The 226967-nt window shown below is 72.9% G+C and carries 200 protein-coding genes and 1 pseudogene (2 of these 201 only partly in view); 107 read left to right on the top strand and 94 right to left on the bottom strand.

The window, feature by feature from the left end; all coding sequences use genetic code 11:
* Positions 1 to 1493, top strand: the 3' portion of a protein-coding gene (locus ACIP8Z_RS04500; RefSeq protein WP_402078560.1) for an alpha/beta hydrolase. The gene continues 88 nt to the left of window position 1, outside the view; 1493 of the gene's 1581 nt are visible here — the last part of the coding sequence; its start codon lies beyond the left edge, outside the window; its stop codon occupies positions 1491 to 1493.
* A gap of 52 nt (positions 1494 to 1545) precedes the next feature.
* On the opposite strand, the gene ACIP8Z_RS04495 is transcribed toward ACIP8Z_RS04500, so the two are convergent.
* Positions 1546 to 2583 carry an NAD-dependent epimerase/dehydratase family protein gene (locus ACIP8Z_RS04495; protein WP_402078558.1) on the bottom strand — a complete coding sequence of 346 codons (1038 nt, stop codon included), beginning with the start codon at positions 2581 to 2583 and terminating at the stop codon, positions 1546 to 1548.
* Between the two features lie 99 nt (positions 2584 to 2682).
* Positions 2683 to 3372 carry a lysophospholipid acyltransferase family protein gene (locus ACIP8Z_RS04490; RefSeq protein WP_319313072.1) on the bottom strand — a complete coding sequence of 230 codons (690 nt, stop codon included), beginning with the start codon at positions 3370 to 3372 and terminating at the stop codon, positions 2683 to 2685.
* Positions 3373 to 3451: 79 nt separating this feature from the next.
* On the opposite strand from ACIP8Z_RS04490, the gene ACIP8Z_RS04485 reads away from it, so the two are divergent.
* Entirely contained in the window at positions 3452 to 4489 is a 1038-nt protein-coding gene (locus ACIP8Z_RS04485) for a DUF3048 domain-containing protein (protein ID WP_402078555.1), read from the top strand.
* A 26-nt stretch (positions 4490 to 4515) separates the two neighbouring features.
* Here ACIP8Z_RS04485 and ACIP8Z_RS04480 read toward each other — a convergent pair whose 3' ends face one another.
* From ACIP8Z_RS04480 to ACIP8Z_RS04460, 5 genes are all read right to left on the bottom strand, one after another.
* Complete coding sequence (locus ACIP8Z_RS04480) at positions 4516 to 4728, bottom strand: hypothetical protein (protein WP_388805490.1); 213 nt, start codon at positions 4726 to 4728, stop codon at positions 4516 to 4518.
* 184 nt (positions 4729 to 4912) lie between these two features.
* Positions 4913 to 5860, bottom strand: a complete 948-nt coding sequence (locus tag ACIP8Z_RS04475) for a cytochrome c oxidase assembly protein (protein ID WP_402078552.1) — start codon at positions 5858 to 5860, stop codon at positions 4913 to 4915.
* 115 nt (positions 5861 to 5975) lie between these two features.
* Positions 5976 to 7001 (bottom strand): 6-phosphofructokinase, encoded by a 1026-nt coding sequence (locus ACIP8Z_RS04470; protein WP_073902085.1) that lies wholly within the window; start codon positions 6999 to 7001, stop codon positions 5976 to 5978.
* 193 nt (positions 7002 to 7194) lie between these two features.
* On the bottom strand, positions 7195 to 7923 hold the full coding sequence (locus ACIP8Z_RS04465; RefSeq protein ID WP_402078549.1) for a type 1 glutamine amidotransferase: 729 nt from the start codon (positions 7921 to 7923) through the stop codon (positions 7195 to 7197).
* A 19-nt stretch (positions 7924 to 7942) separates the two neighbouring features.
* Entirely contained in the window at positions 7943 to 9190 is a 1248-nt protein-coding gene (locus ACIP8Z_RS04460; RefSeq protein WP_402078546.1) for a MurT ligase domain-containing protein, read from the bottom strand.
* 126 nt (positions 9191 to 9316) lie between these two features.
* Between ACIP8Z_RS04460 and def the strand changes: the two genes are divergently transcribed.
* Positions 9317 to 9877: a peptide deformylase gene (def, locus tag ACIP8Z_RS04455; protein WP_402078544.1), complete on the top strand. Its 561-nt coding sequence runs from the start codon at positions 9317 to 9319 to the stop codon at positions 9875 to 9877.
* A gap of 38 nt (positions 9878 to 9915) precedes the next feature.
* Here def and ACIP8Z_RS04450 read toward each other — a convergent pair whose 3' ends face one another.
* Positions 9916 to 10563 carry a TetR family transcriptional regulator gene (locus tag ACIP8Z_RS04450; RefSeq protein ID WP_402078542.1) on the bottom strand — a complete coding sequence of 216 codons (648 nt, stop codon included), beginning with the start codon at positions 10561 to 10563 and terminating at the stop codon, positions 9916 to 9918.
* Between the two features lie 162 nt (positions 10564 to 10725).
* Here ACIP8Z_RS04450 and ACIP8Z_RS04445 point away from each other — a divergent pair, with 162 nt between their 5' ends.
* Positions 10726 to 11943 carry an acyl-CoA dehydrogenase family protein gene (locus ACIP8Z_RS04445; protein WP_402078540.1) on the top strand — a complete coding sequence of 406 codons (1218 nt, stop codon included), beginning with the start codon at positions 10726 to 10728 and terminating at the stop codon, positions 11941 to 11943.
* A 556-nt stretch (positions 11944 to 12499) separates the two neighbouring features.
* Here the strand turns inward: ACIP8Z_RS04445 and ACIP8Z_RS04440 are convergent.
* The 3 genes from ACIP8Z_RS04440 to ACIP8Z_RS04430 all read right to left on the bottom strand — a co-directional run bounded on the left by ACIP8Z_RS04440 (position 12500) and on the right by ACIP8Z_RS04430 (position 14036).
* On the bottom strand, positions 12500 to 12679 hold the full coding sequence (locus ACIP8Z_RS04440; RefSeq protein ID WP_402078538.1) for a hypothetical protein: 180 nt from the start codon (positions 12677 to 12679) through the stop codon (positions 12500 to 12502).
* Positions 12680 to 12813: 134 nt separating this feature from the next.
* Positions 12814 to 13458 carry a DNA alkylation repair protein gene (locus ACIP8Z_RS04435; RefSeq protein ID WP_402078929.1) on the bottom strand — a complete coding sequence of 215 codons (645 nt, stop codon included), beginning with the start codon at positions 13456 to 13458 and terminating at the stop codon, positions 12814 to 12816.
* Between the two features lie 110 nt (positions 13459 to 13568).
* The gene (locus tag ACIP8Z_RS04430; protein ID WP_402078537.1) at positions 13569 to 14036 is read right to left on the bottom strand and encodes a VOC family protein; all 468 of its coding nucleotides are present in this window, start codon (positions 14034 to 14036) and stop codon (positions 13569 to 13571) included.
* Positions 14037 to 14179: 143 nt separating this feature from the next.
* Between ACIP8Z_RS04430 and ACIP8Z_RS04425 the strand changes: the two genes are divergently transcribed.
* Positions 14180 to 15553 (top strand): cytochrome P450, encoded by a 1374-nt coding sequence (locus ACIP8Z_RS04425; RefSeq protein ID WP_402078535.1) that lies wholly within the window; start codon positions 14180 to 14182, stop codon positions 15551 to 15553.
* 51 nt (positions 15554 to 15604) lie between these two features.
* On the opposite strand, the gene ACIP8Z_RS04420 is transcribed toward ACIP8Z_RS04425, so the two are convergent.
* From ACIP8Z_RS04420 to ACIP8Z_RS04405, 4 genes are all read right to left on the bottom strand, one after another.
* Positions 15605 to 16813, bottom strand: a complete 1209-nt coding sequence (locus ACIP8Z_RS04420; protein ID WP_402078533.1) for a helix-turn-helix domain-containing protein — start codon at positions 16811 to 16813, stop codon at positions 15605 to 15607.
* 216 nt (positions 16814 to 17029) lie between these two features.
* A complete protein-coding gene (locus ACIP8Z_RS04415; protein WP_402078531.1) occupies positions 17030 to 17974 on the bottom strand; it encodes a hypothetical protein in 945 nt (314 codons plus the stop codon).
* 115 nt (positions 17975 to 18089) lie between these two features.
* On the bottom strand, positions 18090 to 19727 hold the full coding sequence (locus tag ACIP8Z_RS04410) for a DUF6801 domain-containing protein (protein ID WP_402078529.1): 1638 nt from the start codon (positions 19725 to 19727) through the stop codon (positions 18090 to 18092).
* A gap of 128 nt (positions 19728 to 19855) precedes the next feature.
* Positions 19856 to 20491, bottom strand: a complete 636-nt coding sequence (locus ACIP8Z_RS04405; RefSeq protein ID WP_319311715.1) for a hypothetical protein — start codon at positions 20489 to 20491, stop codon at positions 19856 to 19858.
* A gap of 581 nt (positions 20492 to 21072) precedes the next feature.
* On the opposite strand from ACIP8Z_RS04405, the gene ACIP8Z_RS04400 reads away from it, so the two are divergent.
* The 13 genes from ACIP8Z_RS04400 to ACIP8Z_RS04340 are packed head-to-tail and all read left to right on the top strand — an operon-like array spanning position 21073 to position 33243.
* Positions 21073 to 22089, top strand: a complete 1017-nt coding sequence (locus ACIP8Z_RS04400) for an ABC transporter ATP-binding protein (protein WP_402078527.1) — start codon at positions 21073 to 21075, stop codon at positions 22087 to 22089.
* Positions 22086 to 22850, top strand: coding sequence for an ABC transporter permease (locus tag ACIP8Z_RS04395; protein ID WP_030316734.1), 765 nt, complete (start codon positions 22086 to 22088; stop codon positions 22848 to 22850). Before ACIP8Z_RS04400 ends, ACIP8Z_RS04395 begins: the two co-directional genes overlap by 4 nt.
* A gap of 3 nt (positions 22851 to 22853) precedes the next feature.
* Positions 22854 to 23660: an ABC transporter permease gene (locus tag ACIP8Z_RS04390; protein WP_319311719.1), complete on the top strand. Its 807-nt coding sequence runs from the start codon at positions 22854 to 22856 to the stop codon at positions 23658 to 23660.
* 1 nt (position 23661) lies between these two features.
* The gene (locus ACIP8Z_RS04385; protein WP_402078525.1) at positions 23662 to 24915 is read left to right on the top strand and encodes an MCE family protein; all 1254 of its coding nucleotides are present in this window, start codon (positions 23662 to 23664) and stop codon (positions 24913 to 24915) included.
* On the top strand, positions 24912 to 25967 hold the full coding sequence (locus tag ACIP8Z_RS04380) for an MCE family protein (RefSeq protein ID WP_402078523.1): 1056 nt from the start codon (positions 24912 to 24914) through the stop codon (positions 25965 to 25967). Before ACIP8Z_RS04385 ends, ACIP8Z_RS04380 begins: the two co-directional genes overlap by 4 nt.
* The gene (locus tag ACIP8Z_RS04375) at positions 25964 to 27010 is read left to right on the top strand and encodes an MCE family protein (RefSeq protein ID WP_402078521.1); all 1047 of its coding nucleotides are present in this window, start codon (positions 25964 to 25966) and stop codon (positions 27008 to 27010) included. The genes ACIP8Z_RS04380 and ACIP8Z_RS04375 overlap by 4 nt, the downstream gene beginning before the upstream one ends.
* Positions 27010 to 28107, top strand: a complete 1098-nt coding sequence (locus ACIP8Z_RS04370; RefSeq protein WP_402078926.1) for an MCE family protein — start codon at positions 27010 to 27012, stop codon at positions 28105 to 28107. The genes ACIP8Z_RS04375 and ACIP8Z_RS04370 overlap by 1 nt, the downstream gene beginning before the upstream one ends.
* Positions 28104 to 29312, top strand: a complete 1209-nt coding sequence (locus tag ACIP8Z_RS04365) for an MCE family protein (protein WP_402078519.1) — start codon at positions 28104 to 28106, stop codon at positions 29310 to 29312. The genes ACIP8Z_RS04370 and ACIP8Z_RS04365 overlap by 4 nt, the downstream gene beginning before the upstream one ends.
* Complete coding sequence (locus ACIP8Z_RS04360; protein WP_402078518.1) at positions 29309 to 30583, top strand: MCE family protein; 1275 nt, start codon at positions 29309 to 29311, stop codon at positions 30581 to 30583. Before ACIP8Z_RS04365 ends, ACIP8Z_RS04360 begins: the two co-directional genes overlap by 4 nt.
* Positions 30580 to 31095, top strand: coding sequence for a hypothetical protein (locus ACIP8Z_RS04355; RefSeq protein ID WP_402078516.1), 516 nt, complete (start codon positions 30580 to 30582; stop codon positions 31093 to 31095). The genes ACIP8Z_RS04360 and ACIP8Z_RS04355 overlap by 4 nt, the downstream gene beginning before the upstream one ends.
* Positions 31092 to 31850, top strand: coding sequence for a hypothetical protein (locus ACIP8Z_RS04350; RefSeq protein WP_402078514.1), 759 nt, complete (start codon positions 31092 to 31094; stop codon positions 31848 to 31850). The genes ACIP8Z_RS04355 and ACIP8Z_RS04350 overlap by 4 nt, the downstream gene beginning before the upstream one ends.
* Positions 31851 to 31876: 26 nt before the next feature.
* Complete coding sequence (locus ACIP8Z_RS04345; RefSeq protein ID WP_402078512.1) at positions 31877 to 32419, top strand: nuclear transport factor 2 family protein; 543 nt, start codon at positions 31877 to 31879, stop codon at positions 32417 to 32419.
* A 47-nt stretch (positions 32420 to 32466) separates the two neighbouring features.
* Positions 32467 to 33243, top strand: a complete 777-nt coding sequence (locus ACIP8Z_RS04340) for a hypothetical protein (protein ID WP_402078511.1) — start codon at positions 32467 to 32469, stop codon at positions 33241 to 33243.
* Positions 33244 to 33388: 145 nt separating this feature from the next.
* Here the strand turns inward: ACIP8Z_RS04340 and ACIP8Z_RS04335 are convergent, their stop codons facing one another.
* Complete coding sequence (locus ACIP8Z_RS04335; RefSeq protein ID WP_402078508.1) at positions 33389 to 34159, bottom strand: putative protein N(5)-glutamine methyltransferase; 771 nt, start codon at positions 34157 to 34159, stop codon at positions 33389 to 33391.
* Between the two features lie 4 nt (positions 34160 to 34163).
* A complete protein-coding gene (locus ACIP8Z_RS04330) occupies positions 34164 to 34646 on the bottom strand; it encodes a glutathione peroxidase (RefSeq protein WP_319311737.1) in 483 nt (160 codons plus the stop codon).
* 36 nt (positions 34647 to 34682) lie between these two features.
* Between ACIP8Z_RS04330 and ACIP8Z_RS04325 the strand changes: the two genes are divergently transcribed.
* Complete coding sequence (locus tag ACIP8Z_RS04325) at positions 34683 to 34919, top strand: DUF6011 domain-containing protein (protein WP_402078505.1); 237 nt, start codon at positions 34683 to 34685, stop codon at positions 34917 to 34919.
* A gap of 118 nt (positions 34920 to 35037) precedes the next feature.
* Positions 35038 to 36114 (top strand): RNA ligase (ATP), encoded by a 1077-nt coding sequence (locus ACIP8Z_RS04320; RefSeq protein ID WP_402078504.1) that lies wholly within the window; start codon positions 35038 to 35040, stop codon positions 36112 to 36114.
* A gap of 55 nt (positions 36115 to 36169) precedes the next feature.
* Here ACIP8Z_RS04320 and ACIP8Z_RS04315 read toward each other — a convergent pair whose 3' ends face one another.
* Positions 36170 to 37033, bottom strand: a complete 864-nt coding sequence (locus ACIP8Z_RS04315; protein WP_402078501.1) for an acyl-CoA thioesterase — start codon at positions 37031 to 37033, stop codon at positions 36170 to 36172.
* A 14-nt stretch (positions 37034 to 37047) separates the two neighbouring features.
* Positions 37048 to 39621: a DEAD/DEAH box helicase gene (locus ACIP8Z_RS04310; protein ID WP_402078498.1), complete on the bottom strand. Its 2574-nt coding sequence runs from the start codon at positions 39619 to 39621 to the stop codon at positions 37048 to 37050.
* Between the two features lie 70 nt (positions 39622 to 39691).
* Between ACIP8Z_RS04310 and ACIP8Z_RS04305 the strand changes: the two genes are divergently transcribed.
* Positions 39692 to 40483, top strand: coding sequence for a metal-dependent hydrolase (locus ACIP8Z_RS04305; RefSeq protein ID WP_402078496.1), 792 nt, complete (start codon positions 39692 to 39694; stop codon positions 40481 to 40483).
* Here ACIP8Z_RS04305 and ACIP8Z_RS04300 read toward each other — a convergent pair whose 3' ends face one another.
* Positions 40484 to 41254, bottom strand: coding sequence for a TetR/AcrR family transcriptional regulator (locus ACIP8Z_RS04300; protein WP_402078494.1), 771 nt, complete (start codon positions 41252 to 41254; stop codon positions 40484 to 40486).
* A 123-nt stretch (positions 41255 to 41377) separates the two neighbouring features.
* On the opposite strand from ACIP8Z_RS04300, the gene ACIP8Z_RS04295 reads away from it, so the two are divergent.
* Positions 41378 to 42085 carry an NAD(P)-dependent oxidoreductase gene (locus tag ACIP8Z_RS04295; protein WP_402078491.1) on the top strand — a complete coding sequence of 236 codons (708 nt, stop codon included), beginning with the start codon at positions 41378 to 41380 and terminating at the stop codon, positions 42083 to 42085.
* 93 nt (positions 42086 to 42178) lie between these two features.
* On the opposite strand, the gene ACIP8Z_RS04290 is transcribed toward ACIP8Z_RS04295, so the two are convergent.
* A complete protein-coding gene (locus ACIP8Z_RS04290; protein ID WP_402078488.1) occupies positions 42179 to 43960 on the bottom strand; it encodes an ABC transporter ATP-binding protein in 1782 nt (593 codons plus the stop codon).
* Entirely contained in the window at positions 43957 to 45843 is a 1887-nt protein-coding gene (locus ACIP8Z_RS04285) for an ABC transporter transmembrane domain-containing protein (protein ID WP_402078485.1), read from the bottom strand. The genes ACIP8Z_RS04290 and ACIP8Z_RS04285 overlap by 4 nt, the downstream gene beginning before the upstream one ends.
* A 192-nt stretch (positions 45844 to 46035) precedes the next feature.
* Between ACIP8Z_RS04285 and ACIP8Z_RS04280 the strand changes: the two genes are divergently transcribed.
* Positions 46036 to 47652: a peptide-N4-asparagine amidase gene (locus ACIP8Z_RS04280; protein WP_402078482.1), complete on the top strand. Its 1617-nt coding sequence runs from the start codon at positions 46036 to 46038 to the stop codon at positions 47650 to 47652.
* Between the two features lie 61 nt (positions 47653 to 47713).
* On the opposite strand, the gene ACIP8Z_RS04275 is transcribed toward ACIP8Z_RS04280, so the two are convergent.
* From ACIP8Z_RS04275 to ACIP8Z_RS04265, 3 genes are all read right to left on the bottom strand, one after another.
* Complete coding sequence (locus ACIP8Z_RS04275) at positions 47714 to 49132, bottom strand: Gfo/Idh/MocA family protein (RefSeq protein WP_402078480.1); 1419 nt, start codon at positions 49130 to 49132, stop codon at positions 47714 to 47716.
* Positions 49133 to 49357: 225 nt separating this feature from the next.
* Positions 49358 to 52282 (bottom strand): FAD-binding and (Fe-S)-binding domain-containing protein, encoded by a 2925-nt coding sequence (locus ACIP8Z_RS04270; RefSeq protein ID WP_402078477.1) that lies wholly within the window; start codon positions 52280 to 52282, stop codon positions 49358 to 49360.
* Between the two features lie 38 nt (positions 52283 to 52320).
* Complete coding sequence (locus ACIP8Z_RS04265; RefSeq protein WP_402078475.1) at positions 52321 to 52800, bottom strand: MarR family winged helix-turn-helix transcriptional regulator; 480 nt, start codon at positions 52798 to 52800, stop codon at positions 52321 to 52323.
* 92 nt (positions 52801 to 52892) lie between these two features.
* Between ACIP8Z_RS04265 and ACIP8Z_RS04260 the strand changes: the two genes are divergently transcribed.
* Positions 52893 to 54773, top strand: a complete 1881-nt coding sequence (locus tag ACIP8Z_RS04260; protein WP_402078473.1) for an ABC transporter ATP-binding protein — start codon at positions 52893 to 52895, stop codon at positions 54771 to 54773.
* 306 nt (positions 54774 to 55079) lie between these two features.
* Positions 55080 to 55928 (top strand): endolytic transglycosylase MltG, encoded by an 849-nt coding sequence (gene mltG / locus ACIP8Z_RS04255; protein ID WP_402078471.1) that lies wholly within the window; start codon positions 55080 to 55082, stop codon positions 55926 to 55928.
* Between the two features lie 6 nt (positions 55929 to 55934).
* On the opposite strand, the gene ACIP8Z_RS04250 is transcribed toward mltG, so the two are convergent.
* The 6 genes from ACIP8Z_RS04250 to ACIP8Z_RS04225 all read right to left on the bottom strand — a co-directional run bounded on the left by ACIP8Z_RS04250 (position 55935) and on the right by ACIP8Z_RS04225 (position 61370).
* On the bottom strand, positions 55935 to 57164 hold the full coding sequence (locus ACIP8Z_RS04250; protein ID WP_402078469.1) for an NAD(P)-binding domain-containing protein: 1230 nt from the start codon (positions 57162 to 57164) through the stop codon (positions 55935 to 55937).
* Positions 57165 to 57268: 104 nt separating this feature from the next.
* Entirely contained in the window at positions 57269 to 58480 is a 1212-nt protein-coding gene (locus ACIP8Z_RS04245; protein ID WP_402078467.1) for an LLM class flavin-dependent oxidoreductase, read from the bottom strand.
* On the bottom strand, positions 58477 to 59511 hold the full coding sequence (locus ACIP8Z_RS04240) for an ABC transporter substrate-binding protein (protein ID WP_402078464.1): 1035 nt from the start codon (positions 59509 to 59511) through the stop codon (positions 58477 to 58479). The genes ACIP8Z_RS04245 and ACIP8Z_RS04240 overlap by 4 nt, the downstream gene beginning before the upstream one ends.
* Before the next feature lie 42 nt (positions 59512 to 59553).
* Positions 59554 to 60285 carry an ABC transporter ATP-binding protein gene (locus ACIP8Z_RS04235; protein ID WP_402078461.1) on the bottom strand — a complete coding sequence of 244 codons (732 nt, stop codon included), beginning with the start codon at positions 60283 to 60285 and terminating at the stop codon, positions 59554 to 59556.
* On the bottom strand, positions 60258 to 61118 hold the full coding sequence (locus tag ACIP8Z_RS04230) for an ABC transporter permease (RefSeq protein ID WP_402078459.1): 861 nt from the start codon (positions 61116 to 61118) through the stop codon (positions 60258 to 60260). The genes ACIP8Z_RS04235 and ACIP8Z_RS04230 overlap by 28 nt, the downstream gene beginning before the upstream one ends.
* A gap of 168 nt (positions 61119 to 61286) precedes the next feature.
* Positions 61287 to 61370 carry a putative leader peptide gene (locus ACIP8Z_RS04225; RefSeq protein WP_352027631.1) on the bottom strand — a complete coding sequence of 28 codons (84 nt, stop codon included), beginning with the start codon at positions 61368 to 61370 and terminating at the stop codon, positions 61287 to 61289.
* A gap of 238 nt (positions 61371 to 61608) precedes the next feature.
* Between ACIP8Z_RS04225 and ACIP8Z_RS04220 the strand changes: the two genes are divergently transcribed.
* The 5 genes from ACIP8Z_RS04220 to ACIP8Z_RS04200 all read left to right on the top strand — a co-directional run bounded on the left by ACIP8Z_RS04220 (position 61609) and on the right by ACIP8Z_RS04200 (position 68321).
* Complete coding sequence (locus ACIP8Z_RS04220) at positions 61609 to 62469, top strand: ABC transporter ATP-binding protein (protein WP_402078457.1); 861 nt, start codon at positions 61609 to 61611, stop codon at positions 62467 to 62469.
* The gene (locus ACIP8Z_RS04215) at positions 62466 to 63443 is read left to right on the top strand and encodes an iron-siderophore ABC transporter substrate-binding protein (RefSeq protein ID WP_402078455.1); all 978 of its coding nucleotides are present in this window, start codon (positions 62466 to 62468) and stop codon (positions 63441 to 63443) included. Before ACIP8Z_RS04220 ends, ACIP8Z_RS04215 begins: the two co-directional genes overlap by 4 nt.
* Before the next feature lie 4 nt (positions 63444 to 63447).
* Positions 63448 to 65517, top strand: a complete 2070-nt coding sequence (locus tag ACIP8Z_RS04210; RefSeq protein ID WP_402078453.1) for an iron ABC transporter permease — start codon at positions 63448 to 63450, stop codon at positions 65515 to 65517.
* A gap of 97 nt (positions 65518 to 65614) precedes the next feature.
* Entirely contained in the window at positions 65615 to 66163 is a 549-nt protein-coding gene (locus tag ACIP8Z_RS04205; protein ID WP_402078450.1) for an FABP family protein, read from the top strand.
* Positions 66164 to 66167: 4 nt separating this feature from the next.
* Positions 66168 to 68321 (top strand): prolyl oligopeptidase family protein, encoded by a 2154-nt coding sequence (locus ACIP8Z_RS04200; RefSeq protein ID WP_402078448.1) that lies wholly within the window; start codon positions 66168 to 66170, stop codon positions 68319 to 68321.
* On the opposite strand, the gene ACIP8Z_RS04195 is transcribed toward ACIP8Z_RS04200, so the two are convergent.
* The gene (locus ACIP8Z_RS04195; protein WP_402078445.1) at positions 68269 to 69252 is read right to left on the bottom strand and encodes a LuxR family transcriptional regulator; all 984 of its coding nucleotides are present in this window, start codon (positions 69250 to 69252) and stop codon (positions 68269 to 68271) included. The genes ACIP8Z_RS04200 and ACIP8Z_RS04195 overlap by 53 nt on opposite strands.
* 132 nt (positions 69253 to 69384) lie before the next feature.
* Between ACIP8Z_RS04195 and ACIP8Z_RS04190 the strand changes: the two genes are divergently transcribed.
* The 3 genes from ACIP8Z_RS04190 (at position 69385) to ACIP8Z_RS04180 (ending at position 72997) form a co-directional block, all read left to right on the top strand.
* Positions 69385 to 69960, top strand: a complete 576-nt coding sequence (locus tag ACIP8Z_RS04190) for a hypothetical protein (RefSeq protein ID WP_402078443.1) — start codon at positions 69385 to 69387, stop codon at positions 69958 to 69960.
* A 147-nt stretch (positions 69961 to 70107) separates the two neighbouring features.
* Complete coding sequence (locus ACIP8Z_RS04185) at positions 70108 to 71520, top strand: aminopeptidase P family protein (RefSeq protein WP_402078440.1); 1413 nt, start codon at positions 70108 to 70110, stop codon at positions 71518 to 71520.
* A 253-nt stretch (positions 71521 to 71773) separates the two neighbouring features.
* Positions 71774 to 72997, top strand: coding sequence for an exo-alpha-sialidase (locus tag ACIP8Z_RS04180; protein WP_402078923.1), 1224 nt, complete (start codon positions 71774 to 71776; stop codon positions 72995 to 72997).
* 33 nt (positions 72998 to 73030) lie between these two features.
* Here the strand turns inward: ACIP8Z_RS04180 and ACIP8Z_RS04175 are convergent, their stop codons facing one another.
* Entirely contained in the window at positions 73031 to 74743 is a 1713-nt protein-coding gene (locus ACIP8Z_RS04175) for a protein kinase (RefSeq protein WP_402078437.1), read from the bottom strand.
* Positions 74744 to 75042: 299 nt separating this feature from the next.
* Between ACIP8Z_RS04175 and ACIP8Z_RS04170 the strand changes: the two genes are divergently transcribed.
* The 7 genes from ACIP8Z_RS04170 (at position 75043) to ACIP8Z_RS04140 (ending at position 81710) form a co-directional block, all read left to right on the top strand.
* Positions 75043 to 75468, top strand: coding sequence for a nuclear transport factor 2 family protein (locus ACIP8Z_RS04170; protein ID WP_402078436.1), 426 nt, complete (start codon positions 75043 to 75045; stop codon positions 75466 to 75468).
* On the top strand, positions 75465 to 76955 hold the full coding sequence (locus ACIP8Z_RS04165) for a phytoene desaturase family protein (protein WP_402078434.1): 1491 nt from the start codon (positions 75465 to 75467) through the stop codon (positions 76953 to 76955). The genes ACIP8Z_RS04170 and ACIP8Z_RS04165 overlap by 4 nt, the downstream gene beginning before the upstream one ends.
* A gap of 18 nt (positions 76956 to 76973) precedes the next feature.
* Complete coding sequence (locus tag ACIP8Z_RS04160) at positions 76974 to 78116, top strand: 2Fe-2S iron-sulfur cluster-binding protein (RefSeq protein WP_402078432.1); 1143 nt, start codon at positions 76974 to 76976, stop codon at positions 78114 to 78116.
* Positions 78117 to 78291: 175 nt separating this feature from the next.
* Entirely contained in the window at positions 78292 to 78783 is a 492-nt protein-coding gene (locus ACIP8Z_RS04155) for an STAS domain-containing protein (RefSeq protein WP_402078430.1), read from the top strand.
* Positions 78784 to 78823: 40 nt separating this feature from the next.
* Positions 78824 to 79339: a PadR family transcriptional regulator gene (locus ACIP8Z_RS04150; protein ID WP_383866335.1), complete on the top strand. Its 516-nt coding sequence runs from the start codon at positions 78824 to 78826 to the stop codon at positions 79337 to 79339.
* Positions 79340 to 79470: 131 nt separating this feature from the next.
* Complete coding sequence (locus tag ACIP8Z_RS04145) at positions 79471 to 80757, top strand: DUF2306 domain-containing protein (RefSeq protein ID WP_402078427.1); 1287 nt, start codon at positions 79471 to 79473, stop codon at positions 80755 to 80757.
* Entirely contained in the window at positions 80757 to 81710 is a 954-nt protein-coding gene (locus ACIP8Z_RS04140; protein WP_402078425.1) for a hypothetical protein, read from the top strand. The genes ACIP8Z_RS04145 and ACIP8Z_RS04140 overlap by 1 nt, the downstream gene beginning before the upstream one ends.
* Here ACIP8Z_RS04140 and ACIP8Z_RS04135 read toward each other — a convergent pair.
* The 3 genes from ACIP8Z_RS04135 to ACIP8Z_RS04125 form a co-directional block, all read right to left on the bottom strand.
* Entirely contained in the window at positions 81707 to 82801 is a 1095-nt protein-coding gene (locus ACIP8Z_RS04135; protein ID WP_402078422.1) for a sensor histidine kinase, read from the bottom strand. The two genes, ACIP8Z_RS04140 and ACIP8Z_RS04135, sit on opposite strands and share 4 nt — an antisense overlap.
* Positions 82794 to 83489, bottom strand: coding sequence for a response regulator transcription factor (locus tag ACIP8Z_RS04130; protein ID WP_402078419.1), 696 nt, complete (start codon positions 83487 to 83489; stop codon positions 82794 to 82796). Before ACIP8Z_RS04130 ends, ACIP8Z_RS04135 begins: the two co-directional genes overlap by 8 nt.
* A gap of 68 nt (positions 83490 to 83557) precedes the next feature.
* Positions 83558 to 84262 carry a VanZ family protein gene (locus tag ACIP8Z_RS04125; RefSeq protein ID WP_402078418.1) on the bottom strand — a complete coding sequence of 235 codons (705 nt, stop codon included), beginning with the start codon at positions 84260 to 84262 and terminating at the stop codon, positions 83558 to 83560.
* Positions 84263 to 84402: 140 nt separating this feature from the next.
* Between ACIP8Z_RS04125 and ACIP8Z_RS04120 the strand changes: the two genes are divergently transcribed.
* Positions 84403 to 85020: an isochorismatase family protein gene (locus tag ACIP8Z_RS04120; RefSeq protein ID WP_402078416.1), complete on the top strand. Its 618-nt coding sequence runs from the start codon at positions 84403 to 84405 to the stop codon at positions 85018 to 85020.
* A gap of 128 nt (positions 85021 to 85148) precedes the next feature.
* Here the strand turns inward: ACIP8Z_RS04120 and ACIP8Z_RS04115 are convergent, their stop codons facing one another.
* On the bottom strand, positions 85149 to 85997 hold the full coding sequence (locus ACIP8Z_RS04115; RefSeq protein WP_402078414.1) for an NADPH-dependent F420 reductase: 849 nt from the start codon (positions 85995 to 85997) through the stop codon (positions 85149 to 85151).
* Between the two features lie 89 nt (positions 85998 to 86086).
* On the opposite strand from ACIP8Z_RS04115, the gene ACIP8Z_RS04110 reads away from it, so the two are divergent.
* The 4 genes from ACIP8Z_RS04110 to ACIP8Z_RS04095 all read left to right on the top strand — a co-directional run bounded on the left by ACIP8Z_RS04110 (position 86087) and on the right by ACIP8Z_RS04095 (position 88216).
* Positions 86087 to 86449, top strand: coding sequence for an ArsR/SmtB family transcription factor (locus tag ACIP8Z_RS04110; protein WP_402078412.1), 363 nt, complete (start codon positions 86087 to 86089; stop codon positions 86447 to 86449).
* Positions 86450 to 86457: 8 nt separating this feature from the next.
* On the top strand, positions 86458 to 86844 hold the full coding sequence (locus ACIP8Z_RS04105; protein ID WP_037637908.1) for a hypothetical protein: 387 nt from the start codon (positions 86458 to 86460) through the stop codon (positions 86842 to 86844).
* Between the two features lie 194 nt (positions 86845 to 87038).
* The gene (locus ACIP8Z_RS04100; RefSeq protein ID WP_402078409.1) at positions 87039 to 87386 is read left to right on the top strand and encodes an ArsR/SmtB family transcription factor; all 348 of its coding nucleotides are present in this window, start codon (positions 87039 to 87041) and stop codon (positions 87384 to 87386) included.
* 446 nt (positions 87387 to 87832) lie between these two features.
* Entirely contained in the window at positions 87833 to 88216 is a 384-nt protein-coding gene (locus ACIP8Z_RS04095; RefSeq protein WP_402078406.1) for a VOC family protein, read from the top strand.
* Between the two features lie 54 nt (positions 88217 to 88270).
* Here ACIP8Z_RS04095 and ACIP8Z_RS04090 read toward each other — a convergent pair whose 3' ends face one another.
* Positions 88271 to 88411 (bottom strand): hypothetical protein, encoded by a 141-nt coding sequence (locus ACIP8Z_RS04090; RefSeq protein ID WP_402078404.1) that lies wholly within the window; start codon positions 88409 to 88411, stop codon positions 88271 to 88273.
* 19 nt (positions 88412 to 88430) lie between these two features.
* A complete protein-coding gene (locus ACIP8Z_RS04085; protein ID WP_402078401.1) occupies positions 88431 to 89246 on the bottom strand; it encodes an AraC family transcriptional regulator in 816 nt (271 codons plus the stop codon).
* Between ACIP8Z_RS04085 and ACIP8Z_RS04080 the strand changes: the two genes are divergently transcribed.
* On the top strand, positions 89245 to 89730 hold the full coding sequence (locus tag ACIP8Z_RS04080; protein WP_402078399.1) for a DUF2000 family protein: 486 nt from the start codon (positions 89245 to 89247) through the stop codon (positions 89728 to 89730). The genes ACIP8Z_RS04085 and ACIP8Z_RS04080 overlap by 2 nt on opposite strands.
* Before the next feature lie 29 nt (positions 89731 to 89759).
* On the opposite strand, the gene ACIP8Z_RS04075 is transcribed toward ACIP8Z_RS04080, so the two are convergent.
* Complete coding sequence (locus ACIP8Z_RS04075; RefSeq protein WP_402078397.1) at positions 89760 to 91292, bottom strand: PLP-dependent aminotransferase family protein; 1533 nt, start codon at positions 91290 to 91292, stop codon at positions 89760 to 89762.
* Positions 91293 to 91460: 168 nt separating this feature from the next.
* On the opposite strand from ACIP8Z_RS04075, the gene ACIP8Z_RS04070 reads away from it, so the two are divergent.
* From ACIP8Z_RS04070 to ACIP8Z_RS04060, 3 genes are all read left to right on the top strand, one after another.
* Positions 91461 to 92711, top strand: a complete 1251-nt coding sequence (locus ACIP8Z_RS04070; RefSeq protein ID WP_402078394.1) for a Tm-1-like ATP-binding domain-containing protein — start codon at positions 91461 to 91463, stop codon at positions 92709 to 92711.
* Between the two features lie 38 nt (positions 92712 to 92749).
* Entirely contained in the window at positions 92750 to 93583 is an 834-nt protein-coding gene (locus ACIP8Z_RS04065) for a phosphoenolpyruvate hydrolase family protein (protein ID WP_402078392.1), read from the top strand.
* A gap of 69 nt (positions 93584 to 93652) precedes the next feature.
* On the top strand, positions 93653 to 96979 hold the full coding sequence (locus tag ACIP8Z_RS04060) for an AAA family ATPase (protein ID WP_402078389.1): 3327 nt from the start codon (positions 93653 to 93655) through the stop codon (positions 96977 to 96979).
* Here the strand turns inward: ACIP8Z_RS04060 and ACIP8Z_RS04055 are convergent.
* Together ACIP8Z_RS04055 and ACIP8Z_RS04050 are read right to left on the bottom strand one after the other, a co-directional pair.
* The gene (locus tag ACIP8Z_RS04055; RefSeq protein WP_402078387.1) at positions 96961 to 98832 is read right to left on the bottom strand and encodes a serine/threonine-protein kinase; all 1872 of its coding nucleotides are present in this window, start codon (positions 98830 to 98832) and stop codon (positions 96961 to 96963) included. The two genes, ACIP8Z_RS04060 and ACIP8Z_RS04055, sit on opposite strands and share 19 nt — an antisense overlap.
* Complete coding sequence (locus tag ACIP8Z_RS04050) at positions 98829 to 100442, bottom strand: hypothetical protein (RefSeq protein WP_402078384.1); 1614 nt, start codon at positions 100440 to 100442, stop codon at positions 98829 to 98831. The genes ACIP8Z_RS04055 and ACIP8Z_RS04050 overlap by 4 nt, the downstream gene beginning before the upstream one ends.
* A gap of 331 nt (positions 100443 to 100773) precedes the next feature.
* Between ACIP8Z_RS04050 and ACIP8Z_RS04045 the strand changes: the two genes are divergently transcribed.
* Positions 100774 to 102834 (top strand): SpoIIE family protein phosphatase, encoded by a 2061-nt coding sequence (locus ACIP8Z_RS04045; RefSeq protein ID WP_402078381.1) that lies wholly within the window; start codon positions 100774 to 100776, stop codon positions 102832 to 102834.
* Positions 102835 to 102887: 53 nt separating this feature from the next.
* On the opposite strand, the gene ACIP8Z_RS04040 is transcribed toward ACIP8Z_RS04045, so the two are convergent.
* The 3 genes from ACIP8Z_RS04040 to ACIP8Z_RS04030 all read right to left on the bottom strand — a co-directional run bounded on the left by ACIP8Z_RS04040 (position 102888) and on the right by ACIP8Z_RS04030 (position 104586).
* On the bottom strand, positions 102888 to 103520 hold the full coding sequence (locus ACIP8Z_RS04040) for a DinB family protein (protein WP_402078378.1): 633 nt from the start codon (positions 103518 to 103520) through the stop codon (positions 102888 to 102890).
* 111 nt (positions 103521 to 103631) lie between these two features.
* Positions 103632 to 104027, bottom strand: coding sequence for a molybdopterin-binding protein (locus ACIP8Z_RS04035; RefSeq protein ID WP_402078375.1), 396 nt, complete (start codon positions 104025 to 104027; stop codon positions 103632 to 103634).
* A 79-nt stretch (positions 104028 to 104106) separates the two neighbouring features.
* Positions 104107 to 104586 (bottom strand): Lrp/AsnC family transcriptional regulator, encoded by a 480-nt coding sequence (locus ACIP8Z_RS04030; RefSeq protein ID WP_383860661.1) that lies wholly within the window; start codon positions 104584 to 104586, stop codon positions 104107 to 104109.
* A gap of 217 nt (positions 104587 to 104803) precedes the next feature.
* On the opposite strand from ACIP8Z_RS04030, the gene ACIP8Z_RS04025 reads away from it, so the two are divergent.
* The 5 genes from ACIP8Z_RS04025 to ACIP8Z_RS04005 all read left to right on the top strand — a co-directional run bounded on the left by ACIP8Z_RS04025 (position 104804) and on the right by ACIP8Z_RS04005 (position 111480).
* Positions 104804 to 106216 carry an FAD-dependent oxidoreductase gene (locus tag ACIP8Z_RS04025; RefSeq protein WP_402078372.1) on the top strand — a complete coding sequence of 471 codons (1413 nt, stop codon included), beginning with the start codon at positions 104804 to 104806 and terminating at the stop codon, positions 106214 to 106216.
* A gap of 102 nt (positions 106217 to 106318) precedes the next feature.
* On the top strand, positions 106319 to 107188 hold the full coding sequence (locus ACIP8Z_RS04020; protein ID WP_402078369.1) for an ABC transporter permease: 870 nt from the start codon (positions 106319 to 106321) through the stop codon (positions 107186 to 107188).
* Between the two features lie 148 nt (positions 107189 to 107336).
* Complete coding sequence (locus ACIP8Z_RS04015; RefSeq protein ID WP_402078366.1) at positions 107337 to 108290, top strand: hypothetical protein; 954 nt, start codon at positions 107337 to 107339, stop codon at positions 108288 to 108290.
* Positions 108291 to 108629: 339 nt separating this feature from the next.
* Positions 108630 to 110132 carry an FUSC family protein gene (locus tag ACIP8Z_RS04010; RefSeq protein ID WP_402078920.1) on the top strand — a complete coding sequence of 501 codons (1503 nt, stop codon included), beginning with the start codon at positions 108630 to 108632 and terminating at the stop codon, positions 110130 to 110132.
* 292 nt (positions 110133 to 110424) lie between these two features.
* The gene (locus tag ACIP8Z_RS04005) at positions 110425 to 111480 is read left to right on the top strand and encodes a lactonase family protein (RefSeq protein WP_402078364.1); all 1056 of its coding nucleotides are present in this window, start codon (positions 110425 to 110427) and stop codon (positions 111478 to 111480) included.
* A gap of 100 nt (positions 111481 to 111580) precedes the next feature.
* Here ACIP8Z_RS04005 and ACIP8Z_RS04000 read toward each other — a convergent pair whose 3' ends face one another.
* Together ACIP8Z_RS04000 and ACIP8Z_RS03995 are read right to left on the bottom strand one after the other, a co-directional pair.
* Positions 111581 to 112504: a sirohydrochlorin chelatase gene (locus ACIP8Z_RS04000; RefSeq protein WP_402078362.1), complete on the bottom strand. Its 924-nt coding sequence runs from the start codon at positions 112502 to 112504 to the stop codon at positions 111581 to 111583.
* Between the two features lie 50 nt (positions 112505 to 112554).
* On the bottom strand, positions 112555 to 113658 hold the full coding sequence (locus ACIP8Z_RS03995; RefSeq protein WP_402078918.1) for a BadF/BadG/BcrA/BcrD ATPase family protein: 1104 nt from the start codon (positions 113656 to 113658) through the stop codon (positions 112555 to 112557).
* Between the two features lie 143 nt (positions 113659 to 113801).
* Between ACIP8Z_RS03995 and ACIP8Z_RS03990 the strand changes: the two genes are divergently transcribed.
* Positions 113802 to 114479, top strand: coding sequence for a uracil-DNA glycosylase (locus ACIP8Z_RS03990; protein WP_402078359.1), 678 nt, complete (start codon positions 113802 to 113804; stop codon positions 114477 to 114479).
* A gap of 69 nt (positions 114480 to 114548) precedes the next feature.
* On the opposite strand, the gene ACIP8Z_RS03985 is transcribed toward ACIP8Z_RS03990, so the two are convergent.
* Both ACIP8Z_RS03985 and ACIP8Z_RS03980 read right to left on the bottom strand, forming a co-directional pair.
* Positions 114549 to 115631 carry a WD40/YVTN/BNR-like repeat-containing protein gene (locus ACIP8Z_RS03985; RefSeq protein WP_402078357.1) on the bottom strand — a complete coding sequence of 361 codons (1083 nt, stop codon included), beginning with the start codon at positions 115629 to 115631 and terminating at the stop codon, positions 114549 to 114551.
* A gap of 145 nt (positions 115632 to 115776) precedes the next feature.
* Complete coding sequence (locus ACIP8Z_RS03980) at positions 115777 to 116862, bottom strand: NADH:flavin oxidoreductase/NADH oxidase (protein WP_402078355.1); 1086 nt, start codon at positions 116860 to 116862, stop codon at positions 115777 to 115779.
* Positions 116863 to 116986: 124 nt separating this feature from the next.
* On the opposite strand from ACIP8Z_RS03980, the gene ACIP8Z_RS03975 reads away from it, so the two are divergent.
* Positions 116987 to 117352, top strand: a complete 366-nt coding sequence (locus tag ACIP8Z_RS03975) for an ArsR/SmtB family transcription factor (protein WP_402078352.1) — start codon at positions 116987 to 116989, stop codon at positions 117350 to 117352.
* 109 nt (positions 117353 to 117461) lie between these two features.
* Here ACIP8Z_RS03975 and ACIP8Z_RS03970 read toward each other — a convergent pair whose 3' ends face one another.
* Entirely contained in the window at positions 117462 to 118109 is a 648-nt protein-coding gene (locus tag ACIP8Z_RS03970; RefSeq protein WP_402078349.1) for a DUF305 domain-containing protein, read from the bottom strand.
* Between the two features lie 272 nt (positions 118110 to 118381).
* Here ACIP8Z_RS03970 and ACIP8Z_RS03965 point away from each other — a divergent pair, with 272 nt between their 5' ends.
* Complete coding sequence (locus tag ACIP8Z_RS03965; protein ID WP_402078915.1) at positions 118382 to 119821, top strand: LVIVD repeat-containing protein; 1440 nt, start codon at positions 118382 to 118384, stop codon at positions 119819 to 119821.
* 27 nt (positions 119822 to 119848) lie between these two features.
* Here ACIP8Z_RS03965 and ACIP8Z_RS03960 read toward each other — a convergent pair whose 3' ends face one another.
* From ACIP8Z_RS03960 to ACIP8Z_RS03945, 4 genes are all read right to left on the bottom strand, one after another.
* A complete protein-coding gene (locus tag ACIP8Z_RS03960; RefSeq protein ID WP_402078347.1) occupies positions 119849 to 120493 on the bottom strand; it encodes a TetR/AcrR family transcriptional regulator in 645 nt (214 codons plus the stop codon).
* Between the two features lie 129 nt (positions 120494 to 120622).
* Positions 120623 to 121306, bottom strand: coding sequence for a phosphatase PAP2 family protein (locus ACIP8Z_RS03955; protein ID WP_402078345.1), 684 nt, complete (start codon positions 121304 to 121306; stop codon positions 120623 to 120625).
* An 89-nt stretch (positions 121307 to 121395) separates the two neighbouring features.
* A complete protein-coding gene (locus ACIP8Z_RS03950; protein WP_402078343.1) occupies positions 121396 to 122337 on the bottom strand; it encodes a M56 family metallopeptidase in 942 nt (313 codons plus the stop codon).
* A 119-nt stretch (positions 122338 to 122456) separates the two neighbouring features.
* Positions 122457 to 123092 carry a DUF5134 domain-containing protein gene (locus ACIP8Z_RS03945; protein WP_402078341.1) on the bottom strand — a complete coding sequence of 212 codons (636 nt, stop codon included), beginning with the start codon at positions 123090 to 123092 and terminating at the stop codon, positions 122457 to 122459.
* 172 nt (positions 123093 to 123264) lie between these two features.
* On the opposite strand from ACIP8Z_RS03945, the gene ACIP8Z_RS03940 reads away from it, so the two are divergent.
* From ACIP8Z_RS03940 to ACIP8Z_RS03920, 5 genes are all read left to right on the top strand, one after another.
* Complete coding sequence (locus ACIP8Z_RS03940; RefSeq protein ID WP_402078339.1) at positions 123265 to 123816, top strand: GNAT family N-acetyltransferase; 552 nt, start codon at positions 123265 to 123267, stop codon at positions 123814 to 123816.
* A 157-nt stretch (positions 123817 to 123973) separates the two neighbouring features.
* On the top strand, positions 123974 to 125389 hold the full coding sequence (locus ACIP8Z_RS03935) for a DUF6421 family protein (protein WP_402078337.1): 1416 nt from the start codon (positions 123974 to 123976) through the stop codon (positions 125387 to 125389).
* Positions 125390 to 125424: 35 nt separating this feature from the next.
* Positions 125425 to 126186 (top strand): SDR family NAD(P)-dependent oxidoreductase, encoded by a 762-nt coding sequence (locus ACIP8Z_RS03930; protein WP_402078336.1) that lies wholly within the window; start codon positions 125425 to 125427, stop codon positions 126184 to 126186.
* Positions 126183 to 127262 (top strand): threonine aldolase family protein, encoded by a 1080-nt coding sequence (locus ACIP8Z_RS03925; protein WP_402078912.1) that lies wholly within the window; start codon positions 126183 to 126185, stop codon positions 127260 to 127262. Before ACIP8Z_RS03930 ends, ACIP8Z_RS03925 begins: the two co-directional genes overlap by 4 nt.
* Before the next feature lie 257 nt (positions 127263 to 127519).
* Complete coding sequence (locus tag ACIP8Z_RS03920; RefSeq protein ID WP_402078333.1) at positions 127520 to 128212, top strand: B3/4 domain-containing protein; 693 nt, start codon at positions 127520 to 127522, stop codon at positions 128210 to 128212.
* A gap of 84 nt (positions 128213 to 128296) precedes the next feature.
* Here the strand turns inward: ACIP8Z_RS03920 and ACIP8Z_RS03915 are convergent, their stop codons facing one another.
* Positions 128297 to 129019, bottom strand: coding sequence for a lysophospholipid acyltransferase family protein (locus tag ACIP8Z_RS03915; RefSeq protein ID WP_319311858.1), 723 nt, complete (start codon positions 129017 to 129019; stop codon positions 128297 to 128299).
* Between the two features lie 246 nt (positions 129020 to 129265).
* On the opposite strand from ACIP8Z_RS03915, the gene ACIP8Z_RS03910 reads away from it, so the two are divergent.
* From ACIP8Z_RS03910 to ACIP8Z_RS03890, 5 genes are all read left to right on the top strand, one after another.
* Positions 129266 to 129592 carry a TlpA family protein disulfide reductase gene (locus ACIP8Z_RS03910; RefSeq protein WP_402078331.1) on the top strand — a complete coding sequence of 109 codons (327 nt, stop codon included), beginning with the start codon at positions 129266 to 129268 and terminating at the stop codon, positions 129590 to 129592.
* Positions 129593 to 129789: 197 nt separating this feature from the next.
* Positions 129790 to 130320, top strand: coding sequence for a flavin reductase family protein (locus ACIP8Z_RS03905; RefSeq protein WP_402078328.1), 531 nt, complete (start codon positions 129790 to 129792; stop codon positions 130318 to 130320).
* Between the two features lie 199 nt (positions 130321 to 130519).
* The gene (locus ACIP8Z_RS03900; RefSeq protein ID WP_319311862.1) at positions 130520 to 131305 is read left to right on the top strand and encodes an electron transfer flavoprotein subunit beta/FixA family protein; all 786 of its coding nucleotides are present in this window, start codon (positions 130520 to 130522) and stop codon (positions 131303 to 131305) included.
* Positions 131306 to 131359: 54 nt separating this feature from the next.
* A complete protein-coding gene (locus tag ACIP8Z_RS03895; protein ID WP_319311864.1) occupies positions 131360 to 132322 on the top strand; it encodes an electron transfer flavoprotein subunit alpha/FixB family protein in 963 nt (320 codons plus the stop codon).
* Between the two features lie 171 nt (positions 132323 to 132493).
* The gene (locus tag ACIP8Z_RS03890) at positions 132494 to 133783 is read left to right on the top strand and encodes a DUF6986 family protein (protein ID WP_319311866.1); all 1290 of its coding nucleotides are present in this window, start codon (positions 132494 to 132496) and stop codon (positions 133781 to 133783) included.
* Positions 133784 to 133900: 117 nt separating this feature from the next.
* Here ACIP8Z_RS03890 and ACIP8Z_RS03885 read toward each other — a convergent pair whose 3' ends face one another.
* Complete coding sequence (locus tag ACIP8Z_RS03885) at positions 133901 to 134935, bottom strand: LacI family DNA-binding transcriptional regulator (protein WP_402078325.1); 1035 nt, start codon at positions 134933 to 134935, stop codon at positions 133901 to 133903.
* A 190-nt stretch (positions 134936 to 135125) separates the two neighbouring features.
* On the opposite strand from ACIP8Z_RS03885, the gene ACIP8Z_RS03880 reads away from it, so the two are divergent.
* Positions 135126 to 136073, top strand: a complete 948-nt coding sequence (locus tag ACIP8Z_RS03880; RefSeq protein WP_402078322.1) for an ROK family protein — start codon at positions 135126 to 135128, stop codon at positions 136071 to 136073.
* Positions 136074 to 136157: 84 nt separating this feature from the next.
* Here ACIP8Z_RS03880 and ACIP8Z_RS03875 read toward each other — a convergent pair whose 3' ends face one another.
* Positions 136158 to 136340 (bottom strand): hypothetical protein, encoded by a 183-nt coding sequence (locus tag ACIP8Z_RS03875; protein ID WP_402078320.1) that lies wholly within the window; start codon positions 136338 to 136340, stop codon positions 136158 to 136160.
* A 157-nt stretch (positions 136341 to 136497) separates the two neighbouring features.
* Between ACIP8Z_RS03875 and ACIP8Z_RS03870 the strand changes: the two genes are divergently transcribed.
* Positions 136498 to 137532 (top strand): NUDIX domain-containing protein, encoded by a 1035-nt coding sequence (locus ACIP8Z_RS03870; RefSeq protein ID WP_402078317.1) that lies wholly within the window; start codon positions 136498 to 136500, stop codon positions 137530 to 137532.
* Positions 137533 to 137600: 68 nt separating this feature from the next.
* Here the strand turns inward: ACIP8Z_RS03870 and ACIP8Z_RS03865 are convergent, their stop codons facing one another.
* Positions 137601 to 138302, bottom strand: a complete 702-nt coding sequence (locus ACIP8Z_RS03865; protein WP_402078314.1) for an MBL fold metallo-hydrolase — start codon at positions 138300 to 138302, stop codon at positions 137601 to 137603.
* An 85-nt stretch (positions 138303 to 138387) separates the two neighbouring features.
* Positions 138388 to 139752, bottom strand: a complete 1365-nt coding sequence (locus ACIP8Z_RS03860) for a dipeptidase (protein WP_402078311.1) — start codon at positions 139750 to 139752, stop codon at positions 138388 to 138390.
* A gap of 375 nt (positions 139753 to 140127) precedes the next feature.
* Between ACIP8Z_RS03860 and ACIP8Z_RS03855 the strand changes: the two genes are divergently transcribed.
* A complete protein-coding gene (locus ACIP8Z_RS03855) occupies positions 140128 to 141567 on the top strand; it encodes a geranylgeranyl reductase family protein (RefSeq protein WP_402078910.1) in 1440 nt (479 codons plus the stop codon).
* 70 nt (positions 141568 to 141637) lie between these two features.
* Here the strand turns inward: ACIP8Z_RS03855 and ACIP8Z_RS03850 are convergent, their stop codons facing one another.
* Positions 141638 to 142132, bottom strand: a complete 495-nt coding sequence (locus ACIP8Z_RS03850; protein ID WP_402078308.1) for a nitroreductase family deazaflavin-dependent oxidoreductase — start codon at positions 142130 to 142132, stop codon at positions 141638 to 141640.
* A 161-nt stretch (positions 142133 to 142293) separates the two neighbouring features.
* Here ACIP8Z_RS03850 and ACIP8Z_RS03845 point away from each other — a divergent pair, with 161 nt between their 5' ends.
* Positions 142294 to 142989 carry a TetR/AcrR family transcriptional regulator gene (locus ACIP8Z_RS03845; RefSeq protein WP_402078306.1) on the top strand — a complete coding sequence of 232 codons (696 nt, stop codon included), beginning with the start codon at positions 142294 to 142296 and terminating at the stop codon, positions 142987 to 142989.
* 35 nt (positions 142990 to 143024) lie between these two features.
* Here ACIP8Z_RS03845 and ACIP8Z_RS03840 read toward each other — a convergent pair.
* Both ACIP8Z_RS03840 and ACIP8Z_RS03835 read right to left on the bottom strand, forming a co-directional pair.
* Positions 143025 to 143524: pseudogene (locus ACIP8Z_RS03840) on the bottom strand (GNAT family N-acetyltransferase); the annotation flags it as partial.
* Positions 143521 to 143913 (bottom strand): phosphotyrosine protein phosphatase, encoded by a 393-nt coding sequence (locus tag ACIP8Z_RS03835; protein WP_402078908.1) that lies wholly within the window; start codon positions 143911 to 143913, stop codon positions 143521 to 143523. The gene ACIP8Z_RS03835 and the pseudogene ACIP8Z_RS03840, both read right to left, overlap by 4 nt.
* Before the next feature lie 205 nt (positions 143914 to 144118).
* Between ACIP8Z_RS03835 and ACIP8Z_RS03830 the strand changes: the two genes are divergently transcribed.
* Together ACIP8Z_RS03830 and ACIP8Z_RS03825 are read left to right on the top strand one after the other, a co-directional pair.
* Positions 144119 to 145453, top strand: a complete 1335-nt coding sequence (locus ACIP8Z_RS03830; protein WP_402078303.1) for a sensor histidine kinase — start codon at positions 144119 to 144121, stop codon at positions 145451 to 145453.
* Complete coding sequence (locus ACIP8Z_RS03825; protein WP_402078300.1) at positions 145450 to 146115, top strand: response regulator; 666 nt, start codon at positions 145450 to 145452, stop codon at positions 146113 to 146115. The genes ACIP8Z_RS03830 and ACIP8Z_RS03825 overlap by 4 nt, the downstream gene beginning before the upstream one ends.
* A gap of 105 nt (positions 146116 to 146220) precedes the next feature.
* On the opposite strand, the gene ACIP8Z_RS03820 is transcribed toward ACIP8Z_RS03825, so the two are convergent.
* On the bottom strand, positions 146221 to 147771 hold the full coding sequence (locus ACIP8Z_RS03820; protein WP_402078298.1) for an MFS transporter: 1551 nt from the start codon (positions 147769 to 147771) through the stop codon (positions 146221 to 146223).
* Between the two features lie 87 nt (positions 147772 to 147858).
* Here ACIP8Z_RS03820 and ACIP8Z_RS03815 point away from each other — a divergent pair, with 87 nt between their 5' ends.
* Complete coding sequence (locus tag ACIP8Z_RS03815; RefSeq protein ID WP_402078295.1) at positions 147859 to 148257, top strand: MarR family winged helix-turn-helix transcriptional regulator; 399 nt, start codon at positions 147859 to 147861, stop codon at positions 148255 to 148257.
* Between the two features lie 209 nt (positions 148258 to 148466).
* Here ACIP8Z_RS03815 and ACIP8Z_RS03810 read toward each other — a convergent pair whose 3' ends face one another.
* Positions 148467 to 149693, bottom strand: coding sequence for an MFS transporter (locus ACIP8Z_RS03810; protein WP_402078292.1), 1227 nt, complete (start codon positions 149691 to 149693; stop codon positions 148467 to 148469).
* 273 nt (positions 149694 to 149966) lie between these two features.
* Between ACIP8Z_RS03810 and ACIP8Z_RS03805 the strand changes: the two genes are divergently transcribed.
* Together ACIP8Z_RS03805 and ACIP8Z_RS03800 are read left to right on the top strand one after the other, a co-directional pair.
* On the top strand, positions 149967 to 150200 hold the full coding sequence (locus ACIP8Z_RS03805; RefSeq protein WP_355959227.1) for a hypothetical protein: 234 nt from the start codon (positions 149967 to 149969) through the stop codon (positions 150198 to 150200).
* A 337-nt stretch (positions 150201 to 150537) separates the two neighbouring features.
* The gene (locus tag ACIP8Z_RS03800) at positions 150538 to 151764 is read left to right on the top strand and encodes an ROK family protein (RefSeq protein ID WP_319311890.1); all 1227 of its coding nucleotides are present in this window, start codon (positions 150538 to 150540) and stop codon (positions 151762 to 151764) included.
* 99 nt (positions 151765 to 151863) lie between these two features.
* Here ACIP8Z_RS03800 and ACIP8Z_RS03795 read toward each other — a convergent pair whose 3' ends face one another.
* Both ACIP8Z_RS03795 and ACIP8Z_RS03790 read right to left on the bottom strand, forming a co-directional pair.
* Complete coding sequence (locus ACIP8Z_RS03795) at positions 151864 to 152337, bottom strand: SRPBCC family protein (protein WP_402078289.1); 474 nt, start codon at positions 152335 to 152337, stop codon at positions 151864 to 151866.
* 71 nt (positions 152338 to 152408) lie between these two features.
* A complete protein-coding gene (locus tag ACIP8Z_RS03790; protein ID WP_402078286.1) occupies positions 152409 to 153086 on the bottom strand; it encodes a DUF4232 domain-containing protein in 678 nt (225 codons plus the stop codon).
* Positions 153087 to 153334: 248 nt separating this feature from the next.
* On the opposite strand from ACIP8Z_RS03790, the gene ACIP8Z_RS03785 reads away from it, so the two are divergent.
* On the top strand, positions 153335 to 154105 hold the full coding sequence (locus ACIP8Z_RS03785) for an SAM-dependent methyltransferase (RefSeq protein WP_402078284.1): 771 nt from the start codon (positions 153335 to 153337) through the stop codon (positions 154103 to 154105).
* 130 nt (positions 154106 to 154235) lie between these two features.
* Here the strand turns inward: ACIP8Z_RS03785 and ACIP8Z_RS03780 are convergent, their stop codons facing one another.
* Both ACIP8Z_RS03780 and ACIP8Z_RS03775 read right to left on the bottom strand, forming a co-directional pair.
* Entirely contained in the window at positions 154236 to 154820 is a 585-nt protein-coding gene (locus ACIP8Z_RS03780; RefSeq protein ID WP_402078281.1) for a DUF4865 family protein, read from the bottom strand.
* A gap of 35 nt (positions 154821 to 154855) precedes the next feature.
* The gene (locus tag ACIP8Z_RS03775) at positions 154856 to 155440 is read right to left on the bottom strand and encodes a TetR/AcrR family transcriptional regulator (protein ID WP_402078279.1); all 585 of its coding nucleotides are present in this window, start codon (positions 155438 to 155440) and stop codon (positions 154856 to 154858) included.
* 200 nt (positions 155441 to 155640) lie between these two features.
* On the opposite strand from ACIP8Z_RS03775, the gene ACIP8Z_RS03770 reads away from it, so the two are divergent.
* Genes ACIP8Z_RS03770 through ACIP8Z_RS03760 form a run of 3 tightly spaced genes read left to right on the top strand, consistent with a single transcriptional unit; the run spans position 155641 to position 159394 of the window.
* On the top strand, positions 155641 to 155940 hold the full coding sequence (locus ACIP8Z_RS03770) for an SHOCT domain-containing protein (protein ID WP_402078276.1): 300 nt from the start codon (positions 155641 to 155643) through the stop codon (positions 155938 to 155940).
* The gene (locus tag ACIP8Z_RS03765; protein ID WP_402078274.1) at positions 155937 to 156830 is read left to right on the top strand and encodes an ABC transporter ATP-binding protein; all 894 of its coding nucleotides are present in this window, start codon (positions 155937 to 155939) and stop codon (positions 156828 to 156830) included. Before ACIP8Z_RS03770 ends, ACIP8Z_RS03765 begins: the two co-directional genes overlap by 4 nt.
* On the top strand, positions 156827 to 159394 hold the full coding sequence (locus ACIP8Z_RS03760) for an FtsX-like permease family protein (protein WP_402078271.1): 2568 nt from the start codon (positions 156827 to 156829) through the stop codon (positions 159392 to 159394). Before ACIP8Z_RS03765 ends, ACIP8Z_RS03760 begins: the two co-directional genes overlap by 4 nt.
* 36 nt (positions 159395 to 159430) lie before the next feature.
* Here the strand turns inward: ACIP8Z_RS03760 and ACIP8Z_RS03755 are convergent, their stop codons facing one another.
* Both ACIP8Z_RS03755 and ACIP8Z_RS03750 read right to left on the bottom strand, forming a co-directional pair.
* Positions 159431 to 160078 carry an ATP-binding protein gene (locus ACIP8Z_RS03755; protein ID WP_402078269.1) on the bottom strand — a complete coding sequence of 216 codons (648 nt, stop codon included), beginning with the start codon at positions 160076 to 160078 and terminating at the stop codon, positions 159431 to 159433.
* Between the two features lie 204 nt (positions 160079 to 160282).
* Complete coding sequence (locus tag ACIP8Z_RS03750; protein ID WP_402078267.1) at positions 160283 to 160609, bottom strand: hypothetical protein; 327 nt, start codon at positions 160607 to 160609, stop codon at positions 160283 to 160285.
* Between the two features lie 186 nt (positions 160610 to 160795).
* Here ACIP8Z_RS03750 and ACIP8Z_RS03745 point away from each other — a divergent pair, with 186 nt between their 5' ends.
* Positions 160796 to 161938, top strand: a complete 1143-nt coding sequence (locus tag ACIP8Z_RS03745) for a PLP-dependent cysteine synthase family protein (protein ID WP_402078264.1) — start codon at positions 160796 to 160798, stop codon at positions 161936 to 161938.
* Here the strand turns inward: ACIP8Z_RS03745 and ACIP8Z_RS03740 are convergent.
* The 3 genes from ACIP8Z_RS03740 to ACIP8Z_RS03730 form a co-directional block, all read right to left on the bottom strand.
* Positions 161898 to 162398 (bottom strand): SRPBCC family protein, encoded by a 501-nt coding sequence (locus tag ACIP8Z_RS03740; protein ID WP_187623810.1) that lies wholly within the window; start codon positions 162396 to 162398, stop codon positions 161898 to 161900. The two genes, ACIP8Z_RS03745 and ACIP8Z_RS03740, sit on opposite strands and share 41 nt — an antisense overlap.
* Before the next feature lie 239 nt (positions 162399 to 162637).
* Positions 162638 to 163084 (bottom strand): SRPBCC family protein, encoded by a 447-nt coding sequence (locus ACIP8Z_RS03735; RefSeq protein WP_402078262.1) that lies wholly within the window; start codon positions 163082 to 163084, stop codon positions 162638 to 162640.
* Positions 163081 to 163908, bottom strand: a complete 828-nt coding sequence (locus ACIP8Z_RS03730) for a DeoR/GlpR family DNA-binding transcription regulator (RefSeq protein WP_402078259.1) — start codon at positions 163906 to 163908, stop codon at positions 163081 to 163083. The genes ACIP8Z_RS03735 and ACIP8Z_RS03730 overlap by 4 nt, the downstream gene beginning before the upstream one ends.
* A 134-nt stretch (positions 163909 to 164042) precedes the next feature.
* Between ACIP8Z_RS03730 and ACIP8Z_RS03725 the strand changes: the two genes are divergently transcribed.
* Positions 164043 to 166478: a hypothetical protein gene (locus ACIP8Z_RS03725; RefSeq protein WP_402078256.1), complete on the top strand. Its 2436-nt coding sequence runs from the start codon at positions 164043 to 164045 to the stop codon at positions 166476 to 166478.
* On the opposite strand, the gene ACIP8Z_RS03720 is transcribed toward ACIP8Z_RS03725, so the two are convergent.
* From ACIP8Z_RS03720 to ACIP8Z_RS03700, 5 genes are all read right to left on the bottom strand, one after another.
* The gene (locus tag ACIP8Z_RS03720; RefSeq protein WP_402078253.1) at positions 166448 to 168853 is read right to left on the bottom strand and encodes a right-handed parallel beta-helix repeat-containing protein; all 2406 of its coding nucleotides are present in this window, start codon (positions 168851 to 168853) and stop codon (positions 166448 to 166450) included. The two genes, ACIP8Z_RS03725 and ACIP8Z_RS03720, sit on opposite strands and share 31 nt — an antisense overlap.
* Positions 168854 to 169162: 309 nt before the next feature.
* A complete protein-coding gene (locus ACIP8Z_RS03715) occupies positions 169163 to 169771 on the bottom strand; it encodes a hypothetical protein (protein WP_402078250.1) in 609 nt (202 codons plus the stop codon).
* A 195-nt stretch (positions 169772 to 169966) separates the two neighbouring features.
* Positions 169967 to 170791 (bottom strand): MOSC domain-containing protein, encoded by an 825-nt coding sequence (locus ACIP8Z_RS03710; protein ID WP_402078248.1) that lies wholly within the window; start codon positions 170789 to 170791, stop codon positions 169967 to 169969.
* A 55-nt stretch (positions 170792 to 170846) separates the two neighbouring features.
* On the bottom strand, positions 170847 to 171362 hold the full coding sequence (locus tag ACIP8Z_RS03705; protein ID WP_402078246.1) for a DUF6643 family protein: 516 nt from the start codon (positions 171360 to 171362) through the stop codon (positions 170847 to 170849).
* 385 nt (positions 171363 to 171747) lie between these two features.
* Complete coding sequence (locus ACIP8Z_RS03700; protein WP_402078244.1) at positions 171748 to 172971, bottom strand: glycosyltransferase; 1224 nt, start codon at positions 172969 to 172971, stop codon at positions 171748 to 171750.
* Between the two features lie 58 nt (positions 172972 to 173029).
* On the opposite strand from ACIP8Z_RS03700, the gene ACIP8Z_RS03695 reads away from it, so the two are divergent.
* The 6 genes from ACIP8Z_RS03695 to ACIP8Z_RS03670 all read left to right on the top strand — a co-directional run bounded on the left by ACIP8Z_RS03695 (position 173030) and on the right by ACIP8Z_RS03670 (position 179941).
* The gene (locus ACIP8Z_RS03695) at positions 173030 to 173824 is read left to right on the top strand and encodes a glutamate racemase (protein WP_402078242.1); all 795 of its coding nucleotides are present in this window, start codon (positions 173030 to 173032) and stop codon (positions 173822 to 173824) included.
* Positions 173825 to 173975: 151 nt separating this feature from the next.
* Positions 173976 to 174548: a hypothetical protein gene (locus tag ACIP8Z_RS03690; RefSeq protein WP_402078239.1), complete on the top strand. Its 573-nt coding sequence runs from the start codon at positions 173976 to 173978 to the stop codon at positions 174546 to 174548.
* A gap of 137 nt (positions 174549 to 174685) precedes the next feature.
* On the top strand, positions 174686 to 176437 hold the full coding sequence (lnt, locus tag ACIP8Z_RS03685; protein ID WP_402078237.1) for an apolipoprotein N-acyltransferase: 1752 nt from the start codon (positions 174686 to 174688) through the stop codon (positions 176435 to 176437).
* 74 nt (positions 176438 to 176511) lie between these two features.
* Positions 176512 to 176994, top strand: coding sequence for an NUDIX hydrolase (locus ACIP8Z_RS03680; protein ID WP_402078234.1), 483 nt, complete (start codon positions 176512 to 176514; stop codon positions 176992 to 176994).
* A gap of 55 nt (positions 176995 to 177049) precedes the next feature.
* Complete coding sequence (locus ACIP8Z_RS03675; RefSeq protein WP_319311915.1) at positions 177050 to 177892, top strand: 3-hydroxybutyrate dehydrogenase; 843 nt, start codon at positions 177050 to 177052, stop codon at positions 177890 to 177892.
* 156 nt (positions 177893 to 178048) lie between these two features.
* A complete protein-coding gene (locus tag ACIP8Z_RS03670) occupies positions 178049 to 179941 on the top strand; it encodes a helix-turn-helix domain-containing protein (RefSeq protein WP_402078231.1) in 1893 nt (630 codons plus the stop codon).
* Positions 179942 to 180018: 77 nt separating this feature from the next.
* Here the strand turns inward: ACIP8Z_RS03670 and ACIP8Z_RS03665 are convergent, their stop codons facing one another.
* On the bottom strand, positions 180019 to 181386 hold the full coding sequence (locus ACIP8Z_RS03665) for an MFS transporter (RefSeq protein WP_402078228.1): 1368 nt from the start codon (positions 181384 to 181386) through the stop codon (positions 180019 to 180021).
* A gap of 624 nt (positions 181387 to 182010) precedes the next feature.
* A complete protein-coding gene (locus ACIP8Z_RS03660; protein WP_402078226.1) occupies positions 182011 to 183000 on the bottom strand; it encodes an NAD(P)H-dependent oxidoreductase in 990 nt (329 codons plus the stop codon).
* Positions 183001 to 183169: 169 nt separating this feature from the next.
* Between ACIP8Z_RS03660 and sigJ the strand changes: the two genes are divergently transcribed.
* Complete coding sequence (sigJ, locus tag ACIP8Z_RS03655) at positions 183170 to 184117, top strand: RNA polymerase sigma factor SigJ (protein WP_402078223.1); 948 nt, start codon at positions 183170 to 183172, stop codon at positions 184115 to 184117.
* A 233-nt stretch (positions 184118 to 184350) separates the two neighbouring features.
* On the opposite strand, the gene ACIP8Z_RS03650 is transcribed toward sigJ, so the two are convergent.
* Both ACIP8Z_RS03650 and ACIP8Z_RS03645 read right to left on the bottom strand, forming a co-directional pair.
* Positions 184351 to 185217, bottom strand: coding sequence for a GNAT family N-acetyltransferase (locus ACIP8Z_RS03650; protein ID WP_402078220.1), 867 nt, complete (start codon positions 185215 to 185217; stop codon positions 184351 to 184353).
* 466 nt (positions 185218 to 185683) lie between these two features.
* Positions 185684 to 186589, bottom strand: coding sequence for an AMP-binding protein (locus ACIP8Z_RS03645; RefSeq protein ID WP_402078217.1), 906 nt, complete (start codon positions 186587 to 186589; stop codon positions 185684 to 185686).
* 122 nt (positions 186590 to 186711) lie between these two features.
* Here ACIP8Z_RS03645 and ACIP8Z_RS03640 point away from each other — a divergent pair, with 122 nt between their 5' ends.
* Entirely contained in the window at positions 186712 to 187929 is a 1218-nt protein-coding gene (locus ACIP8Z_RS03640) for a PucR family transcriptional regulator (protein WP_402078215.1), read from the top strand.
* A gap of 144 nt (positions 187930 to 188073) precedes the next feature.
* Here ACIP8Z_RS03640 and ACIP8Z_RS03635 read toward each other — a convergent pair whose 3' ends face one another.
* Positions 188074 to 190179: a SpoIIE family protein phosphatase gene (locus ACIP8Z_RS03635; RefSeq protein ID WP_402078212.1), complete on the bottom strand. Its 2106-nt coding sequence runs from the start codon at positions 190177 to 190179 to the stop codon at positions 188074 to 188076.
* A 348-nt stretch (positions 190180 to 190527) separates the two neighbouring features.
* Entirely contained in the window at positions 190528 to 192534 is a 2007-nt protein-coding gene (locus ACIP8Z_RS03630) for an ATP-binding protein (protein ID WP_402078209.1), read from the bottom strand.
* A gap of 377 nt (positions 192535 to 192911) precedes the next feature.
* Between ACIP8Z_RS03630 and ACIP8Z_RS03625 the strand changes: the two genes are divergently transcribed.
* On the top strand, positions 192912 to 193160 hold the full coding sequence (locus ACIP8Z_RS03625; RefSeq protein ID WP_402078207.1) for a hypothetical protein: 249 nt from the start codon (positions 192912 to 192914) through the stop codon (positions 193158 to 193160).
* A gap of 462 nt (positions 193161 to 193622) precedes the next feature.
* Complete coding sequence (locus ACIP8Z_RS03620; protein WP_402078204.1) at positions 193623 to 194321, top strand: hypothetical protein; 699 nt, start codon at positions 193623 to 193625, stop codon at positions 194319 to 194321.
* A 729-nt stretch (positions 194322 to 195050) separates the two neighbouring features.
* On the opposite strand, the gene ACIP8Z_RS03615 is transcribed toward ACIP8Z_RS03620, so the two are convergent.
* Complete coding sequence (locus tag ACIP8Z_RS03615) at positions 195051 to 196904, bottom strand: SpoIIE family protein phosphatase (RefSeq protein ID WP_402078202.1); 1854 nt, start codon at positions 196902 to 196904, stop codon at positions 195051 to 195053.
* 308 nt (positions 196905 to 197212) lie between these two features.
* Between ACIP8Z_RS03615 and ACIP8Z_RS03610 the strand changes: the two genes are divergently transcribed.
* Positions 197213 to 198367 (top strand): YbdK family carboxylate-amine ligase, encoded by a 1155-nt coding sequence (locus ACIP8Z_RS03610; RefSeq protein WP_402078199.1) that lies wholly within the window; start codon positions 197213 to 197215, stop codon positions 198365 to 198367.
* 267 nt (positions 198368 to 198634) lie between these two features.
* Here ACIP8Z_RS03610 and ACIP8Z_RS03605 read toward each other — a convergent pair whose 3' ends face one another.
* Complete coding sequence (locus tag ACIP8Z_RS03605; RefSeq protein WP_402078196.1) at positions 198635 to 200944, bottom strand: catalase; 2310 nt, start codon at positions 200942 to 200944, stop codon at positions 198635 to 198637.
* 190 nt (positions 200945 to 201134) lie between these two features.
* The gene (locus ACIP8Z_RS03600; protein ID WP_402078193.1) at positions 201135 to 202037 is read right to left on the bottom strand and encodes a UbiA family prenyltransferase; all 903 of its coding nucleotides are present in this window, start codon (positions 202035 to 202037) and stop codon (positions 201135 to 201137) included.
* 6 nt (positions 202038 to 202043) lie between these two features.
* On the opposite strand from ACIP8Z_RS03600, the gene ACIP8Z_RS03595 reads away from it, so the two are divergent.
* From ACIP8Z_RS03595 to ACIP8Z_RS03585, 3 genes are read left to right on the top strand one after another with little or no spacing between them, the layout of a single operon-like run.
* Positions 202044 to 203201, top strand: a complete 1158-nt coding sequence (locus ACIP8Z_RS03595; RefSeq protein ID WP_402078191.1) for a type III polyketide synthase — start codon at positions 202044 to 202046, stop codon at positions 203199 to 203201.
* A 13-nt stretch (positions 203202 to 203214) separates the two neighbouring features.
* A complete protein-coding gene (locus ACIP8Z_RS03590) occupies positions 203215 to 203730 on the top strand; it encodes an isoprenylcysteine carboxyl methyltransferase family protein (RefSeq protein WP_402078188.1) in 516 nt (171 codons plus the stop codon).
* Positions 203727 to 204758 (top strand): NAD(P)/FAD-dependent oxidoreductase, encoded by a 1032-nt coding sequence (locus ACIP8Z_RS03585; RefSeq protein WP_402078186.1) that lies wholly within the window; start codon positions 203727 to 203729, stop codon positions 204756 to 204758. Before ACIP8Z_RS03590 ends, ACIP8Z_RS03585 begins: the two co-directional genes overlap by 4 nt.
* Positions 204759 to 204853: 95 nt before the next feature.
* On the opposite strand, the gene ACIP8Z_RS03580 is transcribed toward ACIP8Z_RS03585, so the two are convergent.
* The 5 genes from ACIP8Z_RS03580 to ACIP8Z_RS03560 all read right to left on the bottom strand — a co-directional run bounded on the left by ACIP8Z_RS03580 (position 204854) and on the right by ACIP8Z_RS03560 (position 212572).
* The gene (locus ACIP8Z_RS03580; RefSeq protein WP_402078183.1) at positions 204854 to 205990 is read right to left on the bottom strand and encodes a hypothetical protein; all 1137 of its coding nucleotides are present in this window, start codon (positions 205988 to 205990) and stop codon (positions 204854 to 204856) included.
* Positions 205991 to 206144: 154 nt separating this feature from the next.
* Positions 206145 to 206744 carry a pentapeptide repeat-containing protein gene (locus ACIP8Z_RS03575; protein WP_402078181.1) on the bottom strand — a complete coding sequence of 200 codons (600 nt, stop codon included), beginning with the start codon at positions 206742 to 206744 and terminating at the stop codon, positions 206145 to 206147.
* A 28-nt stretch (positions 206745 to 206772) separates the two neighbouring features.
* Positions 206773 to 211482: a putative T7SS-secreted protein gene (locus tag ACIP8Z_RS03570; protein ID WP_402078179.1), complete on the bottom strand. Its 4710-nt coding sequence runs from the start codon at positions 211480 to 211482 to the stop codon at positions 206773 to 206775.
* A gap of 2 nt (positions 211483 to 211484) precedes the next feature.
* Positions 211485 to 212129 (bottom strand): hypothetical protein, encoded by a 645-nt coding sequence (locus ACIP8Z_RS03565; RefSeq protein WP_402078177.1) that lies wholly within the window; start codon positions 212127 to 212129, stop codon positions 211485 to 211487.
* Positions 212126 to 212572, bottom strand: coding sequence for a hypothetical protein (locus ACIP8Z_RS03560; RefSeq protein ID WP_402078174.1), 447 nt, complete (start codon positions 212570 to 212572; stop codon positions 212126 to 212128). The genes ACIP8Z_RS03565 and ACIP8Z_RS03560 overlap by 4 nt, the downstream gene beginning before the upstream one ends.
* 226 nt (positions 212573 to 212798) lie before the next feature.
* Between ACIP8Z_RS03560 and ACIP8Z_RS03555 the strand changes: the two genes are divergently transcribed.
* On the top strand, positions 212799 to 213551 hold the full coding sequence (locus ACIP8Z_RS03555) for a hypothetical protein (protein WP_402078172.1): 753 nt from the start codon (positions 212799 to 212801) through the stop codon (positions 213549 to 213551).
* Between the two features lie 69 nt (positions 213552 to 213620).
* Here the strand turns inward: ACIP8Z_RS03555 and ACIP8Z_RS03550 are convergent, their stop codons facing one another.
* Positions 213621 to 214724 carry a DUF2235 domain-containing protein gene (locus ACIP8Z_RS03550; RefSeq protein ID WP_402078170.1) on the bottom strand — a complete coding sequence of 368 codons (1104 nt, stop codon included), beginning with the start codon at positions 214722 to 214724 and terminating at the stop codon, positions 213621 to 213623.
* Between the two features lie 89 nt (positions 214725 to 214813).
* On the opposite strand from ACIP8Z_RS03550, the gene ACIP8Z_RS03545 reads away from it, so the two are divergent.
* Genes ACIP8Z_RS03545 through ACIP8Z_RS03535 form a run of 3 tightly spaced genes read left to right on the top strand, consistent with a single transcriptional unit; the run spans position 214814 to position 218315 of the window.
* Entirely contained in the window at positions 214814 to 215992 is a 1179-nt protein-coding gene (locus ACIP8Z_RS03545) for a caspase family protein (protein WP_402078168.1), read from the top strand.
* Positions 215989 to 217275: a hypothetical protein gene (locus ACIP8Z_RS03540; RefSeq protein ID WP_402078166.1), complete on the top strand. Its 1287-nt coding sequence runs from the start codon at positions 215989 to 215991 to the stop codon at positions 217273 to 217275. Before ACIP8Z_RS03545 ends, ACIP8Z_RS03540 begins: the two co-directional genes overlap by 4 nt.
* A complete protein-coding gene (locus tag ACIP8Z_RS03535; protein WP_402078164.1) occupies positions 217275 to 218315 on the top strand; it encodes an MBL fold metallo-hydrolase in 1041 nt (346 codons plus the stop codon). The genes ACIP8Z_RS03540 and ACIP8Z_RS03535 overlap by 1 nt, the downstream gene beginning before the upstream one ends.
* Positions 218316 to 218384: 69 nt before the next feature.
* On the opposite strand, the gene ACIP8Z_RS03530 is transcribed toward ACIP8Z_RS03535, so the two are convergent.
* Positions 218385 to 219845: a catalase gene (locus ACIP8Z_RS03530; protein WP_402078162.1), complete on the bottom strand. Its 1461-nt coding sequence runs from the start codon at positions 219843 to 219845 to the stop codon at positions 218385 to 218387.
* A gap of 158 nt (positions 219846 to 220003) precedes the next feature.
* On the opposite strand from ACIP8Z_RS03530, the gene ACIP8Z_RS03525 reads away from it, so the two are divergent.
* The 6 genes from ACIP8Z_RS03525 to ACIP8Z_RS03500 all read left to right on the top strand — a co-directional run.
* Positions 220004 to 220849 carry a hypothetical protein gene (locus tag ACIP8Z_RS03525; protein WP_402078160.1) on the top strand — a complete coding sequence of 282 codons (846 nt, stop codon included), beginning with the start codon at positions 220004 to 220006 and terminating at the stop codon, positions 220847 to 220849.
* 22 nt (positions 220850 to 220871) lie between these two features.
* Entirely contained in the window at positions 220872 to 221270 is a 399-nt protein-coding gene (locus ACIP8Z_RS03520; RefSeq protein WP_402078157.1) for an NTP pyrophosphohydrolase, read from the top strand.
* Positions 221271 to 221399: 129 nt separating this feature from the next.
* A complete protein-coding gene (locus ACIP8Z_RS03515) occupies positions 221400 to 222647 on the top strand; it encodes an ABC transporter substrate-binding protein (RefSeq protein WP_402078156.1) in 1248 nt (415 codons plus the stop codon).
* A gap of 12 nt (positions 222648 to 222659) precedes the next feature.
* Positions 222660 to 225494, top strand: coding sequence for an ATP-binding cassette domain-containing protein (locus ACIP8Z_RS03510; protein WP_402078154.1), 2835 nt, complete (start codon positions 222660 to 222662; stop codon positions 225492 to 225494).
* Positions 225491 to 226237: an ABC transporter ATP-binding protein gene (locus ACIP8Z_RS03505; RefSeq protein ID WP_402078152.1), complete on the top strand. Its 747-nt coding sequence runs from the start codon at positions 225491 to 225493 to the stop codon at positions 226235 to 226237. The genes ACIP8Z_RS03510 and ACIP8Z_RS03505 overlap by 4 nt, the downstream gene beginning before the upstream one ends.
* 93 nt (positions 226238 to 226330) lie before the next feature.
* Positions 226331 to 226967 carry the 5' portion of a class I SAM-dependent methyltransferase gene (locus ACIP8Z_RS03500; protein WP_402078150.1) on the top strand. 170 nt of this gene lie beyond the right edge of the window, so the window shows 637 of its 807 coding nt (coding positions 1–637); the start codon lies at positions 226331 to 226333; the stop codon falls past the right edge of the window.

The following is a 226967-nucleotide window of genomic DNA, read 5'->3' as shown; positions in this document are numbered from 1 at the left end:
CCGACAGCAACCGCCACCTGCGCGACGCCGAGTCGATCGGCGTCGCCGTCGCGGCGGCGCGGGCCGCCCAGGCGGGCATCGACTGGCAGGACTGCCCGGCCGCCTGGGGCCTCGAGAAGCCGATCCAGTGCGGCTGGGTCACCGTCCCCGTCGACTACGCGAAGCCCAACGGCAAGAAGATCAAGATCGCGGTCGACCGGATCAACGCCACCGGCACCCCCGCCGAGCGCCAGGGCGCGCTCCTCTACAACCCGGGCGGCCCCGGCGGCTCCGGCCTGCGCTTCCCGCGCCGGGTCACCACCAAGAACGCGATCTGGGCGGGCGCCGCCAAGGCCTACGACTTCGTGGGCTTCGACCCGCGCGGCGTCGGCAAGTCGGCCCCCATCTCCTGCGTCGACCCCAGCGAGTTCGTCAAGGGCCCCAAGCTCGACCCGGTCCCCGACAGCGAGGCCGACAAGCGCGCGCAGCGCAAGCTCGCCGCCGAGTACGCCAAGGGCTGCGCCGAGAAGAGCGGCGACATGCTGCCCTTCATGAACACGCCCAACACCGCGCGTGACCTCGACGTCATCCGCGCCGCCCTCGGCGAGAAGAAGCTCAACTTCGTCGGCGTCTCCTACGGCACCTACCTCGGCGCGGTCTACGGCACCCTCTTCCCGACCCACGTCCGCCGCATGGTCCTCGACAGCGTCGTGAACCCGTCGACGCGCAAGGTCTGGTACGAGGTCAACCTCGACCAGGACATCGCGTTCGAGGGCCGGCTCAAGGACTGGATGACCTGGGTCGCCCAGAACGACGCCACCTACCACCTCGGCGACACCCTGGCGGAGGTCCAGCAGCAGTGGGTGACCCTGCGCGCCGCCGCCAAGAAGGCGCCCCTCGGCGGCAAGGTCGGCCCGGCCGAGCTCATCGGCTTCTTCCAGAACGCCCCCTACTACGACTCCATGTGGGCCCCGGTGGCCGAGGCCTGGAGCGCGTACGCCGCGGGTGACCCGCAGCCGCTCATCGACAACGCGGCCTCGGACCCCACCGACACCGCCGGCAACGCCGCCTCGGAGAACGGCAACGCCGTCTACACCGCGGTCGAGTGCGCCGACGCCCCCTGGCCGACCAGCTGGAAGAAGTGGGACCGGGACAACAGCCGGCTCCACCAGCAGTACCCCTTCATGACCTGGGCCAACGCATGGATGAACCTGCCGTGCGCCACCTGGTCCGCGCCGCGCCAGCGCCCGACCGAGGTGAAGACCGGCAAGGGCCTGCCGCCGGTGCTCATCGCCCAGTCCGAGCGCGACGCCGCCACCCCGTACGCCGGCGCCGTCGAGCTGCACAAGCGGTTCAAGGGCTCGCGCCTGATCACGGAGAAGGACGCCGGCTCGCACGGCATCACCGGCCTGGTCAACCCGTGCCTCAACACCAAGGTCGAGGCCTACCTGCTGACCGGCAAGCTGGACGCCACGGACCAGACCTGCGCCCCGCACGCCACCCCGAAGCCGTAACACGCTGACGGCCCGATGAGGGGAGGGACAGCCGTCCCTCCCCTCACCCGTGTCACCCCCGCGACGCCAGCCAGGCGTCCTCCGCCGCGTAGTCGAAGAGGTCCACCCCGTACTTCGCGAGATTCGGGAAGGTCTCCCGCCAGTCCCGGCCCGTCACCCGCTCGGTCAGCCACGCGACCGTCTCCGGCAGCGAATCCGCGTACGACACCACCGGCCGGTACCCCAACTCCCGCTCCGCCGCCGCCATGTCGTAGACCACGTTCCGGGGCGCCGTCCACGGGGTCGACCCCACGATGTCCCGCGGCGGCGCGCCCTCGATCAGCACCGTCTCGCTCTCGACGCCCATGACCGCGTCGATCGCCGCCCCGATCTCCGCCACCGTCGGCGCCTCCGGGTCCCCGCCGTTGAGCACCCTGCTGCCGGGCCTCGCCGCCGCCAGCCGGACGAGCTCCGCGAGGTTGTCCACGTGCACCGGGTGGAACCGCGAGGCCCCGCCGTACGCGAGCGGACGCACCGGCCGCCCGTCGAGCACCCGCTTCACGAACCACAACTCGCGCGGGCCCGGGGAGTACGGTCCGTGGATCGCGCCCGCCCGCAGCACCGTCGTCGGCAGGGCGTCGCCCGCCGCGAGCAACTCCCGCTCCAGCGCCACCTTCCGCGTGCTGTACGACGTGTCGCCGGGCGCCACCGTCCGCCAGTCCTCCCGGATCGGCAGCGGGTAGTCGGGGAAGCCGTCCGGCCGGTCCTGGGTGTCGAAGCTGCGCCCCTGCTCGTCCTCGTAGACGGCGCCGCTCGACACCACCACCGCCGAACCGACCCGGTCCGCGAGCCCCGTCAGCTGCCGGCCGTGCCCGGCGTCGTACGCCACGATGTCCACCAGCACATCGCATCCGTCACCCAGACCGGCCGCGAGCGCGCCCTCCTCGGTCCGGTCGAGCACCACCGACCGGACCTCGGCCGGCCACCTCTCGTCCCTGCCGCCGCCCCGCGAGGCGGCCGTCACCTCCCAGCCGTCCGCGACGAGCGCCCGCACGGCCGCCCGCCCCACCTGTCCCGATCCACCCAGCACGAACGCGGTTCCCTTGGTCATGATCGAGACGCTACGGCCGTCCCGTGCGGCGGCCCAGCCGTTTGCGCCGAGCGCGGATCCGCTCACAGCGTCCCCGCCGGGGGAACTTCCCGCCGGGGTTCAGCCGTCGGCCTCCGCCTCCGCCGCCTTCACCACCGCCGCGTAGTCGTCCACGTACTCCTGCCCGGACAGCCGGAGGATCTCGTACATGATCTCGTCCGTCACCGCGCGGACCACCGCCTTCTCGCCCGCCGACCCGGCGAACCGGGAGAAGTCCAGCGGCGCCCCGAACCGGATGGTGACCCGGCGGATCCTCGGCACGACCTTCCCCGGCGGCTGGATCTCGAAGGTCCCCACCATCGCGCAGGGCACCACCGGCACCCCGGCCGTCAGCGCCATCACCGCCACGCCCACCTTCCCCTTGTAGAGCCGCCCGTCGTGCGAGCGCGTGCCCTCCGGGTAGATGCCGAGCAGCTCACCCTTCCCGAGCACCCCGAGGCCCTCCCGGATCGCCGCCTTGCCGGCCTCCTTGCCCGAGCGGTCGACCGGGATCTGTCCGGCAGCCCGGAAGAAGGCGGCCGTGAGCCGGCCCTTGATCCCCGGCCCCGTGAAGTACTCCTGCTTCGCCAGGAAGGTGATCCGCCGGTCGAGCACGACCGGCATCAGGAAGTGGTCCGAGAAGGAGAGGTGATTGCCCGCGACGATCGCCGCACCCTCCTCCGGGATGTGCTCCAGACCCTCGATACGCGGCCGGAAGAGCAGCTTCAGGAGCGGTCCCAGCAGTACGTACTTCATCAGGTGGTAGAACACCCGCGACCCCCGTTCGTCGTCCGTCAAGCCCGTTGTATCCGTGCACGGCCCCGTGGTCCACTGGTGGGGGAGCGTCACCATGACACGCGAGCGCGGAGCCAGGCGCCCCGGCCGCGTCCTCACCGCCCTCCTGTGCGCGGTGACGGCGGCCGGGCTGTACGGCTGCTCCGACTCGGGCACGCCGGAACCGGCCCCCACGCTCGCGCCCACCACGCCGGCGCCCGTCACCACGACGCCCGCGCCCACCACGACGACACCCGTCCCGACCGGCCGCTCGCCCTTCACCGGGCTCCCGGCGCGGTCCGGCCCCGTCCTCGCCGTCAAGATCGACAACGTCGCCGCGGCCCGCCCCCACACCGGGCTCGGCGCCGCCGACCTCGTCTACGTCGAACAGGTCGAGGGCGGTACGACCCGGCTCCTCGCCGTGTACTCCTCCCGCCTCCCCGAGCGCGTCGGCCCCGTCCGCAGCGCCCGCGAGTCCGACATAGAGCTGCTCGGCACCTTCGGCCGGCCCGTCCTCGCCTACTCCGGGGCGCAGTCCGCCCTGAACCCGCTGCTGAGCGCCGCGCCGCTCCACCCCGTCACCGAGTCCACCCGTCCCGGCGCCTTCCGGCGCTCCCCGGACCGGGCCGCCCCGCACAACCTCTACCTGCGCCCCGAGCGGGCCCTCGCGACCGTCCCCGAGCCCCAGAACGCCCGGGACATCGGCTTCCGCTTCGGCCCCGCCCCGGCGGGTGGCACCGCGGTCGACTCCGAGACCGTCCACTATCCGGCGGCCCGCTACACCTTCACCTGGTCCGCCTCCGACCGGACCTGGCGGGTGGCGATGGACGGCCGCGCGGCCCGCGCCACCGACACGGGGCCCCTCGCCCCGTCGACCGTGGTCGTCCAGCGCGTCGCCGTCCGGCCCTCCCGGTTCCACGACGTCACCGGCGCGGTCTCCCCGTACACCGAGACCGTGGGGAGCGGCACCGCGCTCGTGCTGCGCGACGGGCGCGCGTACGAGGCCCGCTGGTCCCGTACGTCGGCGGCGTCGGGCACCACCTTCACCACCCCGGGCGGCGAGCCGCTGGCCTTCGCACCGGGACAGGTCTGGGTGGTCCTCGCACCGCGCTGAGCGCGTCGCGGGTCGGCCGGGGCGGCTCAGGGGCTCGCCGGGCCCGGGCCCGCCGGCGGGCGGCGGCGCGGGCCGGCCGGGGCCGCGCTGTCCGACGCGGCCAGGCCGATCGTCGCCACAGCGAGCACCACCGAGCCGAACCAGAGCCAGCCGCTGCTGCCGAGCGCCACCGTGTACGCCGTCGTGAGCACCACCGCGGCGCAGGTCAGCACCGCCATCGTCTTCGTGCCACCGGACATCAGTCCGCCCTCCTCCCGACCGAGGTCGTGGAAGCCGTCCAGCCCATCGTGACCCCCCGAGAGGGGCGCGCGCTACTCCCCGGACGCTCCGGCGTGCGCCGGAAACGGAACCGGGCCCGGCGCCGGACCCCGTCAGAGGCCCCGCGCCGGGCCCGAAGAGGGACCGCTCACCGCACGCCGGTCGTCACCGCTTGGTCTGGAGCGAGGCGAGGTACGCGTTGTACGCCTCCAGCTCCTTGTCCCCGTCCCGGTCCGCGGCCCGGTCCTGGCGGACCGCCTGCCGCTGCTCGGAGTGGTACCACTGGTAGACCAGCGCGATCAGCACCAGCACCGACGGGATCTCGCTGAACGCCCAGGCGATGCCGCCCGCCGCGTTCTGGTCGGTGAGCGCGTCGATCCCCAGCGAGGCCGGCGGGTTCTCGTACGCCTTGACCATCGGCTCAGAGGCCATCATCAGCGCGATGCCGAAGAAGGCGTGGAACGGCATGCCCGCGAACAGCTCCAGCATCCGCATCACGTAGCCCGGACGGTGCGGGCCCGGGTCGACGCCCATGATCGGCCAGAAGAAGACCACGCCCACCATCAGGAAGTGGACCATCATCCCGATGTGGCCCGTCTTGGAGCCCATCAGGAAGTCGAAGAGCGGCGTGAAGTAGAGCGCGTACAGGCTCGCGATGAACATCGGGATCGTGAAGCCGGGGTGGGTGATCACCTTCATGTACCGGCTGTGCAGCAGCTTCAGGAGCAGCTCGCGCGGCCCCGTCGAGCCCCGCCCCGCCACCGGCAGCGCCCGTAGCGCCAGTGTCACCGGCGCGCCGAGCAGCAGCAGGATCGGCGACAGCATGGAGATCACCATGTGCTGCACCATGTGCACGCTGAACATGACCATGCCGTAGTCGTTGAGCTTGGTGCACATGACGAGCGCGATGGTCAGCACGCCGACCGTGAAGAACACCGTCCGGCTCACCGGCCACGCGTCCCCGCGCCGCCGCAGCCGCGCCACGCCCCAGCCGTACAGACCGAGCGCCGCGAGGCAGCCGGTCAGGAAGAACAGGTCGGGGGAGAACTCCAGGCCCCGTCCCAGCGTGAACGGCGGCAGATCCGTGGTCATGCCGTGCCCGCTGTGATCCATCGTGTGTACTCCTGGAGCCCGATTCGCGCTTGTTGTCCGCACCAGACTAGAACCGCCCCCGGCCGCGACTGCGACCGGGGGCGGTGTCACGCGAACGCGTCCGTACCGACGTGCGTCAGATCACGCACTCGGCCTCGGCGTAGCGGTCGGCGGGGACCGTCTTGAGGCTCTCCACGGCCTGGGCCAGCGGAACCATCGTGATGTCCGTGCCGCGCAGGGCCGTCAGCATGCCGAACTCGCCGCGGTGCGCGGCCTCGACCGCGTGCCACCCGAAGCGGGTCGCGAGGACACGGTCGTACGCGGTGGGGGTGCCGCCGCGCTGGACGTGACCCAGGATCACCGGGCGGGCCTCCTTGCCGAGGCGCCGCTCCAGCTCCACGGAGAGCTGGTTGGCGATCCCGGTGAAGCGCTCGTGGCCGTAGATGTCGGTGCCCGCGGTCTTGAAGTCCATCGAGCCCTCACGCGGCTTCGCGCCCTCGGCGACGACCACGATCGCGAAGCGCTTGCCGGCCTCGAAGCGCTCGCCGACCCGGGTGGTCAGCTCGTCGATGTCGAAGGGGCGCTCGGGGACGACCACGGCGTGCGCGCCGGCGGCCATGCCGGAGTGCAGCGCTATCCAGCCGGTGTGACGGCCCATGACCTCGACGACGAGGACGCGCTGGTGCGACTCGGCGGTGGTCTTCAGCCGGTCGAGGGCCTCGGTGGCGACGGTCACGGCCGTGTCGAAGCCGAAGGTGACATCGGTGGAGGCGATGTCGTTGTCGATCGTCTTCGGGACGCCGACGATCGGGAGACCCGCCTCGGAGAGCAGGTTCGCCGCCTTGAGGGTGCCCTCGCCGCCGATCGGGATGATCGCGTCGAGCCCCAGGTCGGCCACATGGCCACGGGCGCGCTCGACGCCGTCGACCAGGTGCGCGGGCTGGACCCGCGAGGAGCCGAGGATGGTGCCGCCGCGGGCCAGGATGCCGCCCACCGCCTCGAGATCGAGCTTGCGGTAGTCGCACTCCAGGAGGCCCTTCCACCCGTCGTGGAAGCCGATGACCTCGTCGCCGTGGTCGACGACGGCGCGGTGCACGACGGAACGGATGACAGCGTTCAGACCGGGGCAGTCTCCGCCGGAGGTGAGCACGCCAATGCGCATAGCCCAAAAACCTTTGCAACGTGGGCCGACTCCCGGACCACGTCGTCCGGCTGGATCCCCGCCACCCTATCGCCGCAGGGTGGCGGGGCCGAACCGGATGTCCGCACAGTGGACAACGTACGTTCGTACGAGGGACCAACAACGGCGCGCGTGTTGCCCCCGGAGGCCCGTCCGGGGACGGGCCGCGTGACCGCTACGCGGGCTGCGTGGCGGCCGCGATGCGCTCGGCGCGCAGCGCCTCGTACCAGCGGTCGTCCGTCGGCGGCAGCGCGTTCACGTCGAGGGCCAGCTTCAGGAGCAGGTCCGCGATCTGCGGGTTGCGGGCCATGACGGGGCCGTGCATGTACGTACCGAAGACGGTGTCGTTGTACGCGCCCTCGGTGCCGTCACCGGTTCCGTTGCCCTTGCCGAGGACGGTCCGGGCGAACGGCCGGGCCGTCGGGCCGAGATGGGTGATGCCCTGGTGGTTCTCGAAGCCCGTCAGCTGGGGCAGGCCGAGTCGCGGGTCGATGTCCGCGAGGACGTCGCCGACGCACCGCTCGCCCTCGCCGCGGGTCGTGGTGACGTCGAGCAGGCCGAGGCCCGGCTGCCGCTCGCCGACGTCGTTGATGAACTCGTGGCCCAGGATCTGGTAGCCGGCGCAGACCGAGAAGATGATCGCGCCGTTGGAGGCGGCCCGGGACAGGCCGCCGTCGCGGAGCAGCCGCTCGGCCGCGAGCCGCTGTGGACGGTCCTCGCCGCCACCGATCAGATAGATGTCGCCCGAGGTCGGGATCGGCTGGTCGCTGCGGACGTCGACGCGCTCGACGTTGAGCCGCCGCTGGAGGGCGCGGCGCTCGACGACGAGGGCGTTGCCCTGGTCGCCGTAGGTGCTGAGCAGGTCCGGGTAGACCCAGACCAGGCGCAGGCTGCTGTCACTCATGCTGCAAGTCCTCTACGGGTCAGTTGCCGACGCGGCGGCGGACGTCCTGGAAGGCGGTGTAGTTGGCGATCAGCTCGATCTGTCCGGGCGGGGCCATCGCGACGGCCTCGTCCAGCGTCTCGCAGACGCGGAAGTCCACACCCGCGACCTCCAGGCGGACGGCGAGGTCCAGCCGGCGGTCGCCGATCACCATGATCGGGTGTCCGGCGAGCCGGCCGTAGTCCACGTCCCACAGCCAGGAGGTGTCCGTGCCGTCGGCGCCGCGCGCGTTGACGGAGAGGATCACCGGGGCGGGCGGCCCGTCGATGAGGGAAAACGTTTCGAGCCAGCCCGCCGGGTTCTTCGCGAGCAGCAGGCGCAGCTCACGGCCCTGGAAGGTCACCACGTCGTAGCGTCCGGCGACGGCCTGCACCTGGTACATGCGCTCCAGGGCCACCTGCGGCGGCACGCCGAAGACGGCGGCGACGGCGGCCGAGGTCGCGGCGTTCGCCTTGTTGGCGCGGCCGGGCAGCTGGAGCCGGATCGGCCAGGCCGAACCGTGCGGGTCGAGCACGTGGTCGCCGCTGAGCGCCCAGCTCGGCGCGGGACGGCGGAAGCCGCACTCGCCGCAGAACCAGTCGTCGCCCGGACGCTGCATCACACCGCCGCAGGAGGGGCATGACCAGGCGTCGTCCTTCCACTCCTGGCCGGCGGCGACCCACACCACGTTCGGCGAGGAGGAGGCGGCCCACACGATGAGCGGGTCGTCGGCGTTCGCGACGACGACGGCCTTCGTGCCGTTGAGACCCTCGCGCCACTTCTCGGCGAGCATCCGGGTCTCGGCGGCGCGGTCGAGCTGGTCGCGGGAGAGGTTGAGCAGCGCGATCACCTTGGGCGTGGTGTCGCGGGCCACACCGGCCAGGTACTTCTCGTCGACCTCGATGACGCCGTACTTGGAGTCCGAGCCACCGGCCAGCGCCGAGGTGATGCCGGCGGGCATGTTGGCGCCGAGGGCGTTCGAGACGACGGGGCCGGCTGCGCGCAGGGCCTCCGCGATCAGCCGGGTCGTCGTCGTCTTGCCGTTGGTCGCCGACACCAGGACGACGTCCAGATGCTGCGCGAGCCGGCCCAGGAGGTCGGGGTCGAGCTTCAGCGCCACCTTGCCGCCGATCACCGATCCGCTGCCGCGTCCCGCCGCACGCGACACCGCGGCCGCGGCCCTGCCCGCCGTCACGGCCAGCTTGGCGCGCGGCGACAGCGGCTCTGGATTACCGGGGTGTCCTGACATCGTTCTTGTTCCTCCTTGCGTCGGTCCGGGCTCAGCCTATCGAGATCCGGCCAGCAGCCCGAACAGCGGCACCGCCGAGCGGCCGCGCGAAACAGCCAGGTCACGGCGGACCGTACCCTTACCGCCATGCGAAACCGCCCCATCCCCGGCAGTTCCGGCCAGGTCCGAGCGATGACTCTGCTCGGCGACCCCGTGCTGCACACGCCCTGCGCGCCCGTCACCGACTTCGGGCCCGAACTCGCCCGCCTCGTCGAGGACATGTTCGCCACGATGTACGCGGCGAACGGCGTCGGCCTGGCGGCGAACCAGGTGGGCGTGGGCCTGCGGGTGTTCGTGTACGACTGCCCCGACGACGAGGAGACCCGCCACCTGGGACATGTCGTGAACCCGCGCCTGGTGGAGGCGGACGGCGACGTGTTCCGGGGTCCCGAGGGCTGCCTCTCCCTGCCGGGTCTTGAGGCTCCGACGCCCCGTTACGACCGCGCGGTGGTCGAGGGCGTACGGCTGGACGGGACGCCGGTACGGGTGGAGGGGACGGGTTTCTTCGCCCGCTGTCTCCAGCACGAGGCCGACCACCTGGACGGCGGGGTCTACGCGAACCACGTCACGGGGTGGCGCAAGTCACGTCTGATCCGCGCGATCCGCAAGCAGCCGTGGGGGAGCGGGGCCGGGGTGCTGGAGGGCTGAAGGGCACCCCCGGCTCATGGGCCGGGGGTGTACGTGCGTCAGAACCCCGGTCCGCCGGGGAGGTCCGGTGCCTGTGCGAGGCGGCCCCACAGGAGGTCGGCCAGGCTGCGGACGAGATCGGCGCGGGAGCAGGGGCGCTCGCCGAGCCACCAGTCGCCGGCCGCGTGCATCATGCCGACGATGCCGTGCCCCCAGATCCGGGCCTGGGCCTCGGCGCCGGGACCCAGGTCGACGCGCTCGGCGATGACCTGGCCGAGCTCCTCGCCCATCCGCCGGAGCAGCGGCGCCGAGTGGCGGCCGACGTCGAAGCCCTGCTCGGGGTGGTGCGACTCCTCCGCCGGATGCATGAGGAAGCGGTAGACCTGGGGCAGCGCCTCGATGGAGGCCAGGTAGGTGTCGAGGGTGGATTCGACGCGGCGGCGGCGGTCGGACGGCGCGTCGAGCGCGGCCCGCAGGGCGGCGAGGAGGGCGTCCGTGTGCCGGGTGGCGAGGGCACGGTAGAGACCGCCCTTGTCGCCGAAGTGGCGGTAGAGGATCGGCTTGGTGATGCCCGCCTCCGCCGCGATCGCGTTCATGGACGCCTTGGGGCCGTCCCGGAGCACCACCCGGTCCGCCGCCTCCAGCAGCTCGCGTCGCCGCTGTTCGGCGGGCGTCTGCTGGTCGGTGGTCCGGTGTGCGATGTCCATAAGCGTGTCTCCCCGCCCGTGCGATTCGTGAGGCTGTCGCAACGTAACACCCGGTCGGTGTCCGCTGCCGGTCGGGCCGAACCGCTCCACCGCAGGTTGACAGCCCATACCCGCCGGTAACAGACTGGTGTTACCGCAAGTAACGTACAGCTGGGAGGGACGATGGGCGAGTTCACGCTCGATCTCAACGATGACCAGAAGCAGGTCCGCGACTGGCTCCACGGCTTCGCCGCCGATGTGATGCGCCCCGCGGCCGCCGAGTGGGACGAGCGTGAGGAGACTCCCTGGCCGATCATCCAGGAAGCGGCCAAGATCGGCATCTACTCGCTCGATTTCTATGCCCAGCAGTTCTTCGACCCGACCGGCCTCGGCATCCCCATGGCGATGGAGGAGCTCTTCTGGGGCGACGCCGGCATCGCGCTCTCCATCGTCGGCACCGGCCTCGCCGCCGTCGGCGTCCTCGCCAACGGCACCGAGGAGCAGATCGGCACCTGGGTCCCCCAGATGTACGGCGACGCGAACGACGTCAAGGTCGCCGCGTTCTGCTCGTCCGAGCCCGACGCGGGCTCGGACGTCGCCTCGATGCGTACCCGCGCGGTGTACGACGAGGCCACCGACGAGTGGGTGCTCAACGGCACCAAGACCTGGGCGACCAACGGCGGCATCGCCAACGTCCACGTCGTCGTCGCGGTCGTCGACCCCGAGCTCGGCTCGAAGGGCCACGCCTCCTTCATCGTGCCGCCGAGCACCCCCGGTCTCTCCCAGGGCCAGAAGTTCCAGAAGCACGGCATCCGCGCCTCCCACACCGCCGAGGTCGTCCTGGAGGACGTCCGCGTCCCCGGCCACTGCCTGCTCGGCGGCAAGGAGAGGCTCGACGAGCGCCTGGCCCGCGCCCGGGAGAAGGCCAAGGCCGGCGGCGGTGAGCGCGTGAAGAACGCCGCCATGGCCACCTTCGAGGCCTCCCGCCCCGCGGTCGGCGCCATGGCCGTCGGCACCGCCCGCGCCGCGTACGAGGTCGCCCTCGACTACGCGAAGACCCGTGTCCAGTTCGGCCGCCCGATCATCGAGAACCAGGGCGTCGCCTTCCAGCTCGCCGACATGGCCACCCAGATCGACGCGGCCCGCCTCCTGGTCTGGCGCGCCTCCTGGATGGCGACGGCCGGCAAGCCCTTCACGGCGGCCGAGGGATCCATGTCCAAGCTGTACGCGAGCGAGGTCGCCAAGAAGGTCACCGCCCAGGCCATCCAGATCCTCGGCGGCAACGGCTACACCCGCGAGTACCCGGTGGAGCGCATGCACCGCGACGCGGCCATCTACACCATCTTCGAGGGCACCAGCGAGATCCAGCGCATGGTGATCAGCCGGGCCATCGCGAAGTAGAAAGGCCCGCACCGTGCGGGTGCGGGCCCCTTCGCCGTGCTTCGTGGAACGCCCCCGAACCGTCGGTGGCCGCTCGTACAGTGAGGCCATCCATCCGCCCCTGCCGGCTGATGCGGCACCCGGACCCGCCCCGTCGTGTCGCAACGGGCGGGACACCCTCCCGGAGAGCCCGTGGACGACCTGATCGCCTTCCTCAAGGCCCGTTACGACGAGGAAGCCGCGGCCCGGCCCGGTGGGACCGGCGAAAGCCTCCGCCCGTGGGAGATCGCCGGCGATCCGTACCTCCGGATCGCCAGGGCGGGGGTGGTGACCGAGGTCATGTCGGAGCGGCAGCCGCTCGAAGCCTCCGCGGTCACCTGCCCGCCCTGGTGCGGCCTCGGCGGCGAGCACGCGTTCACCGGGTCGTGCGCCCTCCGCCGGATGGGGCCGGTCACGGAGGCCGGCGGCCGGCGCTGGGTCCACGACGACACCGGCGCTCGGTTCACGGCTCCGCCCGTGACGCCGGAGCGGACGATCCGGGTCCTGGCCCTGCCCTACGCCGGTCACCCCCAGCAGCTCAGGCCGCGAGGCTCTGCTCGGTCTGCGTCGCCTCGGCCCACGCTGCCACGAGCACCTGGTAGATCCGCTGCTCGTCGGCCGTCAGGGAGCGCTGCTGCTCGCCGGCGCGCACCCACAACGTACGAATGGCTTCGTTCAGGGCCTCGGGTCCAGGGGTCTCTCTATGGTGATCGGACATGTGTCCAAGGCTAGGGCCCGCGTCCGGCGAAGCGCGCACTGTCCGGGCGTGCGTTGCGCCACGCTCTCGGCTCCGGCCGTGAGACCGGCCACTTTTCTCTCCGCCCGCCAGGGGGTCGGCCGGACGCGGCCCCGCTACGCCCCCTCCCGGCGGCGCACCATCTCGGTGATCCACGCGGGCGCGTACGGGGACGTGCAGCCCGGGGCCGTCGGGTAGTCCTTGAGGACCTCCAGGCGCTCACCGATGTCCAGCGCCCGGGCGCGCAGGTCGGGGTGCTCGATGCCGATCCGGGCGAGACAGTGGTTCATCGCCCACTGCAGACGGTCCGGGGCGTCCTTCATCTCCGCCTCGACGACGTCGAGCAAGCCGTCGAGGTCGAGGCCGTCGGGCTTCTTCGCGACCCGCTCGGTGGTCAGGGCCCAGCCGGCGCTCGCCACCACCGGATCCGGGTCGGCCGTCCACGCCACGCGCAGCTCCTCGGCGTGGGGGCTCTTCCTCACCACGTAGTTCACGAGCCAGTCGTGCACCTTGGGCGTGCGCGCCCCGCGGAGCATGGCGTCCAGATCGTCCCGCCCGAAGGCCTTCGGGCGGCAGATCAGCAGCGCGAGCAGTCTCGCCGCGCTGTCGTCCGTCTCCCAGAGCCGCTCCGCGAGGTCCTGCCGCGTCTTCAGCCGCTTCGCCAGCGCGCGCAGCTTGCCGAGGTTCACACCGTGGTCGTCACCGTGCCTCTCGTTCACCGCGCGCGCCTTCGGGTCCTCCAGCGTGGCCAGCTCGGCCATCACCTCGGCCACCGTCACCTCGGCCACCTCGGCCACCTCGGTCTCCTGTTCCTCGTCGTCCGCGCGATGCGGTCCGCCACCGGCCCCGCCCCGCCCTGCCGGGCGGGGCGTCAGACGAGACAGAACTCGTTGCCCTCGGGGTCCTGGAGGACCACCGCGTAGTGGTCCATGCCGTTCGGCTCGTCCATCGTGTACAGGATCGTCGCGCCGAGGGCCGTGAGCCGCGTCACCTCGCCGTCCACCCGCTCGCGGCGCAGGGCGAGCGGCACCCCGCGGCCGCCGCCGACCTTCAGGTCCAGGTGGACGCGGTTCTTGACCGTCTTCGGCTCCGGGACGCGCTGGAACCAGACCCGGGGACCCGCGCCCTTCGGGTCCACGATGGACTCCGGGAGCTCCCCGGCGTCCTCGCCCAGCTCGTCCTCGGGGACGCCGATCGCCTCCCAGTACGCCCGCCAGGTGGCGTGGCCCTCGGGCGGCGGATCGGGGACGTAGCGCAGGGCCTCCAGCCAGAACGGCACCAGGCGCTGCGGGTCCGCGCAGTCGATGGTCAGTTGCAGGGTCATCTCGGGTCGCTCCATGCGGCGAGCCTCTCAGACACCACTGACAACCGCCCCGATCGAGCCAACAGGCCAGATTCGGTCCGCTGTTCGGGCAACCCTCACCCGTGAGTCACCCGCTGCGGGACAATCACCCGTCAGGCGACGATCGAGGGGAACCGTTCATGGCCATCACCACCGGTGCCGAAGCGCCCGAGCTCGCGGGACTTCCGCTGCTCGGCTCCATGTTCGACCTCAAGAACGACTCCCTGGGCACCTTCCTCCGCGCCCGCCGCGACCACGGCGACGTCGTACGGATCAACGCCGGGCCGCCCGGAATCCGCGCCACCGTCTACGGCGTCTTCTCCGCCGAGGGTGCCCAGCAGGTCCTCGCCGGGGAATCGGCGAACTTCCGCAAGGACAACGCCTTCTACCAGGAGGTCCGCGACTCCTTCGGCAACGGGCTCCTCACCAGCCAGGACGATGACTACCTCCGCCAGCGCCGGCTCGTGCAGCCCCTCTTCACCCGCCGTCGGGTCGACAGCTACGCGGCCGCCATCGCCGCCGAGGTCATCACCCTCACCGAGGAGTGGCGGGAGGCCGACGCCGCGTCCGTCGACGTCCTCCAGGGCATGGCCCGCCTCGCCCTGCGCGCCGTCGCCCGCATCCTCTTCGGCACGGACGTGGACGCGGCCGTCGAGATCGTCGAGAGAAGCTTCCCCGAGGTCGGCGCCTACGTCCTGCGCCGCGGCTACTCCCCGCTCAACGCCCCCCGTGACTGGCCCACCCCCGGCAACCGCCGCGCCGCCACCGTCCACCGGGCACTGTACGAGGTCTGCGACCGGATCATCGCCGAGCGCCGCGGCTCCGGACGGGCCCCCGGCGACGGCCAGGACCTGCTGACCCTCCTCGTCGAGGCCGAGAACGCCGAGGACGGCAGCTTCGACGCGACCGAGCTGCGCGAGCAGGTCCTCATCTTCCTGCTCGCCGGCCACGAGACCACAGCCACCTCCCTCGGCTTCGCCCTCCACCTCCTCGCCCTGCACCCGGAGGAGCGGAAGCGGGCCCACGACGAGGTCGACCGGGTCCTCGCCGGCCGTACCCCCGGCGCCGCGGACCTCGACTCCCTGCCGTACGTCACCCGGGTCCTCAAGGAGGCCATGCGGCTCTTCCCGGCCGCCCCGGTCATCGGGCGCCGCGCAGTCGCCGCCACCTCGATCGGCGGCGTCGCCGTCCCGGCCGGCGCGGACGTCATCGTCGCCCCCTGGGTCACCCACCGCCACCCGGACTACTGGGAGGACGCGGAGCGCTTCGACCCCGACCGCTTCACGCCCGAGGCGGAGGCCGCCCGACCCCGCTACGCCTGGTTCCCCTTCGGCGGCGGCCCGCGCGCCTGCATCGGCCAGCACTTCTCGATGCTGGAGTCGGTGATCGCGCTGGCGATGATCCTCCAGCGGTACGACTTCGAGGCCGTCGACACGGTGGTGCCCGTGGCGCCCGCGATCACCCTGCAGGCGGCGGGCCCGGCCCGCTGCCGCCTCACGCCCAGGACGGCGTAGGCGCGTCCGGACGACCGTGGCCGCGACGCGGAAGCGCGTACGCGGCCCGGCTCAGTCCGTCCGCCTCCCGCCGAGGTGGAGGGCGCGCAGGGCCGCTTCGAGGGCGAACCGGTGGTCGGGATCGAGGAGCCGGTCGCCGAAGTGGCTGTCCAGATTCCGCAGCCGGTAGCGGACCGTCTGGGCGTGCACGCCGAGCATCTCGCCGACCTGCTCGGCGGGCGCCCGGGTGGAGATGTGGACGCGCAGGGTCTCGATCAGCCGGTCGCGCCGGGTGCCGGACAGCTCGTCGAGCGGGGCGAGTTCACGCTGGGCGAGCTGGTCCATCAGGGCCGGGTCGGACAGCAGCCACAACGTTGTCAGGTGGTCCTCGCAGTGCACGAGGGGAGCGTCGGCGACGACGCCGTCGTCGATGAGCTGGAGGACGCGCCGGGCCCAGCGGAGGGAGTGGGCGGCCTGGGCCGGCGGCACGGTCAGACCGACGATGGCGGAGGTGCCGGCCAGGGCGGAGCCGAGCATCGCGAGGCGGTCGGCGGTCAGCGGGCCGGGGATGAGCAGATACGGCTGGGGGAGGCTGAGGTCGGCGAGGACGTCCCGGTCGAGCCCCGCCTGGACGAGTTCGGCGAGCGGCGGTCGGAGGGCGACCAGGGTGCACTCGGCGGGGAGCTGCCAGGAGGCGTCCCGGCACAGCTCGGCGATGGTCGCCCGGGGCAGCGGCGGCCCGGCGACGACCAGGTGGAGTAACTGTCTTCGCACCGCGGCCACATCGGACACCGCGCGGGTCTGGACCATGACCCAGCCCTCGCGAGACAGGGCCTCCAGCTCGTCGACGTAGGCGAAGAGGGCGTCCGCGAAGGCGAGGATCAGGGTGGGGGAGAGGTTGTACGTACGTCCGATGATCTTGGCCCGGCGCAGCGCGACGCGTGCGCCGAGGCGGTAGGCGCCCAGTAACGTGTCGAGGTCGCGCCCCTCGTAGGCCTCCACGCGGCCGAACTTGCGGAGCAGTTCGTCCCTGAGGGCCGAGTTCGTCCCGGGGTCGGCGACCCGCTCCACGAAGGCGGCGAGCGCCTGCTCCACACCCTGGCGGATCGCGTCCGAGTGCGGCCCGTTGAAGAGATGGGCGTACACGGGATAGGTCCGCTGGACCTCCATGCCGATCTCCTTGATGAGGCCGGGGATCTCCGGCCTCATCAGGGCGGCGAACTCCCTGGGGAGCGGTTCGAGCGGTTCACCGATGTCCGGCGACTGGGCGATTGCGGGCATGAACCGATCCCTTGCTCTCCTACGCGACCGGTGGGGGAGCGACGGTGCGGAACCCAGCCTGGCGTGGTGGGCGCCGCCGTGGTCGTCAGGTGCGTACCTACGTGGACTGCTGAAGCTAAGACAACCGCTGTGTGGTGTACACACGTTGAGCAAGAGTTGGCGTGCCGGAGGGGTACGCGCTTACCCAGTAGGCCGGGAATCGACCCTGGGTGGCTGTTACCGGACGGCGGAGTGCCAGTTCCGGGAGAGGACCTTGCCCGCGTCGGGGGCGGCGAGCCCGGGGGCGAAGAGGCCCGTCAGGTGGGTCTGGGTGTTGTTGAGTGTGAGGCTGTTCTTGCCGGCGGCGGAGGGCAGCCCCGTCTTGAGGTTGACGGCGGCGTCGATCACACCGAACCAGCCGAGGCCGCAGCCGCTGGCGCCGGGGACGGCGAAGGTCTTGTCGCTCTGGGTGGAGCCGAGGATGTTGAGGCGGCTCATGTCGCCCTCCTCGTTCGGGGAGCCGTCGCCGTTGAAGCGCTCCACGCCGAAGTCGGGCGACGTGAGGTTGCTCGGGCGCAGGATGATCGGGTTGGCCTTCGTCCCGATGTAGCAGTTGCTGCCCAGGAACGGGTTCTCCAGGCGGATGCGGACCGGGATGGACACGATCGGCTTGTCGGTGAGGACACCCGCGATCTGGTCGAAGTCCGAGGGGGTGCCGACCGACTCCATGGTGGCGGTGATCTTGTTGAGCTTGGCGTCGGTCAGCTGCCGGCAGATGTCGGTGATGAACGGGATGTCACTGGGACACATCAGACCGAGGAGGCCGCCGGGGACGGTGGCCGGAGCGGCGATGAGCGCGCCGCCGGCCGGGGCGGTGACGGTGCTGGTGCCGTCGGCGTTCTGGACGACGCCGATCTGGAGGTTGGTGCTGCCGGTGGTCACGGTGGTGTTGCCCAGCTTGATGGAGCCGCTGGCGGAGTAGGACACGACGCACTGGGGCGAGGTGTCGAGGCCGTCCGAGGCGAGCATGGCCCCGGCGTCGACGGGGCAGCGGGTCGACGGTCCCCAACTGCCGTTCAGCTGCGGGTTGCTCGCCGTCGCCGTCCCGATGGAGGCGAAGGCGCCGAGCGCCGTCAGGGCGGAGAGCGTGGCGAGGCGCGTGCGGGAGGAGACGAGGGGCATGACGGTGCCTTTCGTTGAGGGGGCGGGGGTGAGGGGGCGAGGGGGTGCGGGGCGAGCGGTGGTGCGCGGAGGGCGAAGGACCGGAGGCGGACCGGGGCAGACCGGGTGCGCAGGCTCAGCGCTCGGGCTTGGGCACCACGTACGGCTGGCGGTCCGCGGTGCACTGGCCCTCGGTGGGCACCTCCACGCCCACCGCGCAGGTCTGGCCCTGGATCTGCCTGATGTGGTTGCCGGGGCCGGAGATGGAAGCGGTGAGGAGGCGGTCGAGGTCCTCCCCGCCGGCGCCGCAGCCCTTGAACGCGGGGATCGTCACCTCGCCGGTGAGCGGGCCGCCACTGGTGAGGACGTAGCCGGTGGCGTCGGTGCCGTTGAGGAGCTGTCCCTTGCCGAGCAGCACCAGGTGGTCACCGGGGTACTTGGAGGGCTGGGGCTCGGGGGAACTGAGCGGTGTGACCGTGCGGCAGTCGGGGCCTACGTCCAGCGGGGTGCCGTTGACCTCGACGTCGAGAACGCGCAGGACGAGAGGGACCCGGATGTAGGTCTCCGCGATGTTGTCGGGGAAGACGAGGAGGACGTCCGACTCCACGATCAGGGGTCCCGCCTGCTCCAGTACCAGGGTCGCCTTGGTGGGCGCGAAGCCGAAGGTCAGGAAGGTGGACGTGAAGGGCGGGGACTGCTTGCGCCCCTGGTACCGGAGGGAGCCCTCCGACTTCTGGAGCAGGTGCAGGGTGCCGTCCGGGCGGAAGTCGATCACCGGCTCACCCTGTTCGAGCTGGACGCAGGACACCGGGATGAGCGAGGCCCCGTCGAGCTTGCGCACGTTGGAGTAGCCGGTGATGTACGCGGAGAGCGAGGTGGAGGTCGGCTTCTCGGTGACGCAGGGCGGTGCCTTCGGGCGGCCGGCGGTGGCGGGCGCGTTCTCGGTGGCCACTCTCGGGCCCTTGCCGGAGTCGGTGGCGGCCGCCGTGTCAGGCGGTGCTCCGGTTGTTCCGCCCGTGGGCTCCCGGCCGGCCGGGGTCGACGGGCGACCGGAGGGGGCGGTCGACGACGAGGGGGAGGGGGGCGGGGACGAAGAGGGGGCGGTCGGGGGAGTGGACGGCGTGCCGGGGCTCGGAGTGACGGCGGAGCCCGGCGCGACAGGGATCCTGGCGAGCGTCGTCCGGCCCTCCGCGTCCGGCCCGGGGACGCAGCTGACGGAGAGGGACGCCGGACTGGTGGGCGTACCGTCGGCCTTGCTCGGGGCGAGGCCGACAGCGAGGTTTCCGGCGGTGAGGGTCAGGTCGCCGGCGGTGCCCGTCGTGAGGGCGGGGACGTCGCCGGTGCCGGTGAGCGTGAGCGGGCCCTCGGCGGGGACGGGGGCGGGCTGGGCCGTGCCGAGCCATGTGACGTCCGTACTCGCGGCGTTCTGCCCCACGCCGACCGTGAGCGTCGTCTCCGCCCGTACCGTGGCGGCCTCGAGGGCGGTGAGTTCGGCCGCGGCCGCGGCAGGGAGTTCCAGTGTCGTGCTGACGTCGGCGGCCTCGATCGTCTCGCCGACGGTCGCCCGGTCGGGGACGGTGGCCCTGATCCGTACCGTCGCGGTCTGCGGGCCCGAGGGCAGGGTGCAGAGGTAGGGGAGCCGGGTGTCGACCTCGTGCGAGCCCAGGGCCACGGCAGCCGCGGGGAGAAGGGGGGCGAGTGCCACGAGTGCGGCGATCGCCGCGCCACGCGTCTGGGCGCGGGAGGGCCGCAGGGCGGCTCGCTGGCCTCTCATCTGGTGCTCCGCTCGAATCGTGCGCGCGAGCGTCGGGTGCGCGGGCGCGAAGGGAAGGCCGTCGGGGGCGCGGACGGCCCGCGTCCGCCCGGCCGGGGTCACCGGCCGGGCGGACGCGGGCGCGCGCCCTACGGGTTGGAGCCGACGATCGTCGGGATGGTGGTCGTGTTGGCCACCTTGACCAGGTAGTCGCCCTTGAAGAGCGGCTTGGCGCCGACCGGGACGGCGGAGCCGCAGTTGGTCGAGGAGACGACGGTGAGCTCGCCTGTGACGCTGTTGACCGCCAGCTTGCCCGTCGAGTTGGTGTACGTGCCGGAGGCCTTGCCCGTCACACGGAAGACGCAGGCGCCGACCGTCACCTTGGCGTCGACGTTGCCGACGTAGCCCTTGGTGACCCCGGTCGCGGCGGTGTAGTCCTGTGCCACGACGGTCCACGGGGTGGTCGCGACGGTGGTCACGTTGCCCAGGACGCTGGTGCAGGGCGCGCCGGTGGCGCCGAAGGCGATGGCGCTGATGGAGGCGACGGTCGCCGGGTTGCCGGTGGCGCTCGCCATGGTGCCCGAGGCCTTCGAGTTCGTACACGTCATGGCGATGCCGTTGACGCTCAGGACGACGTTGCCGCTGTTGGTCGCGGTGAAGCTGGCGGGTGTCGGGTTGACGGTCCAGACCGTCGAGGGCACGGCCGAGGCAGGGCCGGCGGCGAGGGCGAACGCGGCGGTGGCCGCCCCGGCGACGACGGCGAGGTTTCTGATCTGCTTCTTCATGGGTCCCGGACTCTCCTTGAGGATTGACCAGCTGAGGGTGCGACCGCGGTGGGGGGAGCGGCCGGCGGCCCGGTATTTCTCGGCCGCGAAACCTGACGTTACTTGCGAGAAACTTAGCTGAACAATGCCGCAGTCCATGATTCTTTGAAGAAGCCTAATTGCCTGTCAAGCCGGTGAGCGGTGGCCGGAATCGCCTTGGTTCCATGGTGCGTAATGTCGACAATTATGATCGATCAGAGATGGCTGGATTCAGCGTTGCTCTCCCCGGTGACAAGCGGCGAAATGGAATTGTCTCCCGCCTGATAAACGCCCGGTCGCCCGCCGTCTGTCGCCGAAAACTCCGGATCCGGTATTGCCGGGGGAGGTTACTCGGCCGTAACGTTCCCGGGGCGACGACCAGAGTCGCAGGTCGGCCCATCCGTGTGTCTCCGTGCAGACAAAGTCGAGCACCGCCTTTGTCTCCGTGGTGACAAATACAGGAGCGGATCAAGGATTTTGCGCCACGCCTCTTGTCCAAGTGATCCGCACCGACTTAACGTGCGCCCGCGGCGCACCCCCGACGCACGCTTGCTGGAGGTGGGATGGGAATCGAAGTAGTCGTTGAGGGTCTGACCATGTCCTTCGGCAAGCAGAATATTTGGCAGGACGTGACCCTGACCTTGCCGGCCGGAGAGGTGAGCGTGATGCTCGGCCCCTCCGGTACCGGGAAGACGGTCTTCCTGAAATCGCTCATCGGGCTGCTCAAACCCCAGCAGGGCCGCGTTCTCATCAATGGCGTCGACATGGTGAGCAGCCCGGAACGAGACATCTACGAGACCCGGAAACTCTTCGGCCTCATGTTCCAGGACGGCGCCCTCTTCGGCTCCATGACCCTCTTCGACAACATCGCCTTCCCGCTGCGCGAGCACACCCGCAAGCGGGAGTCCGAGATCCGGCGCGTCGTCATGGAGCGGATCGAACTCGTCGGCCTGCTGGGCGCGGAGGGAAAGCTGCCGGGCGAGATCAGCGGCGGCATGCGCAAGCGTGCCGGCCTGGCCCGCGCCCTGGTGCTCGACCCGCAGATCGTCCTCTGCGACGAACCGGACTCCGGCCTCGACCCCGTCCGCACCGCCTACCTGTCGCAGCTGCTCATCGACCTCAACGCGCGCATCGACGCGACGATGCTGATCGTCACCCACAACCTGGACATCGCCGCCACGGTCCCCGACAACATGGGGATGTTCTTCCGGCGCAACCTCGTCACCTTCGGCCCGCGCGAGGTCCTCCTCACCAGCGACGAACCGGTCGTCACCCAGTTCCTCGCCGGCCGCCGCGAAGGCCCCATCGGCATGTCCGAGGAGAAGGACGCCGCCCTGCTCGCCGCGGAGCTGGACAACCCCGCCACCCTCCCGGCCGCGCCCCGCGTCATCGTCCCGCAGCTGGAACCCTCGCCCGGCCTCCCGCCGCGCGCGGCCGTCGCGCGCCGCCGGGAGCGCGTCCTCGGCATGCTCGACCGGCTGCCGCACGCCGCTCAGGCCGCCATCCGCGACACCTACGCCAGGGACGACGCGGCGTACACCCTGCCCCAGCGGGAGCGGATCACCGGGAGCGGCTCGTGATCACCGGCGCGCTGCGGCAGACCGGCCGGCTCTTCGCACTCGCCGCCGAAGTGACCAGGGCCGTCTTCCGGCGCCCCTTCCAGTTCCGGGAGTTCGTCGAGCAGTTCTGGTTCGTCGCCAGCGTCACCATCCTGCCGGCCGCGCTCGTCTCCATCCCGTTCGGCGCCGTGATCGCCCTCCAGGTCGGCTCGCTCACCCAGCAGCTGGGGGCCCAGTCGTTCACCGGCGGCGCCAGCGTCCTCGCCGTCATCCAGCAGGCCAGCCCCCTCATCGTCGCCCTCCTCATCGCCGGCGCCGGCGGCTCCGCCATCTGCGCCGACCTCGGCTCCCGCAAGATCCGGGAGGAGCTCGACGCGATGGAGGTCATGGGCGTCTCACCCGTGCAGCGGCTGGTCGTCCCGCGCGTCCTCGCCACCATGGCGGTCGCCGTCCTGCTCAACGGGATGGTCTCCGTCGTCGGCACGCTCGGCGGCTACTTCTTCAACATCATCCTCCAGGGCGGCACCCCCGGCGCCTACCTCTCCAGCTTCTCCGCCCTCGCCCAGCTGCCCGACCTCTACATCAGCGAACTCAAGGCCCTGATCTTCGGGTTCATCGCCGGCATCGTCGCCGCCTACCGGGGACTCAACCCCCGCGGCGGCCCCAAGGGCGTCGGCGACGCCGTCAACCAGTCCGTCGTCATCACCTTCATGCTGCTGTTCTTCGTGAACATGGTGCTGACGGGCATCTACCTGCAGATCGTCCCGCCGAAGGGAGGCTGACCGATGGCCTCCCCGTTCGTCTGGCTCGACCGGTCCGGTGACCAGCTCCTGTTCTACGTCAAGGCCCTGCTCTGGGTGCCGCGGACCCTGCGCCGCTACCTCAAGGAGGTGCAACGGCTGCTCGCAGAGGTCGCCTTCGGCTCCGGCGGCCTCGGCGTCATCGGCGGCACCATCGGCGTCATGATCGCGATGACGCTGTTCACCGGAACCGTCGTGGGCCTCCAGGGCTACGCCGCCCTGGAGCAGATCGGCACCGCGGCGTTCACCGGTTTCGTCTCCGCCTACTTCAACACCCGCGAGATCGCCCCGCTCGTCGCCGGGCTCGCCCTCTCCGCGACCGTCGGCGCCGGATTCACCGCCCAGCTCGGCGCCATGCGCATCAACGAGGAGGTCGACGCCCTCGAAGGCATGGGCATCCGCTCCATGCCGTACCTCGTCACCACCCGCATCATCGCCGGTGTCGTCGCCATCGTCCCGCTGTACGCGATCGGCCTGCTCTCCTCCTACCTGGCCTCCCGTTATGTGACGGTCCTCTTCAACGGCCAGTCCCAGGGCACGTACGACCACTACTTCAACCTCTTCCTGTCACCGACGGACGTCCTGCTCTCGGTGCTGAAAGTGCTGATCTTCAGCGTGATGGTGATCGTCGCCCACTGCTACTACGGCTTCCGCGCCACCGGCGGCCCCGCCGGCGTCGGCATCGCGGTCGGCCGCTCCGTACGCAACGCCATCGTGCTGATCAGCGTCACCGACTTCTTCCTGTCGCTGGCCCTCTGGGGCGCGACCACGACCGTGAAGGTGGCGGGGTGAGATGAGCGACTCACGTGCCGAGACCCTGCGCCGCCGGTTCGCCGGCCTGGTCTTCCTCCTGGTGCCCGCCCTGCTCGCCTGGCTGGCGGTCGCCGTATACGACAAGAGGTTCACCGACTCCGACCCGATCGTCATCGAGACCGGCAGCGTCGGCAACGAGATGCACCTCGGCGCCGAGGTGAAACTCCGCGGCGTCGTCATCGGCGAGGTCCGCGCCATCGACGCCACCGACGGCGGAGCCCGGCTCACCCTCGCCATGCGGCCCGGAACCCTCCGCCACGTGCCGTCCGACGTCCGCGCCCAGATGCTGCCCACGACCCTCTTCGGGGAACGGTTCGTCGCCCTCGTACCGCCCGGGAACTCCACGGCCGAGCCACTGGGACCCGGCGCCGTCATCCCGGAGGACCGATCGAGCAACGCCGTCGAACTCCAGCAGGTCCTCGACAACGTCCTGCCCCTGCTCACCGCCGTCCAGCCGCAGAAGCTCTCGGCCACCCTGTCGGCCGTCTCCCAGGCCCTGGAGGGCCGCGGCGACAAACTCGGCGACACCCTCACCCTGCTCGACGCCCACCTCCGGGAGTTCAACCCCCAACTGCCCGCCCTCACCCGCGACCTGAAAGAACTCGTGAAGGTCAGCCACCTCTACGCCGACGCCGCCCCGGACATCGTCACCGCGCTCACCGACTTCACCACCACCAGCGGCACCCTCGCCGAGAAGGAGGCCGACCTCGCCGGCACCCTCGGCTCCACCACCAGGACGGCCCAGGACCTGACCGCCTTCCTGCGCCAGAACAAGAACAACATCATCCGGCTCAGCGCCACCAGCCGTCCCACCGTGGAACTGCTCGCCGAGTACGCGCCGTCCTTCCCCTGCACCCTGCGCACCCTCGCCCAGTTCGTACCGGCCATGGACAAGGCCCTCGGCAAGGGCACCGACCAGCCGGGACTGCACGTCGACGTCACCACCGTGCCCTCGCGCGGCGCGTACGTCCCCGGCCGGGACACACCGTCCTACGGCTCCGGCGGCGGCCCGCGCTGCTACCCCGTGCCCTACCTCGGCATCCCGGTCGCACCCGCCGCCCGCGCCTCCGCCGCGGCCGACCAGGACCTCGGCCCGGCCAACTCCCCGCAGGAGAACGACCTCGTCAACGAACTCCTCGCCCCCGGGGCGAAGAAGCGGCCCGGCGACCTCCCGGACTGGAGCAGCACACTGGTCGGCCCGGCGTTCCGCGGCGCGGAGGTGACCCTCCGATGACGAAGCCGCCCACCCACACCCGCCGCCGCGGACTGACCGGCACGCTCCTGAAGTCCCTCGCGTTCGTCCTGGTCACGGCGCTGGCCACCACCGTCCTCGGCCTCAGCATCGCCAACACCGGGGTCGGCTCCGCCACCCGCACGTACAAGGCGCTGTTCACCGACGTCACCGGGCTCGTCAAGGGGGACTCCGTGCGGATCGCCGGAGTGAAGGTCGGCGAGGTGACCGACGTGCGCGTCGTCGAACGGCGCACCGCCCAGGTCACCTTCTCGGTCCGCGAGGACCGCTCCGTGCCCCGCTCGGCCACCGCCGCCGTGAAGTACCTCAACATGGTCGGGCAGCGCTACGTCTCCCTCGGCCGGGGCAGCGGCGACCTGACCGGCAGCCTGCGGGACGGGGACACCATCCCGCTCGACCGCACCACGCCCGCCCTCGACCTGACCCTGCTCTTCAACGGGTTCAAGCCGCTCTTCGAGGGCCTCTCGCCCGCCGACGTCAACGACCTCGCCGGATCACTCGTCCAGGTCCTCCAGGGCGAGAGCGGCACCGTGGACAGCCTCATGCGCCACATCGGCTCCCTCACCAGGACCGTCGCCGCCAAGGACAAGGTCATCGGCCAGGTCGTCACCCACCTCAACACCGTCCTCACCACCCTCAACAACCGCGAGGCGGCCTTCGACGACCTCGTCGTCACCCTCCAGAAACTCGTCACCGGCTTCAACACCGACCGCAAACCCCTCGGTGAGGCGGTCCAGGCCATCGGCGCCCTCACCACGACGACCGCCGGCCTCTTCCAGGAGGCACGGGCCCCCCTCAAGAAGGACATCCGCGAACTCGGCCGGCTCTCCGGCACCCTCGGCGAGCACACCCCCGCCATCGAGTCCTTCCTCGCCCACACCCCCGCCAAGATGACCGCCCTGGCCCGGCTGTCCTCGTACGGATCGTGGTTCAACCTCTACCTCTGCGAGGCGCGCGTGACCGGCGTGGGAACCTCCGACGGCTCGAAGCCGCCGACCGGGATCGCCGTGACCGAACCGAGGTGCCGCGGATGAGCCCCCGCCCCCGGTTCAAGCCGGTCGAGGAACGCAACCCGGTCGCCGTCGCCGTCGCCGGACTGCTGCTCCTCGCCCTCGTCGCGGCCCTGGCGTTCAACGTGGAACGGCTGCCGCTCGTCGGCGACGGCACCACCTACAGCGCCGACTTCTCCGAGGCCGCCGGACTCGACACCGGCGACGAGGTACGCATCGCCGGCGTCAAGGTCGGCAAGGTCACCGAGGTCTCCCTCGACGGAGCCAAGGTCAAGGTGACCTTCGAGGTCGGCGACGCCTGGGTCGGCGACCGCTCCACCGCCGCCATCGCCATCAAGACCCTCCTCGGCGAGAAGTACCTGGCGCTGGACCCGCTCGGCTCCGACCGGCAGGACCCGGGAACCCGCATCCCGCAGTCCCGCACCACCTCCCCGTACGACGTCACCCAGGCCTTCGAGGACCTCAGCGGCACCGTCGACGCCATCGACACCGCCCAGCTCGCGAAGAGCTTCGAGACGATCTCCGACACCTTCAAGAACTCACCGCCGCACGTCCGCAACGCCGCCACCGGCCTCTCCGAACTGTCGAGGTCCGTCTCCAAGCGCGACACCGAACTCGCCCGGCTCCTGGCGAACAGCAGGACGTTCACCAAGACCCTGGAGACCAAGAAGTCCAGCTTCGAGACCCTCATCGAGGACGGCGGATCCCTGCTCGGCGAACTCCAGAAGCGCCGCGACGCCATCCGCGCCCTCCTCAAGGGCAGCAGGGCGCTCGGCACCGAACTCAGCGGCGTCGTCGGCGACAACGACCGGCAGCTCGGTCCCACCCTCAAGGCCCTCAGCCGCGTCACCGGAGTCCTGGAGAGGAACAGCGGCCAGCTCGACAAGACACTCGCGCTGATCGGCCCGTACTACCGGCTCGTCGGCAACACCCTCGGCAGCGGCCGCTGGTTCGACAGCTACCTGTGCGGCGTGGTCCCCCGTACCTATCTGCCCGAGACCTCGCAGCCCACGACCGGATGCCTGCCGCCGAAACAGAAGGCGACGGCCAAGGGGAGCGGTGAATGATGACCAGACCCAGAAAACCCCTCGTCACCGGGCTCGCCCTCGCCGTGCTCGCCGCCTGCGGTCTCGTCGCCGTCCGCGTCCTCGACGACGACGGCACCCGGATCACCGCCTGGTTCGACCGGACGGTCGGCATCTACGCCGGCTCCGACCTGCGCGTCCTCGGCGTACGCGTCGGAGAGGTCGAGTCCGTGGAGCCACAGGGCACCCGGGTACGCGTCCGGCTCCTCCTCGACGAGGGCGTACGCGTCCCCGCCGACGCCCGGGCCCTCGTCGTCGCCCCGAGCATCGTCGCCGACCGGTACGTGCAGCTCACCCCCGCGTACAGCACCGGCCCCGCCCTCGCCGACGGCGCGGAACTGCCCGCCGCCCGCAACCGCACCCCCGTCGAGATCGACCAGCTCTACGACTCCATCACCGAACTGAGCCGGGCGCTCGGACCGAACGGCGCCAACTCCACCGGCGCCCTGTCCGAACTCCTCGACACCGGGGCGAAGAACCTCAAGGGCAACGGCACGTCCATCGGCACCTCCATCAAGGAGTTCGGCAAGGCCGCCAAGACCCTCGACGGCAGCAGCGAGGACCTCTTCACCACCCTCGGCCAGCTCCAGACCTTCACCACCATGCTCAAGGACAAGGACGGCGACGTCCGCACCGCGCAGGAACGCCTCGACGAGGTCGTCGGCTACTTCGCGGAGAACAAGGACGACCTCGCCGGCGCCCTCAAGGAACTCGGCAAGGCCCTCGTCCAGGTCAAGGCCTTCATCAAGGACAACCGCGGCGAACTGAAGAAGAACGTCGACCGGCTCGTCCCCCTCACCCAGACCCTCGTGGACCAGCGCGCCTCCCTCGCCGAAGCCCTCGACGTCGCCCCGCTCGCCGCAGGCAACGTCGTCAACGCCTACAACAAGGAGACCCGCACCCTCGACGGCCGCGCCAACCTCAACGAGATCAGCCTGGGCGGACCACTGCTCCCGCTGCCCGTGACCGGCGGCTCCGCGTCGACCGGCGGATCCGCGGGCGCCGGCGGCGCGGTGGGACCTGGCGGATCCTCACCGACCGGTGCTCCCTCCGCCACCACCGGAGAGGGGAAGCGATGAGACGCCCCACCCCGCCCACCCGGCGGGCGGCCGGAGCCGGAGCCGTCGGAGTGATCGCGCTCGGCGTCGGGCTCGCCGTCGTCCTCGGCGTGACCCCGGGGAACCCGTTCCGGTTCGACGGCATCGAGGACCTGCCGCTGCCCGGCGGCGCCGACCTCGGCCCCCACCCCTACACGGTCACCGCCGAACTCGACGACGTGCTCAGCCTCGTGCCGCAGTCCGCGGTGAAGGTCAACGACGTCGCCGTCGGCCGCGTCACCGCCATCGAGCTCGGGGCCGACACCTGGTCCGCCCGCGTCACTCTGAAGATCAACGGCGACGTCCGGCTGCCCGCCGGCGCGGGCGCCCGCCTGGAACAGTCCAGCCTCCTGGGCGAGAAGTACATCCAGCTCGTCGCCCCGCCGAAGGACGACGGAGGACGGCTCACCGACGGCAGCGTCATCCCGCTCACCCGCACCAGCCGCAACACCGAGGTCGAGGAGGTGTTCGGCGCGCTGTCCCTGCTCCTCAACGGCGGTGGCGTCAACCAGCTCAAGACCATCACCCGCGAACTCAACGCGGCGCTCGGCGGACGCGAACCCGAGGTCCGCTCGATGCTCCGGAGGGTCAACACCCTCGTCACCACCCTGGACGCCCACCGCGGCGACATCACCCGCGCCCTCGACGGCCTCAACCGCCTCTCCGCCACCCTCGCCGGCCGCAAGAAGGACGTCGACACGGTCCTCACCGGACTCTCACCCGGCCTCAAGACGCTGGAGAACCAGCGGGGTTCCCTGCTGACCATGCTGCGCGCCCTGGACACCCTGTCCGGGGTCGCCGTCACCACCGTCGACGCGAGCAAGAAGGACATGGTCGCCGACCTCAAGGCCCTCGCGCCCACCCTCACGGCACTCGCGGACGCCGGTGCCGACCTGCCGGAATCGCTCCAGGTGCTGCTCACGTACCCCTTCACCGACGAGGTGCTGCGAGGCGTCAAGGGCGACTACCTCAACACCTATCTGCACCTCGCCGCCGCCCCCGGAACCGAGGTGATCCCGCCCCTGATCCCCAGGACAGAACCCACGCCCACCCCCACGCCCACCCCGTCCGAGCCGGGCCCGGCCGCCCGCCGGGGAACCGCGGCGAGCAGCGGGATCCCGAGCCCGAGCCCGCCCCTGCCGCTGCCCCCGGCCACCTCGCCGAAGAACGGAGGCGAGACCCGGTGATCACCCGTACCGTACGGCTCAAGAACCTCGCCTTCCTCGTCATCGCCGTCCTCGTCCTCGGCTTCGTCGGCGTCCGCTACGCCGACCTCGGCCGCTACGCGGGCGTCGCCGACCACTACACCGTGCGGGTCCATCTCGCGCGCACCGGCGGCCTGTTCACCCACTCCGACGTCACCTACCGGGGCGTCTCCGTGGGACGGGTCGGCGACATCGACCTGACGGCCGAAGGCGTCGTGGCCGAACTGCGCATCAAGAAGTCCGCCCCCAGGATCCCCGCCGACGCCCGGGCCGTGGTCGCCGGACTCTCCGCCGTCGGCGAGCAGTACATCGACCTGCGCCCCGAGAGCGACGACGGCCCCTTCCTCGCCGACGGCGCCCGCATCGAACAGTCCGACACCCAGGTACCGGCCCCCGTCACCGACGTGCTCGCGAGCATGAACGACCTCACCGGTTCCGTACCCCTGGAGTCCCTGCGCACGGTCGTCGACGAACTCGGCAAGGCCTTCCAGGGGCACGGCGACGACCTCCAGGTCCTCCTCGACAGTGGCAGCCGCTTCGTCCAGGCCGCCGACACCTCGCTGCCGGCCACCACCCGGCTCATCGACGACGGCGAGGTCGTCCTGCGCACCCAGGCCGAGGAGAGCCGCGCCATCCGGGACTTCGCCACCGGCGCGCGCACCCTGGCCGCCACCCTCAAGGGCTCCGACGGCGACCTGCGCCGCCTCCTCGCCGTCACCCCCGACGCGACCGGCCAGGTCAGCGGGCTCCTGCGCGATCTCGACCCGAGCCTGAGCGTCGTCCTCGCCAACCTCCTGACCACCTCGGAGATCGCCGTCACCCGGCAGCGCGGCATGGAGGAACTGTTCGTGAAGTACCCGGCGGCCGTCTCGGCCGGAGCCACCGCCGTCGAAGGAGGCCGCATGAACTTCGGCATGGCCGTCACCTTCTTCAAGCCCCTGCCCTGCACGTCGGGATACGGAGCCACGCGCTACCGCAACGGTCTCGACCTGGGCACCGCGCCCGCCCTCAACACCGGCGCCTCCTGTACGGGCTCCGCAGCGGCCGGGGTCAACGTACGCGGCTCGGCCCACGCGCCGAAGGGCGGCCCCGTCCCCGTACCGGCCCGGCCCGGCTCCCTGCCCTCGGGCGGCGCGCGCACCACGGCGGAGGCCCGGCAGGCTCTGCCCGGCGCGCTCGCGCTGCCCGGCCAGAACGGCGGGCCGACGGACATGGCCGGCCTTCTCGGCCTGCACACCGGGGGCACCCGATGAGGCGGGGCCGGATCCTCGGCGCCGGCGCCCTCGTCGCCGCCCTCGGCTTCTGCGGCACCGGCGCCTGGACCTACGCACAGGCCCGTACCGACGAGGCCCTCGCCTTCGGCCGCGAGCGGGACACGGCGCTCGCCGAGGGCCGGAACCGCCTCACCGTCCTCAACTCCCTCGACGCCTCGACCCGCGAGCACGCCGAAGCGGGCATCCGGGCCTGGCGCGACGCGTCCACGGGCCCGCTCCGCACCGAACTGGAGCGCACCGCACCCGCGGTGGGCGCCTCCGCGCGCGCCACGGTCACCGAGGCCGCCCTCACCGCGCTCGACGCGAGAGCTGGTACGGCGAAACTCATCGCGACCGTCCGCGTCGACGTCACCCCGCGCGGAGGCGGCGCCACGACCACCGACCGCAAGCGCCTGGAGGCGGTCCTGACGCGCACCGGCGAGGACACCTGGAGGGTCGCGGCGCTGAGCGCGGTCCCCGTCGCGGGAGCCGAGGAGGGGGAGGACGAATGACGCGACTCCTGCGCAGGACGACGAGCGCTCGGTCGGCCGAGCCCGTGACCGACGGAGGAGAGACACCGGAGGAGACGACCGACGCGACGACGAAGGCCGCGGCCGAGGACGGGACGGCGGCCTCGACCGAGGCCACGGCCGACGCCCCGGCCGGGACCGCGGTCGCGGGCGAGCCGCCGGCCCCGGACGCGGAGGCCCCGGCGGACGACACCGCCCGCCGCTTCCCCGCCACCTGGCAGAAGGCCGCCCTCGCCGCGGCCGTCGCCGCCCTGCTCCTCGCCGGGAGTGCCTTCTTCCACGGCGCCCACCAGCTCCGGTCCACCCCCTCGGCGCGCAACCACGCGCTCACCGACGCCGGGGCCACCGCCCGCGTCGGCGGTGACATCGGCGAGGGCCTCGCCCGGATCTTCTCCTACACGCCCGCGAGCGACGACGCGGTCGAGCGTTCCGCCGGAACCGTCCTCGCCGGACGCGCCGCCCGCCAGTACGCGGACCTGTTCGCCCAGGTCCGCGCGAAGCTCGTCGAACAGCGCATCACCCTCAGCACCCAGACCGTCCGCACCGGCGTGATCGAACTCGACGGGGACAGCGCGCGCCTCCTCGTGTTCCTCGACCAGACCTCGCGCCGGGACACCGCGGGTCAGGACGAGGCGGGGCAGGGCAAGGCGACCGCCACCTCCGCCGCGGCCCAGCTCACCGTCACCGCGACGTTCCAGGGCGACCGGTGGCTGATCGTCGACATCAAGGCCCGCTGACCATGAGCGGGAGACAGGAGCACCCCATGAAACGCCCGGTCCGCACCCCGGCGGGCATCCGCCCGGCCCTGGCCGTGGCCCTCGTGCTCACCCTCGCCGCAGGTGCCTCCGCGGCCTGGGCCGGCCGGGACTGGTACGCCGCGGCCCACGACGACTCCGCCGCGTACGCCGTGCAACGCGACGAGGCGCTCGCGGCCGGGGAGCAGGCCGTGCAGAACCTCAACACCCTGGACCACCGGCGGGTGGAGCAGGGGCTCGACCTCTGGGAGTCCTCCACGACCGGCGAACTGCACAAGCAACTGGTCGAGGGCCGGGAGGAGTTCACCGGCCAGGTGAGGGCCGCGAGGACGGTGACCACCGCCCGGGTGCTGTCCGGGGCCGTCACCGAACTGGACGACCGGGCGGGGCGGGCCCGGCTGCTCGTCGCCCTGCGCGTCACCGTGACGACGCCCGACAGCAAGAGCGCGGACAAGGACAGCCGCATGCTCGGCGAACTCACCCGCACCGACGGCCACTGGAAGCTCAGTGCGCTGGGGCAGGCCCCGGTGGGCGGCACGGCGGCCGGCTGACCGGGGCCGTACCGCGACAGCCGCCCGCACCCGAAAGGACACGCACGATGCCGACGCCCCGCCACCACCTCAACCGCCAGCGCCGCCGCCAGGCCGCCCTCGCCGACCAGCAGGCACCCGGCGCCAGGTCCTCCCGTGCCCCCGCGGGTGTGCTCACGGAACCCGCCCCGAGAACCGGGGAACGACCGGCGGCGAAGCCCGCACGGGGAACGGCCGCGGAGCCGAAGGGGGAGACGAGGGGCCGTGAGAAGACCGGCGGCGGGGAGACGGGCCGCGCGAAGACCGGACGCGTCCCCCTCGCCGTCCTGTGCGTCCTGACGCTCCTGCTCGGCGGCTTCGCCGGATGGGCGTACAGCAGGGCGGGCGAGCTCCGGGACGACCCCGCGCGCGGCAACACCGCGCTCACGGATCTCGCCCGCACCAGTGAGATCAAGGGGCAGACGGGCGCCGCCGTCGCCGCGCTCTTCTCGTACGACCACGCCGACACCGCTCCCTTCGAACGGGCCGGCACGACGCTCCTGACGGGCAAGGCCGTCGCCCAGCACCGGACGCTGCTGGGCGGGGTGCTCGCCAAGGCGGCCCAGCAGAAGACGGTGATCACCACGACCGTCACCGACAGCGCGGTGGAGCGGATCGACGGCGACCGCGCCCGCGTCCTGGTCTACGCCGACCAGAGCAGCGTGAGCACGGCCGGCCGACCGTCGAAGGACAAGGCGGCCGCGGCCAAGGACCAGGGCGTCTACGCGGGCGCGATGTTCGCCGTGGACGTCGTGCTCCGCGACGGTCGCTGGCTCGTCGAGAACATCGACACCTTCGGCCGCTGACCGCCGCTGAGCGCGACCTTCGGCCGCTGACCGCCGCTGACCGCCGCTGACCGCCGCTGACCGCCGCTGACCGCCGCCGACCTTCGCCGGCCGCCGCTCCGAGCCGCTGCCGTCGGGCGTCGTCCGGCGCGGTGGGTGGGCCCTGTCAGCCCGCCCAGGTCGCGACGAGGACGGTCGCGTAGCGCTCCTCGCAGCTCAGGACGCGTGCCCCAAGACCGTGCGCGGCGACCACGTCCGCCGCTCGCTCGGCCTGCCGCTCGCTCGTCTCGACGAGCAGCCGGCCGCCCGGGGCCAGCCACTCCGGTGCCTCCGCGGCGACCCGCCGCAGTACGTCGAGACCGTCCGGGCCGCCGTCGAGGGTGACGAGCGGCTCGTGGTCGCGGGCCTCCGGGGGCAGCAGCCCGATGTCCCCGGTGGGGACGTACGGCACGTTGGCGACCAGGACCTCGACCCGGCCCCGCAGCTCCGGGGGCAGCGGGGCGAAGAGGTCGCCCTCGTGGACCCGGCCGCCGCGGGGTTCGATGTTCCGGCGGGCGCAGCGCACCGCCGCCGGCTCGATGTCCGAGGCGTGCACCTCCGCGCCCTCGACCCGGTGGAGCAGGACCGCGCCCGCCGCGCCGGAGCCGCAGCACAGGTCGACGCAGACGGCGCCCGGCCGGGCCAGGTCCACCGCGTGCTCGATCAGGAACTCCGTACGGCGCCGGGGGACGAACACCCCGCCGTCCACCTCGATCCGCAGCCCGGCGAACTCGGCCCAGCCCACGACGTGCTCCAGGGGCAGGCCCGAGGCCCGCCGCTCGACCATCAGGTCGAGTTCGGCGGGCCCGGCCGCCGCCGCGAGGAGCATCTCCGCCTCTTCCTCGGCGAAGACACAGCCCGCGGCCCGCAGCCGCTCGACGACCCCCGTGCCGCTCACGACGTCAGACAAGCTGGGCCTCGATCGCGGAGACGATCTCGGGGGCGCCGGGCTCGGTGCGCGGACGGAAGCGGGTGACCTGGCCGTCGCGGCCGATCAGGAACTTCTCGAAGTTCCACTGGACGTCACCGGCCTCGCCCTCGGCGTCGGCGACCTTCACCAGCTCCGTGTAGAGCGGGTGGCGGGCCTCGCCGTTGACGTCGATCTTCTCCAGGAGCGGGAAGGAGACGCCGTACGTCGTCGAGCAGAAGGTCTGGATCTCCTCGGCGCTGCCGGGCTCCTGGCCGGCGAACTGGTTGCAGGGCACGCCGAGCACGGTGAAGCCGCGGTCGCCGTACTCCTTCTGCAGCTGCTCAAGGCCCTCGTACTGCGGGGTCAGGCCGCACTTGGAGGCGACGTTCACGACCAGGACCGCGCGGTCCCGGTAGTCGGCAAGGGAGACGGGCTCCCCGGTCAGGGTCTTCAGCGGGATGTCGTACAGGCTCATGGACTGCTCCTCGTCGGAATAGGGTTTGATCTCAGCATGGGAGACGAACCACTGGCAATCTCGATCGATTCCGCGCCGGAGGCAGAACAGGGGCCGCGACCGCGCCGGATCCTCTGCCGCCTCTGCGGCCGCCCCCTCACCGGCGCCGACTCCCGCCGCTCGGGTCTGGGCCCCACATGCGACGCCAAACTCCACCCGCCGGCCGCCGACATCCGCACCCGCCGGCACGAGGTGGACCAGGACACCCTCCCGGGCATCGACCAGGCCCTGTGAGCGGGGCTCGGGCCGGAACCCGGCGACGCTACCAGCACGAAAAAAGGTCGCCCAGCCGTTTCCCCGTCGGCACAGTGGGCCCCGATGAGACTGAAACCCGAGCACCCGGAGTCCTGAGATGTCGACCCTGCGCGTCACCGCCGAAGTCCTGACCGTCCATCCCCACCCGAACGCCGACGCCCTGGAGCTGGCCCAGGTCGGCCTCTATCGAGCCGTCGTCGCCAAGGGCGCCTATCGGACCGGGGACGCCGCCGTCTACATCCCGGAGCAGGCCGTGCTGCCCGCCGCGCTGGTCGAGGAGCTCGGGCTCACCGGGCGGCTCGCCGGCGGGAACTCGGACCGGGTCAAGGCCGTGCGGCTGCGCGGGGAGCTGTCACAGGGCATCGTGTGCCGGCCCGGCGCGCTCGCCGGCGCCGACCTGGCCCTGGCGGCGGCAGAGGGGACCGACTTCGCGGAGACGCTGGGGATCACCAAGTGGGTGCCGCCGATACCGCCGACCATGAGCGGTGACGTGGAGGTCGCCCCGGACCTGCTGCCCTGGGTCGACATCGAGAACCTCCAGCGCTACCCGGGGATCTTCGAACCCGGCGAGCCGGTCGTCCTGACGGAGAAGCTCCACGGCTCGGCCTGCCTGATGACCTTCCTCGCCGAGGAGGGGCGCGTCCAGGTCTCGTCCAAGGGCTTCGGGTCGAAGGGCCTGGCCCTCCAGGAGGACCCGCGCAACCTGTACTGGCGCGCCGTCCACGGCCATGGCCTGGCCGCCGTGGCCGAGCGGCTGGCGAAACGTCTCGGCGCCCGCCGGGTCGGCTTCTTCGGCGAGGTCTACGGCTCCGGCTCCGGGGTGCAGGACCTGGCCTACGGTGCCGACGCCCGCTCCGAGACCGTCGGCTACGCGCTGTTCGACGTGTCGGCCGAGATCGACGGCCGGGTGGAGTGGCTGGACCCTGCCGAGGTCCTGGAGGCCGGCGAGGTCCCGCTCGTACCGAGGCTGTACTCAGGCCCGTACGACCTGGACACGGTCCTCGCCCACGCGAGCGGCCGGGAGACCGTCTCGGGCAGGGAGGCGCACCTGCGGGAGGGCGTCGTGATCCGGCCCGCGACCGAGCGGTACAGCCCGGTCCTCGGCGGCCGGGCCATCGCCAAGGCGGTCAGCCCGGCGTACCTGACGCGGAAGGGCGGCACCGAGTACGAGTGACCGGCGCGCGGCCGGGGCGGCGTCGGAACCGGTCCGACCCCGCCCGGCGCCCGTCTCACAGCTTCCTGAACAGGCCCTCCTGGACCACCGACACCAGGAGCTGCCCCTCGCGGTCGTAGATCCGGCCCCGCGCGAGTCCCCGGCCGCCCGTCGCGATCGGGGACTCCTGGTCGTACAGGAACCACTCGTCCGCGCGGAACGGCCGGTGGAACCACATCGCGTGGTCCAGCGAGGCCATGTCGAAGCCCCGCGGGCCCCAGAGCGGCTCGACCGGGATGCGGACCGCGTCGAGGAGCGTCATGTCCGAGGCGTAGGTCAGCGCGCAGGTGTGGATCAGCGGGTCGTCGCCGAGCGGCCCCACGGCCCGCATCCACACCGCGCTGCGCGGGTCCGCGCCCTTGACCTCGTCCTGGGTCCAGCGCAGCCGGTCCACGTACCGGATGTCGAAGGGCTGCCGACGGGCCATGCGCTCCAGGGCCTCCGGCAGCGCCCCCAGGTGCTCGCGGATCTCGTCCGCGAGGTTCGGCAGGCTCTCCGGGTCCGTCAGGTGCCGCGGCGGCAGCTGGTGCTCGAAGGCGCCGTCCTCCGGCTTGTGGAAGGAGGCCGTGAGGTTGAAGATCGTCCGGCCCTCCTGGATCGCCGTGACCCGGCGGGTCGTGAACGACCGCCCGTCCCGCACCCGTTCCACCTGGTAGACGATCGGCACCCCGGGCCGCCCCGGCCGCAGGAAGTAGGCGTGCAGCGAGTGCACCGGCCGGTCGCCCCCGGTGGTGCGGCCGGCCGCGACGAGGGCCTGCCCGGCGACCTGCCCGCCGAAGACCCGCTGCAGCGACTCCTGCGGGCTCCGCCCGCGGAAGATGTTGACCTCGATCTGCTCCAGGTCGAGCAGATCGACGAGCCTCTCGGCGGGATTGGTCACGTCAGCCCTCTCCTCTACAGCTGTCCGACGGACGTCACGCGGACGACCGCGCGGCCCTCCTCGTCGGAGGCCGCGAGATCCACCTCCGCGCTGATGCCCCAGTCATGGTCGTCGTTCGGGTCGGCGAAGGTCTGCCGCACGCGCCACAGGCCGTGGGCCGCGTCCTCCTCGATGGCGAGCAGCTTCGGGCCGCGCGCGTCGGGGCCCGTACCGAGCTCGTCGTACTCGTCCCAGTACGCGTCCATCGCCTCGCCCCACGCGTCCGCGTCCCAGCCCGCCTCGGCGTCCATCTCGCCGAGCGCGTCGACGTTGTCGAGGGCCGCCAGCTCCACCCGGCGGAACATCGCGTTGCGCACCAGGACCCGGAAGGCGCGCGCGTTGGCCGTGACCGGCTTGACCTGGTCGGCCTTCTCCTGGGCCTCCTCGGCCGTCTGGACCTCCGGGTTGGCGAGCTGCTCCCACTCGTCGAGCAGCGAGGAGTCCACCTGGCGCACCATCTCGCCCAGCCAGGCGATCAGGTCCTCCAGGTCCTCGGTCTTCAGGTCGTCCGGGATGGTGTGATCGAGCGCCTTGTACGCGCTCGCGAGGTACCGCAGGACGATGCCCTCGGTACGCGCCAGCTCGTACCAGGAGGTGAACTCTGTGAAGGTCAGCGCCCGTTCGTACATGTCACGGATGACCGACTTCGGCGACACCGGGTGGTCGCCGACCCACGGGTGGGACTTCCGGTAGACGTTGTACGCGTGCCAGAGCAGCTCTTCGAGCGGCTTCGGGTACGAGATGTCCTGGAGCCGCTCCATCCGCTCCTCGTACTCGACGCCGTCCGCCTTCATCTGCCCGACGGCCTCGCCGCGCGCCTTGTTCTGCATGGCGGCGAGGATCTGGCGCGGGTCGTCGAGCGTCGACTCGACGACGGAGACCATGTCCAGGGCGTACGAGGGGGACTCGGGGTCGAGCAGGTCGAAGGCGGCGAGCGCGAACGTCGACAGCGGCTGGTTCAGCGCGAAGTCCTGCTGCAGGTCGACCGTCAGGCGGATCGTGCGGCCCTCGGCGTCGGGCGTGTCCAGCTGCTCGACGACACCGCCGTCGAGCAGGGAGCGGTAGATCGCGATGGCCCGGCGGATGTGCCGCAGCTGCGCCTTGCGCGGCTCGTGGTTGTCCTCCAGGAGCTTGCGCATCGCCTCGAAGGCGTTGCCCGGGCGGGCGATCACCGAGAGCAGCATGATGTTGGTGACCTTGAAGCGCGAGGTCAGCGGCTCCGGCTCGGCGTCGATCAGCCGCTCGAAGGTGGTGTCGCTCCAGGCGACGAATCCCTCGGGGGCCTTCTTGCGGACCACCTTGCGGCGCTTCTTGGGGTCGTCGCCGGCCTTGGCGAGCGCCTTCTCGTTCTCGATGACGTGCTCGGGGGCCTGGGCGACCACGTAACCGGCGGTGTCGAAGCCGGCCCGGCCGGCCCGGCCCGCGATCTGGTGGAACTCACGGGCGCGCAGGGTCCGCACCCGGTTGCCGTCGTACTTCGTGAGGGCGGTGAAGAGCACGGTACGGATGGGAACGTTCACGCCCACGCCGAGCGTGTCCGTCCCGCAGATCACCTTCAGGAGACCGGCCTGCGCCAGCTTCTCGACGAGCCGCCGGTACTTCGGCAGCATGCCCGCGTGGTGCACGCCGATGCCGTGGCGGACGTAACGCGAGAGGTTCTGGCCGAACTTGGTGGTGAAGCGGAAGTTGCCGATCAGCTCGGCGATCTTGTCCTTCTCCTCGCGCGTGCACATGTTGATGCTCATCAGCGACTGTGCGCGCTCGACGGCCTGCGCCTGCGTGAAGTGGACGATGTAGACCGGCGCCTGCTTGGTCTCCAGGAGCTCCGTCAGGGTCTCCGTGATCGGGGTGAGCACGTACTCGTAGGAGAGCGGCACCGGCCGGGTCGCCGAGCGGACCACCGAGGTCGGCCTGCCCGTGCGCCGGGTCAGGTCCTTCTCGAACATCGACACGTCGCCGAGCGTCGCCGACATGAGGACGAACTGCGCCTGCGGGAGTTCCAGGATCGGGATCTGCCACGCCCAGCCGCGGTCCTGCTCGGCGTAGAAGTGGAACTCGTCCATGACGACCTGGCCGATGTCCGCGTACTTGCCGTCCCGCAGCGCGATCGACGCCAGCACCTCGGCCGTACAGCAGATCACCGGCGCGTCCGCGTTCACGGAGGCGTCGCCGGTCAGCATGCCGACGTTCTCGGTGCCGAAGATCTTGCACAGGTCGAAGAACTTCTCCGACACCAGCGCCTTGATCGGCGCGGTGTAGAAGGTCACCTGGTCATTGGCGAGCGCGGTGAAGTGGGCAGCCGCCGCGACCAGCGACTTTCCCGATCCGGTGGGCGTGGAAAGGATCACGTTGGCCCCGGAGACGACCTCGATCAGCGCCTCTTCCTGGGCCGGGTAGAGCGTGATGCCCCGGTCCTCGGCCCAGGAGGAGAAGGCCTCGAAGAGGGCGTCGGGGTCGGCGGTCGGCGGCAGCTGATCGATAAGGGTCACGCCCCCATCTTGCCTGGATTCCGCCCGGATGAGGGAACCGGCCACCGGTTCGAAGATCACGGACGATAGGCTCGTCCGTCGACCGGTCGTCAACTGAGCGCCGGCAGGGGAGAAACGGGGCGGGCCAACCATGATGGGACCGGCGCACTCGCTGTCCGGAGCGGCGGCCTGGCTGGGCGTCGGAGCGGCCGCGGCGGCCTTCGACCGCCCGATGCCGTGGCCGGTTCTCGTCGTCGGCGCGCTCATCTGCGCGGGCGCGGCCCTCGCCCCCGACCTGGACCACAAGTCGGCGACCATCTCGCGCGCCTTCGGACCGATCTCCAAGGGCCTGTGCGAGATCGTCGACAAGCTGTCGTACGCCGTCTACAAGGCGACCCGCTCCACCGCCGACCCCCGCAGGTCGGGCGGCCACCGGACCCTCACCCACACCTGGCTGTGGGCGGTCCTGATCGGCGGCGGCGCGTCCGTCGCGGCGGTCACCGGCGGCCGGTGGGCGGTGCTCGCGATCCTCTTCGTGCACCTGGTGCTCGCCGTGGAAGGCCTGCTGTGGCGTGCCGCCCGGATGTCCAGCGACGTCCTGGTCTGGCTGCTCGGCGCGACCAGCGCGTGGATCCTGGCGGGCGTCCTCGACAAGCCGGGCAACGGCTCCGACTGGTTCTTCACCGGCCCCGGCCAGGAGTACCTGTGGCTTGGGCTGCCGATCGTGCTCGGCGCCCTCGTCCACGACATCGGCGACGCACTCACCGTCTCCGGCTGCCCGATCCTGTGGCCCATCCCGGTCGGCCGCAAGCGCTGGTACCCGGTCGGCCCGCCGAAGGGCATGCGCTTCCGGGCCGGCAGCTGGGTCGAGCTGAAGGTCCTGATGCCCGCGTTCATGGTGCTCGGCGGGGTGGGCGGGGCCTCGGCGCTCGGCTTCTTCTAGCTAGCCGCCGATCCTCGGTACGCCGAGGGCCGTCACGAGCCGGGTCAGCTCCTCCTGGAAGAGCTTGTCAGGGCTCGTCGTCTGGCGGCCCAGATGCCCGTACACCTCCAGGGCGACGAGCCCGTGCAGATGCCCCCAGAGCCGTAGCGCGAGGGCGACGCCGGCCGGCGGCAGGTCGGGGAACGCCGGGCGCACCTTGTCGAGCAGCCCGGCGTCGAAGTCGTCCCAGGTGAACGCGCTGTCCCGGTAGAGCGCTTCCGCGTACGGCCAGGCCGCGGCGGCGAGTCCGGCGAGGCCGGTGCAGACCCGGCGGGCCGCGTCCGGGGCGGGCCCTTCCTCCGGCGCCCTGTAGCCGGGCACGGGGTCGCCGTACACGAGCCGGAAGCCCTCGGGGTGGGCCAGGGCCCACGCGCGGAAGGCGCGGGCCCAGGCGAGGATCCGCCCGGCCGGGTCCTCGGCGGAGGCATCGGCGGTGCCCCGTCCGGCCGCTTCCGCCCAGGCCCCTTCCACGGCGTCGGCGAGCGCCGAGTACACGTCGTCGATGAGCGTGGTGACCAGGTCGTCGCGGGTGGCGAAGTAGCCGTAGATCGCGTTGGCCGTCATCCCCATCTCGCGGGCGATGGCCCGCAGGGTGATGGCGTCGGGACCGCCCGAGGCCATCAGACGCAGCGCCGTGTCCTTGATCTCGGCGGTGGTCTCGGCCCGCAGCCGCTCACGGCGGCCCCGCCCGGCCGGAGCCGTCCCCGTCGTTGTTCCCGCTGTCCCGGTCATGCGGGCAGCCTATCCCTCTCGTGGTGGCCGTATGGAAACTGCACGCCGTGCACTTCACGGCGTATAGTTTCCGCACGGCGTTACGAAAGTGGCGCGCCGAAGACATGAGCACAGGGGAGAGCCATGCACATCGGAGTCGTCGGAGCCACCGGCACCATCGGCAGCCGCGTCGTCGCGGAGGCCCTGGAACGCGGGCACCACATCAGGGCCTTCAGTCGCGACGCCACGGTCGCGGCGGCGCGGGAGACCCGCGGGAACATCACCTGGGCGAGCCTCGACGTCCTCGACCCGGCCGGCATCGCCGCCGTCCTGCCCGGACTCGACGTCCTCATCAGCGCCTTCCAGCCCGGAAACGCCGCCCAGGACATGGCGGACACCGTCCGGCGCTCCATCGCCGACGCCGGGGTCTACGCCACCGCGGCCCGCGCCCTGCTCAAGGCCCTCGAAAGCCACCCGAGGACACGGCTCATCGTGATCGGCGGCGCGGGCAGCCTGGAGGTCGAGCCCGGCGTGGTGCTCGCCGACGCGGAGGACCGGCTCCACGCGACCCTCGACGGCGTCGGCCTGCCCCGCGCCTACGCGGCGGCGGTACGCGGCCACCGCGACGCCCTGAACGTGCTGCGCACCTCCAACCGCCGCTGGACCTACTTCAGCCCCGCCGAGGACATCGCCCCCGGCGAGCGCACCGGCCGCTTCCGGATCGGCGAGGACCAGCCGGTCCGCGACGCCGAGGGGCGCAGCCGCGTCTCGGCGGAGGACGCGGCCGTCGCCCTCGTCGACGAGGCGGAACTGCCGCGCTTCGTCCAGCGCCGCTTCACCATCGGCTACTGAGCGGACGGCGACGGAGGCGGGGACACGAGCGGGGACGAAGCGGGCCGGGGCGGGGCGCGTACGACGCCCCGCCCCGGCCCGCCCCGTCGGGTGTCACCCGTGCCAGGACCTCCACAGCGCCGCGTAAGCCCCGTCCGCCGCGACCAGTTCCGCGTGGCTGCCGAGCTCGCTGATCCGGCCCGACTCGACCACCGCGATCAGATCGGCGTCGTGCGCGGTGTGCAGCCGGTGCGCGATGGCCACGACCGTCCGTCCGTCCAGGACCCGGCCGAGGGACCGCTCCAGGTGCCGGGCCGCGCGCGGGTCGAGCAGCGAGGTCGCCTCGTCGAGGACCAGCGTGTGCGGGTCCGCGAGGACGAGCCGGGCCAGGGCGATCTGCTGGGCCTGCGCCGGGGTCAGCGAACGGCCGCCCGAGCCGACCTCGGTGTCCAGGCCCTCGTCGAGCCCCCGCGCCCAGACCTCCGCGTCCACCGCCGTGAGCGCCGCCCACAGCTCGGTGTCCGTCGCCCCCGTCCGGGCCAGGAGCAGATTGTCGCGGAGCGAGCCCACGAAGACGTGGTGCTCCTGGTTGACCAGGGCCACGTGCTCACGCACCCGCTCGGCGGGCATCCGCGCCAGCTCGGCCGCGCCGAGGGTGACCGAGCCGGTCCTCGGGGCGTAGATGCCCGCGAGGAGGCGGCCGAGGGTCGACTTGCCCGCACCGGACGGTCCGACCAGGGCGAGCCGGGTGCCGGGGGCCACCTTCAGGGACACCTCGTGCAGCACGTCGACCCCCTCGCGGTAGCCGAACCGGACCTCGTCCGCCCGGACGGCCCGGCCCTCGGGCCGTACCTCCGCGTCGCCCGCGTCCGGCTCGATGTCGCGGACGCCGACGAGCCGGGCCAGGGACACCTGCGCGACCTGGAGCTCGTCGTACCAGCGGAGCACGATGCCGATCGGGTCCACCAGCATCTGGGAGAGCAGCGCGCCCGTCGTCAGCTGACCGACGTCGATCCAGCCCTGCAGGACGAACACCCCGCCGAACAGGAGCACGGCGAGCAGCACCGTCGTGTGGGTGAGGTTGACGGCGGGGAAGAGCACCGAGCGCAGGAAGAGCGTGTACCTCTCCCAGGCGACCCACTCCGCGATCCGCCGGTTCGACAGCGCGATCCGGCGGGCGCCGAGGCGGTGCGACTCGACCGTGCGGCCCGCGTCGACCGTCTCGGCGAGGGCGGCGGCCACCGCCGCGTACCCCGCGGACTCCGAACGGTACGCGGCCGGCGCCCGCCGGAAGTACCACCGGGAGACCACGATGAGCAGCGGCGCGGCGAGCAGCGCGGCGAGCGCGAGCGGCGGCGCCGTGACCGCGAGGCCACCGAGCAGCAGTCCGGCCCACACGACGCCGATGGCCAGCTGGGGCACGGCCTCGCGCATCGCGTTGGAGAGCCGGTCGACGTCCGTGGTGATCCGGGAGAGCAGGTCACCCGTGCCGGCCCGTTCCAGGACGCCCGGCGGCAGGCCGACCGCGCGGACGAGGAAGTCCTCCCGCAGATCGGCGAGCATCTCCTCGCCGAGCATGGCCCCGCGCAGCCGGACGAGCCGGACGAACAGGGTCTGGATGAGCAGGGCGGCCGCGAACAGGGCGATCGTGCGCTCCAGATGGAGTTCACGCGCGCCCGTGGCCAGCCTGTCCACCACCGATCCCAGCAGGTACGGGCCGGCCATCGAGGCGACCACGGCGACCGCGTTCACTCCGACGAGCAGCGCGAACGCCCGGCGGTGGCGGCGCAGCAGTTCGCGTACGTAGCCGCGGACGGTCGCGTCGGCGGCGACGGGCAGCGTCGTCGCCGTCGTCGGGGCCGCCGGGTCGTACTCCGGTGGCGCCAGGCCGATCATGCCGATTCCCCTTCCAGTGCTTCGAGTGCGTCGGTCGCGTCGAGTGCGCCGGCCGGTTCGGCGTCGGCACCGCCCTGGAGCGGGCCGAGCGGGCCGAGGGCGGCGACGGGCGGTGCCGTCGCGGCGAGTTCCTCGTCGGTCTCGCGGGTGACGACCGCGCGGTAGCGGGGCTCACGGGCGAGCAGTTCGCGGTGGGTGCCGACGGCGACGGCCTGGCCCTCGTGGACCAGGACGACCCGGTCGGCGCGGTCCAGGAGCAGCGGCGAGGAGGCCAGGACCACGGTCGTCCTGCCCGTGCGCAGGGCGCCGACGCCGACGGCGACCCCTGCCTCGGTGTGCGCGTCGACCGCCGAGGTGGGCTCGTCGAGGACGAGCACCTCCGGGTCGGTCACCAGGGACCGGGCGAGGGCGAGCCGCTGACGCTGGCCGCCGGAGAGCGACCGGCCCCGCTCGGTGATCCGGGTGCGCATCGGATCGCCGTCGGTGTCCACGGACGCCTGGGCGAGCGCGTCGAGGACGTCGTCGCACCGGGCGGCGGCCAGGGCCCGGTCCGGGAGCACCTCGCCGGACCGGGGCACGTCGAGCAGCTCGTGGAGGGTGCCCGAGAGCAGGACCGGGTCCTTGTCCTGGACGAGGACGGCCGTACGGGCGGTGTCCAGCGGCAGCTCGTCGAGGGGGACCCCGCCGAGCAGCACCGAGGTGTGGTCCTCGCCCGGATCGGCCGGGTGGCCGCCGAGCCGGTCCGCGAGCCGTCCGGCCACGTCCGGGTCGCCGCAGACGACCGCGGTGAAGCGGCCGGCCGGCGCGAGCAACCCGGTCAGCGGGTCGTACAGGTCGCCGGTCGCCTTGCGCTCCTCGTCCCCGTCCTCCCCGGCGGTGGTGCTGCTCGTGCGGGCCAGCGCCAGGACCCGGGCGGCCCGCTTCGCGGACGGCCGGGAGAACGAGAAGGCCATGGCGATCTCCTCGAAGTTGCGCAGCGGGTGGTAGGTCAGGGCCACCGCGCTGTAGACGGTGACCAGTTCGCCGACCGTGATCCGTCCGTCGAACGCGAGCCGCGCGCCGTACGCCACCACGACGATGAGCAGGACGCCGGGCAGCACGACCTGGATCGCGGAGATCAGCGCCCACATGCGGGCACTGCGCACGGCGGCCGCGCGGACCTCCTGGGATGCGGTGCGGTATCGGCCGAGGAACAGCTCCTCGCCGCCGATGCCACGCAGCACCCGGAGCCCGGCGACGGTGTCGGAGGCGAGCTCGGTGGCCTTGCCCGCCTTCTCGCGCTGGACGTCCGCCCGGCGCGTGGCGCGGGGGAGCAGCGGCAGCACGGCGAGGGCGAGGACCGGGACACCGACGGCCACGACGACGCCCAGGGCGGGCTGGTAGACGACGAGGCCGACGCAGATGAGGACGAGCACGAGGGCGCCCGCGGCGAACCGCGACAGGGCCTCGACGAACCAGCCGATCTTCTCGACGTCGCCGGTGGAGACGGCGACGACCTCGCCCGCGGCGACCCGCCGGGTCAGGACGGAGCCCAGTTCGGCGGTCTTGCGGGAGAGGAGCTGCTGGACGCGGGCGGCGGCCGTGATCCAGTTGGTGACGGCGGTGCGGTGCAGCATCACGTCACCGACCGAGATCGCGGCGCCCAGCACCGCGAGCAGCACTCCGGCGAGCCCGAGGCGCCCGCCGTCACGGTCCACGACCGACTGCACGGCGATCCCGATGCCCAGGGGCAGTCCGGCGATGCCCAGATGGTGCAGAAGTCCCCACAGCATGGACTTCACCTGCCCGCCGAGCTGTTGACGGCCGAGCCAGACGAGGAGACGGGTGCCCGAGCGGACATCGGGTACCCCTGGGTCGGCGAAGGGAAGATCTCGAATCTGCATGGCGTCCCAGGGTCTCCGGGTCTCGTCTGGGGGAACGCGCGCCGGGGGTGTGCGACGGCGGAGGAAGCCGTGCAAGGTTCGCGTTTTCCCCCAGGGGCGGCAATCGATTTTCCGCACGGGGGAACAGATCGCGCCATGTCCGCTCATCGTCCTCTGGACCGCGCGGCGCCGAGCGCGCTTCACTCCAGCCCCATGAGATCACTCAAGATCATGAGCATGCTCAGTGGCCTTGTCCTCGCCGCGGGCGCGCTCCTCACCGCCCACCCGGCCGCCGCCGACGGTCCGAACGGCCCGACGCCCCCCGCCGAGTTCACCTCCGACTGGCACGACCCGGTCACCGCCGCCCCGCCCGTCGAGACCCCCGGCACCCGCAGCTGCCAGGTCACCCTCGCCGCCGCCCAGTTCCGTGACTTCACGCCCTACCAGGGCACTTACGCCCCGCCGAAGGAATGCGGCACCCGCTGGAACAAAGTCGTCCTGCGCCTCGAAGGACAGGTCAAGGGCCGCCAGTACGACCGCCTCGGGTACCTCACCGTCGGCGGTGTGGAGATCCTCCGCACCTCCACACCGCAGCCCTCGCCCGACGGCATCACCTGGTCGGTCGAGAAGGACGTCACCCGCTACCGCGACACCCTCAGCCGCCCCGGCGCCGTCGAGATGCTCATCGGCAATGTCGTGAACGAGACCTACACCGGCGTCCTCGACGTCCGCGTCACCCTCACCTTCCACACCGCCCAGGGCCGGGTGAAACCCGCCGCCGGTACGCCCGACCGGGTGATCCCCCTCACCGGCTCCACCCTCATCACCCCGCGCAACACCGAACGCGTCCTCGCCGAGGTGTACGCCACCGGCTCCGGCGGTGGCTGCGAGGAGTACTGGTACCTCTCCGTCCCCGACACCGCCCCCTACTCCTGCAGGGCCGGCGACGGCCCGCACCGGGAGGTCCGCGTCTCCGTCGACGGACGCCTCGCCGGCATCGCCGCGCCCTTCCCCACGGTCTGGACCGGTGGCTGGTCGAACCCCTTCCTCTGGTACGTCACCCCCGGGCCGCGCGCCTTCGACGTCCAGCCGATCCTCTACGACCTGACCCCCTTCGCCGCCGTCCTCAACGACGGCCGCGCCCACCGCGTGGAGGTCGGCGTCGCCGGGGTCCCGGCCGGACAGTCGGGCTGGTCCACCCCCACCAACGTGCTCCTCTGGCAGGACGAGGGGAGCCGGGTCGTCACCGGCGGCCTCGACCGCCACGAGGAGACCACCCCGCGCAACTCCTCCGTCTACACGGCGGGCACCGCCGACTCCCTCCACCGGCTCGACACCGACGCCGGCCACCGGCTCACCGTCGCCGGACACCTGAACACCTCGCACGGCCGGGTCACCACCACCGTCGACCGGACCGTCGCCCACACCTCCGCGCACCGCTGGGGCGAAGGGGAGAACCCGGACGCCTTCACCGCGCGCTGGACCGACCGCGAGACCGTGACCAGCGGCCGGACCGTCACCCGCGCCGACCGGACGTACACCATGGACGGCGAGACCACGATCGGCGCGGGCGACCGGCTGCGGACCGTCCTCACCCTCGGGGACCGCGCCGACACCGTCGTCCTGCGCGACGGTCGGCGCCTGTCCTGGTCGCGGCTCGACGACACGTACACCGGGGACGCCACGTACACCACCGGCGTCCCGCGCGACCAGCGGCACGCGGTCGGCACCACGCACGAGCGCTACCGGTTGTACGGCTCCGAGGGCTGCCACGACCGGAGCCTGACGACCGTTCAGGGCACGGTCACCCAGGACCTGCGCCGCTGCTGAACAGGGCGATGCCCGGCCCCCGTACGCGGGGGCCGGGCACCGTACGCCGGGAGCCCCGGCGTCAGGCCGGCTTCACCGAGTCCACGCCCGAGCGGGCCGTGCGCCACTCGCCGCGCGTGAAGTCGGGGATCTCCTGCGGCGCGCCCTGCGCCTTGATGGAGGCGTGGCTCAGCGGCACCGGCGCCGTCCAGGTCGCGGCGTCGTACACGTCGAAGTCCGGCGGCAGCCCGAGCCGCATGCACTGCATGAGGCGGAAGATCATGATGTAGTCCATCCCGCCGTGGGCACCCGGCGGGTTGGCGTGGTCCTTCCAGAGCCAGTGGTCGAACTCGGCCGCGTACGCCGAGAAGTCGGCCCACTGGTCGTCCTTGTGGTCCGGCTCCAGGTAGATCCGGGCCGGGTAGTCCTCGAAGACGCCCCGGGTGCCGCCCAGGCTGTTGACCCTGCTGTAGGGGTGCGGGGTGGAGACGTCGTGCTCCAGGCGGATGACCCGGCCCTGCGCCGTCTGGACCAGGCTGATCGTCCGGTCGCTCCCGATGTACGTCTCGTTCCAGCTGGGGTCGCCGGGCGGCATGTGCTCCTCGCGGTACTCGGCGAGGCCCAGCGCCGGTGTGCCGAAGCTGCTGATGCTCACCGCGCGGTCGCCCCGGTTGACGTCCATGTAGTTGGCGACGGGACCGAAGCCGTGGTTGGGGTAGAGGTCGCCCTTCAGCTGCGTGTGCCAGTGCCGCCGCCAGGGGCCCTCGTAATACGTCGGGGAGAACAGCAGACCGCGCAGGTCGTGGTTGTACGCCCCCGCTCCGTGCAGGAGCCGGCCGAACTTCCCGGCGTGCGCCATCCGCAGCACGCGCATCTCGTTCCGGCCGTAGCAGCAGTTCTCCAGCTGCATGCAGTGGCGGCGGGTCTGCTCCGACAGGTCGACGAGTTCCCACAGTTCGTCGAGCCGCATCGCGACCGGACACTCCACGCCGACGTGCTTGCCGTCGAGCATCGCCGCGCGGGCGATCGGGAAGTGGGTCTCCCAGGGGGTGGCCACGTAGACGAGGTCGAGGTCGGTGCGGGCGCAGAGGTTCTCGTAGTCGTTCTCGCCGTTCGCGTAGACGGCGGGGGCGGGATGTCCGGCGGCGACGACCGCCGCCGCGGCCCGCTCGGCCTTGTCGCGCACGGGGTCGCAGACGGCGTTCACCCGGACCCCGGGGAGCGAGAGGAAGTGGCCGATCATGCCGGCGCCCCGGTTGCCGTACCCGACGATGCCGACCCGGACGGTGGAGCGGCCCTCGAAGGGGACCCCGGCCATGGTGGGCCCCAGACGCTTCCGCCCGGCCCCGGCGGGCGACGCGGCGGCCGGAGCCGCCGCCGGGGCCGCCGCCTGCGCGGCCGGGACGCCGAGGGCGCCGATGCCGAGTCCCGCCCCGGCCGCGGCGGCGGTGGTCCTGAGGACCTTGCGACGGCTCGGGTCGTGCGGTGGCTGCTCGTTCATGGAACCTCCCGGAGCTGTGGGCACGGCTGTTTCATGAATCCCGCTCAGGCCCCTGGCCCCGGTGACCGATGGTGCGCAAGGGCGCCGACAGGACTCTTGCGACGGGTGGTTGGACTGTACTGTTCCGGATCTCGGACCGAGCCGTACCGGACACCCACCCTCACCCGAACGTACGAAAGGCCCCTCACCACAGGGGGTGAGGGGCCGTCAAGGAGCCGAGAGGCGTCAGGGCCGTGTCGCGTGCTCCAGGGCGAGGAGCACCGATCCGTACCGGCGGCCCGTCGCCCGGTCCATCCCGATCTCGCACATCCGGTTGGCCGAGAGATGCGCGTCGAAGGGCCGCGCCGTCACCTCGGCCGCCTCCCGCGCCGTCGCCGATGCCGTCAGCTCCGGGTGCAGCATGCCCCGGTCGCCCGCGAAGGCGCAGCAGCCCGCGTCGGCGGGGACGACGACCTCCTCGGCGCAGGCCCGCGCGAGCTCCGTCAGCCTGTCCTCGTCGCCCAGGTGCCGCATCGAGCAGGTCGGGTGGACCACGGCGGAGCCGACCCGGCGGCGTACGTCGAGCCGGGGGAGCAGTTCGTCCGCCGCCCACACCAGCGAGTCGACCACCGTCATCTCGGCGTGCAGCGCCCGGTTGTCCTCCGTCAGATAGGGCACGACCTCGTGCGCGATGCCCAGCGTGCACGAGGAGGCGTCCACCACCAGCGGCAGCGTCCCGCCGGCGGTCCATCCCCAGGCCGCCTCGACGATTCGGTTCGCCATCACCTCGTTGCCCCGCTCGTACCCCTTGGAGTGCCAGATCGTCGCGCAGCAGGTTCCGGCCACGTCGTCGGGGATCCACACCGGCTTCCCCGCCCGCGCCGACACCGCGACGACGGCCTCCGGGAGGGAGGGGCCCCGCAGGCCGTCCGGATTGCCGAAGATCCGGTTCACACAGGCCGGGTAGTAGACGGCGACCGCCGCGGGACGGTGGGTGCGGGGCAGCCGCCGCGCCGCCGCGCCCGGGATCTCCGGCAGCCACTCCGGCACGAGATCGGTGCTGACCGCCCGGCGCGCCAGGCCCGTCACCGACTCCAGGACCCGGTCGCCGATCCGGTCGGCCGCCGCGACCGCGAGCCGCGCGGAGGCCTCCGCCGCGCGGAAGTTCTTCGCGGCCAGAGCGGCGATCCGCTCCTCGCGGGAGGTGTGCCGCTCGTGCCGGAACTCCTTCATCAGCGCGCCCGTGTCGATCCCGACCGGACAGGCCAGCTTGCACAGGGAGTCGCCGGCGCAGGTGTCGACGGCGTCGTAGCCGTACGACTCCAGGAGACGGGTCTCGACCGGGGAGCCGTCCCGCTGCCGCATCATCTCCCGGCGCAGCACGATCCGCTGGCGCGGAGTGGTCGTCAGATCGTGGCTGGGGCAGGCCGGTTCGCAGAAGCCGCACTCGATGCAGGGATCGGCGATCCGCTCCACGGTGGGGATGGTCTTGAGGCCCCGCAGATGGGCGTGCGGGTCGCGGTCCAGGACGATCCGCGGGGCGAGCACCCCGTCGGGGTCGATGGCCTCCTTGACCCGCCACATCAGGTCGGTCGCCCGCGTCCCCCACTCCAGCTCCAGGAACGGCGCGATGTTGCGGCCGGTGGCGTGCTCCGCCTTCAGGGAGCCGTCGAAGCGTTCCACGGTCAGCTTGCAGAACTCGTCCATGAAGGCCGCGTACCGCTCGACGTCGGTGGGGTCGCCCGCGTCGAAGGCGAGCAGGAAGTGGAGGTTGCCGTGCGCGGCGTGACCGGCCACGGCGGCGTCGAAGCCGTGCCGGGACTGGAGGTCGAGCAGCGCCTCGCAGGCCTCCGCGAGCCGGGCAGGGGGCACCGCGAAGTCCTCGGTGATCAGGGTCGTACCGGAGGGGCGGGAGCCGCCGACCGCCGTCACGAAGGCCTTGCGGGCCTTCCAGTAGCCGGCGATGCGCCTCGGGTCCGTGGTGAAGGCGTTCTCCACGGAGGCCACCGGGGCCACCAGGGCGAGCCCGGCGAGGACCTCTTCCGCCGCCCGCTCGTACGCCTCCCGCGCGGCCGCGTCCGGCGCCCGGAACTCGACCAGGAGCGCCGCCGTCTCCTTGGGCAGTTCCGCCCAGTCCGCGGGGACGCCCGCCACGCTGACCGAGGCCCGCAGGGTGTTGCCGTCCATCAGCTCGACGGCCAGCGCTCCCGCCGCGTTGAAGAGGGGCACGGCCTCGGCCGCCGCCGGCAGGGAGGGGAAGAAGAGCAGGGCCGAGGAGACCTCGCGGTCCAGCGGCAGGGTGTCGAAGACGACCTCGGAGATGAAACCGAAGGTGCCCTCGGAGCCCACCATGAGACCCCGCAGGATGCTCACCGGGGTGTCGCCGTCGAGGAAGGCGTCGAGCCGGTAGCCGTTGGTGTTCTTGATGGCGTACTTGGCGCGGATCCGGTCGGTGAGGGCGGTGTCGGCCTCGATCTCCGCCTTGAGCTCCATCAGCTCCGCGCACAGCCTCGGCTCGGCGTGCGCCAGCTCCTCGTCGGCGGCCGGGTCGGCGGTGTCGACCACGGTCCCGCTGGGGAGCACGAAGGTCAGCGAGGCGACCGTCCGGTACGAGTTCCTCGTCGTCCCGGCCGTCATGCCCGAGGCGTTGTTGGCGACGACCCCGCCGATCGTGCACGCGATGGCGCTGGCCGGATCGGGACCCAGGACCCGGCCGTGGGGGGCGAGTGCCGCGTTGGCCCGTACGACGGTGGTGCCGGGGCGGATCCGGGCCCGCGCGCCGCCGTCGAGGACCTCGACGCCCACCCAGTGGCGGCGCACGTCGACCAGGATGTCCTCGCCCTGCGCCTGCCCGTTGAGGCTGGTCCCGGCGGCCCGGAAGACGACCTCGCGGCCCTTGCCGTGCGCGTACGACAGAATCGTGGAGATGTCGTCGATGTCCTCGGCGACCACGACGACCTGCGGGACGAAGCGGTACGGGCTGGCGTCGGAGGCGTACCGCACGAGGTCGGAGATCTTCGAGAGGACCTTCGCCGGGCCGAGGAGCTCGGTGAGCTCCTCGCGCAGCCGCCTCGGCGTCCCCCGGGCCTGCAGCTCCGGCACGCGGTCCGGGGCCGGACTCCGCTTCGTACCGGGGCGTAGGGCCCGCGGGTTCGGCTCGAACAGCGGCATGTCACGGCTCCCCTTCGCGCGTCCGCGTGCCCGAGAGGTCAGCAGCCGCCCTCCGGGCCGGGGTCGACCAGGGCGGTCAGCAGACCTCCGAGCACCTCGCGCTGTGCGGCGGTCAATGGAGCAAGGATGTCCTCTGCGGCCGCCCGGCGCGCGCTGCGCAGCTCCCGCAGCGTGGCGCGGCCCGCGTCGGTGAGCTCGATCCGCACCACCCGGCGGTTGCTCGGATCGGGCACCCGGCGCACCCGGTCGACGGCCTCCAGACCATCGACGAGACTGGTCACCGCGCGCGGGACGACCTCGAGCCGGGCCGCGAGGTCGGCCATCCGGGGCGGCTCCCCGAAGTGCGCGACGGTGCGGAGCAGCCGGGACTGGGCGGGCGTGATGCCGACCGGCTCCAGATGGCGCTTCTGGATCCGGTGCAGACGCCGGGTGAGGCGCAGCAGCTGCTCGGCGAGGAGGCCGTCGGCGTCGGGTTCCCCCGAACGGCCGGGTTCGGTCGGGACGGCGGAGGTGCTCATACGGGAACAATATCAGGACCATGTTCATTGTGAGTATAGGTAACAATGAGCTAAGCTCTCTCATCGACATCGCCGCACCCTCGAAGGAGCCCATGCGCCCCCACGACCAGTCCGACTGGACGCCCCCGCCCCGCGACTCCTCGCAACCGAAGGAGCCCGCGCAGCTGCGGCGCATCCTTCGGCTCTTCCGCCCCTATCGTGCCCGCCTGGTGCTCGTCGGCCTCCTCGTCGCCGCCGCCTCGCTCGTCACCGTCGCCTCGCCCTTCCTGCTCAAGGAGATCCTCGACACCGCGATCCCCCAGGGGCGCACCGGGCTGCTCAGCCTGCTGGCCCTCGGCATGATCGCCACCGCCGTGCTGACCGGCGTCTTCGGCGTGCTCCAGACCCTGATCTCCACCACCGTCGGCCAGCGGGTCATGCACGACCTGCGCACCGGGGTCTACGAGCAGCTCCAGCGGATGCCGCTCGCCTTCTTCACGCGCACGCGTACCGGCGAGGTGCAGTCCCGCATCGCCAACGACATCGGCGGCATGCAGGCGACCGTGACCTCCACGGCCACCTCCCTCGTCTCCAACCTCACCGCCGTCGTCGCGACCGTCGCCGCGATGCTCGCCCTCGACTGGCGGCTCACCCTCGTCTCCCTTCTCCTGCTGCCGGTCTTCGTCTGGATCAGCCGCCGCGTCGGCAACGAGCGCAAGCGGATCACCACCCAGCGGCAGAAGCAGATGGCCGCCATGGCCGCGACCGTCACCGAGTCCCTCTCGGTCAGCGGCATCCTGCTCGGCCGCACCATGGGCCGCGCCGACTCCCTGACCAAGTCCTTCGCCGAGGAGTCCGAGCGCCTCGTCGACCTCGAAGTGCGCTCCTCCATGGCCGGACGGTGGCGGATGTCCACCATCGGCATCGTCATGGCCGCCATGCCCGCCCTGATCTACTGGGCCGCCGGCATCGCCCTGGGCTCCGGCGGGGGCGCCATCTCCCTCGGCACCCTCGTCGCCTTCGTCTCGCTCCAGCAGGGCCTCTTCCGGCCCGCCGTCAGCCTGCTCTCCACCGGCGTGCAGATCCAGACGTCCCTCGCGCTCTTCCAGCGCATCTTCGAATACCTCGACCTGCCCGTGGACATCACCGAGCCCGCCGAGCCCGTCCGGCTCGCCGAGGTCCGGGGCGAGGTCGCCTTCGAGAAGGTCGCGTTCCACTACGACCCCGAGGGCGCCGGCCGCCCGACGCTCGACGCCGTCGACCTGACCGTGCCCGCCGGGGCGAGCCTGGCCGTCGTCGGCCCCACCGGCTCCGGCAAGTCCACCCTCAGCTATCTGGTGCCCCGGCTCTACGACGTCACCGGCGGCCGCGTCACCCTCGACGGGGTCGACGTGCGCGACCTGGACTTCGCCACCCTCGCCCGCGCGGTCGGCGTCGTCTCCCAGGAGACGTACCTCTTCCACGCCTCCGTCGCCGACAACCTCCGCTTCGCCAAGCCGGACGCCACCGACGAGGAGATCGAGGCGGCCGCCCGCGCCGCCCAGATCCACGACCACATCGCCTCGCTGCCCGAGGGGTACGACACCCTGGTCGGCGAGCGCGGCTACCGCTTCTCGGGCGGCGAGAAGCAGCGCCTCGCCATCGCCCGCACCATCCTGCGCGACCCGCCCGTACTGATCCTCGACGAGGCCACCAGCGCCCTCGACACCCGTACCGAGCACGCCGTGCAGCAGGCCATCGACGCCCTGTCGGCCGGCCGGACCACGATCACCATCGCCCACCGGCTCTCCACCGTCCGGGACGCCGACCAGATCGTCGTCCTGGAGGCGGGCCGGATCGCGGAGCGCGGCACGCACGACGAGCTGCTCGCCCGGGACGGGAAGTACGCCGCCCTCGTCCGGCGGGACGCGCGGAGCGCCGCGGACGTCATGGGTGCCGGCACTACCGAAGCCGAACAGGCGAACGTGGGAGCGGTTGTTCCCCAGAACGTGTGATCGTCCCGGGAATCGTTGCTCAACTCCCCTACGACGTCGGATGATTGCGGTGCGCGATCGAAGGGCTGCAGACCGTGACCGCGCAGTCCCACTGAAGCATCAGTCCCACTGATGTACCTGTACGAGGAGAAGCACCACCATGAACGTCATCACCAACCTGCTCGCCGGCGTCCTCCACTTCCTGGGCTGGCTCGTCTGACGATCGCAGTGCCCCGGCGCCGTCGGTCCCCCGTCCCAGGGGCCCGGCGGCGCCGCCGCGTGCGCGGGCTCCCGGGATTCCCGGACACGGCGGGTTAGCGTGCGGCCATGACGTACCGGCCGCCGACACCGTCCCGACGCCGTTCCCGGCTCACCCGGCGCGGCCGCCTCGCCCTCCTCCTCGGAGCCCTCGTCGCCGTGGCCGTGGCCGTCACCCTGCCCCTGCTCCTGACGCGGGACGAACCGGCCGTCGAAGAGCCCCGTGCGTTCCTCGTCCCCGAGGGCTGGCGGGCCGGCCAGGTCTACACGGCCGTCGACCGGGCGCTCGGCCTGCCCGCGGGCACCGCCCGCAAGGCGGCGACGGCCCCCGCCACCGCCCTCCCGCTGCCCGCGGCCGCCGGAGGAAACCCCGAGGGCTACCTCTTCCCGGCGACGTATCCGGTCCTCGACGCCACCACCCCCGAGGGGCTGCTCCGCTTCATGGTCGACACGGCCGGGAAGCGCTTCGGGGCCGCCCGGATCGCCGAGGGCGCGCGGGCGCACGGCATGAGCGTGTACGAGACGGTGATCGCGGCCAGCATCGTCCAGGCCGAGGCCGACAACCCGGAGGACATGTCCAAGGTCGCCCGGGTCGTCCACAACCGGCTCGCCCGGGGCATGGCCCTCCAGATGGACTCGACCCTCAACTACGCGCTCGGCCGCAGCACCGTGGACACCACGCTGGAGGACACGCGGCTCCGGAGTCCGTACAACACCTATGAGCACAAGGGGCTGCCGCCGACGCCCATCGGCAACCCGGGGGACCAGGCCATGGACGCGGTCATCCGGCCGGCGGACGGCGACTGGCTCTACTTCGTCACGGTGACCCCCGGAGACACCCGCTTCACCGCCGACTACGCCGCCCACCAGGTCAACGTGGCCGAGTTCAACGCCAACCGGGGTGCCGAGAAGGGCTGAGCCGGATCACACGGAGGCGCCCACCGGGGCGGCCGCCGGGGTGGTCCCCGTCGTGGCCGCCGCGGCCGCCGTCTCGCGGCGCAGCAGGCGCCGGATGTCCGAGACGGCCGCCCGCCCGGCCCGGTTGGCGCCGATCGTCGACGCCGACGGTCCGTACCCCACGAGGTGGACGCGCTCGTCGCGGACCGCGCGGGTGCCCTCGACCCGTATCCCGCCGCCCGGCTCGCGCAGCCGCAGCGGGGTGAGGTGGTCGATCGCCGCCCGGAAGCCGGTCGCCCAGAGGATCACGTCCACGGCCACCTCGCCGGGCCGGCCGTCGTCCCAGGCCACGCCGGTCGGCGTGATCCGGTCGAACATCGGCAGGCGGTCGAGGATCCCGCGCGCGCGTGCCGCGCGGATCGCGTCGGTGAGGGGGAGCCCCGTCACCGAGACGACACTCTTCGGGGGCAGCCCCTGCCGTACCCGCTCCTCCACGAGAGCGACGGCCGCCCGCCCCTCCACCTCCCCGAACGGCCCCTCGCGCCAGACCGGCTCGCTCCGGGTCACCCAGAAGGTCTCGGCGGCGACGTCCGCGATCTCCATGAGGTGCTGGGTGCCGGAGGCTCCGCCGCCGACGACGAGGACCCGCTTCCCGGCGAACTCCTCCGGGCCGGGGTAGCCGGCGGTGTGCAGCTGGCGCCCCCGGAAGGTCTCCTGGCCGGGGTAGCGCGGCCAGAACGGGCGGTCCCAGGTGCCGGTGGCGTTGATCAGGGCACGGGTGGCGTACGTGCCCTCGGAGGTCTCGACGAGGAGCCGTCCGGCGTCCCCCTCCCGTCCGGCGTCCCCCTCCCGTCCGGCGTCCCCCTCCCGTCCGCCGTCGCCCTCGCGGACGGCCATGACGTCGACGGGGCGGTGGATCCGCAGGTCGAAGGTCCGCTCGTACGCGTCGAAGTACGCGCCGATCACCTCCGAGGACGGCCGCGCGGGGTCGGCGCCGGTCAGCTCCATGCCGGGCAGCGCGTGCATCCCGTGCACCTTGCCGTACGTGAGGGACGGCCAGCGGAACTGCCAGGCGCCGCCCGGCCGCGGGGCGTGGTCCAGGACCACGAAGTCCCGGTCCGGCTCCAGGCCGGCGCGGCGCAGATGGAAGGCGGCCGAGAGCCCCGCCTGTCCCGCGCCGATGACGACGACGTCCACCGGCTTCGGCCCCTCGGCCGCCGCCACGGTCCCTGCCTCTTCGGCCCCGTAATCGTTCACGGTTCTACCAACCTAGGTGGGGGCGCGGATCTTCCCGCGCCCCCACGACGCGAGCCGTCCCGCGCCCTCATGGCATCAGCAGCAGCCGGCAGACAGGCCGCGTCCTACCGCCCGCCGGCGACGAGCAGCGGAGCACCCCCCGGCGCCGAGGCCGGCCGGCCGTTCGCGGCCGGGACGCCGAGCAGCGGGGAGGGCAGGGCCGTCGGCAGCAGACCGCGCGCCGCCAGCTCCGGCCGTACGCCCTCGCCGAACCAGTACGCCTCCTCCAGATGCGGGTAGCCGGACAGGACGAAGTGCTCCACGCCCAGGTCGTGGTACTCCTCGATCCGGTCCGCGACCTCGGCGTGGCTGCCGACGAGCGCGGTGCCTGCCCCGCCCCGTACGAGACCGACCCCCGCCCACAGGTTCGGCGAGATCTCCAGCCGGTCGCGGCCGAGGGAGCCGCCCTCGTGCAGCGCCAGCATCCGCTGCTGGCCGACCGACTCGCTCCGGCCCAGCACCTGCTGCGCGGCGGCGATCGTCTCGGCGTCGAGATCGGAGAGCAGCCGGTCGGCCGTCGCCCAGGCCTCGCGCGCCGAGTCACGGGAGATCGTGTGCAGCCGGATGCCGAAGCGGACCGTGCGGCCGCGCTCCTCCGCGAGGCCCCGGATCCAGTCGATCTTCTCCTTGACCTGCCACGGCGGCTCGCCCCAGGTCAGATAGACGTCGGCGTGCTCCGCCGCCACCGGACCGGCCGCGGCGGAGGAGCCTCCGAAGAAGATCTCGGGCAGCGGGTCCGGCGGCAGCGCGGTGAGGCCGCCCTCGATCCGGAAATGCTCGCCCTCGTAGTCGAACGGCCGCCCGGTCCACGCGCCCCGCACGACCGACAGGAACTCGGCCGTGCGCGCGTACCGCCGGTCGTGGTCCAGGTGGTCGCCGAAGCGGCGCTGTTCGGCGGAGTCCCCGCCGGTCACCACGTTGAGGAGGAGCCGGCCGCGGGTGATCCGCTGGTACGTGGACGCCATCTGGGCCGCGAGCACCGGCGAGATCACCCCCGGCCGGAACGCCACGAGGAACTTGAGCCGTTCGGTGTGCTGGGCGAGCGCGACCGTGGTGAGCCAGGCGTCCTCGCACCACGTCCCGGTCGGGGTCAGCACGGCCTCGAACCCCAACTGCTCGGCCGCCTTGGCGATCTGGATCAGATAGTCGATGTCGGGCGCGCGCACCCCGGACACGGTGCGGTCGCGGGTGATCCCGCCGTCCGTGTAGGCGTGCCGGTCGACGAGGGTCCGGCCGTCGCCGCCGGTGGGCAGGAACCAGTGCAGATGGACGGTCACGAGGAGGCCTTTCCGTAGCTGCGCGCCGCGGTGGTGGACGGCGGCAGGTCCTTGTTGAAGCGGGTGTCGACGTAGTCGGCGAAGCGGAACGTGCGCGGAATGAGCCCCAGGCCGGCGAACGTGTCGGCGATCTTCTGCTCGGAGGCGATGGCGGCGTCGTCGAGGGCGACCGGGATACGGGTGCCGTTGCTGCGCTTCACGGCGGCGAGCGCCACCTCGTACGGCAGCCCGGTCTCCTTCGCCCAGACCTTCGCCCAGACGTCGGGGTGGTCGAACACCCAGTCCTGGGCGCGCCGGAGCCGCTCGACGAAGTCACCTATGGCCTTGGCCTTCGCGGGGTCGGCGAGCGCCGAGGGGGCGGCGACCTGGAAGCCGAGGCCGTTGACGAGCCCGCGCCCGTCGGTGAGGACCCGGCCCTTGCCGCTCAGCAGGACCTGCGAGGTGTACGGGTCCCAGACCGCCCACGCGTCCACCTTGCCGCTGGTGAACGCGGCGAGCGCGTCGGCCGGTTGCAGCAGGGTGACCTGGACGTCGGCCAGCTTCAGGCCCGCCTTCGCGAGCGAGGCGATGAGCTGGAAGTGGGCGGAGCTGCCCTGGGCGACGGCCACCTTCTTGCCCTTGAGGTCCCGGGCGCTGCGCAGGGGCGAGTCCTTCGCGACGAGGATCGCCTCGCCCGCGGAGTCGCCGTGCGTCGCGGAGACCACGGTGATCTTCGAGTCGGCGCCCGCGGCGAAGACGGGCGGGGTGTTGCCGACCGAGCCGATGTCGACGGCCTTGGCGTTCACCGCCTCCAGCAGGGGTGGTCCTGACGTGAACGTCGACCATGTGACCCGGTACGGGAGGTCGTCGAGTTCACCGGCGGCCCGCAGCAGCGCCTCGGCGCCGCCCTTCTGGTCGCCGACGTTCAGGACGAGGGAGCCCTTGCCGTCGGAGTTCGAGGACGAACCGGCGGCGGAGGCGCCGGAGCAGGCGGAGACGAGGAGCGCGAGCGGCACGAGCAGCGCCGCGGTGGACAGGCGGAAGGACTTCACAGGGATCTCTCTCCTTCGGGTGGGGACGGGGGTGGGTGGGGGTCAGGCCGCCTGGTCGGCGAACGCGGATTCGTTGACCCCCAGTTCGGCCAGCAGCCGGGTCCGGAGCGCGGCCAGGGCGGGATCGCCCGCGGAGCGGGGCCGGTCCAGGTCGACGGCGGTGTCGTACGCGATGACGCCGTCCCGCATCACCAGGGCGCGGTCCGCGAGCTGCAGCGCCTCGTCCACGTCGTGGGTGACGAGCAGGACCGTGCAGCCGCGGCGCTGCCACAGCTCGGCCACGAGCCGCTGCGCCTTGATCCGGGTCAGCGCGTCGAGCGCGCCGAACGGCTCGTCGAGCAGCAGCAGATCCGGGTCCCGTACCAAGGCCCGTGCGAGGGAGGCCCGTTGGGCCTCGCCGCCGGAGAGCGTCTTCGGCCAGGCGCCCGAGCGGTGACCGAGTCCGACCTCCGCCAGGGCCTTCTCCGCCACCGCACGGCCCGGCTTCCCCGGCAACCCGAGGAGCACATTGCGCCAGACCCGCTTCCACGGCATCAGGCGCGGCGCCTGGAAGGCGACGGCGCGACGGCGCGGGACGAGGACGGTGCCGGAGATCTCCCGGTCGAGCCCGGCGAGGACCCGGAGGAGGGTGGACTTGCCGCAGCCGCTGTGACCGAGGAGTGCGGTGAACTGGCCGGCGTACAGGGTGAGATCGAGCCCGTCGACGACCGGCCGCCCGTCGAAGGAACGGGTGAGGCCCTGGACGGTCACTGCCCGGTGAAGGTCGGTCGCCATTGCAGCAGCAGCCTTTCGAGAGTACGGACGACGGCGTCGGCGAGAAGGCCGAGGAAGGCGTAGACGACCAGGCAGACGACGATCACGTCCGTGCGGAAGAACTCCCGCGCCTGGTTCATGAGGAAGCCGATGCCGGCGTCGGCGTTGATGGACTCGCCGAAGACCAGCGCCAGCCAGGCGGTGGCGAGGGAGTACCGCAGCCCGGTCATGGCCCCGGGCAGCGCCCCCGGCAGCACGACGTGCCGGACGAGACCCCAGCGTCCGAGCCCCAAGGACTGCCCCGCCTCGACGAGTTGGGCGTCGACGCCGCGGATGCCGGCGTACACGTTCAGATAGAGGTGGAAGGCGACGCCGAGCGCGATCAGCGCCACCTTGGGCGCCTCCCCGATGCCCAGCCAGATGATGAGGAGCGGGATCAGGCCGACCCAGGGCACGGTCCGCAGCATCTGGACGGGGGCGTCGACGAGGTCCTCGCCGAGCCGGGAGAGCCCGGAGAGCAGCGCGAGCGCGATGCCGACGATCCCGCCGATGAGCAGTCCGGCGGCGACCCGGCGCAGGGAGACGCCCATCGCGGTGGGGAGGGTCCCGTCGCCGATCAGCTCACCGCCGGCGCGGGCGATGGTCCCCGGCGAGGCGAGGGCCTCGGCCGGCAGTACCCCGGCCGTGCTGAGGGTCTGCCACAGCGCGAGGAGCAGGACGGGGCCCACCGTGCGACGCAGCCAGCGCGGGACGGCGGGGGCGCGGCCGGGGCCGCGGTCGGGGGTGAGGGGCTCGACATCCGGCAAAGGCGATATGTCGGGCGGAGATTGGGGTGGGGCGTGGCCGACCGTCATGGCGGAGCTCCGGGGGAGTGGGGTGGGGAGAGGGCGTGTGGGTACGCGTCAGCGACCGCGGGCGGCGCGGGGCGAGCGCGGGCACACGGCGATCAGGGCGTCAGTGGGGGTACGGGTACGGCGCGCGACGTCGGAGGGACGGCGGCGCGTCGGAGACGTGAAAGGGCGTCAGCGGCCGCGGCGACACGCGGCGGAGGCCACCCGCAGCAGGTCGATGTGACCGCGCGTGGTGAGCAGGGCTGTACGCAACATGGCGCGAAGGTAGCGACGCTCGCGCCCCGGGTCAACGGTGTCTCGGAGCGTGGACGCGGTGCGGGGCCGCGTGGACGCGCTTCTGGGCCCGGTGGAAGCGCTTCTGGGCCGGGTGGACGCGGCGCGGCGTCGAAAGAGACGGGCCGGGACAGGGAGTCAGCTTGGCCTGAATGCGTCTTGTGTGCGCGACGCAGGACCCCCTTTTGCCGATCAGTAAGGTTAGGCTAACCTCTGCGACGTGCAAGCAGGTGAACAGACCGCCGCGACCCCCCGTCCCCGCGGTCATGAACTCTCGGCCACGGGTGTCACCGTGGCGTACGAAGGCGTCGACGTCGTCCACGACGCCTCCATGACGCTGCGCCCCGGCGAGGTGACCGTCCTCGTCGGCCCCAACGGCAGCGGCAAGTCCACGCTGCTGCGCACCATCGCGCGCCTCCAGCAGCCGCGGACCGCCACGCTCGTCCTCGACGGCGACACCGACGGCCTCGCGCTGAGCCCCCGTGAGTTCTCGCGCCGTGTCGCCCTGCTCACCCAGGGCCGCCCCACCCCCAGCGGGCTCACGGTGCGCGACGTGGTCGAGTTCGGCCGCTACCCGTACCGGGGACGCTGGGGCAGGGCCGACCCGGGCGGCAAGGAAGCGGTGGACCGCGCGCTCGCCCTGACGGGCGTCACCGAACTCGCCGGGCGCGGCGCCGAGCACCTCTCCGGCGGCCAGCTCCAGCGCGTCTGGCTCGCCGGCTGCCTCGCCCAGCAGACGGGCGTGCTGCTGCTCGACGAACCCACCACCTACCTCGACCTGCGCTACCAGGTCGAACTCCTCGACCTCATGCGCGACCTGGCGGACGACCACGGCATCGCCGTCGGCGCCGTCCTCCACGACCTCGACCAGGCCGCGGCCGTCGCCGACCGGATCGTCCTGCTCGACGCGGGACGCGTCGTCGCGGACGGCGACCCCGAGGCCGTACTGACTCCCGAGCGGCTGACCGGCACGTACGGCATCCGCATCGAAGTAGACACCGATCCACTCACCGGCCGGCTGCGCACCCGTGCGATGGGCCGCCACCACTCGCGAAGCGAAAGGCTCAGCACCACATCATGAGACGACTTCTCCTCACCGCGGCGGCCGCCACCACCGCGGCCCTCACCCTGTCCGCCTGCGGTACCACCGAGCCCGCCGCCGACGACGCGAAGAAGAGCACCGAGCGCATCACCCTCACCGACTCCACCGGCGAGAAGGTCGAGCTCGACGGCCCCGCCAAGAAGGTCGTCGGCACCGAGTGGAACGTCGTCGAGCACCTGATCACGCTGGGCGTCGACCCGGTCGGCGTCGCCGACGTCAAGGGGTACAAGACCTGGGACACCGCCGTCCCGCTCAAGAACGAGCCGAAGGACATCGGCACCCGCGGCGAGCCGAGCGTGGAGACCGTCGCCGCCCTCAAGCCCGACCTCATCGTCGCCACCACCGACCTGCCGCCGGCCGCCGTGAAGCAGCTGCGCAAGGTCGCCCCGGTCCTGACGCTGAAGGCCGCCGACGCCGCCGACCCGATCGGCCGGATGAACGCGGACCTCGACGCCATCGCCGAGGCCACCGGCACCACGCAGAAGTCCGAGGAGCTCAAGAAGCAGTTCCAGGCGAAGCTCGACGAGGGCAGGAAGGCCCTCGCCGACGCCGGACTCGCAGGCACGCGGTACGCCTTCGCCGACGGCTACGTGATGTCCAACCAGGTCTCGATCCGCCCCTACACCAGCGGTTCGCTGATCGGCGCGGTCAACGAGAAGATCGGCCTCAAGAACGCCTGGACCGTCAAGGGCGACCCGGCCTACGGCCTCGGCACCACCGACGTCGAGGGCCTCACCACGCTCGGTGACGTGCAGTTCGCCTACGTCGGCAACGACGGCGACGCCGGCAGCACGCCCTTCACCGGCGTCCTCGCCAAGGACAAGGTCTGGACGTCCCTGCCGTTCGTCAAGAAGGGCGACGTGCACCGCCTGCCCGACGGCATCTGGATGTTCGGCGGACCCCGGTCGATGAGCACGTACGTCGACTCCGTCGTCGCCGCGCTGACGAAGTAGCAGCATGGCCGTCACCGCAACCACCCCCGCCACCCGTCCGCCGACGGCCACGTCCCGGACGGGCGCGGCCCCGGTGACGGCCGCCCTGGTCCTCCTCGTCGCGGCCCTCGCGCTCGTGGACATCACGCAAGGCACCGCCGCGGTCGGCGCGGCCGAGGTGTGGAAGGCGTTCACGGGACAAGCCGATCCGGCCGACGCGTCCGTCGTCATCGCCTCCCGTCTGCCGAGGATGACCGCCGGCCTCCTGGTCGGCGCCGCCCTCGGCCTGGCGGGCGCCGCCCTCCAGGCCGTCAGCCGCAACGTCCTCGCCTCGCCCGACACCCTCGCCGTCAACGCGGGCTCCTACTTCGCGCTCGGCCTCGGCGCCGCCTTCGGCCTCTCGCTCCCGCTGTTCGCCTCCTCCGCCCTCGCCTTCGCCGGGGGTCTCGCGGCGGCGGCCGTCGTCCTCGCCCTCTCGGGCCTGGGCGCCGGAACCGTCCGCCTCGTCCTCGCGGGCAGCGCCCTCTCCCTCGGCCTCACCGCCGTCACCGAAGGCCTGCTCCTGCTGTTCCCCGCGGAGACCGAGGGCCTCTTCCAGTGGAACCAGGGCAGCATCTCCCAGAACGGCTTCGACGGCGTCCTGCAGATGGTCCCGATCGCCGTCACCGGCCTCGTCGGGCTGCTGCTCCTCGCCCGCCGGGTCGACGCCCTCGCCCTCGGCGACGACGCCGCCCTCGGCCTCGGCGTCCCCGTCCGCGCCACCCGGGTCACCGCCGTCGTCCTCGCCGCCCTGCTCTCCACGGCCGCCGTCACCCTGGCCGGACCCGTCGGCTACGTCGGCCTCTGCGCCCCCGCGATCGTCCGGCCCCTCGCCCGCAGATTCCGGGGCTTCACCAAGCAGCGCGGCTTCCTGCCCGCCGCCGGACTCACCGGCGCCGCCCTCGTGCTCGGCTCCGACGTCCTGCTGCGCGCCCTCGTACCGGCGGACGTGGCGGTCTCCGTGCCGACCGGCGTCGTCACCAGCCTCGTCGGCGCCGTCTTCCTGATCGTCATGGCCACCCGTCTCCGGGACACGGCCGGAGCCACCGCCACCGAGCGGCTCCGCATCAGGAGCAGGGCCCGCTTCCTCACCGTCACCGCCGTCCTCCTGGCCGTGGTGATCGCCGTCGCCGTCGCCGGCGTGCTCCTCGGCGACAGCAAACTGCTCCTCGGCGACGTCGTGAACTGGGCCCAGGGACAGGCCGGCCGGACCGTCACCTTCGTCCTCGACACCCGGGTGCCCCGCGTCCTCGCCGCCCTCTTCGCGGGCGCGGCGCTCGCCCTGGCCGGCACCCTCGTCCAGGCCGTCACCCGCAACCCGCTCGCCGAACCCGGCATCCTCGGCGTCTCCGGCGGCGCCGCACTCGGCGCCGTGCTCCTCGTGACGACCGTGCCCCTCGCAGGTTCGTGGGGCATGGCCGGCGCCGCGTTCGCGGGCGCCGCCGCCAGCTCCGTCCTCGTCTTCGGACTGGCCGCGCGGGGCGGATTCCAGCAGAACCGGCTCGTCCTCGTCGGCTTCGGCGTCGCCATCGCCGCCTCCGCCCTGATCAGCCTCATGATCATCCTCACCGACCCGTTCAACGCGACGAAGGCCCTCACCTGGCTGTCCGGCTCCACCTACGGGCGGTCCCTGCCCGACGTGGTCCCCCTCGTCGCCGTCCTCGCCGTGGGCGCGGCCGTCGCGTTCGCCCGGCGCACCGAACTCGACCTCGTCTCGCTCGACGAGGACACCCCGCGCCTCCTCGGCCTCGGCCTGGGACGCGCACGCCTCGGCTTCCTCGCCCTCGCCGTCCTGCTCACCGCCACCGCCGTCGCCGCCGCCGGCACGATCGGCTTCGTGGGCCTCGTCGCTCCCCACGCGGCCCGTTCTCTTGCCGGCCGTCAGCACGCGCGCGTGGTGCCGGTCGCGATCCTCCTCGGCGCCGCCCTCGTGTGCACCGCCGACCTCGTCGGCCGCACGGTGATCGCCCCGGCCCAGCTCGGCGCGGGCCTGATGACGGCGGTGATCGGCACGCCGTACTTCCTCCACCTGCTGCTACGGAGCCGGCGCGGCTGAGCCCTCACACGAGTGCCACGTTGCCGAGAGACCCGAGCCGGAGGGCGGACGACCTAAGCTGCCCTCCGGCACAGGCCTCGACCCAGGAGTACGCACCATGACCGACCGCGACCGGCAGCCTCCGTACCCCGACGCCCTCCGGCCGGACGCGGCACCGGCCCCGCACGAGTTCCTCGCACCCGTGACCGGGCTGCTCGGCACCTGGGCCGGCACGGGCCGGGGTGGGTACCCGACGCTCGCCGAGGACTTCACGTACGCGCAGGAGATCACCTTCAGCCACGACGGCCGCCCCTTCCTCCACTACGAGGCGCGCGCCTGGCTGATCGACGCGGACGGCACCCCGCTGCGCCCCGCGGCGCGCGAGAGCGGCTGGTGGCGCCTCAAGCCCGAGGGCACCGTCGAGGCCCTCATCACCCAGCCCACCGGCATCGCCGAGATCCTGGTCGGTCGCGCCGAGAACGGCACGATCGACCTCACCACCCACACGGTCGCCCTCGCCCCCACGGCCAAGCACGTCGAGGCCACCCGCCGCCGCTACACCCTCACGGAGGCGGACACCCTGGACTTCGTCCACGACCTGGCGGCGGTCGGCCGGCCGCTGCAACACCATCTGTCGGCACAGCTGCGACGCGAGGACGGGAAGTAGACCCATGGGGAACCCGCACGACGACGACCCGTACCTGTGGCTGGAGGACATCTCCGGAGAGGCCGCGCTGGCCTGGGTGGCCGAGCGGAACGCGGAGACCGCGGCAGCGGTCACCGAGGGCGACGGGTTCGTGGCCCTGAAGGCGCGGCTGCGGGAGGTGCTCGACGCCTCCGACCGGATTCCCTACACCGTGCGGCGCGGTGAGCACCTGTACAACTTCTGGCGGGACGCGAACCACCTGCGCGGAGTGTGGCGGCGGACGACCCTGGAGCAGTACCGCCGGGACGCCCCCGAGTGGGAGGTGCTCCTCGACGTCGACGCGCTGGCCGAGGCCGAGGGCGAGAAGTGGGTCTGGGACGGGGCCCGGGTACGGCGGCCGGAGTACGACCGCGCCCTGGTACGGCTCTCGCGCGACGGTGGCGACGCCGTCGTCGTCCGCGAATTCGACCTCCGCACACGGGAGTTCGTCGACGACGGCTTCCGGCTGCCCGAGGCCAAGACCCGCATCGGATGGGCCGACGACGACACCGTCCTCGTCGGTACGGATCTGGGCCCGGACTCGCTCACCGATTCCGGCTATCCGCGTACCGTCCGCCGATGGCGCCGCGGCACACCCGTCGAGGACGCCCCCCTCGTCTACGAGGCCGACCGGGCGGACGTGGCCGCCTGGGGCTACCGGGACACCACCCCCGGGTTCGAGCGGGAGTTCGTCGGCCGCTCCCTGGACTTCTTCCACAGCGAGACGTACCTCCTGCGCCCCGACGGCACCCGCGTACGGATCGACGTGCCCGACGACGCGAGCGTCTACGCCCACCGGCAGTACCTGATCGTCACCCTCAAGTCCGCGTGGCTCGGGCAGCCGACGGGCTCGCTGCTCGCCTTCGGCTTCGACGCCTTCCTGGCGGGCGACCGCACCCCCGAGGTGCTGTTCACGCCCGATCCCCGGACCGCCCTCGCCGGGCACACCTGGACCCGCAACCACCTCCTCCTGGAGACGATGCGGGACGTCAGCACCCACATCGAGGTCCTCACCCCCGCCCCCGACGGCGGCGGCTGGACGCGCGAGCCGCTCGTCGGCGTCCCGGCCCTGTCCGCCGTCAGCGTCGTCGACACCGACCCCGACGTGTCCGACGAGTACTTCCTCGACGTGTCCGGGTTCCTCCAGCCCTCCACCCTCCACCACGGGCGGATCGGCGGCGGCTCGGAGGCCCTCAAGCAGGCCCCGCACCACTTCGACCCCACCGGCCTCACCGTCGACCAGCACTTCGCGACCTCCCGGGACGGCACCCGCGTCCCGTACTTCGTCATCGGCCCCGACCGCGCCACCGCGCCCGGCCCCGCCCCCACCCTGCTCTACGGCTACGGCGGCTTCGAGGTCTCCCTCACCCCGTTCTACGGCGGGGTGACGGGCCGGGCCTGGCTGGAACGCGGCGGCACCTACGTCATCGCGAACATCCGCGGCGGCGGCGAGTACGGCCCCGACTGGCACCAGGCCGCGCTCGGCGCCGAACGCCCCCGGGCCTTCGAGGACTTCGCCGCCGTCGCCGAGGACCTCGTCGCGCGGGGCATCACCACCCCGGCCATGCTGGGCGCCAAGGGAGGCAGCAACGGCGGGCTCCTCATGGGCGCCATGCTCACCCGCCACCCCGAGCTCTTCGGCGCGATCGTCGCCCAGGTGCCGCTCCTCGACATGACCCGCTTCCACAAGCTCCTCGCGGGCGCGTCCTGGATCGCCGAGTACGGCGACCCCGACGACGAGGCCGACCTCCCCCACCTGCTCGCACTCTCCCCGTACCACCGGCTCGCGGCGGACCGCGACTACCCGCCGGTCCTCCTGATGACCTCGACCCGCGACGACCGCGTCCACCCCGGGCACGCCCGGAAGACGGCCGCCCGACTGCGGGAGCTCGGCCACCGGGTCCTCTTCCACGAGAACACCGGCGGCGGGCACGCGGGCGCGGGAGACAACGAACAGGCCGCCCACAACAGCGCGCTCGTGCACACCTATCTGTGGCAGCAGCTCGCGGGGTCGGGAGAGGGCTCGGAGGCGGGAGCGGGAGCGGAGACGGAAGCGGGGGCCGAGGCGCCCACGATCCCCGGTCCGCTCACAGCCACCCCGACCGCTGCGCCTGCAGCGCCATCTGGAAGCGGCTCGTAGCCCCGAGCCGGGCCATCAGGACCTGCACGCGGCGGAAGAGCGTACGACGGCTGACGCCGATCTCCCGGGCGATGACCTCGTCGCTCGCGCCGGCCGCGAGCAGCCGGAGCAGACGCCGGTCGGCGGGCAGCAGCCCCGCCGGCCGGGCCGAACGGCCGTGGAACGGAAGCGCGTTCAGCCAGGCCTGCTCGAACAGCGCCACCAGCGCGGACAGCAGCCCGCACGGCTGCACGACCAGCATCGTGTTGTACACGTCCGTCTCCTTGATCGACAGGGCGACCAGGGCGTACGCGTCGTCGATGATCAGGAGCTTGACCGGCACCGACGGGAGGACCCGCGCCTGCTCGCCGGCCTCGATGCACGGCTCGATCGAGTTCTCCAACTGCCCCGGGTGCTCGAGCGACTCCCGCGAGTACACGACCCGCTGGGTCACCCCACGCGCGAGCGTGGCCAGCGCGTCGTCCGTGGCGCCGACGAGGGGGAAGTACGGCGGCGAGTCGAACTGCCGGATCTGCTCCCGGGCGCTCGCCCATGCCTGACGCATCCGGGGCCCGATGGCGTCACCGGTCACGACCTCCACCAGCGGATCGTGGTACCCGGCGAGCCGATGCCGCCGGAACGACTCGAACGCGCCCCCGACGGTGATCCGGGACGCGTCGAGCTCGGCCGCCCGGCGCCGCCCGAGGATCTCCAGACCCGCGGCGGGCGGCACCGGCGCCACGACGTCGGAACCCTCCTCGGCGGTGCTCGCCAGACCGCAGTCGACCAGCTCGCGGTACGCCTCCGCCAGCGCCTCGTCCCCGAGCCCGGCCGCGGCACCGATCGAACTCAGCGGGGCGGGCCCGCACTCCAGGAGCGTCCGGTAGACCCGGGCGCCCTCCTGCCCGATGCCCAGAAGCCGGAGTGCCTCGCCCAGTCTCTCGTTCGCCATGCACCGATTATCGACGCCTTCGATCCGGGGCCGTCGGTACCCGCCGAACGTGTGCCGCGGCGCCGCTACTCACCCACGAGTGAGTAGCGGCGCCCACGCGCGGTGCCGGGTGGCCGTCCTACTCTCACGATCATGAGTGCTGTTGCCCGAAGCCGTCCGGGCCGAGTGGCGCGGCCGTTCCTCCACGTCCTGATCGCCGTGGGCCTGGTCGCCGCCGGCCACTACCTGTGGAACGGCCCGCCGTACCCCAAGGCCGACCCCGACGCGGTCGCCGCGCGCCTCAAGGCGCGAGCGCAACGGGTGTACGACGAGGCCGCCCTGGCCGGAACCCCCGGCGTGGAGTCCCGGGTGGAGACACGCCCCTGCTCGTACCGCGGCCTCAGGGGGTTCGCACACATCGACGGCGGTCGCCTCGACGTACGCACCTTCGAGCTCATGTGGCAGGTCACGGACGTGCCGCGGGCGACGGCCCGCTCGGCACAGGCGCGCACCCGCCTCCGTCTGGAGCGGGACGGCTGGAAGCTCCTCAGCGAGAACGTCTCCGACCTGGGCTTCCGCTTCGAGCACCCCGGGACCGGCGACACGGTGGACGTCGACTGGTACGAGCCCACGGGAACGTTCGCCCTCAGAACCTTCTCCTCCTGCGGCGAGCTTCCGGACGGCTTCTCCGAGTACGACTGGCCGGCCGCCGCCTGGACGCCCCGATAGACCCCGATAGACCCCGGTGGACGCCCCGGCCGTGGCCGATCCGTGCCAGTGGCGGTCTTAGGCAACCGGAGTCCGCGCCGCGGAGTACGTTCCCGGGGTCGCCGGCCCACGGCGGTCGAGGTACTCATCCGGAAGAAGGTGCAGGACGTGGCGAAGGGTCGCAAGAACGGCCTCTACGAAGGCGTTTCCGAGGAACTCTCCACCCTGATGAGGTCGGGGTGGGCGGACACCGAGCGGCACGGGCTCGAACCCGACGAGCAGGCCCCGTACGCGGCCCGCCGCCGCGCGGGGCTGTCCGCGCGCTTCCCCGGCGAGCGCCTCGTGATCCCCTCCGGCAACCTCAAGACCCGCTCCAACGACGACACGTACCCCTTCCGCCCGTACACGGGATACGTGCACATGACCGGCGACCAGGCACGCGACGGCGCCCTCGTGCTCGAACCCCGCGCGGACGGCGGCCACGAGGCCTACTGCTACCAGCTGCCGCGCGACAGCCGGGACAACGACGAGTTCTGGATCGGCTACACGGCCGAGCTCTGGATGGGCCGGCGCCGCTCGCTCGCCGAGGCCGAGGTCGTCCTCGGGCTGCCCTGCCGCGACGTCCGGACCATCGCCGAGGACCTGGCCGCGGGGTCCGGTGTGCCGACCCGGATCGTCCGCGGCATCGACCCGGCACTCGAAGCCGCGGTCACCACGGACGAGGAGCGCGACGAGGAGCTGGAGGGGGCCCTCTCCGAACTCCGGCTCGTCAAGGACGCGTGGGAGATCGGCGAGATGCGCAAGGCGGTCGACTCGACCGTCCGCGGGTTCACCGACTGCGTCGGCGAGCTGTCGAAGGCCGTCGCCTCCTCCGAGCGGTGGATCGAGGGCACCTTCTTCCGCCGGGCGCGTCTGGAGGGCAACGCCGTCGGATACGGCTCCATCTGCGCCGCCGGCGAGCACGCCACGATCATGCACTGGACGGAGAACGACGGCCCGGTCCGCCCCGGCGAACTGCTCCTGCTCGACGCCGGCGTGGAGACCCGCTCCCTCTACACCGCCGACGTCACCCGCACGCTGCCGATCAGCGGCACGTTCACCCCGGTCCAGCGCCAGGTGTACGACGCGGTGTACGAGGCGCAGGAGGCCGGCATGGCCGCGGTCAAGCCGGGGGCCCCGTACCGCGATTTCCACGAGGCGTCCCAGCGGCACCTGACGGCGCGGCTCGTCGAGTGGGGCTTCATCGAGGGCCCCGTCGACCGCGCGTACGCCCTCGGTCTCCAGCGCCGCTTCACGATGGCCGGCACCGGGCACATGCTCGGCCTCGACGTCCACGACTGCGCTCAGGCCCGCACGGAGGAGTACGTCGACGGCGTCCTCGAACCGGGCATGGTGCTCACCGTCGAGCCCGGGCTGTACTTCCAGCCCGACGACCTGACGGTCCCGGAGGAGTGGCGCGGCATCGGCGTCCGGATCGAGGACGACCTGGTCGTCACCGACGACGGCCACGAGAACCTGTCGGCGGGCCTCCCGCGCACGTCGGCGGAGGTCGAGTCCTGGATGGCCCGCTTCGCGGGCTAGCCAGGCCCGGCCCGCGCGGCGGCGTCCTCGACGACGGCCGGCGAGCTCGGCGACGCGCCTGGGGCGGCGCGTCGTCACGGCTACAGTGGGCGGCCGGAGTTCGCCGCGCGGTCCCGTCCGGGTGGGCGAGGGCGTCGGCGGTGAGCGGCACCGGAGGAAACCCGTGAGACGTGTGACCGCAGGGATGATGGCGGGTCTTGCCGTGGCCGCCGCGGGGCTGGGCGCGGTCGGGGTGCCGTACGCCGCCGGGTGGATGTCCAGCGCGTCGGCCGCCGCGGGGGAGCGGGCCGCGGAAGCCGTGGCCGGGGCGGCGGGCGATCGTCGGGGCGCGGCCCCGTGCGAGGCCTCCGTCCCGTACACCTCGGGCGTCGGCGGATACGCGTCCTACCGCATCCCGGCTGTCGTACGGACCCCGGCCGGCACCCTGCTCGCCTTCGCCGAGGGGCGGGTCGGCGGCGCCGGGGACACGGGTGACATCGACGTCGTGGTGCGGCGGTCGGAGGACGGCGGGTGCACCTGGGGGCCGACGGTGGTCGCCGCCGCCGGACACGGCGACAGCCGCGGCAACCCGGCCCCCGTCGTCGACCCGCGCTCCGGCGACGTCGTCCTGCTGAGCGCGTACAACGGCGGTGAGGCCACCGAGGCGCAGATCCTGGGCGGCGAGGTGCCCGCCGCGCGGAGCCGACGGGTGTTCGTCCAGCGGAGCACCGACGACGGGCGGACGTTCTCGGAGCCGCGGGAGATCACCGACACCGTCAAGCGTCCCGACTGGCGCTGGTACGCCACGGGCCCCGGCCATGGCATCGCCCTGACCCGCCCGCCGTACGCCGGTCGTCTCGTCGTACCCGCCAACCACTCGACCGCACCCCCCGAAGGTTCGGGCGACACCGGCCGCGAGTCCCGGTACTACGGGGCGCACGCGCTCTACAGCGACGACGGAGGCCGGTCCTGGCAGGTGGGCTTCGTGGACGACACGTACGACGGCACGGTCAACACCAACGAGTCGACCGCGGCCGAACTGCCGGACGGCAGGCTGTACTTCAGTGCGCGCGACCAGCTCGGCACCAGCCCGGGCAACCGTGCCGACGCCTACGCGAGCCGGGGCGGGACGCGGCTGCCGCACCCCTTCGCACCCCAACCCGCCCTGGACCGCGTCCCCGTGGTCCAGGGCAGTCTGCTGTACGTGGGCGGCCCCGGCGGCAGCCTGGTGTTCTCGGCCCCCTCGGTACCGACGTCCCGCGCCGAGCCGGCCCTCTGGAGCAGCGAGGACGGCGGCCGGACCTTCACGAAGAGGCTGACCGTGTCCCGGAACAAGGGCGCGTACTCGGACCTCGTCCAGCTGGACGGGGCGACGATCGGACTCCTCCACGAGACGGGGACCCGGAGCGCGTACGAGACGGTGGAGTTCCGCCGGATCCCGCTGACGGCGGTGACGGCAGGGACGGCGGGGACGAGCCCGGCGGGCCAAGGGTCCTAAGGGGCCAGGGGGTGCCCGGTCGGTCAGGCCGGATCAGGGAGAGGCCGTCGGGGCCTTGATCGGTCTGCGGATGGCGTCGCGGATCCTGCGGGTCTCCGCCGCCGCCGTTTCGAGAGAGGCGCTCGGGGTGAACGCGACCGCGACGGCGGTGTTGGCGTCGCCCCAGCCGCACACGGTCTCTCCGTCCACTGTCTGGCAGCGGAAATCGACGTCCGAGCCGGGCACCCGGATCGTTCTGGGGGGATCGCTGACGATCTCACTTCCCGTGACGGTCACGGCTCTCATCAGGCTGTCCCGATCCCCCTCCGGGTTCTTGTACCGTCCGGACGAGCCGTATAAGTGCACCGTGCGGAACGTGACCCCCCTGTCGATGCCGATACTGGTGACGGTGTAGTCGGCGGAGTACTGCGTCGAGCCCTTCTGGCTCGTGGTGTCCGGTTGCGGGTCCGCGGGGACGCGGAGCCTGATGTTGCGCCCGTAGGCGCCGTCCAGCATCGACTCGGGGATCACGAGCTTGTGCGTGGCCTCGGGGAAGGAGCCGGCGGAGCCCGAGCCCGAGCCCGACCCCGAGCCCGAGCCCGACCCCCAGCCCGGTCCTCCGGACGCGTAGACGCCGTAGGCCGCGCCGCCGAGCACGAGCAGGGCTCCGGCCGCGGCGGCGACGACCCGGCGGGTGGGCATCCTCCCGTTTCCCGGCGGGGACGCGGAGCCCCGGGACTCGGCGCGCGGGGCTGTGGCGCGCGGGGCTGTGGCGCGCGGGGCCGCGCCGACGGTCGCCGCATCGGCGATGTTCCCGCCGGCCGGTGCCGCGGCGGACACGGCGGTCGGTGTCGGTGAGGGTTTCGAGGCCGCGGTCGGCGCCGGTGAGGGTGAGGGCGTCGAGGCCGCGGTCGGCGTCGCGTGGGAGGCCTGTGTCGGCGGGTGGGCAGCCGCGTCCGCCGTCGGCTTCACGGCGGTGTCCGGGGCCAACAGGTCCAGCAGTCCTCGGGGAGTGGGCCTGTGCGCCGGGTCCTTGGCCAGACACGCGGCGACCACCGGGCGTATGCCCTCGGGCAGGGCGGACAGGTCCGCCGGCTCGTGCACGGCCCGGTACAGCAGCATCACCGGGGTGCCCTCCCCGAACGCCTGCCCGCCGGCCGCCGCGACCAGCACCGCGCCCAGCGCGAACACATCGGCGGCGCAGCCCACCTCGTGACCCTGGGCCTGCTCGGGGGCCAGGAAGCCGGGGGTGCCGAAGGCCGCGCCGGTGAAGGTCAGCCGGGTCCCCTCCAGGGCCCGGGCGATACCGAAGTCGAGCACCCGTGGACCGTCGTCGGCCATGATGATGTTGCCGGGCTTGAGGTCCCGGTGGATCAGGCCGCAGTCGTGGATGGCCTGCAGCGCCTCCGCCAACGCCGCACCGAGCAGACGCAGTCGGGCCTCGTCCATCGGCCCCCGCTCGGCGAGCAGTCCCGAGAGCGTCGGCCCCGCGATGTAGGCGGTCGCGAGCCAGGGGGCCGCCGCGTCCGGGTCGGCGTCGACCACCTGCGCCGTGTGGAACCCGCCGACCTTGCGGGCGGCGTCGACCTCCGCGCGGAACCGGGCGCGGAAATGCGGGTCGGCGGCCAGTTCGGGGCGGACCACCTTGACCGCCACGGTGCGTCCGCCCCGTGACCGTGCCAGGTACACCGTTCCCATGCCGCCCGCACCCAGTTCGCGTTCCACGGTGTAGTCGCCGATGCGCTCCGGCAGGTCCACGCCGTCCACTCGCCACCCCCTGTGCGGCACGCCCCCGTTGGAATGCCGCGGGCCAGTATGGCCGACGCTCCGCCCGGCGTCACCCGCGCCCGGTCGGCGGTCGAGGGCCTGCCGGGGGCGGCTCACGCCAAGGTCGTGAGGCCCTCGTACAGGGCGAAGAGGCGGGGGAGCGGCGGGGTCGGAGTCCGGCCCGGGGCGGCAGGGGCGGGGTCGCAAGCGGGCGCGGGGCCGACCGCCCCCTGGACGGCACCCGGGCGATGCGGTTAGCTGCACTTGCACCTAATCAACAAGTTGCATATGGAGTCGTGATGCATCCGTTCCGTACCGCCGTCGAGAACCGGGACCACGCCGCCATCGAGGCGCTGCTCGCCGAGGACGTGGTCTTCACCAGCCCCGTGGCCTTCCGCCCGTACCCCGGCAAGGCCATCACCGCCGCGATCCTGCGTGGAGTGATGCGCGTCTTCACCGACTTCACGTACGTCCGCGAGATCGGGAGCGACGACGGCCGGGACCACGCCCTCGTCTTCACCGCGAAGGTCGGCGACATGGAGATCAACGGCTGCGACTTCCTCCACCTCGACGAGGAGGGAAGGATCGACGACTTCATGGTCATGGTCCGGCCGCTCTCCGCCGCGCAGGCGCTCTCCGCCGCCATGGGCGCCCAGTTCGACCGCATCAAGGAGGAGGCCTTCGCCGCGTCCGCCGCGGGCACGGCCCCCGAGGGCGAGCGGTGAGCCGCGCGGACTTCGACGCCGTCGTCATCGGCGCGGGCAACGCCGGACTCACCGCCGCCGCCACCCTCCAGCGCGCCGGCGCCCGCACGCTGCTCGTCGAGCGCCACAGCGTGCCCGGCGGCTGCGCGACCTCCTTCCGCCGGGGCCGGTTCGAGTTCGAGGTGGCGCTGCACCAGCTCTCCGGCATCGGCGCCGAGGGCCAGGCGTTCACGCTGCGACCCCTCTTCGACGACCTGGGCATCGGCGACCGGCTGACCTGGGTCAGGGAACCCGACCTCTACCGCACGGTCGTGCCCGGCTCCTTCGACGTGACCCTCCCGGCGGACTGGGAGGCCGCGACCACGACCCTGGAGGCGCACTTCCCCGGCAACCGCGCCCGCCTCGAACGGTTCTTCGCCCTCGTGCGGGACCTCACCTTCTGGCAGATCGCCGCGATGCGCGGCACCCCCGCCGACCAGGTGGACGAGCTCCTGTTCCGGCACGGCCTGCGGCCCGCGCGGGACGTCCTCGACGAGCACTTCGAGGACGAGCGCCTCAAGGCGGTCCTCGCCTCCTACTGGGGCTACCTCGGCCAGCCCCCGTCCCGGCTGCCCTTCCAGGACCTGGCACTCGTCCTCTTCGCGTACCTGGAGTTCAAGCCCTGGCACCTCCGCGGCGGATCGCAGGCGATGTCCAGCGCGATCCTCGACGCGTTCCTGGAGGCCGGCGGCGCCGTCCGGTTCCACACCGCCGTCGACGCGATCCTGACGCGGGGCGGGAAGGCCGTCGGCGTCCGCCTCGACGACGGCCAGGAGGTGACCGCGACCGACGTCGTCTCCAACGCCTCCCTGCCCGTCACCTACGGCATGCTCGACGGCCTCGACATCCCCGGCGCCGTCCGCGCCGACCTCGCATCCCGTCGGATCGGGGTCTCCGGCTTCGTCCTGCACATGGGCCTCGACGCCACCCCGGCGGAAGTCGGCTTCACCACGAGCACCACCTTCGTCAACACCGACCTGGACCCCGACCGCACGTCCGCCTCCTGGCGCACCCGCGAACCGGCCCGGGGCATCTGCGTCACCTCGTACGACGTCGAGCCGATCGGCTTCGCGCCCCGCGGGGCCACCCACGTCAGCCTCATGACACTCCAGTACGGCTCCGCCTGGGACGGGGTCGACCCCGCCGCGTACGCCCGGGAGAAGTTCGCCTACGCCGAGACGCTGCTCGACCTCGTCGAGACCGTCACCCCCGGCATCCGCGGCGTCATCGAGGAGGTCGACGTCGCCACCCCGCTCACCATGACCCGCTACCTGGGCCACCCGGGCGGTGCGATCTACGGCTACGACCAGGACGCCACCGAGAGCTGGCAGTTCCGCGACAGCGAAATCCACCCGCAGGTGCCCGGCCTCCACCTCGCCGGATCCTGGTCCGGCATGGGCGGCTTCCAGCCCACCCTCGAAGCCGGCGCGCGCGTGGCCCGGCGCCTGCTGCGGTCCAAGGCCGCCTGAAGAGACCGGGAGACACCTGTGACGCCTCATCACCTCGCCGCGCGCTTCGCCGACGCGGACCGCATCCGGGACGAGATCGCGGCCCGCCCGGCCGACGCCGCCGACCACACCGCGCGGACCCGCCGCACCATCGACACCTACCACCCGCGCCGGCTCGACCTCCGGGTCGACCGCGTCGTCGACGAGACGCCGAGCACCCGCACCTTCCGGCTCCGCCGCCCCGACGGCACCGACCTGCCGCCCTTCCTCGCCGGGCAGTACGTCGGCGTGTTCACGGACGGGACGAACCGGCCGTACGCCATCTCCTCCAGCCCGGCCGACCTGAGCCACTACGACCTGACCGTGCGCCGCGTGCCCGGCGGGCGGATCAGCAACCACCTGCTCGACACCCTCGCCACCGGTCACACCCTGACGACCACCGGCCCCCAGGGCACCTTCCACCACAACCCGCTCTTCCACGGCGAGGACGTCGTCTTCCTCGCGGGCGGCTCCGGTGTCGCACCCGCGATGAGCATGATCAGGGAGATCGCCGACCGGGGCCTCGACCGGCGCTTCCATCTCCTCTACGGCTCCCGGTCCCTCGACGACATCCTGTTCCGCGCGGAGCTCGACGCCCTCGCCGCCGACCGCCCCGGCATCCGCGTCCACCACGTCCTCCAGGAACCGGACCCGCGGTGGCAGGGCCCCACCGGACTGCTGACCGCCGCACGCGTCACGGAGCTCGCCGGGTCGCTCGACGGGCGGATGGTGTACGTGTGCGGGCCCCAGGCCCTCTACCCGTACGCCCTCGGCCAGCTCACCGATCGGCTCGGACATCCGCGCCGCCGGATCCGCTTCGAGGCCAACGGCGCCCCCGCCGATCCCACCCGGCAGCCGCACTGGCCGGCCGGCGCCGATCCGGTGGAGAGGGTCACGGTCGCCGCCCGCGGCACCGCCTTCCGGACCCCGCGGGGTCGGCCCCTCCTGGACGCCCTGGAGGACGCCGGCATCCGCCCCGAGTCCGCCTGCCGCTCGGGCGAGTGCGGCCTGTGCCGGGTACGTGTCCTCAAGGGCGAGGTCCACCACGCGGAGGAGGCCAGGCTCCGGCTCTCCGACCCGGACTCGGGGTACGCGCACGCGTGCGTCGCGTATCCCCTGACGGACGTCGAGCTGGACGTGTGAGGGGGAGGAGAGACCGGAGGGTGTGGCCGTATGTGCGCACATCGGTCGTCCGTACGAGGGGAAGTGGCTCGAACGTTCACCGATTCAGGTGACAGAGGCCGAGGCGAAACGTCCCTCCCGGAAGGGGGGCGTCCACGCTCGAAGCGACACATGGAGCCACCCTGTGGAGCGCCCGATGCAGCTGATCCCCCGTCATGACCCCTATATGGTCGTCCGCTCGACCGGCGGCGTCACCGTCGCCGCCCTCCGGGGTGAACTCGACCTCGTCCTCGTACGGCACCTGCGGCCCGAGCTCGACGCCCTCGTGCGGGAGTCCGAGGCCCTGACCGTCGACATCCGGCGCCTCACCTTCTGCGATGCCACCGGGCTCGGCCTCCTCGCCCACTGCGCCGGGCGCACCCGGCAGCGGGGGGCGCGCTGGCGGCTCGTCTGCGACCAGCCGTGGATCCTCCGGCTCATCCGCCTGACGGATCTCGACGACGTCCTGTGCCCGGAGGGCGAGCTGGAGAGCGAGCTGGAGGGTGAGTCGGCGGGCGTGTCGGCGGGGGTGTTCCCCGAAGGGTGGGACGCGGGGCTGCCGGGCGGGCTGACGGACATGGCGGCCCCTCGCTGGGATCCGGCGGTCCCCCTGCTGTCCCCACCCGGTGGGACAAGACCCGTCACCTAGGCGGCAGGGTGGGACGGGCCCTCGCGATACCGTCGGACGCATGTCTGAAGTCCGCTTGACCACGCCCTCCTTCCTGGTGCTGGGCATCATCGACAAGCTGGGTGAGGCCAGCCCGTACGACGTGAAGGTCGAGGCCGCGCGGACCGTGGCGCCGTTCTGGTCCATGCCGCACGCGCAGGTCTACGCGCAGTGCGACCGGCTCCTGGAGGCGGGGCTGCTCTCGGAGGTCAGACAGTCCGGCGGCCGGAACCGGCGCCAGATGAAGCTCACCGAGGAGGGGGCGGAGGCGCTCCGCGGCTGGCTGGCCGACCCCGCCTTCGTCCCGGTCGAGGCGCGGGAACGCGGCATCCTCAAGCTGTGGTTCGGGGCGAGCCCGCGGGTCCACGCCCCGGTGCAGATCGAGGAGCACCGGCGCACCCTCGACGAGTACGAGGAACTCGCGGGTGAGGTGGGTGAGTTGCTGACGCGCGGGCAGCGCGAGGCCTTGGAGTTCGGCATCCGGTACGAGCGGATGATGGTCGATTTCTGGCACTGGGTCGAGAGCCGCGAATCCTGATTCCCGCCCGCGAGTCCTGATTCCTGTTACTGACCGGTTGACCCCGGCGTTGCCCCGCCCTACCTTCCTCCATAGTCCAGAAAGGACTATCGCGGCCGACCGGCGCCGTGGACGGTGGAGGGGGATGCGCCGTGGGACGTTCGACGAGCACGGATTCACGTACGCGTACGGGTACGGGCATCAGGTGGGGGCGGGTCTCCGCCGTCGCCGTGACGGTGGTCTGCCTCGTGTACGCGCCGATCGCCATGACCGAACTCTGGCCGTACGCCACACCCGGAGCCCCCGCCATCGGCGAGTGGCTCCTCGGCCGGTCCGTCTCCGCGGAGTTCGTGGCCGATGCCGTCCGCGACCGGATGGGGCCGTACACCCGCAGCCTGGTCCCGCTGATCGTCCACTCGGTCCTGGGCGGCCTCCTGATGCTGCTCGGCCCGGTGCAGCTGCTCTCGGCGGTACGGCGCCGCATCCGGCTGCACCGCGTCCTCGGAACCGTCTTCGCCGGCACGGTGTACGTGTCGATGGCCGGCGCGGCGCTCTACCTCCTGCGCACCCCGCCGACGGAGGCCTTCAGCGGCGCCGCGTTCTGGATCGTCCTCGCGACGATCCTGGTGGGCACGGTCGGCAGCGTGACCTTCGGCGTCCTCGCCGCCCTGCGTGGCTTCCCGGACCTGCACCAGCGCTGGTTGCTGCTCTGCTACGGCTTCCTGATGACCGCCCCGCTGCTGCGGCTCGAATGGGGCGCGCTGCCCGCGCTGTACCCCGGGCTCTCCCTCCAGGACATCAACCGCGTCGCGATCATGCACCTCGGCGCCCTCGTCGCCTTCGGCGCGCTCCTCGCCTCGCGGGCCCTCGACCGGCGGACCGAGGCCCCCGGCCCGGCCGGCACCTGGGCGCCGGGCCCGGTCCTCGTCGCCGCCCACGTCCTGGGCGCCGCGGGCCTGGGCTGGATCACGTACGCCCTCCTCGGCCAGGGGACGCAGGGGCGACGGCTGCTGGTCGCGTACCTCGTCCCGTACGTGCTGACGTACGCCGTCATCGCGGTCCGCGCGAGGCGCGCCCGCGGGCGGGGAGGGGTCTGGGCGCGGGAGGAGTGGCGGCTGCACCTGGCGGCCCAGTGCCTGGCGCCCGCCTTCTCGGCGGTGACCGTGCCCGTACTGGAGCGGACGATGGGCCTGGACCGGCTCACGTCCCTGATCGCGGGAGTCGGCATCGGCGCGGGAATGCTGTCGTACGCGGCGGTCACAGTGGTGAGTCTGCGGGTCCTGCACGGCCGCGAAGTCCTCAGACGACAGGGGGAGTCCACGGACGCGCCGCTGGATCCACCCGGTCCGCCGACCGCGCGGCCGGCCGGTGCCGGTGCCGGTGCCGTGGTCGGTGTCGATGCCGGTGTCGCCGGTGCCGGAGCGGACGGGAGCAACTGATGGCCGTCCAGAAGGAACTGTCGCCCGGCATCGTCGTCCTGAGTGCCGTCGTGGGCGGCATCAGCCTCACCACCGGCGCCCTGCTCACCGTGACGAGCCTGTTCGGGTACGCGGCGGGCGCCTGGGTGTCCCCGGAGGCGCTGAGCCCCGGGCTCATCGGAGCCGCGATGGCCGGAGTGGCCCCCGCGCTGTTCACGATCGGGCGGGCGCGCCTCTGGGTGGACGTACGGAGCCTGGTGCTGCCGCTGGTGATCGTGCTGACCGGCCTGTTCACGGTGAGCCTGCTGAACGGCGGCTCCCTCCAGGCGGCTGAGGGCGGCCCGCTGTTCCTCGCCCTCTTCAGCCTCGGCTGGGTCGCCACGCTGGGACTGCTCGCCCTCGGAGCGGTGGGCTGCCTCGTCGCCCAGTACCGGAGGCCCGCCGGGCGTACGGGCGCGGCGCCGCGGCGGCCGGCCGTACCGCTGCCCGCCTGGTCGAAGCCGCCGCTCGCCGTCGTCGGCTCGGGATGGCTGGGCATCGGCGCCGGGCTGCTCGCCTTCCCCGGCTTCTGGGGCGCGCTCGTGCCGTGGACGGTGAACCGCGCGGACGCGCAGGGCCTCGGTGTGTGGGCGCTCGCGCTGGGCGTCGGAGTCCTCGGCGCGCTGGCCGAGGACGACCTGACCCGCATCCGCCCGGCGCTGCGGGCGGTCCCGCTGATCGCGCTGGTCGCGGCGGTCGTCCTCGCGGTCCACTTCCGGGCGGTGGACTGGACCTCGGGTCCGGGCGTCTCGCTGCTCGCCCTCGTCACCGGCCTGTTCACGACGGGAGTCTCGGGCCACTGGCTGCTCTCCCGAGCCGACCGTCAAGGCGGGGCTGCGCCCGCCGCCCCACCCGCTGCCGCGCCCGATGCCCCGCCCGCCGCCGTGCCCGATGCCCCGCCCGCCCGGCCCTCGCCGGCGGAGGACGCCCCCTAGGGCGCGCCGGGAAGCCGGACCGTGACGAGGAGGCCGCCGGTGCGGCGGGGGGTCAGGGCGAGGGAGCCGTCGTGGGCGCGGACGACGCTGTGCACGATGGCCAGGCCGAGGCCGACGCCGGCGTGTTCGTCGGTGCGCACGCGTTCCGCTCCCCGCCGGAAGGGTTCGGTGAGGGTCGGCACCAGGTCCGGCGGGAGCTGAGGGCCCGTGTTCTCGACCCGCAGCACGCTCGTGGCGCCGCCCGTCCCGGTGCGGACCGTCTCGGTGTGGACCGTCACGGTGCCGCCGGTGGGGAGGTTGTGGACGACGGCGTTCTGGACGAGGTTCGTCACCATCCGCAGCAGGAGCTCCGCCGAGCCGCTGGTCCGGGCCTCGCCACCGGTGACGTCGAGCGTGGTCCGGCGCTGTTCGGCGAGGGGGAGCAGCGTCTCGGCGGCCTCCTCGGCGAGGAGGGAGAGATCGACGCTCTCGCGGGTGAAGGTGCCGGTGTCGCCGCGGCTGAGCAGCAGGAGGGCCTCGGTGAGGTCGATCGCCCGCGTGTTGACGGCCTGCAGGCGTGCGACGAGCTCCTCCCGGTCACGGGTGGGGTCCTCGCGGGCGACGTCGAGGAGTGCCCGCGAGATCGCCAGCGGGGTGCGCAGTTCGTGGGAGGCGTTCGCGGCGAACCTGCGCTGCTCCTCGACGTGCGACTCCAGTTTCTGGAGCATCGAGTCGAACGCGTCGGAGAGTTCACGGAACTCGTCCTGGCGGCCCTTCATCCGGATCCGGTGGGACAGCGCCCCGTCCCCGGCCCTCCGCGCCGCGTCCCCGAGCTGGCTGAGCGGTGCGAGCATCCGGCCGGCGAGGAACCATCCCCCGACGAGGCCGAACACGAGGAGACCGGCCATCGCCACGGCGGCCGCGGGGAAGAAGGTGCGGACCAGGAGCCAGCGGTTGGGCGAGACCCCGAGCAGGCCCTGCGGGTTGTCGGGGACGTACCGCAGCAGGTATCCCCACACCACGGCCAGCAGCAGAGCGCCGGCGACGGCGAGGAACCCGGCGTAGCTGAGGGTGAGTTTCATGCGCGCGCTGAGCCCCCGGCGTCTAGCCACGCGCGGTGCCGGGGCGGACGGGGTCGGGGCCGGTCTCGATGCGGTAGCCGACGCCCGGCACGGTGGCGATGATCCATGGTTCGCCGAGCCGCTTGCGCAGGGCGGAGACGGTGATGCGTACGGCGTTGGTGAGGGGGTCGACGTTCTCGTCCCAGGCCCGTTCGAGCAGCTCCTCGGCACTGACGACCCCTCCCTCGGCGGCGACGAGGACTTCGAGGACGGCGAACTGTTTGCGGGTGAGCGCGACGTAACGTCCGTCCCGGAAGACCTCCCGGCGGAAGGGGTCGACCCGCAGGCCCGCGAGCTCGCGGACCGGAGGCCGGGCGTACGCGCGTCTGCGGTCGAGCGCCCTCAGCCGCAGGACGAGCTCCCGCAGCTCGAACGGTTTGGTGAGGTAGTCGTCGGCGCCGAGCTCGAACCCGGAGGCCTTGTCGTCGATCCGGTCGGCAGCCGTGAGCATGAGGATCGGGATGCCGCTCCCGGAGGCGACGATGCGCCGGGCGACCTCGTCGCCGGAGGGGCCGGGGATGTCGCGGTCGAGGACCGCGAGGTCGTAGGAGTGGACGCTGAGCAGTTCCAGGGCCGAGTCGCCGTCGCCGGCGATGTCGGCGGCGATCGCCTCCAGCCGCAGCCCGTCACGGACGGCTTCGGCCAGGTAGGGCTCGTCCTCCACGATCAGTACGCGCATGGCTGAAGCCTAAGCAGCGGAACACGGCGTCGACGCGTGCGAGGTCGGAGGCGCACCGGACGCACGGCTCAGGCCGCCGATGCCAGGGCGGGGCGGGGCCCGTCCGACGGCGCGTCCGCCCTGGTGCGCCACCAGCGCCGCGAGGCCAGTGCGGCGAGTGCGGCGCCGGTGGCGTTGACCAGGACGTCGTCCACGGAGGACACCCGGTCGAGCCGGAAGACGTACTGGGCGGCCTCGACCAGGATCGAGCAGCCCGCGCCGAGCGCCAGGATCCGGGGCACGGACGCCAGCGCCGCGAACCGCATCGGGGCGAAGAAGCCCAGCGAGGCGAAGACCAGGAGGTTGCCGACGATCCCGAGCGTCCCCATGGTCACCAGATCCCTCAGCGGCACCAGAGTCACCCGGGCCGGGGCGATGCCCGGCGCGGCGCCCGGCATCAGGGTCAGCCACAGGAACGGCACCGTCCCGTGGACCATGCCCACCTCGGCCAGCGACATCCGCCACGCCGGCGCGACACCGGCGGCCCGCCGCCGGAGCGTCAGGGCCCCCACCACGAGCAGGGACAACGGCACCGCGACCAGGGTCATGAGCACCACACCGTTGAACGTGTCGAAGCAGCCGTGCCACCGGCCGGCCATGCACCGCGGAGCGGACATCATGAGCGGCCCCCGGACGACGTACAGCGCGCCCGCGAGGCCGAGGACCGCCAGACCGACGATCACGGTCCTTCGCGTGCGGCGGGGCGGAGTGGGCAGGGGCGCGCTGGGTGTCATTCCCCCATTGAAGCGGGAGGGCGGTTGCGGGGGCGTATGCGATTCTCGATACACCCGCGATACGAGGGAGAGGGCGCGAGCCGGCGGTGGGGGGCCGAAATCCCCTGGCAGCAGGGCCGGGTGGGCGGGATCATGGTCGGATGAGCCAGCACGCCGAGACGCCCGCCCCGCCCGCCGGGAACACCCCGAACCCCCCGCCCGTGGACGCGCTGATCGTCGTGGACGTGCAGTCGGCCTTCGTCACCGGTGAGGGGGCCGTGCCCGCGGCCGCGCGGCTCGTCGACCGCACGACGGATCTCCTCGCGCGGGCCCGGCGGGACGGCGCGCTCGTCGTGCACCTCCAGAACGACGGACCGCCCGGCGCCGAGGACGAACCCCACACACCGGGCTGGGAGCTCCACCACCCCGTCGAGCCCGGGCCCCGTGAGCTCGTCATCCGCAAGCCGCACGACGACGGCTTCGAGGAGACCCGGCTCGGCGGCGTGCTCACCGACGCGGGCGTGCGGGCGGTCGCCGTCTGCGGCGTGATGTCCGAGATGTGTGTGCAGGCGACGGCTCGCACCGCCCTGGCGCGCGGCTACCGCGTGGTCGTGCCGCACGACGCCCACGCCACCCAGGACGTTCCGGCGGCGCCCGGAATCAGCGAGCTCGTGCCGGCCGCGACGGTCTCCCGGGTCGCGGCCTACGCCCTGGGGAGCGACGCGGAGGTCACCGTACGAGCCTCCGACGTCACGTTCACGGCCCCGGTCGCGGGCTGAGGCTCCGGGGAGCCCGGTCCGCTCGCCTCCGCGGACCGGGACCCGGCGGTCGGTCGGTCCAGTGACCGGCGCGGCCTCCGGGTGCTCCTCCGCGGACCGGAGGAACGCGGGTCCGAAAGAGCGCGCGGTCAGCCCCGGAAGCCCTCGGGGCGCTCGGGGGAGGCTTCGCCCAGCGCCTTCGTCACGCCCTCCACGCCCTCCCGCAGGCCGTAGACCGGGGTGTCCGGCTGCTGACGCCAGGAGTCGTCGATCCCGCCCGCGTCCACGGAGTCGAAGCCCAGCTCGTCGATGAGGAGCCGCACCTTCTTCTTCCCCACCGCGTCGTCACCCGCCACGGGCAGGGCGATCCGCTCCGGGTCGCCCGCCGGGCGCGGCCGCTCCAGGAGGTCCTGTGCGTACGTGCCGTTGAAGGCCTTGATCACCGGGTGGCCGATCCGGAGCTCGGTCCAGCGGCTCTCCGTCAGGCCCTCGTCCTCGATCGCGGCGATCCGGCCGTCGCGCTCGCGGGGGTAGTAGTTGCCGGTGTCGATGACGACGAAACCGTCCGCCGCACCGTCGAGGAACCCGGCCGGAAGGTCGGGGACGTTCTTCAGCGGGACCGTCACGACGACGATCTCGGCACCCTGCGCGGCCTCCGAGGCGGTGACGGCGGTGGCGCCCGTCTCCTCGACGAGCGCGCCGAGGGTCTCCGGGCCGCGGGAGTTGGCCACGGACACCTCGTGACCGAGCGAGGTGAGGCGGCGGGTCAGATTGCCGCCGATGTTGCCGGCGCCGATGATGCCGATCTTCATGGTGCTTCCTTCTGTCCGTTCCGGCTGTCTCTTCGAGCTCTCTGTTCCAGCCGCCGGAACCCGGAGTCTGTTCCCGGTCCCCGCGACCGGTCTCGAAACCCCTCTCCGTGACGCGCGGCGAGAGCGAGGCGGGGGCGCCCGGCGAGCCGTCTCAGTAGGTGAAAGGCAAATTGCACATTTCTGCAATTCGATACATCCTGGTCAGGCCGTGCCCGTGAGCAGTCGCCGGGCCGCGGCGACCCGCCCCGCGCACCCGCGCCCCCGGAGGACAGACCGTGCCGGTCCCGCTGTACCAGGCCAAGGCCGAGTTCTTCCGCATGCTGGGCCACCCCGTCCGCGTCCGGGTCCTGGAGCTGCTCCAGGACGGGCCGATGCCCGTACGGGAACTGCTCGCGCGGATCGAGATCGAGCCCGCGGCGCTCTCGCAGCAGCTCGCCGTGCTCCGCCGCTCCGGGATCGTGACCGCCGCCCGCGAGGGATCCACCGTCGTGTACACGCTCGCCGGCGGAGACGTGACCCAGCTGATGCGGGCCGCCCGGCGGATCCTCACCGAGATCGCCGCCGGGCCGCCGTCGTGCCCCCCCGCCCGTGCTTCCGCAGCCCGTGCTTCCGCAGTGATCGCCGTACGAGAAGGATGACGACGCACATGACCATCGAATGGCGTTACACCGTCCAGCAGGACCTGGGCGTACTGTCCCTGGCCGGGTTCCTCGGAGCCGACGCCGTGGGACGGTTCACCGGGGCCGTGGGGTGGGCGGTGGCGCGGGGCACGGGGCCGGTCGTCCTCGACCTCACCCGGCTGCGGGGCTGGTCGGTCGGCGGACAGCTCGCCGTCGCGGAGGCGGCGCTCCGGCTGCGGGCGGCGGGCCGCGCCCTCGAACTGGCCGCGATCCCCGCCGACGGCTCCCTCGTCCCGGCGGGCGAGGGTCCTCCGGTCCCGGTCCACCGCGACCTGGCCGCGGCGCTCGCCGCACACCGCGACGCGGGCGCGGAACAGCGGGCCTGGCGCAGCGACGCCTGGCCGACCACCTGATCCCCCGGCGGCGCCAGTACCGCTCACGTACCGCCCAGGTACGGTCCGGGTACCGCCCAAGTGCCGGACCGTCCTGGCAGGTTCCGGCCATGATCGGCCTCTGACCCGTCCCCGGTGGGTTTCCGTCCCGGCAGGCGCGAGGATGGGGGCATGCTGCAGAGTGCCGGGTCGATTCGACGCGCGGGGTGGGTGCGATGAGTACGCCGCTCTACCGACTGAAGGCCGAGTTGTTCAAGACACTGGGACACCCCGTCCGCATCCGGGTCCTGGAGCTGCTGAGCGAGCGCGAGCACGGTGTCGCCGAGATGCTCCGCGACACCGGCGTCGAAGCGGCGTACCTCTCCCAGCAGTTGGCGGTCCTGCGCCGGGCGAACATGGTCGTCGCCCGGCGCGAGGGCACGGCCGTGTACTACGCGCTGACGAGCCCTCAGGTGGCCGAACTGCTGACGACCGCCCGCACGATCCTCTCCGGCGTCCTCGCGGGCCAGGCGGAACTGCTGGCCGACCTCCGGGCCGCGGTACCCCGGGAGAAGACCCCCTGAGGAGCGTCCCGCTGTGCGGCGGTCTCCCCGTCCTGGTGCGCGGTGCGGACGCGCCGCCGCAGCTCCGCCCGCGCGGAGGCGTCGATCTCGGCGAGGTTCAGGCATCGATTCGCCCGACGACGGTACGACGTGCTGACCGACGTGTTCCGGCCCGCGCCCGCGCATGATCCGGGCCACGGACTCCTCGGCGCCGATACCCGTCGGGCGTCCCAGATGGATGTCGAGGTTCTCGAACGAGACCCGCTCCACCTGCGCCCGGTGCAGTGCCCCCGGCGCCTCGGCGGTCGGGGCCGCCGGCCGGGGCACCCCCGGTACGGCCAGATACCCGTCGACGTCGATCATGCTTCCCCTCGCTGCCCGGAGGACGATCAGCATAGGTCCGGCCCCGCTTCCCCACCGCGAATTCCTGGTGGCGGTCCGCCTCCTTCTCGGGCAGGCTGAGCAGCATGTATTCGGTGGTGCAGAACGTGGCGATCGACTGTTCGGATGCCTATCGGCTGGCGCGGTTCTGGAGCGAGGTGACCGGCAGTCCGCTGGATCCGGAGAGCGCGCCGGGCGCCCCGGAGACCCAGGTGATGCTCAAGGACGGCCCGGTGCTGTACTTCAACCAGGTACCGGAACCGAAGACCCGCAAGAACCGCCTCCACCTGTGCCTGCGCCCGACGGCCTCGCGCGAGGAGGAGGTCGAGCGCCTGCTGGCCCTCGGTGCCGCCCTGGCCGCCGACCACCGAAACCCCGACGGCACGGGCTGGGCGGTCCTCACCGACCCCGAGGGCAACGAGTTCTGCGTCCTCCGCGGCGACTCCGATCACGCGAGGACGCCTTCCTGAACCGCGGCCCCCGGGCACCGAGGCGCGACCTCCTCCTCAGGCGCGAGACGCCCCTCAGGCCCCGCGGTCCGGCTGCACGCCCGCGAGGAGATCGAACGCGCCCGTCAGCAGGCTGAGGGTGACCACGCCGACCACCTCAGCGATCACCCGGCCGCTCCAGCCGTGCGCCCGCACCTCGGTGACGTCCTCGTTCACGCCTCGGAGCGTGGCCGGTTCACCACAGGGGCGTCGCTTCCTCGCGCTTCCGCGCGAAGCGCCCCGGGGTCGTGCCGACGAGCCGCTTGAACGAGCGGTGCAGATGCGACTGGTCGTAGAAGCCGGTCGCCGTCGCCACCTCCCCGGGCGGCTGCCCGTCCAGGAGCAGCCGACGGGCCCGGTCGAGCCGGCGGGCGGTCAGGTACTGGTGCGGGGCGATACCGAAAGCGCCGCTGAACGCCCGTACCAGATGGGTGGGATGGGCGTGCAGCAGCCGCGCGGCCTCGTCCAGGGTCACCCCTTCGAGCAGCCGGGCGTCGAGGAGCTCGCGGAGCCGGTGGGCCACTCCGGGGTCCGCGGGTCGCGCGCGTGAGGCCACCTGGGGCCGCAGATGGATGCGGAGCCGTTCGCGGATGAGGGCGAGCCGGCTCTGCGCCTCCAGTTCGCCGCCCCGGTCCGCGAGTGCCCCGTGAAGCTGACCGACGCGACGGCGCAGCAGCGGATCGACGAGGTCGGGCCCGTCCACGGCGGCGCCGATGAGACTCTCGTCCAGCTGGGTCAGATCCAGATAGAGGACCCGCTTGCGGAAGCCGTGCGGGGTCGCGGGCGAGCCGTTGTGCGGCACCTGCGGCGGGAGCAGCGACACCGTGTCGCCCGGGGTGCCGTGCTCACGCCGGTCCAGGTCGTAGCGGACGGCCCCGTCGTCGACGATGAGCAGGGTCCACACGTCGTGGACGTGCATCGGGTACGCGTGCGCGGTGAAGTGGGCGTGGAAGACCTCCACGACTCCCGGCACGTGCGGGCGCCATGCCGAAACCCGCTGACCGGCCACCATGCAAGGAATGTACAAGACGGCACGGCGGGCCGGTCGGCAGTCTCGGACCATGACGACCACCGACACCGCACCCGTCCGCTTCGACACCAAGATCGCCGTACTCCTGCGGGACGACCTGGAGACCTGGCAGCGCCTGAACGTCACCGCGTTCCTGGTCAGCGGCCTCGGGTCGGAGCTGCCCGAGGTGATCGGCGAACCGTACGCGGACGCCGACGGCACCCCGTACCTGCCGATGTTCCGCCAGCCCGTGCTCGTCTTCGAGGGCACGAAGGAGACGCTGACGGCGGCGCACGCCCGCGCACTCGCGCGCGCCCTCCCGCGGGCGGTCTTCACGACCGAGCTGTTCACCACCGGCAACGACCGCGACAACCGCGCGGCCGTACGTGCCGTGGGGACCGACGGGCTGGATCTGGCGGGCCTCGCCGTCCACGGACCGCGCAACGCGGTCGACAAGGTGCTCAAGGGCGCCCGGATGCACCCCTGAGAGACCGTGGAGCCCCCGGGGAGGGACCGTCAGCCGGCCGCGCGCTCCGCGCACTCCAGCAGGATCGGGAGCGCGGCCGCCAGGGCGTCCGTCCCGTGCCCGTACGGCAGCCGGAGCCGGTCCCGGAAACCGTCCACCGGAGAGAAGGCCGACCCCGGGACGACGGACACGCCGTGACGCCGCGCCAGCTGGGCGAGGGCCTCCGTGTCGGCACCGGGGACCCGCACCCAGAGCGCGGGGCCGCCCGCGGGCCGGGTCCACTCCCAGTGCGGCGCCCCGGCGCGCAGCAGCGCCTCCGCCGCGTCGCGCCGGCCGCGCAACTCGGCCCTGCGACGCGCGCGTGCCTCCGGCAACCGGTCGAGCAGACGGACGGCGACGAGCTGGTCCACGACCGAGCAGGACAGGTCCACCGAGGTCTTGATCTTCGCGAGCCGGGCCACCACCTGCGGCGAGGAACGGACCCACCCCACCCGCAGACCGCCCCAGAACAGCTTCGAGAGCGTGCCGACCGTCACCGACGAGCCCATGGGCAGCTCGGCGACGAGCGGCACCGGGGCGGCCTCGTCGACCGTGTCGGCCTCATCGGCCGTGTCGGCCTCGTCGGCACGGCCGGTGGCGTCCGGAACGTCGCCGGCGCCCGAGGCGGCCCCGGCGTCCCCCAGGCTCAGTTCCGCACACGCCGTGTCCTCCACCGCGAACAACTCCCGCTCCGCGAGCACCCGCTGCCACTCCCGCCGCGCCGCGCCGTCCAGGCTGCGCCCCGTCGGGTTGTGCGCCGTCGGCTGGAGGTACACGAGCCGGGGCCGCACACGGGCGCACAACCGCCGCAGAGCGGCCACGTCGGCGCCGTCCCCGCCGCCGTCGGGACCGTCGCCGCCCACCGGCACCAGACGGGCACCTCGCGCGCGCAGTGCCTCCAGGGCACCCCGATAGGTGGGGTCCTCCACGACCACCGTGTCACCCGGCTCGACCAGCGCCTGCGCCACCAGCCACACCGCCTGCTGAGACCCCGAGGTCACCAGGATCTGGCCCGCCTCCGTCGGCACACCCGCCGCCCGGTAGTACGCGGCGATCCCCTCCCGCAACGCCGGGATCCCGTACGGGTGGTAGCCGTCGTCCCCGAGCAGCACGCCGAGGTCCCCGCCGGTCAGCGCGCCCACCGCGTCGCCCACCGCGCCGAGCCCCGGCAGCGCCCCGCTCGACAGGTCCGCGCCACCGGCCGAGGCGGCCGTACGCGACCGGGCGTCGAAGCTCACGAGCCGCCCCTCCGTGACGTACCCGTCGGCCGCCCCCGACCCCCGCAGCCGCGAGCCGCTGCCCCGTACGCTCTCCAGCCGGCCCTCGCTCTCCAGGAGGCCGTACGCGGCCGTCACCGTGGACCGGCTCACGCCGAGCACCAGGGCCAGTTCGCGCTGCGAGGGCAGGACCGTGCCGCCCGCGACGTCGCCCCGTGCGGCCAGCTCCCGCAGCGCGTCCGCGAGCCGCCGTGGCAGCGGCCCCGGCCCCTCAGACGACCAGCCGGTGAGAAGTCGGGACAAACGGGTCGAAGCAATCCGGGTCATGGCACCATCTTGCGCCACCACGCAGGCCAATCCGGCCAGAGTGGTCGTTGTCGCCGCAGGTCGCACGACGGAGGATCGACAACGGCGGGCCCCGGGCGACGGGACCCGGAGACGGGAACGGGCCGGGGACCGGCCGGGATCGGGCCGGATCGGGAGAAGGGTGGGCGCATGGCGACCGTCGTGCTGGTCGGCACACTGGACACGAAGGGGGAGGAATACGCCTGGCTGCGCGAGCGGCTCAGGGAGTACGGGGCCGACGTCCTCCTCGTCGACACCGGGACCATGCCCGCGCCCGCCCACGCGCCCGTGGCCGACGTCACCGCCGATGTCGTCGCGCGGGCCGCCGGCCACGACCTGGCGAGGCTGCGGGCCGAAGGGGACCGCGGGGCGGCCGTCGCCGCCATGGCCCAGGGGCTCAGCCGGATCGTCGTCGACCTCTACCGCAAGGGGCGGCTGCACGCCGTGCTCGCCGCCGCCGGCAGCGGCGGCTCCGCCATCGCCGCCCAGGCCATGCGGGCCCTGCCCATCGGCGTACCGAAGGTGCTCGTCAGCACCATGGCGGGCGGTGACGTCTCCCCGTACGTCGACAGCAGCGACCTCACCCTGATGTACAGCGTCGTCGACATCTCCGGCCTCAACTCCGTCTCCTGCCAGGTCCTCGGCAACGCCGCGGCCGCCGCCGCCGGCATGGCCCGCCGCCACGAGCGCAACCACGACGAACCGGCGGGCCGGGGACGGCCGGTCGTCGCGGCCACGATGTTCGGCGTGACCACCCCCGCCGTCGACGTGGCACGCGCGCGCCTCGCGGAACTCGGCTACGAGGTCCTCGTCTTCCACGCCACCGGCGCGGGCGGCCGGGCCGTCGAGAAACTCGCCAGGGACGGCATGCTCGACGGCGTCCTCGACCTCACCACCACCGAACTCGCCGACGAACTCGTCGGCGGGGTGCTCAGCGCGGGCCCGTCCCGGCTCACCGGCGCCGGCGCCATGGGCATCCCGCAGGTCGTCGCCCCCGGCGCGCTCGACATGGTCAACTTCGGTCCCGCCGCCACCGTCCCCGAGCGCTTCGCCGAACGGCGGCTCCTTGTCCACAACGCGACGGTCACCCTGATGCGGACCACCGCGCGCGAGATGGCCGACCTCGGCACCGCCATGGGCCGCAAGCTCCGCACCTCCCGCGGACCGGCCGAGGTCTTCTGGCCGCTGCGCGGCGTCTCCGCCGTGGACGTCACCGACGGGCCCTTCGCGGACCCGGAGGCGGACCGGTCCGGCCTCGACGCGCTGCGCGCCGCCGTGCGGGGCGGCGAGGTCCGCGTCCACGAACTCGACGCCCACGTCAACGACCCGTCGTTCGCGGTCGCCATGGCGGACCGCCTCCACCGGCTGATCACCGAGCAGGCCCGCCGAGCGGCCCACTGACGCACGCACGAGACAGACACCGAGGAGTGAACACCACCGTGAACACCATCAGCCGTCAGGACGTGCTCGACCGCCTGCGCGCCCAGGTCGCCGCCGGCCGCCCGATCGTCGGCGCCGGCGCCGGTACGGGGCTCTCCGCCAAGTGCGCCGAGGCCGGCGGGGTCGACCTGCTGATCATCTACAACTCCGGCCGCTACCGGATGGCCGGGCGCGGCTCCCTCGCCGGACTCCTGCCGTACGGCGACGCCAACGCCATCGTCCAGGACATGGCGCGCGAGGTGCTGCCCGTGGTCCGCGACACCCCCGTCCTCGCCGGCGTCTGCGGCACGGACCCGTTCCGCCGCATGGACCTCTTCCTGGACCAGCTCAAGGCCATGGGCTTCGCGGGCGTGCAGAACTTCCCCACGGTCGGCCTCTACGACGGCACCTTCCGCGTCAACCTGGAGGAGACCGGCATGGGGTACGGCCTGGAGGTCGACATGGTCCGCGCCGCCCACGAACGGGACCTGCTCACCGCCCCGTACGTCTTCGACCCCGAGCAGGCGGCCGACATGGCACGGGCCGGCGCCGACGTCCTGGTGCCCCACGTCGGGCTCACGACCAAGGGGGCCATCGGGGCGGGGACGGCCATGACGCTCGACCAGGCCGCCGCGGCGGTCCAGGAGATGCACGACGCCGCCCGGCGCGTGAACCCCGGCATCCTGGTGCTCTGCCACGGCGGCCCCATCGCCGAGCCGGAGGACGCGCGCTACGTTCTGGAGCGCACCACGGGCGTCGTCGGTTTCTTCGGGGCCTCGTCGATCGAGCGCCTGCCGACGGAGCGGGCCATCACGGAACAGACGCGCGCCTTCAAGGCCCTGACCACTGGCTGACGCCGTTGTCGGTGGTGTGCCGTACAACTGAGAGCGGGGAACAGAACGACCGCACGAGGGGGACGGCACGTGGAAACTTTCGCGGAACGGGGGAGTGCCGGGCGTGCGCCCTTCGTCGGGCGGGCCCGCGAACTCGACCGGCTCGACGTGCCGTTGCGCCGGCGCGCCGAAGGAACGGGGCCGGTGGTCGTGGAGGTCGTGGGCGAGCCGGGCATCGGCAAGTCCCGGCTCCTCGCCGAGTTCGCGGCACGGGCGAGGCGGCACGGGGCGACGGTCCTGCGCGGCCGCGCGGGACCCGCCCTCCCCGCCGCCTCCACCGTCCCCGCGGACCGGGACCCGAGCCCACCCTTCCAGGCCTTCGCGGACGCCTTCGCGGACCTGGACGACCACGACCGCGCGCTGTCCCCGGCCTTGTCGGCCCTCGCGGAACTCGTCGAGTCGCCACCGACGACGCCCCGCGCGGACCACGGGACGGGTTCATCGGTCAGGACGGGAGCCACGGCTGGGTCGACGGCACCGAACGCCACGGTCGGTTCGGCGACGTCGGGGTCCATGGTCGGTTCGACGGCGCCGAGCCCGGTGGTCGGTTGGACGGCGGCGAGCGGCACCGTCGGTTCGGCGAGGTCGGGGGCCATGGCCGGTTCGACGGCGTCGAGCCCGACGGTCGGATCGACGGCGCCGAGCCGCACGGTCCCTTCCCACGCGTCGGTGTCGTGTGCGGCCCCGGCGGACAGTGTCGTCCGTGCTCCGGACGGTCTCCGCTGCTCCGGCGGAGCGTTCGGTGCGGACGCCGTGCCGTCCGGTGGCGGGGACGCCGGCCACGTGCGGCGCGTCGCGGCGGCGCTCGGGCGGGTGCCGGCGGACGGGCCCGTCCTCGTTCTCGCGCTCGACGACTTCCACGCTGCCGACCCCGCCTCCGTCGCGCTCGTCGATCATCTCCTCCGGCATCCGCTCCGGGCGCCCGTCCTGCTCGTTCTCGCCCGCCGCGAGCGTCAGACCGCCCCTCCGCTCGCCTCCGTCCTCGCCCGCGCCGCCGACTCGGGAGACCTCGCACGGCTCGCCCTCGGGCCCTTGGCGCCGGACGACTGTGCCGAAGGGCTCGCCCCCGGGCTGCCGGCCGGGCTCGCCCGGGAGATCCACGCCGTCAGCCTCGGCAACCCGCTCTACCACCGCGCCCTCGCCCACGCGCGTACCCGCGAGGGAGGGGCGCCCGGGACCGGGCCCGTCGCGGTGGTGCTCGACGAGCTCGCCCCGCTCGACGGGGCACAGCGGGCGGTCGTCGAGGCGCTCGCCGTGCTCGACGGGCGCGCCACGGCCGAGCTGCTCGCCGCCGCCGTCTCCCCGCTTCCGGTCGCCCCGCCCCCGATCGCCCGGCACCCGGCGGACCTGCCGGACCTGCCGGCCCCCTCGCACCCGTCCAGCCCGCCCGGCCCCGCCACCCTCGACGGTGTTCTCAGGGAGCTGACCCACCGGGACCTCGTCCGGACCGACGACGACGGGCGGATCCTCGTCCTGCGCCACCCCGCCCTGCCCGAGCTCGTCCGTGGCACGCTCGACCCATGGCGGCGCCGTGAGCTGCACCGGCGGGCGGCCGACGCCCTCGCCGCCGCCGGGGCGCCCGTGACCGAGCGTGCTCCGCACCTGGTCCGCGCCGTGACGGCCTGGGACCCGGACGTCGCCGCCGAGCTGATCGAGGCCGCCGAGCGGATCGGGGCGGCCGACCCCGCGCGCGCGGCCCACTGGCTGGGGACCGTTCTCGCCCTGCTTCCCGACACCCCCGAGCACCGTGCCACCTGGCGCGACCTGACGCTGCGACGGGCCCAGGCCCTCGGATCCGCAGGCCGCGTGGCGGAGAGCCGGGACCTCCTCCACCACCTCGTCGACACGTGCCGCGCGCCGGACACTGCCGAGCTGCGGACCTCCGCCGTCCTGCTCTGCGCCTTCATGGAGCGCCACCTCGGCCGCTACCCGGAGGCGGACGCGCTGCTCCGCCGCGAGCTGGAGCGCACCCCCGGCCCCCGCCCCGACCTGCGGACCTGGCTCGTCGTCGAGTGGGGCTGCCGGGCCCTCTTCGCCGCCCGGTACCCCGAGGTCCGGTCCGTCGTCGCCCGGACCCTCGAAGAGGCCCGGCGGCGGCGCGACGAGGCCGGTACGGCGGAGGTGCTCACCCTGGCCGCGCTCGGCGAGGCGTACGAGGGCGAGACGGCCGCCGCCCGCGTCCACGCGGCGGAGGCCGCGGCCCTCACCGACACCTTCACCGACGGGGAACTGGCCGCCCACCCCGAGTCGTTGGTACGGCTCGGCTGGACCGAGGTCTTCCTGGAGGAGTACGGGAGGGCCGAGCGTCACGCCGCCCGCGGCATCGGGATGGCCCGGCGCGCCGGGCGGCCCTTCGCGCTCTCGCAGTTGCTGCTCTGCTCGGCGTACGTCCACTTCCTGACCGGCAGGGTCGGTGCCGCGCTCGACCTGGCCGAGGAGTCACTCGCCGTCGCCCGCGCCCTGGGCGGTGCCGAACTCGTCGGCTTCAGCGGGGCGATCCGGGCCGTCGTCCTCCTCCACGCCCGGCCCCTGGGCGACCCCGAGCCGTCGGCCGCCGCCGCGGAGGCCGCGGCCACGGTGGGGACCGCCGAGGGCTGGTGGGCCACCCAGACCCGCGCCCTGCTCGGCTACGCCGTACCGCTCCACACGGACCCGCACCGGGTGCGCGAGGTGCTCGTGCGGGCGGGCGGCGACCGGAACCTCACCCGGCTCCAGCCCTCGCTGCGCCCCGGATACCTCGAACTGCTCGCGGGCTCGGCCCTCGCCACCGGAGACCCGGCGGAGGCCGAGCGGGTCGCCCGCCGGGCCCTCGCGGAGGCGGAGCCGCTCGGTCTGCCCGTACAACGGGCCGCCGCGCTGCGGGCCTGGGGGCAGGTCCTCGCCCGGCGCGGCGAATCGGCGTCCGCCGCGCGGGCGTTCACCGACGCGGCACGGGAGAGCGCCCGCTCGGGGGCCGTCCTGCGGGAGGCCCACAGCCTGCTCCTCGCCGCGCCGCAGACACACGCGGCGGGCGACGGCACAAGGGCCGCCGCCCAGTGGCGCAGAGGCAGGCGACTGGCCGTCGAGGGAGGCGCCCGCATGCTGGTCGATCTGGCCGACCGGACCCGCCCGGCCCCTCCGGAGGGCGCGGCCGGGGGCCGGCTCGCCGTCCTGACTCCGAGGGAACGGGAGATCTCGGTCCTGGTCGCCGAGGGACTCACCAACCAGGCCGTGGCCGACCGGCTCTGTCTCAGCCCGCGCACGGTCGAGAGCCATGTCGCCCGGGTCTACCGCAAGACGGGAGTGGAGAGTCGCGCGGCACTCGCCTCCCTCGTGGTCAGGGACGGCGTCGGCGAGGGTCAGTTCTCGCGGGGATAGGTCGCCGTCACCCGGCCCTTCGCGTCTGCCTGCAGATACGCGGAGCCGTAGGTGTCGGACAGGTACACGCTCATGCCCGCCTTGGTCCCGAAGACCGACGAGGGCGGATTGATGACGAGATAGCGGCTGGTCGGCTCGTCGACCCCCAGTTCCTTGTCCGCGCGCTTCATCAGGGCCGGCAGGACGTCCCAGTCGAAGTCGTTGAGGTCGGTCGGGACCGAGCCGGGGAAGGCCGTGCCGGATCCCTGGCGGACGGCGGCGTCCTCGCCCCGGTACATGTACCGGTCGTACCGCTTCGTGCTGCCCTTCACGACCGACTCGGCGATCGCGTAGTCCGGGTACACGACGAAGCTGGTCACCATGGTCCCGCCCGCGGCCTCCTTGATCGCGGCGATGGCGGACCGGACCCCGGCGGGGGTCAGCAGACTGCCCTTCACGGGGACGACGCCCTTCGACGTCGCCGGCGACGGTGTCGACGTCGACGTCGGTGTGCCCGACGCGTCGGGCCGCTGGGCGACCGGGCCCTGCTGCGACGGAGGCGCGCTGCTCGGCCCGGCTCCCGGTTCGCCCGGCCGCCAGTCCCACGACATGGCGGCGACGGGGATCCCCACGGCGAGCACCACGACGGCTGCGGAACCCAGGAACCGGGCGGTACGACTCCGCCGCCGGCCGGCGGCACGGGCCGGGGAGGCGGACGAGGGAACCGTCGCCGGGGACACCCCGGAGGGCACGAACACGGCGGCGGCCGCGGGGGGAGCGGCCCACGGAGGAGCGGCCGACGGGGGAGCGTCTGCGGGGGAGACGCCCTGCGGCGCCGTCGCGGCAACCGCCGAAGCCGCGCCCGAGGTCGCCGGAGGTGTCAGGTGGCTCGCCGGAGGCGCGAGGTGGAACGACGTCGCCGCGCCCTCGCCGTCGCCTGCCGCACGCGGCGCGCCGAAGGCCTCCGCGCCCGCCCCGTTCGCGGGAGCCGTCGCCAGGCCCCGTACCGCGTCGGCGTCCTGACGGAGGGCCGGACGGGCGGTCGGGTCCGGTGACGCGACGGCGGCGAGCGCGCGGTCGAGTTCCTCCGCGTCCGGGCGGGCGGAGGGCTCCCTCACCAGCAGCCTGGTCAGCAGGCCGGTGAGCTCGCCTGCGCGCCGCGGGGGCGGTACGTCGTCGGAGAGGACGGCCGCCAGCGTCGCGAGGGTGTTCTCCCGGCGCAGCGGGTGGTGGCCCTCGACCGCCACGTACAGCACCATGCCCAGCGACCAGAGGTCGGCGGCCGGACCGCTGCCGCCACCGCCGCGGATGCGCTCGGGCGCCATGTAGTCGGGCGAGCCGATGATCGAGCCCGAGGCCGTCAGGACGGTGGACTCGCGGATCGCTGCGATGCCGAAGTCGGTGAGCACCGGCCGCCCGTCGGGGCGCAGCAGGACGTTGGCGGGCTTGACGTCGCGGTGCTCGATGTCCCGTTCGTGGGCGGCCCGCAGGGCCGAGAGCAGCTCGCGGCCGAGCGCGGCGGCCTCGACCGGGGTCATCGAGCCGCGGTCGAGCCGGTCCTGGAGGGATCCTCCGGTGACCAGCTCCATCACGAGCCACGGGTAGGTTCCCTCGCCGGCGTCGACGATGTGATGGATGGTCACCACGTTGGGGTGGTCGATCCGGGCGAGGGCGCGTGCCTCGCGCAGGACGCGCTCGCGCAGGGTCCGGGCGCCCTCGACGTCGTGCTCGGCGTGCGCGGGGTCCGGCGGGCGTACCTCCTTGACCGCCACGTCGCGATGGAGGACCAGGTCGCGGGCGCGCCAGACCGTGCCCATCCCACCGCCGCCCAGCCGCTCCACCAGCTCGAAACGGCCGTCGATCACTCTGTTCACTCGCACCCCTGTACTCGGGTCCCCGGGGCGGTGTCGGCCTGCTGCCCTGCCCCGCCCACTTCGCCGTACACGTCGACCTGATAGCGCCCCGGCGGTCCGAACGGCTCCGGGAGTTCGCGCAAGCCCGGCCACGGCCCCTGCGCGCCCCCGCCCGGGGCACCACCTTCCGCCGCGGCCTCGGCCTCGGTCTCCGCTTCGGCCTCGGTCTCGGCTTCGGCTTCGCCCTCGGTCGTGGCCTCGGCCTTCGCGTCGGCGTCGACCGTACCGCCCGCGCCGTGGACCTCCGGCACCGGGCGGTGGGTCCCCGCCAGGCCGAGCGCGTGCGCCGTCCGCAGGCCCAGGGCCGCACCATGACGGGGATCGTCCCACGACCGGGCCTCCGCCGCCGCGAGCGCGTACTCCCGCGCCGCCCGGCCGGGTTCGCCCAGGTGCAGCAGGCACTCGGCGCGCCAGGCCCTGGTCCCTACGCGCGCCGCCGTGTCGCCGTCCTCCGCGAACCCGGGCAGCGCCTGTCCGAGGAGGTCGAGGGCCTTGCCGTGGCGCCCGCGCTTCGCGAGCGCGACACCGAGCAGGAGTCGTGCGAGGGCACCCACGCGGATGTCCTGCGCCGGACCGTCGGTGTGACGGACGGCCTCGGCGAGCAGCGAAAGCCGCTCGCGGTCCCCCTCCACCTCCTCCGAGCCCGGGGTCGTACGCCCCTGCTCGCCGGCCCCGGCGACCGTCCGGGCCAGGGCCAGACAGAGACGGGCCCGGTCGGTGGGCCGCGGCGGCGTGCCCGTCACCCCGGCGGAGAGGGCGGCGCGGAGGAGCGCGGCCGCCTCCACGTGCGCGCCGGTGGCCCGCAGCACGGCGGCGAGCAGGAGTCGATGCTCGGTGGCAGGCCACAGCCGGCCCCCGGACCGGTGGTCGTCGAGTGCCGCCCTCAGATGGGCCTGTGCGGCCGCCGGGTCGTCGGGCGCCGTGATCCGGCCGAGCAGCGCGCGCGTGTCGGCGAGCACGCGGAGGACGGCGGGATCCGCCCGGTGGGGCGCGGCGAAGGCGATCAGCCGGGTGAGTTCCTCGCGCAGGGCGGCTGCCTCGGCCGTCGGGTCGGGTGCGGTGTCGAGCAGATCGGCGCGGGCCCGGCCGTGCAGCAGCCGCACCGTCGCCGTCTCGGCGACCGCGGCCTGCCCGATGCGGTGGAGGCCCGTGGCCCGATCGCACAGCTCCGCGAGCCGGGCGCAGACGGTCGCGCCGGGGCCGGGGCCCGGGCCCGCGACGAGCGCGCGCGCCCGTGAGACCAGGGCCTTGCCCCGTCGGCCGGCCTGCTCGTGCAGGTCGGCGGCCCGGAAGAAGAGCGGCCCCGCGGCCGGGCGCGCGGCGCCCCGGCAGTCGAGCGCGGTCGCGTCCAGGGCGTCGGCGTGGTCCCCGGGGGTGAGGGCCCCGCCCGCGCGCTGAAGGGCCGTCGCGGCCCGCTCCCAGGCACTTCCGGCCCAGGGATGCCCATGGGCGGTGAGCAGCCGGGCCCGGTGGAGCAGTTCGTGCGGATCCTCCGGCTCGTCGCCGGTACCGGTCCCCCGGTCGTACGGACGCACACCGAGGCGGAACTCGTCGGGCGAGCGGCTGCTCATGTGGGGGGTGCTCCGGGGAGAGGGGACGGGAGGGAACTGCACACCCGGCAGAACCCGCGAACACAGAGGTCGGACCGACTTTCGCAGCCCCGGGCCGCCCCGCACATCCGTAGAACTACGGAATCCGCTGCCCCGGTTTCCCCTTCCCCCTCCGATCCCCGCCCCTCCCGCCCCCACCCACTCTCGTCCCCACCCACCCACCGCGTCCCTCCTCCCCCTCCCCACCGCATCGATCGGCCGCACAACGCAGAGCCCACCCCCAGGTCCTCGGCTAGGGTGATCCGATAGGGAATACGCCCCCCGGGGCCGGGCCGATGCGTAGGTCGATGCGTTGGAGAACCACGAGTCGTCGAGCAGGGTCCCGCAGCCGCCCCGGGCGGCCGTCGGGGACGCGGGTGTGCTCCGCGAGCTGCTCCCGATCGCCCTCTGGCGCGAGGACGCCGAGGGTCGCATCGTCGAGTGGTCGCTCGCCGCGCAGGATCTCCTGGGCCACCGCCCCGAGCATGTGATCGGACTGCTCGCCACACCCCTCCTCGTCCCCGACGCCAACCGTGAACTCGCCGAACGGCTCACCCATCGCGTCCAGGCCGGCGAGACCATGGTCGGCACCCTGCCCGTCCGGCACCGCGACGGGCACACGATCGCCATGGAGATGTGGATCGTGCCGGCCGCCGACCCGGAGGGCCGGCCGGGCGCGATGCTCATCGCGGTGGAGACCTCCGAGGTCCTGCGCATGCGGGAGAACCTCGCGGCGATGGAGAGCCTCTTCACCCAGTCGCCGATCGGTCTCGCCCTGCTCGGCCCCGACCTGCGGTTCCTCCGGGTGAACGACGCCCTGGCCCGGATGAACGGGGTGGCGGCCGCCGAGCACGTGGGCCACCGCCTCACCGAGGTGGTGCCCGGCGTCAACGCCGCCTCCCTCGAATCCCTGATGCGCCAGGTCCTGGAGAGCGGGAACGCCGTCGTCGACGCCCGCCGGGTGGGCCGTACCCCCGCCGACCCCGATCGCGACCACATCTGGTCCTGCTCGTACGCCCCGCTCATCGACCGCACCGACCGGCGGTCCCTCGGACTCATCGCGTCCCTCGTGGACATCACCGAGAGCCAGGAGGCGCACACCGAGGTCGAGCGGGCCCGCCACCGCTTCGCCCTGCTCGCCGAGGCCGGGGCGCGGATCGGCACGACCCTGGACCTGCAGCAGACGGCCGAGGAGACGGTACGTTTCCTCGTGCCGCAGCTGGCCGACTCGGCGGACGTCCAGATGCTGGAGTCCGTCCTCGAGCCGGACGACCCGGTCGCCTCCACGCGCGGGGTGCTGCGGCGGCTCGCGGCCCGCTTCCCGGACCCCACGGCGCCCACGTCCCTGCTCGTCCCGGGGCAGACCTTCCAGATCCCGCTGGACTCCGTGTACGAGGGGGTCGTCGCCCGCGGCCGGCCCACGAACCTCTTCACGTCCGACATCCCGCACCTCTTCACCGACCCGCGGACCGAGGCGCTCCGCACCTACTTCGCCACCCGCATCGGCTCGGCACGGCTCATCCCCATGGTGGCCCGCGGCCAGGTGCTCGGCTCGGTCACGGTGACCCGGCTGCGGACCCGCGAGCCCTTCGACGCGCAGGACTGCGTCCTCATCGACGAGGTCGTGGCCCGGGCCGCCCTCAACATCGACAACGCCCGCCTCTATACGACCCAGCGGGAGGCCGCCCTCACCCTTCAGCGCAGCCTCACCAACAGCGCGCTGCCCGACGTCACCGGGCTCGAACTCACCGGCCGCTACCTGCCCGCGAGCGCCCATGACGTCGGCGGCGACTGGTTCGACGTCATCGCCGTGCCGGGCGGCAGGACGGGTCTGGTCATCGGCGACGTCATGGGGCACGGCATCCACGCGGCCGCGGTCATGGGCCAACTGCGCACGGCGGTACGGACCCTGGCCCGCCACGACATCCCGCCGGCGGAGATGCTCAGCTCCCTCGACGCCGTCGTCGCCGACCTCGGTGAGGACACCATGGCGACCTGTGTGTACGCCGTTCACGACCCGGCCACCGGCGGCTGGGTCATCGCACGCGCCGGTCATCCTCCGCCGGCCGTGGCCACCCCGGACGGGACGATCGCCTTCCTCGACGGGCCGTCGGGAACCCCGCTGGGCACGGGCGCCCACGACTTCGGCACCGAGGAGATCTCCCTGCCCGAGGGCGGGCTGCTCGTCCTCTACACGGACGGTCTCATCGAGGCCCGCGACCGCGATCTCGACGAGGGGATGCGGCAGCTCGCCCGGGCGCTCCGGCACCTCGAACGCCCCCTGGACGAGCTGTGCGACGACATCCTGAAGCAGCTGCTCGCGGGGCCCGCGCAGGACGACGTGGCGATGCTGCTCGCCCGTACGACCCGCTGAAATCCCGTACGGGGGGAAGAGGGTTCTCCTAGGGGTCTTCGGGGTGGCCGGCCTCAGGATCCCGCGTGCCGGAGGCGGTACAGGTCGCGGAGGAGGGCTATCTCCGCCCCGTGGTGCAGGAGTTCCTGGTTCACCCACCAGACGGTCTCCAGGAAGGGGTCCTCCGGATCGCTGCCGTGCGGGTAGGTGCTGTACCCGACGGTGTCGAGCGCCGCGTCGTCGGCGGACAGCAGCGCGTCCCGCCAGGCGCCGGCGGCGGTGTCGAACGCGGCGACGGCCGTCTCGACGTCCCCGCTGATCGGGTAGTCGTCGCGGGTGAGGGAGTGGCTGCCGTTCGTGTGGTCGGCGCGGAGCGCGAGCAGCTCGCTGAGGTGACTCAGCCGCCAGGCGATCGTCGTGAACGGCGGCGGTGCCGGGTGCGGTGGCGGAGTCGCGTCCCGGCCCCAGTCGCCGGAGGCGGTGCCGGTCAGCACGGTGGCGCGCGGTCCGGGCCCGTCGGTGCGGCGCCGGACGGACCAGCAGCCGGGGCCCGGCTCCCAGAGGTACTCCGCGTCGGTCATCGGGCCGACCTCGACGTCCGTACCGTTCCCGCTGTCCACCACCGGCCCCGCCATGCGGTCGGTCAGCCGCCGGCGGGCGAAGTCGAACTGGTCGAGGAGGGGGACGAGCCGTGCGGGTATCGCCATCGGGGGCTCCGGATCGCAGAGGGGCGGGGCAGGTCGGGTCGGCGGGCGGAGTGCCGCCGGAGGCGAGGGCGGAGGTGCCGGTGGAGGTGCCGGCGGAGGGGGCGGACCGGATCAGACGCGGTCGATGTGCACGCTCGTCGACTTCACTCGGGCGGTGGCCTGCATGCCGACCTCTAGCCCCAGCTCCTCCACGGCCTCACGGGTGAGGAGCGAGACGAGCCGGTGCGGACCCGCCTGGATCTCCACCTGCGCGGCGATGTCGCCGAGTTTGACGGCCGTGACGATGCCGGGGAACGCGTTGCGCGCCGACGTGTACGCCATGTCCTCGTCGCCCTGAGCGCTCTGCGCGACCTCGACGGAGAACGCGGCCAGGTCGCGGCCGTCGATGAGGCGTCGGCCGTTCTCGTCGCGATGGGTGACGAACCGGCCGCCGTCGGCCCAGCGGCGTGCGGTGTCGGGGCTCACGCCCAGCAGGCGCGCCGCCTGCCCGATGGTGTAGGACTGCATGTGCGAGAGATTACGCCCCCGAGGCTCGCATATGCAAGGAAAGTGCGCATATCTCGCCGAGCGGGGCAAGTCCTGTGATTCAGGCGGAATCCGATCGCCGTCCGACCGCCTCGACCAGCGGCAGCAGCCGGTGGGCCACTCGCTCCCGCAGCGCGATCTCGGTCCGGGTGCGGACCACCCCGGGCAGCTGGATGAGCCGCTGGATGACGTCCTCCAGATGCCCGGCGTCGCGGGCGACCACCCGGGTGAGCAGATCGCCGCCGCCGGTGATGGAGAAGGCCTCCACGATCTCCGGCACGGCCGCGAGCGCGTCGCCGACCTCGTCGAGGTGTCCCTGGGTCACCTCGACGTGGACGAAGGCGAGCACCGGGTGCCCCAGTGCGGCAGGAGAGAGGACCGGACCGGTCGCGGTGATCACCCCGTCGCGCTCCAGACGGTCGATCCTCGCCTGTACGGTGCCCCGCGCCACGCCCAGGATCCGCGCGTACTCACGCACGCTCGTCCGCGGCTGCTCGATGAGCAGCCGCAGGATCCGGGTGTCGAGCTCGTCCACGGCCATACGCGGTGGCCCTCCTCGGTTCCTTCGGCCCGGTACGGGATGCCTGGGTTCGGTGCCTGGGTTCGGAATCGTTTCATTCCGGTACGGAATCCGCTCCTCCGGGTGCCCCGCGGGCACACCGCGGTGGCCGGAGAGCGACTGAGCCCGGTGCCTCCGGGTATCTCCCGAGGAGGAGCACCGCGTGCCGTCCGCCGGGCACCCGCGGAGAGGAGCGATCATGCGACGCGGATCCGGGAACTCGTACTGGATGGCGTCGGCGCCGCCGCCCGGCGCCGCGCACCCGCCCCCGGACGGTGATCTCTCCGCCGACGTGGCCGTCGTGGGGGCCGGTGTCGCCGGAGTGTGCACCGCCCGGGAACTGGTCCGCGCGGGGGCCGACGTGGTCCTCCTGGAAGCCGACCGGATCACGACCGGCGTGACCGGGCACGCCGCCGGTGAACTGACCTCCCTGCACGGCCTTTGCTACGCACAGCTGCGCCGCCAGCGGGGCCCGGAGTCCGCGGCCCTGTACGCCGACGCCCAGGAGGACGCCCTGTGCCGGGTGGCGCGGGACTGCGCGGAGCTGGGCGTCGACGCGGGGATCGAACACCGGCCGGCGTTCACGTACACCGTCGACGAAGGCAGTGCGGCCGAGATCCACGAGGAGGCGGATGCAGCCGCGGAGGCGGGCCTGCGGGCGACGACGGTGACGGACACGGGGCTCCCGTACCCGGTCGTGGCCGCCGTGCAGGTGGAGGACCAGCTGCAGTTCCACCCGCGCCGGTTCGTGCTCGGCATGGCGGACGACTTCGTCGCGCGGGGCGGCCGCCTCCACGAGGGCACGCGCGTCACCGAGCTCCACGACGGCGCCGAATGCCGCCTCACGGCGGAGGGCGGAGCCGCTGTCCACGCCCGGGACGTCGTCCTCGCCACCCACTTCCCGCTCCGCTGCCACAGCAGTCTCCTGGTGCGCCTCTCGGTGCGCCGGGAACTCGTCGTCGCCGCGGCCGTGGACGAACGCCATGCCCCGTACGGCATGTACGTGACGTTCGACGACGGCGCCCGGTCGGTGCGTCCGGCTCCGCTGGGCGAGGGCCGGCGGTTGCTGATCGTGGCGGGCGAGGCGTTCGAGCCGGGCAGCGGGGGCGTGCCCGAGCGGTACGACAGCCTGGAGGCCTGGGCACGCGGGCACCTGCCGGGCTTCGCCGGGGCGGCGGAGATCCACCGATGGGCGGCCCAGGACGTCCACACACCGGACGGGATGCCCTGTGTGGGCCATGAACACCCGGACACCCAGCACGTCTACGTCGCCACCGGCTTCGGCGGATGGGGCCTCAGCAGCGGCGTCGCCGCCGGCCGCCTGCTGGCCGCGCACGTGACGGGCGCGCCGCGCCCGGCCTGGACGGAACTCGTCGACCCGCGCCGCCACCTGCCGGTACGCGAGGTACCCGGGGTCGTACGGCAGCATTCCACGGTGGCGCGCCACTACGTGGCCGGCTTCCGGACGCCACGCCGCTGCACCCACATGGGCTGCGAGCTGGGCTTCAACGAGGCCGAGCAGACCTGGGAGTGCCCCTGTCACGGCTCCCGCTTCGCGGCCGACGGCAGCGTCCTGCAGGGCCCGGCCACGCGCGCGCTGGCGGAGGACTGAGCCGGCGGACAGTGCGGGCGGTGCGCTGACGGGATGCCCCTGACGTCCCTGGCATCCCTGGCATCCCCACAGGACATGTATCCGCCGTGTATCGGGGAGCGCGTGATCGACCATCGAACCGGCCCGCCCGCAGTGACGGGCGACGGTGCGCACGGGGTCATCCCGCCCTCTCCTGACCGGCTCGACTTCGTCAGCGGCTCCCTGAAGGACCTCGGCCCCGGCCGGATCGCCGTGTCGAACAGCGTCGCCCGGGAACAGGGCGTGAGCGTCGGCGGCCGGATCAAGGCCGCACTCGGCCGGAACCAGCAGTTCGCGCCGTACACGGTCGTCGGCGTCTACCAGGACTACCCCACCGCGGGGGACGTGCTCGGCGCCCGCGCCGAGGTGGGACGGAACAGCCTCCTGCCGGACACCGTCCAGCGGATCCTCGTCCGCACCGACGGCGGCACGGTCTCCGACGCCGTCGAGGACCGGCTGCGTAACGCCACGGGCAACAGCCCGCTGGTCCAGGTGAAGGACCGGCAGGCCGTCGTCGACGAGGCCGCCGGCGCGATGGGCGAGCTCCTGACCCTGATGTACGGGCTCCTCGCCATCGGCGCCGTGATCTCCCTGCTCGGCATCGTCAACACCCTGGCCATGTCGGTCTCGGAACGCACCCGCGAGATCGGCGTCCTGCGCGCGATCGGCATGGACCGCGCCGGCGTCCGGCGGATGATCCGTCTCGAATCGGTGACCGTCGCCGCCTTCGGCACGCTCCTCGGCCTTGCGGGAGGGCTCTTCGGGGCCTGGGCGGTCGGGGCCCTGGCCAACGGCGCGCTGGAGGGCTACGCCCTGGTCCTGCCGTGGGGCACGCTGCTCCTCGTGTGCCTCGGCTCCCTGGCGATCGGCGTGGCCGCGGCGGCCGTCCCGGCCCGCCGGGCGGCGTCCCTGAGCCCGCTGGAGGCCGTCGGGGAGGGCGCGATGACGGGGTGAAGCGCACGCCGGACCGGAAGTGGAGACGGCCGGGGGAAGCGCGCGGCCGTCTTCCAGGACCGCCCGAGTGGGTGATCGGACCGGGCATCCGGCGGAGGCGGCGAGCGGGATCCCGGCCCCCGCGCGCGATCGGCGCAGAGTGGGCGGCGTGGACGTCGAGGAAGTCGCCGAGGAGTTGTACGGCCTGAGGCCGGCGGAGTTCGTGGCCGCGCGGGACACGTACGTCGCCCGGGCGCGCGCGGCGAAGGACGCGAGGGCGGCGAAGGCCATCGCCGCCCTGCGGCGCCCGTCGCTCGCCGCGTGGGCGGCGAACCGGCTGGCCCGGCAGCGGCAGCGGGAGGCTCAGCAGTTCCTGGCCCTGGGGGAGACGCTGAGGGAGGCCCACCGGACGCTCGACGCCGAGCAGCTGCGGGCGGCGAGCGGGCAGCGGCAGCAGCTGATCACCACCCTGGCCCGTACGGCCGGAGCGCTCGCGGGAGAAGCGGGGCTGTCCGTGAGTGACACCGTGCTGCACGAGATCGAGCAGACGCTGCACGGGGTTCTCGCCGACCAGGACGTGGCAGACCAGTGGTCGAGGGGCCGACTCGTCAAGACGCCCGAAGCGGTGGTCGGATTCCCCGCGGTCGCGCCGGGTGCGGTACCCGCGCGTCAGGCCCCGGCCGTCGAAGCGGCCGAAGCCACCGAGACCACCGAAGCCGCCGAGACCACCGAGAGCGAGGAGGCGGCCGAGGCCGCCGAGCAGCCGGCGCCGAAGAAGAAGCCGGCCCGCGGTGAGGCGGCGCGGCGGCTGCGCGAGCTCGAAGGTGCCCGTACGGCGGCGGAGGAAGCCGACGGCGAGGTCGGCCGGCGCGAGCGGGAGCTCGCCGAGGCCCGCGACGCGCGGCAGGCCGCGGCGGAGGCGGCCGAGGAGGCGGCCGAGCTGATCAGCCGCCTGGAGCGCGAGCTGCACGACGGCCGGAAGGCCCGGCAGGAGGCGAGGACCGCGTCCACGACGGCCGGCAAGGCGGTGACGACCGCGGAGCACGCCCTGCGGGACGCCCGCCGCGCCGCCGCGCAGGCCGCCGACGCTCTTCAGGGCCTGGAGGGCCGGAGTCAGGAGTGAGCCGGGCCGCGCGGGCGTGGCACGGCTCACCGGCAGAGGTGACCGGGCAGGGACGGCGACACGAGGAAGGCGGGGTGGTCCGTTGGCCGCCGGACGGCCGACAGGGTCCGCCCTTCACTGGGCCAATGGCCCACCCGACGGGCCGTGAGTTGAGCCAGAGGCACCATGGATGGTTTCCTTGGTGTATCCAGGTACTTTCGGCGCCGCGCAGCGCCGGGGCGGCGACGAGGCCGGTCCGGACCGCGGCGCCTTCGTCATGTCCACGAGCTCCCACCACCCCGGGACGCCGTGCGCAGGGCGGAAGGCAAGACGAGGGGGCGGTTCACAGCCGTGAAGAGGATGTTCGTGGCACCGGATCCGGGGCACGTCAGGTTGAAGAACTCGCTGCGCGCCGTCCTGGGCATCGCGCTCGCCGTCGCGCTCGCGGAGCTCGCCGGCCTCTCGCTGACCGCGTCGATCACCGGCGGTCTCGCCGCGCTGCTCGCGCTCTTCACCGTGATGGACTCCACCGTCCGCGCGCAGGCCGTCACCACCCTGCTCCTCCCGGCCGCGGGCTTCCCCGTCCTCGCCCTCGCCACCGCGCTGCACGACATCACCCTGCTGCGGGACATCGCCTTCCTCGCCGTCGTCTTCTGCGGGGTCTACGCCCGGCGCTGGGGCCCGCGCGGCCACGCGCTGGGGATCTTCGCGTTCATGAACTTCTTCACCACCCAGTTCCTGCACGCCGTCCCCGGGCAGCTCCCCGAGCTGTACGCGGCCGTCGCCATCGCCCTGGCCGCCGCCGGCGCGGTGCGCTTCCTCCTGTGGCCGCTGGAACGCCGTACGCCTCCGCCCGCCGCGCCGACCCCGCTGCCCGGCGCCGGGCTCTCGCGGGTGACCACCCGGCAGGCGATCCAGGCCGCGGCCGCGTGCGCCGTGGCGCTCGCGATCGGCCAGGTGCTCTCCGAGGACCGCTGGTACTGGGCCGTCGGCACCACGTGGTGGATCTTCGTCAACACCGTGTCGCGGGGCGAGACGCTGGTACGCGGCTTCCGCCGGGTCCTCGGCACGGTGATCGGCATCGCCGTCGGCATGGTCGTCGCCATCCCGCTCGACGGGGCCGTCGTCCCCACCGCCGCCCTGGTGGCCCTCTGCGTCTTCGGGATCTTCTACACCGCGCCCGTCTCGTACAGCTGGATGATGCTGGCCGTGACCGTGATGGCGGGTCTGCTCTACGGGCTCCTCGGCGTGCTCGATCCGGCGCTGCTGGTGCTCCGCCTGGAGGAGACCGCCGTGGGCGCGGTGTCCGCGGCGCTCGCCGTGCTGCTCATCCTCCCGGTCACCACGCACGCGATCAACGACGCCTGGATCCAGCGGGCGCTCCAGGGCGTGCGGTCGGCGACCTCCGCCTCGCTGCGGCGCCTGTCCGGTGACGAGGACGCCGACCCGACCCCGCACGCCGCCGAACTGGAGCTGCTGCTCGGACGCGTACGGCTCTCGCTCGCCCCGCTGGTCCACCCGCTGAGCCCGTTCCGCGGCAGGAAGGCCCGCGCGCGGCGGGTCCTGGCGCTGCTCGACGAGTGCGCCGACGAGGTGCGCGGGCTCGCCGCCGTGGCGGCCGACCCGGCCGCGAGCCACGACGCCCGCCTCGCCGCGGCCTGCTGGCGCGTCGAGGCCGCGGTGGAGCGGCTGACGACGCCCCGGGGTGGCCGCGAGGCAGCGGAGCGGGTGGCGGCGGACGGTGCCGTCGCCCCGGCCGCCGGTCAGGCGGCGCTCGGGCACGTCAGCGGTCTGGAGAAGCTCCTCGCCGCGCTGGACGAACCGCTGCGGACGCCGCCGGGCTCGTTGCTCGTCCGCCCCTGACGATTCCGGCGCGCCCCCCCCGCGTATCCCGGGCACGTCTGCGGCACGTCCCGGGCACGCCCACCGCGCGTCCCGAGGGCGTGACCCCGCCACTCCCCAGCACGTCTGCGGCGATCCCCGGCGCGCCCCGGCCACCTCGGCATCGCCGCGGACCCTGCCGACGCGCCCGCCCGTCCAGTCCGCCCGACCCCCCGCTTCGGCCCGCCCACCCTCTCTGGTCTAGACCGCCTGCTACCGTCGGCCGGACGCAGGCCGGTCGACCGCGACCGGCCACGGAGACAGGGGAGGCGCCGTGGGCGGCACAGGGACGGTTCGGGACCGGAGCGCCGTACGGGCGTACATCGGCTCCTTCACCTCGGCGGGCGGGCGGGGAGTCCTCGCCGCCGACGTGGACGCGGAGACCGGCGCGCTGACCGTCACCGGCGGCAGTGACGCCCTCGCCGACCCCTCGTTCCTCGCCCTCGCGGGCCCCGTGCTGCACGCCGTGTCCGAGACCGGCGCGGGGGCCGTCGCCGCCTTCGACGTCAGCGGACCCGAACCCCGGCTCCTCGGCGCGCCCGTCCCCGTCGACGGCGCGGCACCCACCCACCTCGCCCTCGCCGCCGGGCACCTCCTCACCGCCAACTACACCTCCGGCAGCGTCACCGCCCTGCCCCTGGACGACGACGGCACCGCCCGCCCCGCCACGACCGTCCTCCGGCACGAGGGCAGCGGCCCCGTCATCTCCCGGCAGGCCGGCCCACACGCCCACCAGGTGCTGCCCGACCCCAGCGGCCGCTGGATCGTCAGCGTGGACCTCGGCACCGACTCCGTACGGATCTGCGCCCTGGACCCCGGCACCGGGGCCCTCACCCTCCACGGCGAGACCGCGCTGCGCCCCGGCACCGGACCGCGCCATCTCGCCTTCCACCCGGCCGGCACGCACGCGTACGTCCTGAACGAGCTGGAACCCACCCTCACCGTCTGCCGCTGGGACGCCGACGCCGGCGTCCTCGAACCGCTCGGCGAGACCCCCGTCGTCCCCGAGGGCACCGCAGGACCCAGCTACCCCTCCGAGGTCGTCGTCGCCCCCGACGGGCGCTTCCTCTGGGCCGCCGTGCGCGGGGACGACACCCTCGCCGTGCTCGCCCTCGACCCCGACGGGGCCAAGGCCACCCTGGTCGCCACCGTGCCCTGCGGCGGAACCTGGCCCCGCGACCTGACCCTCGCCCCGTCCGGCCGGCACCTGTACGCCGCCAACGAGCGCTCCGGCGACGTCACCTGGTTCGCCCTCGACCCCGACACCGGGATCCCCGTGCGCGGGGGCTCCGTCGAGGCCCCCGCCGCCTCCTGCGTCGTCCTCGGCTGAGGCCGGGCCCCAGCCCCGCGAGACCGTACGCCGACACACCGAAGGGCCCGCGCCGGACATCCGGTGCGGGCCCTTCGACGTACGGGCGGGGTGGCGGGCCTCAGAGCGAGGGCGCGCCCTGCGGCTGCTGAGGCGGGATGCCGAGCGCGGCCGTGTACTGCGAGAGCACGAGCTTGCCGATCGCCGGGTAGGCGCCCAGCGGCTCGGCGGCGGCGCAGCCGGCCTCCTTCGAGGCCTCGTCGAGCAGGCCGTCGGCCAGCTCGGGGCCGATCAGGTACGGGGCGAGCGCGAGCTGCTCCGAACCGGAACCGCGCAGCTGCTCGGCGACGGAGGCGATCGAACCCTCCTGGTCCAGCGCGGCGGCGATGACGGGCACGGCGAGACGAGCGGCCAGCAGCATGCCGGTGATCCCGGCGGCCTGCACGGCCTCGTCGCCGCCGACCGTGGCGAGGATGATGCCGTCGGCGGCCGTCGCGACCGTGAACAGCCGGGCGCGGTCGGCGCGGGCCAGACCCGCCTCGGAGAGGCGCACGTGCAGCGCCTCGGCGAGCAGCGGGTGCGGGCCGAGGACATCGGTGAGCTCGGCGGTGTTGCCGGCGTCCATGACGGCCTGGCGGACCTGGCGCGTCTGCGCGCTGTCCGGACCCGCGAGCAGCGGCACGACGACCGAGGCGGGGCCGGCGGGGGCGCTGACCTCGCGGCCGGCGGCCACGGCCAGCTCGTACCGCTCGGTGCGCAGCGTGGCGGCGGCCGTCAGCACGGCCGCGAGCGAGGGGTACTCGCTGTCGTCGCCCTCGACGAAGCCGATCAGGGCGTCGAGGCCGGGCAGCTCGGAACGGGCGATGCTCACGACCTCTTCGGCCAGCGAGCGTATGGCGGCGGACGGCACGCCGGGCACAGCGAGAACCAGTGCGGGAGCGCCCTCGGGCGCCGCCGCGGGTTCGGGGCGACGGTGCCGCCCGGACTGACGGGGTCGAGGCATTCGTACAGGCAGGCCGGAAGCAGGCCCAGTGGGGGAGCTCATGGCGCCGCATGCTACTGGTTTCGCCCGGGGCGGCGTCGGCTGAGGTACGATCATGCGCCTTCTGCCCCTCTATGTCCCCCCAATGGCGCGTCCGGAATGCGGTCCCCGCCTTCGCCGCGGGTCGACGCACCGCCTCCCACCTGGGCGGATGAGGCCGCTCGCGGAGCGTCCTCGCCGAACAGGCGCAGCAGGGCGGGGTCCTCCGGCAGCCGCAGCGTGCCGGTGGCGAGCGCCGCCGCGAGCGCGACGGCGCCGGCCAGCGGATCCCCCGCGGGGTCCACGGTCCGGGCCTGCGGGACGAGCTCCCCGAGCGCCGCGCGCAGCGGTACGAGCAGGGGGGCGCCCATCTTGAACAGGCCGCCGGTCAGCGCCACCAGCGCCCCCGCCCCGGCCGGGCACGCCGCCTCGGCGGCCTCGGCGATGTGCCGGGCCGCCCGCGCCAGGATGTCCGCCGCCGCCGGGTCCTCGGCGGCGCACAGCCCCACCTCGGGGGCGAAGGAGGCGAGCACCGCGGGCCGGTCGGTGCGGGGGTAGAGCGCGCCCGGCAGGCCGGCCGCAGGACCGAACAGCTTCTCCGCCCGGGCCAGGAGCGCCGCCGAACCGCCCCGCCGCCCGTCGTACGCGCGCATGGCCGCCTCCAGGCCCGCCCGGCCGATCCAGGCACCGCTGCCGCAGTCGCCGAGGAGGTGGCCCCAGCCGTCGGCCCGCCGCCAGGACGTCAGGTCCGTGCCGAGCGCGATCATCCCCGTACCGCCGGCGACGACGGCCCCCGGCCGCTGCCCGAGCGCACCGGCGTACGCGGTGACGGCGTCGGCCGCCAGCGCGAGCCGCCGTACGCCCCAGGCCTCGGCGAAGGCACCCGGCAGCTCGGCCCGCAGTTCGTCCCCGAGGGTCGCCATCCCGGCGGCGCCCACGGCCGCGGCGACGACCGGCCGCGCGCCGTGAGGCTCCGTCAGGGACCGGACGGCGGGCAGGACCTGGTCGAGGAAGTGCCGGGCGGAGATGCCGCCGGGGCCGGTCCGCACCGGTTCGCGCGACGCGCGGGTGTCGAGCACGGCGCCGCTCACCGCCTCGGCCAGCGCGATCCGGAGTCCCGAACCCCCGGAGTCGACACCGACGACCAGCGCACCGGAAGGATCGTTCACGGAAGCCATGGGGAGGAAAGGGGTCATGGTGCACCGTCCTCGCGACGAGTGGGGCGGGGGAGTGGGCGGAGTCTAGGGGCAAGGCCCCCTGCGGGTGGCCCGGGACAGCGGTCGAAACGGGGTGTCACAGTAGGCCGGTAGAGTGACGGACCGTGACAGCGCGACCTTTGAAGGAACTGGTGGAGCCCGGCTGGGCGGAGGCTCTGAGCCCCGTGGCGGGCCGCGTGGCGGAGATGGGTGACTTCCTGCGGGCGGAGATCGCCGCGGGCCGGACCTATCTGCCGGCCGGACAGCACGTACTGCGGGCGTTCCAGCAGCCCTTCGACGACGTGCGGGTTCTGATCGTGGGTCAGGACCCCTATCCGACTCCGGGAATGGCGATCGGGCTCAGTTTCGCCGTCGCGCCCGAGGTCCGTCAGCTGCCGGGCAGCCTGGAGAACATCTTCCGGGAGCTGCACACCGACCTCGGGATGCCCCGGCCGTCGAGCGGCGACCTGACCCCCTGGACCCGGCAGGGCGTCCTCCTCCTCAACAGGGCGCTGACCACCGCCCCGCGCAAGCCGGCCGCCCACCGCGGCAAGGGCTGGGAAGAGGTCACCGAGCAGGCGATCCGCGCGCTGGCCGCCCGGGGCAAGCCGCTGGTGTCGATCCTGTGGGGCCGCGACGCGCGCAACGCCCGCCCGCTCCTCGGCAACCTGCCGGCGATCGAGTCCGCGCACCCGTCCCCGATGTCGGCGGACCGCGGCTTCTTCGGCTCCCGTCCCTTCAGCCGCGCCAACGAACTCCTCCTGGAGCAGGGCGCCCAGCCGGTGGACTGGCGCCTGCCCTGACCCGATCCGGCGGCCTCCTCCGTACGGAGGAGGCCGCCGGATCGGGTCAGGGCCGCGGGAAGCCGTGCCTCAGATCGCCGCCGCCCGCACGCACAGCACGTCCGGCAGGTGTTCGGCGAGGAGTCGCCAGCTGTCGCCGTCGTCGGCGCTCCCGTACACCTCGCCGTTGCGGTTGCCGAAGTAGACGCCCGCCGGATCCGCGTCGTCCGTGCACAGCGCGTCCCGGAGCACCGTGCCGTAGTGGTCGCCCTCGGGCAGGCCCCGGCTCAGCGGCTCCCAGGTGGCTCCGGCGTCGGTCGTCCGGTAGACCCGGCACCGGCGGCCGGCCGGGACCCGGTCGGAGTCCGCGGTGATGGGGAAGACATAGGCGGTGTCCGGGCGGTGCGGGTGCGCGGCGACCGCGAATCCGAAGTCGGACGGCAGACCGGAGCCGATGTCCGTCCAGCCGGCGCCCGCGTCGTCGCTGCGGAAGACGCCCCAGTGGTTCTGCAGATAGAGCCGGTCGAGGTTCCCCGCGTCCTGGGCGATCTTGTGGACGCACTGCCCGAAGACCGGGTGCGGATCCGGCAGGAACACCGCCGACACGCCCTTGTTGGAGGGTTCCCAGGCGGCGCCGCCGTCCCGTGAGCGGAACACCCCGGCGGTGGACACGGCGACGGTGACGGCCGCCGGGTCGCGCCGGTCGGTCACCACGGTGTGCACGGCCTCGCCGCCCCCGCCCGGCACCCACTGGGAGCGGGTCGGGTGCTCCCACAGCGGGCGGACGAGCTCGAAGGACTCCCCGCCGTCCGCGGACCGGAAGAGCGCGGCCGGCTCCGTCCCCGCGTACACGACGCCGGGGGAGTGCGCGGGTGCCGGGTGCAGCTGCCAGACGCGCTCCAGGGAGGCGCCGGTGTCCTCGGGGAAGGCGACGGCCGGCCGCGCCGGCTCGGTCCAGGTCCTGCCGAGGTCGTCGGAGTGGAAGACGGACGGCCCCCAGTGGGCGCTGTCCCCGCCCACGAGCAGCCGCGGGGTCGGCCCGCGGGTGTCGATGGCGACCGAGTAGACCGCCTGCGCGGTGAAGGCCGGATCGTCGAACTCCCATCGGCCGTCGTGCCTGCGGCCGATGAAGAGCCCCTTGCGGGTGCCTACGGTGAGGAGTACGTCGGGCATGACTGCCAACCTCCAGGACGCCGTTGTCGCGGATACGGGCCAGTCTGCACCCGGCCACTGACAACGGCTCCCGGACACTCCCGGAGACGCCCGCGCCCCGCCGTGCGCGCCCGTGGTTCGGGCGCCGTCGGTCGCCTCGCGGTCCTCAGATCGCCCAGGCGTACTGCGGCGGCGCCGCGTGCGTGGTCGCGCCCAGTTCGCGGGCGGCGCGGCGGGCCCAGGAGGCGTCGCGGAGCAGCTCGCGGCCGAGGAGGACCGCGTCGGCCTCGCCGTTGGCGACGATCTTCTCGGCCTGGCCGCTCTCGGTGATCAGGCCGACGGCGGCCACCGGCAGCCCGGTCTCGGCCTTGACGCGGGCCGCGAAGGGCACCTGGTAGCCGGGGCCGACCGGGATCTCGGCCGGTCCGCCGTTGCCGCCGCTGGAGACGTCGAGGAGGTCGACGCCGTGCTCGCGCAGGAGCGCGGCGAACCGTACGGTCTCGTCGACCGTCCAGCCCCGCTCCTCCAGCCAGTCGGTGGCGGAGACGCGGAAGAAGACGGGCAGTTCCTCGGGCCACACGGAGCGCACGGCGTCGACGACCTCCAGGGCGAGCCGGGTGCGGTTCTCGAAGGAACCGCCGTAGGCGTCGGTGCGGTGGTTGCTGTGCGGGGAGAGGAACTCGCCGATCAGATAGCCGTGGGCGCCGTGCACCTCGATGACCTGGAAGCCGGCGTCGAGCGCGCGGCGGGCCGCGTCCGCGAACTGCCCGGTGATCTCCCGGATCCGGTCGACGGTCAGCTCGGTCGGCACCGGGTAGCCCTCGGCGAACTCGACGGGGCTCGGCGCGACGGGCTGCCAGCCGGGCCCGCCCTCCGGGACGGGGCCGCGGCCCTCCCAGGGGCGCTTGGTCGAGGCCTTGCGTCCGGCGTGCCCGATCTGGATGCCGGGGACGGTGCCGTGGTCCTTGAGGAAGTCGGCGATGCGGCGCAGGGCCTCGGTCTGGGTGTCGTTCCAGAGGCCGAGGTCCGCCGGGCTGATCCGCCCCTCGGCGGCGACGGCGGTCGCCTCGACCAGGATCAGCCCGGTGCCGCCGGTGGCCCGGGAGGCGTAGTGGGCGAAGTGCCAGTCCGTGGCGACACCCGCGTTCGGTCCGGTCATCTCCGCCGAGTACTGGCACATGGGCGCCATCCATACCCGGTTGGGGACGGTCAGCGACCGCAGGGTGTAGGGCTCGAACAGGGCGACGCTCATGACGGACTCCGTTTCGGGATGCCTCGAAGGACGCTAGTACGGTAACCATCGTAGTACGGCATCTGTCAAACTACGAGGGTTCTCGTACAATGGCTCGTATCCCGGATGAAGTGGAGCCGCCGCCGTGACGACCGCCACCAGCCCTCGCGCCCTCGAACACCCCACGCGCGACCAGATCCGCCTGGAGGCGGTGCTGCACGCGCTCGCGGACCCGGTGCGGCTGCGGATCGTGCGGGACATGGCGCGCGAGCGCGCCGAACTGAGCTGCTCGTACTTCGACCTCCCGGTGACCAAGTCCACGACGACGCACCACTTCCGGGTGCTGCGCGAGGGCGGAGTCATCCGGCAGACGTACCGCGGTACGGCCAAACTCAACGCCCTGCGCGAGGACGACCTCGAAGCCCTCTTCCCGGGCCTGCTCGCCACCGTTCTCGCGGCGGCGGGAGCCCAGGCCGCCCGCGAGAACGCGCCCGAGCCCTCGGCCACCTGAGAGGCGCGCCCGGAGCCCCCGGGTCGTCCGCGACCGTGACTCGGTGCTCAGCCCCCACGGGGGAGGAGGCGACCGGCATCGCCCCCGGGGGACCTGAGCGCACCTCGGGTCACAGGGACCGCATCCTCCCGATCTCCGCCGACTGCTGGGCGATCACGTCGTTCGCCATCTCCTCCACGAGGACGTTGTTGCCCTCGCTCAGCACCTCGGCGGCCATCGTCACCGCCCCCTCGTGGTGCGTGATCATCAGCTTCAGGAACAGCTCGTCGAAGGCCTTGCCCTTCGCGTTCCTGAGCTCCTTCAGCTGTGCCTCGCTCGCCATGCCCGGCATCGAGTGATGGTCGTGGCCCGTCTGTTCGCGCGGACCACCGTTGTTTTTCAGCCAACCTTCCATCGCGCCGATCTCCGGCTTCTGTGCCGCCGCGATCCGCTCGGCGACCCCCTTCACCTGAGCCGAGGCCGCCCGCTGCGGGGCCAGCGCGGTCATGGTGAGGGCCTGCCGGTGGTGCACGATCATCATCTGCGCGTAGCTGAAGTCGGCGCTGTTCGGGCTCTGGTCCGGAAGGAGCTTCGCGGCCTCCTCGGGGGATATCCGCCTGGCGGGTTCCCCGGGCTTCCCCGGCGCGACCACCGTCCCGGCCGAACTCCTGGCCTCCGGTGCGCCCTTGTCGGGCCCCGACTCGCAGGCGCTCAGGGCGAGTACGGCGACGGCGGACAGGGCCGCGGCGACGACGGCACGCTGGCGGCGGATCAACAACGCGACCTCCAGATGTTCTTGCGGGGACAGTGACCGTTCCTAGCACTTTTCTCGTGGCTACCGATCAAAAACCTTCATTACGTCTGTGTTGCCATCTGTTGAGATGTGCACGGCAAGGAAGATACTGCCGGGGTCCAACACCCGTTCAACGCTGAACGGATACCAGGGAGGACGGAGTGACTTCGTTGCGTACCCCGCGTACCACGTCCATCACGCGCGACCCGCGTGCCAGGCTCAGACGCCTTGGCGTGGCATCCGCCGCGGCCGGACTGATGGCCACCATGCTCATGGCGGGCCCCGCCACCGCGACCCCCGACCCGGGAGACGTGCCCGCCCAGGGCAAGGTCTCCTCGGCGCAGGCGGCCGAGGCGCGTGCCGCGATACAGAGCGGTGAGATACCCGGCGTGGACGAGATCGTCCACAGCTCGAACATCGAGCACCTTGCCAACATCCCCAAGGACGCCCTCCCGGGCACCAACTCGGACCTCGCCTTCCAGGGCAAGTACGCCTTCGCCGGCAACTACGACGGCTTCCGGATCTTCGACATCAGCAACCCGAAGTCCCCGAAGACGGTCGCCCAGGTCCTCTGCCCGGGCTCCCAGAACGACATCTCCGTCTCCGGGGACCTGCTGTTCCTCTCGACGGACTCCTCCCGGAGCGACAACTCCTGCGCCAGCACGACGCAGCCCGCCTCCGTCAAGGAATCCTGGGAGGGCATGAAGGTCTTCGACATCAGCGACATCCGGAACCCGAGGTACGTCGCCGCCGTCGAGACCGCCTGCGGCTCGCACACCCACACGCTGGTTCCCAAGAAGCGGGACGTCTACATCTACGTCTCGTCGTACTCGCCCAACGCCGCGTTCCCGGACTGCCAGCCCCCGCACGACGGCATCTCGGTCATCAAGGTGCCCCGCAAGGCGCCGGAGAAGGCCGCGCTCGTCGGCTTCCCCGTCCTCTTCCCGGGCGAGGGCCCGGACGGCGGCGGCAACCCCGGCGGCCCGACCAACCCCGGCGTCTCCAAGACCACGGGCTGCCACGACATCACCGTGCTCCCGGAGAAGGACCTCGCGGCCGGTGCCTGCATGGGTGACGGCATCCTCTTCGACATCGAGGACCCCGAGCACCCGCGGGTGATCGACCGTGTCCAGGACAACGTCAACTTCGCGTTCTGGCACTCCGCGACCTTCAACCAGAAGGCCAACAAGGTCGTGTTCACCGACGAGCTCGGCGGCGGCGGCGCGGCCACCTGCAACGCCGAGGTCGGCCCGAACCGCGGTGCCGACGGCATCTACGACATCGTCGGCAAGGGCAAGAAGAGCAAGCTCGTCTTCCGCAGCTACTTCAAGATCCCGCGCCACCAGGCCGACACCGAGAACTGCGTCGCCCACAACGGCTCGCTGATCCCGGTCAAGGGCAAGGACATCATGGTCCAGGCCTGGTACCAGGGCGGCATCTCCGTCTGGGACTTCACCGACTCCCGCAAGCCCAAGGAGATCGCCTACTTCGAGCGCGGCCCGCTGTCCGCCACCACCATCGCCACCGGTGGCTCGTGGTCCGCGTACTACTACAACGGCTACATCTACTCCAACGACATCGCCAAGGGCTTCGACGTCCTGAAGCTCTCCGACCGCCGTACCGACCCCGCGAAGCGGATCAGGATGGACGAGCTCAACGTCCAGACCCAGCCGGACTACTTCGACTTCGGCCACTGAGCGGAGTCGTGACCGCCGGCCGTCGGCTCACGACGGCCGGCTGACGGCCTGACCACCAGGCGCGCCGTCGGGCGGACCCCCGTCCGGCGGCGCGCCCGCCTCCCAGTCCAGGCCGTAGCGGTGGAACAGCTCCGACCGCAGCCGCGCCAGCGGCATCTGCGCCCCCGGCAGCAGCACCGCCACCACCGCTCCCATCAACAGGGCGCGCAGCATCGGATAGTCCGTGTCCACGTCGTCGGAGCCGTACCGCGTCACCGTGTCCCGCAGCAGGAACGCGAGGCGCTGCTGTTCCGGGCACTGCACGAAGCCCTCGGCCTGCAGGATGCCCGCCATATGGGTCCGCATCAGGGTCGGCCGGTCCGCGGCGAGGCCCAGGATGGCGTCGATCGCGCGGGCCATGCGCTCGCGGCCGTCGTCCGTGCGCGGCTCGCGCTCCAGCGCCTCCTCCAGGGTGAGGTGCATCAGCCGGTGCACCGCCGACTGGAGGAGCTGCCGCTTGCCCGGGAAGTAGTACGAGATCAGCCCCCGCGCCGAACCGGCACGCTCCGCGATGTCACCGAGTGTCGTCGCCTCATAGCCACGCGTGTCGACGAGCTCCACCGTGGCCTGCAAAATGCGCTCCCGGGACCTGCGACGGAGCTCTTCATTGACCGATGGGCTACGCGGGGACATGCTTGACTCCTGCGTTGACTGGCTGCCGGCCAATATACTCGGCGCATCCCGTCGGGCTGCCCTCGTGACAGACCGCCGGGGACGCCGTCTGTTCTGGGCGACACGGGGGATCGTCCAGAACAGGCGGCTTCATCCTGTTCCTCCCATTCTGCTCTCCTCGCCGTCGCTCTCTCCGGGGCCGGCCCCGGGGAAGCGCCGCTCGCTCCAGCGGTACGTCAGGACCGCGGTGGCCACACAGCACCAGCCGAGCAGCCAGCCCCCGAGGACGTCCGAGGGCCAGTGCACGCCCAGATAGACCCGCGTCCACCCCACCCCGAGCACCGAGACGACCGCCACGCTCGCGAGGGCGCCCCAGCCGCGCCACTCGACGCGCCAGCGCAGCGCGAGGACCCAGAGCAACAGTCCGCAGGTGACCATGGCCGTCATCGCGTGGCCGGACGGGAACGCGGCGAAGCGCGCCGAGTCGACCGGATCGGTCCACTGCGGCCGGTCCCGCCCCACCAGCGTCTTGAGGCCCTGCTGGAGCCCCACGGCCAGCAGGCTCGTCACCGCCACCCACAGGGCGAGCCGCCGCTCCCGCCCCCACCACAGCAGCACCACCGTCGCGGCGGCCAGCGCGCGCATCGTCCACGGGTCCCACACCCAGTCGCTGAGGAAACGGTGCGCCTGAGTGAGCCCGGGATCGGCCACCGCGTCACGGTGGAGCGCCTCGGTCACCGACCGGTCGAAGGAGAGCAGGGGTGTCCACCCCACGGCGACGAGGACGAGCAGGAGAACGGCCAGGGCCCCGGAGATCACGGCGGAGGAGCGCATGTGTCGATCCTGCCCGACGATCGGCTCCGGGCGATCCTTCCCGCGCCCCGCGCGCGCCGTCGCGCGCGACCGGACCGGCGCGCCTGCCGTCACCCCTGTCCCAGCGCGCTGAGCGCCGGGACGAAGGCCACCAGCACCGGGATCACCGGCACCAGGGAGGCGGCCGCGGTCAGCCGGAGCCGGCGGCCCGCGGTGAGCCGGGGCGCCGCGGTCAGCAGCCGGTTCACCCGGCGCGGCAGATCGCCGTACGGGGCCTGGCCCGGCCCGAACACGCCCCGGTCCTCGTTCAGTTCGACCAGCGCGAGCGCGATCGTCAGCCGCCCGAACCGGCGCGAGGCCACATCGTCGGCGGCCAATTCCACCAGCCGGTGCATCTCCTCGCGGAAGGCCGCGAAGACCGGGATCCCCGGGAACCCGGCGGCCAGCGCCGCCGAGGAGTGCAGCAGCCAGTCGTGCCGGGCGCGCGCGTGCCCCTGCTCGTGCGCGAGGACGGCGTCCAGCTGACGGCCCTTCAACCGCCGCAGCGCCGCCGTGGTGATGACCAGCTGGGGTGCGCTCCCCGCCAGCCACCAGGCCTCCGCCCGCTCGCCCTCCAGGACCACGAGGCGCTCGCTGCCCGGCTGCTCGCCGGGGAGCAGGGGTGCGCGGACGAGCAGATCGCAGCGGCGCTGTCGGCGCTGTGACCGGGCCTGGCTGAACTCCCGGCCCAGCATTGCCCCGGACCACACCCCGCCGGCCGCCAGGGCCACCGCGAGCACCGCGGACCAGGGCCCTGTCGTGCCCAGTTCGTACGCGTCGATCACCGCGCGCGGCGCGGGCGCGAAGATCTGCCCCCGTACGGCCTGCCAGGCGGTCGACGCGCTGAACGTCATGGAGAGCGCGAAGCTCAGCAGCACGGCGGCGATCACGCACTGCCACACCCAGAGGGCCACCACGGGTTCTCGCTCGACCCAGTCCGCCCGCGACAGCAGCCGGGGGGCCGCGAGGGCGGTCGTAACTCCGAGCAGGAACAGCGCGAGGGAGACCCACATGGCGCCAGCCTATGAGCGCGGTACTGGTCGGGGGTATGCCCCGGGACGGCAAGTGACGTACGCCACGGTTTGGTTGGGCCGGGCCGCCCCTCGAAGCCCGGCCGGGCGCCGGGCGGGACTCACAGCGTCACCAGCATGGCCAGCATCGCGAGCGCCATCGACAGTCGGCAGGCGAGCGCCAGCTCCGGGCGGGCCGCCCAGTCGGGCGACGGCCCGGGACCCGGGCCCGGCCGGCCCGCCATCGGCGACCCCGGCCCGCCCGCCGCCGTCGGTCCCGGCCCGCCCGCCGCAGCCGTCGCCGGTATCGCGACCGGCACGAGTCTCGTGCCCGCGTGCAGCACGTACACCATGTAATAGAGGAGCAGCCCGCCCGTGACGACGGGTATGCCGCCCGCCGTGCCCGCCGTGTGCCCCGCGTGCGCCCCCGCGCCGGGAGCCGCCATCGACACCGCCATGTAGACCATGGCGAGCGAGCCGACGAGGTGGTGCAGATGGTGTCCGCCGTGCCGTACCGCCGCGAGACCGTGCAGCGCCGCGCCGCCGAACACCGCCGCGTACACCGCCCAGCTCCACTCCGGCGGAGTGAGCACCGCCGCGGGCAGCGCCATCGTCGCCATCCCGAAGCCCATCACCGCCTCGCCGCCCGCGGCCCGCCGCTCCTCCCCGGCGGACGCGCGCATCCGCAGCAGGCAGTACACGCCCGTCACCGCGCAGAGCACGACCACCAACCACCCGGACAGGGCCGGTCCGTGCACGGCACACCTCCCCCTCGACGCCGTCCCCTGACCGGAGGATGCCCGCGTCGGGCCGGACACACGCAGGCGCACGGGTGCGCACAGGCGTGCGAGGGGGAGTGAAAAGTGCGGGCGTTAGGCTCGGGACGATCGCGTACGGCGATCGTCAGCACCCGAGGGGAGCCCCGTTCACATGGACACCGCCACGTCGCACGAGACCGGCCGGATCAGCTACCGCGAGGCGGTCCTGGACGACGTCCCGGCCCTCGTCCCGCTCGTCGAGTCGGCCTACCGGGGCGACGCCAGCCGGGGCGGCTGGACCACCGAGGCGGACATCCTCCAGGGGCAGCGCACCGACTCCGAGGGCGTCGCCGCCGTGATCACCACGCCGAACAGCCGGCTCCTGGTCGTCGAGCGCGACGGCGACATCGTCGCCTGCTGCCAGCTGGAGCACCGCGCCGAGGCGGCCTACTTCGGGATGTTCGCGGTCCGCCCCGAACTCCAGGGGGCGGGTCTCGGCAAGCAGATCATCGCGGAGGCCGAGCGCCGGGTGCGCGAGCTGTGGGACGTCCGCGAGATGCACATGACGGTGATCTCCGTACGGGAGGAGCTCATCGCCTGGTACGAGCGCCGCGGCTACCGGCGCACCGGGCGGATGACGCCCTTCCCGTACGGCGACGAGCGCTTCGGTCTGCCCCAGCGCGACGACCTGGAATTCGAGCTCCTGGTGAAGCCGCTGAGCTGAGAAACGCGGCGGAAGGGTGGCTTCCCCCCTGACTGACAGGAAAAACTTCTGTGATCAGGGGGGTAGCACAGGATAATTTCTCTTGCCCCCTCTTGTGGCTGAGAACCGTCCACGGTTACGGTGTCTTCACGCGAGGTTCTCCTGTGGAGGAAGAGGCATGACGGAAATTCTTGTGCAGGACGTGACTGGTGGGGGGATATCCACCACCGCCCGGGTGATCGACCACCCCGCCTGGCCCGAGCTCAAGAATGCCGTGGAGGAGATCCGCACCTGGCAGAGCGCGGACGGCTCCATCGACTTCGAGCGCGAGGACGCGCCCGCCAAGGCCCTGGCCGAGCTGACCCTCGACCGGGTCGTCGCCGCGGTGGAGCAGCTCTCCCCGCTCGTCCCGCACGACGGCGCCTACCACCGCGCCCTCGTCTCCGACCTGCGCAAGTGGGCCGAGAGCGGCTTCGCCGTCCCGGACTTCCTGGACTCGCTGCTCGCCTTCCAGCCGGCCGCCGACCGCGTGGACGGGCTCCAGCACCTGGTGCTGTTCCCGATGTACACGCAGAACGGCAACCCCGACCGCAACCTCGAGGCCGTCGTACTCCGCATGGTGTGGCCGGAGTGGCTCGCCGAGCTCGAGCGCACCCGCTACGACAACCCGCTGTTCTGCGGGATCACCTTCGAGGACTTCACCGCCGGGTACGACACCAACTCGGCCGTCCTCTTCCCGGAGACCATCGCCGTCCGCGAGGCCCCCGAGCGCTTCACCTGGGGCGGGATCTTCTGCGACCGTGAGGCCGCCCGCTTCCGCAAGGTCACCGAGGCCGCCGTCGACACCCTCGGCATCCAGCTGCCCGCCGACATCGCCGCGATGATCGACGACCAGGAGCGCTGCGAGAAGGCCTTCGTGCTCTGGGACATGGTCCACGACCGCACCCACAGCCACGGCGACCTGCCGTTCGACCCCTTCATGATCAAGCAGCGCCAGCCCTTCTGGATGTACGGCCTGGAGGAGCTCCGCTGCGACCTCACCGCCTTCAAGGAGGCCGTGAAGCTGGAGGCCGAGGGCAACACCCACGGCCGTGACGTGCAGTACGCGGTCCTCTTCGACCGGATGTTCCGCTTCCCGCTCTCCGGCGACCGCAACCGCAACTACGACGGTCTCGGCGGCCAGCTCCTCTTCGCGTACCTCCACAAGAACGACGTGGTGCGCTGGACGGACAACACCCTCAAGATCGACTGGCAGCGGGCCCCCGAGGTCACCAACCAGCTCTGCGCCGACATCGAGAAGCTCTACCGCGACGGCATCGACCGCCCCAAGCTCGTCCACTGGTTCAAGGCGTACGAGCTCGTCTCCACCTACCTCGCCCCGCACCCGGGCTCGAAGTGGGCCAAGGGCCCCGACGCCCTCGACCTCTCCCTCCCGCCCCGCAAGCTCGTCGACGACGTGCTTCCGGACGAGTTTCCGCTCAGCATGTTCTTTGAGGCCCTCGCCAAGAAGCTGAAGGGCGTGATCGCCGACACCAAGGGGATCACCGCCGCCGACGTCTCGCGGAACGAGCAGGCCGAGCGGGCTGCCGCGTGAGCGCTCGTACCGACGACACGGAGGAGGCGTCGCCCATGACCGCCAACGGAAACGGCGGGCCGCTCGACGGCGCCGTCATCGCGGTCGCCGGTGCGGCCGGCCCGGCCGGCCGCGCGACGCTGATGCGCCTGGCCGAGGCGGGCGCGACCGTCGTCGGCTCCGACGCCGACCCGACGCGCCTCGCGGAGGCCGTCGACGCCGCGCGCTACGCCCACGGCGGCGCCAAGGTCGTCGGTGACACCGTCGACCTGCTCGACCTGGACGCCACGCGCGACTGGGCCGCGAAGACCGAGAAGGAGTTCGGCCGGATCGACGGCCTGGTCCACCTCGTCGGCGGCTGGCGCGGCAGCTCGTCCTTCACGGAGACCGACCTCGCGGACTGGGACTTCCTGGAGAAGCTCCTCATCCGCACGGTCCAGCACACCTCGCTCGCCTTCCACGACGGGCTGCTGCGGGCCGGCGGCCGCGGCCGCTACGCCCTGATCAGCCAGGTCGGCGCGCACAAGCCGCTCGCCAACAACGCCGCGTACAACGCGGGCAAGGCGGCCGCCGAGGCCTGGACCCTCGCGATGGCCGACTCGTTCCGCAAGCTGGGGGGCGACGACGGCCCGCAGGCGGCGGCTGCGATCCTGGTGATCAAGGCATTGGTGCACGACGCCATGCGCGCCGAACGACCCAACGCGAAGTTCGCGGGCTTCACCGACGTCAAGGACCTGGCGGACGAGATCGCCGGGCTCTGGGACAAGCCCGCCCAGGAAGTGAATGGACAGCGTCTGTGGCTGACCCCCAAGCCGTGACCGCGGCCCTCGGCCCCAGGACCGACGCACGTCGGCACCACGACCCGTCGGTCCGGGGCTTCGCCAGCGACAACTACGCCGGCGCCCACCCCGAGGTCCTCGCGGCCCTCGCCCTCGCCAACGACGGCCACCAGGTCGCCTACGGCGAGGACCAGTACACCGAGCACCTCCAGCGGATCATGCACAGCCACTTCGGCCCCACCGCCGAGGCGTTCCCGGTCTTCAACGGGACCGGGGCGAACGTGACGGCCCTCCAGGCGCTCACCGACCGCTGGGGCGCCGTCATCTGCGCCGAGTCCGCGCACATCAACGTGGACGAGGGCGGGGCGCCGGAGCGCATGGGCGGCCTCAAGCTGCTCACCGTGCCGACCCCGGACGGCAAGCTCACCCCCGAGCTGATCGACCGGCAGGCCTGGGGCTGGGAGGACGAGCACCGGGCGATGCCGCAGGTCGTCTCGATCACCCAGAACACCGAGCTGGGCACCGTCTACACGGTGGACGAGATCCGCGCGATCGTCGAGCACTCCCACGCCAAGGGCATGAAGGTGCACCTCGACGGGGCCCGGATAGCCAACGCCGCGGCCTCGCTCGACGTACCGATGCGCGCGTTCACCAACGCCGTGGGCGTCGACGTCATCTCGTACGGCGGCACGAAGAACGGCATGCTCTTCGGCGAGGCGATCGTCGTCCTCAACCCCGACGCGGTCAGCCACATGAAGCACCTGCGCAAGCTGTCCATGCAGCTCGCGTCGAAGATGCGCTTCGTGTCGGTGCAGCTGGAGGCCCTCCTCGCGAAGGACCTGTGGCTGCGCAACGCCCGCCACGCCAACGCGATGGCGCAGCGCCTCGCGGCCGGCGTGCGCGAGCTCGACGGGGTGGAGATCCTCTACCCGGTGCAGGCCAACGCGGTCTTCGCACGCCTGCCGCAGGAGGTCACCCGACGGCTCCAGGAGCGGTTCCGCTTCTACTTCTGGGACGAGTCGGCCGGCGACGTGCGCTGGATGTGCGCCTTCGACACCACGGAGGACGACGTGGACGCCTTCCTCCAGGCCCTGAAGGAAGAGCTGGCGCGCTAGCCCTCGCCGCATGAGCGTACGGCCGGGCGGAAAGTCATCGACTTTCCGCCCGGCCGTTTTCGTGCGCTCCACGCGCGGGGACGCATGGGATTCATCCTGGGCCGTACATCAGAGTTCAATGAAGTGGATTATCCAGTGCTCTACACTGAACCACATGCGGCTGTTCCGGACGCGCCGCGCGCCGCGCCCGGCCGGCCCCACCTCTGGCGGACGCTCCCCACGGAGCTCTGACCCCGGACATCAGCGAACGGCGGACCATGACCCTCACCCTCACCGTCTCCGACGAGGTGCGCACCCTCGTACCCGGCTTCACCGCCCTGGTGATCGAGGCCCACGGCCTCGTCAACGGGCCCAGTGACGAGGCCAGTTCGGCCCTCCTCGACGACGCCGCCCGCCGGCTCGCCGAGCGCCTCGACGGCCGGACCCCGGACCAGGACCCGCACATCGCCGCCTGGCGCGCCGCGTACACCGCGTTCGGCGCCAAGCCCTCCCGCACCCGCAACTCCGCGGAGGCGCTCGCCAAGCGGGCGCTCGCGGACGGCGGGCTGCCCCGCATCAACCGGCTCGTCGACGCCTACAACGCGGTGAGCGTCGCCCACCTCATCCCGGTCGGCGGCGAGGACCTGGGCAGGATCCGGGGCGCCATGCGCCTGGTCCGCGCCACCGGCGACGAGCCCTTCGTCACGATGGCGGGCGGTGTGGAGACGGTGGAGCACCCCGAGGCCGGGGAGATCGTCTGGTGCGACGAGGAGGGCGTGACCTGCCGTCGCTGGAACTGGCGCCAGGGCCCCCGTACCCGTATCGACGACGACACCGTCGACGCGTTCTTCCTGCTCGAATCGCTCGCCCCGATGACCCGGGACGAGCTCCTCGCGGCGGGCACCGAACTGGCGGAGTCCCTGGAGAAGCTCAGCCCGGGAGCCCGGATCACGGTCCGCGACCCGGAGTGACGACGCGTCCGCGACCCGGATCGGGATGTGCCCGCGTCCCGGAGTGACGATTCAGCGGGGCGCCGTCCGGCGGCGCCCCCACCGTCAGCCGGCGTCCTTGACCTCGGCCGGCGTCGGAGCCGTACCCCCGAGGTGCGCGGGCACCCACCAGGTGTCGTTGGCGTCCTTGGGGCGCACCGGGTAGGCGCGCTGCGCGGCCTCCAGGAGCTCCTGGACGCGCTCGCGCAGCCGCCGCGTGATCGCGCCCGCGTACTGGTCGGCGGGAGCCTCCACGGGCTCACCGACACGGATCGTCACCGGGATGTGGCTGCGCTTGAAGTTGCGGGGACGGCCCTTGGTCCAGACGCGCTGCGTACCCCAGAGCGCCATCGGGATCAGCGGGACCCCGGCCTCCTGGGCGAGCCGCGCCGCACCCGTCTTGAAGCCCTTGAGCGTGAACGACTGGGAGATGGTCGCCTCGGGGAAGACACCGATGATCTCGCCCGCCCGCAGCGACTCCAGCGCGTGCTTGTAGGCGTGCTCACCAGCCGAGCGGTCCACCGGGATGTGCTTCATGCCGCGCATCAGTGGCCCCGACACCTTGTGCCGGAAGACCGAGTCCTTGGCCATGAAGCGCACGAGGCGCTTCTGCGGGAGCGCGGCCAGGCCCGTGAAGATGAAGTCCAGATAGCTGATGTGATTGGAGACGAGCACCGCGCCACCCGTGCGCGGGATGTGCTCCGAACCCTGCGTGTCGATCTTCAGGTCGAGCGCCTTGAACATGGTCAGAGCGGCGCCGATGACCGGCCGATACACGAGTTCTGCCATCTGAGAGGAACCCCTTCTTCTGTGCCTGGGGAGGGTTCTCCCGGCGAAGTTACGCAGCCGTAGGTTTTCGGCTTTGGGCAGATCGTGCCCCATGTGGGCCGCCGTGACCAGTCCAGGCGGCTTCGTACAGGGAGATTCTCGTCACTCGCGGTGGTCGTGGCGGGAATCGAACTCTCCCGTGCGACGCTGCACCAGGTGAGACGGCCGACAGGGAAGGGGACAAGGGTGACGGAGCAGGGAACAGGGGTGACCGGGATACCCGGAACCGACACGCTGGGACCCGAGGCGCTCGGCGTGCCGCTGGGGGAGCGCGCCACCCTCGTACAGTTCTCCACCGCGTTCTGTCAGCCCTGCCGGGCCACCCGGCGCACCCTCGCCGAGGTGGCCGCGATGGTCCCGGGCGTCGGGCACGTGGAGATCGACGCCGAGGAACGGCTCGATCTCGTACGCGCCCTCGGCATCGCCAGAACCCCCACCGTCCTCGTCCTCGACCGGACGGGGCGGGTCGTCCGCCGGGCCGCGGGGCAGCCCCGCAAGGCGGACGTCATCGCCGCCCTGGGGCGGGCGGTCTGACGCGGTGACACTTCTCCCACATCCCGGTACGCACTTGACTGCACGCGGCAACGATCGCCACTCTGACGGGGTGCCCCAAGAACTCCTTCTCTACGGCCGGACCCATGTGGACCTGGCCCGCAACGCGAGCGCGCGCTGTCCGGGTGTCTGACCACCCCCGGACCCCTCTCATGCCGCCCTCGCAGAAGGACAACTCCATGACGGTCACGCCCGACCTCCGACCCGGCACCGTTCCCACCATCGGCGCACCCCGCCAGGCCTCTCCGGATCTGCTCCGCTCCGTCTTCCGCCGCCACGCGGCCGGCGTCGCGGTCGTCACCGCGCACGGCGAGCGCCCCGTCGGCTTCACCGCGACCTCGCTCAACTCCGTCGCCGCCGAGCCCCCGCTGATCTCCTTCGGGGTGGGTACGAACTCCTCCAGCTGGCCCGTGCTCGCCGAGGCCGAGCACATCGGCGTCCACATACTCGGCGAGCACCAGCAGGAACTGGCCGCCACCTTCGCCCGCAGCGGGGCCGACCGCTTCGGCGAGGAGACCCGCTGGAGCCTGGGGCCCGAGGGCGTGCCCGTACTCGACGGCGTCCTCGCCTGGCTGGTCTGCCGTGTCGTCGCCCGGGTGCCCGCCGGTGACCACCGGATCGTGATCGCGCAGGCCGTCGCCGGAGACCCGGACGGGGCGGGCCGGCCGCTCCTCTACCACCACGGCCGCTTCAACGCGCTGCGCGACTGAGAGTTCCCGTGCGCGCCGCTCTCCGCGCGTTGGGCAGATCACATCGCTGAGCGCTTGCTTACTGGTAACGGACTGGATGTACTGGCGAGTAATATTTCGGTCGGGGCGTCCGGCGCCCCGACCGGAAACCCGCCCTTCAGGCGCCTATGCTGCGAGCAACAAGGCAGCCCAGTTATGACGATGCAGTAGGAGAGCCGGCGTGAGCTTGAGGATCGTTGTCTGTGTGAAGTACGTGCCCGACGCGACCGGAGACCGTAAGTTCGCGGACGACCTCACGGTCGACCGCGACGACGTCGACGGCCTGCTGTCGGAGCTCGACGAGTACGCCGTCGAGCAGGCACTGCAGATCGCCGAGGAGGCGGACGACGCCGAGGTCACCGTGCTGACGGTCGGCCCCGAGGACGCCAAGGACGCGCTCCGCAAGGCGCTCTCCATGGGCGCCGACAAGGCCGTCCACGTCGAGGACGACGACCTGCACGGCACCGACGTCATGGGCACCTCGCTGGTGCTCGCCAAGGCGATCGAGAAGACCGGCTACGACGTCGTCATCGCCGGTATGGCCTCCACCGACGGCACCATGGGTGTCCTCCCGGCGATCCTCGCCGAGCGCCTCGGCGTCCCGCAGGTCACGCTGCTCTCCGAGGTCTCCATCGAGGACGGCGTCGTCAAGGGCCGCCGCGACGGCGACACGGCCTCCGAGCAGCTCGAGGCCTCCCTGCCGGCCGTCGTCTCCGTGACCGACCAGTCCGGCGAGGCGCGCTACCCGTCCTTCAAGGGCATCATGGCCGCCAAGAAGAAGCCGGTGGAGTCCCTGGAGCTGGACGACCTGGACATCGACGCGGACGAGGTCGGCCTCGCCGGTGCCTGGACCGCGGTCGACTCCGCCGCCGAGCGTCCGGCGCGCACCGCCGGCACGATCGTCAAGGACGAGGGCGAGGGCGGCAAGCAGCTCGCCGAGTTCCTCGCGAGCCAGAAGTTCATCTAAGGCTCGCGCGAGCCGCTCAGACCGCCCCTTTCGTTCGCAGGAGATTGAAGTCCCATGGCTGAGATTCTCGTCTACGTCGACCACGTCGACGGAGCCGTCCGCAAGCCCACCCTGGAGCTGCTGACCCTCGCCCGCCGCATCGGCGACCCGGTCGCCGTCGCGCTGGGCAACGGCGCCGCCGACACCGCGGCCGTCCTCGCCGAGCACGGCGCGGTGAAGGTCCTCACGGCCGACGCCCCCGAGTTCACCGAGTACCTGGTCGTCCCGAAGGTCGACGCCCTTCAGGCCGCCTACGAGGCTGTTTCGCCGGCCGCCGTGCTCGTCCCCTCCTCCGCCGAGGGCAAGGAGATCGCGGCCCGCCTCGCGGTCCGCATCGGCTCCGGCATCATCACGGACGCCGTGGACCTGGAGGCCGGTGACGAGGGCCCGGTCGCGACGCAGTCCGCGTTCGCCGCCTCCTTCACCACCAAGTCCCGTGTCTCCAAGGGCACCCCGGTCATCACCGTCAAGCCGAACTCGGCCCCGGTCGAGGCCGCCCCGGCCGCCGGTGCCGTCGAGGCCCTCGCGGTCTCCTTCGGCGCGCTGGCCACCGGCACCAAGGTGACCGCCCGCACCCCGCGCGAGTCGACCGGCCGCCCGGAGCTCACCGAGGCCGCGATCGTGGTCTCCGGTGGCCGTGGCGTCAACGGTGCCGAGAACTTCGCCGTCATCGAGGCGCTCGCCGACTCGCTCGGTGCCGCCGTCGGCGCCTCGCGTGCCGCCGTCGACGCCGGCTGGTACCCGCACTCCAACCAGGTCGGCCAGACCGGCAAGTCGGTCTCGCCGCAGCTGTACATCGCCTCCGGTATCTCCGGCGCGATCCAGCACCGCGCGGGCATGCAGACCTCGAAGACGATCGTCGCGATCAACAAGGACGCCGAGGCGCCGATCTTCGACCTGGTCGACTACGGCGTCGTGGGCGACCTCTTCGATGTCGTCCCGCAGCTGACCGAAGAGGTCAAGTCCCGCAAGGGCTGATCTCGCGGCGCAGGCGTGACCTGCGCTTCTGTACGGTCCTGGGGCCGCGTGGTGATGATCGCCGCGCGGCCCCCGGCCGTTTCGGACAACCATTGACTCAGGTCCCGACGGACTACTAACTTCGCTATACGGATTGTTGATTCCGTGAAGCGGAAAATAGGAGGATGTGGGATGGGTCAGCAGGAGAAGGTGTCGACGAGCCTCGCGGGCGCGGTCAGCGAGGGCATCAGCGCCTCCCTCGCAGCGGTGGACGCCGAGCTGGACCGCCGCTACCCGGGAGACCCCGGCACCCGCCAGCCCGTCCACACCGTCTACGTCCCCGGCAACGTCTTCGAGGCCGGCACCATCCGCTCATGGGGCGACCAGGCCCTCGCCGCCCTCGACGAGCACGCCCCCGACGCCGCCTCCTTCGCCGCCGTGCTCGGCCTCTCCGACGACCTCGCCGAGGACGTGTACGGCCGCGTCCGCGCCAAGCTGGAGCGCGAGCCCGTCGAGGACCTCCGGGTCGACTTCGAGGACGGCTACGCCGGCGCCGACGAGGACCAGGACGCCGCCCGCGCCGCCCGGCTGATCTCGGAGGCGTACGCGAACGGTACGGCCGCCCCGTACATGGGCATCCGGATGAAGTGCATGGAGTCCGCGGTGCGCGACCGGGGCATCCGCACCACCGACGTCTTCCTCACCGGCCTCCTGGAGAACGGCGGCCTGCCCGACGGGCTCGTCCTCACCCTCCCCAAGGTCACCTACCCCGAGCAGGTCTCCGCCTTCGTGCGCCTCCTGGAGGCCTTCGAGAAGGCACACGGCCTCGACGCCGGCCGCCTCGGCTTCGAGATCCAGATCGAGACCAGCCAGTCCATCCTGGCCACCGACGGCACCGCCGCCGTCGCCCGCATGATCGGCGCCGCCGAGGGCCGCGCCACCGGACTGCACTACGGCACCTTCGACTACAGCGCCTGCCTCGGCGTCTCCGCCGCCTACCAGGCCAGCGACCACCCGGCCGCCGACCACGCCAAGGCGATCATGCAGGTCGCCGCGGCGGGCACGGGCGTACGGGTCTCCGACGGGTCCACCAACGTCCTCCCGGTCGGCTCCACCGAGCACGTCCACGAGGCCTGGCGCCTCCACTACGGCCTCACCCGCCGTGCGCTCGCCCGCGCGTACTACCAGGGCTGGGACATGCACCCGGGCCACATCCCCACCCGCTACGCCGCCGTCTTCGCCTTCTACCGCGAGGGCTTCGAGGCCGCCGCCAAGCGCCTCTCCGCGTACGCCAACCACGCGGGCGGCGACGTGATGGACGAGCCGGCGACCGCCAAGGCCCTCAGCTCCTACCTGCTGCGCGGCATCGACTGCGGCGCCCTCGACACCGCCGAGGTCGACGCCCTCACCGGCATGAACCGCGCGGCCCTCGACCGCTTCGCGGCCCCGCGCCGCGGTGACCTGACGGCCTCCGCCGAGTAGCGGAAGGACCCCCTCGGGGTCGCCGCAGCGGCGGCGCCCCCGACGGTCGCCACAGCGTCGGCCGCCCCGACCGCCGCCCCGGTCACGGCCCCGGGCACCGCCGTCGGCGTCCGTCGCTCAGACGGCCGACGGCGGGATCTCGCCCGAACCACGCGCCAGGAGCGTGGTGCCGAGCACCACCCGCTCCGGCGCTTCGTCGACCCCGTCGAGCCGCCGGAACAGCCGCTCCGCCGCCGTCCGGCCGAGCGCGGCCGCGTCCTGGGCGATGACCGTGATGCCGAGCAGGTCGGCCAGTTCCATGTCGTCGAAGCCGACCAAAGCAACCGGCCGCGGATGCCCCGCGAGGGCGCGGACCACCGTGACCATCACCCGGTTGTTCCCCGCGAACAGCGCCGTCACCGGCTCCGGCGCCTCCAGCATCTCCCGTACGGCCGTCCCCACCCGCTCCGGCTCCGTGGAGCCCAGCGAGACCCAGGCGTCGTCGACCGGCAGGCCCGCGTCCTCCATCGCCGTGCGGTAGCCGCGCAGCCGCTCGGACGCGGTGTGGATACGGGGCCGGTCGCCGATGAAGCCGATCCGGTGGTGTCCGTTTGCGATCAGATGGGCCACGCCGTCGCGCGCCCCGCCGAAGCTGTCGGAGAGCACGGCGTCGGCGTCGATCAGCCCCGCGGGGCGGTCGACGAAGACGGTGGCGACGCCCGCCCTGATCTCCGGCTCCAGGTACCGGTGGTCGTCGCCGGCGGGGATGACGATCAGGCCGTCGACCCGGCGCGCGCAGAGGGCGAGCGCCAGCTCCTGCTCCCGGGCCGGGTCCTCGGCGCTGGAACCGTTGATGAGCAGAGCCCCGTGCGCCCGCGCGACCTCCTCGACCGCCCGGCTGAGCGGCCCGTAGAACGGGTCGGCGAGATCCTCCAGCACCAGGCCGACGGTCGCCGTCCTGCCCTTGCGCAGGACCCGCGCGCTGTCGTTGCGGCGGAAGCCGAGGACCTCGATGGCCTCCTGGACCCGTCGCTCGGTGTCCGGGGTGACCCCGGGCTCGCCGTTCACGACCCGGGACACCGTCTTCAGGCCGACGCCCGCGCGCGCGGCGACGTCCTTCATCGTGGGCCGGTTGCCGTAGCGGTGTTCGGTGTGGCGGGCGATGTCGGCCACGGTGCGCGGTTCCTCCGTCGAAGGTCGGGGCGTCCGGCCGAGGAGCGTCCGGCCGGACGTACTGCGGTGTCTGATCGACTTCCTGGCCGAATCATAGGACCTGGACAACGTTGTCATGGGAGGGGAGACTGTACGGAACGGGACACGATAGACAACGTTCCGCCCGTCGCCGACTGGAGAACCCGCGCCCATGCAGACCGATCCCGCCACGGGCCCCCTCGACGGACTCGTCGTCGCTCTCGACATCGGGGGCACCAAGATCGCCGGCGCCCTGGTCGACGCCGAGGGGAGCATTCGGATCCGCTCCCAGCGGCCCACGCCCGCGCGTGAGGACGGCGAGACGGTGATGGGCGCGGTCGGGGACGTGCTCGCCGAGCTCGCGGGCTCGCCCCTGTGGGAGGCGGCCGGGGCCGTCGGCATCGGCAGCGCGGGCCCGGTCGACGCGTACCGGGGGACCGTCAGCCCGGTCAACGTGCCCGGCTGGCGCGACTTCCCGCTCGTCGAACGGGTCCACAAGGCGGTGGGCGGACGGCCCGTCACCCTGGTCGGCGACGGCGTCGCCATGACGGCCGCCGAGCACTGGCTCGGTGCCGCCCGTGGCCATGACAACGCCCTCTGCCTCGTGGTCTCCACGGGTGTCGGCGGCGGCCTCGTCCTCGGCGGCAGGCTCCACCCCGGTCCCACCGGCAACGCCGGTCACATCGGGCACATGGTGGTGGACATGGACGGCGAGCCCTGCGCCTGCGGCGGACGCGGCTGCGTCGAACGGGTCGCCAGCGGCCCGCACATCGCCCGCCGCGCCCTGGAGAACGGCTGGCGCCCGGGGCCCGACGGCGACGCCTCCGCGGCCGCCGTGGCCGCCGCCGCGCGCGCGGGGGATCCGGTCGCCGTCGCCTCGTTCGAGCGGGCGGCCCAGGCCCTCGCGGCGGGCATCGCCGCGACGGCGACCCTCGTCGAGATCGACATCGCGGTCGTCGGTGGCGGGGTGGCGGGCGCCGGAGAGGTCCTCTTCGCCCCGCTGCGCCGCGGCCTCGCCACGTACGCCACGCTCGACTTCGTCCGGAACCTGACGGTCGTCCCGGCCCTCACGGGCACCGACGCGGGCCTCCTGGGCGCCGCCGCGGCGGCGGTGTCCTGATCCGCCCGCCCGGCGGTCCGGACTCCCGGTGGTGGGGCGGTCCCCGGCGCCGGTCCGGTCCCCGGCGGCGGTCCTGACCCCGGCTCATTCCTCCCGTACCCGCTCCGCCGTCCGTTGTTCGACGATCACCAGGAAGGCGTCGGACTCCAGGTCCATGACGACACGGGCCGGCACGCCCTCGTTCCTTCGCGCCCCGGCGAACTCCTCCGCCGGCCAGCTGCCCCGCGGGCCGCCGGCCGGAAAACGTTCGAGAACCGTACGACTCATTTCTCCGCACCCCCTCGTGCTTGCCGTTCTCAACGACCCCCGCGCGAAAGTGTCACGCTCATGCCCAAGCGGACGCATATGCCAGGACATGTGTTCGTGGTTTTCGTGGCAGGGTGTTGGGGGCAATCCACAGGGGGCTGTCGAAGAGGGGGGAATCGTGATCGTCTGGGTCAACGGTGCGTTCGGCGCGGGGAAGTCCAGCACCGCGCGCGAGCTGGTCGATCTGATCCCGAACAGCACGTTGTACGACCCCGAGGTCACCGGCGGGGGCCTGCGCGGCCTCCTGCCGGACAAGCGGCTCGCCGAGGTCGAGGACTACCAGGACCTGCCGATCTGGCGGCGCCTGGTGGTCGACACCGCCGCCGCCCTGCTCGCCGAACTGGGCGGCGTCCTGGTCGTCCCCATGACCCTGCTGCGCCAGGAGTACCGGGACGAGATCTTCGGCGGGCTCGCCGCCCGCCGCATCGACGTCCGCCATGTGCTGCTCGCCCCGGAGGAAACGATCCTGCGGCAGCGGATCGACGGCAGGTCCGAGTACGACGACCCCGACGTCGACGCCCGTGTCCGGGAGTGGTGTCACGGCCATCTCGCGCCGTACCGGGCCGCGCTCGACTGGCTCGCCGACGACGCGTACGTGGTCGACACCTCGGCGCTCACCGTGGCCGAGGCCGCCCGCTCCGTCGCCGACGCGGTCCGGGCCGGCGACGCCACCCCCTGCGGCATCGTCCAGACCCCCGAACCGACCGGCGAGACCGTCGCGGCCGGAGTCCTGCTCTTCGACGAGCGGGATCGTTTCCTCCTGGTCGACCCCACCTACAAGCCGGGCTGGGAGTTCCCCGGCGGGGTCGTCGAGGCCGGCGAACCCCCGGCCCGCGCCGGAATGCGCGAGGTGGCCGAGGAGATAGGCCTCGAACTCGACGCCGTACCCCGCCTCCTGCTCGTCGACTGGGAACGCCCTGAGCCGCCCGGCTACGGCGGACTCCGCCTCCTCTTCGACGGCGGCACGCTCGGCCCCGCCGACACGGAGCGCCTGCACCTCCCCGGCGCCGAGCTCCGCGACTGGCGCTTCGTCACCGAGGAGGAGGCCGCCGACCTCCTGCCCCCCGTCCGCTACCGCCGCCTCCGCTGGGCCCTGCGCGCCCGCGAACGCGGCACGGTGCTCAACCTGGAGGCCGGGGATCCGGTGGGCTGACGGCCACGGCCGGAGTCCCGCTGGTGGGCCGCCGGCCGCCGGCCGTCCCTCCGGTCGTGGACGCGCCCTCAGGCCTCCGCCGTCGCCGCCGCCGCGCTCAGACGCGCCGCCGTGTCCGAGGTCACCGGAGCGCCGTGACCGCAGCACAACACCGACGGCTCCAGCTTCGCGAGCACCCGCATCGAGTCCAGCGCGCGAGCACGGTCGACATGGAACACGCCGAACATCACGTCCGGCACCGACGCCACCGTGTCCCCGGTGAACAGCACACCGTGACGAGGGAGGTGGACGGCGATCGAACCGGGCGTGTGGCCGGGGGCGTGCACCACCACCGCTCCGCCGCCGAATCCGAGCACCTCACCGTCCCCGACCTCCCGGTCGACCCGGGTCGGCGGCGCCTCCGGCGCGGTCACACCATGCTCGAAGAGCGGGATCTCCCAGTCCAGGAGGTGCGGCTCCGGCACCGGCGCCTCGCCCCGGATCACCGGCGCGTCGAGCCCGTGCGCCAGGATCTCGGCCCCGTGCCGGTCCGCGAGTTCCAGCGCCGAGCCCACGTGGTCCCGGTGGCAGTGGGTCAGCACGATCCGGCGCAGCCGGTCCGGGTCGAGACCGGCGGACCGTATCGCCCCGGCCGTCTCGGCCGCCATGCCGGCCCAGCCGGCGTCGATCAGGGTCAGCTCCTCCTCGTCCTGCCAGAGATAGGCCTGGCCGATGGAGTAGTCGAGGAGGTGCAGACGCGGGGTGATCCTGGTGAGCTCGATGGATGCCATGCGGCGAACCTACGCATCCGCGCAGGTCCGCCGCTTGCTTCTACGCTCTCGGCGAGCTTCGCCGAACGCTGAACGTATCCGCCCGTCAGTTCTGCTTCTGGCGCGCGTAGTTGAGCAGGAAGTGCGCCTCGGCCACGGACAGCCGCTCCAGCTCGTCCGGTGAGACGGACTCGTTCGGCGCGTGGATCTGCGCCTCCGGCTCGCTCAGGCCGATCAGCAGGATCTCCGACTCCGGGTACAGCGAGGCCAGCGTGTTGCACAGCGGGATCGAGCCGCCCATGCCCGCCGTCTGCATCTCCTGGCCGGGGTACGCGATCCGCATCGCCTCGGCCATCGACGCGTACGCCGGGCTCGACGTGTCCGCCTGGAACGGCTGGCCCTGACCGACCTGTTCGAGGGAGACCCGGGCGTTCCACGGCGTGTGCTTCTCGATGTGCGCGAAGAGCAGCTTCGTCACCTCGGCCGAGTCCAGGCCCGGCGGCACCCGCAGGCTGAGCTGGGCACGGGCCGACGACGGGATCGACGGGGTCGCCCCGGCCACCGGGTGGCAGTCGATGCCGATGACGGTGACGGCGGGACGCGCCCAGATCCGGTCGGCGACCGTGCCGGCACCCGGCAGGGCCACGCCGGTGAGGACCTTGGCGTCCTGACGGAAGTCCTCCTCCGGGTACTGCAGCCCCTCCCACACCTGGTCGCCCGGCAGCCCGTCGATGACGGTCGAACCGTCCGGGCCGCGCAGCGAGTCCAGGACGCGGATCAGCGCGGCCAGGGCGTCCGGCGCGGCGCCGCCGAACTGACCGGAGTGCAGATTGCCCTCCAGGGTGTCGATCCCCACCCGGATCATCGTCATGCCGCGCAGGGTCGCGGTCACGGTCGGCAGCCCCACCCGGAAGTTGCCCGCGTCGCCGATCACGATCGCGTCGGAGACGAGCAGTTCGGGGTGCTGCTCCGCGTACCGCTCCAGACCGCCGGTGCCCTGCTCCTCCGAACCCTCGACGATCACCTTGACCGTCACCGGAACGCCGCCGTTCGCCTTCAGGGCGCGCAGCGCGAGCAGGTGCAGGATGAAACCGCCCTTGCAGTCGGCCGTGCCGCGCCCGTACCAGCGCCCGTTCCGCTCGGTCAGCTCGAACGGCGGGGTGAGCCAGGCGGACTCGTCCAGCTTCGGCTGTACGTCGTAGTGCGCGTACAGAAGGACGGTCGGCGCGCCGGCCGGGCCGGGCAGGATGCCGTACACGGCCTGCGAGCCGTCGGGGGTGTCGAGCAGGGCCACGTCCTGGAAGTCCTCGGCGCGCAGCGCGTCCGCGACCCAGTTCGCGGCACCCTCGCACTCGCTCCGGGGCGCCACGGCCTCGTCCGCCACCGACTCGAAGGCCACCAGCTCCGTGAGCTCGGCCTTGGCACGGGGCATCAGGGACCGGACGGTCTCGGCGATCGGATTCGAGGTCATGGGCACGCTCCTGATGGGTGCGACGTTTACGACGTAAGGACGGCGTTCGGCGTATGTCGTGGTACGGCGAACGCACCGCCGATCCTACGGCGCGGGCCTCTGGCTACCGCGCCGTAGGATGCGTCAGGAGCAGACCACCGGTCGGATCAGGAGCAGAAGCACATCGTGAGCAGCGAGCAAGCGGAGAACGCCGGTCCGGAGAACACCGCGCCCGAAGGCGCGGCTCCTGAGGGCATCACGGACGGGGCGTCGGACACGGTGCCGGACGAGGTCACGGACGCCGAGGTCACGGACGCCGAGGCGTCCCACGTCACGCGCGTATCGCACGACGGGGCGCCCGCGGAGGAGGCCTCGGACGTCGTGGACGCCGACGCCGTGACCGCGCTGGACGGCGCGGGCGGTGTCGAGCGCGTGGACGGCGAGAACACCGAGGTCTGGGACGTCGTGGTCGTCGGCGCGGGTCCCGGCGGCGCGTCCGCGGCCTACGCGGCGGCGGTGGCGGGGCGTCGGGTGCTGCTCCTGGAGAAGTCCGAGCTGCCCCGGTACAAGACCTGCGGCGGTGGCATCATCGGCCCCTCCCGCGACTGTCTGCCGCCGGGCTTCGAACTGCCCCTCCAGGACCGGGTGCACGCCGTCACCTTCTCCCTGGACGGCCGTTTCGCCCGTACCCGCCGCTCGCGGAAGATGCTGTTCGGGCTCATCAACCGACCGGAGTTCGACGCCCAGCTCGTCGAGCACGCCCAGAAGGCCGGCGCCGAGCTGCGGACCGGGGTCACGGTGACCCGCGTGGAGCAGCACGGCCCGGCGGTGCCGGACCGCCGGACCGTCGCCGTGGTCCTCGCCGACGGCGAGACCGTGCTCGCGCGCGCGGTCGTCGGCGCCGACGGCAGTGCCAGCCGGATAGGCGCGCATGTCGGGGTGAAGCTCGGGCAGGTCGACCTGGGCCTGGAGGCGGAGATTCCCGTACCGCCGTCCGTGGCCGAGGACTGGAAGGGCCGCGTCCTCATCGACTGGGGCCCGATGCCGGGCAGTTACGGGTGGGTGTTCCCCAAGGGAGACACCCTGACGGTCGGCGTCATCTCCGCGCGCGGCGAGGGCGCCGCCACCAAGCGGTACATGGAGGACTTCGTCGCCCGGCTCGGCCTGTCCGGTTTCGAGCCCACGATCTCCTCCGGCCATCTGACGCGCTGCCGCACCGACGACTCGCCGCTCTCCCGCGGCCGGGTCCTCGTCTGCGGTGACGCGGCGGGGCTCCTGGAGCCGTGGACGCGTGAGGGCATCTCGTACGCGCTCCGCTCGGGCCGGCTCGCCGGCGAGTGGGCGGTACGGGTCGCCGAGGCCAACGACGCGGTCGACGCACGGCGTCAGGCCCTGAACTACGCCTTCGCCATCAAGGCCGGGCTCGGCGTCGAGATGGCCGTCGGCCGGCGGATGCTCGCCGTCTTCGAGCGGCGGCCGGGGCTGCTGCACGCGACGCTGACGGGGCTGCGTCCCGCCTGGAACGCGTTCGCCGACATCACCCGGGGTTCGGCGACGCTCGGCGGCATGGTCCGCTCGAACGGCATGGCCCGGCGGGCCCTGGAGATCCTCGACAAGCGCATGGACACCTCGTCGGGTGTCGGCCCGGCGGGCCGGGGCGTCGGCAAGGGCGAGCGGCCGGCACCCGAGGCCGGGGCGAACGCCGAGGCGGACGCGGACGTGAGGACGGACGCGCAGACGGAGGGGAAGGCGGACGCGCAGGCCGAGGTTCCGGCCGGCTCGAAGGCCGACGCCTCCGCGAAGCCGGAGGCTCCCGAGGCCCCGGAAGCGGTCTGACGCCTCGGATCGGTGCACCAGGCGCACCTGAGGTGAGTGAAGCGGACGGGCTCCGCCGCTCCTGCCGGTCTCACGCGGCGGGAGTGGCGGGGCCCGTCGGCGTGACGCGGAAGACGGGGTGCTTCGGCGCGATGGCGCGCAGCTCCTCGTCGGAGGAGTCGGGGCCGACGCCGCCGAAGAAGACGCCGACCTCGGCCTTCCAGCGCTTGAGGTAGGCGCGCAGCAGCGCGGGCTTGTCGTCGTCGGCGACCTCGACGACGGTGAAGTCCTGCACGTGCTTGCCGAGGATCAGCTGCCCGCCGCCGGCCGCCCGCATGTTGTGGGTCCACTGGACGTGGCCGCGGGGGGCCACCAGGTAGCGGACGCCGTCCACCGTCAGGAGGTTGACGGGCGTACGGCGCCACTCGCCGCTCTTGCGGCCGCGGACGGCGAGCACGCGGGAGCCCCAGACGCTGAAGCCGCGGCGGGTCGCCCAGGCGACGCCGCGGTTGAAGACGTTCACGGTGAACCAGCCGGGCTTCATGACGTGCGAGGCGGGGTCGGAGTGGGTGGGCCGTGCGGACATGGGTTCCTCCTGGGGGATGAAGCGGTGCCGAGCGGTAGCCGTCGGGAGCAAAGTGTGAGCACTGCTCTCGCTTGGTTCGAGTGTGCAGGAATCGCCGCTCACAATCAAGAGCGCTGCTCTCATTTCGTATCGGTGCTCTGAAAGTGGTTACACTGCTCTCCATGACGACCGTTCGAGGAGCCCGCGCCCGCGCCCGTATCGAGATCACCGCCGCCATCAAGGACGAGGCCCGCACCCAGCTCGCCGCCGAGGGCGCCGCCAAGCTGTCCCTGCGGGCCGTCGCCCGTGAGCTGGGCATGGTCTCCTCCGCGCTCTACCGCTACTTCCCGAGCCGCGACGACCTGCTCACCGCACTGATCGTCGACGCGTACGACGCGATCGGCGCCGCAGCGGAAAAGGCCGCCGCGGAGACGGCGGGGCAGCGCCCCCTGGACCGGTGGACCGCCGTCTGCCGGGCCGTCCGCGCCTGGGCCGTCGCCCACCCGCACGAGTACGCCCTGATCTACGGTTCCCCCGTGCCCGGGTACAGCGCGCCCCAGGACACGATCGTCCCCGCTTCCCGCGTCGGCCTCGTCCTCATCGAGACCGCCCGCAGCGCGCACACCGGCGAGGGCGTCGCCCTGCCCCCGCTCCCGGAAGGACTCCGCCCCGAGGCCACCCGGCTGGCCGCCGACATCGCCCCCGACCTTCCTCCGGCCCTCGCGGTCACGCTGGTGGGCGCCTGGTCGCAGCTCTTCGGGCTGATCTCCTTCGAGGTGTTCGGCCACTTCCACAACATCGTCGAGGACCGCGACGCGTTCTTCGCCGCGGCGGCCCGCCGCCTCGGCCAGGACGTGGGCCTGCTGCCGCGCGGCTGAGGCGGCTCGACCCGCCCCGGCGGGACGGGTCGGTCGACGGCGGGGCTGCGACGCTCGACGAGTACGACGTCCCGCCGGACGCCCCGATGGCGGCCGAGGCGCTCCCGGGTGCCCACGAAGCGGACGCCCGTCTTCGCGTGGAGGGCGAGGCGCGCGGTGTTCTCCTGGACGATGCCGACTGGACCGTCCGGATCCCGTCGGCGTCGGTGGACGCGAGCAGCGCGGTGAGCAGCGACAGACCGACACCCCGGCCGCGCGCCTCGGGGTGGACGTACACGGAGTGCTCGACGACACCCGCGTACGGGCAGCGGTCGGAGACCGGGGAGACGGCGGCCCGGCCGAGCACCCGACCGCCCTCGTCGAGGGCGACGAGCCGGTGCCCGGGCGCCCGCGTGGTGTCGGACGCCTCCCAGCCGCGGGCGGTCGTCTCGAAGGTGGCGTCGCCGCCCGCGATGCCGAGGCCGTAGATCTCCAGGACCTGTGCGGCATGCGCGGGCAGCACCGGACGGATCCGCACCGCGTCGTCCCCGGTCACGAGGCCGCCGCCCCGACTCCGAGCTCGCCCCGCAGCTCGCGCACGAGGTGGCCGATCCGGTCGCGGAGCGGACGGACGGCGGCGACGTCCCGGCCCGCGGGGTCGTCCAGCCGCCGGTCGAGGTACCGCTTGCCCGGGAAGTACGGGCAGGCGTCACCGCACCCCATGGTGATCACCACGTCGGATTCCCGCACCGCGTCGACGGTGAGCACCCTGGGGGTCTCGGCGGAGACGTCGACGCCGACCTCCCGGAGGGTTTCGACGACGGCCGGGTTCACCGCGTCCGGGGGGGCGGACCCTGCCGAGCGCACCTGGAGGCGCACCCCGAAGACCACGCCGAACTGGGCGAGTCCGGCCACGCGCCCGCCGGCCTGAGCGACGACGAACATCGGCACCGAACCGGGGGCGATCCCGGCGAAGGTGTCGGCGAGGGCGCGGCCCCCGGTGACATCGCCCTCACCGAGCCGCCGCTCAAGCGTGCTGACCCGCGGCCGCACCCGTACGGACGGGACGCCCTCTACTCCGCCGGGAGTACGGGTGACCACCCCGTCGGGCTGACGTTTCCACGGGTCCCGCACGGTTAGCGTGGCGGACATGGAACAGGAGCGGAGGCGCGGGCAAGGGCGCGGACAGGGGCGCGGACAGGGGCGCGGGCGCGACGACGCGAGGCCGGCCCGCGAACCGGGGGAGCGACGGGCCCGCGAGCACCGGTCGCACGAGCACCCGGCCTGGGCGCCGGGCCGTGACTGGGGCCGGTGGCAGCGCGGCGGCGGCAGCGGCCTGCCCTGGCGGTCCACGCTCCTGATCGCCGTGGTCGTCATGGCGGGGACCGGGTTCGCCGCGAGGAACCAGCCCGACCGGGAGGCGCTCGACGCGCTCGGGCGCGCACTGCTGCTCCTCGGGGCGGCGCCCCTGCTGTTCCGTCACCGGTGGCCGGTGCCGGTGGTGTTCGGCGTCGCGGCCGTCACCCTCGGCTATCTCCTGGCCGGTTACCCGTACGGCCCGGTGTTCGTGATGGTCGCCGTCGCCTGTTTCGCGGCCGTCGTGCACGGACACCGGACCGCCGCCGCCTGGGCCCTCGGTCTGCTCTGGGCGGGCCATCTGCTGCTCTCGCACTGGCTCTACCGCTGGCTGCCCCCGGCGGGCGACGGCCCCGCCCCCTGGGGGCAGGAGCTGCCCGCGGCCGCGTTCGCCGTCGCCGTTCTCGCCGCCTCCGAGACGGTCCGCGTACGGCGCGAGCAGCGGGCGCAGCTGCGGGCCGACCGGGCCGCCGCCGAGCAGCGGCGCGCCGATGAGGAACGGCTGCGCATCGCCCGGGAACTCCACGACGTGCTCGCCCACTCGATCTCCGTCATCAACGTGCAGGCCGGGGTCGGCCTCGCCCTCCTGGACTCCGACCCCGAGCAGGCCCGCACCGCGCTGACCACCATCAAGGCGGCCAGCAAGGAGGCGCTCGGCGAGGTGCGCCAGGTTCTCGACACCCTCCGCACCCGCGGCGACGCGCCCCGTGCGCCCGCCCCCGGACTCGGCCGGCTCCCCGAACTCGTCGAACAGGCCGGCGCCGCCGGCCTCACCGTCACCGTCGCGACGACCGGACCGCGGACCGATCTGCCGCCCGGCGCCGACCTCGCCGCCTTCCGGATCGTGCAGGAGGCGCTCACCAACGTGGTGCGCCACTCCGGTTCGCGTACCGCCCGGGTCCGGATCGGGTACGGCTCCGGGCACCTGGACCTGACCGTCGACGACGACGGCCCGGCCACCGGCACCGAGGCGGGCGGCAGCGGCAACGGCCTCGCCGGCATGCGGGAGCGTGCCGCGGCCCTCGGTGGCACCATCGAGGCGGGCGCACGCCAGGACGGCGGCTTCCGCGTCCACGCCGTCCTCCCGTTCCACCAGGAAGAGCCCCCGTCACCGCAGGAGACCCCGTGATCCGAGTGCTGCTCGCCGACGACCAGTCGCTGGTCCGGGCGGGGTTCCGCGCGCTTCTCGACGCCCAGCCGGACATCGAGGTCGCGGGGGAGGCGTCCGACGGCGGCGAGGCCGTGGAACGGGTGCGCGCCCTGCGCCCCGACGTCGTCCTCATGGACATCCGGATGCCGCGGCTGGACGGTCTCGAAGCCACCCGCCGCATCACGGACGACGCGGACCTCGCCGAGGTCCGGGTCGTCATGCTGACCACCTTCGAACTCGACGAGTACGTCTTCGAGGCGATCCGCGCGGGCGCCTCCGGCTTCCTGGTCAAGGACACCGAGCCGGAGGAACTGCTGCGGGCCGTGCGCGCCGTCGTCCACGGGGACGCCCTGCTCTCCCCGGGGGTGACCCGCCGCCTGATCGAGGAGTTCGCGGCCCGCTCCAAGGCCCCGGGGGCGACGGCGGCCCTCGGTGCCCTGACCGAGCGGGAACGGGAGGTGATGGCCCTGGTGGGCATCGGCCTGTCGAACGAGGAGATCGCCCGCCGACTGGTCGTCAGCCCCCTCACCGCCAAGACCCACGTCAGCCGCGCCATGGTGAAACTCGGTGCCCGGGACCGCGCCCAACTCGTCGTCCTGGCCTACGAGTCGGGCCTCGTACGCCCCGGCTGGCTCGGCTGAGCCCCGACGGGGGCCAGGCCCGCGGTCGCCCGCACGGCCGGCCCCGGACCGGCACACGCGGATCTCGCCGGGCGGCACCCGCCCGGCGAGATCCGGAAGGCGTCCCTAGTCGCGGACCGCGACCTTCGCCGGGACGTTCTCCACGGCCGTCCCGCTGCCGGCGGCCGTGGCGCTCGCCCCCGACGGCGTGGAGCGGGCGACCACGACCGACGGCTCGCCGTCCCGCTTCCCCCGCGTCCGGAGGCCCGGCAGCGTGATGAGGAGCCCGGCCAGGGCGATGACCGTGACCACGGCGAGGCCCGGACGGAAGTCGTCCAGGACCGCCTGCGGCGAGGCGGTGCCCTCGCCGCCGTCCGCGGTGATCACGGCGGTGACGACGGCGAGGAACAGCGCACCGCCGACCTGGATCGAGGTGTTGAGGAGCCCCGACACCATGCCCTGCTCGTCGTCGGCGACCCCGTTGGTGGCCTGGATGTTGAGCGACGGGAACACCAGCGCGCAGGCCGCACCGAGCAGCAGCATCGACGGCAGGATGACGGCGGCGTACTGCGGGGTGAGGGAGATCCGCAGGAACAGCGCGTACGCGACGACGAGCAGCGTGAAGCCGACGGCGATCACCCGGGGGGTGCCGAAGCGGTCCACGATGCCGCCGATCTTGGTGGAGGAGAGCGCCACGAGCACACCGGCCGGCAGGAAGGCGAGGGCCGTCTGGAGCGCCGACCAGTGGAGCAACGACTGCATGTACTGGGTCACGATGAACTGGAAGGCGACGTACGAGCCGAAGAACGCCGCCGCGCCGAGCTGGGCCCGTACCTGTGAGCCGGAGCGCAGCACTCCGAGCCGTACGAGGGGACTCGCGCTGCGGCGTTCGATCAGGACGAAGGAGACGAGCAGGGCGGCGGCCACGGCGAAGGACAGCAGGGTGCGCACGGAGGTCCAGCCCGTCTCGGGGGCCTGGACGACGGTGAAGACGAGCAGCAGCATCGCGGCCGTGCCGGTGACGGCGCCCGGCAGGTCGTAGCCGCCGGATGAGTTCTCCCGGGCGCTGTGCGGGATGAGGCGGAGCGCGAAGACCAGCGCGATGAGGGCGACGGGGGCGGGGAGGAGCATCGTCCAGCGCCAGCTCAGCTCGGTGAGGAGTCCGGACAGGACCAGGCCCATCGAGAAGCCGGTGGCGGCGCAGGTCGTGTAGATGGACAGGGCCCGGTTGCGCTGCGGGCCCTCCTTGAAGGTCGTGGTGATGATCGACAGGCCGGCGGGGGCGGTGAACGCGGCGCTCAGCCCCTTGATGAAGCGGCTGGCGATCAGGAGGGGCCCGGAGTCGACGAGCCCGCCGAGCAGGGAGGCGAGCGCGAACACGGCCAGCGCGATGAGGAAGACCCGACGGCGGCCGAGCAGGTCGGCGGCGCGGCCACCGAGGAGGAGCAGGCCGCCGTAGCCGAGGATGTAGCCGCTGACGATCCACTGGAGGGTGGCGGTGGAGAGGCCGAGATCGGTGGCGATCGAGGGCAGGGCGACACCGACCATGGAGACGTCGAGGGCGTCGAGGAACATCGCGGCGCAGAGCACGAGCAGGGTGCCCCAGAGACGCGGACTCCAGCGTTCCTGGGCGGAGTCGGACACACCGGTGGGCGCGTCGGTGAGCGGAGAGGTCATGGGCAGGACAGTACATGCACGTGCATTGAATGCAAGTGCATTTAATTCTCATGCAACAAAACGGGTCGTTTCTGCTACCGTGCGGCCATGGCAGCGAACAAGTCCGAACGCGCGCTCGTGGACGAGTGGCGTGACGTCCTCGCCCTGCACGCCCGTACGACCTGTGAGCTCGACCGGGCACTCCATCCGTACGGCCTCGGCGCCAGCGACTTCGAGGTCCTCGACGTGCTCGCGGAGGGCGCGGCGGAGGGCGGCCCGGCCTCCTGGCGCGTCCAGGAGCTGGCCGGCCGGGTCCACCTCAGCCAGAGCGCCCTGTCCCGGCTGATCGCACGTCTGGAGAAGGACGGCCTGGTCCTACGGGGGATGTGTGCCGAGGACCGGCGCGGCGTCCAGGTGAAGCTGACCGAGAAGGGCCTCGGCCGCCATGCCGAGGTCCGGCCCCTCCAGCGCGACGTACTGACCCGGATGCTGGACGGGACGGCCTGAGCGGTCCCGGATCTCGGGACCGGGTGATCCTGGAGGCCTCGCGCCACACACGCCGGTGAGGGTCACGGGCAGCCGGTTCCACAGGACGAGGTGCGGCCGGTCGTCGGCCCCGGTCCCGCTCGGGCCGGGCCCGGCCGTCCGCACCCGGCTGGGCGACCAGACCCGTGCCCCTCGCGGAAACAGGCCGACGGCTCTTCACCGTCGGGGGCTCAACTCACCCGGGAGGCTCCGGCGTTCCGCGCCCAGTAGCCCATGGCGGCGGCACCGGCCGCGAGCACGGCGACGGTCGTGAGTGCCACCGGCAGGGAGAACCGGTCGGCGAGGAACCCGATGGACGGCGGGCCGAGGAGCATGCCCCCGTAACCGAGCGTGGACGCGGTCGCCACCCCGCCGGGACCGGCGACGGCACCGGCGCGGGCCACGGCGACGGGGAAGATGTTGGCGAGCCCGAGACCGGTGATCGCGAAGCCGAGCAGGGTGGCCCAGATGCTCGGCGCGAGCGCGCCGAGCAGCATGCCGGCGGCGGCCGTGGCGCCACCGAGGACCAGGGTCCGGGTCTGGCCGAGGCGTTCGAGCAGGGCGGTGCCGGAGAGGCGCCCCGCGGTCATGGTCAGCGCGAACACGGAGTACCCGGCGGCGGCCACCCCCGGGTGCGCGCCGAGGTCCTGCTCCAGGTGGAGGGCGCCCCAGTCGGCGAGTGCGCCTTCGCCGTACGCCGTGCAGAGGGCGATCACACCGAAGACGAGGACGACGCGCCGCGGCCCACCGGACCGCCCGCCCTTCACGCCGGCCGCCGGCGCCAGGGATTCGGGCGCCGCGGGGGAGGGGTGACGCAGGAGCACGGGCCCGGCGACGGCCGTGAGCGCAAGCCCGACCACGGTCAGCCCCAGCAGATGGACGGTCGGGGACAGGCCCCCGGCGAGCAGTCCGCCGAGCCCCGCGCCGATCATGCCGCCGAGGCTGAACGCGGCGTGGAAGCTGGGCATCACCGGGCGCCGGAGCGCGGTCACGAGATCCACGGCGGCGCTGTTCATCGCGACGTTGATCCCGCCGTACGCGGCCCCGAACACGAGCAGGACGAGCCCGAGGGCGAGCGGCGAGCGGGTGAGCGCCGGCAGGGCGACCGACAGGGACAGGAGGACGGCGGTGGCGACGGTGACGGCGTGGGAGCCCCAGCGACGGCAGAGCCGCCCGGTCAGCGTCATGGTGATGACGGCGCCGGCGGACACCCCGAGCAGGGCGAGGCCGAGGTCACCGGCCGAGGCGCCGGTCTGCTGCTTGACGGCGGGGATCCGGACGACCCAGCCGGCGAACAGGAAACCGTCGAGGGCGAAGAAGAGGGTCAGGGCGACGCGGAGGCGGGACAGGGAGCGGGTGGCGGTGTCTCCGCCGGAGCCCCCCGGAACGACCGTCCGTACTTTGTTTAGTAGCGGCACAAACTCAGGATAGGGGGATGCTCCGGCCGCAATCAAGCGAGCGGCACGGTCCACCCGAGGGCTCGACGAGAGCGGTGTGACGCTGTCCGGGTGACAAGGCCCAGGTCACCCCACCGACAGAACGTCCCAAGGGGCCACTGGAGAGCATCGTTTCTGCGGCGGATCCGCCCGCCCGGCATTGGAGTGAGACGCCGTGTCTCGCCATTTCCCAAGACGTTTGACCGGCAGACGAGCACCTTCTGGCACGTCATTCCGAGACCTTGAGGAGTAGCTATGCGTTCTCTCGCCGCGTCTGTCCTGGCCGTGGGCATCCTGCTGGGTGGCGCCGGTTCGGCGCTCGCCAACGACGGATTCGGGGCGGGGTACTTCTCCGCCGGTGGCGCGGGCTTCAGCTCGCACTGCTCGGTGGCCGGCGTCCCGGCCGTCTACGGAACGATCTTCACCGGCTCGTGTCACGAGAAGGGCTGGGAGAAGGGCCCGGAGGGCGCGTTCCTCGGCGCCCACTGACCTGACGCACCGCCTCGGGCGAGGACACAGCCCTCGCCCGAGACCGGGCCCGCGCGGAGGGGCGGTCGGCGACGTACGGGAGTGGGGGACGCGCAGGGACCGTGTTCGGGACGTAAAGCGCGATGTGTGGCGCGTAAGAACAAGCCGCACTTCTCGGGCCCGGCACGCGCCGTAGATCATGCGGTCCCGAACACGGTCCCGGAGCGTCCACCACGTCCGGACCGCCGGAGGGCCCCGCCCACCCGGCGGACAGCCGCCCACCGCCCGCCCCACGGCCCACCCCCCCCACCGGCCCAGGGGGGACACCCCACCCCCCGATCATGGGAGACTCGCCCCCATGAACGGCAAGGCGACGACGACCCGGACACGGCTGGACAGGGGGCGCAACGCGCTCGGCCCCGCGCTGGAGCTGGTGCACACCGGCAGGGCCCCCACCAGGGCCGTCCTCACCGCCGAACTCGGCGTCACCCGCGCCACCGCCGGCGCGGTCGCCGCGGAACTGGAGGCCCTCGGCCTCATCCGCGTGGACTCCAACCCCGGCGCCGCGGCGGGTTCCCAGGGCCGCCCCAGCCACCGCCTCGCCGTAGACGAGAAGGGCCCCGTCGCCCTCGCCGCCCAGGTCCACGCCGATGGCTTCCGCGCCGCACTCGTCGGTCTCGGCGGCACCATCGTGGCGACCGTCCCCGGCTGCGTCACCGTCTCCGCCGACCCGGCCCAGGTCCTCGGCGAGGTCGTCGAGGCCGGAGTCGCCCTGCTCAGGGAGAGCGGCCGCCGCTGCGTCGGCGCGGGGCTCGCCGCCCCCTCGGCCGTGGCGGAGCCCGAGGGCACCGCGCTGAACCCGCTGCACCTCGCCTGGCCCGCCGGTGCGCAGGTCCGGGAGATCTTCGCCGAGCGGGTGCGGGCCGCCGGCATCGACGGCCCGGCCTTCACCGGCAACGACGTGAACCTCGCGGCTCTGGCCGAGCACCGCCACGGCGCGGGCCGCGGCGCCCGCGACCTGCTCTGCGTGGCCACCGGCCACCGGGGCGTCGGCGGCGCGCTCGTCCTGGACGGGCGCCTGCACACCGGCAGCGCGGGCCTCGCCCTGGAGGTCGGCCACCTCACGGTGAACCCGGAGGGTCGCGCCTGTCACTGCGGCAGCCGCGGCTGCCTGGACGTGGAGACCGACCCGCTCGCCTTCCTCACGGCCGCGGGCCGCGCCCCCGGCCCCGAGGTGTCCCTGCTCCAGCAGTCCCGCGACCTGCTGCGCACGAGCCCCGACGACCCGGGCGTGCGGGTCGCGGTGGGGGAGCTGATCGACCGTCTGGGCCTCGGCCTCGCGGGCCTGGTGAACATCCTCAACCCGGACCGGATCATCCTCGGCGGCCTCCACCGCGAGCTGCTCGACGCGGACCCGGAGCGCCTCCGCGCGGTCGTCGCCGACCGCAGCCTCTGGGGCCGCAGCGGCGGAGTGCCGATCCTCCCCTGCACCCTGGACCACAACAGCCTCGTCGGCGCCGCCGAGCTGGCATGGCAGCCGGTCCTGGACGACCCGCTGGCGGCACTGACCCGCGAGCGGGTCTGACCACCGGCCCCGCGCGAGCCGGCCCCGCGCGAGCCCGCCTGACCGCCCCCGGGCGGGGGTGGCACGCCTGAGGGGCGGCGCCCCTGGCCGCCGGGGCCGTCACGCCAGAGGCTCGGCCCGCCCCTCGGCCAGCGCGGCCAACCGGTCCAGGGCCGTCCGCGTACCGGCCTCGTTGTCCGCGGCGGGCACGTCGTCCGGCACCCCTTCGTGGACGAGGACCACCTCCGTGCCGCCCTCCAGGGAGATCAGGGTCGTGGTGAGGGTCATGGGGCCCTGAAGCCCCGGGTCCGAGGTCTCGAACTCGGTGACCTCGACGACGCGTTCGTCAGGGCGCAGCTCCACGAAGCGCCCGTGGTACGTGTCCGTGCGGGCCCCCGACCTGCCGGCCCCGTCCGCGGTGTCGTAGGTGAGGGAGACCCGGAAGGTTCCCCCCTCGCGCGCGTCGAACTCGTGGACCTCGCAGGTCATTCCGTACGGCACACGCCACCGCGCGACCGCCTCCGGGTCGAGCAGGGCCCGATAGACGGCCGAGGGCGGGGCGTCGACATGGCGGGACACACGCGTGGTGTACACGTCTCCAGGCTAGGCGGTGTCCTGCCGATCATGCCAGGCGTCGCCGGCCCGGCATGATCGGCGGAACCGGCCTAGAGGCTGAGGGCGTCCTCCGCGTTCGTCATCCACGCGGTCACCGAGTTCTTGTCCGGCGACACGTACAGGCCGGGGGTCGAGGCCTTGAGCGGCTTCTGCGCCAGGTCGGAATCGGTGCTCATGGTCATCGAGATCGAGTGGACGGTCGTGCCCTTGCCGTCCTTGAGACCACCCATGAGTCCGGCGTACGCCGACTGCCCCGGCGCGAGCCGGATCGCGTCCTCGATGCCGGGGGCCGGACCGCGCTCGACGGCCTGCCCGTCGAGGGCGCCGAAGGTGACGACGGGGTGTCCCAGGGCCCGGCAGGGCTTGCTGCCCTTGTTGGTGATCTTCAGGAGGTAGCTGCTGGTCGTGGGCTCCGCCAGGGTCGCGGTGAAGGTCACGTCGAAGGTGCTGCACGGGAACACGTCGTAGTCGGGGTCGACCGAAGGCGACGCCGGCTTCGAGGGGGCCGGGGCCTTCGTGGGGGCGGCCGTCGGAGCCTCGGTCGGCGCGGCGGTCGGGGGCTCCGTGGGGGCCTCGGTCGGTGTGTCCGTCGGCGTCACGGACTTCGACGGAGGAGCCGACGGCGCTGCGGGACCACCTGCCGCCCCGTCCTCGCCGGGCCCGCAGGCGGTGAGCGCGGCCGTGGCGAGGGCGACGAGGACGACGGCGGATCTGCGGACGGTGCTCATGATGGTGTCCCCCCGATGAGTGCCGCGCACGGCGCGGTACGAACGAACTGATCGGATCTGTTCCGTTCCCGGTCCGACCCGGTCCGGGCTCGGCCGGTCCGAATTCCAGAGTCCCGGAGAAACTTCACGGCTTGGTGACGGCGGCTTGCCGAATTCACCACGGCGCCGGCCGGACGAACCCCGCCGCGCACCCTCATCGGCCGGAAACCCCTGGCCAGTGCCGGTCGGACGACGTAGCGTTCCGCCTCATGACCATTTCTGATCTTGATCTTCCTCCGCGTCTCGGCAGCCTCACCTTCCACAGCCCGCTCTCCGAGGCCCGCGCGACCCGCATGGTCGAGCGGCTCGCCGCGATCGAGCCCGCCGATGTGCTCGACATCGGTTGCGGCTGGGGCGAGTTGCTGCTCCGCATCGTCGAGGCCGCGCCGGCGGCCAAGGGCGCGGGGATCGACATCAACGGGGAGGACCTGGCCCGCGGCCGGGCCCTGGCCGAGGCCCGTGGCCTCGCCGACCGCGTCGAGTTCGTCGAGGAGTCGGCGTTCCGCACCGACCGGGGGCCCGTCGATGTCGTCCTCTGTCACGGATCGAGCCAGGCCCTCTGCGACCCCGAGCAGCCGCACGACCTCGCCGCGGCCTTGAGCGAACTCCGCCGTCTCGTCAGGCCCGGAGGGCATGTCGTGCTCGGGGAGTGCTTCTGGGACCGCACCCCCACGGACGACGAACTGGCCGGGATGTGGCCGGGCGCGAACGAGGGGGACCACACGTCCCTCGGCACCCTCGTCGACCTCGCGATCGAGGCGGGATTCAGGCCCGCGTGGATCGAGACGGCGACCGCCGAGGAGTGGGAGGAGTTCGAGTCGGGCTACCGGTACGACACCGAACTCTGGCTCGCCGCCCACCCCGAGCACCCGCTGGCCGCGGAGACCCGGGAGCGCGTCGACCGGCAGCGCTCCACGTGGGTGAACGGCTACCGGCGCGTCCTCGGCATGGCCTACCTGACGCTCGTCGCCGTGGCCTGATCCCTCAGAGAGGGCGCCACGGGGCCCCGGCCGACCGGGCCAGGGTCGACCCGGTCGGAGCCGACGGGGCCGGGATCGACAGGGTCGGAGCCGACCGAGCCGGAGCCGACCGGCCCCCTCGGGCCACGGCTCACCACTGCCGCCCCGCCCCCAACCGCCCCCGCTCCGGCGCGGACAGATGCAGGACACGGAAGCGCTCGCCCTCGTCGGCGGGCGCTTCCGCGTCGGCCCACAAGGTGAACGTGAGCAGTTCCCAGTGGCGCGGATCGACCGCCAGGGCGGAGGCCACCACCCCGTCCCGCCGCGCCTCGCGCGCGTGCCCGGCCACCGCCTCCGCCACGGCCTCGCCGGGCGGCACCCCGTCCCCGAGCGGCGTCCCGCGACGCGTCGCGGTGCCCGGCACCGCACCGGACGCGGGCCCCTCCTCGTACGACAGGCCGGTCCAGTGCTGCACCACGGGCCGGCCGAAGTCGTTCACGATGCCCTCGAAACCCGGGCCCCAGAGGAAGGAGTTCATGCCCTCGGGGGTGGCCCACAGATAGAACGGCGCGTACTGGTTGACCGGCGACGCGTTCCCGCGCTCCCGCACCAGGTACGCCTTCAGGCCGAGCCCGGGGAAGGCGTCGAGCAGATGGCCCCTCGTCGCCACCCGCTCGCGGATGATCCCCATGTCGTAGTCGGCGGGCAGGGTGATCTCGTACTGCATGGCGTGCACCGGAAGGCTCCTGTCGCCTCTGGGAGAAGATCTGTTCATGCGGCGGCGGTACGAGGGGCGAGCAGGCTCGACAACCCCCGTACGGCGCTGTCGAAGGGCTCCCGCGCCCCGGTCGCGCGCGCCAGCACGTACCCGCCCTGCACGGTCGCCAGGACCGTCGCCGCGATGTCCTCCGCGTCGAGGGAGTCGCTCAACTCGCCGCTGTCCAGGCCCTCCTGGGCGACCTCGGCGAGCCGGGACCGCAGCCGCCCGAGCACCTCGTCGACCGGTGCGCGCAGCACGGGGTCGGCGATGACCTCGGGATCCATCGTCAACCGGCCCACCGGGCAGCCCCGCAGGACGTCCCGCTCGCGCAGCAGATAGGCCTCGATACGGGAGTACGCCGTGCCCTCGCCGCTCAGGACGGCCTCGGCGGCGGCGCCCAGATCCTCGGCCGTCCGCCGGATCGCGGCGAGCGCGAGATCGGGCTTGCCCGCGAAGTGGTGGTACATGCTGCCCTGGCCCGCCCCCGCCGCCTGCTGCACGGCCTTGGGGCTCGTCCCCACGTACCCCCGCTCCCACAGGAGCTCGCGGGTCGCCTCGATCAGTCGCTCGGAGGTGTTCATGGCCGCACTGTACATACCAGTAGGTACAGAACGGAAGGAAGGCCGGAGCCTCCACGTACTCCCGCCGTCGTACACGCGATGCCGCTGCCCGTACGACGCGCCCGACCCCCGCCCGGAGGGAGTCTCGAACCACGGAAGAAGACCACCACGGCGCACCGGTCACGGCGCACCTCTCGCAGGGCACCGATCGATGCGCACCGAGGAGCTGAACCCCCATGAACACACTCGCCCACGCGGGCCCCGGCCCGTGGATCCTGTTCTTCCCCCTCGTCTGGGCGGTGGTGATCGTCGGCATCGTCACGATCGCCCGCCGCGCCGGATGGCGCCGCGGCCGTGGCCCGTGGCGTGACGTCGGCCCCGGCCGGGCCGAGGGGCCGGACGACAGCTCGCCCATCGCGCTCCTCGGCCACCGATTCGCCGCCGGGGAGATCGACGAGGACGAGTACTGGCGGCGCCTGACCGTCCTCGAAGAGCAGTTCGGCCGCCGTACCGACACCAAGGGGCACCGGGCATGACCACCACCGACAAGCGCCTCGGGACCGTGCCCGCCGCCCCCGCCGCCGTCCGCGTCGTCGACGCCGTCAAGGTCTACGGGCGCGGCGACACCGAGGTCAGGGCCCTGGACGGGGTGAGCGTCGACTTCCCCGTCGGCCGCTTCACCGCCGTCATGGGCCCTTCGGGCTCCGGCAAGTCCACCCTGATGCACTGCGCCGCCGGGCTCGACACCCTCACCTCCGGCGCCGCCCTGCTCGGCGACACCGACCTCGCCACGCTCGACGACCGCCGTCTGACGCTGCTGCGTCGCGACCGGATCGGCTTCGTCTTCCAGGCCTTCAACCTGCTGCCGACCCTCACCGTCGCCGAGAACATCACCCTTCCCCTGGACCTCGCCGGCCACGCCGTCGACCGGGAGCGCTTCGACCGGATCGTCGACACGGTCGGGCTCCGCGACCGCCTCCACCACCGGCCGAGCGAGCTCTCCGGCGGACAGCAGCAGCGGGTGGCCGTCGCCCGTGCGTTCGCCGGGGACCCGGACGTCGTCTTCGCCGACGAACCGACCGGCAACCTCGACTCGCGCTCCGGCGAGGAGGTCCTTCGCCTGCTCGGCCGTACGGTGCGGGAGACCGGCCGTACGGTCGTCATGGTCACCCATGACCCGGTCGCCGCCGCCCACGCCGACGAGGTGATCTTCCTCGCGGACGGCCGGCTCGTCGACCGGATGACGGACCCCACGGCCGACCGCGTCCTCGACCGCATGAAGGCGTTCGAGACGACGACCGGCACCGGGGCCCGTACGCGCGACGGGCACCCGACCGGCACCCACCCGACGGGCACCCACCCCACCGGCCCGAACCCGACGGACGGTCACCCGACCGCCCTCGCCTCCGGGGGTGCGACCCCATGAGAACTCCCTCCGCCCCCGCCTCGCTCCGCCTCGCCCGTTCCTCCCTCGGCGCCCACCGGCGCCGGTTCCTCGGCACCTTCGTCGCCGTCCTCCTCGGCGTCGCCTTCCTCACCGGCACCCTCGTCATGGGCGACACCCTGCGCGCGAGTTTCGACTCGATGTTCACCGGCGCGAGCCGGGGCACCGACGCCGTCGTCCGCAGCGCCGTCACCGTGACGGCCTCGGGCGACGCCCAGGGCACCCGCGGGCCCGTCGACGCGGACCTCGCCGAGCGCCTCGCGCGCGTGCCCGGGGTCGCCGCCGCCGCGCCCCGGATCGAGGGCGCCGGCCAGCTCCTCGCCGCCGACGGCACCCCCGTCGGCGGCAAGGGCCCGCCCACCCTCGCCGGGAACTGGATCGACGACCCGGCCCTCAACCCGTACAAGCTCGCGGAGGGCCGTGCCCCGAGCGCCCCCGGCGAGGCCGTCGTCAACCGGGGTGCCGCGAAGGCCGCGGGTCTCGCCCTGGGGGACACGACGGTCCTGCGCACCCCCGACCCGGTGCGCGTCACCGTCGTCGGTCTCGCCACCTTCGGCGGCGCGGACGGCATGGGCCAGGTCACCTGGACCGGTCTGACCCGCGCCGACGCCGAGCGGTATCTGACGGCACGCCCCGGCGAGGCGACGAGCATCGCCGTACGGGCCGGGCCCGGCGTCTCCCAGGAGGAACTGGTCGCCGCCCTCGCCCCCGCCCTCCCGGACGACGTCGAGGCGATCACCGGGCAGCGCGCCGCCGAGGAGAACACCGAGATGGTCTCCGGCCGCTTCCTCAGCCTCTTCACGACCTTCCTGCTGGTCTTCAGCGGGGTCGCGGTGCTCGTCTCCGTCTTCAGCATCCACAACACGTTCGCCGTGCTCGTCGCCCAGCGGACCCGCGAGAACGCCCTGCTCCGCGCGATCGGCGCCGCCCGGCGGCAGGTCGTCACCGGGACCCTCGCCGAGGCGCTGACCGTCGGTCTGCTCGCCTCCCTCGCCGGTCTGCTCGCCGGGATCGGCGTCGCGGTCGGCCTCCAGGCCCTCTTCCCCGCCATCGGCTTCCCCTTCCCCGAGGGCGACCTGATCGTGACCGGCACCTCCCTCGTGCTGCCCCTCGCCGTCGGCCTCGCGGTCTGCGCGGGCTCGGCGCTCCTGCCCGCCGTACGGGCCGGGCGCACGGCCCCGCTCGCCGCGCTCCGCGAGACGCAGGTGGACGCCTCGGGCACGTCACGCGCGCGCGTGGTGACCGGCGGCGTCCTGCTCGCCGTCGCGGTCGGCACGGTTCTCGCCGGTGTGCTCGGCACCCCCTCGCTGTGGTTCGCCGCGACCGGAGCGGCGCTCGCCGTCGCGGCCTTCGTGGTCCTCGGTCCGGTGGCCGCGTCCGTCGCCGTACGGGTCCTCGGCCGCCCCCTGCGCGGCGCCAACCGCGGCCTCGCGCGCCGCAACGCCCTGCGCAGCCCGGGGCGTACGGCGGCGACCGCGACCGCCCTGATGATCGGCGTCGCGGTGGTCACCCTCTTCACGGTCTTCGGTGCCTCCCTCAAGGCGACCATGGACCGCACGGTCGACCGCTCGTTCGCGGGCGACGTCGCCATCAGCGGTGCCACGTTCGGCGCCGGTGGCGCGGGACTCAGCCCGCGTCTCGCGCCGGCCGTCGGCGCGCTGCCCGAGGTCGACACCGCCGTGGGCCTGGGGCGCGGGGTGGCGGAGGTGGACGGCCGGGGCCGCGCCCTGACCGTCACCGACCCGGCGGCGCTCTCCCGGACCCTCGACCTCGGCGAGGTACGGGGCTCCCTCACCGGCCTCGGTGCGGACGGGCTCGCCGTCGCCGCCGACGAGGCGGCCTCCGCGGGGCTGGCCCCCGGGCGGACGGCCGAGCTCACGTTCACGGACGGCACCCGGCACACCTTCACCGTCCGGGCGGTCTACGAACGCTCCGACCTGGCCGGCGACTACCTCGTCACCCGCGAGGCCTGGGCCCCGCACCGCACCCAGGACTCCGACACCCTGGTCGCCGTCTCCTTCGCGGACGGCGTCGGCACCGAGGAGGGCAAGGCGGCCGTGACCGAGGTCGCGGACCGCTACGGGCAGCCCGAGGTGCAGACCCGGGAGGAGTACGCGGAGTCCTCGGCGGGCGGCATCGACATGATGCTCACCCTCGTGTACGCGCTCCTCGCCCTCGCCGTCCTGATCGCGCTGCTCGGCATCACGAACACGCTGACCCTGTCCGTCCACGAACGGACGCGTGAGCTGGGCCTGTTGCGGGCCGTCGGCCAGACCCGGGCCCAGCTGCGGGCCATGGTCCGCTGGGAGTCGGTCCTGGTGGCGGCCTTCGGCACGCTCGGCGGACTCGTCCTCGGCGGCTTCCTCGGCTGGGTGCTGGTCCGCGCCTCCGAGGGCTCGGGCGACAGCGCGTTCGCCTTCGCCGTACCGGCGGTGCAGCTGGCGACGGTGGCCCTGGTGGGTCTGGTCGCCGGGGCCGTGGCGGCCCTGCGCCCGGCGCGCCGGGCGGCCCGTCTGGAGATCCTCCGGGCGATCGCCACGGAGTGAGCGAGGGCCGGGGGCGGGCCCGCTCGGGCCGCCCCGTCAGCCCGTGCGGCCCGTCGGCACCCGGCGGGCCGCCGCCGCGCCCACGGCCACGGCGGGGGCCGGCGCGAGGACGGGTTCGAGGGCCGGCGCGGCGGCCGGGTCGGCCGGGGCGCTGAGCGGAACGCCGGGGAACGGCGCGTACTTGCGGAACGGGCCCTCGGGCGTGGAGCCGTACACGGCGTAGGAACGCGTCTCGACCGGGACGGCGGGCGGCGGCGCGGCGAGCGTGAACCACACCACCTTGCCGTCGGCCCCGCACGGGCGGACACCCCAACTCTCGCTGACCGCACCGACGATGGCGAGGCCGCGGCCGGACGTGGCCAGCTCGTCGTATCCGTCGCCGCCGTCGTACGCGTCGAGCGCGTCCGGGCAGCCGACGGCCTCCGGTATGCGGGGGTCGTGGTCCCGGACGGAGACCGTGAGGCGGTCGAGCAGCAGCTCGATCTCGACGGTGCACCGCTTGTCCGGCTGGGCATGCCGGTGGACGTTCGTCAGAAGCTCGGTGACACCCAGCACGGCATGGTCGATCAAAGCGTCGAGCTGCCAATGACGGAGATGCGCGGAGACAATCCTGCGGACCTGTCCGATCCGCGACGGCAGGGCCTGGAGCTCCACCGCGTAATACCTGCTCGGCTCGCTGATCACGGCTGCGACTCCCCGAAGTAGTCCGGAAGAAGACGAAGATTCGGATCTCACATGCGTACAGCAGGGTGGTGACCTGAGCGCACTGTCACCACCGGTCAACCCTCGGTGAGGTGGTTCCAGCGTGAACCAGTGGTGAGCGTCCCGCAACTCACGGCGACCCGCGACACGCCGGGCAGTCGCCTGAGCGGCGCCCCGCCGTCCGTCTCAGCGGCGCCCCGCCGCGCGCTTCAGCGCCGCCAGGAACCGTCCCGACTCCTCCGCCGCGGCGCGGTCGTCGCCCCCGGTCGCGCCGCCCTTGTCCAGGGTCAGCCGGTAGCGCGTGCCGTTCACGGTGGCCACCGCCTCGTCGGGCTTCGCGAACCACGGGCGCCCCGCCCGGACCGCCGTCACGGGCGCGCTGTCGATCTCGCTGCCGTAGCTCGTGAGAAGGGCGAGCCGCCCGTCCTCGATCCGCACCTCGCCGGCGCGTGTCAGTGAACGCGGCCAGCGGGCGATCCGCACGCCCCTGGCGCTGAACTCGGGATCCGACATACCGATCCGCCCCTCTCGTCCGGTTGCCCTCCCAGTGTGCCGGGCCGTCGCGGCCCGCACCAGGGGCCCTTCCGTACGGCGTCCTCAAGTCATCCCTATGGAGAGTCAAAGGAAACGTTTGCCCAGGTGAGAGGGGTATCGTCGGCAGCGGGGGAGTACCTGGGAAGTGATCGAGGAGAGGCGCGGATGAGCACCACCGAGAACAGTGTGGAGAGCGGTGTCACCGCCGCGGCGGTGACCGTCGACGTCGACCGCACCGACCCGGCGTACCGGTCCTGGCTCAAGGAGGCCGTCCGCAAGGTCCAGGCCGACGCCAACCGCTCGGCCGACACGCACCTGCTGCGCTTCCCGCTCCCCGAGAAGTGGGGCATCGACCTCTACCTCAAGGACGAGTCCACCCACCCCACCGGCAGCCTCAAGCACCGCCTCGCCCGCTCCCTCTTCCTGTACGGCCTCTGCAACGGCTGGATCCGGCCCGGCAAGCCCGTCATCGAGGCCTCCAGCGGCTCGACCGCCGTCTCCGAGGCGTACTTCGCGAAGCTCATCGGCGTCCCCTTCATCTCCGTGATGCCCCGCACGACCAGCCCCGAGAAGTGCCGGCTGATCGAATTCCACGGCGGGCAGTGCCACTTCGTCGACGACTCGCGCACGATGTACGAGGAGGCCGCCGCGCTCGCCGAGCGCACCGGCGGTCACTACATGGACCAGTTCACCTACGCGGAGCGGGCCACCGACTGGCGCGGCAACAACAACATCGCCGAGTCGATGTACCAGCAGCTGAGGCTGGAGCGATACCCGGAACCGGCCTGGATCGTGGCCACCGCGGGCACCGGCGGCACCTCGGCGACCATCGCCCGCTACGTCCACTACATGCAGCACGACACCCGCATCTGTGTCGCCGACCCGGAGAACTCCTGTTTCTTCGACGGCTGGACGCACCACGACCCGCACGCCACCGCCGACTGCGGTTCGCGGATCGAGGGCATCGGCCGTCCCCGGATGGAGCCGAGCTTCGTGCCCGGAGCCGTCGACCGCATGATGAAGGTGCCCGACGCGGCGAGCGTCGCCGCCGTCCGCGCCCTGGAGGCGGCGATCGGCCGCAAGGCGGGCGGCTCCACCGGAACCGGGCTGTGGAGCGCCTTCAAGATCATCGCCGAGATGGTCGCCCATGAGCGGACCGGCAGTGTCGTCACCCTGATCTGCGACGGGGGCGAGCGCTACCTGGACAAGTACTACTCCGACGACTGGCTGGCCGCCCAGGGCCTGGACATCGGCCCGTACAGCGCCGCTATCGAACGGTTCCTGGCGACGGGGGCCTGGCCGGAGTGAGCCGCCGGTCGAGCCGGCGCGCGGCGTCCCTGAAGGACAGCCCCACGCCCGGCCCCGCCAGGCGCAGTGCCAGCCGGAACGGCGCGGCGCCGTCGGCGGCCATCGTCCACCGCAGCCGGGTCCCCTTGCCGACGGGGGAGAGGGTCCACTCCTCGGCGAGGGCCGCCATGCCGGGGGCGTTGGTCGAGTCGACGCGGTAGGCGTATCGGGCGTCGGGCTCGGCGGCGAGGATCGTCTCCTCGAAGACGATCCCGCCCCGGAGGCGGACCGTCCGGCCCGCTCCGTCGCCCGACGGGACCGCGGAGGAGACGGCGGTGAACCAGGCGGGCAGGCTCCCCACCTCCACGGCGAGGGACCGGTAGACGGTCGGCGGCGGGGCGGCGAGCGTCGCCGTGAAGACCAGACGGACGGGTGCGGACGCGGTGAAGTCGAGCTCCACCGGCCTCAGTCGGCGTGCCATGAACCCTCCCGGGGTGGGACGCGAGCGGATGCAGCACCATAGCTGACGAACTGTCAATAGCCCAGGGGCCCACCCCGCCCACCCCGCCTGCCCGGCCGGTGCCCGCCCCGCCCGTGGACGCCCCAGCGGGACGCATGCCCACAACGGGGTGGGGGCGGGTGGGCGCCGCCCCTGGGGCCCCCGGACGGAGTCTGGGGGAGGGACGGAGGGGTGCAGCAGGCGGAGGCCCCGCAGCGGGGTCAGTCGTCCCGCAGCAGCCCGTCCACCGCCCGGCCGAACAGGGCCCGTCCCGCCCACCCGAGCGCCGGGTCGAAGGCCCGCGGCAGGCCCCGTACCGACAGTTCCTCCGTCCACACCACCCGGCTTCCGCCGCCCGGCGTCTCTGTCACCTCGACGAGCGCCCATCCCCGCACGACCCGCCCGGACTTCTCCAGACGGCAGACGCCCGACCGGCCCGCCCCCGCCTCCGGCGGTTCCCAGACGACGACCTCCATCGGGTCGTCGAACGACAGCCGGCCGACGCCGGTACGGGCCGTGAAGCGGGTCCCGGCGCGGTTCGGCCCCGGCGTCAGCACCCTCGTCCGGGTCAGCGGCACCTGCCGGCCGTGGGCCGGCCAGTCCGTGAGCCGCCGCCACACCACGTCCGGCGCCGCCGACACGGTCCGCTCGACCCGGAAGAGGGTCACGCCTGCTCCTCGCCCGCCACCACGAGCCCCGGCAGATGCTCCGCCACTTCGGCCCGTACGTCCTCGGGCAGGCCCCGGTCCGTCACCCAGGTGTCCACCTCGTCCAGGCCGGCGAACGAACTCAGGCCCACCGTCCCCCACTTGGTGTGGTCGGCGACCGCGACGACCCGGCGCGCCGACCGCATCAGGCACCCGTTCGTCTCGGCCTCCGCCAGGTTCGGCGTCGAAAGACCCGCCTCCACCGAGATGCCGTGCAGCCCGAGGAACAGCAGGTCGAAGTGGAGCGAGCGGACCGCCCGGTCCGCCACCGGCCCGACCAGGGCGTCGGACGGCGTGCGCACCCCGCCCGTCAGGACGACCGTTGCCGCCCCGCGCCGCGACTCGCCACCGATGCCCGCCAGTTGGGCCTCGTGGAACACGTCCGCGACCCGGACGGAGTTCGTCACCACGGTCAGGTCCGGCACGTCGAGCAGATGCCGGGCCAGGGCGTACGTCGTCGTGCCGCCGGACAGGGCGATCGCGCTGCCCGGCGCGACCATCGCCGCCGCCGTCCGGGCGATCTCGTCCTTGGCGCTCGGTTCGAGCACCGACTTGGCCTCGAAGCCCGGCTCGTGGGTGCTCGCCTCGACGACCGGAACGGCCCCGCCGTGCACCTTCGCGAGCATGCCCTGCCGGGCCAGCGCGTCGAGGTCGCGACGGATCGTCATGTCCGAGACGCTGAGGCGCCGGGTCAGCTCGTTGACCCGTACACCGCCGCGCCGCCGTACCTCGTCGAGGATCAGGGCACGCCGCTGCTCCGCGAGGAGGTTCTGGTTGTCAGTCACCGCCGGGGCCGGTCCTTCCGCAGGAGACAAGGGGATGGGTGTCGGATTCGGTGAGGAACGGTGCGCGGGCGCACCACTGTCCGCGATCCTGGTGCCGACGTCGCATCTTCCCACCCTGAGAGGAAGTCCCCTCAGTGTCCCCTGCCACACCCGCTCCGGAGAGCGGCGGCGCGGCGCTCGAACTCCTCGTCCACGGAGTCGGCGGAGCCACCCCCCAGGACATGCTCGACGACCCGAGGACCGTACGGATCACCGGCGACCGGACCGCCGCCATGCACCGGCGGGCCGAGGACGTCGACGCCGAGGACCACCCGGAGCGGTACGCGGCCCGTCCGGTCCCGGAGGCGTACGTCTGGTCCAATCTGACCTCGGGCGACGGCGCCCGCGCCCTGTGGCTGCTGCTCCTGCCGTTCATGGTCGTCAATCTCGCGCACTGGATGCGCCCGCCCGCCCACGGCAGGCCGGGGCTCGTCCGGACGTACGGGGTCCTCGTCCGGCTGGTGGCCCTCACCCTCACCGTGCTGCTCACCGCCGCGGCCTGCGAGGTCGCCCTCGACCTGACGGCCTGGCAGTGCGCCGCGAGCGCCGCCTGCACCGACGCGTACTCCTGGCTCGGTTTCCTCTCCGAGGCGCGCGGCGGCTGGTGGTCCGTGCCCGGCCGCCGCCTCGCTCTCGCCGCTCTGGTGCCGACCCTGCTGGTCGGCCTCCTCTGGTACCTGTCGAACCGGACGTGGAGCGCGTACGAGGCCCAGCGCCCGCCCACCGGATACGACGATCCCGTCGCGGCACCACGGGCCGCCACGGGGCCGGCTCCGGTCACGGAGGGGGCCGCCGACACGGAGAGCGCCGACCGGGGGGACGACGGTCCCGGCCCCGTCGAGCCGCGGCCCGCCCTCGGCCGCCCCGGCTTCTGGTACGGCCGCCGGCTCGTCGCCCGCCTCAGGGCCGCCCACACCGCCGCCGGATTCCTCACCGTCGCCGCCGCCCTCGCCACGGCCGCCGCCCGGCACGACGCCACCACCCCGGGCGCCGGCGCCTTCCTCGGCCGGCTCCTCCAGGCCGCCGTCGCCGCCCTCGCGGTGCTCGTCCTCTGGGTCGTCTGCCGCCGCGGCCGCAGCGAGCGCCGCCTCGACCTGCGCGTCGAACGCGCCCTCGTGTCCTGGCTGCCCGGCGTCTCGCTCGCCGTGCTCGCGCTCAGCGCCCTCTACGCCTGCTGGTCCCGCCCCGGCTGGACCTCCGGCGGAGCCCTGCCCGGCAATGCCGCATTCGGCGGACTCACCCTCGCCCAGGGCGGCCTCGTCGTCGCCCTCGGCGTCGTCGCCGTGCTCCTCCAGCGGCCCCGCCGGGACGCCCGCACCGCGTTGCGCGGCCTCGGCGGACCCGCCGTCGCCATGCTCGCCTGCGCCCTCGCCGGAGTGATGTCCGGTGGTGTCGCCCAGCGGGTCGCCGACTGGCTCGACGGGCCCGCCACCCCCGGCATGGGCGACGGAGGCCCCCGGATCAGCCCGCCCGTGCTGCTCAGCTGGCAGGCGTCCGTCATCCCCGTCCTGCTCCTGCTGCTGCTCGTGCCCGCCGCCCTCCTCGCCGTGCGGACCGTGCTCGCCGGACGCCGGCTGCGCGCCCGGGTCGAGGCCGACTACGACGCCGCCGGCGAACCCGACCCCGTCCGTAGCGGCCAGATCGCGGCCGGCCGGGCGCGGGCGTCGCTCACCGACTCCGCGCCCGTCCTCGTCGGCGTCGTCTCCGGAGCCACCCTGCTCCTCGGGGCGGGCTCCGTCGCCGGCGCCTGGGCCAGCGGAAACGTCCCCGGCCGGGCCTTCGACGGAGCCCACCCGGCGATCGCCTCCCTGGCCACCGTCACCCAGGCCATCGGCTCCTGGATGATCGGCTTCGGCTTTCTGCTCTTCGTCACCTGGGGCCGCCGCGCCTACCGGGACGCCTCCGCCCGCCGCACCATCGGCATCCTCTGGGACGTCGGTACGTTCTGGCCGCGCGCCGCCCACCCGTTCGCCCCGCCCTGCTACGCCGAACGGGCGGTCCCCGACCTGACCTGGCGGATGAGCTCCTGGACCCGCGGCACCGGCGGCCGGCTCGTGATCTCGGGACACTCGCAGGGCAGTGTGCTCGCCGCGGCCGCCGTCTGGCAGCTCCCGCCCGCCACCCGCGGCCGGGTCGCGCTCCTCACGTACGGGTCACCCCTGGAGCGGCTCTACGGACGCTGGTTCCCGGCCTACTTCGGCCCGGAGGCGCTGCGCGCCCTGAACCGTACGGTCCACTGCTGGAGCAATCTGTACCGCGCCACCGACCCCATCGGCGGACCCGTCCGTGTCCCCGCCGAGGGCGGCAGACCCGCCGTCGACGCGGCGGTCCTGCTCGACCCCGTCGCCTACGGCCGCACCCGCGCCCACCCGCTGCCCGAGCCGATCCTGGGCCACTCCGATTACCAGGCCGACCCGGCGTTCGCCCACCGGCGTGGCGCCCTCCTGGACCGGCTCCCGCCCGCCGTACCCCATCAGCGCGAGCCGAACGACACGGCGGATCAAGGGAGTTCGGGAAGATCCTCCGGGTAGAGCAGCGTCAGGTCGTCCGTGCTCGCCTCGGTGAGCGCGGAGACCCGGCCCGCGTGCCGCTCCACCATCGACTCGAACGTCTGCCGAGCCGTACGCCCGTTGCCGAAGGCCGGCCCCTTGGGCAGCTTCGTGAAGTACCCGAGCAGCGCCTCGTCCGTGCCCGGGGCGAGCCGGTACTCGTGCTCGTCCGCCTGCTGCCCCACGATCCGGAGCAGCTCGTCCGGCTCGTAGTCGCCGAAGGTGATGGTCCGTGAGAAACGGGACGCCACACCGGGGTTGACCGTGAGGAAGCGCTCCATCTCCGCCGTGTAGCCCGCGACGATGACCACCACCGCGTCCCGGTGGTCCTCCATCAGCTTCACCAGCGTGTCGATCGCCTCACGGCCGAAGTCCCGGCCCGAGTCCTCCGGCGACAGGGCGTACGCCTCGTCGACGAACAGCACCCCGCCGCGCGCCCGGTCGAAGGCCTCCTGGGTGCGGATCGCCGTCGAGCCGATGTGCTCGCCGACCAGGTCCACCCGGGAGACCTCGACCAGATGGCCGCGCTCCAGGACCCCGAGCGAGGCCAGGATCTCGCCGTACAGCCGGGCCACCGTCGTCTTGCCCGTGCCCGGGTTGCCCGTGAAGACCAGATGGCGGCGGACCGAGGCGGCCTTGAGCCCCGCCTCCTGACGCCTGCGCCCCACCTCGATCATGTTGGTGAGGGTCCGCACCTCCAGCTTGACGCTCTCCAGACCCACCAGGGCGTCCAGCTCCCCGAGCACGTCCTGCGAGGAACGGGCGTCCACCGCCGGAACGTCCGGGACCGGTACGGCGGCCGGGACACGCGGCGCGGGCACCGTGCCGAGCAGTCCGCCCGACTGGGTCGCCGTCAGGACCGTCCCGCCGTCGGGCACGGAGGACCGGACCGCGCTCTCGTCACTGGTGCAGTCCTCGGCGCTCGCCCCCTCCTCCGGGAACTCGTAACCGCCGCGCGCGCAGCGCTCCGTACGGCACTTGCGCAGGGTGGTCCGGCAGCCGTCGGTGACGTGGAACCCGTACCCGCCGCTGCCCGTGACCCGGCAGCCGGTGAAGGAGCCGCGGCCCTCCGCCGACACGTAGAAGCCGGCCTCCGCGGGCGAGGTGACCGTGCACCGGTCGATCGTGGGGTCGGCGCCCTTGGTGACGATGACCCCGGTCTGCACGGAGTCGATCGTGCAGCCGCCGAGCGTGCCGCCGCTGCCGTGGTCCCGGAACCAGGCGCCCGTCGACGCCTCCCGGATCCGGCAGTCGTCGAGCTGGGCGGTCGCCCCGTCGCTGACCGACACCGCCGTGTTCCGCACCTGCGACAGATCGCTGTCGACGACGTCCACCCGCGAACCCCGGTCAAGGACGAACAGCGCGTCCGGCACGTCGTGCACCCGGCAGGCGTCGAGGACGGCGGTCGCCCCGTCGCTCACCCACACCGCCGGGTAGTCGCCCGTACTGTCGTGGATCTCGCACTGGTTGGCGTCCACCCGGGTCCCCGGGTCCCACACCGACAGGCCGTTGCGGCCGAAACGGCGGACGGTCGACCGGGTCAGCGTGAGGACCGAGCGCGAGCGCAGGTCGACGGCGTTCTCCGGGACGTCGTGGATGTCGCAGTCGGAGAGCGTGAGCACCGCGTCGGTGTCGAGCGTGATGCCGTCGCCCGAGGTGCGGTGCACCGAGGAGTCGCTGAGATGGGCGGTCGCACGGGCCGCGATCTGGAGACCCGCGCCCTTGATCTCGTACACCTCGCAGCCGACGCCTTCGAGTCCGCTGCCCTCACCGGTCACGGCGATCCCGGCGCCGGAGGCGTGGTGCACCCGGCAGCGTTCGAGCCGGGGATGCGCGCCGCCCCGCACCGAGATGCCCGCCTGCCCCGCGGAGACCACCTCGCACTCCTCGAACACCCCGCCCGCGCCGTCGACCACGGCGATGCCGACCCCGGCGGGATTGTCGACGGTGCAGCGGCGGACCGTCGGCCTGGCCGCGCCCCGCACCTCTATCCCGGCCGCCGAGCGGGTCATGATCCGCAGGTCGAGCAGCTCGGGGGTGCCGTCCTCGACGAGCAGCGCCGGTGCGGCGACGTCCTGCCCCTCGATGTGGAGGTCCTGGACGGTGACGGAGGCCCGCAGCGTCAGCGGCACCCCGTCCGGCGGTGCGATCCGCACCGAGCCGATGGAGCCCTCGGGGCCGCGCAGGGTGACGGCCCGCCGCACCACCAGGTTCTCCCGGTAGGTGCCGGGAGCGATGGTGAGCACGTCCCCGTCCCCGGCCGCCTCGAGTGCGGCGGCGAGCGAGGGGTACTCACCCGTGCGGCGCCGCCACCGCGATGTGCCGGTGTGCGTCACCTGGACCGTGCCCTGTGCCATGGGTGTGTCCTGCCCCCGCCTCATGCCTCGCCGCTGATCCGATGCCCCACCGTAGCGCGCGCGAGGGCACGGGGTTGACGGGTCGTGGACGTGCACGGGTACCCGCGGCGGGGTGGGCGCCGGACGTATGTCACGCCCGGTCAGGGGACGGTCGCCGATGGTCGAGGTCGGTCGGGCTCGGTCGCGCGGTGGCGCCGCCGGAGGCCGTCGCAAGAGGGTCGTCAGGCGGTCGCAAGGGGGCCGGAATCGGGCGGAAGCGGGTCGGACGCCGGATCCCGCCCCCCGGTCCGGCCGAGCTTCGACCGTGGGTCAGCTGCCGGTCCCCGTGCGGCCCCAGTCCGGACCGGTCGCCGCCCACGCGCGGTCGAGGTGTGCGTACCGCGTCAGCACCAGTCGGCGTACGGCGAGGCGGCGGACGATCTCGACCATGAGTCCCGCGAGGAGAGCGGCCGTCAGACCGGCGACGATCGCGTGGGCGCGGGCGGTGTCCGCGTGCATCGGCGGAGCCACGGGGTGTCCGTACCGGTCGGTCCAGAGGCGGAAGGTGGCGCCCGGGGCCGAGGTCCGCCGGGCGGTCGTCACCGTTCCCGTCCGGGGCGAGCCGTCGGGTGCTGTCCACTCGGCCACGACGGAGCGGCGCAGACGCTCCTCGCCGGTCGCCTCGGCGGTCCTCGGGCCGCCCGCGGGCAGGTCGGCGTGCCTGAGCACCCGGGCCGTCGTCGGCACGCGCTGTTCCTGCTGGGTGCGGACCGCGCGCTGGAGCGAGCCGTGGGCGGAGGTGCCGGCGGCCCAGCCGGTCAGGGGTACGAGGAGACAGAGCAGCGCGACCGCCACGAAGGCGACCCAGGCCTCGACGAGATCCGTGGTCCGGCGCAGGGGATTGTGCCGCCAGCGCCAGAGTCCGATGGCAGCGCGCACGTGGGAACCCCCTCGTTGTTCACAGCTCCTTCAACGAGTGTGCCCCGGAGGTGGTTTCCCCGCCCGTCGGGCCGGTGAAGTGTGACGGGGGTCCCCTCGTCCCGGCTCCTCGTCGCGGCCCTTGTCCCGGCCTCCGTCCCGGCCTTCGTCCCGGTCCTGTCGTTTCGGTCTGCCGGAAGGGGCGCGGGCCGGCGCTCAGTCCAGGATCTTCACCTCGTCGCCGACCCGGACGGTGCCGGTGTGCTCGGGGACGAGGTTCTGGCCGAAGATGACCCGGCCGTCGCTCTTGCGGTGCCGGGCCAGGGTCCGCAGCGGTTCCTTGCCGCGCTCGGCGGTGAACTGGTTCGTCGTGGTGACGACACAGCGTCCGCACGGCCGCGCGACCCGGAAGGTGACCTCTCCGACGGCGAGGCGCGTCCAGCCGTCCTCCGCCCAGGGAGCGGTGCCCTCGATCACCAGGTTCGGCCGGAACCGGTTCATCGGAAGCGGGCCCTCATGGGCGTGGTCCCCCTGTGCGATCAGGGAGTTGAGGGCGTCGAGCGACGACGTGGTGGTGACGAGCAGCGGATAGCCGTCCGCGAAGCTCACCGTCTCGCCGGGCAGCGCGTAGTCCGGGTCGACCGGACGCCGGTGCTCGGGCGCGTCCATGTGGACGAGCCGGAACTCGCCCTCCAGGTACGCCGAGAGCCAGCCGACCGCCTCGGCACCGGCCGGCACGGCCTCCACCGGCTTGTCGAAGATCTCCACCGTGACCGTGGACGAGGGGTGCGGTACCTCGACGGTCAGCGGGGGGTGACCGGGCGCGGACAGGGTGACCCCGCCGCCCGGCAGCGGCTCCGCCGTGGCCAACGCCATCCGGGGGTGACGGCGTTGGGTCACGACCTTGCCGGCCGCGTCGACGACGGCCCAGCGACGGTCTCCGGCCAGCCCCCAGGGCTGCACCTCGGCCTCCGCGGGGGCCAGCGCACGCATGGCCTTCACCGGATGGACGTGGACGGAACGGAGCAGAGGAGTCGGCATGCGGTCATCCTGCCAGCCGCTCCGGACCCGGCGCCGTCCGGTGGGTGAAAGCCGGTCAGTAGCCTCCGCCCTGGTAGGGACGGTTGTACGGGTCGTCGTACTGCATCGGGGCGGGGACCGGCGCGGGGGCGGGCCGGGGTGCCGCCGGACGCATCGCCTCGTAGCCCGCGGGGGCGGGACGGGGCGGCTGCGCGTACTGGCCGCCCTGGTAGCCGCGCGGGGCCACCTGCTGCTGCGGGATGTACGGGGCGGGGGCGTGCTGCAGGGGCACGGGGGCCACCTGCGGCGTGGGCTGCGGGTATCCGTAGCCGTTGCCGTAGGAGGGCTGCGGGCTGGGCGCCGCCGGGAGGGCGGGCAGTGCCGCGGGGAGCGCCGGCAGGTAGGAACCGCTGGAGGGGAAGCTGCTGCCGGTGGCCGGGAAGCTGCTGCCGGTGTCGTAGGCGGCGGGCACTCGGATCGGGGCGATCTGAGGCGTGCCCCGCTCCGCGACCAGGGAGTCGTAGATCGGGGTGTCCGGGAAGGACGGCGCGGTGTGGTAACCGCCTCCATAGGTGGAGCGGGGGGAGGTCATGGCACATAAGTTAAGCCCACGATGTGCTGGTTGGGGAGCCTGATTAGAGGGTTGTTTGACGGGCTTCGTGAAGAAGTGGATCCCCAATCCGAGCGAACGTGCCAAAAACGGGCGGCGGAACGTGCCAAGATCATGTAAAAGCCGAGTTCGGAGGGGGTTACCGGCGGGTCGGGCGCCCCGGGCCGGTCGCGTGCCCCCGGGCATGAAGAACGCATAAAGAAAAGGTGCCCGGAAGGGGTGCGGGGAGTGATCATGGGCATGCTTAAGCGTCAATCCCCGGATCTCCGGGGCGATGTGTACACGCCGAATTGACGGCGCTACTCCCCGTGTCGGGAAAACTATTTCCGTGAAGAAGGGGGCGCGCTCATCTGAAGCGGCGTCACGCTCACTCGCCCGGCGCGATGTCGCGGCACCGGTCCGGTGCCGCCTCCGGCCGCGCGTACGTCCGGCCCTTCCACGCCGCACCGACCCCCCGGTAGTGCCGGACCGCCGAGTCCACCGTCATCAGGAGATAGAGGAACGCGGTGAGGGGCAGCAGCGGAGCGAGCCACAGCGGCTGCCGGTAGTAACGGAGCATCGGCACGTACGTCCCCGCCATCACCGCCCACGCCGCGCCACCCGCCCAGGCCGCCGCCCCGTCCCCGCGCACCGCACCCGCGAACAGGGCCATCGGCGGCACCAGATAGACGAGGACGAGACCCGCCACCGTCCCCAGGAGCAGCGGCGGACTGTGCCGCAGTTGCGCGTACGCGCTGCGGGCGACCATCCGCCACAGATCGCCGAGCCCCGGATAGGGACGCACGCTGTCGACCCGCTCCGCGAGCCCCAGCCAGATCCGGCCACCGGCCCGCCGCACGGCCCGAGCCAGCGACACGTCGTCGATCACCGCCTGCCGGATCGCCTCCGGCACGTCCGCCGCCACCGCCGTCTCCGTCCTCAGCAGCACACAGCCACCCGCGGCTGCCGTCGCCAGGGGACGCGGCCGGTTGATCCAGCGGAAGGGATAGAGCTGCGCGAAGAAGTAGACGAACGCCGGCACCACGAGACGCTCCCAGAGGCTCTCCACCCGGAGCCGGGCCATCTGCGAGACCAGATCGAGCCCGTTCGCCTCCGCGGCCGACACCAGGAGCCGGAGACTGTCCGGCTCATGGGCGATGTCCGCGTCCGTCAGGAGCAGGAACCCGGGTCCCCGCGTGCGTGCCAGCGCCATGCCGTGCCGCAGCGCCCAGAGCTTCCCCGTCCAGCCCGGCTCCGGCTCGCCCGGTGACATCACGGTCAGCGGCAGCCCGCCATGGCGAGCGGCGAGGTCGGCGGCCAGCCGGCCCGTGCCGTCCGTACTCCCGTCGTCCACCAGGATCACCTCGGCGACGCCCGGATAGTCCTGCGCGAGCAGCGACGGCAGACTCAGCGGCAGCACCTCGGCCTCGTCCCGCGCCGGCACGACCACGGCCACACGGGGCCACCGGTCCGGCTCCACGCGCGGGCCTCCCCCATGTTCCCGGGAGGCAGACGGCAGCCGCTGGTCGGTACGCCAGAAGAAGCCCTGGCCGAACAGCAGCCAGACCCAGACGGCCAGGGAGACGAGCGCGAACCAGGCGAGAGTGCTCATTCGCGGCAGTCTGCCCCAGAACGCGGGCCCCAGAACGCCCATCGGCTAGGGTGACCGGGTGAAGATCGCGCTCATGGATTCCGGAATCGGCCTCCTCCCGGCAGCGGCCGCGGTGCGGCGACTCCGGCCGGACGCCGACCTCCTCCTCTCGAACGACCCTGACGGAATGCCCTGGGGACCGCGTACCCCCGAGGACCTCACGGGGCGCGCCCTGGCCGTCGCGCTCGCCGCGGCCGAGCACCGCCCGCAGGTGCTGATCGTGGCCTGCAACACCGCCACCGTGCACGCCCTGCCCGCCATCCGCGCCGCCCTCGAACCGGACATCGCCGTCATCGGCACCGTGCCCGCGATCAAGCCCGCGGCCGCCGGTGGCGGCAAGGTCGCCATCTGGGCCACCCCGGCCACCACGGGCAGCGCCTACCAGCGCGGACTCATCCACGACTTCGCCGGCGGCGCCGAGGTCACCGAGGTGCCCTGCCCCGGACTCGCCGACGCCGTGGAGCACGCCGACCCCGACGCCGTGGACCGCGCGGTCGCCGCCGCCGCCGCGCTCACCCCCCGCGACGTCCGTACCGTCGTCCTCGGCTGCACCCACTACGAGATGGTCGAGGACCGCATCCTCGCCGCCCTCGACGCCCGCGGTCGCGCCGGACTGCCTCCGCTCGTCTTCCACGGCTCCGCCGACGCCGTCGCGGCGCAGGCGCTGCGCCGCGTCGGAGCCGAACCCGCTCCCGACGCGGACCCCACCGGCAGCCTCTCCGTCCTGCTCAGCGGCCGCCCCGGCCAGCTCCCCGCCACGGCCCTCGGCTACGCCGAGGGCCGGCTCCTCGCGGCGATCGCCCCCGCCCACTGAGCGAGGGGGCGTCGCCGCCGCCCGCTGAGTGGCGTCGCAGGCGCCGAGCGCCGGAGCCTCCCTCCGCTCCCCGCGGGGCCGCTCACCGAGCGTGCGTGGAGCACCTCGTTCCGTCGCGCTGTTCCGGACGAACCTGGGTACTCTTCCCGATATGAGGGACGATGCCCGGAATCAGTACGCCGACGAGCGGACGCCCGCCGTCTGGACCGGCCGCGCCACCAACCGCTTCCAGTGGGTCCCGGCGGCCGCCGGTGCCGCCTGCATGGCCCTCGGCATCACCCTCGCCGTCGAGTCGGCCTGGACCTCGGGCATCGCGCCCCTCCTGATGGCCGTGATCGGCTGCGTCGCCGCCGGACTGCTCGTCCTCTTCGGCACGCTCGCCTTCGTCCACGTGGCCGTGAAGGTCGACGACGACTGCATGGAGGTCCGCTGCGGCCACATCGGCGTGCCGCGCCGCCGCATCCCCCTCTCCCATGTCGTCGGCGCCGACTTCGAGCCGAGCGTCGACCCGCGCCACTGGGGCGGCTGGGGCTACCGCTGGCGCCCCGAGAAGGGCACGGCCGTGGTCGTCCGGCGCGGCGAGGGCCTGATCCTGCGCCTCGGCGACGGCCGGACGTTCACCGTCACCGTCGACGACGCCGAGTCCGCCGTCCGCGTCATCCGCGACCGTCTCCGCGACGTGGCCCCGCCCGCGCCACCCGCCCCGACCGGCCGCCCGGTGTGACCGGAAGGCGGGAGCGGCAGGAGCCGGATGAGCACCGGAAACCGGCGTGACCTCGTGGGCCGAGGCGCCTCGCCGGGCCCCACGCCCGGTCCGCCCGCCCGCCTCCGCCGACAGGAACGACCCGTAGACTCCGCAAGGTGAGCGCCACCATCAGCCCCGTCGACGCGTCCGCAGCCGACACCGCCCCCACGCCTGCTTCCCCGCTGCGGCGGTTCGTACGGCCCGGGGCGGCTCTGCTGTCCGGGCTCCTGCTCTACCTGAGCTTCCCGCCGCGCCCCCTGTGGTGGCTCGCGCTGCCCGCCTTCGCCCTGCTCGGCTGGAGCCTGCGCGGCCGCCGGCTCCGCGCCGGATTCGGCCTCGGATACCTCGCCGGGCTCGGCTTCCTGCTGCCGCTCCTCATCTGGACCGGCGAGGAGGTCGGCCCGGGACCCTGGCTCGCCCTGGCCGCCATCGAGGCGCTGTTCGTGGCCCTCGCCGGCCTCGGCATCGCGGCGGTCTCCCGGCTCCCGTGGTGGCCGTTCTTCGCCGCCGGGGTGTGGATCCTCGCGGAGGCGGCACGCGCGCGCGTGCCCTTCGGCGGCTTCCCGTGGGGGAAGATCGCCTTCGGCCAGGCGGACGGGATCTTCCTGCCGCTGGCCGCCGTGGGCGGCACGCCGGTGCTCGGATTCGCCGTCGCCCTCTGCGGCTTCGGCCTGTACGAGACGTACCGCCAGATCCAGGCCCGCCGGGCCGCGGGGACGGCGGCCGGCACGGTCCGCGACGGGGACACGGGCACCGACGTGGCCACCGACACCGCCACCGGCACCGAGGCCGGCGCCGTCGGCTCCGACCGCGCGCCCGCCTCCCGTACCGGCACCGGGCTCGGAGCGACCACCGGCGCCCGCCCCCGCAGCCTCCCGCGCGGCCCGCTCGTGGCCGCCGCGCTCGCCGTGCTCGTCCCGGTCACCGGCGCCCTCGCGGCGCTGCCGCTCGTCGACGACTCGGCCGAGGACGGCACGGCCACCGTCGCCGCCGTCCAGGGCAACGTGCCCCGCCTCGGCCTCGACTTCAACTCCCAGCGCCGGGCCGTCCTCGACAACCACGTCGCCCGCACCCGCGAACTCGCCGCGGACGTCAGGGCCGGCCGTGCGCCGCAGCCCGACTTCGTGCTGTGGCCCGAGAACTCCTCGGACATCGACCCGTACGCGAACGCCGACGCGGCCGACGTCATCGACGGCGCCGTCCGCGCGATCGGCGTGCCGACCGTGATCGGCGCGGTCATCGCCCCCGAGACCGGCAAGCTCCGCAACACCCTCATCCAGTGGGACCCGGACAGCGGCCCCGTCGCCACCTACGACAAGCGGCACGTCCAGCCCTTCGGCGAGTACATCCCGATGCGGTCCTTCGTGCGTGTCTTCAACAGCAACGTCGACCGGGTGAGCCGGGACTTCGGCGCCGGTACGAAGGTCGGGGTCTTCGACCTGGCCGGTACGAAGGTCGGCCTCGCCACCTGTTACGAGGCGGCCTTCGACTGGGCCGTGCGCGACACGGTCACCCATGGCGCCCAGCTCATCAGCGTCCCCAGCAACAACGCCACCTTCGGCCGCAGCGAGATGACCTACCAGCAGCTCGCGATGTCGCGGGTGCGGGCCGTCGAGCACAGCCGGTCGGTGGTCGTGCCCGTCACCAGCGGGGTCAGCGCGGTCATCCGCCCCGACGGCGAGATCGTCGCGGAGACGAAGATGTTCACCCCGGACGTCCTGGTCGAGAAGGTGCCGCTGCGCTCCTCGCTGACCCCGGCGACCCGGATGGGCACCCTGCCGGAGGCCCTCCTCGTGGCGCTCGCGGCCGCCGGTCTGGGCTGGTCGGCCTTCCGATCGGTACGGGCCCGGCGCACCGGGGCGGAGTAGAGCGGGACCGGCGTCCGAGCGGTGCGGGACCGGCGTCCGAGTGGGGCGGCCGGCGGATGATCTAGGGTCGGTGCATGGCTACCCCTGACTTCATCCGGGCCCTGCGCGAGACAGCCGGCCACCAGCTCCTCTTCCTGCCCGGAGTGAGCGCCGTCGTCTTCGACGACCGGGGCAGGGTGCTGCTCGGCCGGCGCGCCGACAACGGACGCTGGGCGGTCATCGGGGGCATCGTCGAGCCCGGGGAGCAGCCCGCCGACTGCGCGGTGCGCGAGGTCTTCGAGGAGACGGCCGTGCACTGCGAGGTCGAGCGGATCGTGCTCGTCGAGACCCTTCGCAAGCCCGTCGTCTACCCCAACGGCGACCAGTGCCAGTTCCTGGACGTCTCCTTCCGCTGCCGCGCGGTGGGCGGCGAGGCGAGGGTCAACGACGACGAGTCCATCGAGGTCGGCTGGTTCGACGTGGACGACCTGCCGGAGATGAAGCGCTTCTCGCTGCTGCGGATCGAGAAGGCTTTGGCCGACCAACCGACATGGTTCCGCACCACAGCGAACAGCTGAACTATGGGCGCGACACACATCGGTGGGGGAGCGGACGCTTCATAGGGTGCGGAGCATGAGCGCCCCCATCACCGCCCCACTCGGTGCCGTACCGGACCTCGGTTCGCCCGCCGCCGCACCCCGGCCCCGTGCCGTCGTCCTCGATCTGACCGGCCGCACCGCGCTCGTCACCGGCGCGGCCGGCGGCATCGGGCGCGCCTGCGCGCTGCGGCTCGCCGCCTCGGGGGCCCGGGTCAGAGCCGTCGACCGGGCGGCCGAAGGCCTGGAGACCCTGGCCGAGGAGGCCGCCGAGCTCCCCGGGAGCCTCGAACCCCGGCTGCTCGACCTCACCGACCTGGACGCCGCGGAGGCGGCCGCCGACGGCGCCGACATCCTCGTCAACAACGCCGGACTCCAGCTCGTCCGCCCCATCGAGGAGTTCCCGCCGGACGTCTTCCACACCGTGCTCACGGTCATGCTGGAAGCGCCCTTCCGGCTGATCCGGGGCGCCCTGCCGCACATGTACGCGCAGGGGTGGGGCCGGATCGTCAACATCTCCTCCGTCCACGGGCTGCGCGCCTCCGCCTTCAAGTCCGCGTACGTGGCCGCCAAACACGGCCTGGAGGGCCTCTCCAAGACCGCCGCCCTCGAAGGCGCCCCGCACGGGGTCACCTCCAACTGCGTCAACCCCGGCTATGTACGCACCCCGCTCGTCGAGCGGCAGATCGCCGACCAGGCCGCCGCCCACGGCATTCCGCCGGAGCGCGTCCTGTCCGAGGTCCTGCTGAAGGACTCGGCGCTGAAGCGGCTCATCGAGCCGGACGAGGTCGCCGAGGCCGTGCTCTATCTCTGCGCTCCCCAGGCCTCGTTCATCACCGGCACCTCCCTCACGCTCGACGGCGGCTGGACCGCCCACTGAAGGACGCCGTCGAGGCCCCTGCCCCTGGGTCCCCCGGGGACCCGCCCCTGGCGCCCCCGGGGCCCCTGCCCCCGGCGCCCCTGGTGTCCCTGCTTCCCCGTGAAGGTTGTCCACAGGGGTGGTGCGACCACACGTTCGGCAGGTATCCCTGTGTCCATGTCCCACGAACACGTCTCCTACCTCGAACTCCTCACCAGGGGAGCCGCGACGGAGGCCTACGACCGGCCCGTGCTGCTCGCCCGTGCGAGCGGCGCGGGCCCCGAGGCGCTGGCCGAACTCGAAGAGGCCAAGCAGCTCGCCCTGCGGGTCCGGGCCGAGCTGGAGGGGCGGCGGCGCCGCGAGGCGGAGCTGTCCGCGCTCTTCGCCACCGCCCACGACCTCGCGGGACTCCGTGACCTCGACGCGGTGCTGCGCGCCATCGTCCAGCGCGCGCGATCGCTCCTCGGCACGGAGTGCGCCTATCTGAGCCTCAACGACCCCGCTGCCGGCGACACGTACATGCGGGTCACCGAGGGTTCGGTCTCCGCCCGCTTCCAGCAGCTCAGACTGGGCATGGGGGAGGGACTCGGCGGCCTCGTCGCCCAGACGGCCCGCCCGTACGTCACCGACGACTACTTCGACGACGCGCGCTTCCAGCACACCCGGACCATCGACACGGCCGTACGGGACGAGGGCCTCGTCGCCATCCTGGGCGTCCCGCTCAGCCTCGGCAGCCAGGTCATCGGCGTCCTCTTCGCCGCCGACCGACGGGCCAGGGTCTTCGAACGCGAACAGGTCGCGCTGCTCGGCTCCTTCGCCGCGCACGCCGCCGTCGCCATCGACACCGCCAACCTCCTCGCGGAGACCCGCTCGGCCCTCGCCGAACTGGAGCGCGCCAACGACATCATCCGTGAGCACAGCGGCGTCATAGAGCGCGCCTCGGAGGTCCACGACCGGCTCTCCGAGCTCGTCCTGCACGGCGGCGGCGTCCACGACGTGGCCCACGCCGTCTCCGAGGTCCTCGGCGGAACCGTCGAGTTCACCGAGGAGGGCGCCGGAACCGCCCGCCGCGCCGGGGGCCACGCCGTCCGCGAGGGCGACGACTGGGTCGCCGCCGTCTCGGCCGGCGGCGAGACCCTGGGCGCCCTCGTGCTGCACGGCCAGCCCGACCTCGACCCGGTCGACCAGCGCACCCTGGAACGCGCCGCGCTCGTCACCTCCCTCCTCCTGCTCGCCCGCCGCTCCGCCGGCGAGGCCGAGCAGCGGGTACGGGGCGAACTCCTCGACGACCTCCTCGACGCACCCGACCGCGACCGCAGGCTGCTCAAGGAGCGCGCCGCCCGGCTCCGTACCGACAGCGACGCCCCGCACGTCGTGCTCGCCGCGCGGATCGACCGGGCCGGCGGCACCGCCGATCCGGACGCCGGCGGCCGCGAGAGCGCCGACCGCCAACGCCTCTGGTCGGCGGCCACCCACCTGGCCGCCACCCGCCACGGACTCGCCTCGGCCCGCGACGGCGGAACCGTCCTGCTGCTGCCCCTCGGCCCCGGCGAGAGCGCCGCCGACCTCGCCCGGCAGACCGCGCGCAGCCTCGGCGGCACCCTGCGCGAGCCCGTCACCGTGGGCGCCTCCGCTCCCGTACGGGCGCCCCTGGACCACCCGGACCAGGTCGCCGTCGCGTACGAGGAGGCCCGCCGCTGCCTCGACGCGCTGCGGCTCCTGCACCGCTCCGGCCAGGGCGCCGCGGCCGAGGACCTCGGCTTCCTCGGCCTGCTGCTCGCCGACAGCCGGGACATCGACGGCTTCGTCGACCGGACGGTGGGCCAGGTCGTCGCGTACGACCGGCGCCGGGGCACGGACCTGATCCGCACCATGGACGCCTACTTCGCGAGCGGCATGAGCCCGGCCCGGACCAAGGACGAACTCCACGTCCACGTCAACACGGTGGCCCAGCGCCTGGAACGGGTCGGCCGCCTCCTCGGCCCGGACTGGCAGTCCCCGGCCCGCGCCCTGGAGATCCAGCTGGCGCTGCGCCTGCACGCACTGGCGGACGCGGTCACGCGCACCTGAGAAAGGCCCGGTGCCCCGCTCGTCACGAGCGGGGCACCGGGCCTCTCAAGGATGTCCTGGAACGGGGCTCCAGGGACTCAGGCGTCGGCGCCGACCTTGGCATCGGCGGCGGTCCGCTCCTCGACCTCCCCCAGGTCACGGTCGCGGGTCTCCTTGGCGCAGGCGATGGCGACCACGGTGAGCAGCGCGGCGGCGATCACGTACAGGGCGATCGGGGTCGAGTCGCCGTAGTCGGCGAGGAGCGCGGTCGCGATGAGCGGGGCGGGGGCGCCGGCGGCCACGGAGGAGAACTGGGCGCCGATGGAGGCACCGGAGTACCGCATCCGGGTCGCGAACATCTCGGAGAAGAAGGCGGCCTGCGGCGCGTACATCGCCCCGTGGAGGACCAGGCCGACCGTCACGGCGAGCAGCAGGGAGCCGAAGGTGCCCCGGTCGATGAGCGTGAAGAACGGGAACATCCAGGCGCCGACACCGATCGCGCCGATCAGGTACACGGGACGGCGGCCGAGGCGGTCGGAGAGCGCGCCCCAGAGCGGGATCACGGCGAAGTGGACGGCGGAGCCGATGAGAACGGCGTTCAGCGCGGTCTGCTTGGAGAGACCGACCTCGGTGGTCGCGTAGACCAGGATGAACGCGGTGATCACGTAGTACGAGATGTTCTCCGCCATGCGGGCGCCCATCGCGATCAGCACGTCCCGCCAGTGGTGCCGCAGGACGGCGACCAGCGGCATCTTCTCGACATGACCGGCGACGGCCTTGCGCTCCTCGGCGGCGGCGAGGGCCGCCTTGAAGACGGGCGACTCGTCGACGGAGAGCCGGATCCAGAGGCCGACGACCACGAGCACACCTGAGAGCAGGAAGGGGATGCGCCAGCCCCACGAGGCGAAGGCGGCGTCGGAGAGCAGCGCCGTCAGCGCGGACAGCACACCGGTCGCGAGCAGCTGGCCGGCCGGGGCACCGGTCTGCGGCCACGAGGCCCAGAACCCGCGCCGCTTGGCGTCCCCGTGCTCGGACACCAGCAGGACGGCCCCGCCCCACTCGCCACCGAGCGCGAACCCCTGCACGAGCCGCAGCACGGTGAGCAGCACCGGGGCGGCGGAGCCGACGGTCGCGTGGGTCGGCAGCAGTCCGATGGCGAAGGTGGCCCCACCCATCAGGAGCAGGCTGAGCACCAGCAGCTTCTTCCGCCCGAGCCGGTCGCCGTAGTGCCCGAACACCAGCGCCCCGAGGGGCCGCGCGGCGAACCCGACCGCGTACGTCAGGAAGGACAGCAGGGTCCCGACGAGCGGGTCGGAGTCGGGGAAGAACAGCTTGTTGAACACGAGCGCGGCGGCGGACCCGTACAGGAAGAAGTCGTACCACTCGATGGTGGTGCCGATGAGACTGGCGGCGACGATCCGCTTGAGCGAACCGGGTGGCGTCGGGGAGGTTGTTGCGGCGGCCATGTGCACCACTTCCAGGCAAGTACGGGGACGATTCGGTGTCGCCACACCGTAGGAAGCGGCAGGTCAGGGGCGTATGTGGTGGGACACCACAGTTCGAGGTGGACGAGTGCGCTCAGCCGCCATGGCAGCCCCCCGCGGGCCTTCAAGAGGGCCCGGAAGCGCTGTGGGAGCGGCTGTCTTTGTTGCCCTGCTCCGGGGTGATCTGGCGGTGCGGTGCTGGCTTCCGTGCTGACTGAAAGCCCACGTCATCAGCGCGTGGCCAACGGCCTCGTGGCGCTCGGACCGGTCGACCCCACGGTGAATCCGGACCACCGGTCCTCGCCCCTGCTGACACCGACGCCCGCCGGCAAGGACGCGCCGGCCCGCGTGACCACGCGGGCCGAGGAGCGGCACCGCTTCCTCGTGGAGGACCTCCCCGACGAGGAGATCCGCGCCACGCGCGCCCCCACGTTCCTTGCCCTCCGCGGTGGCGACGGTGGCTTTGGCGGGAAGGCCGCCGCCGACGGTGTGCGGGTCGCTGTTGAAGGACGGCCGCGAGCAAGGCCCGGTTCCTGGGGGCAAGGTCCCCACGCATGTCCGCGACCACGTCCTCGCCGGCTGCTGAGGCAGCTCAGGATGATGACGTTACGGTTCGAGATCGACGACCCCCTTGCCGCCCAGGATGTCCAGCGGCACGGAGACCTGGTCGTGCGTGATCAGCCATTCGCCGTCGATCTTCCGGAAGCAGAAGGTCACCCGGACCCACATGCCGCCCGCCGCCGTCCCGTCGGGCAGCGTGCCGCTGAGCCGGCCGAAGCCGTGGGTGAACGCCACCTCTTCGCCCACCGTGGGCACCAGGTCGCGCACCTCGTAGGTCACCTCCTGGAAGAACGTGAACACGTTCGCCCAGTTCTTGAGTTTCTCGTCGATCCCCACGTGCTGCAGCGGCGGATCGATGTCGAAGGACACGACGTCCGCCGAGTAGAGCCGCCTCAGACCGTCGAGGTCCTTGGCCTGGATCGCGTCGACGATCCCGCCGATGTGCCGGCGGATCACGGCTTCGTCCGTCTCTCGCTGTGTGGGGGTGGCTGTCCGCCCTTCCGTGCTCCGGGCGACGACGTGATCCAGCAGTGTTTCGAGGGCGCCGGTGTGGTGGGCGCCCGGCTTGAGTGTCGCGTCGTCCTCGAAGTCGGTGTGCAGGGACAGCGAGACCTGCGGGGTCACCGCACCCATCTGGAGGAGCTCACACAGTGCCCGCAGCTGACGGGCCGCATGGGCGCCGCCGCCGGCGCCGTAGGAGACGAACCCAACGGCCTTGTGGGTCCACTCCGCGTACAGGTAGTCGATCGCGTTCTTGAGCACGCCGGGGATGGAGGCGTTGTACTCGGGGGTGACCATGACGAATCCGTCGAAGCGGGCGATGGTGTCAGCCCATGTGCGGGTGTGCTCGTGCTGGTAGCGCCCGGCGCGCGCGGGCAGCGGCTCGTCCAGGTGCGGCAGCGGGTGGTCGAGCAGGTCGATCACCTCGAACACGGCGTCGCCGCGGCGGGCCGCACGCTCGTGGACCCACCGGGCGACCTGGTCGCCCTTGCGGCCGGGACGGGTACTGCCGACGAGTATTCCGATCCTTGTCATCGCTGTCTCCTGAGGTGTCCTGCCCGGGAAATCCGGGCCGGTGGCGTCTCCGAGCAGTACGACGACACGACCCGGCGGAACGTCAGGAAGAGCCGAAGACCTGACAATCGGACGTGCTGTCTCGTCGGACCGCCGAGCAACGATCCGAGATCAGGGAGCCACCGGAACCATGACCGATCACGCGAAGTCACGGCACGACGAGTCCGACGCGGGCTTGGACGCGATCATCAGCGAGCGGCGGCGGCTGACCAGTCTCGCCTACCGGCTCCTCGGTTCCCTGGCCGAGGCCGAGGACGTGGTCCAGGAGACCTACACCCGCTGGTACGCCATGTCCCGACAGCAGCAGGACGCCATCGAGTCCCCTGGCGCCTGGCTGACGACGGTCGCCACCCGCGTATGCCTGGACCTCCTCGGCTCGGCCCGGGTCCGGCGCGAGCGTTACGTGGGCGAATGGATCCCAGAGCCGCTGCCTGAGCGGACCGACTGGATCAGCGGGCGCCCCGGCACCGCCGCGACCCATTCTTCGGACCCGGCCGACCGCGTCACACTCGACGAGTCGGTGAGCATGGCGTTTCTCGTCGCCCTCGAATCCATGACCCCGGCCCAGCGCGTCGCGCTCATCCTGCACGACGTCTTCGGTTACCCGTTCGCCGAGGTCGCCGGGATCACCGGCCGCACCCCGGCGGCCTGCCGTGAACTGGCCTCTTCCGCCCGGCGTCGCGTCCGCGCCTCCCAGCCCCCTGCGGCGCCGGCAGCCCACCAGGCGCTCCTCGTCAAAGACTTCAAGCAGGCTTGGGACGCGCAGGACATCAACGCCCTCGTCAGACTCCTCGCCCCCGGCGCGACGTTCACGGCGGACGGCGGCGGCGTGGTCGCCGCCGCGCTCCACCCGATCGAGGGCGGCGAAGGGATCGCGCGCTACCTCACCGACCTCGCCGTCCGGGCCTCCGACGGCCTGACGGTCCTGGAGCGCACGGTCAACGGCCGGGCCGGCCTGGTGATCGAACACGAAGGTGTCACCGTGGCCGTGTACGCGTTCGACGTCACGGAGGACCGGATCACGCACATCTGGGCGGTGCGCAACCCCGACAAGCTCCGCCCGTGGACGGCGGGCTGACCGACTGCGACGTCGACAGCGCGACGCCCACGGCAACCGGGCGCCCAGCGGATTCGGCACCCTGGACCCGCTCAACGTCCGCCGCCGAACGCAGAGCCGGGCGCATCGGTCAATCCACCGCGACGAATCATCCGACCATCATCGAACCCCAGCCCGCCCTATGTACTCAGAGGGCGTCCGGGCCCAGCCAGGGTCAGCGACGCGGCTTGTCCGGTATCGTCGCCTGATCATTTTCAGGCGGCGCGGCTGACGTCCAGCCGTTCGGACGACGGCTCGTAGCCGGCTGCCTTGTAGGCGGCGACGGCGGCGGCGTTCGAGGACGGGGTGCTGACGAGTGCGCTTGATGCGCCCAGTTCACGCAGCGCCGCCGCGGCGGCGAGGCTGATTGCCGTCCCGTAGCCGCGACCGCGATGGTCGGCGTGCACGCCCGCCGGCTCCAGCAGGCCGGGCTTGCCGGGCCCGGCAGACCAGACCGTCGCCGCGGCCACCGCGTTGTCCTGGTCGTCGTAGCCGATCAGGCACCGGGCGTCGGCATAGACCGGCCCCGCCGCGAGGACGTGCCAGATCTCCTCGGTGAACGCCGGGCTGCCGAACGCCGAGCGATGCACTGCGGTCCGCACCCCCGCCGTCTCCGGGCCGGCTACTTCGATCCGCAGGCCGGAGTCCTTCACCGGCTGGTCAAGGTCGCGGCGCAGCGGCGTCCATGGCTCGTCCGGAATCCAGCCCGCCTCCAAGAGGACCTCCCGGATCAGGGCGCCGCTGGGGATTTCGAGGCCGACCTTCCCGGGCGGCAGGACCCCGCGCTCCGGATCGTCGAGGTCTGCCAGCAGCCGACGCGCCAGACCACCGTCCTGCCGCAGATCCGGCGCGGTCGTCAGACGTAGCAGATCAGGGTCGTCCAGGTACCCGACGGCAATGATCCGACCGTCCACGCTCCAGGTGCGGACGGCCGCGGCCAGCCTCTCCGCGCCCAGCGCCCAGGCCCAGCCGAGGTCTCCCGGATGGAGTTGCAGCGGCGTGCGGTCGTCCTGCCATGCGCGGAGGGCATCCACGACCCCGGTCAGCCCATCGACGCCGGGCTCGTTCAGAACGATCGTCATGCCCCGCATCCCACACCATCACGGCGACCGGCCGCACCTGAGTTTTGTTCAGCCAGCACGTCACGCTTTGCCTCGTGGTCAGACTGGACGGCACAGTGTGTGCGGTATGTCGAGCTGTGGTGTTTCGAAGCGCAAGCGGCTTTCTGCGGCGCCATTGGCCGAAGCTGCGGCCGTTCCAGCATTGTCATGACGCCACTCAGGTGGGGCGCCGTTGAGCTGGATACGGATGATTCCGGTCGATCTCTGTCAAGGGGCTGGCGCTTGTGACGTCGGTGTTGCACTCCCACGCCCAGGACAGTGGCGTCCCAGCTGCTCTCGTGGTCGTCCACGCGTGCAGGGACGATGTCATCTATCCGGCTCTCAAGAAGCAGCCCTGTCAGGTTGGTTGGGGGCCGTTGTCCCCCATGGGGAGTTCATGGGCGTGGCCTATAGCGGGCGATCGTCTTTGATCCGGCCTTCTCCGCGTTCAGCCGGCGACGCTGCCGGCTCGTTGCGGCACGTTCGCTGGGCCGCGCCGCCGACGCCCCCTTCCGGGGCTGCCCTTGCCACCGCTGGGGATGGCGGCCGACGCGGTCACGCCCATTCGTCGTCGCGATCGATGAACCTCCATGCGCACGCCATGGGAGTCGGCGGAATCGACCTGGACGAAACCGGCTCCGGCGAGGACCGTGGCGTTCAGCCCACACGTCTGGCCGACGAGGCCGTGGATCGACGTGGTCGTCACCAGGGTGTCGTCCGGCGACAGGACGAGGATGTCGCTGGCGGCGCGGAAGGCGGCCGTTCGGAGAGTCTGATGGCCCAACTCCAGAGACCGCGCGTCCCCGCCTCCGGCGGGCCCGGCCGACGGCCACAGCACGACCGCGGGCTCGTCGCCTTGGCGGCGCACGGGCGTCGGGCAGCGCGGCCAGAACACGACCTGGTCCATGAAGGAGGGCCCCACGGGGACGCAGAGGCCATTCGACGCGACGACGGGGGCAAGCGGCCCGTACACCTCCTCTGTCGCGAAGACGACATGTGCACCAGTCGCCTCGATGCGGTGACGGATCGTCTCCGGGCCGAGGGCCGGGTCGAGGAGGGTCGCCACTGCTCCGATGCGGAGGGCGCCGTAGTACAGAGCGGCGAAAGCCGGGACGTCGTTCACCACAATGGCCACCCGATCTCCGGGCCGGACGCCGTGGGCGAGGAGGCCGCCGCCGACATGTGAGCTGTGTTCCTCCAGATCCGCGTACGTCCATGACCGCTGGTTCCAGCGCACGGCGGGATGGCACGGGTATTGGCTTGCCGTGTTCAGCAGGTTGGTGGCGAGGTTGCTCATCTCGGTCTTCCGCGTGGGATCGATCACCATTGACGGCGCGAACGGACTGCCGATCATGGATGCCGGAGTCGCCTCGTGGCTATGGATGCGATGACAGACCTTCTTGTCGGCACCGACAACCGTGGAGTATCGAGCGGGTGTTGACCATGAGTGTGGCGCGGGTGCCCTAGTCTCCAGTGGTGCCCGAGACTGCCCACCGTGCCGCCGTTTCCGACCTCGTCGCATCCCTGAGTACCAGGCTGGACGAGATCGTCGTCGGCATGGGCGACATGGTCGTCCGGGAGATCGACTTCTACCGGAGAGCGATCGTCAGCCGCGATGATCTGCACGACGCCCTCGGCCGGAGCGTCGGATTCATCCTCACGCACCTGGCCCGACCCGGCTCTACCGATGTCGACGTCTCCGCGCCCAGCGCCACCGGCCGCAAGCGGGCCTTCCAAGGCGCACCCTTGCCGGAGGTCCTGCGTGTCTACCGACTGAGCTTCGCCTACTTCTGGGAGGAACTCCTCTCCGAGGCTCAGCGGAGCGGACAGGGGGCCACACAGGCACTCCTCGCGACGGCCGGTCGCATCTGGTCACTCGCGGACGTCTACTCGACGGCGCTCACGGACTCGTACCGAGAGGCCGTCGCCGAACGGATGACGGAGACGGACCGCAGGCGCTCGGCGCTCGTCGCCGCTCTGATCGACGGGCCGACGACAGGCAGCGAGACCCTCTGGGAGATGGCGCGCGTCCTCGGCTTCCCCTTCCAGGGCGACTTCGTCGTGCTGATGGCCGAGGCGGCCGCGACGGCCGAGCCGCCCCTGAGCGGCCTCGACGCCAAGCTGCGCCCCCTCGGCGTCAGATCTGCGTGGCGAGCTCAGCCCGGACACGACATCGCGGTCCTCACCCTTCCCCGACCAGGAGGTACGGCCCCGGTGTTCGACGCCGTGCGCGCGTGTGCCACCGGAAGGGTTGGTTCCAGTCCCGTGTACCAGCAACTCGACCATACGCCGCAGGCGCTCAGGTATGCCCAGGTGGCCATGGAGTCGCTGGAGCCGGGAACGCCGGCGGTCCGTCAGCTCGACGACACCCCGCTGACGGAGCTCGTGATGAACAACCTCGACACCACCCGCCGGGCCGTCAACCGGGTGCTGGGCAGCCTGCTGTCACTGCCCGAGGACGAACGCACCACGCTTCTGACGACTGCCCGCGCGTGGCTCCAAGCACACGGTTCCGCAGCAGTGACCGCGCAGACACTGCACTGTCACCAGAACACCGTCCGATATCGCATGCACCGCTTGGAGGAACACCTTCGGGGACCGCTGACCGACCCGAGAGTCGTCGCGGAACTGTCGCTCGCACTCGATGCCGTAGGAACGTTCCCGTCGTTGTTGAAACCCTCTTCCCACCCCTGACCCGACACCGCGGCTCTGCTCGTGGTGCCCAGCTGTGTGCTGGAGGGAAGAGCCACCCCGACGTCACCCGGGTCCTTCCTTTGACTCCGCTGGCCCGCTCGGCCACCGTCGCTTCGCGAACTCCGCTCCTCCCTCCTCGCACCGTCAGAGGCGGTCCTGCCGCGGCCGTCGGATTTCGGCAAGAAGCAGGGCGACGTCGTCTGGGTCGTCAGGGCGGCGCATGGCGTCGACAAGCCGGGCACAGGTGGCGTCGAGGGGCGCGTTGGTCGGGCCGAGAGTGTTCAGGAGGAGGTCGAGGCGTTCGTCGATGGGGTCGTCTCGGGTTTCGACGAGGCCGTCGGTGTAGAGCAGGAGCCGGTCGCCGGGATGCAGGGGAACAGTGATGGAGTCGAAGTCGACACCGCCGACGCCGAGCGGGGCGCCGGCGGGCAGGCGAAGTAGTTCGGGTACCTGCCCGGCGCGCACGATGACCGGGGGCAGGTGTCCGGCGTTGGCGATGCGGCACTGTCCGGTGTGGGGATCGTAGGAGGCGTAGAGGCTGGTGGCGATGTAGTGCTCCAGGCCCTGGGTGAGCTGGTCGAGGAGGTGGAGGACTTTGTCGGGGGGCAGGTCGAGGGCTGCGTAGGCGCGGGCGGCGGTGCACAGCTGCCCCATGGTCGCGGCGGCGTCGATGCCGTTGCCCATGACATCGCCGATGACGAGGGCGGTCTTGTCGCCGGCCAGGGGAATGACGTCGTACCAGTCGCCTCCGACCTCATTGGCCGCCTGGGCCGGCTGATAGAGAGAGGCGACCCTCAGGCCGGGACGTTGTGGTGGGGCGGGGGGCAGGAGGCTGCGCTGGAGGGTTTCGGCAGCGGTGCGCACGTTCTGGTGATAGCGGGCGTTGTCGATGGCGATGGCGGCCCGTGCGGCCAGTTCCCGGGCGAGGAGCACGTCGTCCGCGTCGAAGGGCTCGGGATTGCGGACGCGCAGCAGGTCGAAGGCGCCAAGGATCTCACCGCGGGCGATCAGCGGAACCGCGAGATAGGAGTGCGCGCCGGCATGGGCGAGGGTCGTGGCGGCCTGCGGATCGCGGGCGACGCGCCGCAGGTCTTGCTCGTCGCAATGGGCCACGAGGACGGGATGTCCGGTGCGCACGCACTGGGTGATCAGCCGGTCGGGGCTGTAGGTGGCGACCTCGCCGACCGGGTCGGCCGCGTCGGTGATGTCGGTGGGGAAGGCGGAGGCGACGGCGAGCGACCGGAACAGTTCGCCTCCTTCCTCGCCCGGGGGCCGCGTGTGGGTGCGGTAGGTCAGCACGTCGTCCAGGACGTCGACCGCGGTCACGTCCGCGAGATCAGGGACGGCGACCTCGGCCAGTTCCCGGGCGGTCTGCTCGACCCCGAGTGTCGTGCCTATCCGGGTGGAGGCGTCGGCGATCAGTGCGAGTCGTCGCCGGGCCCGCTCGGCCTCGGCGGCCACCAGGTGCCGCTCGGTGACGTCGACGACCGAGGACGCCACCCCTATCACCCGGCCTGCGGGCCCGTGGATCCGGTAGTACGACACCGACCACGCGTGGTCATGATCAGGGTCGGCGCGCGTGCGGCTCACGATGTACTGGTCGAGGAGCGGCGTGCCCGTCACCAGCACGTGCCGCAGCGCCGACTCGACCGTTTCCACCCCGGGGTAGGCGTGGATGTCGCGAGGCCGACGCCCGATGTGTTCGGCAGCCGGCACCCCGTTGATCCGCTCCAGCGCGGAGTTGACCAGCCGGTAACGAAGATCGGTGTCCAGCAGAGCGAACCCCACCGGCGCCTGCGACACCAGCTGCTCGGAGAGCGCGAGGCGACCCTCGACGTCGTGCAACATGGTCTGGTCGACGGCGATCCCCAGCGCGTACACGTCGCCGAGATCATCCAGCAGCCGCATGTTACGGAACTCCACCAGCCGCGTCGCCCCGTCCCGGTGCCGGACGGGAAAGACCCCCGCCCAGCTCTCCCCGGTGCTCATCACCCCGGCGAACAGCTGCGCTGCCCGGTCGCGGTTCTCCTCGCTGAGCAGCAGCTTCGCCGCGTGCTGCCCCAACGCCTCCTCGGCGGTGTATCCGAACGTGTCGGTGGCCTGCGGGCTCCAGAACACGATCCTCCCACGGGCGTCCACCACGACCGCCGCGACGTTCAAGAAGTCCAGCAGACCGCCTGGCGCCTGCCAGCCCGGGCCGGTCGTCGGGGCCTCGGAGCCGTCGGTCTCAGGCGGAGCGTCGTGGGCCATCGCAGGCTCCCTCCACCCTGCCCCGGCAGGGCGCACAGGGCCGTCGGCTGAACACTTCCCTCCATGCTGCGCCCTCGGCGCGGCATGGAGCATCCCGAGGACGAAGATTCCGGCGTCGCGCCCCGCGGTCCGAGGCACGACGCCGTCTCGTGTGTACCCAGCCGAGGTCGGGACAGATCATCCAGGCGGGGCCGGGCCTGGGGTGCAGGTCGCGCGCCCGGGGGCAGGTGCCCCGATCCCCTCGCAGGGGCCGCCCTGGTACGGCTCCCCCGGAGGTGGACTGCCCGGACCCGTCCGGATCGGCTCCGGTGATCCGTTTCGGTTGGACAACGACAGCTGCGACGCCACTCAGAACAGGTCATGCGTGGCCGGAGGCAGCTCCGGCCGGGACCGTCCGGCTGCCCTGTGGTCCGGCTGGTCGGCCTCTGGTGTTGCGCGCGCGGCAGGCACGTGTGCTCGGGGGTGTGGAGAGGGCGGGGCGCTCTGGTCGATGTGGTCGAGCAGGTGGCGCAGGGCGGTGGACGCCTGGGGCGCGTCCAAGCGGGCGTCGAGGTGGGCGAGGGCGCGGCGTGTTCGGTGGCGGGCACGGCCAGTGCGTCCTGTGTGGTGGTCGGCGAGGGCACAGGCGTAATGGGCGAGGGCGGTCGCCCAGGTGTCGTGGCTGCCGGTCTGCTGGGCAAGGGCCTGACGCGCTGTGCGGGCTGCATGAGTGGGGTCGGTACGGGTCTGGACCACGGCCAGGGCGGCGAGACTGACCGTGGGGGTGGGGCCGCCGGGGACAAGGCCGGGGATGGTGTCGGCGGCGTGGCGGTAGTGGGCGGCGGCCGTGGACAGATCGTCGCGCTGCCAGGCGAGTGTGCCGTGTACATGGGCGATGCGGCCGATGAGAGCGTCGTCGCCGGTGAGGACGGCCGCAGGCCAGGCGAGGTTCAGGAGGCGGCGGGATGTGGCGGGGTCCGCGCCTGCGATGAGCCAGCCGGCGAGCCACTGGCATCGGGAGGTGAGGGGGCTGTCCGAAGGGAGGAGGGGCAGCAGTGTGAGGAGGTGGGCGGCACCCTCCTCGCGACGACTGTGGGCGGCCCACCAGAACCACAGGTGGAGGACGGTCTCCAGGACGATCTCGGCGTAGGGGTGGTGGCGGACAGCCCGGCGCATAAGGTCGGTCAGGTCGTCGTGTTCGTCGTGGGCGAGCTCGATGGCCTGCTGCTGCAGGCCGGTGTTCCACAGCGCTTCCGCGACCGAGGCAACGCTCCGACAGTGGCGGGCGTGCCGGTCCTGCGCCGCTCGTGATTCGCCCGCCGCCTCGAGGCGTTCGGCGGCGAAGTCGCGGGCGGCCCGGGACATCCGGTACCGCGGCTCACGTACCGCCCCGGGCACTTCCTGCCTTACGAGGACGCCGATCGCGGTCAGCTCGGCGAGCGCGGGAGGAACCTCGTCCGGGGTGAGGTCGGTGCTCTCGCAGACGAAGGTCGCGGCCTGTTCGGCAAAGGTTTCCACGAACACGCTGAGGCGTCGCCAGACCTTGCGTACGGCAGGTTCGCACAGGGCGTGCACGGCGCCGATCGATGCCCTGACCGACCGGTGGCGCCTGATGGTGCGGGGGCCCGGGTCGGTCAGCCAGCACTGCCCGTTCTCGAGACGGGCGACGAGCCGGCTCACGGTGGAGTCCTCCAGCTGGGCCGCGGCAAGCTCGAGCGCCAGGGGTACACCCTCCACCAGCGCGCACACCCGATCGACCGCCCCTCGCTCGGCCGTCATGATCCGCCCGCGCCCGACCGACTGAGCGTGAAGCAGCTCGGCCGCCGGCGAGAGACCTTCCGATGGGGCGTCGGTGTCCAGAGGTGCTAGCCGCAGTACGTGTTCGCTGCCGAGCTCCAGCGGGCGGCGCGCCGTGACCAGGACCCGCAAGGTCGGCAGACTCGTCAGCAACGACTGCACCAGCCTGGTGCAGTCGCCGTGCACGGGATCGACGTCGTCCAGGAGGAGCAGCAGCTTGCCGTCGGGCAGTGACCGCATCGCGGCCGCAAGATCCGCGGTCCCGGAGCAGCCGTAGGCCCCCGTCGCGGAATCCAGGGCCCGGGCGATGCGCGCCGCCAGTGCCCAGGGGGCGGCGGGAACACCGTCGTGCCAGCGGATGCGGACGATGGCCTCCCACGGACCGTCCTTCGGACAGGCCACAGCCCCCAGGGCCAGACGGCTCTTGCCGACCCCGGCCACGCCCGTCACGGTGACAAGCCGGTGCTCGGCGAGTGCCGTCCTCAGCGCCGCGAGTTCAGCGTCCCGTCCGACAAGTCCGAAGTGCCTGCGGGGACGGTCCACGAGCCGGCCACCGTCCTCCTGGCCTGCAGCCCACACGTTCGCCACTCCCTTCAACCGCCTCACCTCAATGGCCGTTCCGCCAGGGCTCGGAACGGTACGCACTGCTGTCTGAATCCTGCAGGTCGTGGTTGCAGAATCGTCACTGCAGGGCTTCACCGCACCCCAACGTCTCGCCCGTGCGCGAGGTATCGCCTCCGCGGCGTCCATCACCCTTCACGGTGAAGAAACAGGTCCCTTCGAGAGCGGCACAGCGGTGAGTCCGCCTTGGCACTGGGGAAGCGGGCGCCGCCTTGGGCGTGAAGGAGCAGCGGCGAGGCGCGCCTGCATCGGCCAGGTCAGCCGCCACCACCCGTCTGCGAGCCGACCGAGCGCCGCCGCCACCGTCCAGCGCCCCGGCCGCCTTCAGTCGGCAGATGCCGGACATCGCCGCCAGTGCCTCTCGCGAGGCACTCAGGAAGCGCGTCAAGGACGTACCAGTCGCCACGCTCGCGCAGCCTTGGTCCGTCCGAGCCGCCACCGAACGCCGCGCTCGCACCCTGACCCGCGCCGTGTTCGGAGCGATCGAGACCCTCATCACTCTCGTCGCCGCCACCAGCGCCATCCCTCCGACGCCCGGCGATCCCACCGACGACCGCCGCACGGCCCGGACGACCCGGGAGTGACGCAGAGGAAGGTTCCGCGCCCTCCGGCCCGAAGCTCGCCGCCGGCAGTCCGCCTAGTCTCATGCGAACCGATGCCGATCGACGTGGGCATCGAACAGCGGACCAGAGCCGGATTCCGGCCGGCCGGCGGACGTCGGGGCGACAACCTCGGCCCGCGCGTCATCCGTACCGGGGAACAGACTCACGTACGGCCCGCCCCGGGCCATGCCATGGCCACGATGCCGCGAGCCCTTCGGAGGTCGTGCTCGCTCATCGTGAGGCACTTCGGGAGCTACGCTCAGCAAGCCCCCGACCGACCGAGGCGCCGGGTCTCTGGCGGGCAGGCGAGGTCTACTCGTTCGGGATCGCGCTTGCGACCCCCGCCGCACAAGGCAACCCCTCCAGTGTGATCACAGGCACTACCTTCGAGTGAAGATCCGCTGCCGACCAGCACATTCCAAGAGAAGAAACGTTGCTTCGAGCATGGATCCACAGCAGTCCTGGAGTCACCACAAGGTCCTGGCGGAAGAATTCTGCTTGCATGATGAACGGGTCAGATTGGCGGAAGAGGCTCTACGCGAAGCACAGATGCACCGGAGCCGCTCACTGGCGGCGTTCGCCGTCACAGTGGGGCGGGACAGGTCCGTTGCCGATCTGTTGGGCCTGCAGGAGCGTGAGGTGAGGTCCGCCCGACGCGAGGTGGGCAAGACCAGTGCACGGATCGTTGCGGGCGACCTGCTCGATCCCCCGTCGGCTTCCGACGAGAACTCCCAGGCCGCATGGTCCGGAGACCAGGACGCCGCTCTCGCCAACGGCTGGAACCAGGGGGTGGATCTGCACGTGCTCGCCGCGCAGATCGGCATCGACGTGACCAACGTCGTCGACCGGCTGAAGGACCTGTCGACACAAGGGCTGCTGCGCGGACATGATGGCGCCACAACGAGGGGGCGCCACCGCAAGCGAGGCGACACGGCCGGCTCACGCACAGTCGAGGCCACTCCGCGCCCGCACCCCCGACAGCAATCGGCGGGACGAGAGCCGGGCAATCAGGAGATGACGGAGAGCTGGGCTGCGTGGGAAACACAGCTCAGCCATGATTCGTACAACTCCGTCGCGCGGGTGATCAGTGGTGTAGTCCTGGAAGGTGAGGTCTGCTCGCCGTCTCGGTACGACCACTACTGAGCCGCGTCGCGCAGGGGTGTGCCAGGGCAGGGCGGCGCGGCTGAACGGATCATGCAGCGAGGGCGAGGTGTGCGCTCGGGGTGTGGCACTCGGTCATGTCATCGCCGCCGCAATGCCCCGCCACCCTCTGCCGGCCTTCGTCGCACCACCGCCGGTGGTGCGACGGAGTGCGACGGACGCTGCCCCGAGCGCCATTGACGATGGTCGGACCCACCTCGCTCTGCCTGCCTGGGGACGTTGCCCCCTTCGTCGTCCTCTTGGGCCGGGAACGCCTGCCGAGGAAAGAGCGCACCGGCCAGGCGTGAATGTCGGCCCGCACCGTGTCGCCCTCGTACGGCTACTTCCCCTTGCGCGTCGGACCGGGAAGGACCGGGCGGGTACCGGATCGGCACGTACAGCGAAGCGGGGCGCGTCCTCCGGGTCGGTCCAGGGGGCGTGGACACCATCGAGGACGTGCTGCGGCTCCCCGCCTCCACGGCGAAGGTCGCTTTAGGGATGGGGGTCGTCGGTGAGAACGCCTACGTGGGTGAACGGCTCGTGATCACGTCGACCGGTCTGAACGGCGCCGACGCCCAGCACGAACCCCGCATGCTCTCCTTCGCTCCTGACGACCTGCATCGACCGAACGGGCCGTTCGTCATGACGCGGCGCGCGGGAGGCGTTGTGTGGCCCGCGACGACCCAGCCAGCTCGAGAAACCGTCCGCGCCGGAAGATCGTCGCGTGATGGTTCACGTCGCAGACCTGCCAGACCGCGACTCGAAGCGCGCCGCTTCGGTGCCGCTCCCGCCGTCGCGGCGTCGCGGTGGCCGGTCGCTTGCGGGGGTACGCACGGCGAGCAGGACGACGTCGTCCTCGGGGGCCGGGTCCGCCAGCCGGTCGCTGATCCGGCGGAGCAGTTCGTCCAGTGGCCGGTGTCCGTGGCGGGCGAGGAGGGCGATGAGCTGCGCGACGGCGGCGTCCATGTCGTGGCCGCGGCGTTCGACGAGCCCGTCGGTGTAGAGCAGGAGCGTCGAGCCCGGAGGCAGCGCGCGTCGGTGCTCGGTGCGGGTGAACGGACCGAGTGACCGGTGCAGCAGGATGTCGTGCTCGAGCAGCTGGGTCACGCGCCCGTCGGGAGTGCGGAGCAGGGGCGGCGGGTGGCCGGCGTTGGACCAGGTCAGCGTCCAGTCGAGGCTGCCGTCGACGGGTTCGAGCCGGGCGTGCACCAGGGTGCCGCTGGTCTCCATGGGCAGCACCGAGCAGGCCGCGTCGAGCGCGGTGAGCGCGGTGCCGGGGCTGTGGGGCGGATGGTCGAGGGTGGCCTGCCGCAGCATGCTGCGGACCTGGCCCATGATCGTGGCGGCGTGCATGTCGTGGCCGGTGATGTCCCCCACCGTGACCATGAGTCCCGGCGTCTCCCCGTCCGAGGCCGAGGCGCGGGGCAGATGGTGGGCGTCGTACCAGTCTCCGCCGATCATGTGGTCGTCAGCGGCCGGCTGGTACCGGGCGCTGATCTCGACGTGGTCGGTGAGGGGGAGGTCGGTCAGCATGGCGGCCTGGAGCTCGCGGGCGACGGAGATCCTCTCCTCCAGGTACAGGGCGCGTTCCACCGCCTGCGCGATGTAGCCGGACGCGGCGGTGAGGGTGGCCCGCTCGGTGACGCCCACCTGGTGCCGCTTGTCCCAGCAGATCGTGAGGACGCCCAGAAGGGCGCGGCTGCCCCAGAGCGGCAGGCACAGCATCGTGGTGGATCCCATGCGGTCGAAGAGGTCGGCTGCCTGGGTGCCGTAGTGGGCGACCGTCGCCGCGCGGTCGGCCACGAACACCGGCCGCCGCCGACGCAGGGCCTGGGTGCTCGGGAGGAAAGCCGCGTCGGCGGGCAGGGCGAGGAGTTCTCGTTCCACGGTGCGAGCGCCGTCCGGGTCGGGGACCCAGCGCAGGTCGCCCTTCCCGGCGACCAGCAGCCCCACGTAGGAGGGCTTGCCGACGCCGCCGAACAGATCTTTCAGGCGCCGGCGGACGTCCTCGAGGCCGGATGTCTGAGCCAGCTCCTCCGACGCCGTCAGCAGCAGCTCGGCGTGGTCCAGTCCGGCCTGGGCCTCCTGTTCCAGCCGCTGCGCGTCACGCCGGGCGTGCTCGGCCGCGGCCCGCGCGGCCTCCAGTACCCGCTGTGCGGACCGGCTCTGGGCCGACAGGATGCGCAAGCACAGCTCGGCGGAGCACGCCGCGGCCAGGTCCTCCAGATCGGACAGCTCGTCCGTGCCCCAGGAACGGGGCTCGTGGTCGATGGCGCACAGGGAGCCCAGGACGAGCCCGTCGGCGTCGGTCAGCGGCATTCCCGCGTACGCGACGGCTCCGAGGTCCGCCACGGCCGGGTGGGTGGCGAACCGCTCGTCGGCGCGGGTGTCCGACACGATCAGGGGTTGCCCCGAGGCCACCACGCGGCGGCAGAGCGAAGGGGAGAGCGGCAGCGTGCGCCTCCCCGCCCAGGGCTCCGGCAGGCCGATCAGTCCGGGCAGGAGCTGCCGGTCCTCCTCCACCAGCGAAACGAAGGCCACGGGCACGTGGAGCATTCGTGAGACCAGCCTGGCGAACCGGTCCATCCCGGTATCGGAGGCGGACGTGAGGCCGGCGCGGTGCAACGACCGCTGCTGGGTACTGATGGGGTTCGCTCCGGATTCTCGGCCCTGCTCCGGCATCTGACCTCCGACCTCTGCTCCGTTCCGAGGCCCTCAACGGCATCGTAGGGCAGCCGGGGGCTGTCGGTCGCGCCGTGAGGCGGCGGAGGGCGCTCAGGGGCGTACGCGGACTGTCTACCGAACGATCGCGGGGGTAGACGCGAGACAGTGAGAGTGAGCCGAACGCGGCTGCTCCGGCCCGTTCGGCGAAGGGGTTTCCCATGTGTGCCACGGTGACTGTACCCGCACGTCGCATCGACCCGGCACCGGTCGGCTCGGCGCGCGGAAGCCGCCGCATGACGGTGGGCGTCGAGGAGGAGTTCCTCCTCGTGGACCGGCGTACGGGCGTGCCCATGGACCGGGGCCCCCGTGTCGTGGAAGCCGCGGGCCGGGTCCTGGGCGAACAGGCGCAGACGGAGTTCTTCGAGGCACAGGTCGAGGTGTGCACCCGCCCCACACCGACTCTGGCCGTGCTGAGGTCCGAACTGGCCCTCCTGCGGAAGGTGATGGGGGAGGCGGCGGCCGGCGAGGGATGCCTCCTCGTCGCCACGGGTACTCCCGGCGTCCCACCCGGACGTCCGCCGGTGGTGACCCCCTGCGAGCGCTACGCGCGGATGGCCGCCCGGTGGTCCTCCCTGGTGGGCAGGTACGACGGAATGGTGTGCGGCTGCCACATCCACGTCGGAGTGACCGGACACACCCAGGCCCTCGCGCTGGCCAACCACATGCGACCTTGGCTGCCGACGCTCCAGGCGATCGCCGCCAACTCGCCCTTCTCCCTGGGCCGGGACACCGGCTGGGCGAGTCACCGGTCGGTCGAGTGGGCACGGTGGCCGGGCGTCGGCCCCGCACCCCTGCTCGACGGACCGGGCTACGAACGCCTCGCCGACCAGCTGGTACGCAGCGGAACCCTGCTGGACCGCCGGATGATCTACTGGCACGCCCGCCCTTCCGAGCACGTACCGACGCTGGAGATACGCGTCTGCGACGTCAACGCCGACCTCGACGTGGTCGTGCTGCTCACCGCCCTCGTGCGAGGCCTGGCCACCGCACTGCTGTCCGACATCGGAACCGGACGCCCGCCCCCGTGCCTCCCCGACCGCAGCCTCCACGCCGCCCACGCCCTCGCAGCCCGTCACGGCCTGACCGGCGACGGCCTGGATCCCGTGAGGGGAGAGCAGGAACCGGCTCTGCTGTCGGCGCTGCGGTTGCTGGAACGCGCGGCGCCCGGGCTGGCCGCGACCGGAGACCTGGACCTCGCTTCGGAGCTCTTCGACCGGCTGCGGCGCTCCGGTGGCGGAGCCGCGCGGCAGCGTGCCGCCCACCTCCGCAGAGGACGTCTCACCGACGTGGTGAGCGAGCTGGCACGCACCACGGCCGCCGCCTGACCGGACCTCGTCCTGTACCGATGCCCGTTCCTCCTGAGTCAGACCGTGTGAGAGCGGTGCCATCCGCCGCCGCGCTTCCCGGACGGGTCCCGCGGGTCCACGCCGCCCGTGGCGGAGCCATCCTCGCCTCTTGCTCCGGCTCGCCGCGTTCGCCGTGGCGGACGCCCGGAAAGGGCGAGTGGGCCTGCCACGCTCCCCCCGGGGGGAGCGTGGCGGAGTCGGCATCGAGGCCTGGCCTGCGAGGGGAGAGGGCTTGCCTCCGTCCGGTCAGACGGTCGTGGGGAACCTCGCCCAGGCGCGGTGTTCCGCCAGGGCGCGCGTGATGTCCTTGAGAGCGGCGGCGGCGGTGGCCCTGAACGCGAGGCCCGGTCCGTCCTCCCGGATCCCGGCGGCTTCGAGGATTCGGGACGAGTCGTTCCATCCGCCGATGGCCTTGCCGTGGCGGTAGGCCTCGGCGAGCAGCAAGAGAACGCGGGGGTCGGGGCTGCCGGGCTCGGGTGCGCCGGCTTTCGCGTCGCGGGCACCATGGGCATCAGCGGCCGCCTGGGGCGTCCCGGCCAGGATGAGGGCGTCGAACTCGATGGATCGGGCGGTGGCGAAGGTGCGTTGGACCGCGACCGGGTTCTTCTCGGGCCCGAGCGTGCCGCCCGCGGGGGCGATGACGAGGGGTTTCATGCCGGATGTGAGCACCCTGTCCCTCACCGCCCGGACGCCCCTCAGGTCGCAGGAGGGATCGGCGATGATGCCGACGACCCTCCCGTCCACCGGCCAGGTGCGGCCGAGTTGTGAGAGAGCGGGACTCGGGTCGACGTTCGCGAGCGGGTGTGTCGGGGCCGGCGCGGAGAGCCCGAGGCCGGTGGCCACCTCCGCGCAGAGTCCCGGGTCGATGTTCGCGAGGACGGCGAGGACACGTTCCTTGACCGGCTGCTCGTGGCACTTGTTCAGTTCGAAGGTGTACGCGGCGATGATGTGTTCGCGCTCCACCGAGGTCATGCTCAGCCAGAACAGGCGGGGTTGGGAGAAGTGGTCCGCGAAGGAGGCGGGCGCGTCCCTGACCTTTCGCGTCGCCGGGAGTTCGACCGGTACCTCGATGAAGGCACCCGTGTCGGCCCCGGCGAGGAAGGGGCAGCCGCCGTCGAGGCTGTTGGGCCGGTACGGGGCGACACCGGTGTGCACCGCGCTCTGGTGCATGCCGTCGCGGAGCATGTCGTTGACGGGGGCGTGCGGCCGGTTGATGGGGATCTGGCCGAAGTTCGGGCCGCCGAGCCGGCTGATCTGGGTGTCGAGGTAGGAGAAGAGCCGCCCCGCGAGGAGGGGGTCGTCGGTGACGTCGATGCCGGGGACGAGGTGGCCCGGGTGGAAGGCGACCTGTTCGGTCTCGGCGAAGTAGTTGACCGGGTTGGCGTCGAGGGTCATCAGTCCGATGGGCCGTACAGGTGCGAGCTCCTCGGGGACGATCTTCGTGGGGTCGAGGAGATCGATCCCTTCGAAGGTCTGCTCCGGGGTGTCGGGGAAGGTCTGGACGCCGAGTTCCCACTGCGGGAAGGCGCCGGCCTCGATCGCGTCGGCGAGATCCCTGCGGTGGAAGTCGGGGTCCATTCCGTTGGTGATCTGTGCTTCCTCCCAGACCAGGGAGTGGACGCCGAGCGTCGGCTTCCAGTGGAACTTCACCAGGGTGGTCGCGCCCTTGGCGTCGACCAGGCGGAAGGTGTGGATCCCGAAGCCCTCCATCATCCGGAAGGACCGGGGGATGGCGCGGTCGGACATGTTCCAGAGCGTGTGGTGGGTGGCCTCGGTGTGCAGCGACACGAAGTCCCAGAAGGTGTCGTGCGCGCTCTGCGCCTGCGGGATCTCCCGATCAGGGTGCGGCTTCCCGGCGTGGATGATGTCGGGGAACTTGACGGCGTCCTGGATGAAGAAGACCGGGATGTTGTTGCCGACGAGGTCGAAGGTGCCCTCGCCGGTGTAGAACTTCGTGGCGAACCCGCGCGTGTCACGCACCGTGTCCGCCGAACCCCGGGATCCGAGGACGGTCGAGAACCGGACGAACACCGGCGTCTCGACGCCCTTTGCCAGGAACGCCGCCTTGGTGATCTTGCCCGCCGTGCCGTAGCTCCGGAAGACCCCGTGCGCGGCGGCACCCCGCGCGTGCACCACCCGCTCGGGGATCCGCTCGTGATCGAAGTGGGTGATCTTCTCCCGCAGGTGGTGGTCCTGGAGGAGCACCGGCCCCCGCGGACCGGCCTTCAGGGAATGGTCACTGTCGGGGAGCCGGGCTCCCTGGGCCGTTGTCAGGTAGGCGCCGCCCTGCGCCACCGCGGCCTGTGGGGCGCCCGTGGGCTGTCCCGTGGGGCTGAGCGTGTCGGGGCCGACCTGGTCCTGCTCGGGCGGCAGCGGCTCGCGCGGCTCGGTGGGCTCGGTCGCCTCGGGAAGCTTCGGCGCGGACCTCTCGGGGGCGGTGCGGGCCTGGCCACGTGGTGCGGACTTGGCTGTGGTGGCCTTCCTGGCCGGGGCCTTCTTGGCCGGGGCCTTCTTGGCCGGGGCCTTCTTCGCCTTCGCCGACTTCTTCTGGGCCATGCCTCGTGTCTCCCTCTGCCGGATTCCTCGGCCTGCGATCCCTTGCCGCCCGACCGGCCGGCGGCCCTCGAGCACGGGAGCAACCCTTGCTCCCGTGCGCGCCTCCGGCACGTCGGGTACGGCCGGATCGGCTAAGACCGCGTCCGGAGTGGTGAGCCGGGGTGGTGGGACAGACGTCTGCACGCCGGCCTCAGGCGATCGCGGAGCCCCGTGACAGGAGCTGCACGACGGCCAGCCCCGCGACCGCGATCGCCGCCCGGAACGGCCAGCGGCTGCCTTCACGCCACCTCGGGACCGTACCGACGGCCGCGGCGCATCCCGCTGCCGTCGCACACGCCCAGCCCGCCGCCCCTGCCGTCCCGGGCGGGCACACGGTGACGATCGCGACCGCGGCCAGCATCGTGACCAGGGAGAGCCGGCGACAGGCCACGGGGCCGAGGCGTTGAGGCAGACCGCGGACACCCGTCGCGAGATCGTCCGCGATGTCCGGCAGCGCGTTCACCCAATGGGCGCCGACACCGAGCAGGGCACTCGTGGCCACGGCCCACCAGGCGGGCCAGGAGTGCGTCGGCGGGCCGAGCGTCACGAAGGCGGGCAGGGACGCGAACCCGACGGCGTACGGCACGGGGGAGAACGGGGTTCTTTTCAGGGCCAGGTCGTACGCCCACCCGCCGGCGACGACGCCCGTGAGGTGGACGGCCGCGGCGGCGGGGCCGCTGAGCAAGGAGAGCGGTACGCAGGCGACGAGCGCCACCACGGCGGCCACGGCGGCCGTCCGCGGGCGCAGTGCCCCGGCCGCGATCGGTTTGTCCCGCCGGCCGCTGGCGGTGTCCCGGCCCGCGTCCACCGCGTCGTTGCACCAGCCGATCGAGAGCTGACCGGCGAGCACCGCCGCTCCGACCGCCATGACATCCCCCGGTCCCCGCCCCGACGTGGCGGCCAGAGCGGTGACGAACACCGTCACGGCGAGCGTCGGCTCCGGGTGGCACGAGTGGAGCAGCGTCGCGAGCCGGTGTGTCGCTCGCACCGGAAGACCAGGGAGGTATAGAGACACGGGAGCAAGGTAATCGCGCCGTCGGTCGTGAGGAGACATCCCGGAATGCGTGTCCCCACAGTCGACCGGCTCGCCCCCGACACGCCTCCGGCGGTGCGTGCCGGCGGCGCCGGCGATGCGCGGCCCGATCCCGACGGGCGGCGGAGCGTCGTCGCCGCCGTCCGTACGGCCCTGCCGGAGCACCGATACGCCCAGGACGAACTCACCGAGCTGATCGGCGACCTCTGCCTGGCGCCCGGAGCGGACCGCACGGTGCTGCGCCGCCTGCACGGGGCCGCCGGGGTGCGGACCCGTCACCTCGCCCTCCCCATCGAGCGGTACGCGGCTCTGGGGGACTTCGGCGAGACGAACGCGGCATGGATGACGGCCGGTCTGGAACTCGGGGAACGGGCTTTGACGTCTGCGCTCGCAGCCGCCGGGCTGGCCCCCTCGGAGCTGGATCTGTTGGTGTGCACCTCCATCACCGGTATCGCCGCGCCGTCGCTCGACGCCCGGCTCGCCTCGCGCATGGGCATGCGGCCGGACGTGAAACGGATTCCCGTGTTCGGGCTCGGCTGCGTCGCGGGAGCGGCCGGTCTCGCCCGGCTCCATGACTACCTGCGCGGCCACCAGGGCGAGGTGGCCGCGCTGCTCAGCGTGGAGCTGTGCTCACTCACCCTGCAGCAGCGTGACGACTCGCCGGCCAACCTCGTCGCCGGTGCCCTGTTCGGCGACGGTGCGGCGGCGGTCGTCGCGCATGCCGCGCGGGCCGGCGACCACCGGTCCGGTCGCCCGGCGGTGGTGGCCACCCGCAGTCTCCTCTACCCGGACACCGAGCATCTGCTGGGCTGGACGATCGGTGCCGGAGGGTTCCGGCCGGTGGTGGACGCCGCCATCCCCGATGTCGTGGGAGCCCGGATCGGTCCCGACCTCCGGGACTTCCTGGCCGTCCACGGCCTGGATCTGGACGACATCGGGACCTGGATCTGCCACCCCGGGGGACCGCGGATCCTCACGGCGGTGGCACACGCCCTCGACCTTCCCGACGGTGCCCTCGCATCGGCCCACCGGGCCCTGGCCGTGTCGGGAAACATGTCCTCCGCCTCGGTCCTGCGGATCCTGGAGGACGTCACCACCAACGCCCCTCCGCCGCCGGGCTCGTGGGGCCTGATGATGGCGATGGGGCCCGGCTTCTGCGTCGAGTTCGTCCTCCTGCGCTGGTGAGGAACCACGGAACATGCTCTGGTACACGCTTCTCCTGGCGGCCGTCGCCGTGGAACGCCTCGTCGAACTCGTCGTGGCGCGACGCAACGCGGCCTGGACCCTGGCCCGTCTCGGGGTGGAGTACGGCAGCGGTCACTACCCCGTCATGGTGGCCCTGCACACGACCCTGCTCGCGAGCTGTCTGGCCGAGGCCTGGCTGGCCCACCGGCCGTTCCTGCCCGTGCTCGGCTGGAGCATGCTGGCCGTCGTCGTCCTGGCCCAGGCGCTGCGCTGGTGGTGCGTCACGACCCTGGGCCCGTACTGGAACACGCGGGTCATCGTGGTCCCCGGAGCCCGTCTCGTACGGGCCGGGCCGTACCGCTTCGCGCGCCACCCGAACTACGTCGCGGTCGTGGCGGAGATCGCGGCGCTGCCCCTGGTGCACAGCGCGTGGCTGACCGCGACCGTCTTCACCGTGGCCGACGCGGCGCTGCTCGCCGTCCGCATCCGGTGTGAGAACACCGCCCTGGGGCGGGTGGGCGTGGCGTGAGCCGCACGCACGATCTGCTGATCGTGGGCGGCGGCCCCGCGGGTCTCGCCACCGCGCTGTACGCGGTGCGGGCGGGGTTGGACGTCGTCCTCGCGGAGCCGCGAGGCCTGCCCGTCGACAAGGCCTGCGGAGAGGGGCTGATGCCCGGGGCGGTCAGGGAACTGCGCGCGCTGGGACTGGACGTGCCCGGCAGGCCGATCCTCGGCATCCGCTACCGGCAGGGCCGGCACCAGGCCCAGGCGGAGTTCCGGCAGGGCCCCGGCCTGGGAGTGCGGCGCACCGTCCTGCACGCCACCCTGCACGCGGCCGTCGTCGCCGCCGGAGTCCCTGTCCTGCCGGTACGCGTGCGGGATGTGCGTCAGGACGCCGCGGGCGTCTCCGACAGTGCCACGGGTGTGCGCGCCAGGTGGCTCGTCGCCGCGGACGGACTGCACTCGCCGGTGCGACGTTCGCTGGGGCTCGGCATGCCCGGCGAGGGCGTCCCGCGCTACGGGCTGCGCCGGCATTACGCCGTGACGCCGCCTTCCTCGTACGTCGAGGTCCATTGGGGTCCCCACGGCGAGGCGTACGTGACCCCGCTCGGGTCACAGCTCCTGGGCGTCGCGCTCCTGACCTCACTGCGTGCGCCGTTCGACGAACAGCTGGCCGGCTTCCCCGAACTCGCGGCCGCTCTGCCCCGCCAGGCCGCGGTCGGCGCCGTGCGTGGTGCGGGTCCCCTCCGCCAGAGGGTCCGCTCGCGGGTCCACGGGCGGGTCCTGCTGGTGGGCGACGCCGCCGGCTACATCGACGCGCTGACCGGAGAGGGCGTCTCACTGGCTCTCGCCGGTGCCAGGGTGCTGGTCGATCAGCTGCGTCGCGGCTCACCCGGCGCGTACGAGGCCGCATGGAAGCAGGCGACCCTCCGGCACCGGTTCCTGACCGACTGCCTGCTGCGAGCTCGGCAACGCCCCCGACTGGCGGACAAGATCGTGCCGACCGCGGCCCGGCTTCCCCGTGCCTTCGCCCTCGCGGTGAACGCCCTCGCCTGAACGTCCCGCCTGCGGCGACCTCGACCACGCGGTCGTGCCGCGAGCTCCTGCGCCGTGGCCGCCCCGACGCCGTTGACGAAGTGAATCGGCTGCGATCACCCTTCCAGCCCGTGGGGACCCCAGACGTGGAGGACGTCACGGGTCTCGGACAGCGTCGACCAGACACCGCCTCCCAGCGCGGTCGGCTCGCCGCCGACCGGCGAGGGGTAGTCGATCGGCACGACACCACGCGCTCCCGTGGTGCCGACCAGCCAGTGCCGGCCCCGCCCCCACTCCTCGTCGCTCTCGGCGGTCGAGACGACAAGGGTCGTCTCGTCGATGAAGCCGCCGGCCCAGTCCCAGCAGACGTCCACCTCCTCCTCTTCCTCGTCGGCGTCGGGGTCGGTGGGAGCGTCAGGGTGCCGGGGGATCGTCGCTTCGGCGTTCCAGTCCAGCGCCTCGACGACGGTGCCGCGAGAGTCTCGTACGGCGAGGGAGTCCTGGTCGTGGGAGACGGTCATGAGCCGGTCGCCCGAGGGGCTGAGGCTCAGCAGGCACAGGTCGCCGTCCAGACGGTCCACGGTCAGCTCCGTCCCGTCCCAGCGGCCCCAGCGCAGCGGTGCGCCGTCCTGTCCTTCGCCGATGCTCAGCCCCATCTGACGAGGATCGGTCGGGTGGGGCAGGTGAACGCTGCCGGCCGCTGCGGCTTCCGCGTCGGCGCGCGCGAGCACGTGACCGGTCTCGGCGTCGATGACCAGCCACTCATCGACCGCGTCGGGGCTCAGCTCGCCCTCGGGCAACGGGCCGCGCACGTGTGCCCAGACGAGCCTGCCGTCCGCCGAGAAGCCGACCGAGCCGCTCTCCGGGTACCGGTGGTCCTGCCGGTCCGCGTACGCGTCGTACGACTCGTGCATCTCCCGGCACGCGCCGTACCAGCATCCGTGGCGGACCTCCCAACGCGTCGCACCCGACGGGTCCACCGCGCGCACGGCGTGGACCCCGGCGAAGACGGCCAGGCTCGCGTCGGGCGCCACTTCCCACGTGCCGCGACTACGGGGCCACGGAGCGGGGAAGCGAACGCTCGTCCCGGCGCGTACGACGAAGACGTCGTCCAGGGGTTGGGCCACGATCTCGGCGTCGCTCCGCTGGACGAGCATCCAGCGCCCGGGCCGCCCCGTGATCTCCGGCGGACCGGCCTGCGACGAGGGCAGGAGAGCGGGGACGGTGGCACGGAGCCGAGCGTGAACGGACAAGTGAATCTCCCAGGGCAGTTGAACTCGGGGAAGAGTACGACGTGCCTCGGACATCGGCCGAGCAGCGCGTGGTTCGCCTAGGGGCGGTGCCAGACAGTGGCGGCGAGCACGGCGAGCGGCTCACACCACACGTCCGTCCAGGACGAGATGACACTCACGGCCTCAGTGAACCGCGGCGGGTCCCTTCCAGGCGGGCGCCGTCCAGGTTCACGCCGGCCGTCCTGGCCGCGACCATGACGGCCTCCGACAGGTCCGCGTGCGAGAAGTCCGCGTCGCCGAGTTCGGCCGCGACGAACTTCACCCGGCGCAGGGAGGCGCCGGAGAGCCGGGTGCCGACGAGGCGGGCGCGGGAGAACACGGCGTCGTCCGCGTTCGCGCCGCTCAGGTCGGCGCCGCTGAGGTCGCAGAGCCCGGCGTTGACCCGGGTGAGGGTCGCGTTCACCAGCGTGGCGCCGCGCAGGTCGGTGCCCGTCAGGAACGCGTCGGTGAGGTCGCAGCCGCTCAGGTCGGAGCCGCTGAGGTCGGCGTAGCTGAGGATGACGCCCGTCAGGTCCGCGCCGCCGAGGCCCACGCCGGCGAGTGGGATGCCGGCCAGGTCGTTCTCGGTGCCCCAGGGCAGGGTCCACTCGCTCACGAGCGCGCGCCAGTCGCCGCCGCCGGCGAGGGCGGCGCGGATTCCGGCGAGGGCGGTGGCGTTCTCCGCTCGGGTCCACCGCTCGCGTACCTCGGTGGCGTGGCTGTTCTCGTCGGTCATGGGCGCACTGTTCCGTTTCTGGGGTCGGTCACGGCTGCTTGATCTGGTGCAGGAAGCCTTTCACACGGTCCAGGTGGTAGACCGTCTCGTCGTGCTTCTTGAGGAGCACTTCGAGCCCGCGCTCGGTCATGCCGTCCGGCAGCTTCTCCATCTCCTTCCACAGGGCCTTGCGGACGTTCTCCAGTCCGTTCGCGGCCTGCGTGAGGTCCTGGACGTGGTCGTACGGGGTGCCGTCCGGCCTGCGGGCCACGACCTCGCCGCCCGCCTCGCGCCGCGCCGCCGAGTAGTGGTTGTGGTTGGGTTCGGAGTTGATGCGGCCGATCGGGTCGGCCTTGATGTTCTCCAGCTTCTGGATGGCGTTCATCGCCTCGTCGCTGAGTCCGAGCCCGCGGTAGGGGGAGAGGCCGAGCGGGTCGGACCAGGTGACCGGGTTGTGGACGTAGGCGGCCGGGTTGGGGGCGGGGAGGAGCCCCAGCGGGTCGGGGGTGAGGTAGCGGGCGGTCTCCGGGTCGTACTGCCGGAAGTAGTTGTGGTGGAGACCGGTCTCGGGATCGAAGTACTGGCCGGGGAACCTGAGCGGGGTGTAGGCGGTGGCGCCGCTGTTCCACGTGGTGGTGCCCCAGAGCGTGGCGCGGCTGTGCCAGGCCACCCGGCCGGTCTCGTCGACGAGTTCGGTGGGGGTGCCGACGAGGTCGGTGGCGATGGCGAAGAACCGCTCGTCGACGGCCTCCCGCGAGGCGTCCGCGCCGAGGACGCGTTCCGTCTGGGCCAGTGGCTTGGCGTGCCGGTGGTCCCAGGTGAGGGCGACGGGGCGGGGCAACTCGGGTGCGGTCGTGACCTGTTCGCACAGGGTCGGGCCGTCCCAGGTGAACTGGGTCTCCTCGGCCACCGTCTCGCCGTCGTCGGCGAGCCGCTGCTTCGCGGTGCGGCGGCCGAGCGGGTCGTACCGGTAGCGCCAGCGCGTCCCGTCGGGCGTGGTGACGGCGGCGAGGCGGCTCTCCGCGTCCCAGGTGTACCGCCAGGTGTCCGTCCTCCCGGAGAGCGTGGCCCGGCGGCGCAGGGTGATCCGGCCGCCGGCGTCGTGCTCGTACCGGACCGCTCCGGCGCGGGTGAGGGTGGTCCCGGTGTAGCTGCGGGGGCCGGTGGCGTCCTGGCCGGGGTGACCGCCGGGCCAGGACGCGGAGGTCTGGTTGCCGGAGGCGTCGTAGGCGTACGACTCCGTCCAGCCCGCGGCGGTGACCGTGGTGACGCGGCCGGTGGCGTCGAGGCCGTAGTGGAAGGTGCCGCGCAGGGCGTCGTCGAGCGTGGTGAGGTGGCCGTCGGCGCGGTAGGTGTAGGCGCGGCGGTTGACGGTGCGGGCGCCCGCGGTCAGGTGCTGGCCGGCGAGCCGCCCGGAACCGTCCCAGGACGTGGTGAGCGCGAGGGCGTCGCCGAAGGCGCGGCGTAGTTCCCGTCCGGCCGTGTCGTGGGCGAAGGAGATCCGCCGGGTGCCGCTGGTGAGCTGGGAGAGCCGGCCGGTGGTGTCGTACGCGTAGGTGGTGACGTGTCCGGTGGGGGTGATGCGGCGGGCGAGGCGTCCGGCGTCGTCGTAGGCGTAGGTGAGCGGGCGGCCGTCGACGAGTTCGGCCTTGAGTTCGCCGCGGCGGTCGTACTGTCGGACGAGTTCGCTGTCGGGCCCCTGGGCGCGGACCATCCGGCCGACGGCGTCGTACGCGTAGGTGGTGACCGATCCGGCGGCGTCCTTGCGGACGACCCGGTCGAGCGCGTCCCGCTCGTAGCGGACGGTCTGGCCGGTGGCGGCGGTGCGGGCGATGACCTGCCCGACCGCGTCCAGTTCGTAGCCGACGGTCCGCCCGTCGAAGTCGGTCTCGGCGACCGTGCGGCCGGCCCTGTCGTACACGTAGTCCCAGGTCAGCCCCTGGGGGTCGGTGACCCGGGTGAGGCGGAGGGCGGCGTCGTGCTCGAAGGCGTGGCGCGCGCCGTCGGGGCCGGTGCGGGCGGCGAGCAGGTCGAAGTGGGTGTACTCGAAGCGGGTCGTGAGGCCGTTGGGATCGGTGTACGCGGTGCAGTTGCCCTCACCGTCGTAGGCCCATGCCTCGGTGGTGCCGTCCGGGTGGACCCGCCGGGCGAGTTCGCCGTCCTCCGTCCACTCCAGGGTGGTGACGGCGCCGAGCGGGTCGGTGACACGGACGAGCCGGCCGTGGGCGTCGCGCGCGCACCGGGTGGTGCCGCCGTGGGGGTCGCCGACCTCCAGGGGGAGTCCTGCGGGGTCGCAGCGGAAGGTGGTGACGGCGCCGGACGGGTCGGTGGTGGCGACGAGGTGGCCCCGGTCGTCGTAGGCGTAGCGGGTGGTGTGGCCGGCGGGGTCCGTGACGGCGGTGAGGTTGCCGCGGTCGTCGAACTCCTGGCGTGTCCGCCCGCCGTCGGCGTCGGTGAACTCCACGGGCAGGCCCCGGTCGTCCCGGACGGTGGAGAGGCGGCTGCCGTCGGCCCGGACGACCGTGAGCAGCCGGCCCTCCTCGTCGTACGAGAAGGCGGTCGTCCGGCCGAGGGCGTCGGTGCGGGTGAGGAGGTTCCCGCGGGCGTCGTGGCCGAGCCGGGTGGTGTGGCCGAGCGGGTCGACGGTGGCGAGGACGCGGCAGGCGCCGTCGATCAGGTGGCGGGTGACCCGTCCGTCGGCGGTGGTGAGGGTGGTGGTGCGGTGGCCGGTGGCCGGATCGGGGTGGCCGTAGGCGAGGGTGAGCTGGACGTGGCCGTCCTCGCCGCCCTCGCCGATGACCCGGTCGTGCTCGTCGTACGCGTAGTCGTAGCGGCTGCCGTTGGAGTCGGTCCAGGTGATCACCCGGTGCCGGTCGTCGTAGGCGAGGGCGAGGGTGGCCCCGGAGGGCTTGGTGACCGTGGTCAGGTCGCCATCGGTGTGGCCGTAGCGGACGAGGTCCTGTCCGGTGCCGTCGGGGAGGCGCAGGGCGAGGCGCGTCACCCGGCCGCTCTCGGTGGTGACGTCGACGTGGTAGCCGGCCGTGTGGACGAGGGCGAGCGGGGTGCCGTCCTCGGTGCGGTCGACGGTGACGGTATGGCCGTTGCGGTCCACCGTCCGTACGAGCCAGGCCTCTCCGTCGCCGCCCGGTTCGGCGCCGGCGGGCGCGGCGAAGTGCCGGGTCAGACCGGTGTCCGGATCGGTGACCGTGTAGTCGCCCGACGCGTCGAGGGCGAGCGGCCGGCGGCCGGTGCCGGACTCGGGGAGCGTGGGGAGGCCGGGCACGGGGTGCGGGTAGGGGAGCAGGAGGCCGTCGTCCGTGACGTGGACGACGCCCCGCGCGTCGATCTCCAGGCGCTCGTCGACGGTGGAGGACCACGACGGGCCGAAGAAGCGTCCGGCGGTGTAGCCGGACTCGACGCGCCGGGTGAAGGTGAGCGGGAGGGTGCCGGGGAGGGAGACGTCGGTCTGGGGCAGGAACATCCGGCCCGAGGCGAGGTCCACCGGGTCGGTCTCGTCGACGAGACGGTGGGCGTCGGGGCGGTTGTGGGTGCCGTTCGGCGATCCGTCGAGCAGGCGTCGGGCGCGGTTGGCGTCGGAGGCCAGGTCCGCTCCGTCGGCCGCGATCCGGACGCCCTTGACGGCCGCGCCGCCGCCGGCGGTGGCGGCGGTGAGCAGCAGGTCGGGGACGAGCCGGCCGAAGCCCTCCGCCGGGTCCTTCATGAAGTTGTCGATCATCTGCTTGCCCGTGCCCCATGGGTCGTTGGCCATGAGGACGAGGCCGGAGGCGAGGCTGTTGAGCTGGGTGAGGTACTCGGCGGGGTGGGTGAGGTTGTACGGATCGGTGGGGTTGACGCTCCGGACGAAACTGAGCAGCCCCGCCGTGCCCTTGACGATGCCGCCTCCGAAGTGGGTCTGCATCACCTGGAGTTCGTCGAGGCCGTCCATGGCCTGGTCGGCGTACGAGGGTTTGGGCGGGGCCGCGTCCCGGGCGGCCCGGACGGCGCTACGGGCCGTCTCGGCGGCGGCGTTGCGCTGCTTGCGGGCCTCGGCGAGGATCTCCTGCGCCTCCTGCATGCCCGCCTTGCCGGGGTCGGTGAAGGCGCCCGGCTTGGGCGGCAGGGAGGCCGGGTTCCGTTTGTCGGCGGGCTGGGCGTTGTAGCTGTCGACGGCCTTGTTGTACTGGTCGACGCTCTTGTTGTGCGCGTCGGCCGCGTCGGCGGATGCCTTGGTGCCCGCCTTCCACTTGTCGATGGCGGTCTGGGCCTGCCCCTGGGCCCACTCGACGGTGAGGCCGAAGCTCGCCAGAGCGTCGGCGGCCTTGCCGAAGGCGTCCGCGGCCTTGAACCACTTGGGCGGCTCGACCGCGACCTTCTCCCGGAAGGCGTCGGCGGCCTCGCCCTTCACGGCGGACGCGTCGAGGCCCTTCAGTCCCTGGCCGACCTTCTCGAAGGAGGACTGGAGGTCCCGCAGATGGGAGGCGGTGTCCCGCAGCTTGGAGGGGCTGCCGTAAATCAGCTTGGTCTTGTCCTCGGTCTGCCCGAGGTCCATCTCGTCGACCTCGGCACCCATCCGGTTCGCCAGTGAGCGCGACTGCTCGCGCACCCAGTCGGCGCCGGACTCCCAGCCGACGTCCTCCAGCCGGTCCGCGGTCCAGTTCCCGGCGTCCTCGACCCGGTTGCCGACCCACTCGACGCCGTCCTCGACCGCGTCCTCGACGACATCCGGAGTGATGTCGCTGATGAAGTCCCCGATACCCACGGTCAGTTCCCCCCGGTGTCCTGTTGCTGAGCCCTCTGCTCGGGGGACGGACCGAAGGTCTCGTCCACGGCACGGTCGAAGTCGCCCTGGTCCACCCCGAGGAGTTCGTTGAGGATCCGTGCGCGGCTCCCGCCCTGGCCCTCCGTGAGGACCGCCCGCCCGGTGTCCTTCCAGGTCTGGGCGGCCTCGTCCCCGGCGCGTTCGAAGGACTCGGGGCTCCAGTCGGGGTTCAGGTAGTCCGGGGTGAACACGTCGCCCCAGTCCTGCTTGACGATGTCGGCCTCGGAGGCGTGCGGGTTGCCCACGGCGGAGTTCACGGCGATCTTGAAGGTGCCCTGGAGGTACTGGTCCTCCTCCCAGACGAGGCCGGCGGCGAGGCCCAGCGCCGCCGCGAGGGTGTTGGCGTCCTGGATCTGCGCCCGTACGCCCCATTCCCAGCGCTCGCAGTAGTCCTCGAAGTCCACCGAGAGACCGTGGTGCCCGGCTTCCATGCCGGTCATCGAGAGGTCGGAGAAGCCCTTGCCGAGCACGGCTCCCGTGCCCGTGCCGATGTCACGGAGTTCGGCGGTGGCCGCGCGGATCCCTTCGGTGATCTTCTTGATGCTCTCCGCGTCGAACCGCAGGTCCTCCGGCCCGCCCCCGCTCATCGGACGTCACCGCCGTCGGCCGGCCCGTCGGCCGGGGCGTCGATCGCCACGGCGTCGGGCACGATGCCCCGGACCGGCGGGAAGGCCATCGCCCCCTCCGGATCGGCGACGTCGACGGCCACTCCGGCGGGGACGCCCAGAGCGGGGACGATCTCGTCGAGCAGCCGCGCCCCGCGCAGCTCCGCGAACTCCCACGCACCGCCCGCCCCGCGCCCGTCCTCCCCGCCGGCCGCGCCCCGGGCCCGGGCGAACCGGGCGAGGGCCGCCTCGTCGGTGAAGGCGCAGATCCAGCGCACCCCGCCGAACTCCGCCGTCCACAGACCCCCGGAGTCCACCGGGACGAGGACCAGGGCACGCCGCAGCTCCCCGACCAGATCCCTGGGGTCACCGAGCCCGGCCCGCCGCTCGGCGATCCGTTCCGCAAGTACCGTCGCTCCGCCCACCGTCCCGCCTCCCCGACGTCGTACCGGGGGCCTCCCCCGTTTCTCGGGAGTACACGCGTGCTCTCCCCGTACGGTTCCCGGATCGACCGCACGGAGGGGCCGCGTGCCCACCGCGCGCGAGGAGTCCCGACGTCACCGGACGTCCAGGGTCGCGCTGCGGCCCGCGAGCCGGTGTGAATACCATGGAATAGCCGGATCTGCCCGGGGATTGCGCGGGAGCGATGCCATGAACCTGCTGCCGATCGAGATCAAGGTCAACATCGAGGGCGATGTCGCATCGGCGCTGTCCGCGCTGGGCGGGGCGGGTGCCGCGCGGACCATGCGCCGGATCTGGTTCGCGGAGGACCGGCAGAGCGTCGCCGAGGGCCGGGTGCGGCTGCTGGACGAGGGCGTGATCGTACGGTTCAGGATCGGTGGCGGTTCGGACGAACTGACCGTGAAGTTGCGGCCGTGCGAACGGGAACGGCTGGTCGGCCGGTTCGCCGACGCGTTCGACCCCCCGCCGTTGTCGTATCGGATCGAGGAGGACTGGTCGGCGGACAACCGGGTGGTGGCCGCCTCCCTGACCCACGGTCACCCTTCGGGCGCGTTGCTGGGTGCGGTCCAGCCCGGGGCCGATTCCGCCGCGTCGATCGACCCGGTGCAGGACCAGTTCCTGGATGTCTGCGCACCCGACGTCCAGCTCGACGGGCTGGTCGCGCTGGGGCCGGTCCTCTCCACGAAGGCCGCCGACGTCGCGCTCGGCGATCTGGAGGTGGATCTGGAGGCGTGGCGGGTCGCGGGCCTGGAATTCCTGGAGGTCTCGACCCGGGTGAAGCCCAAGGACGGGGAGAGCGCCGAGGAGTTGACGGCGCGGGCCGAGCGCAGGCAACGGAAGCTGGAGGAGGCGGTGCGGGAGGCCGGGGTGACGCCCTCCGATCTCTCCGAGAGCAAGACCCACAGGGTCCTCACCGCCCTGGCGGAGGCCGGACGCCCCTGACCGGCCGAGCCTCTCACGCCGGTCACGACCGCTCACCCGGCCGCGGTCCCCGCCTTGTGGTTCGGCCGCTCACCCCGGCCCAGGCCGTGTGGCCGCGCCGCTCACCCCGGCCCCCGCGCGAGGATGCGGCGTCAACCACTCCCTGTCCGTCCAGATCACCCCGTCCGGGATCCGCCTCGCGTACGCGGCGTCCTCGTCGATCCGCAGCCGTACGCTCTCGTGCACCTGGGCACCGGAGGGGACCTGGCGCGGCCGGTAGGTGAGCAGGGCCCACACGGCGCCCATGCGGTGCACCGTGCCGAGCGCGTGGCCGGCGTCGAGCGTGAGGTGCTTGCCGTACGCCTTCTCCTTGAGCAGGAGGTCCGCGTCGAGGGCGCCGTCCACGATCCACTTGAGCGCGACGGTGGGCAGTCTCGGGTCGTCGTCGAAGGTGCCGCCCACGTCGGAGTGGACTCCGGCGAACCAGGCCTCCTCGATGACCGGGCCCCGTGCCCCCGGCTTCTCCGGCGGCAGGACGAGGTACTCCTCGTACGGCCGGCGCTTCTCGTCGATGGAGACGGCGTGACGGACGCGGCTCACGTTGGGGACCCGGCGCGTGAAGAGCCAGCGCAGGTTCCAGCGCAGCAGTCCTGCCGCCTTGACCGAGTCCCAGATTCCCATGAAATGAACGGGGATTCCGGTGCGGTCGTCCACCTTCCGGCTGAACGCGCCGGCGAACCGGTGGAGTTGCTTCCAGTCGTCGTCGGTCCAGGTCCGGTTCTTGGCGTACACGGAGATCGCGTACGGCACGAGGTTCTCCGACCCGGGCCGCAGCAGGCCGACCGCCTTGAGCAGCCCCGCCAGGGCGCGTGCGGTGTACGCGCCGCGGCTGAAGCCGAAGAGGTAGATCCGGTCGCCGGGTTCGTAATGGTGCATCAGATACGTGTACGACTCGGCCAGGTTCTCCTTGAGCCCGGCACCGAAGGCGAGGCCGAGGAGCCGGGAGAACTTCCGTGCCGGGACGGTCCAGGCGCCGGCGGCGGAGAACGTGCCGACGCCGGGGTCGTAGTAGGCGATCTGTGCCGCCGGGTCAGCGAGGTCGAGCATCTCGTAGAGGTTGACGACGTTGGTGTTGCCGCGGGCCTTGAGCTGGTTGCCCGTCCCGTCCAGGCACACCACGATGTTCTTTCCCATCACGGCCTCCGAGGGACATAAGCCACTCTTCCTCCTATGCTAGAAGCAAAGCCTCCCACCGGCCCGCCAGTGCGTCACGTGGAGGTTCCATGGCCGGATTCACCGTCCACGTCTCCGAGGACGTGGGCGTCGCGGCGACACACGCACTCGTCATCGGGGTCGGGGCGTACCCGCATCTGCAGGGTGGCGGGTCGCCGACGGACCATCCGGGAGCCCTGGGCATGCGGCAGCTCTCCTCGCCGCCCCTCTCGGCCCGCGGGTTCGCGACCTGGATGATCGACGGGTACCACGACAGGAACAAGCCCCTGGGGAGCCTCGCGCTGCTGTTGAGCGAGGCCGCGCCGGCGCCGTTCGTCCACCCGGCGACGGGCGCGGAGCACGTCGTGGAAGAGGCGACCATCGACAACATCGTCGCCGCCGTCAGGGAGTGGAAGGACCGGGGCGACCACGACGACGCCCGGCTGGTCTTCTACTTCTGCGGTCACGGCGTCTCCCTGGGAATCACCACGTCCCTCCTGGCGTCGGACGTCTTCGCCGACCGCGACAGCCCGATGAACGGCGCTCTGCAGTTCGAGGCGCTGAAGAACGGGCTCAACAACTGCCGTGCCGGGCAACAGGTGTTCTTCGTGGACGCCTGCCGGGCGGGTTCCGACACGCTCGTCAAGCGTGTGGGAACGGACAACCTCGGCCGGGTTCCCCTCAGCGGCAGCACCTTGCGTCCCGACGGCTTCGTGCCGAGGATGCACGCCGTCTACTTCGCGACCCTGCACGGCCAGGAGTCCTTCGGCCGCGCCGGCCGCGTCAGCCTGTTCACCGACGCGCTGCTCCGGAGCTTCGACGGCGCCGGGAGCGAGAACACCGAGGGCCGGGTCTGGCGCGTGACGACCCAGACCCTGATGCACGCGATCAGCCAGTTCATGAGGGCCATCCCCTTCGCGGGCACTCTCGCCGGGGCCGCCGTCCCGGCTAGCCCGGAGTCCTTCGAATTCGACTTCCACGAACTGAGGGGAGACCCGATCGTCCCCGTGTACGTCGGCTGTCATCCCGCCGAGGACAACACCCGTGCGGAGTTCGTCTGCCGGCACCCGGCCCAGGCGGAGCGGCGGCGCCCACCGCCCGCCGACGGCGAGGCGGACCACAGCGAGTGGGCCCTGTTCCTGCCGTTCGGACAGTACGAGGTCGAGGCCCTCCTCGGGCCCGGAGACACCCGCCGCGAGACGTTCGACGCCCGCCCCCCGATGTTCCGCGTCGTATTGGCCAGACCATGACCGCCACGCTCGCCGTCCGGCTCCTCCTCTCGCCCGCCGGGGAGTTCAACGAGGCGGTGATCGTCGGTGACATCCGCTCGGCCGACCTCGAAGGCACCTCGCTGCGCAACATCCGTATCCCCTGCGGGCGTTCACCCGAGCCCGCCCCGTACCCGGTCGACCCCGGACGCTACGTCGTGTCCGCGACCCTGCCCTCGGGAATGGTGCTGACGAAGGACGCCGAGGCGGTGGAGGGCCGGTCGGCCCCGGTGGATTTCGACATGACCGACTCGCCGTACGGGACGCACGCCTGGCAGTACCTCATGGGCAACATCGAGCCCGAGCGCGTCTACCACGGTGCCACCGGGGTGCCGCTTCCCGAGTCGGTCGCCTCGCGGTCCATGGTCGCGCCCGCCGTCGGCGCGGACGGAGTCCTGCCCGAGTCCGTCGGCGACGTCTCCGCGCGCGCCACCTGGGTCGGCGACTCCCGGCCGGAATGCTGGTCCTACGCGTCGATGCTGGCCCTCGAACAGGACCCGGCGAGGCCGTCGGTCGCCCCGTTCATCGCCCGGAGCGCGCCCCGCCCCCTGTCTGCTTCCGCCGAGCGCGGGGCCGACGTCACCCCGCTCTACCGGTTCGGCCCCGACGGCCCCGCCCTTGCCCCCGGCGGGCCGGTCGGCGAGCGGCAGTTCCTCGTCGTGGAGGCCGCCGGAGCCGTACGGCTCGTCACCCTCCCCCTGCCCTGGGGCACCAGCGACGTCGAGGTCCTCGTCAACCTGCGGCAGAGCCCGACCGGCAGCGCCGTGGCCGTGGCCGTACGCGATCCGCAGCTCGGGGCCGGGCTCGCGTACATGGCCCAGGGCGCCCTGGACACCGCGGCGCAGCTCTTCACCGACGTGGGGAAGGCGCTCCACTCCGATCCAGAGAACCCGCTCGCGGCGACCGCCGGATCGTACGTCCTGCTCGGCACCGACCACCGCACCGACGAGACGTACTGGGACCCCTGGCTGCGGCTCCTCGCCGACCGCTACCCCTGGCTCAGCGACGGCGCGATCCTGCGGGCCGCACGGCAGCTGCGCCGGCCCGGGGCCGACCGGAAGGAGGCCAGGGACGGGCTCATCGAGGCCTTCGACCGCGGGATCCCCTTCTACACCCTCGGCCTCACCTGGCTCGCCGACGGACTCGCCGCCTTCCCCGACGACCCCGCGTGCGCATCCCGGCTCGACCAGGTCCGCCGGCTCTCCTGGCTGGCCGACATGCGCGAGCCGTTCCTCATCCTCGACCTGCGTCAAGGGAGCGCGTGATGATCCGCCTCAGCATGCTGCCCGCGGAGGACGGCGACTGTCTGCTCCTCGAATACGGAAACGACGACTTCGCCCGGCGGATCCTCGTCGACGGCGGGCGGCGAGGCACCTACGCGCGCATCAAGCCGCTCCTGGCCGGACTGGACGGCGGGATCGACGTGCTCGTCGTGACCCACGTCGACCAGGACCACATCCTCGGCGTGCTGGCCCTGCTCGGCGACCCCGGGCGGCCGGTGGAGATCGGTGACGTGTGGTTCAACGGCTTCGACCACCTGCACGACCGCGAGGTCTTCGGCGCCGTGGACGGAGAGCTGCTCACCACCGAGCTCATGAACCAGCGGCTCCCCTGGAACGCCGCCTTCGCCGGCCGCAGCATCGAGATCGACCACCCGCCGACCTGGTTCGACGACGGCTCCACCATGGAGGTGCTCGCCCCGGACCGCAGGCTCCTGGAGTCGCTGATCGACACCTGGAGGACGAAGTGCGAGGAAGCCGGGCTGATCCCCGGGATCGACCCCAAGGAGCGGCAGCCGGAGGCCGGGATCGAACGCTTCGGGGCGATCGACGTCGACGCGCTGGCCGCGGCGCCCTTCAGACGCGACGGCTCCCCGACGAACCCGACCAGCATCGGTCTGCTCTTCGAGTTCGAGGGCGTCCGCCTCATCCTCACCGGCGACGCGGACGACCCGCGCCTGGTGGCCTCGCTCCGCCCGCGCGCCGAGGCGGAGAACGGCCGGCTGCGGATCGACGCCCTGAAGGTCGCCCACCACGGCAGCGCCAAGAACCTCTCGAACAACCTCCTCGGCCTGCTCGACTGCGGCCGCTACCTGATCTCCACGAACGGAAGCGTCCACGGCCACCCCGACGACATCGCGATCGCCCGGATCCTGAAGAACGGCGGCGCGACGAAGGACCTCTTCTTCAACTACCGCGAACGGGCCGCGAACTGGGACGTGCCCGACCTCAGGGACCGGTTCGGCTACACCGTGCACGCGCCGTCGCGCGACGACGCGGACGGCTTCATCACGGTGGAGTTCTGAACACGGTCGAATACGGCCGAGCACGTCCGAGTGCGGCCGGGGTGAGGCCGAGCGCGGCCCAGTGCGTCCCTACGAGGCCTGCTTGGCCCGGACGCCCTCGGAGATGCGCTTGCCGAGGGTCGCGTCGATGTTCGTCCAGTACGTGAAGGCACGCTCCAGGACCGGCTCGCTCACACCGTCGAGGAGGTGGCCGACCACGTTGTCCACGAGCCGGTCGCGGGCGGCGTCGTCCAGGACCTCGCGCACGAGGGTGCCGGGCTGGCCCCAGTCGTCGTCCTCCGGATGCGAGACGTAGGCCGTCCGGGTGATCTCGCCGTCGGCGGTCCAGCTCGGCGGGCTCCCGTAGTGCTCGGTGTCGGCGGCGGGGCCGCCCTTGGAGTTCGGCGCGTAGACCGGATCGGACGTCTTCCGGTACGCCATCGCCCCGTCCTTCGAGTACGTGTGGACGTCGACGACGGGCGCGTTCACCGGAAGCTGCTGGTAGTTGACGCCGATACGGGCCCGGTGGGCGTCCGCGTACGAGAAGAGCCGGGCGAGCAGCATCCGGTCGGGGCTCGGCCCGATGCCGGGGACCAGGTTGTTCGGCTGGAACGCGGCCTGCTCGATCTCGGCGTGGTTGTCGGTGGGGTTGCGGTCCAGCGTCATGCGGCCCACCGGGATGAGCGGGTAGTCGCCGTGCGGCCAGACCTTGGTGAGGTCGAACGGGTTGAACCGGTAGCCGGCCGCGTCCTCGTACGGCATCACCTGGACGTGCAGCGTCCACGACGGGAAGTCGCCGTCCCGGATGTGCTCGAAGAGGTCCCGCATGTGGAAGTCGGAGTCGGCGCCCGCCAGGCGGTCCGCCTCGTCCTGGGTGAGGAAGTCGACGCCCTGGTCGGTCTTGAAGTGGTACTTCACCCAGAACCGCTCACCGGAGGCGTTGATCCACATGTACGTGTGGGAGGTGTAGCCGTTCATATGGCGCCAGCTGCGCGGAATGCCTCGGTCCCCCATCAGCCAGGTGACCTGGTGAGCGGACTCGGGGGAGAGGGTCCAGAAATCCCACTGCATGTCGTGGTCGCGCAGGTTGCTGTCGGCGCGGCGCTTCTGTGACCGGATGAAGTGCTGGAACTTCATCGGGTCCTTCACGAAGAACACCGGCGTGTTGTTGCCGACCATGTCGTAGTTGCCCTGGGACGTGTAGAACTTCACCGCGAAGCCGCGCGGGTCCCGCCAGGTGTCCGGGCTGCCGCGCTCACCGGCCACCGTGGAGAAGCGGGCGACCAGGTCGGTGCGGGTGCCCGGCTGGAACAGCGCGGCCTTGGTGTAGCGGCTGACGTCGTGGGTGACCTCGAAGCGGCCGAAGGCGCCGCTGCCCTTGGCGTGCGGCTGGCGCTCCGGGATGCGCTCGCGGTTGAACTGTGCCATCTGCTCGATCAGGTAGGCGTCCTGGAGGAGGATCGGGCCGCCGGGGCCCACCGTGAGCGAGTGCTCGTCGCTCTCCACCGGGGCGCCGGAGTCGGTCGTCGTCGCGGGTCGGTTCTCGGTCATGGATCTGCTGCCTTTCGTCGTCGCCCCCGCCTACCCTCTTCCTCCTCGGTGAAAGCTGCCACCCGAGGTCCTCTTCGAACCCGGCCGCGCCGGGGCCCGCCCGGGGCCCGCCCGGGGCGCGGGCCGGCGTCGGCCGGGAGACGGGCGAACGGTGTCACTTGGCCGAACGCGGCAAGCGCCGTGGGGACCCCGAGGCCAGGCTCGCCGCGGGGGAGGCGGATGCCACCGCGTCGGGGGACGGGGACTTCGCGCTGGCCCGCTACGACATCGCCGGAGGCCTGGACACCTCGTTCGACACCGACGGCAAGGTGACCACCGACTTCGGGTCCACCCATGAGAACGCCCTCGCGGTGGCACTGCAGCCCGACGGCAAGATCGCCGCCGCCGGTGTGAGCGGTTCGGACTTCGCGCTGGCCCGCTACCAGGACGGCGCGGCGGGCGGGGCGGACGTCTCGGTCACCAAGGCGGGCCCCGGTGCGGCCAGCCTCGGCGATCGGGCCTCCTACACCGTCACCGTGACCAACACCAACACCGACGCCACCGCACCGGTCACGGCCGTCACGCTGTCCGACACCCTCACCGGCCCCGGACGGCTGCTGTCGGCGACCCCCGGTCAAGGCACGTGCACGACCACGCCCAGCAGTGCCACCTGCGCCCTCGGCAGCCTGGCCCCCGGCGCGAGCACCGTCGTGACCGTCGTGGTCGAACCCACCGCCGTCGGCACCCTCTCCGACACGGTCACGGTCGACGCGGCGGAGTCCGACACCGTTCCGGGCAACGACACCGACAGCGTGAGCACCACCGTGAACAACGCCCACGGCTGCACGATCCTCGGTACGAGCGGTGCCAACACCCTCGTCGGCGGCAACGGCGACGACACCCTCAACGGCGAAGCCGGCACCGACGTCCTCGTCGGCGGCAACGGCGCCGACGCCCTCGACGGCGGCCCTGGCACGGACACCTGCGTCACCGGCCCCGGCGACACCGTCACCACCTGCCCGTAGGGCGTCCTGACATCCTGGGGCCATGAGCACTGATGATCCGTCGCTCCGTCCCCTGCTCGTGGTGGACGGCGCCAACGTCGTGGGATCGGTGCCGGACGGCTGGTGGCGGGACCGGCGCGGAGCCGCGGAGCGGCTGCGCGACCGGCTCGCCCTGACGGGCGGCCCGGCCGACGGCCCGTTCACGGGCCCGTACGAGATCGTGCTGGTCGTGGAGGGCCGCGCCCGGGGCGTCGCCTCCGTACCCGGCGTGCGGGTCGAGGAGGCCCCCGGCAGCGGCGACGACCTGATCGCCGAACTGGCTCGGAACGCGAGCGGCCGGCCGTGCCTGGTCGTCACGGCCGACCGCGGACTGCGCCGGCGGGTGGAGGAGGTGGGCGCCAGCTGCACGGGCCCCCGCAGTCTCCCCGCGGCACCGCGGTAGGAGGTGGGCACGCCCCGGCCACGCGAACCCGTGAATTGATCTGACGGGCCGTCAATTGACGCTGTATCAATTATTGACGGTTCGTCAGGTCGGTTACAGAATGCGGTCCACCCGACGGAGGGATCGCCCGTGCCTCGACCGTTGCGCGTCATCGCCGCCAGCTTCGCGCTGCTCCTCGCCACCGCCTGCAACTCCGCGTCGAGCGGCGGGAGTACCCCCTCCTCCGTACGCGGGGTCACCGACGACACGATCAAGGTCGGAGGCATCGTCTCCATGACGACCGCCAGCGGCTACTCCAAGAAGGACACCGACCTCGGCGCCCGGGCCCGCTACGACCGGGCCAACGCCGAGGGCGGGATCAACGGCCGGAGGATCGAGTACCTGGGGGCCGAGGACGACGGTCAGGACCCCGCGAGGAACCTGGCCGCGGCACGCAAGCTCGTCCAGCGGGACAAGGTCTTCGCGGTCTCGCCCATGAGCTCGGTCACCTTCGCCGGGGCCGACTTCCTCGACACCCAGAAGGTCCCGACCGTGGGCTGGGGCACGCTCCCCTCGTTCTGCGGGCCGGCGCACCTCTACGGCTTCAACGGCTGCCTCGTGCCGACGCCCGGCGGCACGCTCAACCAGACCTGGCCCGAGGGCCTCGCGGCCGTCCTCGGTGGCTCGCGCGGCAAGTCGGTGGCGCTGATCGCCGGCGACAACGACGCCGGAAAGTTCGGCATCCGCACCTTCACCCAGGGCTTCAAAGCGGCCGGCTTCCAGGTCCCGTACGCCAAGGCCGTGGTGCCGGCGACCTCGATGCCCAGCGACTGGTCGGCGTACACCAAGGAGATCCTCCGCTCGGGCCCCGGAGGCGGCGCACCCGACGCCGTCGTCTCCGTGATGCAGACGCCGTACAACATCGGCCTGTTCACCGCGCTCAAGCGGTCCGGCTACAAGGGCGTCATCTCCGACCCGACGGACTACGACCCCGGGCTGCTCGCGAAGGACGCGACGAAGCAGGCCCTCGACGGGGTGCACGTGCTGCTGCAGTTCCAGCCCTTCGAGTCGGACAGTCCGGCGATGCGGCGGTTCAAGGAGGACATCAAGAAGGCCGCGGGGGGTGAGAGTGTTCCTTTGAACATGCACATGCTCACTGGGTACATGAGCGCCGACCTCTTCCTCTCCGTCGCCGCGAAGGCCGGCGAGGACCTCACCGTCGAGTCCTTCCAGAAGGCCGCGTCCGGGTTCTCCGACACCGGCACGCTCGTCGGTGACCGCGCGCTGCCCAAGGGGCAGAAGGAGAGCTTCGGCTGCGGGGCGCTCGTCCGGCTGAAGAACGGGCGGTACGAGGTGGCGGTGCCGTTCAGATGCTATCCGCCGATCCCCTTCGGCTGAGGGGCGCGTCACGTGGGTGACCTGCTGGGCTTCGTCCTGAGCGGGCTGGTCTCCGGCGCGCTGTACGCGCTGCTCGCGACCGGCCTCGTGCTGTCCTACTCGGCCTCCGGGCTGTTCAACTTCGCGCACGGCGCCACCGCCTATCTCTGCGCGCTGGCGTTCTACGAGCTCCACTCCGGCTTCGGATGGCCGGCCGTTCCCACCGCCCTGCTCCTGGTGTTCGTGGTGGCGCCAGGGCTCGGCTGGGGTCTGGACCGGCTGATGTTCAGAAGGCTGGCCAAGGTCGGCGAGACGGCGCAGATCGTGGCCACCATCGGTCTGCTGGTCGCGCTGCCCGCGGCCGGGCTGTGGATGGTCGAACTCCTGGAGCGGGCCGGCGCCCCGGTCCTGCCCGCCGAGAACCAGTTCGGGCTGCCGGGCGTCGGGCCGAGCCCCGCGGTGTCCTGGCAGCCGCTCGACGGTGTGGGCATCGACTCCGACCAGCTGATCACCTGGATCGCCACCGCCCTCGCGGCGGCCGGCCTGTGGGTCCTGATGCGGCACACCCGGCTCGGCCTGCGGCTGCGGGCCGCGGTCGACAACCGCGCGCTGACCGAGCTGCGGGGCATCAGCGCGGACCGGCTGTCCTCGACCGCGTGGATGCTGTCGTCCGGACTCGCGGGCCTCGCCGGTGTCCTCGCGACCCCGCTCCTCGGGCTCTCCGCGCACGACTACACGCTGTTCCTGTTCGTCTCGGCCACCGCGGCGGTCCTCGGGCGCTTCGCGTCGGTGCCGCTCGCGTTCGTGGGCGGCCTCGGGCTGGGGGTCCTGCAGAACCTCGTGGCGGGGTACGCGTCGTTCGCCGAGGGCATCACCGGCTTCCGTACGGCCGTACCGTTCCTCATCCTCTTCGCCGGTCTCGTCGTCCTGGTACGGCGGCGGCGCCGCGCCGCGGGCACGGCCGCCGCGGACCCACCGCCGGTGGAGTACCTCGCCGGGATGGGGTGGGGCCGCCGCTGGGGCGCGTGGGTGGTTGCCGGGGTGCTCCTCGGCACGGCGTTCTACACCGTCACCACCCCCTTCTGGAGCGGGATCCTGGCCCAAGGGCTGGCGATCGGGCTCGTGTTCATGTCGTTCACGGTGGTCACCGGTCTCGGTGCGATGGTGTCCCTCGCCCAGGCGACGTTCGTGACCGGCGCCGCCCTGGTCGCGGGGCTGCTGATGAGCCACGGCTGGCCCTTCGTGGCCGCCGCGGCGGTCGGCACGGCCGCGGCGGCCCTGCTCGGCGCGGTGGTCGCGCTGCCCGCGCTGCGGCTCGGGGGCAGATCCCTGGCCCTGGCCACCCTGGCGCTCGCCTTCCTGGCGGACCAGGTGCTCTTCCAGCTCGGGTGGCTGCGCAACGGCGACACCGGGTGGGAGATCCCGCGGCCGGTGGCCGGACCCGTGGACCTGGGCGACGACCGGGCCATGGGGCTCGCGCTCGTGCTGCTCAGCGGGGTGCTCGTCGCACTCCTCACCCGGCTGCGCGCCTCCCGCTGGGGCCGGGCCATGCTCGCGGTCCGCTCGGCCCCGGAGGCCGCCGCGGCCTCGGGGGTGTCGGTGGTACGGACGAAGCTCCTGCTGTTCACGGTGTCGGCGGGCCTCGCGGGCTTCGGAGGGGTGCTCTACGCCTCGTACAACACCAGGATCACGGCCACGGACTTCACGGCGATGACGGGCCTGGTGTGGCTGGCGGTCGTCGTCGCGGCGGGGGTGCGCAGGCCGCAGTTCGCCGTGGTGGCGGGGCTGGTCTTCGCGGCAATCCCGCATCTGATGGCGACCTACGTGACCGAGTCCGCGCATCTGCCCGTGATCCTCTTCGGTCTTGCGGGGCTCGCGCTGGCGAACGACCCGGACGGATACTGCGCGGCGCTGCCGTCGAGGCGAGCGGCCCGACGCGCCGCGAAGCGGGGTGCGGCGGGGAGGGGGGCCGTGGCGGGGACCACATCCGGGGTCGTTCCGGAGGCCGTCCCCGGGGCCGCGTCCGGGGTTGTTCCGGGGGTCGTTCATCCACGCGACGAGGCACGGGCGGACCCGCACGTCCCGAAGACGCCGGCAAGCCCCCGGCCCGCGAACGGCGGCGGCGCGGCGGGCGTCGCCCCAGGAGCCGGCAGCGGCCCCGGCCGGACGCCGAGCGCGCTCGAACTGAGCGGCGTCCACGCCGGGTACGGCGGCGCGCCCGTGCTGCACGGCGTGGATCTCGCGGTGCGCGCCGGAGAGGTGCTGGTGCTGCTCGGGCCCAACGGGGCGGGGAAGTCCACCCTCTGCCGGGTCGCGGCGGGACTGCTGCGGCCGGCCGGTGGACTCGTCCGGGTGCGCGGTGAGGACGCCACCCGCGACGTGGCGGTCACGCGGGCCCGCCGGGGGGTGCGGCTGGCTCCCGAGGGACGGGGGATCTTCGCCGGGCTGTCCATCCAGGAGAACCTGGCCCTCCAGCTGACGGCGGCGGAGGACCGGGACGCCGTGTACGCGCGGTTCCCCGCGCTCGCCGCCCGCCGCTCCGTCGCCGCCGGATCCCTGTCGGGCGGCGAGCAGCAGCTCCTCGCCCTCGCCCCGCTCCTCCTGCGACCGCCGGCGGTCCTCGTCGCCGACGAACCGTCCCTCGGCCTCGCGCCGCTCGTCGTGGACGACGTCTTCCGGCTCCTGGCCGAACTCCGAGACAACGGGACGGCGTTGGTCCTCGTCGAGGAGAAGGCGGCCGAGGTGCTCGGCATCGCCGACACCGTCGCGTACCTCGCACAGGGCGAGATCGCCTGGACCGGGCCGCGGTCAGAGGTGGACCGGGAGCGGCTCGCCGAGGCCTACCTGGGGACGGGAGTCCGCCGATGAGCCACCCTCTGCTCCGTGCGAGCGGGATCGACGTCCGCTTCGGCGGCGTCCACGCCCTGCGCGACGTGACCGTCTCCGTCGGCCCCGGGGAGATCTGCGGCCTCATCGGGCCGAACGGCGCGGGCAAGACGACGCTCTTCGACGTGCTGTCGGGGATGCGGCGACCGGACGCGGGAACGATCGCGTACGACGGTACGGACATCACCCGCCGTTCCCCCGTCTGGCGAGCCCGGCACGGCGTTCGCCGCACCTTCCAACGCCGTCAGCTCTTCGGCCAGTTGACCGTCGCGGACAATCTCCTGGTGGCGCAGGACTGGCGGGGCGGGGTGCGGCCCGCGGCGCGCCGCCATCGGGAGCGGGCCGCCGCCGTGCTCCACGAGTGCGGGCTCGAAGCGCTCGCCGACTCGTACGCGGGCGGGCTGCCCGTCGGACAGGCCCGCATGGTCGAGCTGGCCCGCGCGCTCGCCGATCCGCCCCGGGTCCTGCTCCTGGACGAGCCCGCGTCCGGGACGACCGCAGAGGAGCGCCGCGGACTCGCCGCCGTCATCCGTCACATGGCGGACGAGGAGAACTGCGCGGTGCTGCTCGTCGAGCACGACGTGGCCTTCGTGATGGAGCTGTGCTCACGCGTCGTGGTGCTGGACCTCGGCAGGGTTCTCGCGGAAGGGGCGGCGGCCGAGGTCCACGCGGACCCGGCGGTGCGGGAGGCGTACCTGGGGACCGGTCCCGGCGGCCCGGGATGAGATCACCCCGATCGCGGCGGGGCACCGTCGACAGGGGTGGATCCGGACGTCAGACTGTTCGCGGAGGTGACGCGGGTGGAGGAACCGGTGGAAATGCGTGCCGCTGTTCGGGAGACGTACGGTCCGGCCGACCTCAGTTCGGTCCCGGTGTTCGCCGGAGGATTCATCAACTTCGGGCACTGGGGCTCGATCGACCTCGCCGGACCGCTCACGGTCGACGACCGGGTCCGCAGCCAGGAGGACATGTACCGGCAGGTGCTCGACGCCGCCGGTCCGCTCGCCGGCCGGCGGATCGTCGAGGTCGGCTGTGGGCTCGGTGTCGGCTGTGCGCTCGCCCTGCGCGCGTACCGGCCGGAGCGGGTGACCGGGATGGACATCCATCCGCAGCAGCTGGACCGCGCCCGCAGGACGAACGCGGAGCTGCTGGAGACCTCGCCGTCGGCGCTCCGGTTCGTCCGCGGTGCGGCGGAGGACATGCCGTTCGGTGACGGCGAGTTCGACTGCGTCTACAGCGTCGAGGCCGCCCAGCACTTCGACGACATGATCGCCTTCACCCGGGAGGCGGCCCGGGTGCTGCGGCCCGGCGGCCGGGTGGTCGTCGCGAGCTTCTTCACCCCGGACGACGACCCGGACCACGGAACCCGGCTGGCCTCGTACCTGGAGACGTTCGCCGACGGGCTGGACATCGCGCGTCCCGTCACGCTCGTGACCGACGCGCTCACCCGGGCGG

This window comes from Streptomyces sp. NPDC088553, from assembly GCF_044752965.1.
In the GTDB taxonomy this organism is placed as follows: domain Bacteria; phylum Actinomycetota; class Actinomycetes; order Streptomycetales; family Streptomycetaceae; genus Streptomyces.
Note: the sequence above shows the minus strand (reverse complement) of the source record. Positions and strands in the feature narration are given on the sequence as shown.

Bases quoted from the DNA above. Each gene is read 5' to 3' on its own strand.
- ACIP8Z_RS04080 (WP_402078399.1), top strand. From the start codon at position 89,245: ATGCAAGGAATGTACAAGACGGCACGGCGGGCCGGTCGGCAGTCTCGG.
- ACIP8Z_RS04180 (WP_402078923.1), top strand. From the start codon at position 71,774: ATGTCCAGCGCGTCGGCCGCCGCGGGGGAGCGGGCCGCGGAAGCCGTG.
- ACIP8Z_RS04205 (WP_402078450.1), top strand. From the start codon at position 65,615: ATGACCGACCGCGACCGGCAGCCTCCGTACCCCGACGCCCTCCGGCCG.
- ACIP8Z_RS03995 (WP_402078918.1), bottom strand. From the start codon at position 113,658: ATGGCTTCCGTGAACGATCCTTCCGGTGCGCTGGTCGTCGGTGTCGAC.
- ACIP8Z_RS04320 (WP_402078504.1), top strand. From the start codon at position 35,038: ATGTCGACCCTGCGCGTCACCGCCGAAGTCCTGACCGTCCATCCCCAC.
- ACIP8Z_RS04290 (WP_402078488.1), bottom strand. From the start codon at position 43,960: ATGATCGGCCTGGCGCCACCGGAGTACGACCCGGCGGCCCCGACGACG.
- ACIP8Z_RS03535 (WP_402078164.1), top strand. From the start codon at position 217,275: ATGATCCGCCTCAGCATGCTGCCCGCGGAGGACGGCGACTGTCTGCTC.
- ACIP8Z_RS04150 (WP_383866335.1), top strand. From the start codon at position 78,824: ATGTCTGAAGTCCGCTTGACCACGCCCTCCTTCCTGGTGCTGGGCATC.
- ACIP8Z_RS04075 (WP_402078397.1), bottom strand. From the start codon at position 91,292: ATGACCCGGATTGCTTCGACCCGTTTGTCCCGACTTCTCACCGGCTGG.
- ACIP8Z_RS04440 (WP_402078538.1), bottom strand. From the start codon at position 12,679: ATGTCCGATCACCATAGAGAGACCCCTGGACCCGAGGCCCTGAACGAA.
- ACIP8Z_RS03785 (WP_402078284.1), top strand. From the start codon at position 153,335: ATGACCATTTCTGATCTTGATCTTCCTCCGCGTCTCGGCAGCCTCACC.
- ACIP8Z_RS04040 (WP_402078378.1), bottom strand. From the start codon at position 103,520: ATGGCGATACCCGCACGGCTCGTCCCCCTCCTCGACCAGTTCGACTTC.
- ACIP8Z_RS03645 (WP_402078217.1), bottom strand. From the start codon at position 186,589: ATGATCGGCAGTCCGTTCGCGCCGTCAATGGTGATCGATCCCACGCGG.
- ACIP8Z_RS04030 (WP_383860661.1), bottom strand. From the start codon at position 104,586: ATGGCCGTGGACGAGCTCGACACCCGGATCCTGCGGCTGCTCATCGAG.
- ACIP8Z_RS03850 (WP_402078308.1), bottom strand. From the start codon at position 142,132: ATGTCCGCACGGCCCACCCACTCCGACCCCGCCTCGCACGTCATGAAG.
- ACIP8Z_RS04475 (WP_402078552.1), bottom strand. From the start codon at position 5,860: ATGGATCACAGCGGGCACGGCATGACCACGGATCTGCCGCCGTTCACG.
- ACIP8Z_RS03555 (WP_402078172.1), top strand. From the start codon at position 212,799: ATGAACCTGCTGCCGATCGAGATCAAGGTCAACATCGAGGGCGATGTC.
- ACIP8Z_RS04340 (WP_402078511.1), top strand. From the start codon at position 32,467: ATGCCGACGCCCCGCCACCACCTCAACCGCCAGCGCCGCCGCCAGGCC.
- ACIP8Z_RS03915 (WP_319311858.1), bottom strand. From the start codon at position 129,019: ATGGCAGAACTCGTGTATCGGCCGGTCATCGGCGCCGCTCTGACCATG.
- ACIP8Z_RS03865 (WP_402078314.1), bottom strand. From the start codon at position 138,302: ATGGCATCCATCGAGCTCACCAGGATCACCCCGCGTCTGCACCTCCTC.
- ACIP8Z_RS04325 (WP_402078505.1), top strand. From the start codon at position 34,683: ATGGGAGACGAACCACTGGCAATCTCGATCGATTCCGCGCCGGAGGCA.
- ACIP8Z_RS03930 (WP_402078336.1), top strand. From the start codon at position 125,425: ATGACCGCCAACGGAAACGGCGGGCCGCTCGACGGCGCCGTCATCGCG.
- ACIP8Z_RS03835 (WP_402078908.1), bottom strand. From the start codon at position 143,913: ATGTTCGTCGTCGCTCAGGCCGGCGGGCGCGTGGCCGGACTCGCCCAG.
- ACIP8Z_RS04125 (WP_402078418.1), bottom strand. From the start codon at position 84,262: ATGACACCCAGCGCGCCCCTGCCCACTCCGCCCCGCCGCACGCGAAGG.
- ACIP8Z_RS03980 (WP_402078355.1), bottom strand. From the start codon at position 116,862: ATGAGCGTCGCCCTGTTCGAGCCCTACACCCTGCGGTCGCTGACCGTC.
- ACIP8Z_RS03845 (WP_402078306.1), top strand. From the start codon at position 142,294: ATGACGACCGTTCGAGGAGCCCGCGCCCGCGCCCGTATCGAGATCACC.
- ACIP8Z_RS04300 (WP_402078494.1), bottom strand. From the start codon at position 41,254: ATGACCGGGACAGCGGGAACAACGACGGGGACGGCTCCGGCCGGGCGG.
- ACIP8Z_RS03625 (WP_402078207.1), top strand. From the start codon at position 192,912: ATGCCGGACATCGCCGCCAGTGCCTCTCGCGAGGCACTCAGGAAGCGC.
- ACIP8Z_RS04445 (WP_402078540.1), top strand. From the start codon at position 10,726: ATGGGCGAGTTCACGCTCGATCTCAACGATGACCAGAAGCAGGTCCGC.
- ACIP8Z_RS04200 (WP_402078448.1), top strand. From the start codon at position 66,168: ATGGGGAACCCGCACGACGACGACCCGTACCTGTGGCTGGAGGACATC.
- ACIP8Z_RS04025 (WP_402078372.1), top strand. From the start codon at position 104,804: ATGCGACGCGGATCCGGGAACTCGTACTGGATGGCGTCGGCGCCGCCG.
- ACIP8Z_RS03765 (WP_402078274.1), top strand. From the start codon at position 155,937: ATGACCACCACCGACAAGCGCCTCGGGACCGTGCCCGCCGCCCCCGCC.
- ACIP8Z_RS04230 (WP_402078459.1), bottom strand. From the start codon at position 61,118: ATGACGGTCGGCCACGCCCCACCCCAATCTCCGCCCGACATATCGCCT.
- ACIP8Z_RS04480 (WP_388805490.1), bottom strand. From the start codon at position 4,728: ATGTCCGGTGGCACGAAGACGATGGCGGTGCTGACCTGCGCCGCGGTG.
- ACIP8Z_RS03575 (WP_402078181.1), bottom strand. From the start codon at position 206,744: ATGACCGACGAGAACAGCCACGCCACCGAGGTACGCGAGCGGTGGACC.
- mltG (WP_402078471.1), top strand. From the start codon at position 55,080: ATGACGTACCGGCCGCCGACACCGTCCCGACGCCGTTCCCGGCTCACC.
- ACIP8Z_RS04215 (WP_402078455.1), top strand. From the start codon at position 62,466: ATGAGACGACTTCTCCTCACCGCGGCGGCCGCCACCACCGCGGCCCTC.
- ACIP8Z_RS04435 (WP_402078929.1), bottom strand. From the start codon at position 13,458: ATGGCCGAGCTGGCCACGCTGGAGGACCCGAAGGCGCGCGCGGTGAAC.
- ACIP8Z_RS04405 (WP_319311715.1), bottom strand. From the start codon at position 20,491: ATGAAGAAGCAGATCAGAAACCTCGCCGTCGTCGCCGGGGCGGCCACC.
- ACIP8Z_RS03895 (WP_319311864.1), top strand. From the start codon at position 131,360: ATGGCTGAGATTCTCGTCTACGTCGACCACGTCGACGGAGCCGTCCGC.
- ACIP8Z_RS03650 (WP_402078220.1), bottom strand. From the start codon at position 185,217: ATGACGATCGTTCTGAACGAGCCCGGCGTCGATGGGCTGACCGGGGTC.
- ACIP8Z_RS04010 (WP_402078920.1), top strand. From the start codon at position 108,630: ATGTTCGTGGCACCGGATCCGGGGCACGTCAGGTTGAAGAACTCGCTG.
- ACIP8Z_RS03710 (WP_402078248.1), bottom strand. From the start codon at position 170,791: ATGCCGACTCCTCTGCTCCGTTCCGTCCACGTCCATCCGGTGAAGGCC.
- ACIP8Z_RS03965 (WP_402078915.1), top strand. From the start codon at position 118,382: ATGGCCACCATGCTCATGGCGGGCCCCGCCACCGCGACCCCCGACCCG.
- ACIP8Z_RS04260 (WP_402078473.1), top strand. From the start codon at position 52,893: ATGCGCCCCCACGACCAGTCCGACTGGACGCCCCCGCCCCGCGACTCC.
- ACIP8Z_RS03550 (WP_402078170.1), bottom strand. From the start codon at position 214,724: ATGGGAAAGAACATCGTGGTGTGCCTGGACGGGACGGGCAACCAGCTC.
- ACIP8Z_RS04035 (WP_402078375.1), bottom strand. From the start codon at position 104,027: ATGCAGTCCTACACCATCGGGCAGGCGGCGCGCCTGCTGGGCGTGAGC.
- ACIP8Z_RS04330 (WP_319311737.1), bottom strand. From the start codon at position 34,646: ATGAGCCTGTACGACATCCCGCTGAAGACCCTGACCGGGGAGCCCGTC.
- ACIP8Z_RS04105 (WP_037637908.1), top strand. From the start codon at position 86,458: ATGACCATCGAATGGCGTTACACCGTCCAGCAGGACCTGGGCGTACTG.
- ACIP8Z_RS04410 (WP_402078529.1), bottom strand. From the start codon at position 19,727: ATGAGAGGCCAGCGAGCCGCCCTGCGGCCCTCCCGCGCCCAGACGCGT.
- ACIP8Z_RS04120 (WP_402078416.1), top strand. From the start codon at position 84,403: ATGAGCCAGCACGCCGAGACGCCCGCCCCGCCCGCCGGGAACACCCCG.
- ACIP8Z_RS04420 (WP_402078533.1), bottom strand. From the start codon at position 16,813: ATGCCCGCAATCGCCCAGTCGCCGGACATCGGTGAACCGCTCGAACCG.
- ACIP8Z_RS03790 (WP_402078286.1), bottom strand. From the start codon at position 153,086: ATGAGCACCGTCCGCAGATCCGCCGTCGTCCTCGTCGCCCTCGCCACG.
- ACIP8Z_RS04270 (WP_402078477.1), bottom strand. From the start codon at position 52,282: ATGCCGCTGTTCGAGCCGAACCCGCGGGCCCTACGCCCCGGTACGAAG.
- ACIP8Z_RS03985 (WP_402078357.1), bottom strand. From the start codon at position 115,631: ATGCCCGACGTACTCCTCACCGTAGGCACCCGCAAGGGGCTCTTCATC.
- ACIP8Z_RS04470 (WP_073902085.1), bottom strand. From the start codon at position 7,001: ATGCGCATTGGCGTGCTCACCTCCGGCGGAGACTGCCCCGGTCTGAAC.
- ACIP8Z_RS03600 (WP_402078193.1), bottom strand. From the start codon at position 202,037: ATGTCTCCTCACGACCGACGGCGCGATTACCTTGCTCCCGTGTCTCTA.
- ACIP8Z_RS04425 (WP_402078535.1), top strand. From the start codon at position 14,180: ATGGCCATCACCACCGGTGCCGAAGCGCCCGAGCTCGCGGGACTTCCG.
- ACIP8Z_RS04190 (WP_402078443.1), top strand. From the start codon at position 69,385: ATGAGTGCTGTTGCCCGAAGCCGTCCGGGCCGAGTGGCGCGGCCGTTC.
- ACIP8Z_RS04280 (WP_402078482.1), top strand. From the start codon at position 46,036: ATGAGATCACTCAAGATCATGAGCATGCTCAGTGGCCTTGTCCTCGCC.
- ACIP8Z_RS04385 (WP_402078525.1), top strand. From the start codon at position 23,662: ATGAGCGACTCACGTGCCGAGACCCTGCGCCGCCGGTTCGCCGGCCTG.
- ACIP8Z_RS04375 (WP_402078521.1), top strand. From the start codon at position 25,964: ATGAGCCCCCGCCCCCGGTTCAAGCCGGTCGAGGAACGCAACCCGGTC.
- ACIP8Z_RS04155 (WP_402078430.1), top strand. From the start codon at position 78,292: ATGCAGCTGATCCCCCGTCATGACCCCTATATGGTCGTCCGCTCGACC.
- ACIP8Z_RS03890 (WP_319311866.1), top strand. From the start codon at position 132,494: ATGGGTCAGCAGGAGAAGGTGTCGACGAGCCTCGCGGGCGCGGTCAGC.
- ACIP8Z_RS04295 (WP_402078491.1), top strand. From the start codon at position 41,378: ATGCACATCGGAGTCGTCGGAGCCACCGGCACCATCGGCAGCCGCGTC.
- ACIP8Z_RS03905 (WP_402078328.1), top strand. From the start codon at position 129,790: ATGACGGTCACGCCCGACCTCCGACCCGGCACCGTTCCCACCATCGGC.
- ACIP8Z_RS03800 (WP_319311890.1), top strand. From the start codon at position 150,538: ATGAACGGCAAGGCGACGACGACCCGGACACGGCTGGACAGGGGGCGC.
- ACIP8Z_RS03675 (WP_319311915.1), top strand. From the start codon at position 177,050: ATGAGCGCCCCCATCACCGCCCCACTCGGTGCCGTACCGGACCTCGGT.
- ACIP8Z_RS03505 (WP_402078152.1), top strand. From the start codon at position 225,491: ATGAGCCACCCTCTGCTCCGTGCGAGCGGGATCGACGTCCGCTTCGGC.
- def (WP_402078544.1), top strand. From the start codon at position 9,317: ATGCGAAACCGCCCCATCCCCGGCAGTTCCGGCCAGGTCCGAGCGATG.
- ACIP8Z_RS04285 (WP_402078485.1), bottom strand. From the start codon at position 45,843: ATGCAGATTCGAGATCTTCCCTTCGCCGACCCAGGGGTACCCGATGTC.
- ACIP8Z_RS03530 (WP_402078162.1), bottom strand. From the start codon at position 219,845: ATGACCGAGAACCGACCCGCGACGACGACCGACTCCGGCGCCCCGGTG.
- ACIP8Z_RS04370 (WP_402078926.1), top strand. From the start codon at position 27,010: ATGACCAGACCCAGAAAACCCCTCGTCACCGGGCTCGCCCTCGCCGTG.
- ACIP8Z_RS03775 (WP_402078279.1), bottom strand. From the start codon at position 155,440: ATGTACAGTGCGGCCATGAACACCTCCGAGCGACTGATCGAGGCGACC.
- ACIP8Z_RS04265 (WP_402078475.1), bottom strand. From the start codon at position 52,800: ATGAGCACCTCCGCCGTCCCGACCGAACCCGGCCGTTCGGGGGAACCC.
- ACIP8Z_RS03760 (WP_402078271.1), top strand. From the start codon at position 156,827: ATGAGAACTCCCTCCGCCCCCGCCTCGCTCCGCCTCGCCCGTTCCTCC.
- ACIP8Z_RS04460 (WP_402078546.1), bottom strand. From the start codon at position 9,190: ATGTCAGGACACCCCGGTAATCCAGAGCCGCTGTCGCCGCGCGCCAAG.
- ACIP8Z_RS03590 (WP_402078188.1), top strand. From the start codon at position 203,215: ATGCTCTGGTACACGCTTCTCCTGGCGGCCGTCGCCGTGGAACGCCTC.
- ACIP8Z_RS04130 (WP_402078419.1), bottom strand. From the start codon at position 83,489: ATGCGCGTACTGATCGTGGAGGACGAGCCCTACCTGGCCGAAGCCGTC.
- ACIP8Z_RS04345 (WP_402078512.1), top strand. From the start codon at position 31,877: ATGAAACGCCCGGTCCGCACCCCGGCGGGCATCCGCCCGGCCCTGGCC.
- ACIP8Z_RS04100 (WP_402078409.1), top strand. From the start codon at position 87,039: ATGAGTACGCCGCTCTACCGACTGAAGGCCGAGTTGTTCAAGACACTG.
- ACIP8Z_RS04430 (WP_402078537.1), bottom strand. From the start codon at position 14,036: ATGGAGCGACCCGAGATGACCCTGCAACTGACCATCGACTGCGCGGAC.
- ACIP8Z_RS03520 (WP_402078157.1), top strand. From the start codon at position 220,872: ATGAGCACTGATGATCCGTCGCTCCGTCCCCTGCTCGTGGTGGACGGC.
- ACIP8Z_RS04070 (WP_402078394.1), top strand. From the start codon at position 91,461: ATGGCGACCGTCGTGCTGGTCGGCACACTGGACACGAAGGGGGAGGAA.
- ACIP8Z_RS04355 (WP_402078516.1), top strand. From the start codon at position 30,580: ATGAGGCGGGGCCGGATCCTCGGCGCCGGCGCCCTCGTCGCCGCCCTC.
- ACIP8Z_RS03565 (WP_402078177.1), bottom strand. From the start codon at position 212,129: ATGAGCGGGGGCGGGCCGGAGGACCTGCGGTTCGACGCGGAGAGCATC.
- ACIP8Z_RS03960 (WP_402078347.1), bottom strand. From the start codon at position 120,493: ATGTCCCCGCGTAGCCCATCGGTCAATGAAGAGCTCCGTCGCAGGTCC.
- ACIP8Z_RS03950 (WP_402078343.1), bottom strand. From the start codon at position 122,337: ATGTGGGTCTCCCTCGCGCTGTTCCTGCTCGGAGTTACGACCGCCCTC.
- ACIP8Z_RS04210 (WP_402078453.1), top strand. From the start codon at position 63,448: ATGGCCGTCACCGCAACCACCCCCGCCACCCGTCCGCCGACGGCCACG.
- ACIP8Z_RS03820 (WP_402078298.1), bottom strand. From the start codon at position 147,771: ATGACCTCTCCGCTCACCGACGCGCCCACCGGTGTGTCCGACTCCGCC.
- ACIP8Z_RS03940 (WP_402078339.1), top strand. From the start codon at position 123,265: ATGGACACCGCCACGTCGCACGAGACCGGCCGGATCAGCTACCGCGAG.
- ACIP8Z_RS03700 (WP_402078244.1), bottom strand. From the start codon at position 172,971: ATGAGCACTCTCGCCTGGTTCGCGCTCGTCTCCCTGGCCGTCTGGGTC.
- ACIP8Z_RS04485 (WP_402078555.1), top strand. From the start codon at position 3,452: ATGACACGCGAGCGCGGAGCCAGGCGCCCCGGCCGCGTCCTCACCGCC.
- ACIP8Z_RS03830 (WP_402078303.1), top strand. From the start codon at position 144,119: ATGGAACAGGAGCGGAGGCGCGGGCAAGGGCGCGGACAGGGGCGCGGA.
- ACIP8Z_RS03690 (WP_402078239.1), top strand. From the start codon at position 173,976: ATGAGGGACGATGCCCGGAATCAGTACGCCGACGAGCGGACGCCCGCC.
- ACIP8Z_RS03875 (WP_402078320.1), bottom strand. From the start codon at position 136,340: ATGAGTCGTACGGTTCTCGAACGTTTTCCGGCCGGCGGCCCGCGGGGC.
- ACIP8Z_RS04235 (WP_402078461.1), bottom strand. From the start codon at position 60,285: ATGGCGACCGACCTTCACCGGGCAGTGACCGTCCAGGGCCTCACCCGT.
- ACIP8Z_RS04390 (WP_319311719.1), top strand. From the start codon at position 22,854: ATGGCCTCCCCGTTCGTCTGGCTCGACCGGTCCGGTGACCAGCTCCTG.
- ACIP8Z_RS03920 (WP_402078333.1), top strand. From the start codon at position 127,520: ATGACCCTCACCCTCACCGTCTCCGACGAGGTGCGCACCCTCGTACCC.
- ACIP8Z_RS03770 (WP_402078276.1), top strand. From the start codon at position 155,641: ATGAACACACTCGCCCACGCGGGCCCCGGCCCGTGGATCCTGTTCTTC.
- ACIP8Z_RS04400 (WP_402078527.1), top strand. From the start codon at position 21,073: ATGGGAATCGAAGTAGTCGTTGAGGGTCTGACCATGTCCTTCGGCAAG.
- ACIP8Z_RS04465 (WP_402078549.1), bottom strand. From the start codon at position 7,923: ATGAGTGACAGCAGCCTGCGCCTGGTCTGGGTCTACCCGGACCTGCTC.
- ACIP8Z_RS04365 (WP_402078519.1), top strand. From the start codon at position 28,104: ATGAGACGCCCCACCCCGCCCACCCGGCGGGCGGCCGGAGCCGGAGCC.
- ACIP8Z_RS04170 (WP_402078436.1), top strand. From the start codon at position 75,043: ATGCATCCGTTCCGTACCGCCGTCGAGAACCGGGACCACGCCGCCATC.
- ACIP8Z_RS04085 (WP_402078401.1), bottom strand. From the start codon at position 89,246: ATGGTGGCCGGTCAGCGGGTTTCGGCATGGCGCCCGCACGTGCCGGGA.
- ACIP8Z_RS03605 (WP_402078196.1), bottom strand. From the start codon at position 200,944: ATGGCCCAGAAGAAGTCGGCGAAGGCGAAGAAGGCCCCGGCCAAGAAG.
- ACIP8Z_RS03860 (WP_402078311.1), bottom strand. From the start codon at position 139,752: ATGACCTCGAATCCGATCGCCGAGACCGTCCGGTCCCTGATGCCCCGT.
- ACIP8Z_RS03620 (WP_402078204.1), top strand. From the start codon at position 193,623: ATGGATCCACAGCAGTCCTGGAGTCACCACAAGGTCCTGGCGGAAGAA.
- ACIP8Z_RS03805 (WP_355959227.1), top strand. From the start codon at position 149,967: ATGCGTTCTCTCGCCGCGTCTGTCCTGGCCGTGGGCATCCTGCTGGGT.
- ACIP8Z_RS04050 (WP_402078384.1), bottom strand. From the start codon at position 100,442: ATGAGCAGCCGCTCGCCCGACGAGTTCCGCCTCGGTGTGCGTCCGTAC.
- ACIP8Z_RS03660 (WP_402078226.1), bottom strand. From the start codon at position 183,000: ATGACAAGGATCGGAATACTCGTCGGCAGTACCCGTCCCGGCCGCAAG.
- ACIP8Z_RS03935 (WP_402078337.1), top strand. From the start codon at position 123,974: ATGACGGAAATTCTTGTGCAGGACGTGACTGGTGGGGGGATATCCACC.
- ACIP8Z_RS03680 (WP_402078234.1), top strand. From the start codon at position 176,512: ATGGCTACCCCTGACTTCATCCGGGCCCTGCGCGAGACAGCCGGCCAC.
- ACIP8Z_RS03720 (WP_402078253.1), bottom strand. From the start codon at position 168,853: ATGGCACAGGGCACGGTCCAGGTGACGCACACCGGCACATCGCGGTGG.
- ACIP8Z_RS04380 (WP_402078523.1), top strand. From the start codon at position 24,912: ATGACGAAGCCGCCCACCCACACCCGCCGCCGCGGACTGACCGGCACG.
- ACIP8Z_RS03595 (WP_402078191.1), top strand. From the start codon at position 202,044: ATGCGTGTCCCCACAGTCGACCGGCTCGCCCCCGACACGCCTCCGGCG.
- ACIP8Z_RS03540 (WP_402078166.1), top strand. From the start codon at position 215,989: ATGACCGCCACGCTCGCCGTCCGGCTCCTCCTCTCGCCCGCCGGGGAG.
- ACIP8Z_RS03815 (WP_402078295.1), top strand. From the start codon at position 147,859: ATGGCAGCGAACAAGTCCGAACGCGCGCTCGTGGACGAGTGGCGTGAC.
- ACIP8Z_RS03635 (WP_402078212.1), bottom strand. From the start codon at position 190,179: ATGGCCCACGACGCTCCGCCTGAGACCGACGGCTCCGAGGCCCCGACG.
- ACIP8Z_RS03880 (WP_402078322.1), top strand. From the start codon at position 135,126: ATGCAGACCGATCCCGCCACGGGCCCCCTCGACGGACTCGTCGTCGCT.
- ACIP8Z_RS04000 (WP_402078362.1), bottom strand. From the start codon at position 112,504: ATGAGCTCCCCCACTGGGCCTGCTTCCGGCCTGCCTGTACGAATGCCT.
- ACIP8Z_RS03665 (WP_402078228.1), bottom strand. From the start codon at position 181,386: ATGGCCGCCGCAACAACCTCCCCGACGCCACCCGGTTCGCTCAAGCGG.
- ACIP8Z_RS04225 (WP_352027631.1), bottom strand. From the start codon at position 61,370: ATGTTGCGTACAGCCCTGCTCACCACGCGCGGTCACATCGACCTGCTG.
- ACIP8Z_RS04450 (WP_402078542.1), bottom strand. From the start codon at position 10,563: ATGGACATCGCACACCGGACCACCGACCAGCAGACGCCCGCCGAACAG.
- ACIP8Z_RS04305 (WP_402078496.1), top strand. From the start codon at position 39,692: ATGATGGGACCGGCGCACTCGCTGTCCGGAGCGGCGGCCTGGCTGGGC.
- ACIP8Z_RS04495 (WP_402078558.1), bottom strand. From the start codon at position 2,583: ATGACCAAGGGAACCGCGTTCGTGCTGGGTGGATCGGGACAGGTGGGG.
- ACIP8Z_RS03615 (WP_402078202.1), bottom strand. From the start codon at position 196,904: ATGGACCGGTTCGCCAGGCTGGTCTCACGAATGCTCCACGTGCCCGTG.
- ACIP8Z_RS04275 (WP_402078480.1), bottom strand. From the start codon at position 49,132: ATGAACGAGCAGCCACCGCACGACCCGAGCCGTCGCAAGGTCCTCAGG.
- ACIP8Z_RS03705 (WP_402078246.1), bottom strand. From the start codon at position 171,362: ATGACCTCCCCCCGCTCCACCTATGGAGGCGGTTACCACACCGCGCCG.
- ACIP8Z_RS03745 (WP_402078264.1), top strand. From the start codon at position 160,796: ATGAGCACCACCGAGAACAGTGTGGAGAGCGGTGTCACCGCCGCGGCG.
- sigJ (WP_402078223.1), top strand. From the start codon at position 183,170: ATGACCGATCACGCGAAGTCACGGCACGACGAGTCCGACGCGGGCTTG.
- ACIP8Z_RS04140 (WP_402078425.1), top strand. From the start codon at position 80,757: ATGGCCGTCCAGAAGGAACTGTCGCCCGGCATCGTCGTCCTGAGTGCC.
- ACIP8Z_RS03670 (WP_402078231.1), top strand. From the start codon at position 178,049: ATGTCCCACGAACACGTCTCCTACCTCGAACTCCTCACCAGGGGAGCC.
- ACIP8Z_RS04195 (WP_402078445.1), bottom strand. From the start codon at position 69,252: ATGGCGAACGAGAGACTGGGCGAGGCACTCCGGCTTCTGGGCATCGGG.
- ACIP8Z_RS04350 (WP_402078514.1), top strand. From the start codon at position 31,092: ATGACGCGACTCCTGCGCAGGACGACGAGCGCTCGGTCGGCCGAGCCC.
- ACIP8Z_RS04415 (WP_402078531.1), bottom strand. From the start codon at position 17,974: ATGCCCCTCGTCTCCTCCCGCACGCGCCTCGCCACGCTCTCCGCCCTG.
- ACIP8Z_RS03740 (WP_187623810.1), bottom strand. From the start codon at position 162,398: ATGGCACGCCGACTGAGGCCGGTGGAGCTCGACTTCACCGCGTCCGCA.
- ACIP8Z_RS04095 (WP_402078406.1), top strand. From the start codon at position 87,833: ATGTATTCGGTGGTGCAGAACGTGGCGATCGACTGTTCGGATGCCTAT.
- ACIP8Z_RS03955 (WP_402078345.1), bottom strand. From the start codon at position 121,306: ATGCGCTCCTCCGCCGTGATCTCCGGGGCCCTGGCCGTTCTCCTGCTC.
- ACIP8Z_RS03545 (WP_402078168.1), top strand. From the start codon at position 214,814: ATGGCCGGATTCACCGTCCACGTCTCCGAGGACGTGGGCGTCGCGGCG.
- ACIP8Z_RS03750 (WP_402078267.1), bottom strand. From the start codon at position 160,609: ATGTCGGATCCCGAGTTCAGCGCCAGGGGCGTGCGGATCGCCCGCTGG.